The sequence below is a fragment of the Ignavibacterium sp. genome, from assembly GCA_032027145.1.
Lineage (GTDB): Bacteria > Bacteroidota > Ignavibacteria > Ignavibacteriales > Ignavibacteriaceae > IGN3.
Window position 1 is genome coordinate 576,714 of sequence record JAVSMP010000001.1, and the last position, 230,686, is coordinate 807,399.

At 34.2% G+C, this 230,686-nt stretch carries 181 protein-coding genes, 1 tRNA gene, 1 CRISPR repeat array and 1 riboswitch (1 of these 184 running past the window's edge); of the genes, 75 read left to right on the forward strand and 107 right to left on the reverse strand.

The features are described 5' to 3' along the window. The 5 genes from ROY99_02255 to ROY99_02275 all read left to right on the forward strand — a co-directional run. Positions 1 to 216: the final stretch of an alpha-amylase family glycosyl hydrolase gene (locus ROY99_02255; GenBank protein ID MDT3695184.1), read on the forward strand. It extends 1,107 nt beyond the left edge of the window; 216 of the gene's 1,323 nt are visible here — the last part of the coding sequence; its start codon lies off the left edge, out of view; its stop codon occupies positions 214 to 216. Positions 217 to 304: 88 nt separating this feature from the next. Then, a complete protein-coding gene (locus ROY99_02260) occupies positions 305 to 1,006 on the forward strand; it encodes a hypothetical protein (protein ID MDT3695185.1) in 702 nt (233 codons plus the stop codon). 8 nt (positions 1,007 to 1,014) lie between these two features. Further along, the gene (locus tag ROY99_02265; protein MDT3695186.1) at positions 1,015 to 2,202 is read left to right on the forward strand and encodes a class I SAM-dependent methyltransferase; all 1,188 of its coding nucleotides are present in this window, start codon (positions 1,015 to 1,017) and stop codon (positions 2,200 to 2,202) included. Between the two features lie 164 nt (positions 2,203 to 2,366). Next, a complete protein-coding gene (locus ROY99_02270; protein MDT3695187.1) occupies positions 2,367 to 2,723 on the forward strand; it encodes an H-type lectin domain-containing protein in 357 nt (118 codons plus the stop codon). Positions 2,724 to 2,821: 98 nt separating this feature from the next. After that, complete coding sequence (locus tag ROY99_02275; GenBank protein ID MDT3695188.1) at positions 2,822 to 3,058, forward strand: DUF1049 domain-containing protein; 237 nt, start codon at positions 2,822 to 2,824, stop codon at positions 3,056 to 3,058. Between the two features lie 23 nt (positions 3,059 to 3,081). Here the strand turns inward: ROY99_02275 and ROY99_02280 are convergent, their stop codons facing one another. Continuing rightward, entirely contained in the window at positions 3,082 to 3,288 is a 207-nt protein-coding gene (locus ROY99_02280; GenBank protein MDT3695189.1) for a DUF2892 domain-containing protein, read from the reverse strand. 640 nt (positions 3,289 to 3,928) lie between these two features. Then, positions 3,929 to 4,000, reverse strand: a tRNA-Lys gene (locus tag ROY99_02285). 71 nt (positions 4,001 to 4,071) lie between these two features. Here ROY99_02285 and ROY99_02290 point away from each other — a divergent pair. Then, positions 4,072 to 5,448 carry a sigma-54 dependent transcriptional regulator gene (locus tag ROY99_02290; protein MDT3695190.1) on the forward strand — a complete coding sequence of 459 codons (1,377 nt, stop codon included), beginning with the start codon at positions 4,072 to 4,074 and terminating at the stop codon, positions 5,446 to 5,448. Positions 5,449 to 5,453: 5 nt separating this feature from the next. Continuing rightward, positions 5,454 to 7,436, forward strand: a complete 1,983-nt coding sequence (locus ROY99_02295; GenBank protein MDT3695191.1) for an ATP-binding protein — start codon at positions 5,454 to 5,456, stop codon at positions 7,434 to 7,436. Here ROY99_02295 and ROY99_02300 read toward each other — a convergent pair. From ROY99_02300 to ROY99_02360, 13 genes are all read right to left on the reverse strand, one after another. Next, positions 7,428 to 8,117 carry a response regulator gene (locus tag ROY99_02300; GenBank protein MDT3695192.1) on the reverse strand — a complete coding sequence of 230 codons (690 nt, stop codon included), beginning with the start codon at positions 8,115 to 8,117 and terminating at the stop codon, positions 7,428 to 7,430. The genes ROY99_02295 and ROY99_02300 overlap by 9 nt on opposite strands. 1 nt (position 8,118) lies before the next feature. Then, positions 8,119 to 11,640 carry a response regulator gene (locus ROY99_02305; protein MDT3695193.1) on the reverse strand — a complete coding sequence of 1,174 codons (3,522 nt, stop codon included), beginning with the start codon at positions 11,638 to 11,640 and terminating at the stop codon, positions 8,119 to 8,121. 6 nt (positions 11,641 to 11,646) lie between these two features. Further along, positions 11,647 to 12,009, reverse strand: coding sequence for a response regulator (locus tag ROY99_02310; protein ID MDT3695194.1), 363 nt, complete (start codon positions 12,007 to 12,009; stop codon positions 11,647 to 11,649). A 9-nt stretch (positions 12,010 to 12,018) separates the two neighbouring features. After that, positions 12,019 to 13,245, reverse strand: coding sequence for a type II and III secretion system protein (locus ROY99_02315; GenBank protein ID MDT3695195.1), 1,227 nt, complete (start codon positions 13,243 to 13,245; stop codon positions 12,019 to 12,021). A 14-nt stretch (positions 13,246 to 13,259) separates the two neighbouring features. After that, the gene (locus tag ROY99_02320) at positions 13,260 to 14,147 is read right to left on the reverse strand and encodes a hypothetical protein (GenBank protein MDT3695196.1); all 888 of its coding nucleotides are present in this window, start codon (positions 14,145 to 14,147) and stop codon (positions 13,260 to 13,262) included. Beyond that, positions 14,144 to 15,691, reverse strand: a complete 1,548-nt coding sequence (locus ROY99_02325) for a hypothetical protein (protein MDT3695197.1) — start codon at positions 15,689 to 15,691, stop codon at positions 14,144 to 14,146. Before ROY99_02325 ends, ROY99_02320 begins: the two co-directional genes overlap by 4 nt. 3 nt (positions 15,692 to 15,694) lie before the next feature. Further along, positions 15,695 to 16,921: an ATPase, T2SS/T4P/T4SS family gene (locus tag ROY99_02330; protein ID MDT3695198.1), complete on the reverse strand. Its 1,227-nt coding sequence runs from the start codon at positions 16,919 to 16,921 to the stop codon at positions 15,695 to 15,697. Between the two features lie 136 nt (positions 16,922 to 17,057). Then, on the reverse strand, positions 17,058 to 18,851 hold the full coding sequence (locus ROY99_02335; protein ID MDT3695199.1) for a GspE/PulE family protein: 1,794 nt from the start codon (positions 18,849 to 18,851) through the stop codon (positions 17,058 to 17,060). Positions 18,852 to 19,230: 379 nt separating this feature from the next. Then, the gene (locus ROY99_02340; GenBank protein ID MDT3695200.1) at positions 19,231 to 20,607 is read right to left on the reverse strand and encodes a type II secretion system F family protein; all 1,377 of its coding nucleotides are present in this window, start codon (positions 20,605 to 20,607) and stop codon (positions 19,231 to 19,233) included. A 368-nt stretch (positions 20,608 to 20,975) separates the two neighbouring features. Then, positions 20,976 to 21,302, reverse strand: a complete 327-nt coding sequence (locus tag ROY99_02345) for a helix-turn-helix transcriptional regulator (GenBank protein MDT3695201.1) — start codon at positions 21,300 to 21,302, stop codon at positions 20,976 to 20,978. A gap of 2 nt (positions 21,303 to 21,304) precedes the next feature. Beyond that, a complete protein-coding gene (locus tag ROY99_02350) occupies positions 21,305 to 21,682 on the reverse strand; it encodes a type II toxin-antitoxin system RelE/ParE family toxin (GenBank protein MDT3695202.1) in 378 nt (125 codons plus the stop codon). Between the two features lie 1,032 nt (positions 21,683 to 22,714). Further along, a complete protein-coding gene (locus ROY99_02355; GenBank protein MDT3695203.1) occupies positions 22,715 to 23,125 on the reverse strand; it encodes a hypothetical protein in 411 nt (136 codons plus the stop codon). 641 nt (positions 23,126 to 23,766) lie between these two features. After that, positions 23,767 to 25,560, reverse strand: a complete 1,794-nt coding sequence (locus tag ROY99_02360) for a hypothetical protein (GenBank protein MDT3695204.1) — start codon at positions 25,558 to 25,560, stop codon at positions 23,767 to 23,769. An 808-nt stretch (positions 25,561 to 26,368) separates the two neighbouring features. On the opposite strand from ROY99_02360, the gene ROY99_02365 reads away from it, so the two are divergent. Both ROY99_02365 and ROY99_02370 read left to right on the forward strand, forming a co-directional pair. After that, on the forward strand, positions 26,369 to 27,904 hold the full coding sequence (locus ROY99_02365; protein MDT3695205.1) for a glycosyltransferase family 39 protein: 1,536 nt from the start codon (positions 26,369 to 26,371) through the stop codon (positions 27,902 to 27,904). A 52-nt stretch (positions 27,905 to 27,956) separates the two neighbouring features. Beyond that, positions 27,957 to 29,525 carry a phospholipid carrier-dependent glycosyltransferase gene (locus ROY99_02370; protein MDT3695206.1) on the forward strand — a complete coding sequence of 523 codons (1,569 nt, stop codon included), beginning with the start codon at positions 27,957 to 27,959 and terminating at the stop codon, positions 29,523 to 29,525. A gap of 497 nt (positions 29,526 to 30,022) precedes the next feature. Here ROY99_02370 and aspS read toward each other — a convergent pair whose 3' ends face one another. Beyond that, entirely contained in the window at positions 30,023 to 31,789 is a 1,767-nt protein-coding gene (gene aspS, locus ROY99_02375; protein MDT3695207.1) for an aspartate--tRNA ligase, read from the reverse strand. Positions 31,790 to 31,908: 119 nt separating this feature from the next. Here aspS and ROY99_02380 point away from each other — a divergent pair, with 119 nt between their 5' ends. After that, entirely contained in the window at positions 31,909 to 33,213 is a 1,305-nt protein-coding gene (locus ROY99_02380) for a thymidine phosphorylase (GenBank protein ID MDT3695208.1), read from the forward strand. 278 nt (positions 33,214 to 33,491) lie between these two features. Here the strand turns inward: ROY99_02380 and ROY99_02385 are convergent, their stop codons facing one another. Beyond that, the gene (locus ROY99_02385; GenBank protein MDT3695209.1) at positions 33,492 to 37,286 is read right to left on the reverse strand and encodes a T9SS type A sorting domain-containing protein; all 3,795 of its coding nucleotides are present in this window, start codon (positions 37,284 to 37,286) and stop codon (positions 33,492 to 33,494) included. A 228-nt stretch (positions 37,287 to 37,514) separates the two neighbouring features. After that, the gene (locus tag ROY99_02390; GenBank protein ID MDT3695210.1) at positions 37,515 to 38,543 is read right to left on the reverse strand and encodes a hypothetical protein; all 1,029 of its coding nucleotides are present in this window, start codon (positions 38,541 to 38,543) and stop codon (positions 37,515 to 37,517) included. A gap of 754 nt (positions 38,544 to 39,297) precedes the next feature. Between ROY99_02390 and ROY99_02395 the strand changes: the two genes are divergently transcribed. Both ROY99_02395 and ROY99_02400 read left to right on the forward strand, forming a co-directional pair. Further along, positions 39,298 to 41,082, forward strand: coding sequence for a thymidine phosphorylase (locus ROY99_02395; GenBank protein ID MDT3695211.1), 1,785 nt, complete (start codon positions 39,298 to 39,300; stop codon positions 41,080 to 41,082). A 165-nt stretch (positions 41,083 to 41,247) separates the two neighbouring features. Beyond that, positions 41,248 to 42,639, forward strand: a complete 1,392-nt coding sequence (locus ROY99_02400) for a tyrosine phenol-lyase (GenBank protein MDT3695212.1) — start codon at positions 41,248 to 41,250, stop codon at positions 42,637 to 42,639. A gap of 169 nt (positions 42,640 to 42,808) precedes the next feature. Here the strand turns inward: ROY99_02400 and ROY99_02405 are convergent, their stop codons facing one another. From ROY99_02405 to ROY99_02435, 7 genes are all read right to left on the reverse strand, one after another. Continuing rightward, the gene (locus ROY99_02405; protein ID MDT3695213.1) at positions 42,809 to 44,020 is read right to left on the reverse strand and encodes an ATP-grasp domain-containing protein; all 1,212 of its coding nucleotides are present in this window, start codon (positions 44,018 to 44,020) and stop codon (positions 42,809 to 42,811) included. Between the two features lie 117 nt (positions 44,021 to 44,137). Further along, positions 44,138 to 45,892 carry a T9SS type A sorting domain-containing protein gene (locus ROY99_02410; GenBank protein MDT3695214.1) on the reverse strand — a complete coding sequence of 585 codons (1,755 nt, stop codon included), beginning with the start codon at positions 45,890 to 45,892 and terminating at the stop codon, positions 44,138 to 44,140. Between the two features lie 220 nt (positions 45,893 to 46,112). Next, entirely contained in the window at positions 46,113 to 47,819 is a 1,707-nt protein-coding gene (locus tag ROY99_02415; protein MDT3695215.1) for a M14 family metallopeptidase, read from the reverse strand. 95 nt (positions 47,820 to 47,914) lie between these two features. Next, positions 47,915 to 50,014 (reverse strand): prolyl oligopeptidase family serine peptidase, encoded by a 2,100-nt coding sequence (locus ROY99_02420; GenBank protein MDT3695216.1) that lies wholly within the window; start codon positions 50,012 to 50,014, stop codon positions 47,915 to 47,917. A gap of 15 nt (positions 50,015 to 50,029) precedes the next feature. Then, positions 50,030 to 50,311, reverse strand: coding sequence for a GNAT family N-acetyltransferase (locus ROY99_02425; GenBank protein MDT3695217.1), 282 nt, complete (start codon positions 50,309 to 50,311; stop codon positions 50,030 to 50,032). Next, positions 50,308 to 50,922, reverse strand: coding sequence for an HAD family phosphatase (locus ROY99_02430; GenBank protein ID MDT3695218.1), 615 nt, complete (start codon positions 50,920 to 50,922; stop codon positions 50,308 to 50,310). Before ROY99_02430 ends, ROY99_02425 begins: the two co-directional genes overlap by 4 nt. Further along, on the reverse strand, positions 50,919 to 51,653 hold the full coding sequence (locus ROY99_02435) for a hypothetical protein (GenBank protein ID MDT3695219.1): 735 nt from the start codon (positions 51,651 to 51,653) through the stop codon (positions 50,919 to 50,921). The genes ROY99_02430 and ROY99_02435 overlap by 4 nt, the downstream gene beginning before the upstream one ends. A 171-nt stretch (positions 51,654 to 51,824) precedes the next feature. Here ROY99_02435 and ROY99_02440 point away from each other — a divergent pair, with 171 nt between their 5' ends. Continuing rightward, positions 51,825 to 54,245 carry a DUF5686 family protein gene (locus ROY99_02440; protein MDT3695220.1) on the forward strand — a complete coding sequence of 807 codons (2,421 nt, stop codon included), beginning with the start codon at positions 51,825 to 51,827 and terminating at the stop codon, positions 54,243 to 54,245. A 50-nt stretch (positions 54,246 to 54,295) separates the two neighbouring features. Here the strand turns inward: ROY99_02440 and ROY99_02445 are convergent, their stop codons facing one another. The 9 genes from ROY99_02445 to tkt all read right to left on the reverse strand — a co-directional run bounded on the left by ROY99_02445 (position 54,296) and on the right by tkt (position 64,804). Beyond that, positions 54,296 to 57,826: a hypothetical protein gene (locus ROY99_02445; GenBank protein MDT3695221.1), complete on the reverse strand. Its 3,531-nt coding sequence runs from the start codon at positions 57,824 to 57,826 to the stop codon at positions 54,296 to 54,298. A gap of 151 nt (positions 57,827 to 57,977) precedes the next feature. Next, a complete protein-coding gene (locus ROY99_02450; protein MDT3695222.1) occupies positions 57,978 to 58,319 on the reverse strand; it encodes a hypothetical protein in 342 nt (113 codons plus the stop codon). Next, the gene (locus ROY99_02455) at positions 58,312 to 58,929 is read right to left on the reverse strand and encodes a phosphatase PAP2-related protein (protein ID MDT3695223.1); all 618 of its coding nucleotides are present in this window, start codon (positions 58,927 to 58,929) and stop codon (positions 58,312 to 58,314) included. Before ROY99_02455 ends, ROY99_02450 begins: the two co-directional genes overlap by 8 nt. A gap of 21 nt (positions 58,930 to 58,950) precedes the next feature. Next, complete coding sequence (locus tag ROY99_02460) at positions 58,951 to 59,682, reverse strand: alpha/beta hydrolase-fold protein (protein MDT3695224.1); 732 nt, start codon at positions 59,680 to 59,682, stop codon at positions 58,951 to 58,953. A gap of 527 nt (positions 59,683 to 60,209) precedes the next feature. Continuing rightward, positions 60,210 to 60,890, reverse strand: a complete 681-nt coding sequence (locus tag ROY99_02465) for a hypothetical protein (GenBank protein ID MDT3695225.1) — start codon at positions 60,888 to 60,890, stop codon at positions 60,210 to 60,212. Positions 60,891 to 61,018: 128 nt separating this feature from the next. After that, on the reverse strand, positions 61,019 to 61,447 hold the full coding sequence (locus ROY99_02470; GenBank protein MDT3695226.1) for a hypothetical protein: 429 nt from the start codon (positions 61,445 to 61,447) through the stop codon (positions 61,019 to 61,021). A gap of 39 nt (positions 61,448 to 61,486) precedes the next feature. After that, positions 61,487 to 62,185, reverse strand: a complete 699-nt coding sequence (locus ROY99_02475) for a DUF6498-containing protein (GenBank protein MDT3695227.1) — start codon at positions 62,183 to 62,185, stop codon at positions 61,487 to 61,489. A 5-nt stretch (positions 62,186 to 62,190) separates the two neighbouring features. Then, positions 62,191 to 62,604: a heme-binding domain-containing protein gene (locus tag ROY99_02480; protein MDT3695228.1), complete on the reverse strand. Its 414-nt coding sequence runs from the start codon at positions 62,602 to 62,604 to the stop codon at positions 62,191 to 62,193. A 187-nt stretch (positions 62,605 to 62,791) separates the two neighbouring features. Continuing rightward, on the reverse strand, positions 62,792 to 64,804 hold the full coding sequence (gene tkt, locus ROY99_02485; protein ID MDT3695229.1) for a transketolase: 2,013 nt from the start codon (positions 64,802 to 64,804) through the stop codon (positions 62,792 to 62,794). Positions 64,805 to 65,170: 366 nt separating this feature from the next. Here tkt and ROY99_02490 point away from each other — a divergent pair, with 366 nt between their 5' ends. Together ROY99_02490 and ROY99_02495 are read left to right on the forward strand one after the other, a co-directional pair. Then, complete coding sequence (locus tag ROY99_02490; GenBank protein ID MDT3695230.1) at positions 65,171 to 67,126, forward strand: mechanosensitive ion channel; 1,956 nt, start codon at positions 65,171 to 65,173, stop codon at positions 67,124 to 67,126. Between the two features lie 184 nt (positions 67,127 to 67,310). After that, the gene (locus ROY99_02495) at positions 67,311 to 69,512 is read left to right on the forward strand and encodes a S9 family peptidase (protein ID MDT3695231.1); all 2,202 of its coding nucleotides are present in this window, start codon (positions 67,311 to 67,313) and stop codon (positions 69,510 to 69,512) included. Between the two features lie 94 nt (positions 69,513 to 69,606). Here ROY99_02495 and ROY99_02500 read toward each other — a convergent pair whose 3' ends face one another. Next, positions 69,607 to 71,085 (reverse strand): B12-binding domain-containing radical SAM protein, encoded by a 1,479-nt coding sequence (locus ROY99_02500; GenBank protein MDT3695232.1) that lies wholly within the window; start codon positions 71,083 to 71,085, stop codon positions 69,607 to 69,609. Between the two features lie 151 nt (positions 71,086 to 71,236). Between ROY99_02500 and ROY99_02505 the strand changes: the two genes are divergently transcribed. The 3 genes from ROY99_02505 to ROY99_02515 are packed head-to-tail and all read left to right on the forward strand — an operon-like array spanning position 71,237 to position 73,479. Beyond that, entirely contained in the window at positions 71,237 to 72,226 is a 990-nt protein-coding gene (locus ROY99_02505; GenBank protein MDT3695233.1) for a HAMP domain-containing sensor histidine kinase, read from the forward strand. Beyond that, a complete protein-coding gene (locus ROY99_02510) occupies positions 72,223 to 72,921 on the forward strand; it encodes a response regulator transcription factor (protein ID MDT3695234.1) in 699 nt (232 codons plus the stop codon). Before ROY99_02505 ends, ROY99_02510 begins: the two co-directional genes overlap by 4 nt. 18 nt (positions 72,922 to 72,939) lie before the next feature. Then, entirely contained in the window at positions 72,940 to 73,479 is a 540-nt protein-coding gene (locus ROY99_02515; protein ID MDT3695235.1) for a carbonic anhydrase, read from the forward strand. 4 nt (positions 73,480 to 73,483) lie between these two features. On the opposite strand, the gene ROY99_02520 is transcribed toward ROY99_02515, so the two are convergent. From ROY99_02520 to ROY99_02535, 4 genes are all read right to left on the reverse strand, one after another. After that, positions 73,484 to 74,866 (reverse strand): T9SS type A sorting domain-containing protein, encoded by a 1,383-nt coding sequence (locus tag ROY99_02520; GenBank protein ID MDT3695236.1) that lies wholly within the window; start codon positions 74,864 to 74,866, stop codon positions 73,484 to 73,486. Between the two features lie 355 nt (positions 74,867 to 75,221). Beyond that, complete coding sequence (locus ROY99_02525) at positions 75,222 to 75,383, reverse strand: hypothetical protein (protein MDT3695237.1); 162 nt, start codon at positions 75,381 to 75,383, stop codon at positions 75,222 to 75,224. A 166-nt stretch (positions 75,384 to 75,549) separates the two neighbouring features. Further along, complete coding sequence (locus tag ROY99_02530) at positions 75,550 to 79,719, reverse strand: two-component regulator propeller domain-containing protein (protein MDT3695238.1); 4,170 nt, start codon at positions 79,717 to 79,719, stop codon at positions 75,550 to 75,552. A gap of 136 nt (positions 79,720 to 79,855) precedes the next feature. Continuing rightward, positions 79,856 to 81,004 carry an acyloxyacyl hydrolase gene (locus ROY99_02535; protein MDT3695239.1) on the reverse strand — a complete coding sequence of 383 codons (1,149 nt, stop codon included), beginning with the start codon at positions 81,002 to 81,004 and terminating at the stop codon, positions 79,856 to 79,858. Positions 81,005 to 81,205: 201 nt separating this feature from the next. Here ROY99_02535 and ROY99_02540 point away from each other — a divergent pair, with 201 nt between their 5' ends. The 4 genes from ROY99_02540 to ROY99_02555 all read left to right on the forward strand — a co-directional run bounded on the left by ROY99_02540 (position 81,206) and on the right by ROY99_02555 (position 86,285). Beyond that, positions 81,206 to 83,200: a T9SS type A sorting domain-containing protein gene (locus ROY99_02540; protein MDT3695240.1), complete on the forward strand. Its 1,995-nt coding sequence runs from the start codon at positions 81,206 to 81,208 to the stop codon at positions 83,198 to 83,200. A gap of 83 nt (positions 83,201 to 83,283) precedes the next feature. Continuing rightward, positions 83,284 to 84,093 (forward strand): choice-of-anchor V domain-containing protein, encoded by an 810-nt coding sequence (locus ROY99_02545; protein ID MDT3695241.1) that lies wholly within the window; start codon positions 83,284 to 83,286, stop codon positions 84,091 to 84,093. 328 nt (positions 84,094 to 84,421) lie between these two features. Further along, entirely contained in the window at positions 84,422 to 84,835 is a 414-nt protein-coding gene (locus ROY99_02550; protein MDT3695242.1) for a DUF1801 domain-containing protein, read from the forward strand. Positions 84,836 to 85,157: 322 nt separating this feature from the next. Further along, on the forward strand, positions 85,158 to 86,285 hold the full coding sequence (locus ROY99_02555; protein ID MDT3695243.1) for an ATP-binding protein: 1,128 nt from the start codon (positions 85,158 to 85,160) through the stop codon (positions 86,283 to 86,285). Between the two features lie 186 nt (positions 86,286 to 86,471). Here the strand turns inward: ROY99_02555 and ROY99_02560 are convergent, their stop codons facing one another. The 3 genes from ROY99_02560 to ROY99_02570 are packed head-to-tail and all read right to left on the reverse strand — an operon-like array spanning position 86,472 to position 87,798. Beyond that, positions 86,472 to 86,696 (reverse strand): hypothetical protein, encoded by a 225-nt coding sequence (locus ROY99_02560; GenBank protein MDT3695244.1) that lies wholly within the window; start codon positions 86,694 to 86,696, stop codon positions 86,472 to 86,474. Next, positions 86,696 to 87,067: a DNA N-6-adenine-methyltransferase gene (locus tag ROY99_02565; GenBank protein ID MDT3695245.1), complete on the reverse strand. Its 372-nt coding sequence runs from the start codon at positions 87,065 to 87,067 to the stop codon at positions 86,696 to 86,698. The genes ROY99_02560 and ROY99_02565 overlap by 1 nt, the downstream gene beginning before the upstream one ends. Before the next feature lie 5 nt (positions 87,068 to 87,072). After that, a complete protein-coding gene (locus tag ROY99_02570; protein ID MDT3695246.1) occupies positions 87,073 to 87,798 on the reverse strand; it encodes a hypothetical protein in 726 nt (241 codons plus the stop codon). A 234-nt stretch (positions 87,799 to 88,032) separates the two neighbouring features. Here ROY99_02570 and ROY99_02575 point away from each other — a divergent pair, with 234 nt between their 5' ends. From ROY99_02575 to ROY99_02590, 4 genes are all read left to right on the forward strand, one after another. Next, on the forward strand, positions 88,033 to 88,425 hold the full coding sequence (locus ROY99_02575; GenBank protein MDT3695247.1) for a YciI family protein: 393 nt from the start codon (positions 88,033 to 88,035) through the stop codon (positions 88,423 to 88,425). Positions 88,426 to 89,057: 632 nt separating this feature from the next. Then, positions 89,058 to 90,995, forward strand: coding sequence for an N-6 DNA methylase (locus ROY99_02580; GenBank protein ID MDT3695248.1), 1,938 nt, complete (start codon positions 89,058 to 89,060; stop codon positions 90,993 to 90,995). 179 nt (positions 90,996 to 91,174) lie between these two features. Further along, positions 91,175 to 92,860, forward strand: a complete 1,686-nt coding sequence (gene ettA, locus ROY99_02585) for an energy-dependent translational throttle protein EttA (GenBank protein MDT3695249.1) — start codon at positions 91,175 to 91,177, stop codon at positions 92,858 to 92,860. 160 nt (positions 92,861 to 93,020) lie between these two features. Next, on the forward strand, positions 93,021 to 93,647 hold the full coding sequence (locus ROY99_02590; GenBank protein MDT3695250.1) for a hypothetical protein: 627 nt from the start codon (positions 93,021 to 93,023) through the stop codon (positions 93,645 to 93,647). Between the two features lie 75 nt (positions 93,648 to 93,722). Here the strand turns inward: ROY99_02590 and gatD are convergent, their stop codons facing one another. Both gatD and gatE read right to left on the reverse strand, forming a co-directional pair. Next, positions 93,723 to 95,117: a Glu-tRNA(Gln) amidotransferase subunit GatD gene (gene gatD / locus ROY99_02595; protein ID MDT3695251.1), complete on the reverse strand. Its 1,395-nt coding sequence runs from the start codon at positions 95,115 to 95,117 to the stop codon at positions 93,723 to 93,725. Next, complete coding sequence (gene gatE / locus ROY99_02600; GenBank protein MDT3695252.1) at positions 95,117 to 97,036, reverse strand: Glu-tRNA(Gln) amidotransferase subunit GatE; 1,920 nt, start codon at positions 97,034 to 97,036, stop codon at positions 95,117 to 95,119. Before gatE ends, gatD begins: the two co-directional genes overlap by 1 nt. A gap of 186 nt (positions 97,037 to 97,222) precedes the next feature. Between gatE and ROY99_02605 the strand changes: the two genes are divergently transcribed. Together ROY99_02605 and ROY99_02610 are read left to right on the forward strand one after the other, a co-directional pair. Beyond that, positions 97,223 to 98,506 carry an IS4 family transposase gene (locus tag ROY99_02605; GenBank protein ID MDT3695253.1) on the forward strand — a complete coding sequence of 428 codons (1,284 nt, stop codon included), beginning with the start codon at positions 97,223 to 97,225 and terminating at the stop codon, positions 98,504 to 98,506. Between the two features lie 178 nt (positions 98,507 to 98,684). After that, positions 98,685 to 100,286, forward strand: coding sequence for a hypothetical protein (locus ROY99_02610; protein ID MDT3695254.1), 1,602 nt, complete (start codon positions 98,685 to 98,687; stop codon positions 100,284 to 100,286). Between the two features lie 521 nt (positions 100,287 to 100,807). On the opposite strand, the gene ROY99_02615 is transcribed toward ROY99_02610, so the two are convergent. From ROY99_02615 to ROY99_02630, 4 genes are all read right to left on the reverse strand, one after another. After that, complete coding sequence (locus ROY99_02615; protein ID MDT3695255.1) at positions 100,808 to 102,031, reverse strand: C1 family peptidase; 1,224 nt, start codon at positions 102,029 to 102,031, stop codon at positions 100,808 to 100,810. Positions 102,032 to 102,193: 162 nt separating this feature from the next. Next, positions 102,194 to 102,457, reverse strand: a complete 264-nt coding sequence (locus ROY99_02620; GenBank protein ID MDT3695256.1) for a hypothetical protein — start codon at positions 102,455 to 102,457, stop codon at positions 102,194 to 102,196. A gap of 28 nt (positions 102,458 to 102,485) precedes the next feature. Continuing rightward, positions 102,486 to 103,628: an acyl-CoA dehydrogenase family protein gene (locus ROY99_02625; GenBank protein MDT3695257.1), complete on the reverse strand. Its 1,143-nt coding sequence runs from the start codon at positions 103,626 to 103,628 to the stop codon at positions 102,486 to 102,488. A 612-nt stretch (positions 103,629 to 104,240) separates the two neighbouring features. Next, positions 104,241 to 104,993: a methyltransferase domain-containing protein gene (locus ROY99_02630; GenBank protein ID MDT3695258.1), complete on the reverse strand. Its 753-nt coding sequence runs from the start codon at positions 104,991 to 104,993 to the stop codon at positions 104,241 to 104,243. Between the two features lie 364 nt (positions 104,994 to 105,357). Here ROY99_02630 and ROY99_02635 point away from each other — a divergent pair, with 364 nt between their 5' ends. Further along, the gene (locus tag ROY99_02635) at positions 105,358 to 106,248 is read left to right on the forward strand and encodes a carbohydrate kinase (GenBank protein MDT3695259.1); all 891 of its coding nucleotides are present in this window, start codon (positions 105,358 to 105,360) and stop codon (positions 106,246 to 106,248) included. 56 nt (positions 106,249 to 106,304) lie between these two features. Continuing rightward, on the forward strand, positions 106,305 to 107,738 hold the full coding sequence (locus ROY99_02640) for a hypothetical protein (GenBank protein ID MDT3695260.1): 1,434 nt from the start codon (positions 106,305 to 106,307) through the stop codon (positions 107,736 to 107,738). Positions 107,739 to 107,756: 18 nt separating this feature from the next. Here ROY99_02640 and ROY99_02645 read toward each other — a convergent pair whose 3' ends face one another. Both ROY99_02645 and hisH read right to left on the reverse strand, forming a co-directional pair. Then, positions 107,757 to 108,185 carry an acyl-CoA thioesterase gene (locus ROY99_02645; protein ID MDT3695261.1) on the reverse strand — a complete coding sequence of 143 codons (429 nt, stop codon included), beginning with the start codon at positions 108,183 to 108,185 and terminating at the stop codon, positions 107,757 to 107,759. Beyond that, complete coding sequence (gene hisH / locus ROY99_02650; GenBank protein ID MDT3695262.1) at positions 108,186 to 108,770, reverse strand: imidazole glycerol phosphate synthase subunit HisH; 585 nt, start codon at positions 108,768 to 108,770, stop codon at positions 108,186 to 108,188. It lies immediately after the preceding gene. 314 nt (positions 108,771 to 109,084) lie between these two features. Here hisH and ROY99_02655 point away from each other — a divergent pair, with 314 nt between their 5' ends. Continuing rightward, a complete protein-coding gene (locus ROY99_02655; protein MDT3695263.1) occupies positions 109,085 to 110,008 on the forward strand; it encodes an NAD-dependent epimerase/dehydratase family protein in 924 nt (307 codons plus the stop codon). Here the strand turns inward: ROY99_02655 and ROY99_02660 are convergent. The 6 genes from ROY99_02660 to sulP form a co-directional block, all read right to left on the reverse strand. Beyond that, on the reverse strand, positions 110,005 to 110,949 hold the full coding sequence (locus ROY99_02660) for a serine hydrolase (protein MDT3695264.1): 945 nt from the start codon (positions 110,947 to 110,949) through the stop codon (positions 110,005 to 110,007). The genes ROY99_02655 and ROY99_02660 overlap by 4 nt on opposite strands. After that, complete coding sequence (locus tag ROY99_02665) at positions 110,946 to 111,464, reverse strand: DinB family protein (GenBank protein MDT3695265.1); 519 nt, start codon at positions 111,462 to 111,464, stop codon at positions 110,946 to 110,948. The genes ROY99_02660 and ROY99_02665 overlap by 4 nt, the downstream gene beginning before the upstream one ends. Positions 111,465 to 111,473: 9 nt before the next feature. Continuing rightward, complete coding sequence (locus tag ROY99_02670; protein MDT3695266.1) at positions 111,474 to 111,719, reverse strand: hypothetical protein; 246 nt, start codon at positions 111,717 to 111,719, stop codon at positions 111,474 to 111,476. Positions 111,720 to 111,969: 250 nt separating this feature from the next. Beyond that, the gene (locus ROY99_02675) at positions 111,970 to 112,254 is read right to left on the reverse strand and encodes a hypothetical protein (protein MDT3695267.1); all 285 of its coding nucleotides are present in this window, start codon (positions 112,252 to 112,254) and stop codon (positions 111,970 to 111,972) included. Positions 112,255 to 112,295: 41 nt separating this feature from the next. Continuing rightward, positions 112,296 to 112,433, reverse strand: coding sequence for a hypothetical protein (locus ROY99_02680; protein ID MDT3695268.1), 138 nt, complete (start codon positions 112,431 to 112,433; stop codon positions 112,296 to 112,298). 3 nt (positions 112,434 to 112,436) lie between these two features. Continuing rightward, the gene (gene sulP, locus ROY99_02685; GenBank protein MDT3695269.1) at positions 112,437 to 114,143 is read right to left on the reverse strand and encodes a sulfate permease; all 1,707 of its coding nucleotides are present in this window, start codon (positions 114,141 to 114,143) and stop codon (positions 112,437 to 112,439) included. A 166-nt stretch (positions 114,144 to 114,309) separates the two neighbouring features. Here sulP and ROY99_02690 point away from each other — a divergent pair, with 166 nt between their 5' ends. Then, a complete protein-coding gene (locus ROY99_02690; GenBank protein MDT3695270.1) occupies positions 114,310 to 114,612 on the forward strand; it encodes a hypothetical protein in 303 nt (100 codons plus the stop codon). Between the two features lie 31 nt (positions 114,613 to 114,643). Further along, positions 114,644 to 115,630 (forward strand): methyltransferase, encoded by a 987-nt coding sequence (locus ROY99_02695; GenBank protein ID MDT3695271.1) that lies wholly within the window; start codon positions 114,644 to 114,646, stop codon positions 115,628 to 115,630. A gap of 10 nt (positions 115,631 to 115,640) precedes the next feature. Here ROY99_02695 and ROY99_02700 read toward each other — a convergent pair whose 3' ends face one another. From ROY99_02700 to ROY99_02720, 5 genes are all read right to left on the reverse strand, one after another. Continuing rightward, on the reverse strand, positions 115,641 to 116,069 hold the full coding sequence (locus ROY99_02700; GenBank protein MDT3695272.1) for a hypothetical protein: 429 nt from the start codon (positions 116,067 to 116,069) through the stop codon (positions 115,641 to 115,643). 7 nt (positions 116,070 to 116,076) lie between these two features. After that, entirely contained in the window at positions 116,077 to 116,430 is a 354-nt protein-coding gene (locus ROY99_02705; protein ID MDT3695273.1) for a GIY-YIG nuclease family protein, read from the reverse strand. Continuing rightward, positions 116,427 to 117,077 (reverse strand): hypothetical protein, encoded by a 651-nt coding sequence (locus ROY99_02710; GenBank protein ID MDT3695274.1) that lies wholly within the window; start codon positions 117,075 to 117,077, stop codon positions 116,427 to 116,429. Before ROY99_02710 ends, ROY99_02705 begins: the two co-directional genes overlap by 4 nt. A gap of 19 nt (positions 117,078 to 117,096) precedes the next feature. Beyond that, positions 117,097 to 117,540, reverse strand: coding sequence for a DUF1572 family protein (locus ROY99_02715; GenBank protein ID MDT3695275.1), 444 nt, complete (start codon positions 117,538 to 117,540; stop codon positions 117,097 to 117,099). A 109-nt stretch (positions 117,541 to 117,649) separates the two neighbouring features. Then, positions 117,650 to 118,369 (reverse strand): peroxiredoxin, encoded by a 720-nt coding sequence (locus ROY99_02720; GenBank protein MDT3695276.1) that lies wholly within the window; start codon positions 118,367 to 118,369, stop codon positions 117,650 to 117,652. A 492-nt stretch (positions 118,370 to 118,861) separates the two neighbouring features. Here ROY99_02720 and ROY99_02725 point away from each other — a divergent pair, with 492 nt between their 5' ends. Further along, the gene (locus ROY99_02725) at positions 118,862 to 119,434 is read left to right on the forward strand and encodes an outer membrane beta-barrel protein (GenBank protein MDT3695277.1); all 573 of its coding nucleotides are present in this window, start codon (positions 118,862 to 118,864) and stop codon (positions 119,432 to 119,434) included. Between the two features lie 211 nt (positions 119,435 to 119,645). On the opposite strand, the gene ROY99_02730 is transcribed toward ROY99_02725, so the two are convergent. The 10 genes from ROY99_02730 to ROY99_02775 all read right to left on the reverse strand — a co-directional run bounded on the left by ROY99_02730 (position 119,646) and on the right by ROY99_02775 (position 133,090). After that, positions 119,646 to 120,749, reverse strand: a complete 1,104-nt coding sequence (locus tag ROY99_02730; protein MDT3695278.1) for a helix-turn-helix domain-containing protein — start codon at positions 120,747 to 120,749, stop codon at positions 119,646 to 119,648. 234 nt (positions 120,750 to 120,983) lie between these two features. Further along, entirely contained in the window at positions 120,984 to 122,531 is a 1,548-nt protein-coding gene (locus ROY99_02735; protein ID MDT3695279.1) for a GMC oxidoreductase, read from the reverse strand. Positions 122,532 to 122,546: 15 nt separating this feature from the next. Next, on the reverse strand, positions 122,547 to 123,146 hold the full coding sequence (locus tag ROY99_02740; GenBank protein MDT3695280.1) for a hypothetical protein: 600 nt from the start codon (positions 123,144 to 123,146) through the stop codon (positions 122,547 to 122,549). Positions 123,147 to 123,615: 469 nt separating this feature from the next. Then, the gene (locus ROY99_02745) at positions 123,616 to 124,149 is read right to left on the reverse strand and encodes a DUF4411 family protein (GenBank protein MDT3695281.1); all 534 of its coding nucleotides are present in this window, start codon (positions 124,147 to 124,149) and stop codon (positions 123,616 to 123,618) included. Continuing rightward, positions 124,146 to 125,333, reverse strand: coding sequence for an ImmA/IrrE family metallo-endopeptidase (locus ROY99_02750; protein ID MDT3695282.1), 1,188 nt, complete (start codon positions 125,331 to 125,333; stop codon positions 124,146 to 124,148). The genes ROY99_02745 and ROY99_02750 overlap by 4 nt, the downstream gene beginning before the upstream one ends. A gap of 351 nt (positions 125,334 to 125,684) precedes the next feature. Further along, positions 125,685 to 126,506 (reverse strand): hypothetical protein, encoded by an 822-nt coding sequence (locus tag ROY99_02755; GenBank protein MDT3695283.1) that lies wholly within the window; start codon positions 126,504 to 126,506, stop codon positions 125,685 to 125,687. A 378-nt stretch (positions 126,507 to 126,884) separates the two neighbouring features. Continuing rightward, positions 126,885 to 129,500: an ATP-dependent chaperone ClpB gene (gene clpB, locus ROY99_02760; protein ID MDT3695284.1), complete on the reverse strand. Its 2,616-nt coding sequence runs from the start codon at positions 129,498 to 129,500 to the stop codon at positions 126,885 to 126,887. Between the two features lie 101 nt (positions 129,501 to 129,601). After that, positions 129,602 to 131,509, reverse strand: coding sequence for a molecular chaperone HtpG (gene htpG / locus ROY99_02765; GenBank protein ID MDT3695285.1), 1,908 nt, complete (start codon positions 131,507 to 131,509; stop codon positions 129,602 to 129,604). A 24-nt stretch (positions 131,510 to 131,533) separates the two neighbouring features. Beyond that, positions 131,534 to 132,469, reverse strand: coding sequence for a J domain-containing protein (locus tag ROY99_02770; protein MDT3695286.1), 936 nt, complete (start codon positions 132,467 to 132,469; stop codon positions 131,534 to 131,536). Positions 132,470 to 132,625: 156 nt separating this feature from the next. Further along, a complete protein-coding gene (locus ROY99_02775; GenBank protein MDT3695287.1) occupies positions 132,626 to 133,090 on the reverse strand; it encodes an Hsp20/alpha crystallin family protein in 465 nt (154 codons plus the stop codon). A 312-nt stretch (positions 133,091 to 133,402) separates the two neighbouring features. Between ROY99_02775 and mnmE the strand changes: the two genes are divergently transcribed. The 8 genes from mnmE (at position 133,403) to ROY99_02815 (ending at position 145,102) form a co-directional block, all read left to right on the forward strand. Next, positions 133,403 to 134,755, forward strand: a complete 1,353-nt coding sequence (gene mnmE / locus ROY99_02780) for a tRNA uridine-5-carboxymethylaminomethyl(34) synthesis GTPase MnmE (GenBank protein MDT3695288.1) — start codon at positions 133,403 to 133,405, stop codon at positions 134,753 to 134,755. Between the two features lie 78 nt (positions 134,756 to 134,833). Continuing rightward, complete coding sequence (gene mnmG, locus ROY99_02785; protein MDT3695289.1) at positions 134,834 to 136,711, forward strand: tRNA uridine-5-carboxymethylaminomethyl(34) synthesis enzyme MnmG; 1,878 nt, start codon at positions 134,834 to 134,836, stop codon at positions 136,709 to 136,711. An 18-nt stretch (positions 136,712 to 136,729) separates the two neighbouring features. Then, positions 136,730 to 137,416, forward strand: coding sequence for a 16S rRNA (guanine(527)-N(7))-methyltransferase RsmG (gene rsmG, locus ROY99_02790; protein ID MDT3695290.1), 687 nt, complete (start codon positions 136,730 to 136,732; stop codon positions 137,414 to 137,416). 36 nt (positions 137,417 to 137,452) lie between these two features. Beyond that, positions 137,453 to 138,238: a phosphatase PAP2 family protein gene (locus ROY99_02795; protein ID MDT3695291.1), complete on the forward strand. Its 786-nt coding sequence runs from the start codon at positions 137,453 to 137,455 to the stop codon at positions 138,236 to 138,238. A 3-nt stretch (positions 138,239 to 138,241) separates the two neighbouring features. Beyond that, entirely contained in the window at positions 138,242 to 141,640 is a 3,399-nt protein-coding gene (mfd, locus tag ROY99_02800; protein MDT3695292.1) for a transcription-repair coupling factor, read from the forward strand. A gap of 178 nt (positions 141,641 to 141,818) precedes the next feature. Further along, positions 141,819 to 142,274, forward strand: a complete 456-nt coding sequence (locus ROY99_02805; GenBank protein MDT3695293.1) for a hypothetical protein — start codon at positions 141,819 to 141,821, stop codon at positions 142,272 to 142,274. Positions 142,275 to 142,541: 267 nt separating this feature from the next. Then, positions 142,542 to 144,014, forward strand: coding sequence for a catalase (locus ROY99_02810; GenBank protein MDT3695294.1), 1,473 nt, complete (start codon positions 142,542 to 142,544; stop codon positions 144,012 to 144,014). A 167-nt stretch (positions 144,015 to 144,181) separates the two neighbouring features. Beyond that, positions 144,182 to 145,102 carry a pirin family protein gene (locus ROY99_02815; protein ID MDT3695295.1) on the forward strand — a complete coding sequence of 307 codons (921 nt, stop codon included), beginning with the start codon at positions 144,182 to 144,184 and terminating at the stop codon, positions 145,100 to 145,102. Positions 145,103 to 145,179: 77 nt separating this feature from the next. On the opposite strand, the gene ROY99_02820 is transcribed toward ROY99_02815, so the two are convergent. Beyond that, positions 145,180 to 145,482, reverse strand: a complete 303-nt coding sequence (locus tag ROY99_02820; GenBank protein ID MDT3695296.1) for a Dabb family protein — start codon at positions 145,480 to 145,482, stop codon at positions 145,180 to 145,182. Continuing rightward, entirely contained in the window at positions 145,479 to 146,411 is a 933-nt protein-coding gene (locus ROY99_02825; GenBank protein ID MDT3695297.1) for a hypothetical protein, read from the reverse strand. Before ROY99_02825 ends, ROY99_02820 begins: the two co-directional genes overlap by 4 nt. Positions 146,412 to 146,675: 264 nt before the next feature. On the opposite strand from ROY99_02825, the gene ROY99_02830 reads away from it, so the two are divergent. From ROY99_02830 to ROY99_02845, 4 genes are all read left to right on the forward strand, one after another. Then, a complete protein-coding gene (locus ROY99_02830; GenBank protein MDT3695298.1) occupies positions 146,676 to 146,909 on the forward strand; it encodes a hypothetical protein in 234 nt (77 codons plus the stop codon). A 148-nt stretch (positions 146,910 to 147,057) separates the two neighbouring features. Then, positions 147,058 to 150,033 (forward strand): DUF2723 domain-containing protein, encoded by a 2,976-nt coding sequence (locus ROY99_02835; GenBank protein ID MDT3695299.1) that lies wholly within the window; start codon positions 147,058 to 147,060, stop codon positions 150,031 to 150,033. A gap of 151 nt (positions 150,034 to 150,184) precedes the next feature. Next, on the forward strand, positions 150,185 to 151,249 hold the full coding sequence (locus ROY99_02840; GenBank protein MDT3695300.1) for a glycosyltransferase family 9 protein: 1,065 nt from the start codon (positions 150,185 to 150,187) through the stop codon (positions 151,247 to 151,249). Continuing rightward, positions 151,239 to 151,946, forward strand: coding sequence for a class I SAM-dependent methyltransferase (locus ROY99_02845; protein MDT3695301.1), 708 nt, complete (start codon positions 151,239 to 151,241; stop codon positions 151,944 to 151,946). The genes ROY99_02840 and ROY99_02845 overlap by 11 nt, the downstream gene beginning before the upstream one ends. On the opposite strand, the gene ROY99_02850 is transcribed toward ROY99_02845, so the two are convergent. Further along, the gene (locus ROY99_02850; protein MDT3695302.1) at positions 151,943 to 152,467 is read right to left on the reverse strand and encodes an LOG family protein; all 525 of its coding nucleotides are present in this window, start codon (positions 152,465 to 152,467) and stop codon (positions 151,943 to 151,945) included. The genes ROY99_02845 and ROY99_02850 overlap by 4 nt on opposite strands. A 285-nt stretch (positions 152,468 to 152,752) precedes the next feature. Between ROY99_02850 and ROY99_02855 the strand changes: the two genes are divergently transcribed. Then, positions 152,753 to 153,775 (forward strand): serine hydrolase domain-containing protein, encoded by a 1,023-nt coding sequence (locus ROY99_02855; GenBank protein ID MDT3695303.1) that lies wholly within the window; start codon positions 152,753 to 152,755, stop codon positions 153,773 to 153,775. A gap of 172 nt (positions 153,776 to 153,947) precedes the next feature. Further along, a CRISPR array of direct repeats spans positions 153,948 to 158,718; the repeat unit is 32 nt; unit sequence GTTTCAATCCACGCACGCACACGGCGTGCGAC. Between the two features lie 163 nt (positions 158,719 to 158,881). Here ROY99_02855 and cas2 read toward each other — a convergent pair. The 10 genes from cas2 to cas3 all read right to left on the reverse strand — a co-directional run bounded on the left by cas2 (position 158,882) and on the right by cas3 (position 168,624). Then, positions 158,882 to 159,172 carry a CRISPR-associated endonuclease Cas2 gene (cas2, locus tag ROY99_02860; protein ID MDT3695304.1) on the reverse strand — a complete coding sequence of 97 codons (291 nt, stop codon included), beginning with the start codon at positions 159,170 to 159,172 and terminating at the stop codon, positions 158,882 to 158,884. Between the two features lie 7 nt (positions 159,173 to 159,179). Next, positions 159,180 to 160,223, reverse strand: a complete 1,044-nt coding sequence (cas1c, locus tag ROY99_02865) for a type I-C CRISPR-associated endonuclease Cas1c (GenBank protein ID MDT3695305.1) — start codon at positions 160,221 to 160,223, stop codon at positions 159,180 to 159,182. Continuing rightward, positions 160,220 to 160,897 (reverse strand): CRISPR-associated protein Cas4, encoded by a 678-nt coding sequence (gene cas4 / locus ROY99_02870; GenBank protein MDT3695306.1) that lies wholly within the window; start codon positions 160,895 to 160,897, stop codon positions 160,220 to 160,222. Before cas4 ends, cas1c begins: the two co-directional genes overlap by 4 nt. Continuing rightward, on the reverse strand, positions 160,898 to 161,143 hold the full coding sequence (locus ROY99_02875) for a hypothetical protein (protein MDT3695307.1): 246 nt from the start codon (positions 161,141 to 161,143) through the stop codon (positions 160,898 to 160,900). It lies immediately after the preceding gene. After that, positions 161,103 to 161,402: a hypothetical protein gene (locus ROY99_02880; protein ID MDT3695308.1), complete on the reverse strand. Its 300-nt coding sequence runs from the start codon at positions 161,400 to 161,402 to the stop codon at positions 161,103 to 161,105. The genes ROY99_02875 and ROY99_02880 overlap by 41 nt, the downstream gene beginning before the upstream one ends. A gap of 229 nt (positions 161,403 to 161,631) precedes the next feature. Continuing rightward, positions 161,632 to 162,093, reverse strand: coding sequence for an IS200/IS605 family transposase (tnpA, locus tag ROY99_02885; protein MDT3695309.1), 462 nt, complete (start codon positions 162,091 to 162,093; stop codon positions 161,632 to 161,634). A 596-nt stretch (positions 162,094 to 162,689) separates the two neighbouring features. Further along, entirely contained in the window at positions 162,690 to 163,538 is an 849-nt protein-coding gene (gene cas7c / locus ROY99_02890; protein MDT3695310.1) for a type I-C CRISPR-associated protein Cas7/Csd2, read from the reverse strand. Positions 163,539 to 163,559: 21 nt separating this feature from the next. Continuing rightward, complete coding sequence (gene cas8c, locus ROY99_02895; protein MDT3695311.1) at positions 163,560 to 165,302, reverse strand: type I-C CRISPR-associated protein Cas8c/Csd1; 1,743 nt, start codon at positions 165,300 to 165,302, stop codon at positions 163,560 to 163,562. Further along, entirely contained in the window at positions 165,299 to 166,057 is a 759-nt protein-coding gene (cas5c, locus tag ROY99_02900) for a type I-C CRISPR-associated protein Cas5c (protein MDT3695312.1), read from the reverse strand. Before cas5c ends, cas8c begins: the two co-directional genes overlap by 4 nt. 269 nt (positions 166,058 to 166,326) lie before the next feature. Then, entirely contained in the window at positions 166,327 to 168,624 is a 2,298-nt protein-coding gene (gene cas3, locus ROY99_02905; protein MDT3695313.1) for a CRISPR-associated helicase Cas3', read from the reverse strand. A 379-nt stretch (positions 168,625 to 169,003) separates the two neighbouring features. On the opposite strand from cas3, the gene ROY99_02910 reads away from it, so the two are divergent. The 4 genes from ROY99_02910 to ROY99_02925 all read left to right on the forward strand — a co-directional run bounded on the left by ROY99_02910 (position 169,004) and on the right by ROY99_02925 (position 172,348). After that, the gene (locus ROY99_02910; protein MDT3695314.1) at positions 169,004 to 169,852 is read left to right on the forward strand and encodes a UbiA family prenyltransferase; all 849 of its coding nucleotides are present in this window, start codon (positions 169,004 to 169,006) and stop codon (positions 169,850 to 169,852) included. Between the two features lie 54 nt (positions 169,853 to 169,906). Next, a complete protein-coding gene (locus ROY99_02915) occupies positions 169,907 to 171,106 on the forward strand; it encodes an MFS transporter (GenBank protein MDT3695315.1) in 1,200 nt (399 codons plus the stop codon). Further along, positions 171,087 to 171,800 carry a GNAT family N-acetyltransferase gene (locus ROY99_02920; protein MDT3695316.1) on the forward strand — a complete coding sequence of 238 codons (714 nt, stop codon included), beginning with the start codon at positions 171,087 to 171,089 and terminating at the stop codon, positions 171,798 to 171,800. The genes ROY99_02915 and ROY99_02920 overlap by 20 nt, the downstream gene beginning before the upstream one ends. 98 nt (positions 171,801 to 171,898) lie before the next feature. After that, complete coding sequence (locus tag ROY99_02925; protein MDT3695317.1) at positions 171,899 to 172,348, forward strand: hypothetical protein; 450 nt, start codon at positions 171,899 to 171,901, stop codon at positions 172,346 to 172,348. 97 nt (positions 172,349 to 172,445) lie between these two features. Here ROY99_02925 and ROY99_02930 read toward each other — a convergent pair whose 3' ends face one another. Together ROY99_02930 and ROY99_02935 are read right to left on the reverse strand one after the other, a co-directional pair. Continuing rightward, entirely contained in the window at positions 172,446 to 172,844 is a 399-nt protein-coding gene (locus ROY99_02930; protein MDT3695318.1) for a hypothetical protein, read from the reverse strand. 179 nt (positions 172,845 to 173,023) lie between these two features. Continuing rightward, positions 173,024 to 173,206, reverse strand: coding sequence for a hypothetical protein (locus tag ROY99_02935; GenBank protein ID MDT3695319.1), 183 nt, complete (start codon positions 173,204 to 173,206; stop codon positions 173,024 to 173,026). A 172-nt stretch (positions 173,207 to 173,378) separates the two neighbouring features. On the opposite strand from ROY99_02935, the gene corA reads away from it, so the two are divergent. The 3 genes from corA (at position 173,379) to ROY99_02950 (ending at position 176,509) form a co-directional block, all read left to right on the forward strand. Further along, positions 173,379 to 174,503, forward strand: a complete 1,125-nt coding sequence (gene corA / locus ROY99_02940; protein MDT3695320.1) for a magnesium/cobalt transporter CorA — start codon at positions 173,379 to 173,381, stop codon at positions 174,501 to 174,503. Positions 174,504 to 174,754: 251 nt separating this feature from the next. Continuing rightward, positions 174,755 to 175,774: an NAD(P)/FAD-dependent oxidoreductase gene (locus ROY99_02945; GenBank protein MDT3695321.1), complete on the forward strand. Its 1,020-nt coding sequence runs from the start codon at positions 174,755 to 174,757 to the stop codon at positions 175,772 to 175,774. Between the two features lie 237 nt (positions 175,775 to 176,011). Beyond that, positions 176,012 to 176,509 carry a cytidine/deoxycytidylate deaminase family protein gene (locus ROY99_02950; GenBank protein ID MDT3695322.1) on the forward strand — a complete coding sequence of 166 codons (498 nt, stop codon included), beginning with the start codon at positions 176,012 to 176,014 and terminating at the stop codon, positions 176,507 to 176,509. Positions 176,510 to 176,594: 85 nt separating this feature from the next. On the opposite strand, the gene ROY99_02955 is transcribed toward ROY99_02950, so the two are convergent. The 3 genes from ROY99_02955 to ROY99_02965 form a co-directional block, all read right to left on the reverse strand. Beyond that, positions 176,595 to 176,996: a hypothetical protein gene (locus tag ROY99_02955; protein MDT3695323.1), complete on the reverse strand. Its 402-nt coding sequence runs from the start codon at positions 176,994 to 176,996 to the stop codon at positions 176,595 to 176,597. A gap of 158 nt (positions 176,997 to 177,154) precedes the next feature. Continuing rightward, the gene (locus ROY99_02960) at positions 177,155 to 178,450 is read right to left on the reverse strand and encodes an MFS transporter (protein ID MDT3695324.1); all 1,296 of its coding nucleotides are present in this window, start codon (positions 178,448 to 178,450) and stop codon (positions 177,155 to 177,157) included. Between the two features lie 125 nt (positions 178,451 to 178,575). After that, on the reverse strand, positions 178,576 to 181,971 hold the full coding sequence (locus ROY99_02965; protein ID MDT3695325.1) for a S8 family serine peptidase: 3,396 nt from the start codon (positions 181,969 to 181,971) through the stop codon (positions 178,576 to 178,578). A 184-nt stretch (positions 181,972 to 182,155) separates the two neighbouring features. Between ROY99_02965 and ROY99_02970 the strand changes: the two genes are divergently transcribed. Together ROY99_02970 and ROY99_02975 are read left to right on the forward strand one after the other, a co-directional pair. After that, complete coding sequence (locus ROY99_02970) at positions 182,156 to 182,731, forward strand: sigma-70 family RNA polymerase sigma factor (GenBank protein MDT3695326.1); 576 nt, start codon at positions 182,156 to 182,158, stop codon at positions 182,729 to 182,731. Continuing rightward, positions 182,728 to 184,389, forward strand: a complete 1,662-nt coding sequence (locus ROY99_02975) for a hypothetical protein (GenBank protein ID MDT3695327.1) — start codon at positions 182,728 to 182,730, stop codon at positions 184,387 to 184,389. The genes ROY99_02970 and ROY99_02975 overlap by 4 nt, the downstream gene beginning before the upstream one ends. Here ROY99_02975 and ROY99_02980 read toward each other — a convergent pair. Both ROY99_02980 and rocF read right to left on the reverse strand, forming a co-directional pair. Continuing rightward, a complete protein-coding gene (locus tag ROY99_02980) occupies positions 184,361 to 184,885 on the reverse strand; it encodes a hypothetical protein (GenBank protein ID MDT3695328.1) in 525 nt (174 codons plus the stop codon). The two genes, ROY99_02975 and ROY99_02980, sit on opposite strands and share 29 nt — an antisense overlap. After that, positions 184,885 to 185,808 (reverse strand): arginase, encoded by a 924-nt coding sequence (gene rocF / locus ROY99_02985; GenBank protein ID MDT3695329.1) that lies wholly within the window; start codon positions 185,806 to 185,808, stop codon positions 184,885 to 184,887. The genes ROY99_02980 and rocF overlap by 1 nt, the downstream gene beginning before the upstream one ends. A gap of 372 nt (positions 185,809 to 186,180) precedes the next feature. Between rocF and ROY99_02990 the strand changes: the two genes are divergently transcribed. The 6 genes from ROY99_02990 to ROY99_03015 all read left to right on the forward strand — a co-directional run bounded on the left by ROY99_02990 (position 186,181) and on the right by ROY99_03015 (position 193,866). Next, complete coding sequence (locus tag ROY99_02990) at positions 186,181 to 187,533, forward strand: SpoIID/LytB domain-containing protein (protein ID MDT3695330.1); 1,353 nt, start codon at positions 186,181 to 186,183, stop codon at positions 187,531 to 187,533. A gap of 37 nt (positions 187,534 to 187,570) precedes the next feature. Beyond that, a complete protein-coding gene (locus ROY99_02995) occupies positions 187,571 to 188,680 on the forward strand; it encodes a glycosyltransferase family 4 protein (protein MDT3695331.1) in 1,110 nt (369 codons plus the stop codon). A gap of 4 nt (positions 188,681 to 188,684) precedes the next feature. After that, a complete protein-coding gene (locus tag ROY99_03000) occupies positions 188,685 to 189,683 on the forward strand; it encodes a DUF4922 domain-containing protein (GenBank protein MDT3695332.1) in 999 nt (332 codons plus the stop codon). Positions 189,684 to 189,828: 145 nt separating this feature from the next. Beyond that, on the forward strand, positions 189,829 to 192,819 hold the full coding sequence (locus ROY99_03005) for a CotH kinase family protein (protein MDT3695333.1): 2,991 nt from the start codon (positions 189,829 to 189,831) through the stop codon (positions 192,817 to 192,819). 253 nt (positions 192,820 to 193,072) lie between these two features. Continuing rightward, on the forward strand, positions 193,073 to 193,426 hold the full coding sequence (locus ROY99_03010) for a DUF134 domain-containing protein (GenBank protein ID MDT3695334.1): 354 nt from the start codon (positions 193,073 to 193,075) through the stop codon (positions 193,424 to 193,426). Between the two features lie 41 nt (positions 193,427 to 193,467). Further along, positions 193,468 to 193,866 (forward strand): NifB/NifX family molybdenum-iron cluster-binding protein, encoded by a 399-nt coding sequence (locus ROY99_03015; GenBank protein ID MDT3695335.1) that lies wholly within the window; start codon positions 193,468 to 193,470, stop codon positions 193,864 to 193,866. Between the two features lie 64 nt (positions 193,867 to 193,930). Here ROY99_03015 and ROY99_03020 read toward each other — a convergent pair whose 3' ends face one another. Next, the gene (locus ROY99_03020) at positions 193,931 to 194,242 is read right to left on the reverse strand and encodes an RNA-binding protein (GenBank protein ID MDT3695336.1); all 312 of its coding nucleotides are present in this window, start codon (positions 194,240 to 194,242) and stop codon (positions 193,931 to 193,933) included. 319 nt (positions 194,243 to 194,561) lie between these two features. Further along, positions 194,562 to 198,308: a methionine synthase gene (gene metH, locus ROY99_03025; protein MDT3695337.1), complete on the reverse strand. Its 3,747-nt coding sequence runs from the start codon at positions 198,306 to 198,308 to the stop codon at positions 194,562 to 194,564. Between the two features lie 225 nt (positions 198,309 to 198,533). After that, a riboswitch (SAM riboswitch) is annotated at positions 198,534 to 198,648 on the reverse strand. Between the two features lie 155 nt (positions 198,649 to 198,803). On the opposite strand from metH, the gene rfaD reads away from it, so the two are divergent. Next, on the forward strand, positions 198,804 to 199,778 hold the full coding sequence (gene rfaD / locus ROY99_03030) for an ADP-glyceromanno-heptose 6-epimerase (GenBank protein MDT3695338.1): 975 nt from the start codon (positions 198,804 to 198,806) through the stop codon (positions 199,776 to 199,778). Positions 199,779 to 199,831: 53 nt separating this feature from the next. On the opposite strand, the gene ROY99_03035 is transcribed toward rfaD, so the two are convergent. After that, positions 199,832 to 200,143, reverse strand: a complete 312-nt coding sequence (locus ROY99_03035; GenBank protein ID MDT3695339.1) for a hypothetical protein — start codon at positions 200,141 to 200,143, stop codon at positions 199,832 to 199,834. Between the two features lie 173 nt (positions 200,144 to 200,316). Here ROY99_03035 and ROY99_03040 point away from each other — a divergent pair, with 173 nt between their 5' ends. From ROY99_03040 to ROY99_03050, 3 genes are all read left to right on the forward strand, one after another. Next, the gene (locus ROY99_03040) at positions 200,317 to 200,781 is read left to right on the forward strand and encodes an 8-oxo-dGTP diphosphatase (protein MDT3695340.1); all 465 of its coding nucleotides are present in this window, start codon (positions 200,317 to 200,319) and stop codon (positions 200,779 to 200,781) included. A 295-nt stretch (positions 200,782 to 201,076) separates the two neighbouring features. Next, positions 201,077 to 202,330, forward strand: coding sequence for an OmpA family protein (locus tag ROY99_03045; protein MDT3695341.1), 1,254 nt, complete (start codon positions 201,077 to 201,079; stop codon positions 202,328 to 202,330). Between the two features lie 185 nt (positions 202,331 to 202,515). Beyond that, positions 202,516 to 203,361 carry an OmpA family protein gene (locus tag ROY99_03050; protein MDT3695342.1) on the forward strand — a complete coding sequence of 282 codons (846 nt, stop codon included), beginning with the start codon at positions 202,516 to 202,518 and terminating at the stop codon, positions 203,359 to 203,361. Between the two features lie 158 nt (positions 203,362 to 203,519). Here ROY99_03050 and ROY99_03055 read toward each other — a convergent pair whose 3' ends face one another. The 9 genes from ROY99_03055 to dnaA all read right to left on the reverse strand — a co-directional run bounded on the left by ROY99_03055 (position 203,520) and on the right by dnaA (position 215,699). Continuing rightward, positions 203,520 to 204,563 carry an LLM class flavin-dependent oxidoreductase gene (locus tag ROY99_03055; GenBank protein MDT3695343.1) on the reverse strand — a complete coding sequence of 348 codons (1,044 nt, stop codon included), beginning with the start codon at positions 204,561 to 204,563 and terminating at the stop codon, positions 203,520 to 203,522. A 154-nt stretch (positions 204,564 to 204,717) separates the two neighbouring features. After that, on the reverse strand, positions 204,718 to 206,187 hold the full coding sequence (locus ROY99_03060; GenBank protein ID MDT3695344.1) for a M20/M25/M40 family metallo-hydrolase: 1,470 nt from the start codon (positions 206,185 to 206,187) through the stop codon (positions 204,718 to 204,720). A gap of 120 nt (positions 206,188 to 206,307) precedes the next feature. After that, positions 206,308 to 208,791, reverse strand: coding sequence for a DNA gyrase subunit A (gene gyrA, locus ROY99_03065; protein ID MDT3695345.1), 2,484 nt, complete (start codon positions 208,789 to 208,791; stop codon positions 206,308 to 206,310). Positions 208,792 to 208,824: 33 nt separating this feature from the next. Beyond that, the gene (gene gyrB, locus ROY99_03070; GenBank protein ID MDT3695346.1) at positions 208,825 to 210,801 is read right to left on the reverse strand and encodes a DNA topoisomerase (ATP-hydrolyzing) subunit B; all 1,977 of its coding nucleotides are present in this window, start codon (positions 210,799 to 210,801) and stop codon (positions 208,825 to 208,827) included. A gap of 33 nt (positions 210,802 to 210,834) precedes the next feature. Further along, a complete protein-coding gene (locus ROY99_03075; GenBank protein MDT3695347.1) occupies positions 210,835 to 211,140 on the reverse strand; it encodes a DUF721 domain-containing protein in 306 nt (101 codons plus the stop codon). Next, positions 211,118 to 212,224 carry a DNA replication/repair protein RecF gene (locus ROY99_03080; protein MDT3695348.1) on the reverse strand — a complete coding sequence of 369 codons (1,107 nt, stop codon included), beginning with the start codon at positions 212,222 to 212,224 and terminating at the stop codon, positions 211,118 to 211,120. Before ROY99_03080 ends, ROY99_03075 begins: the two co-directional genes overlap by 23 nt. 1 nt (position 212,225) lies before the next feature. Continuing rightward, entirely contained in the window at positions 212,226 to 213,335 is a 1,110-nt protein-coding gene (dnaN, locus tag ROY99_03085) for a DNA polymerase III subunit beta (GenBank protein MDT3695349.1), read from the reverse strand. Between the two features lie 161 nt (positions 213,336 to 213,496). Next, a complete protein-coding gene (locus ROY99_03090; protein ID MDT3695350.1) occupies positions 213,497 to 213,907 on the reverse strand; it encodes a hypothetical protein in 411 nt (136 codons plus the stop codon). Positions 213,908 to 214,280: 373 nt separating this feature from the next. Continuing rightward, positions 214,281 to 215,699 (reverse strand): chromosomal replication initiator protein DnaA, encoded by a 1,419-nt coding sequence (dnaA, locus tag ROY99_03095; GenBank protein ID MDT3695351.1) that lies wholly within the window; start codon positions 215,697 to 215,699, stop codon positions 214,281 to 214,283. A 493-nt stretch (positions 215,700 to 216,192) separates the two neighbouring features. Here dnaA and rpmH point away from each other — a divergent pair, with 493 nt between their 5' ends. The 4 genes from rpmH (at position 216,193) to ROY99_03115 (ending at position 221,434) form a co-directional block, all read left to right on the forward strand. Next, on the forward strand, positions 216,193 to 216,339 hold the full coding sequence (gene rpmH, locus ROY99_03100; GenBank protein ID MDT3695352.1) for a 50S ribosomal protein L34: 147 nt from the start codon (positions 216,193 to 216,195) through the stop codon (positions 216,337 to 216,339). Positions 216,340 to 216,344: 5 nt separating this feature from the next. Further along, complete coding sequence (gene rnpA / locus ROY99_03105; protein ID MDT3695353.1) at positions 216,345 to 216,743, forward strand: ribonuclease P protein component; 399 nt, start codon at positions 216,345 to 216,347, stop codon at positions 216,741 to 216,743. An 87-nt stretch (positions 216,744 to 216,830) separates the two neighbouring features. Continuing rightward, positions 216,831 to 218,684 carry a membrane protein insertase YidC gene (gene yidC / locus ROY99_03110; protein ID MDT3695354.1) on the forward strand — a complete coding sequence of 618 codons (1,854 nt, stop codon included), beginning with the start codon at positions 216,831 to 216,833 and terminating at the stop codon, positions 218,682 to 218,684. A gap of 41 nt (positions 218,685 to 218,725) precedes the next feature. Next, the gene (locus tag ROY99_03115; protein ID MDT3695355.1) at positions 218,726 to 221,434 is read left to right on the forward strand and encodes a patatin-like phospholipase family protein; all 2,709 of its coding nucleotides are present in this window, start codon (positions 218,726 to 218,728) and stop codon (positions 221,432 to 221,434) included. A 270-nt stretch (positions 221,435 to 221,704) separates the two neighbouring features. Here the strand turns inward: ROY99_03115 and glgA are convergent, their stop codons facing one another. Beyond that, positions 221,705 to 223,168, reverse strand: coding sequence for a glycogen synthase GlgA (glgA, locus tag ROY99_03120; protein MDT3695356.1), 1,464 nt, complete (start codon positions 223,166 to 223,168; stop codon positions 221,705 to 221,707). A 329-nt stretch (positions 223,169 to 223,497) separates the two neighbouring features. Between glgA and ROY99_03125 the strand changes: the two genes are divergently transcribed. Both ROY99_03125 and ROY99_03130 read left to right on the forward strand, forming a co-directional pair. After that, entirely contained in the window at positions 223,498 to 223,890 is a 393-nt protein-coding gene (locus tag ROY99_03125) for a DoxX family protein (GenBank protein ID MDT3695357.1), read from the forward strand. A gap of 2 nt (positions 223,891 to 223,892) precedes the next feature. Beyond that, a complete protein-coding gene (locus ROY99_03130) occupies positions 223,893 to 224,681 on the forward strand; it encodes an alpha/beta fold hydrolase (protein MDT3695358.1) in 789 nt (262 codons plus the stop codon). Between the two features lie 146 nt (positions 224,682 to 224,827). Here the strand turns inward: ROY99_03130 and ROY99_03135 are convergent, their stop codons facing one another. The 3 genes from ROY99_03135 to ROY99_03145 form a co-directional block, all read right to left on the reverse strand. Beyond that, positions 224,828 to 225,229 (reverse strand): hypothetical protein, encoded by a 402-nt coding sequence (locus tag ROY99_03135; GenBank protein ID MDT3695359.1) that lies wholly within the window; start codon positions 225,227 to 225,229, stop codon positions 224,828 to 224,830. A gap of 282 nt (positions 225,230 to 225,511) precedes the next feature. After that, the gene (locus tag ROY99_03140; protein ID MDT3695360.1) at positions 225,512 to 226,711 is read right to left on the reverse strand and encodes a hypothetical protein; all 1,200 of its coding nucleotides are present in this window, start codon (positions 226,709 to 226,711) and stop codon (positions 225,512 to 225,514) included. Between the two features lie 257 nt (positions 226,712 to 226,968). Beyond that, positions 226,969 to 228,732, reverse strand: a complete 1,764-nt coding sequence (locus ROY99_03145; GenBank protein MDT3695361.1) for a bifunctional UDP-sugar hydrolase/5'-nucleotidase — start codon at positions 228,730 to 228,732, stop codon at positions 226,969 to 226,971. 105 nt (positions 228,733 to 228,837) lie between these two features. Between ROY99_03145 and ROY99_03150 the strand changes: the two genes are divergently transcribed. From ROY99_03150 to ROY99_03160, 3 genes are all read left to right on the forward strand, one after another. Then, the gene (locus ROY99_03150) at positions 228,838 to 229,098 is read left to right on the forward strand and encodes an OmpA family protein (protein ID MDT3695362.1); all 261 of its coding nucleotides are present in this window, start codon (positions 228,838 to 228,840) and stop codon (positions 229,096 to 229,098) included. A 185-nt stretch (positions 229,099 to 229,283) separates the two neighbouring features. After that, positions 229,284 to 229,817, forward strand: a complete 534-nt coding sequence (locus ROY99_03155; GenBank protein MDT3695363.1) for a dihydrofolate reductase family protein — start codon at positions 229,284 to 229,286, stop codon at positions 229,815 to 229,817. 354 nt (positions 229,818 to 230,171) lie between these two features. Further along, a complete protein-coding gene (locus ROY99_03160; GenBank protein ID MDT3695364.1) occupies positions 230,172 to 230,609 on the forward strand; it encodes a VOC family protein in 438 nt (145 codons plus the stop codon). The last annotated feature ends 77 nt before the right edge of the window (positions 230,610 to 230,686 follow it).

Sequence of the window (230,686 nt, forward strand, 5' to 3'; positions counted from 1 at the left end):
ATCAACGATGATGATATTCTGATAATCAAACGTAACAAAGAGAATAATGAAGTTATTGGTTTTTTTAATCTTGCTGAAAAAGAAATTGAAACCGAAATACCCTTAGAAAGAACTGATGGAGTATATATTGATTTTAATGATAAGCATCCTATTGAATTAAATGGCAATTTACAGTTAAAATTAAAACCTTGGTCATACAAAATTTTTTATAAATAGAATTTTAACCGCTTGTCATCTGTAACTGAATTTTTAACTAATAATAAATTATTTTTGTTTATTAAAAATTCATTTTCTGGAAGATAATATGCAAAACAAAATTACTTTTTTAGTTATTCTTTTAATTTTAACTGCCGGGTTTTCAAAAGCCCAGCAAGCAGGTATAAACTTTTCACTTGCATTACCTCAGGGTGAGTTTGGTAAGCAAGTTGATAATCTTGGTTATGGACTTAGTGGCGAGTTTATGTTTTTATCACCAAAACTACAGTCGCCTTTTGGACTTGGGTTAAATCTTGGTTACTACGTTTATGGGAGTGAATCCCGAAGAGAACCTTGGAGCCACACAATACCAGATGTTTTTCTGAATGTTGAACGAACCAATAATCTTTTGAATTTCCACATAGTATTCGAACTTGGGATGCCGACAGGAACAATCCGTCCTTATATTCAAGGATTGTTTGGTGGAAATTATATTTACACTGAAACTTCAGTTAAAGGAGATTATGGAGGAGAGGATATAGCAAGCAATACTAACTTTGATGACTGGTCATGGAGTTACGGTGCGGGGGGCGGAATTGCAATATTATTAAGCGGTGATCCTGTAACTGAAAAGGAAGCAATTTATTTGGATCTAAAGGGAAGATATCTGTTTGGATCTAAGGCAGATTACCTAAAAGAAGGAAGTATTCAGATTAACAATTCAAAAGTCATATATAATCCAAGTCAATCAAAAACTGATATTTTAACATTACATCTCGGTGTTAGAATTGCGTTGAATTTTGAAAGTTAAGAATTTTATTGCCAGTTGTTAAACTTAAAAGCGGCAGAGATAAATCATTCAGAAGAAAACATCCATGGATATTTTCTGGAGCTATTGATTTTGTAAAAGATATTAGTTTCAATGGCCAAACTGTTGAAGTTATTTCTTCTGATGGCAGCCGATTGGGTTTTGGTTCTTTTTCTAATCATTCGCAAATAAGCGTTAGAATGTTAAGCTTTGACCCTGATGATGAACCCGATGAAAGTTATATACAAAGGAAGATTGAAGATGCGGTTAAATTTAGAAAAACTATTGTTGATCAGCACTCCACGAATGCATACAGATTAATTAATGCTGAGAGCGATAATCTTCCTGGAGTTATTGTTGATAAGTATTCTGATTTTCTGGTTTGTCAATTTCTTTCGGCAGGGGCTGAATACTGGAAAAATACTGTTATTAGCAGTTTAGCAGATTTGCTTAACCCCTCTGGTATTTATGAAAGATCTGATGTTGATGTCAGGGAAAAAGAAGGTTTACCAAAAATTAAAGGTGTTCTATTCGGCAGGCATCCTGATCCCTTAATTGAAATCACTGAGAACAACAACAAGTTTTTTATTGATATTATTAATGGTCATAAGACAGGATTTTACTTAGATCAGAGAGAAAACCGAAAAATTATAAGCAAGTTTGCAAAAGATAAAAGCGTTCTCAATTGTTTTTCTTTTACGGGTGCGTTTTCTGTCTATGCTCTAAAAGCTGGTGCTGCCAAAGTAATTAATGTCGATTCATCCGAAGATGCTCTTAAAACTGCTGAAAAAAATTTAGCTGCTAATGATCTTACAAGCAATCAATTTGAAAATGTTTGTGATGATGTATTTAAATACTTAAGAAAACTAAGAGACACAAATCAAAAATTTGATTTAATAATTCTTGATCCGCCTAAATTTGCTGAATCGGTAAACGTAATTGAAAAAGCAAGTCGTGGTTATAAAGATATTAACTTATTAGCTATCAAGTTATTAACTTATAATGGAATTCTCTTTACTTTTTCTTGTTCGGGACATATAAGTACGGAATTATTTAAAAAAATTATCTCTGACGCTGCTTTAGACTCAGGAAGAAATACTAAGACCATAAAGTTTCTTACACAATCTCCCGATCACACTATGTCAACAAACTTTCCGGAGAGTCTTTATCTTAAAGGTCTAGTCTGCAGTGTTCAATAATTAACAGAGGCTTTAACTCTAAGGATTAATTTTCAGAATCCGATTACATACTATCATTTTTTTCTTATTAGGATATAATTCCTTAATCGCTTAGATTTAATCCGTTATTTGGCAAATAATCAAATATTCTGATAAAATATTTTTTAAAAGACAAAGAAGGGCTGATGAAAAAGCTTTTAATATTTGTAACCGTCTTATTTCTTAATGTCTTTACTTCAGTGATTCCTGCCCAAACCCAAAGTGGATTTTGGGAATCAAAAATAGGAGATACTTCTTATAATCTTGATGTCGGTACTGGAGAAAGATCAATTACACTCGAGGTTAAATTTTCAAAATCTTACGAGGCTAAACCCAAAGTTTTTATTTCTGTCAGTCAATTGGATGCCGATAAAAACTTTAACTGCAGATATAATGTCGAGGCTCTCTCAGTATCAAAAGATGGATTCACTATTAAAATTATGATCTGGGCTGATACTAAGATTTACAGCATTGGCGGATATTGGTTAGCTTATATAGAATAACTTAACATATAGTATTTGTTTTAATACCTCATACCTTGATGTGGTGTTTCATTAGATCAAAAGTATTCACAAAATAATTTTATTTAAGGATTCCAAAAATGAATTATAAATCTATAATCATTCTATTATTATTAGGGCTTTTTATCATTGTTTGCCTTCAGAATATTGAAAACGTCTCTTTGAGTTTATTGTTTTGGAAATTTGAGATTTCAAAATTGTTACTGCTTATACTTACTTTAATTGCTGGAATTGCAATCGGAATGATTATACCCGGTGTATTAAAAAAGGCTAAAGAAGAAAAGGTGCAAGAAAAAAAACAGACTGCTGTTAAGTAGTTTTAACAGCAACCTTTTATCATTTAAACTTTTAGTTTTTTAGTTTCAACTTTTTTTCTGGTTGATAAACCTAACAAACTCCAAACAGGACAAAAATTTAACAGAGCCGTAACAATCGGAACTATTCCAAGTATTCCCCACCAGCTCTTTAAGTAAATTCCTAAAAGAATAATTACTACACCTAAAACTAATCGAATAACTTTATCAGACCTGCCGATATTGGTTTTCATACAAACTCCTTTTTAAACAAAAAAATTTTATTGATAGTTTGATGCAGTAATTGCGGAACTGGTTGCAAAATAAATTATAACCGGCAGAAACTATTTTATCATTCTTACCTGGCAGCACTGTTCCTGTGATCTAATCTTTCTTTGGTCTAAGGCTTTTTGAAAATAATATAAAACTTATATTGGTTCCCAATTTCTGCCTTGGCAAGGAATAAAGTCTTCGGTAGGATGCTTATCATATTTAATACAAAGCATAGCAGATTTGTCAAAATATTTGCAGGAAGAGCATAAAGTTCCAGATTCAATTTTCCGATTTATCTCTAAGAAATGTTTATACGACATATATGCCGGATTTATAACGAAAAAGAAAAAGGCTAATACACTAACTATTAAAAAAAATCTTTCATCAACCTGATTTTTGAGAAACCACAATATTATAAGAGTCAATCCTGACCTAATAATTGTCTTATAAATGACCTCACCCAAAACTACTCTCTAATAATTGTAAAACATACCTTAAATTACATAATTACTAATAGAATCGGTAAAACTTGCTGTTTTTTATAATATGTGTTATTATTAAACATTCGATATTAAAAATTGTTTAAAATAAAGTAAGCCACTATAGTGGCTTACTTAAAAGTGAGCGCGGGTGGGCTCGAACCACCGACCCTCTGCTTAAAAGGCAGATGCTCTACCCCTGAGCTACGCGCCCAAAATTTTGAACGGCAAATATAAATAATGTGCTTTTTTATTCCAAACTAAAAGATTTTTTATCGGTGGGAAATGATAGATAATTCAAAAAACTCGAAAATTCTTGTATGTGATGATGACGAAACACTTTGTTATCTTCTAAAAGAACAATTGCTTGAAGAAGGATTCTCTGTTGATGCCGTTTATGACGGTAAATATGCCATCGAAGCAATTAAAGCCAAAAACTACGATGTCCTGCTTCTTGATCTGAATATGCGTGAAGTTCAGGGGGAAGAGGTTCTGAAATTCATTAAGGATTCCGGTTATGAATTGCTTGAAGTTATTGTTCTTTCAGCTCAGTCTGATATTAAAAAAGCAATTCAATGTATAAAGAATGGTGCTTATGATTATATTACCAAACCATACGAATTTGATGAGCTTGTTCTAACTGTTAGAAGAGCCATCGAACACAGAGATTTAATTGTCGAGAAAAATCTGTATAAAAAAGTCGCACAAAAAAATCACTCCGAAAAAATTATTGGTGAAAGTAAAGCCCTTCAAAGAGTTTTAACACTGACAAATAAAGCAGCACAATCTGATTCAAATGTTTTAATCGAAGGAGAAACCGGAACAGGTAAAGAGTTATTTGCTGAATATATTCACAAACAATCTGCCCGAAAAGATAAACCATTTGTAGTAATAAATTGTGCTTCGTTACCCGATCAATTAATCGAAAGTGAATTGTTTGGACATGAAAAGGGGGCATTTACTGATGCAAAATCAACAAAACAAGGTTTAGTCGAAATCGCTCATGGCGGAACTTTATTCCTTGATGAAATTGGCGAGTTGAGTTTAACTCTTCAACCTAAACTTCTAAGATTTTTGGAAAATGGCGAATACAGAAGAATCGGCGGAATAACTAATCTTAACTCAAATGTTAGAGTAATTGGTGCAACAAATAGAAACCTTCTTGAAGAAGCTGATGTTAAAAACTTCAGACGGGACCTTTTATTTAGATTGAATGTTATTACATTAACTATCCCGCCATTGAGAGAAAGAAAAGAAGATATAATTATCTTAGCAGAGTATTTCTTAAATTCAAAATCTCCTATAAGATCACCTAAGAAATTATCTATTGAAGCTGCACAGATTCTTGAAGACTACAATTTTACCGGTAATGTAAGAGAGCTTGAACATATTATTGAGAGAGCTATCATTTTTGCTGAGGGTGATTATATAAAACCTGAAGACTTAAACTTACCCAACACTTACGCTTACAAAGAAGCAGGCAGAATGGGTAATGTAGATATCCCCTCTGAAATATTAAGTATGGAAGATTTGGAAAGATGGCATATTGGAAAAGTTTTAGATGCAAATCGCTGGGATAGAACAGTTACAGCAAATCAACTTGGTATCAGCCCAAAGACTCTTTATACTAAAATAAAGAAATACGAACTAAAACAAGATTAGACTGAATGTCTGATGAGATAATCAGAAAATACAAGCTGCTTGATCTTCTTGAGCTTCAGACAACTTCTGTAGCTCTTGCAGATAACACTTTTAAGATTTTCTGGTATAATAAAAGTTTTAAGAAAGATATTGGACCTGGTAAACTTAAGGGAATATCTTTAAAATCGTTATTCGGTATTAACACACCTGATAATCCTGTAATTATAAATGCCCCAAAATCATTTGTTGTTCCTGTTGCAGATAAAAATAAAAACATCGTCATTACACCAATCATAACCGACTCAAGAAAAAAAAATACTGCCTATCTGATAGAAATGCTGCCGATATCTGACTCTGAGTTCAAACAAGAGTCAGATAAAGAGAAGTTCAGAAGGAATTTGTTTTTTCAAAGAGAGCTGCAAAGCCTTCTTGTATTACTTGTAAAAGAAAAGTCAATTGATACTATTGCTGAAGAAATTCTTCTAAGATGTTTAGAAATTACTAGCAGTAATTTTGGTATTGTTGTTCTACAAGATGGAAATGACATAGTTAAATTTATTTACAACGATGAGTTTAACTTCATTACCGATAAAGCTGAAGTTGAGAAGAGTATCAAATACAATTCTTCTTTTATAAATAAGTGGCTGGATATTAATAAAAGACCATTGCTTGCACTTAATCATCACAACAATATCGGTTACGGAATTACTCAGGTACTAGGTTGCGAGTCGATATGTATTTCTCCTTGTTATTTTAATAATGTTCTTCACGCAAAGATTTTGCTTGGAAAAAAAGAGGGAACATATTCTTCATTAGACATTAATGATATAGAACAATTTTCTACTCTTCTGTCTTTTGCAATTAGTAATATTCAAACCCGGGAGCTAAACACCGCATTGGAGTCAAGATTACTACAAGCACAAAAACTTGAAACAATTGGCAAACTAAGCAGCGGTATGGCTCACGACTTTAACAATTTGCTTTCAAGTATTTTCGGAAGTCTTCATCTACTTCGTAATCGCGTACCCAAAACTGAAAATGTTTCTAAACTTATTGATAATATCGAAAATTGTTCTATAAGGGCAAGAGATTTAACTAAAGGTTTACTTTCTTTCGGTAAACCTACCGCGAAACGAAAAGAAATTGTGATGCCTAACTTTTTAATGAGTGAGCTTTCAAAAATTGTTACACAAACTTTTCCTAATTCAATTACTTTCGAAGAAAAAATAGATTCAGGTTTGCACAATATCCTCGGCAATGGTACTGAAATTTATCAGATTCTATTAAACCTATGTGTAAATGCAAAAGAATCTATTGAGGGTACAGGTAAAATAACCTTAAGCGCATCAAATCTTCTGATTAATTCTTCCAATTCAATTAACTATCCTTTGCTGGAAACAGGTAAATATGTAAAATTTTCGGTAAGTGATACTGGTTCTGGTATTGATGAAGCTGATATATCTAAAATTTTTGATCCTTATTTTTCTACAAAGCAAAAGGATACAGGTTCTGGTTTGGGTTTATATGTTACGTATGGAATTATTAAGGCACACAAAGGGCATATTGAAGTAACAAGTAAAAAAGGAACAGGAACTACTTTTGATGTTTACTTGCCTGTTTTTGAACCTCCAGATTCGAAGAAAGAAAAAGTAGAGGATAAAATAATAATGCTCGCTGATGATGAAGAAATGCTGAGCGAACTGTTGGCAGAGATGCTTGAATCAAGTGGATATTATATAATCAAGGTAAAATCAGGTGAAGAGGCTCTAACTGTTTTAACTGAAGAATTAAAAGTGGATCTCCTGATAATTGATTACAATATGCCGGTTATGAATGGACTGGAATGTATTATTAAGATTCGGAATCTTAATTTTAAGCTGCCGATAATTTTATCATCAGGAAGTTTGAGGTTTGATGACGATGAACTGAAACTCTATAATGTAAGCAAGAAAATTATGAAGCCTTATGAATTTGATACAATGCTTGAAGCTATAAAATCTTTAATTTAATTTATTCTCATCTTTCTCTTCTTCATCATCAACTTTAACCATTTTTATATTAGGTGTATAGTTGGACAATATCGGATCTTTAATTGCATTAAGTTGATTTAATACATCAGTAATTTCCTTAACGGCGAGATCAATATATTTTACTCTTTTTAATATTCCTTCTTTTGATATATCATCCTTGTTTAGCTCTCTTTTTATTGCAGCAGATGATAAGCTTAATAATGTAAGAGGTTGTTTGATTTTATGATTAGCAGTAACAACAGTGGCTATATAAGTACCTCTCTTTTCGGATGCTAATAACAACTTATGAGCTTCAGATAGTTTTAGTGCCGATTGAACCCGAGCAAGAAGTTCCACTCGATTAAATGGTTTTTTAATATAATCAAATGCACCGGCTTCTAATCCTTCCCTCGTGTCTTCGGCACCCGATTTTGCAGTAACAAGAATAATCGGAATATCTTTAGTTACCGGGTCATTAACTAAAATCTTGCAGACTTCAAGACCAGTTATATCGGGCATCATAATATCTAAAAGTATCAAATCTGGTTGATCGTTTTTTGCTTTATCAATACCTGTATAACCATCATAAGCAGTTAAAACTTCAAATCCTTCATGCTCTAACCTATCCTGAAGCATAAAAACATTTTCCGGTAAATCATCAATTACTAATATTTTTTTCATATCAATGCGACTTTATTCTTGAAATTAATTGTGAAATTTTTCCTGAAATTACTGCTGAGTTTACAGGTTTTGCTATATAATCATTAAAGCCATGTTTTAATATTATTTCTTTATCACCTACCATTGCCTTAGCTGTTACAGCATAAACCGGAATATCAATTAAGTCAGTATTACTTCTGATATTTTTTAATGTTTGGAATCCATCCATTTCGGGCATCATAATATCTAGTAAAATCAAATCGGGCTTTGTCTGCTCTAAAATTCTCAGACATTCAATTCCGCTCTTTGCTAAAAAGGTTTTACAACCTGCAGCCTGAACCATTTCGTTCAAAGTGAAAAGAGTATCAGAATCATCGTCAACAATTAAAACATCAAGTGATTGTTCATCAGACACATCCTCATTTTCTATTATTTCAAAATCCTGATTGTTAAATCCATCTTCATCGTTAGATATTTCTGATTCGATTAACATAATCCTATCTCTGACAGCTTTAAGGACATCATAGGGTTGATTTTTAGTTTTGGTAACGATCATTTCAACAATATTATTAAGTGATCTTTTTTCTTCTTCTGTAAGATCCTTTGCCGTACTTATAATTATCGGAATTTGTTTTGTCGTACTGTTCGATTTCAGTTTATTAGCTAAAGTTATACCATCTACCTTAGGCATTATTAAATCAAGGATAATTAGATCTGGCTGCACTTCGGCAATTTTGTTGAAGGCAAATTCACTATCTTTAATAAATTCAATTGATAATTTTTCATCCTTAAATTCATTTGTGAACTTTTCAAATTCTAATTCATCATCATCAACAATCACAATTTTCTGAACATGTCTTTGAACAATTGATTCAAGTCTGTTGAATGTAGTTAATAGTTTCTCTGACGAAAACGGCTTAATAAAATATTCAAAAGCACCAAGGCTATAACCAGTGTTTTTATCTCCAAGAATTGAAATTAAAATTACAGGAATATCTTTTGTTAAAGGATTTTCTTTCAGCTCTTTCAGTACACTCCAGCCATCAGTATTTGGAAGTAGAATATCAAGCGTTATTGCAAAAGGCTGCTTCTCAATTGCCATCCTAATTCCGGTTTCACCGTCTTCAGCGGAAATAGTTTGATAGCCCCGCGAGATTAAATACTGAGATACTGTATATCTTACTTCAGCATCATCATCTATTATTAAAATTGGATTATTTCTGTTCTTTCTTAAAGCTGCTGCATTAACATTAGTATAACTTTCTTTTTTCTTTTCCTGTGAGAACTTTATCGGAAAAGACACTGAAAAAACAGAACCTTCACCAACAATACTGGCTACAGATATCTTTCCGCCAAGTAAATCAACAATCTTTCTCGAAATGGCTAAACCAAGTCCTGTACCGCTGTATTTTCTTGTGGTGGTTCCATCAAGCTGTCTAAACTCTTCAAATATTATTTTTTTCTCTTCTTCAGAAATTCCAATTCCAGTATCACTTACTGAAAACTGCAGTGTCCTCTCAGCAAGTATTGAAATGCTTAACTCTACATTTCCCTGGTGTGTAAATTTAATTGCATTTCCTATGAGATTAATTAGTATCTGGTTAATTTTTCCTTTATCAGTATTTATAATAATTCTGGTATTACAATAACGTTTAACATTAAACGTTAATCCTTTTTCTTTGGCAAGCGGCTGGGCAGTAGTGATAACTTCCTCAATAAGATCTTCCAGTAAAACATCATCCTCTCTGATTTCCATTTTGCCGGCTTCAATTTTAGAAAGATCGAGAATATCATTAATAAGATTCATTAATCTTTTACTGCTTTTAAGTACAACTTCAAGCCGCTCTCTGTTTTTGGTGCTTAACTGCGCTTTATCAAGTATCAACTCAGTAAGACCAAGAATCGAATTCATAGGAGTTCTAAGTTCGTGTGACATACTGGCTAGAAACTCGGATTTTAACCGTGTAGAATCTTCAGCTCTTTCCTTTTGAAACGCAAGCTCTTCAGCTTTGATTTTAAGCTGATTACTCATTTCAAGCAATGTATCGTGCTGTTTCCTTATCTGAACGTTTTGTTTCTGATATTCTTCATTAAGTTCTTTCAGCTCAGCAACAAGATTTTCAAGTTGTACTAGCGCTTTTGCATTTGTCAATCCGATTGCCATCTGCTCTTGTATCTTTGCAAGATATTCTGTTGCTTCGGGAGAGGGTTTATTAATAGAAGCTAATTCCAGTATTGCAACTACTTTATTATTATAAATAACCGGAAGCAGCAGCAGATAACTAATTTTCAAGCCTGTCAGACCGGTTTGAACAACAGGCAGTAAATCCTCAGACAAAATTTCTACTTCATTTTTAGATTCAATTATATTTTTGAAAAACTCATTGTGCTCTCTGTTATTTACAGTGTTGCTTAATCCATAAGTGCAGATTAAACTAACCTCATCATCATCAACTGAATAAAGTGCACCTGCCAGAAACTTACAGGTATCCAGTATTTTCTTTAATGCTGCGTTTGATATTTCTGTTAGCGAAGCATTCTTATTTATTAATGTGATAAAATCCGAATATTCGTTTTTTGCCTGCTGGCTCTTCTTAAGTTCATCAATCATCAGATTAAATGTTTTACCAAGATTTCCTATTTCATCATTGCTTGGATCGGTAATATGTATGTTATAATTTCCGGCGCTTGTTTTTGCGGCTGCAAGATTAAGATCGCTGATTCTTAACCTTATTTTGTGAGTTAATATATAGCTTAATAATAATGCAATGATAATACCAACAACACCTATAATAATTGTAATCTCTGTGAGAGTTCGTCTAAGATCAGAAACTTCGCTTATAGATTTAAATATTATTATAGAAAGTTCATTTCCAAATTTTGTTGGTTTATCAATTTTGTATTGAGCCGCAATTATATCTGCGGTTTCAGTATTGCTAACAAACACTTCGAGACTATTGTTTTTCTGAAGCTTTTTATTCGCTTCACTAAGGAAGTAAAGATTTTGAAAATTACTATTATAATTAGAAATCTCAGTTGTAATATCATCCCATAGCAAAGCAATATCAGAGCCTATTCTTTTGGAAAAATCATCCAACAAACTGCTGTTGATAATTTTACCGTAGTAATAGATTTTATTTCCCTGCAGTGTTTTTAAATTTATAACCGCATAAGGATTTAATTTTACAAACTCATCTATTGTAAGTTTCTTAGGAATTTCAACCAAGCTTTTGGCTGCGTAACGGATAATGTTTTGAGAATCAGCAGCAGCTTCAAAAAAGAAATCGTTTATACCGCCGGATAATATTCTGTTAGAAAACAACAGATCAGTATTATTTTTAGCATAATTCCAGAACTCTTCATCAATGTCATTCATTAATGAGCGGTAAGCAAAAATAAAATTTCGTGATGAATTAATTAGGTTTTTGGATTGTTGGGAAGTTAATGTATTATACATTATAGAATAGAATGCAATTGTGGAGCTTCCCAGCACAACTGCAATTATTAGCAGATTAACAAGAATTATACGATAGCTTATTTTCATTTAATTTCATTCTTTTTGCAATACTTTCCTAATTGTTATCAGAAGCTCGTCAAAGTCATAAGGCTTGCTAATAAAATCAGTAGCACCCATTTTGGCTGAATCAATTGCGCTTTTAACATCGGCATAAGCTGTTAACACAATTACCTTTGCTTTAATTTGATTTTGCTCAATCGCCTTTAATACATCAAAACCATCCATTGCCGGCATTTTAAGATCAAGCAAAATCAAATCAACCGGGTTGTTCTTTAAGAAATCCAGAGCTTCATAGCCGCTGTTTACAAAATTTGAGTTATATCCAACCTCCTCTAATTCTTCTTTAAGAACAGTACAAAGGTTTAAATCATCATCAACAATTAGAATTGATTCCATTATAAATTTCTATTTTTTCTCATTAAAGGATGAACTTGTGGATTCCATTTGATAATACTTAATTCTATTGTTTTGTTTTATCACTTCAGAATTAAGCGGATTCTGAGTAGGATTTTCCAGTCTCTCTTTTAATGTCGGGAGCAGTTCAGTCTTCAATAAAATAACCAGTTCTTTTTTTCTTACAACTGTTTGATCTGAGCCAGTAAGATATCTTATACCAAATACCCACCAAGGTAAATCTTTAAGGAATGGAATTCCGTTGCGGGTTATTGTCTCTTCATTTACAAACAATCCACCTAAAATTGTTTCCTCACCATTTAGCATCAGTACTTGTGTAGAAGCATTTGTCTTTTTTATTTCAGTTGTTTGTTCATTTAATTGGAATGAACTTCTTTCAACCTGAATATTAAGAAGAATGTAATCAATACCATCTTCTTTATAAACATGAGGAGTAACCTCTATAATAGTTCCAGTCGGGAAGAATTTCTCAACTGTATTACCAGCAAAATCCCTTGTTCTGACAGAAAAATCTGATCCTACCTGTATTCTGCCCTGCCTTTTATCTCTAACAGTTATATTTGGTGACGCAATTATCTCACCTAATCCTTCATTCTCAAAAAATCTGAACATTGCTGTAGCTTGACCATAAAAATCGCCCAGATTAAAATCGCCAGAACCACTTACATTAAATTGTGAAGGACTTGCAGCACTCTGATTTTGTGATTGAGTTTGTGTATTTAATTCAGTTCCCAGATCTAACCCGTTTTGTGATAATAAAAACTTCCAGTCTATTCCTCTTTCTTTTGTTTCAGCAACATCTACTTCAAAGAATACTGCAGAAATTTTAATTTCGCGTGAATCAACAGAAGCATAAATATCTTCGGGTTTTACTTCTTCCTGTTGTACTCTCTTAATCACAATTACATCTTCCTTCTCTTCGATAATATAGCCATTATACTGAACAATCATAAACAGGGCTTTATCATAAGGTAGATTTTCGATTTCAAGACCAATTGGTTTATCTGAAACGACAGTTGACACTATTCGTTTTCCAGTCGTGCTTTCACTTACCTTACTAAGCAGTGCGATTGCTTCACTAAAAGGTAATGATTGAGACATAGTAACAAGTTCATCTGGATTGTTATAATCCTTTAGTCTTCTTTCCCAATATTTTTGCGGGAATAAGTTACCGATGAACATTAAAACTATTAACAGTGAGTATAAAATTGTTTTCATTTTACTTCTCATTCTTATTTCTTTAATAAATCTGTTCGATCTAACTGCAGATCAACTTTTTCAATTATTCCGCCTTTGTTAAGTATAAAACTTACACGGCTGTTTTGGTAATCAATTTTTGTTAAGTAACCCAGATACACCTGTTCACCCTCCCATATTAAATAGGTATTACCTTTACTGTCAGCAATAAATGCTCCTTCGGGAATCAATGCTAACAAGGTTGCGCCCTGAACATCAAGCAATTCATCAATATTAGGAGGTATTTCATTTCTGATCAATGGATAGAATCCATCATAAAGAGTAGGTGAGCTTAGGTTATTTTCCACAAATGTTGCCGGTGCAAATCTGTTATCTCTTGAGAAATAAGTTCTTGCATTAACAGTAAAGTTAACCAGATAAACAGGATTTTCACCTTCTTTTGTTTGAACAAGATTTCCAAGATTAATGTTTGTTACTTTCTTAAGCTCTTTGCTATTTTCAATAGCATAAATCAGATTATAAACCTCATTAAAGTAGCCGAAACCGGTTAGCTTATAATCATGATAGAAAAACTCCTTCTCTTGCTTTTGCTCAATGTATTCAATATTAACCTGTGCCTTATCAGAAAATCCATTAGTAACATTATTCACGAAGTTGTAAAACTTAATGGATGATAAGTTCTGAGGAATATTAAACTCCCGGTTGGCAAGAATTGAATCAAGCTTGTCGGATTTTTCTAATAGATCCTGGTATTGAGCTAACAATTCCTGCGGATCTAATGCTTTTGCCTGTAGTTCTTTAAGATTATCTCTTTTTTTGTTAAGATCTTTTCCTTGTACAAAGTAGAGATAAGAACCTCCTGCAATTAATATTATTAGCAGTAAAGCTAATAGAACCAAAGTGCTTCTTAATTTTTTATTCATTTCTTTTTCTGATATGAAGTAATATCAAATGTTAAATTATATTTATAAGCATTTTTTTCACGCAATGCTTCATTCATCATGCTATTAAGTCGGGCATTTTCAAAACTAAATGCCAAATCAGTTGGAGAATATTTTGACAAAGAATATCCTTCTATCTTAATAGAATTGGAATTGTCTCTGACTATGCTGGATATCCAAATATTCTGCTTGCTGCCGCAGAATGCAGAGATATCTTTAAGAACATTTTTCCAAATCCCGGTACCAACTGCTGCAGAATCAAGTATAGCTTGTGTTTGACCAAAGCTGCTGATCTTTCCTTCCAATTCAGATATTTTACTTAACGTTTCCTGGTTTTGTCTGATTATCATATTCTTCTGCTGGATTTCCTCATCGAGTCTTGAAAGTTCTTTGTTGTTTTGTAAAACTTTAAGAGTAAACAGAAAAGCAGCAAGGAACAGCAGTGGAAGAACTGCAAAACTATGCCATGAAAATTGGAAAAACTTTTGTTCTTCAGAAATATATTTTGGTAATACATTTATTCCCTTATGTTCCTTTGCAATCTCATCAAAGAACTCTGTTGCAACTGCAATTGGAACGCTGTAGCTGGAGAATTTTGCCTTAGTCTCCTCGTCAACCTGTGATATGTCAAGATCATCAAACTCTAATCTGCTTACATTAGCTTCGGGAAAAGTACCGTAAAAAGAAAGTATCAGATTTTCAGAATCATCTTCACCGCATACAATAATATTATCTAAGGATGTAATTCCGCCGTTTTCCATTTCAAGTAGAATTTTAGAAAAATATACATCATAGGTGTGAAGATTGGTTGTACCGATATCCAGAGTTGTACCGATATGTTTAAGTTTTCTTCCCTGAAGAAATATTAGTTTACTATACTCTTTTCCGATATAAACAACCAGACTCTGGTCATCCGGGAAAAATTTCTTCCTCTTTGCAACATAATACGCAAGTGAGATATCAGCACTTTTTATTGTTGGAACTTTAAAGAATTTTTTACCCAGGTGTTCCGCAATATTATCTAAGAGATTAACACAGGCAACAGGACCATCGACAAATGCAGATAACAAAGAACCATCAGAAAGTTCAGTGTAATCAAGGCTTTCTCTCTCAACGTTCATGCCTTTGCTTTGTCTGATATCCAGAATAATTTCGTCAAGAAGTTTATTGCCCTTTAAATCCTTTCTGCCGTCAAAAGGATGATAATAAATTGCTGGTTCTGTAAGAGCAGGAATAAACTCAAGTTTGCTGAGACTTATTCCTTTTAAAGCCGCACCAATAGAGCTAATACTTGGTGCTTCAAGTTCAGGGCTGCCAAATGCAGTATCCTTTGCACCATCGCCTTCAAGCTGAAGCCCGTCAGCATCAAGGTTAAATCCTGCAGTCGGATGAAGATCCGTTTTACTGGAAACCACATCAACTGAGGCTGTGCTAAGTACTTTTAATCTGCTGCCGTTTTTTTCATGTCCTACGACAGCAAGTTTTGTGTCATTGCCTTCGCAATAAATGCAGGCTATTGTTTTCATAATTTAAGCCGCTAATATTTGCTGAATTCTTGTTTTATTATTGGCATAAGTAATTGCCGTTTCTAATGAAATCTTCTTTGCAAGATACAAACGTTTAAGATCTTGTTCCATTGTAATCATACCTTGTGCACCGCCCTGATTTATCATCATATAAATCTCGCTGGTGTTATTATTTTTAATTGCAGCTTTAACACTTGGTGTTACAAGTAATACTTCTTTAGCCAAAACACGCTTGCCATCAAGGCTCGGAACAAGCTTTTGTGATACTATTGATATTAAAACGTCTGCCAATCTGTTTCTAACTCTTTCCTGTTCTACCGGATCGCATTCTGCAATAATTCTGTCTATTGATTCAACCGCTGAGGAAGTGTGCAGTGTTGAAAAAACTTTATGTCCGGTATCAGTAACTTCCAGAGCAGCCATAATTGTATCAGGATCTCTCATTTCACCAACTACTATTATATCAGGATCCTGTCTTAAAGATTGCACAATACCTTCTTTAAATGATAAAACATCTCTGCCTACTTCTCTGTGTTTAATAAGAGAAATATTAGATGTATGTACAAACTCTATCGGTGCTGCAATAATTATTACGTGGCAGGGATCCATCTTATTGTGATGATCAATTATTGAATCCAGTGTTGTCGATTTACCCGAACCGGTAATACCCGTAATTAATGAGAGACCAAATTTTATATAACCGTGACTTAATGCTCTTACAATATTCGGATGAAAATCGAGAGAAGAGAGCGGTCTGATTATCTGATTGATTGCTCTCATATTCATCGTAAGTGTGTCAAGATCAAAATACGTATCAGACCTGAATCTTACGTTAATATTTCTTCTTTCGTATAAGAAGGTATAACTAAAATCTAAATTTCGTCTCTTTGCTAATTGCTCTCTCTGATTAACATTAAGAAGATTTATTATAATAACTGCAGATTCATCGTTAGTAAATTGTGGTATTTCTTTCACCCGCTCTTTTATTCCAAAAACTCTCATCCATACATAACCTACATTACCATGTCCGCCAATTTCAATATCCGAAGCTTCTTTCTCAATCATGTTTGTAAGAAGCTTATTATAAAACTTCCTCAGAAGTAACTTCTCATTATCCTTAAGTTTATCTATGTTTTCAATTATATAATGTACTCTATCCGGACCGAATATAGATTCAGGAATTGCTCTGCAAAAGTTTTCAAGTATTCTTTTTTCTTCATTAATGTTCAATGTAAACCTATTTAAATACTTTAATATCTTAGATAAAACTATACCATTGTATAACTAATAGAATTCCGTAAAAACTGTAATAATTATCTTATTTTGATATAAATGTTATGTAAAATTTACACTTGCGTAAGAAATTTTACGATTCGCTGGTACCTGCTAACACTTCTTCGATAGATGTTAATCCCATCTTTACTTTTTCAAGACCAGCTTCCCTCAAAGTTAACGTACCATCTTTTCTCGCCTGGATTCTAAGTGATTCTTCATCAACTTCAACCCCTGACTTTACAATTAGTTGTCTTATTTCTTTAGTAAAGTATAATGCTTCGTGTATTGCTAAACGACCTTTATAACCGGTTCCATTACATTCTTCACAGCCAGCTGCCTCATAAATAGTATAATTACGCCACTCAGCAATGTTAAGCCCTGCAGCAGACATCAGGCTTTCATCAAAATTTACTACTTTCTTTTTACACTTCTGACATAGCTTTCTTACAAGCCGCTGTGCAACAATAAGATTAATTGCATAAGCAATAAGAAACGGCTCTATCCCCATTTTATAAAGTCTTGATACAGCACTTGGTGCATCATTCGTGTGAAGAGTGGAAAATGTTAAGTGCCCTGTATTAGCAAGTTTGATAGCAATCTCAGCAGTTTCTTTATCTCTCATCTCACCAACAAGTACAATGTCAGGGTCGTGTCTGAGTATGGAGCGGATCGCCTGTTCAAAATTCATCTTGTAACCAATCTTTAGCTGTCTGGCACCTTCAATTACATACTCTACAGGATCTTCTACCGTAAGCACATTAACTTCCGGAGTTATCACCTGATATAAAGCTGCTACAAGTGTTGTACTTTTTCCGCTACCGGTTGGTCCGGTAAGTATAACCATTCCCTGTGGTTCATTAATTGCTTTCTCAAATGATTTTCGTGCGGTACCTGCAAGACCAAGTTTATCAAGATCACGTATAACTTTTCTGTCATCAAGAATTCTTATTACAACACTTTCAAATTTATTTTTTAATTCCGTACCAACCATCGGCAGTATTGAAACTCTGAATCTAATTATTATACCATCAATATCTCTTTGAATAAAACCATCCTGAGCCATTTCTCTTTCAAAACGGTCCATACCTTTAGCACGATCTTTAACTACTGCAACTACAGCCTCGGGCAAGGTGCCTTCCTGTATATGCCATGTCTGCAGATTACCATCAATACGGAACATTACCAGAGTTTTGTTGCCTGCTTTAGGAATAAAGTGAATATCACTCGCCCCTCTTCTGACACCTTCAACCAGTGCGCCTTCAACAAGATTTATTAAAGCGCTTTTATTTATTTCTGCATCAAGTGCCTGTTCGTCAAGCGATGAATCCTCCCGTTCCTCAATATCAATCATCTGAGCATCTTCTTCCATTACTTTAAGGAACAGATTTTCCGGAGGAAGGATTTTTTCTATCAGTTTTTCATAATCAGCTTTACGAATAAATATTACTTCATACTTCTTTGCACTGAGTCCGAATGCTATTTTGGGTATATTCCTATCAGTCGGATCGATAGCTGCAAGTATAAGTTTATCTTTATTCCGGTCATCGAACATAAAAGGAATGATCTTGTGTTGTAATATCAAATCTTTTAACGCTTCACCGGAGCCGGTAATCATATTCTTTATTGATTCCAATCTGGCGTCTGAAATCTCTTCGGGTTTAGTTTCAAGTTCTCGGAAAGCGTAAAGAATTGCTACTTCGCGGAATATAGTATCGTGATCATACTTAAAATCCTGTACAAGTATTTGGGCAAGATTTCTCTTTATCTTACTTCTATCATTTGTTTTAGCAGTAATTGCCTTTTCAAGCGTCTGCCCATCGATTATTCCTTTTTTAAATAAAAGGTAACCGATCTTATCTGTCATCTCAAGGCTGGTATCAATCATTCAATATTCGCAAAATTTATTTTTCTAAACATAATAAAGTTTTTAATTTGTTCATATTCTTAATAAGATATGCAAAAAATATTTTATTCATTTAACCAGAGCCACACTGCCCGGGTAACACATTTGTCAGTCTGAGCGGAGTCGAAGACTGAACCTTTGTTTCTTTCACGTTTCAACTTCGCTCAACGTGACAACCATTTGTCAGTCTGAGCGGAGACGAAGACTGATACCAATTATTCTCATCTTAAAGTCACGTTTCGACTTCGCTCAACGTGACTATCACCTGTCAGTCTGAGCGGAGTCGAAGACTGATACTAATTATACTTATCTTAAAGTTACGTTTTAACTCTTGCTCAACGTAACAACAAATAAAACTATATCAAACCTTATCCTGCTCAAAATTAACACTAACAGATGCAGTACCCGGTGTCTTTGGTCTTACAGTTGCAGTTTCTGCTGAGACTAATGTTAACAATATCATCACCACCATTATAAACATTGCAATAAACACTTGTATGATCTCAATAAGATTTTTTAACTTATAAACAGTTTCGGTTTCATAATAATTAGCTAACTGTAAAGCAGTGTTTTTGATAGTTCCGGTTTCTTCACCCGAGTGAAATCTTGATAAAGCAGTTTCTGTAAATACACCCGATGCTTCGAAGGCATCTGTTACACCAACTCCTTTTTTTATCATTAAAGGAATTGCAACATTTTTAATTCTATCTTCAAAATAAGCGTTTCCACTAGCTTCTGCTGCAATCCGAATTGGTTCAATACTTTCTGCTGAGCCGCTGTAAAGAGTATAAAACACTCTGCAAAAAACTTCTATAAGTGTCTTATGTATCAGTGTTCCAATTATTGGGAGCTTAAGAATGTACTGATCGATAAGAAACTTACCTTTTTCAGTTCTAGTAAACTGCCAAAGTGCAATAGGCGGAATTATACAAAACGCAGCGACTAAGTATGGATTCTCAATCAGGAAGTCACTTATCTTCAATGTAAAAGCAGTCATCGGCGGAAGCTCTACACCAAACCGTACAAATAATTTTGCTGTTTCAGGAAAAATATATCCCACATAAAATATCACTGCCAAAAAAAGTACAAACACAGTAACTAGCGGAGTAATCAGCGCACTCCGCATATTCTTTTTAAACTCTTGTCTTCGTTCTAAGAATTTTGCAGTTGCAAGATAAATCTCTGTCATATTACCGCTTTTGGATGCAAGACCAAGCATATAAGCAGTGAACTTACCAAATATATCCTGATACTTTAAAAATGTTACCTGGCTATCGGCTCCTTTTTTCAATTCATTATTAATTTCTTTCAATGTATTCTTAAGTGCAAGATTCTGAGTATCGTTAATAAGTAAAGTAAGGATTTCTCCGTATGCTAATTTCTGTTCCAAAAGTTCGGCACTTATCTTAACAAATGTAACTATATCAGCAACTGGTGGTTTTGCCTGAAAATCCAGCAATTTTTTGTTAACAGCTAAAGGTTTATATCCTAAACGAATGAGTGCATCTTCAACTTCTTTTTTGTTAAATGCTTTCTGTTCACCTTTAATCGGTTTATCGGTACCTTTTTGTGCTCTATAAAGAAAGGTTGACTTCTTCTCAGTGGATAAAAGCTTTAATTGATTTTTTTCTGCAAGACGCTGAATCTTTTTCTTACCTTCTATCGAAGTCTCTGCAGTAAGGGTTCCGGATATAGTCTGTCCGTTTATCTTTTGCGCTGTAAATTTATACTCTACCATTTTTTACTCGATACTTGTTAATTTTTCTTTGGACGGTTTACTCAAATTTAGTTCCAGAATTTCTGTTCGATTTTTGCTTAGAAATGAATTATTTGCCAAAAATATTTGGTAAATAAGTCCCTATAATCTAAAGTCGTGTAAAATATACTTACATTAAATATTACTATTGTTAATCTGTTTTGATGGTAAAGGAGATAACAATCGGTGGGTACGAAAAAGATTTTGAGAGTGATAGTATGAGCTTTTCACCTGTCAGTCTGAGCGGAGACGAAGACTGACACTAATTATTCTCTTCTTAAAGTCACGTTTCGACTTCGCTCAACGTGACACTCACCTGTCAGTCTGAGCGGAGACGAAGGATGACCGCTTCATAAGAGTTGGATATAATTATTTTCAATCTTTACATTAAAGTTTATATCTGCCTTCAGCGCTTTGAATACCTTTAATATTGTGTCTATTGTTGCACTGTTTGCACTGCTTTCAAGCTTGGAAATCTGGGATTTCTGCACACCAATTAATTTTCCTAATTCTTCTTGTGTTATTTTTTTTTCAAGACGAGCTGTTTTTATCATTCTACCTAAAATATCCATTCGTAGTGCATATTCATATTTTTCTCTTTCTGGTGTGCCAATTTTACCGATGTATTTATCTTTCATCTTAGAAAGCGGGTAGCTTTTCAATTTTTTCTTTGACATAATTATTTTTTCCTTTTCTGATTAAAATATTCTTGTCTTATTCTTTCTGCTCTTTCAAGTTCTATTTGAGGTGTTTTTCTGCTCTTCTTGACAAATCCATGAGTTGCAAAAACCAGAGTTTCTGTGCTTTCTGTTCTATCCCAAAATGCTAACAGTCTATTTTGATTTCCCAGATATTGACTTCTAAACTCCCAAATTTCCCCCTTGAGTTTTTTAAATAGTTTAGGATCGTTTGTTTGTTCAGCAAGATCAATGTTATACAAAACCTTAGCAGCTGATTTCTTGTCCAGACTGGAAATGAAATCAGCAGCTTCTTCTAAAAATCTTGTTTCAAAATATTTCATAGATTTGCTTTTTGCAAAGTTAACGAGGGTTTCCATATATTGCAACTTTTGAGGAGTTGTTAAAGGATTGGACAAGTCCCGATTCTACATTGTTGTCTGGAACTAATTCCGTCAGTCTGAGCGGAGTCGAAGACTGACCTTTGTTTCCGTCACGTTTCGACTTCGTTCAGCGTGACACCTATTTGTCAGTCTGAGCGGAGACGAAGACTGAACTTTGTTTCCGTCACGTTTCGACTTCGCTCAAAGTGACACTCATTTGTCAGTCCGAGCGGAGACGAAGACTGACCTTTGTTTCCGTCACGTTTCGACTTCGCTCAACGTGACACTAATTCGTCAGTCTGAGCGGAGTCGAAGACTGACCTTTGTTTCCGTCACGTTTCGACTTCGCTCAACGTGACACTTATTCGTAAGTCTGAGCGGAGACGAAGACTGAACTTTGTTTCTGTCACGTTTCGACTTCGCTCAATGCAACACTCATTTGTCAGTCTGAGCGGAGTCGAAGACTGAACCTTTGTCTCTGTCACGTTTCGACTTCGCTCAAAGTGACTATCACCTGTCAGTCTGAGCGGAGACGAAGACTGAACTTTGTTTCCGTCACGTTTCGACTTCGCTCAACGTGACACTTATTCGTCAGGCTGAGCGGAGACGAAGACTGAACTTTGTTCCTGTCACGTTTCGACTTCGCTCAACGTGACACTTATTCGTCAGGCTGAGCGGAGACAAAGACTGACCTTTGTTCCTGTCAGTCTGAGCGGAGACGAAGACTGACTTTTGTTTCCATCACATTTTGACTTTGCTCAATGTGGCTCTCACCTGTCAGGCTGAGCGGAGTCGAAGACTGACCTTTGTTTCCGTCACATTTCGACTTCGCTCAACGTGACACTTATTCGTCAGGCTGAGCGGAGACGAAGACTGACCTTTGTTTCTGTCACGTTTCGACTTCGTTCAATGTGACATTGAGTTTTATCATTAAACAAACACAATTTTTTAAAACAAAAAAGGCTGCCAATAAGGCAGCCCGGAATACAATTATTATTGTATTTGTAATGTCAATAGAGCTAACTACTACTATTGAACCACTTTTGAATAAATTTGAGTTGGTGTAACTGTTGTTGCAACAGTCCATTCGTATGATGCATCTTGTGGTGTTGCTATAAAAACTATCTGAGAATCAGTAGGAGTAGGATCTGCCCATATTGCATCTGATGAAGTTTTTAAGTTAGTAGGAAGACCATTCCAATAGGTGGTAAAAGAAGTAGCATTAGGATCCGATGGTACAAAACTATTACCACCACCGCCGAGCGCAGTTGGTTTTTTGTAATACTGCTGTGCCAAAGCACCAATGTTTGTGCCTTGTGCTACTATAGAATCCTGAGTTGATGATTCAGCGTTAGCATTGAACAAGTTAATACCTACTACTATAGCAATACCAACTATGATAACGCCAAGAACGATTAAGAGAAGTTGTTGTTGACCCATTTGAGCCTCCTAAGTTATTGATGAATTTATTTAGTTAATTTTCTAAAAGAACAATTTTCAAACTTGTTCTTGTCTATTCATTATTTGTGCCAAGCCAATTGCCGGTATTTTATAAAAACAGCAAGAAGAATTCTCATAAATTTCAACGCTATTATCCCTTTTTTCATTTGATTTGCATATCAACTGGATTTATTGATGACATTGTAATCAGGGAAGAAATTGCACCAGTAATAATTACATAAAATTTTACGGCAGATTTTACTCTAACGGTAATGTTTACCGAAATAATGCGGCATATTTGAGAATACTACTGCTTTTTTCTGTATTAGACGACAAAATCAGTTAAAATTTATAAATTTCTTAAAATTGCAGGTAATAGTTACAGGTAATATTTTCAAAAAGATAAAGAATTTTATAAGTAAAGATTTCTGAAAAATTGTTTATAATTATTCTAAATAGTATCAAAATCAAAATAAACAGAGCGTAGGATAATCAGTATAAGGCAGGCAGCTTGATGTTATTCGCTTATTGATTTTCTAATAATCTTCAAGCAGTCAGTAAGTATTTTGCTTCATTCAAGAATAGATATCCATTATTCACTTAAAAAAGGAGTTGAGTAATCTTGGATTTTCAGGTAAAATTTACTTTAACTTACTTAAAACAAAGTTTAAATTTTTCCTAAATGAAATGTTATTGGGATCAATGGCAACAGCATTCTCGAAATAAATCTTTGCAGTATCTAATGCACCAATATTTACATACAATGCACCGAGATCGTTGTTAAAAACCGGATTATCAGGAAAAATCTCTACCGCCTTCTTCATAAATTCAACTGCAGAATTGTACTGCTTAGCCTGAGTATAATAATATGATATAGATGAAGATAAATCCTCAAATGCTTTTTTATCACTTACATTTAATTCAAGGAATTTTTTTGACCATTTGTCAGCTTTATCTGTTTGGTTTATTCTTAAATAATTTTTAACCAGATTCATATAGGTAACAGGATTATCTTTATCAATCTTCAATGATCTTTCTAATACATCATTTGCTTTTAGAAAATCGCCGGCAGACTCATAGGCAAGCGCTGCTTTCTGATAAAACTCTTGATCTATTGTTGGATTAATTCTTATAGCGTCTTCAGCATATAACGCTGCCTTTTTATATTCTTTATTATCATAATAATAAAATCCCATACCAATATAATTGTATGGTTCATTAGGGTGATTTTTGATAACCTCGGACCAAAAAGATTCACCATTATCATACGGTCGATTTTTAATAAATGAAAATATCAACAAATAAACTACGAGTGTAATTGAAAGAAATAATTTCAATATTCTATTAATTTTTATATTACTTACAATAGCTGCAAATGATAAAATCAAGCCGACCATAGGCAGATATAATCGACAATCAAGATAGACAAAACTGCCATCCTTTGTTTGCAGTCTAACCATCAGAGAAGGTATTATGAAAACAACAAAAAAGATTAATCCAAAAGTAAATTTATTGTTTGTATAGAATTTTTTCCAGATTATTATTGAAAACAAAAGCAGCAAATTGAATAATCCAATAAAAATCAGAGTATAATTTTTTATTGAAAGTGGAATGATGGCTGGCAAATAAAACAATTTTCCAAAATACTCAAATATTATGTATAAGTTTTTTAGAAAAATATATATCCCAATTTGTTCTTGAGGTTGTATCTTTACTATAAATAATCGCAGATATAAATACGCACAAGTAAGAATTCCCCAGGTTAAAACCAATTTTATTATCTTTTTTCTGTTGTTAAAAAAACTGCGGTTAAATAGATAAAGATAAATAATTAAAGAAACAGGAATAATAACTCCTATTTCTTTAGAGAACATTGCAAAAATAAATGTAATTAAATGTATAACAAGAAGATGGGTTTTCTTAGTATAAACATAGTTAATAAAGCTCAAAATACTTATAATTGAAAATAATCCAACAATTAAATCATTTCTACCTGCTATCCAAGATACTGCGTTCAAATTAATTGGGTGTATGGCAAAAATAATAACCGAAATAAACGCAACTAATTTTTGTACTTCAAACTTAAGTAAAAGACTAAAAAGCAGTAAGGAAAACATGATATGTATAAGAAGATTTGTAAGGTGATACATCATCGAAGATTGACCAGCAATAGCAGTATCAATAATAAAACTTATCATTACCATAGGGCGGTAATAATTATCCAACAAATAACCGCTTACAAAGGTTTGGGGGATTTTTGAGAGACTGTCTATTTTTTCATATTCAGCAAAAACAATAAGATTATCATCAAGATATGCAAAATCAAACCAGAGATTCTGAACATAAACCAGCAAGATCATACAAACTATTATTATTTGCGGAAGATATTTGTATAATCCCAAAACCGGTTTGCCTTTTTGAGCTGATTCTTTCATTAGCTTCCATTAATAAATAAAAAATTTTAGATGCGTCAAAATTAAGAACTAAAACCTTATTTAACCTATCAATTACTAAACCAAATTATTTATGGAATGCCTAATTGAATATCGAAGACGGGGTAAGACAATTTGCTCCTGTCAGTCTGAGCGGAGACGAAGACTAACCTTTGTTTCTTTCACGTTTCGACTTCGCTCAACGTGACACCCATTTGTCAGTCTGAGCGGAGACGAAGACTGAACCTTTGTTTCCGTCACGTTTCGACTTCGCTCAACGTGACACCCATTTGTCAGTCTGAGCGGAGTCGAAGACTGAACCTTTGTTTCCGTCACGTTTCGACTTCGCTCAACGTGACACTTATTCGTCAGTCTGAGCGGAGTCGAAGACTGAACCTTTGTTTCCGTCACGTTTCGACTTCGTTCAACGTGACACCCATTTGTCAGTCTGAGCGGAGACGAAGACTGACCTTTATTTCTGTCACATTTCGACTTCGTTCAATGCAACACCCATTTGTCAGTCTGAGCGGAGACGAAGACTGAATTTTGTTCCTGTCGTATTTCGACTTCGCTCAACATACAAAATAGTCGTCATTCTGAATTCATTTCATAATCTTTGTTAATTTTGTACTTAAAATAAAGAGAGTTTAATATATTGTATTCTGAGCTGGTTGATTAACATCCTCATTTTTTTCTTCTAAAATAATTTTGCAGAGGTTTTCTGGTATAATATTGGATAAATTTGAACAAAATATTTTAATCGGACAATTATTATTTCAACTGATTGCAAAAAAACAAAAAGTAAACAACAATGCAGCTTAACAGCAGAAAAAGTTTTTTTACTATTTTAATTCTTGTTTCAATAATTTACTTTCAATCGAATTTTTACAATTTGATTTTTTTAGATGATGATACCCTTGTTTATGAACATTCTTCAGAAACAAACTTTAGTGAAAAGATTACTTCAATTTTTACATCAAATTTTCTCGATGGTCATTATTACCGACCTTTCACTTCTCTTTCGTTTATTATTAATTCTGTTTTTTTCAACAATTCTGCCTCTGTTTACCACATTACAAATTTCTTACTTCATCTTTTAACAGCCTTTTTAATATTTCTTATATTACAAAAGCTTAATTACACTGTTTTTACTGCGTTAATTGGTGCATTAGTATTTGCTGTAAATCCAATCCATATCAATGCCGTTGGCTGGATAGCCGGGCGCGGGGATTTACTTGCTGGGTTTTTTTCAGCTGCAGCTTTATACGTTTTCCTGCACTTCATTAAAAATAATCGTATTGAGTTGTTAGTTTTTGTTTCTCTTCTAACTTTTTTTGCTTTTTTGTCCAAAGAGGTTTCACTTATTGTTCCATTTCTTTTCTTAGTTCTCTACTTTATAGAAAAGAAAGAGATGTTGTTAAACAAAAGCAGCATCAGTTTGCTGTTAATGTTCTTTATTGTTTTTGGTTTGTATTACTTACTCAGATTAGCAATTTCACCATCTGTTCACATCAATAAATTTTCTTTCTTAACTTATTACAAAAATATTTTAGTATTGCCTCAAACGGTTTCAAAATTTATTATTCCAGCGGGAATTAAAGCCCTGCCGGGTAATGACTTATTCACATCAATTTTGGGCGGATTCATTCTATCAGTTTTGATTATACTTCCTTTCTTATTAAAAAAAATTAATAGATTTCGCTATTACTTTGGACTAATCTGGTTAATTGTGTTACTTATACCCGGAATGGTTTTTAGAACAATGATGCAGGATGGTTTTTTTTATTGGGACTGTCGTTCTTACCTTCCGGCTATTGGGTTTGTTTTTATACTTGCAGAAATTTTAAAGGCTATTAGCTTTGACAAACAAAAAATCTACAGTTATGGTATTATCATCCTTTATATATTAGTTTTAAGCACGGTTACTTTTACAAAAATCAGAGTTTATAAAAATGCAATATCCTTCTGGAACGCTGTTAAAATTGATTACCCTCAGAAATTTCTTCCATATATCGGATTGTATAATTATTATAATCACATTAAAGATTTAAGTAATGCTGAAAATCAACTTATCCATGCTATTAGTTTAAAACCTGATGAATTTAGTATCAGGGAGTTTTTAATAAGATTTTATCAGCAAAACAATCAAACCGATAAAGCATTTGCAATTATGAGAGACACTATTTATAAAAAGGTTAATGGATCGGCAGCATTACTTGAAAAGTTTATCTCTCTATCTTTAGAACTAAACAAGCAGGAGGAGGTTAGTGAATTAATGATAATTTTTAATGATAATGCAGATGTACTTGAAAAGATCAGTGCAATAAAAACAAAATTAAATTTATGAATCAGTTTATATCTTATAAACACCGGATTTAAGATATCATTTTGTATATACTATGAACCGAAAAATTCTATTCCCTGTAATCATCTTCTTTACAAACCTGATTGTATATGGTTTTTTTAATTATGGCGGAATTCGTTCACCAGATAGTGAAATAGTTTTTAGAACTACTGAATCATTATTACATCAGCATGAATTTGCAGTGCAGGAGCCTATTAGCTGGGATTATTTTGGGTTAGGACCCGGGAAAGACAATAAACGTTATTCAATTTTTGGTCCAGCAGAGTCTATACTTGCAGTTCCGTTCTTATATGTTGCTGATTATCTGAAAAACAATAATATCTTTTTAGTAGATAATGATATAATTCCTCTTAGTTTTCATGTGAACAATAGTGGAGAACTTGCCGGAGTCTATTATCTCAACAATGAAAAACCTCCGACATTTAACGGACATTATGAGAGATTTATTGTTTCATTTTTTAATGTTTTTGTTGGAGCATTATCTGGTGTGTTGTTTTTTTATTTAATACTAAACCTGACAAAATCAACTTGGATAAGTTTTTATACAACCTTTATTTATTCATTCGGATCTTTAATTTTTTCTTATACTGGATCTTTTCTCAGCGAACCTCTTTGTACTTTACTCATAATAATTTCTTTTCTATTTATAATAAATAATGAAACTGAAGGAAAATCTAAAAATGAAAAATTTAGAAATTATTTTTATTCGGGATTGTTCTTAGGATTGGCTATAACAGCCCACATATCTGCTGTACTTTCCATTCCATTTTATTATATGTTTTTATTGGGTCAAGAATCAAAAGTTAAGATTAAAACAAAGCACTTTGTTGGGGCACTTTTACATTTTACAACGGGATTGGTAATTTTTTGTAGTCTTCTTTTATATTACAATTATGCAAGGTTCGGAAATATATTTGAGACGGGCAGATCTGCTGACCCACTAGCTCATTACGCAATTTATACTAATCCACTGCCTGGTATATTCGGTCTTCTATTTAGTGCCGGCAAAGGAGTTTTTATTTATTCACCGATTGTATTCTTAAGTATTTATTTCTGGAAGCCCTTTCATAAAAGGTATCCACATTTATCAACAGCTATTATTGGGATGATATTGGTAAGAATATTCTTTTTAGCAAGCAGAAGTGATTGGCACGCTGGTTTTGCTTTAGGACCCCGATATCTTTTAATAATTATTCCTTTTCTGTTTATTCCTATTGCAATTGGTATTAAAGAGGTAGTTGAAAGACAGAAATTAAAACAATTTATACTTATAAGCATTTTCAGTCTGACTTGTATAATTCAACAACTTTTCTTTTCAATTGGAGAAATTTTTTCATACTTACATACTATCTATATAAATCAGGAAAAGCTTGGTAATTACGTATTACTTAACAACTCGCTTTATTTAAGCTGGAAATACTCGCCCGCATTATATTTATTGAATTATAAAACAGGACCATTTTTACTTGGATTAATTACTAACAACAATTATCAATTGTGGCTGTTTGTATCAGTTATATTTTCCTTGATTTTTATTACTGTGTGTTTTTTTAGTTATAAAATAAAAATCACTCAAATACATCAAAACAAGGCTAATCATTAATCAGCCCAAAGCGATAAAAAAATCAAAACCAGTTTTGACTAAAAATTAAATTAAGATATTATTGATCAAGCTGGAAATAACTTGAAAGTTGAATAACTTGTTTCAGAACCCCAATGGCTGCTATATAAACTTTCAAGAATTAATCATACCTGCAACCTTTATTTACCGGCTCCCATTACCTGAGCTTTCCGTAACTTTAAACAGATTATACTCTGTATTGTTAGTTAATTTTTTAGTCCTAAAATAAAAACAACTGCTTAGTCTTATTTTGTTCCCTTACAGGAATAGATGCAAAAGAAAAGGATTGGAACACAGATTGAACTGATTAAACTGATAAAGACAGATTGATCTTTTGTATTCTGTTTACCTTTATTATTTAAAGAGCTTTGTAATCAAATGTTTCTTAATCTCCTGATTTTAGTTTAAGATTAAATTTCTCACCCCCTTATTATTTAATAGGCAGCCAATCAAATTAAACAAGCAAACTATATTTACAATCATCTCACCTTAATGTGCAGTTCCCTCAATTGTTCTTCGCTTACGATTGATGGTGAATCATCCATAAGTGAAACAGCACTTGCGGTTTTGGGAAATGCAATTACATCGCGGATAGAACTCTCGCCTGCAAATATCATCGCCATTCTATCAAAGCCAAACGCAATTCCTCCATGCGGCGGTGCACCGTATTTGAATGCATTAATTAAAAAGCCAAATTTTTGCTGAGCTTCTTCTTCAGCAATTCCCAGTGCCTTAAACATTTTAGCCTGTAATTCGGAGTTATGAATTCTTATACTTCCGCCGGCTATTTCATTTCCGTTTAATACCAGATCATAAGCACGGGCTTTAACTTTACCGGGGTCGGTTTCCATTAGAGGTATATCTTCCACCCTTGGAGAGGTAAACGGGTGATGCATTGCATAAAATCTTTTTGTCTCTTCATCCCACTCGAACAATGGAAAATCTGTTACCCAAAGTAATTTTGGTTCGGAATCTTTTTTTACAAGATTTAATCTTTTAGCCATCTCTAATCTTAATGCACCCATTGTATTAAGAGTTTTTAATCGGGAACCGGAAAGTATAAAAATCAAATCGCCTGGTTTTGCATTCAGTGCATTTATAAGATTCAGCTTTTCTTCATCTGTAAAAAATTTCATTGTTGGAGATTCAAGTTCATTCTCCTTAACACGGATCCAGATTAATCCTTTAGCACCATGTCCTTTTACAAAATCTGTAAGCACATCTAATTGATTACGAGTATAATCCCCGCAAGCAGGAGCCAGTAGCCCTGTAACAATACCTTTTGAATCAATGGCATCTTTAAATACTTTAAACTCAGTATCTGAAAAAACATTATTAAGAGTTTTCATCTCCAGATTAAAACGCAGATCCGGTTTATCACTGCCATACTTTTCCATTGCATCATCGAATGAAAGTTTTAGCAAAGGAGTTTTTAATTCTTTGTTCCAGATTTCGTTAAACAAGTTTTTCATCAATCCTTCAACTATTGAAAAAACATCATTCTGATCAACAAAAGACATCTCAACATCAATCTGTGTAAACTCAGGCTGGCGGTCTGCTCTTAAATCCTCATCTCTGAAACACTTTACTATCTGGAAATACCGGTCCATTCCTGCAACCATCAGCAGTTGTTTATATTGCTGTGGTGATTGTGGAAGAGCATAAAACTTGCCTTTATGCAGCCGGCTTGGCACAAGATAATCTCTTGCACCTTCAGGTGTAGATTTCATCAGAACGGGAGTTTCAATCTCTGCAAATCCGTTTTCATCAAAATATCTTCTGGTAATCTGATACATTTTATGCCGGAGTAAAAGATTTTTTTGAAGCAGTGATCTTCTTAAATCCAGGTATCTGTACTTAAGTCTTAAATCTTCATGAACATCAACATCATCTTTGATTTGGAAAGGGGGTGTTTCAGCTTCATTAAGTATAATCAGCTTGTTTACCATAACATCAATGTGTCCTGTCGGCAGTTCAGGATTATCAGTATCTGCGGGTCGTTTTCTAACAACACCTTCAACAGAAATAACAAATTCACTCCGCAAATCTTTAGCGGCAGTGTGTGCCTGCAGATTGAAAGTTGGTTCAAACACAATCTGTGTAACACCGTATCTGTCTCTTACTTCAATAAAAATCACACCGCCCAGGTCTCTTCTTCTATCAACCCAGCCGTTAAGCACAACATTTTCATTAATATTTTTTTCGCGTAACTCTCCACAATTATGTGTTCTTGTTTTAAATTGCATAATGATCTGAATAACTCCTTATATAATTTGAGGGCTAAAAATAAAGAAATGAAGAAGGGCAATCAAATATTGATTAGTTTATATTATATAATATCATTAATAAATTTTTTATTGTTTATATGAATACCGCAGAACTTATCCGCAAAAAGAGAAATAATGAAAATCTGACAAAAGATGAGATTTTATTTTTAGTTAATAATTTCACAAATAATAAAATACCCGATTATCAGTTTTCTGCATTTCTTATGTCAGTTTATTTTAATGGAATGGACAAGGCAGAAACATCTGCTTTAACAGAAGCAATGCTTTACAGCGGAATGATGTTAAATCTTTCTTCTATCAAAGGGATTAAAATTGATAAGCACTCAACCGGCGGAGTTGGAGATAAAACTTCTTTAATATTAGCTCCAATAGCTGCTGCTGCCGGTGTAAAAGTTCCAATGATTTCTGGACGCGGACTCGGGCATTCGGGTGGAACGCTTGATAAGCTTGAAGCAATTCCTGGTTTTAAAACTGATTTAACTTTATCGCAATACAAAAAAGTTTTACAAAAAGTTGGTGCTGTTTTAATCGGACAGACAAAAGAAATTGCTCCTGCAGATAAACTTATTTATGCTTTGCGGGATGTTACTGCAACGGTTGAATCAATTCCGCTGATTACCGGAAGTATAATGAGTAAAAAACTTGCTGAAGGAATTGATGGACTTGTACTTGATGTAAAAACCGGCAATGGCGCTTTTATGCAGAGGGAAAAAGATGCTGTTGCGCTTGCAAATTCACTTATAGAAACAGCAAAAGCTTTTAATAAAAAAGTTATTGGCTTTGTTACCGATATGAATCAACCGCTGGGTAATTACATTGGCAACTGGCTGGAAGTGTACGAATCAATTCAGGTTTTAAGAGATGGGAAGAAAAATGATTTGACTGAATTGTCATTAATACTTGCCGGTGCAATGATTTTTCTTGGAAAGAAAGCAGCATCATTAGATGAGGGGATTGAAGCAGCGATCAAAATATTAAAATCAGGAAAAGCATTTGATAAATTTGTAGAAATTGTAAAAGCACAGAACGGTAAAGCAGATTTTGTTATTCATCCTGAAAAATATCCAAAACCGAAATTTAATGAAGCAATAAAATCTAACTCAGCCGGATATTTATCCGAAGTTAATACTTATGAGCTTGGAATGGCAGCAATCGATCTTGGTGCGGGAAGAAAAACTAAAGATGGTATAATAGATCCAAAAGCTGGAATTATTTTTAATTACAAAATTGGTGATACTATTAATAAGAATGTTGTTCTGGCTGAGATATTTTCTGATTCAAAAGCAGGAATTGAGTCTGCTAAAAAAAGGATTGAGGGCGCGATTAAGATTTCTAAATCCAAACCAAAGAAATTAGAACTTATAAAAACTGTAATTGATTAAATTTATTATTGCTAAGAGTGTTGGTGCTGGATTTGAAGGGGTTGTACTTTGTAAAACAAGCTGTTCAGAACGAAATAAGGTCTTCAGAATTTGCTACGTTTATTTAAATGACTGGTTTCTGAAATCGATCCCATAATTTTACACCTTTAAATTATAAATGAACTTGTTTAGAACATTTATTTATGCAAGCCTTAAAAGTAAAATCCACCAAGGTGGATCAATGCTCAATGAAAAAATATTATTATAACATTGAGCATTGAAAAATTATTAATTGAACATTACTTGAGCAGTATCATTTTCTTTGAGCTAATAAAATCTCCTGCTTGTATTCTGTAAATGTAAACACCACTAGCAAGTTTGGAGGCATTAAAACTTACTTCATATTTCCCGGCCACTTTTTCTTCATTGACTAAAGTTGTTACTTCTGCACCTAGAACATCATAAATCTTTAGAGTTACATTACCACTCTTGGGAATTTGATAACGAATAGTTGTATTTGGATTGAAAGGATTTGGGAAATTCTGAGATAGCTCAAATTCCTTAATAATTTCTTTACCATTAAAATACATTTGTTTGAAGTTCTTTTTCATCAAAGTGTTCTCAGTTGCATATTTTGATGCCAAAGTATAATATGGATTAATATTGTTTAAAATTATTAACTTTAATTGCACCATACGACTTCCAATTCCTTCTGTTTCAACTTCATATGCAATGTTTTCATATTGTATAACATTGTTACTCGAAAATTGCACTTGATCATAAGTCCCTAATACTTCACCTGATTGACTATCGATTAATTGGACTTTGAATAATATGAAGTCTTGCTCACCTAGCACTTGATTCGCGATTACGGAATCAGTCACCCCATATTGAACACTATAAGTAAATGATGATCCATCATTAAGCTGGAAAGGTTCACTTATCAAATAACTATTCAACTCTTCATAATTAGTGATGATAGTTGTTTCGTCAATAGGTGTAAAATCGTAACAATTTCCATCTACAGTAATATCACCTAAAGTAAAGAAGTAATTTGCACTATCCTTCGTAACTATTCCTTCTCTACCAATAGAAATACTACTAAATAAATTTTCTTTACCTAATGAACTTATTGGATCCGATACAGTGAATTGGTAAGGAGAAGTAATATTGGCAAAAATACAACCGAATTGATTTGAAAAATTTGACCCATTCACTACCTGTAATGAACGCCCTCTCAAATTTGTATTATTTTTTTTGAACGTTTTCACAGCCGATAAAGTCGTATTTCTTACGTAATAATTGTCATTTCTAAAGCCATCACTCCATCCAACTATATAATTCATATCATCAGTGGAATTGATATTTGTTGAGAGTACTGAAGAACCAAAATTCCAATAGGCAGATAAAGAAGTTCCACTTAAAGCACGAAAGACAACATTACATCCATCCTTATTTGGTATCTTTTCTCCAATCCAGGAAAATCGGACACTTTCAACACCATTAATCAGCAACACAATGAGAGATGGTTTGTAGTTTTTAGAATAAGGACTTTGAGTGGATATGTCAACAATATTATCAGATGAAATTTCATTGTTAGTTACTGATAATTTCTTATAGTAGATTTTATTTTCACCCTGCTGAAAAGCCATATGAAAAATAATATTTCCTGTACTTTTTTTGCCAACAATACAGGGATTTGTAGAATTTATATCAGTATCAATAAATTGACAAAATGAGGAATAAAACGATCCGTATCCAGTACCTAATCTGTGGACTAACCTCATTGTGCCGTGGAAATCATCTTTCCACACAACCAATAACTTACTATTTGTAAATGCAACTACTGGTGTTGCATCAAAAGCATTCGAATAAGGCCTGTTACTTGCGACATCACCTAACGAGACAATTGGATCACCATTCTGGAAAGTATATGTTTTGATGTTAAATTTATCGTTGTTAATCTCTTGAAATACAATAAATACATCGTTTTGATAATAATCAATTGATGGACTAATTGATTTTAAAGTAGACAAAGGTTTTCCCATCACAATACTCCAAGATGCACCATTATCAACACTTCGTTCATACCAAACTCTATCCATACTTTCGTATACCTTGTGTAATTCACCATTTTGAGTTCGCACAATCTTTCGCTGGTTATTATTACTATAAGTATTAGCATTATTTGAGTTATTTATTTTCTTATATAGAGCTCTGATGTCTGTATTACTTGTAAATTGACGGGAAGTCGACATCACTCCATCACTCCAACCCGCAAAAATATAACTTCCAATTGTAGCAGGCGTTGAAACAGAGATTGGATTTGCCACAAAACCAAATAATGATTGTTGAACCTCGTCAGTATCAAATTCAAAATCTCGTGTGACCCTCACGTAAAAAGGTTCCGGATAATTACCAGTACCATCAGCAACTAGTTCTGGCTCATAAGTAACAATCATTAATACAGGCTGTGCTAGAGGATCATCAGATCTATGTAAAACAGCCTTTATTTTAATAGTGATATCAGGTGTATAATTACCGATTGGGCCCTGGACTCTTTGATATTTAAATGCATCGTACGGCACTACCCTTGATCTAAAAATAAATTTCCCATCTGAACTGGTTTCCAATGCAATTTTGGGATTACTTACTGACGCCCAGGTTGCAAGTAGATTTAAATCTGGGTCAGCTGTAGGATTTTCAAGCATAACGTTCTGACTTGGATCCATTACAATATAAGCCATCATACTATCTAATATTAATCCACTTGCTGGATTAACTGAAAATTGCAAATTGTCTTGCAATTGACAATCCATATATTGTCTTGACGTACCATTTCCATATGACTGAAAGTACGTTTTGTACTTTATAATCGGTGTACTGGTTAGGTTTAGTACACCAAAATTTTCATTATAAACTATCGGTGTAGTACTCCCATATACAGCTAGATTAGGATTTAATTTTGACGAAGGTACTTGAATTCGCTTGGGATTTGGTAACTTGAGCGTCGTTGTAATTGATCCAGTCAAAGATAAGTTTAACCCCGTAAAAGTTGGTTTAACAGTTTGTTTAGTTTTTTGACCACCACCTGTTAAAAAATCCACTAGACCAACTGCAGCCCCAATATAGGGTAAACCTTTCAACAACCAACTATTCTCCAAATTGTCAATAAATCCTTTTAATTTATTATTTTCTTGACCAAGTTTAGTAGTATTGTCAGTTGGTTTTTGCTTCTTCGCAAAGTCTATAATTGTCTGTTTCCATTTGTCCCAACTTGAAGCAGTTCCAAAAACACTTGTTGTAAATTGGCTAAAACTTTTTGTAGAATTTACTGCAGGTGCATCAGTAGTTAGAGTGACAGCCCCATTATTGGTACCAGTCATAAAGTCTCTAACTTCCTTTTGTGTTCCATTAATACCTGTTGCAGTCCCTGAGATTTTAATTTCGCTTTCAATTGTGCCAACAACCTGAAAATCAAGCCAGGCACCATTTTCTGTTGCAACAAAAGTTGGGTCAAAAGCCATTGGATAATCAGCCCAAGCCCAATTATCATTCATCACCTGCGAGAGTGCTAACCCTGCATTATTTTGAACATTAGCTAGTTTGTCAGTTGCATAAGCACGAGGTTTTAAATGAGTTAAAGTAGCCGTTTTAAAAGTATTATCTGCATGAAATTTAAGTTCTAAAGCCCCAGATGTTAAATCTTGATTAGATTTGACCATTATAAAAAATCGTAATATACCTTTATACCTATTGTACAATATGAAATAGGGGGCACCTTCTTGATATGGGGCCCAAACATAACGACTAGGAGTTCCAAAATCTCTTGAAACTAATTTCCAACCATCTTCTCTTTTCATATCCTGCAATCCTATCCACGCGTTACCTTGTCCCCAAGGGGCTGTTATAGGCGCTTCGACTATCTGTCCATTATAATTAGCGATAAACATTCTATATTGAGATGAAGGATATGGTGCGTTTGGATAATCCCCGTTTATCCAGTCCCAATTGGGATCTGTATTTGGATCAGTTTGAGCATTAGTATAAATACTAAAAAATACCAGTAATAATAACTTGAAAAGACGTAACATATATTACTCCTTTAAGAATAAGTCCAAAACTATTCCCATACACAATAGTTTTTAAAGTAAGCAGCGAGAGAATGAATTTTATTGATTAGTTTATTAAATTGCAGTGTAAGCAAATCAGTCTTCAGTTAGCCAGACTGTCGAGTTACTGTCATTGTTTACACTCACCATTCCGGTGCCGCAAACGCCGGAATGGATAATTATTTATTTTGGCTAAACCTCCATAAAAAATCACTTTACATTATATCTATAAACACCATACCCACCCCATGCAGCGTAACCTGGCGCACCAGAGGCAGCTATAAGATTATTACCAATATTCTCCAAGAAAACTATTGGATAAAAAACTTTTCCATCAGACCAATCATAAGTTCTTAAACCTTCTGCTATATCGGTCCAACCAGTTCCTTTTTTCCATTCCAATACACCAAATATATCGGTAGAAACAAACATTCGATCACCAAAACAAGATATCTCAGTTGGTTCAACATAGGGTGAAGAAGCATCTAAACGTGTGGTAGGTATTGAATCCGTATAATCTCTCCAAACATTAGATTCATCTAAATATTTTATTATACCTGGATAACGGAACCCAGCAAACAAAGTGTCATTCCGTATTTCCATCGAATTTGATGCAGGCTTAAGAATTACTTGTTGAGTAAGCCCTTCAATTAGATAAATAAAGCCATCTCTATTAAATCTAAAAAAACCACCACTATGGTACATTCCCCTCACATAACCCCAGTTATCAATTTCATTTTTTTTTATCATCTTCGCCCCACCTAAATAACCGAAGTAACTTGATAAATCTTCAATTGTATCATCAAAATGAATTCTATACGTACCTCCAGGTTGAAAAAAATTTTGAAATGCAAACAATTCATTATCTAAAAAAAACATCTCAGAGGTTGCTTGCACATCTGTATTTAAAGGCCAGGGTTGACAAATATTTTCCCAAGTATCAGAAGGTATAATATATTTAAATAGACTATCTCCGAGACAGAATAAACTATCACCATGCACCGCTAATGGACCAACTGCCTTTTCAAATGTTCTAATCATTATCCAATTATCACCATCAACAGTTTTCCAAATTGCACCTCTGTAAGATTTTCCTGTAACTAAGCCCGTCAAATAAATGGCATTGTTGTATTTTAATATATATCGTACGTCAACATCAGCTAAGTCAGGGATTACTTCCCATTTAGATTTTATATCATCCGGTGGTGGTTCAGTTGGATTACTGCAACCCGAAATCATAAATAAAAATACGATTAACAACATATGTGTGAAAAAATATAATTGTGAATTAAAGATTAAGTTAGGAAAGCAAAACATATTTTTTTTCATTGGAATACCCCGGCTAAGCTTTAGTTTAGTTTATTAAAATTGGGGATAAAGAGAAATACTTGCTTATTTGAGTAAGTATAGATAAAAAATAAAACTCTATGTTTTACAAGTACGTTGTAGAGATTGAGAGAGAAATAAAATGAATCAAAACTGTGAATGTAAAATTTCAAAAGTGACCCGATATATTTTTTAAAACAGATAGTTAAGTTAGATTTAACTAAAGAGATTATTTATATCAACACAACAAAAAAATATTTTCTTGGTTTTTTTTCTTTACAAGAATTATTCCTTTTAAGAAGTATTGTAAAATAATATTTTTTTTGTAAGAAGTAAAACTGAATGGCTAATGCTTACCTTGTTGTAAAATTTTTGGGTGATAAAATTGGTAGTGAAATTAAAAATGTATGATGGAGGATGTTTGGTAGTTTATGGAAGAGTATAACACAAAGATCAAAGGGTAAGTGCAAACGTTATTGGTTGCCATTGATTGTTATTTGTTGTTTTTAGTAGGAATATTAAAATGGAGTGATGGAATTGTGGAAAGATAGAATGAAATTAAAAGATTGATAAATTTATACTGATACTAATTAATATTTAATTCATAATCCTTTTTATCTTAATCAGTAAGTGTAAATTTTATTTATACATTTTAAGGAGAATCATTATGCTTTTCGTATTAGCATTAATCGGAGCCGTTGTTGCATTTTATCTTTATAATTCTTCAAAGAAAAAAGGAATAAAAGCACAGGCAACATTTTCTTTTATAGGTTTAGTGATTGCCATTCTAATTGCTTTTACACAATTGTTTGCAGTAATTCCTGCAGGACATTCAGGTGTAAAAGATTTTTTTGGTTCCGTTAGTGATAAAACTCTTGGACCGGGAATAAACTTTGTAAACCCAATGGCAAATGTTGTAAAGTTTGATACGCGTAAACAGGAAATAAAAGAAGTGATGAACGTTCCATCTAAAGAAGGAATGAGTGTTGAACTTGAAACAAGCATGATTTTTCAATTAAAGACTGATAAGGTAAATCAAATTTATAAAACTGCTGGCAACTATGAAGAATATCTTCAGAAACTTGTTATACCAAATTTTAGATCTGTAATACGCGGTGTAACAACAAAATATGAAGCAAAGGCACTTTACACCGCAGAACTTATCCGCAAAAAGAGAAATAATGAAAATCTGACAAAAGATGAGATTTTATTTTTAGTTAATAATTTCACAAATAATAAAATACCCGATTATCAGTTTTCTGCATTTCTTATGTCAGTTTATTTTAATGGAATGGACAAGGCAGAAACATCTGCTTTAACAGAAGCAATGCTTTACAGCGGAATGATGTTAAATCTTTCTTCTATCAAAGGGATTAAAATTGATAAGCACTCAACCGGCGGAGTTGGAGATAAAACTTCTTTAATATTAGCTCCAATAGCTGCTGCTGCCGGTGTAAAAGTTCCAATGATTTCTGGACGCGGACTCGGGCATTCGGGTGGAACGCTTGATAAGCTTGAAGCAATTCCTGGTTTTAAAACTGATTTAACTTTATCGCAATACAAAAAAGTTTTACAAAAAGTTGGTGCTGTTTTAATCGGACAGACAAAAGAAATTGCTCCTGCAGATAAACTTATTTATGCTTTGCGGGATGTTACTGCAACGGTTGAATCAATTCCGCTGATTACCGGAAGTATAATGAGTAAAAAACTTGCTGAAGGAATTGATGGACTTGTACTTGATGTAAAAACCGGCAATGGCGCTTTTATGCAGAGGGAAAAAGATGCTGTTGCGCTTGCAAATTCACTTATAGAAACAGCAAAAGCTTTTAATAAAAAAGTTATTGGCTTTGTTACCGATATGAATCAACCGCTGGGTAATTACATTGGCAACTGGCTGGAAGTGTACGAATCAATTCAGGTTTTAAGAGATGGGAAGAAAAATGATTTGACTGAATTGTCATTAATACTTGCCGGTGCAATGATTTTTCTTGGAAAGAAAGCAGCATCATTAGATGAGGGGATTGAAGCAGCGATCAAAATATTAAAATCAGGAAAAGCATTTGATAAATTTGTAGAAATTGTAAAAGCACAGAACGGTAAAGCAGATTTTGTTATTCATCCTGAAAAATATCCAAAACCGAAATTTAATGAAGCAATAAAATCTAACTCAGCCGGATATTTATCCGAAGTTAATACTTATGAGCTTGGAATGGCAGCAATCGATCTTGGTGCGGGAAGAAAAACTAAAGATGGTATAATAGATCCAAAAGCTGGAATTATTTTTAATTACAAAATTGGTGATACTATTAATAAGAATGTTGTTCTGGCTGAGATATTTTCTGATTCAAAAGCAGGAATTGAGTCTGCTAAAAAAAGGATTGAAGGCGCGATTAAGATTTCCAAATCCAAATCGAAAAAATTTAGGCTGATTAAAAAAGTAATTAATGGATAAAAATTTCACACAAAGACCAAAGAGCATTTTAATAATCATTATCTGCTATTTAGATTTTATTTGTTGTGAAAAACTTAATTCCTAAAATTGTTTTTCTTAATTTGCCTTAACAACAATTTTATTTTTTGAAAAAACTCATCAATTATTAAATAAAAAGGGAAAGCAATGGCAAAAAAAATTATTAAGAGAAGCTGGGCAGAACCATTTAAGATTAAAATGGTTGAGCCGATCAAAATGACTACAAAATCATATCGTGAAAAAGCTGCTAAAGAAGCCGGCTATAATACTTTCTTATTAAAAAGTGAAGATGTTTATATTGATTTGCTTACCGACAGCGGAACAAATGCAATGAGTGATTATCAATGGGCAGGAATGATGCTCGGTGATGAAGCTTATGCGGGAAGCAAAAATTTTTATTACCTGTGGGATAACATAAAAAAATATTATGGAATGCCATACTTTGTCCCAACTCATCAGGGCCGGGCTGCAGAACACATGGTTTCTAAAATTCTGATCAAACCTGATAACGTTATTCCCGGTAACATGTATTTTACAACAACAAGGGAACACATTGAACTAGTTGGCGGAAAATTTGTTGATGTAATTATTGATGAAGCACACAATCCTCAAAATACTCATCCTTTTAAAGGCAATATTAATATAAACAAACTTGAAAGCCTGATTAAAAAAGTCGGTGCTAAAAATATTCCTTATGTTTTTATGGCAGGCCCTGTAAACATGGCAGGCGGTCAGCCATTTTCAATGAAGAACTTAAAAGAAGTCTCTTCATTACTTAAAAAACATGGAATAAAACTCTGGTTTGATGCAACACGTGCAGTTGAAAATGCTTATTACATTAAACTCCGCGAAAAAGGTTATGAGAATAAATCAATAGAGCAAATCCTGAAAGAAATCTGCTCGCATTTTGATGGACTTTGGGTTAGCGCTAAAAAAGATCTGATGGTGAATATAGGCGGAATTTTTGCAACTCGAGATAAACGTGTTTATGAAGAAGCAAGAAATATGGTGGTAGTATATGAAGGACTGCATACTTACGGAGGATTAGCAGGACGAGATATGGAAGCTATGGCAAGGGGAATGGAAGAGATGGTACAGTTTGATAATATTAAAGCCCGCATCGGACAGGTTGAATATTGCGGGAAGCAGCTTGAGAAATATAATATTCCTCTCGTTTATCCGTTTGGCGGACACGCAATCTTTCTTGATGCAAAAAAATTCTTGCCTCATTTAAAACAAGATGTTTTTCCCGCTCAAACACTGGCTGCAGAAATATTTATAGATAGCGGCGTTCGCGGAATGGAAAGAGGCGTTGTTTCTGCCGGAAGGGATCCGAACACAGGCAAACACCGCTATCCAAAACTAGAGTTGGTGCGTTTAACTTTTCCAAGAAGAGTTTATACTCAGGCTCATATTGATGTTGCTGTTGAATCAATCGCACAAGTTTATGAAGAGAGAAAGAAGATAAAAGGATTAAAGATAGTTTATGAGCCTAAACATCTTAGATTTTTCCAGGCAAGATTTAAGAAAATTTCTTAACATTATTTTTTATTAAGAGGCGGGAAGAATGTTCTATTAAAATTCCCGCCTCACATAAAGAAACAAATTGTAACGATGATAAAACGGAGTTATCAGATAAAAACGGATTATTATAATTCAAAGAATAAATTTATAAATCTATTCTATTTTAAAACTATTTTTAACCCTTCTAATTGCTCGGTCTTTCACCCATTTTTGCAGTTGTAAAGAAATCATCGTAAAATCTTTTTGTGTATTCACCAACTAGTTGATTTATTCTTTCTTTACTTGATGACTTGATAATAAGTCCTGCGTGATATTCTTTTTTTAATCTCCATACAACTTCAGGATCATTGTAAGTATTTAAGTCAGGCCACTCTTGTTTTGAAAGAGATGTAACAATTGCTGCAAAATCATTATTTACTTTCGGAAGCTTATAAGGTTTTTCTCCTTTTAAAATTTCAATCTTAGCCCATTCTCTCCAAAGATTTACACCAGTTGCTGCTTCAACCAGAGTCGAAAGATTCGCTCCCCCAACTCTGGCGGATGTTTCAAGAAAGTATAGTTTTCCGTCTTCGGCACGAATAAATTCAGAATGTGACACACCACGCAGCAGACCTAATGCTTTAATTACTTTAATATTTAATTCTAAAACTTCTTTTGCTTCGTCAGAATTGCTGTCAAGTGTCTGACTTGTAAAAACTCTACCTTGATGTGCAACTTCAAAAGGAGGAGTTCCGTATTTACTTGCTAAACCAAAAACAACCTCTCGTTCAGAAATAATTGTATCAACATGGTAAATGCTGCCGGGAATAAATCTTTCCATCAAAAAGAACGATTGTTCGTCTGCCAGATAATTAATCCTATCCCACATCTCTCGTTTATTATTTACTTTTTGTAATCCATAAGAACCTGCAAGCAATCGAGGTTTAATCATATATGGAAAAGGAACTTTATCAGCAAACTCATTTATTTTTTTATGATTCAGAACATGTAAAAATTCTGGTACAGGTATGCCCGATTCCTGGGCGCGCAGTCTCATTGCAAGTTTATCACGAAAATACCGGGCTGTAGTATCACCCATTCCACCGACTCTTAAATGCTCTCTTAAGGAAGCCGCGCGTTCAACATCAAAATCATCCAGTGCAACTATTCTATCTATATTTTCTGTTCGTGCAAGATAACTGACTCCATATATTACATCCTGCATATTCCATTCTTTATTTTTATCAACTATATAAAATATCTCATCAATGCTTTCCCGAGGCCAATTGGCATCTTCAAGACTTTTTGAAGTAAGCAGAATTACGCGGCAGCCTTGTGCTTTTGCTTCGCGCATAAAGTCATGTCCTTTTTCATAAGACGAAACAGCTAAAACAGTTATTTGATTGTTGATGCTCATAAGTTTTGACTTTTTATTATTTAGTTTAATTATTTGAGTTAAGTTTAAATTTTATGAACCAAAGATGCAACTGAAGAAAAACAAAAAAGGCTCCGCTTTTGGAGCCTTTACGAATAATTATTTTAATAACAACATTTTCTGCACTTTAATATTACTGCCCGCTTGTAGTTTGCAGAAGTATGTTCCGCTGGCAAGCCCAGAAGCATCAAATTCAACTGAATGCAATCCGGCTTTTGTTTCTTTATTCAGAAGTTCTGCAACCTGATTTCCCATTATATCGAACACTTTTAAATTCACAAAACCATCCGTTGGAATATTAAAGCTGATAGTAGTGGATGGATTAAACGGATTTGGATAGTTCTGTTCCAGTCTGAATTCCATAGGATTTAAAACATTAACATCAACTACCTGCGAGTATTGAAAACTGCCATCAAAATCAATTTGCTTTAATCTATAGGAAAGAGTTTGATTATGAGTGATCGTTAGATCATCAATAAATGTATATGAATGTGATTCTGATGAAGTGCCGTTACCATTTACAAATCCAATATTAACCCATTCTGAGCTTTGATTTATATCATCCGATTCCCTTCTTTCAATTTCAAATCCAGAGTTATTAAGCTCAGTTGCAGTTGTCCAGTTAAGCACAACACTTCTCTCACTGACTCTTGCAGTAAATGATGTAAGTTCCACCGGAATAATTGAATAATCCACATAAGAAATATATTGGAGATTAGTAGATGTATATATTGTTCTTATCAAGGCACCACTAGTACTGTCAATTTCGTGCAGCCCGGCACCATTAGTTACAAGGTAGGTGCCGCCTGGTAATAAATAAACACTTCTTAAACCGGTTACAGATGTAAAGAAATGCAGCTGATTGCCGCTTGGAGTGTAAATTCCTAACCCAGAGGGTGAGGAGAAAACAGCAACAGCCAGATTACCGTTAGGTAATTCATAAATATCCTGCGGAAAGTTTACACCCGAAATCAGGTTGTCCAAATAATTACCATTAAGATCATATCTGTGTGCAGCATCGCTGGTAGAAGCAGTAACCAACACATCATTGGTTCTGAACAAAATATCAAAAGGACTATTTAATCCACCAGAACCAATTGCAATAAAATTACCCAGATAATTACCAGCATTATCAAATTCCGGAATACCATTTGAATTAGCACCACTTCCAACCGTAACAACAAGGTTTCCGTTTGGTCTATATCCATGTCCGCGGATATTATCAAGTATAGCATTGTTTACCCCACCGGCAGGGGCATAAATTCCAAGATATGAACCGGCAGTATCAAACTTCTGAACAAGGTCTGTAATTTGGTCAGACACGCTGATAAATCCCGCAGGATTTAAAAGTGCATGTTTCGGTGAAGCAAGATTTCCAGGGTTTGGCGGAATAAAGTTTGCATTAACCAGATTGCCTGTAACAGGATCAAAAGATAAAACATTATCGTTTGTCCAATCGGGTATCAATAACAGCTTGGTATCAGAAGCATCAGTCTGTTGATTTTCTGATTTGGCGTTACCCCAATTAATTTGTGCATCAGATAAACTATACTTATTTAATATCTGATCGTAAGTTAAAACTTCACCATCTACAGATGGATGTAAAAGGTTTTTTATTACACTGTAGAGCAATTTACCATTCTCTACTCTAAGCACATCAATCAATACTCCTTCCTGAAGTTTTATGCTGATTGGTAATGCTTGTTTTATCGCTTCTCTTTTTGCTTCTATGTAAGAAGAAGGGTTTAATTCTTTCTGAATGATTAATCCCTCAAAAGAATATTCCTGAGAGTAAATCGGCAAGACAGAAGTTATCAGTACAACAAAAATCAATTGTTTAATTATTGATTTCATTCCAGCCTCCTAAATAATGAAATATAATTATTGTTTTGTTGGTTACGCTGTTCTAAACCTAATGAATAAAACCTTAAAGGTCAATAATATTTCTTAATAATCTCAGTTGTGGATAAAATATTTTGAAGTGTAAGATTTTAAATTAGATTTTGAAAAGATAAAAATAACTTCAAATATCTTTTATAAACTTGCTTTTAGCAGTTTCTGCTAAAAATTATAGTTAAGCAGAATGTGTTCTGAGAATCGGATAAACATTTTCTCCTTTGTCATAAAAAGGTGAGCGCTTATAAAAGAAATCCAATCTTTCGCCTGCATTATTTCTAAAACTTTCATCATCATTAAGCTTTTTATAAAATTCGGATTTTAGCTGCTGATCTTCTTTCATCATTCTCTTTGCATAAGGCTCCATTACATACGCTTCAGCATATTCTTTTCTTTCGAAGAATGCGTTGAAGAATCCCCAATTGACAAATGAATCTGGCGCTTCGGGTTCCAGCAAGTTTACAATAATTCTTAACTGCCTTTGATTTGTGTAAACAACCAATGAGCCGGCAGGTACATCACATTTTTCGGTAAATGATTCAACACTAAATGACGGCAGTTGTCTTCCTTCATAAGGATAGGATGAAAATTGAATGTTTGTAAATCTGTACTTTTCAACTTTTAATCTTTTTGATGAGGATAAAACATTAAATTTTATCTGATGAGCTTTAATCACTTCAATTACATTGGTAAACTGTTCAGGAATAATGTACGCCGGTGGAACATAAATTTTTTTCAATGAATTTGCTTTATTAAAAATTGGTATTTCAATTTCGATTGGTTTGTTTGTGTATTTACGAATCGTATAACCTGAAATCCCGCTGTGTTCATCATACCATTCAAATCCTTTAAATAAATATTTATCAAACTTTCCATTTCCAGTAAGAACAAGCGGAAATTTCTTTTTATCAGTCAGGTAATATTTTGTTGTGTATTTATCAGAATGATGATTCAATGAAACTATTCTTTCGGAATGATCATTCAAAAAACTGATAGTGTGTTCCATCATTGATTTTGTTGAGTAAACACGGTTTGCAAATGGTTTCAGACTATGAGTTTCAACAAGTAAACATACTCTGTTTTGTCTTGCACAATATCCATGAGATAATCTTGGAGGTGCCGGTAAATCCAAAATACCGCTTTCAATTGTGCCGGCTTTAAATTCCATATAAGGACCGACAATAAATCCGTCTGCTTCAACTTTTTCAGTCAAATACGGCAGATAATCTTTTTCAATCCAATGAACCAGTCCTTTATCAATATTCTGGTGAGTTTCAATTCCATAAGTTACATGATATTGATAGTCAGCACCGTTTGTTGTGTGATTATCAATCATAAAATCCGGAAGCCATTCGTTAAACAGTTTTAAGAATGATCTAATTTCCGGTGTATCAGCCTTTAAATAATCACGGTTCAGATTCAGGTTTAACGCATTGGTCCTCCAGCCCATTTTCTTGGGTCCATTTTGATTTGGGCGGTTAAACGGACTTAATCTTTCGTGTCCATCAACATTTAAAACAGGAATAATTAATAAAATTATGTTATCAAGTAAATGTTCTTTTTCTTTTGTGATAAGAATTTCCCTGAGCAAAAGCATGCAAGCATCTTTTCCCTCAATCTCTCCGGGATGGATTCCATTTTGAATAAGCACAATTGCTTTGCCTGTTTGTTTTGCAAGCTCGGGAGTAAATGCTTTATCTTTAGATACAATAATAACTTTTAACTCTCTGCCTTGTGGTGTTCTGCCGATTGTTTCAATATTTACGTATTGGGTTTTATCGGCAAATTTCTGGAAATAACTCAATGTATTTTCATAATCAGGAGATTCCAGTTGATTAGATTTTTCAAAGTGCGTGAACCAATAATTGGAAATATTTTTCTGCATATAATAAATTCTGATTAGCTAAAGTAATTAAAAAATAAAATGCCGTATGTAACAAGACGGCTTTCACAAGCTTTCTTAAGTAATTAAAAAGTAGTTTAATATTCCGGGGACATGCCCAGATTATAAAAAACAAAACTCCACATATCAGCAGCTTCTTCAATAATTTTTGAAGTTGGTTTACCGGCTCCATGTCCGGCTTTGGTTTCTATTCTAATAAGGACAGGATTATCTCCTTTATACTTTTCCTGCAAGGTTGCAATGTATTTAAATGAATGTGCAGGAACCACCCTGTCATCGTGATCAGCAGTTGTTACAAGGGTTGCCGGATAATTCAATTCGCCATTAATATTGTGCAGCGGAGAATATTTATACAAATATTTAAACTGTTCAGCATCATCGCTTGAGCCGTACTCAACTGCCCAATAATAACCTATTGTAAATTTATGAAAGCGAAGCATATCCATTACTCCTACTTGCGGGATAGCAACTTTAAAGAGATCGGGTCTTTGATTTATAACTGCACCAATCAATAAACCGCCGTTTGAACCGCCCGCACAAGCAAGCTTTGATGGTTTAGTATATCCTTCTTTTATAAGATATTCTGCAGCAGAAATAAAATCATCGAAAACATTTTGTTTTTTATCAAGCATTCCGGCTTTATGCCATTGTTCGCCATACTCACCGCCGCCTCTGATATTAGGCATCGCATACACTCCTCCATTTTCCAAAAACATTAGTCTTGCCGCACTGAATGAAGGATTTAACGAAATATTGAATCCGCCGTAACTGTAAAGAAAAGCCGGATTATTTCCATCAAGCTTCAATCCTTTTTTGTAAACGATGAACATCGGAATTTTTGTGCCGTCTTTACTTTCATAAAAAACTTGCTTTGTTACATAATTATCAAAATCAAAATCCATATCTATTTTTAAATAAAGTTCAGAGCTGCCGCTGTTTACATCCAACTTATAAATTGCACCCGGATATGTAAAAGAAGTAAATGAATAAAACGCAGTATTGTCATCTCTTTTACCGCTAAGCCCAACTGAGCCTAATGCTGGCAGTTTTATTTCTGATTCAATTTTTCCATTAAGATCATAAACATAAATATGATGTGACGCATCCTGCATATAAGTTGTAAAAAGTTTTCCGCCAATAATCTGAACTCTCTGTAAAACATTTTTTGATTCAGGGATTACATCTTTCCAGTTTTCTCTGGCAGGACTCTTGGGGTCAATCAAAACCAATCTGTAGTTTGGGGCATTATAATCGGTTAGAACTAAAAGTTTGTCACCAAGGTTATCAACCACATTATAATTATTATTTAAATCATCAACTATGCTGATAAACTTTGAAGCAGGGACTGACAGATCTTTTACAAGAAAACCATTGTTGCTGGTTCCTTCCGAAAAAGATATAATTAAAAATCTTTCATCATCAGTAGTGCTTGCTGAAAAACCGCGATCCGGTTTTGCAGCATCTTCATATATTACAACATCCTCTGATTGCTTATCACCAATTTTATGAAAATAGACTTTTGAATACTGATTCTTTGTCGAAAGCTCTGAGCCGCTTGGTTCCGGATATCTGCTGTAAAAAAATCCGTCATCTTTCCAAGCCATACCGGAGAACTTAATCCATTTTAGATGATCGTCAAGTTTATTACCGGTTTCAACATCAATAACAAAATATTCGTTCCAGTCACTTCCTGCGGAGGCAGTTCCATAAGCAAATGTTTTTCCATCTTTTGAAAATGAAAGAGCGGCTAAAGATATTGTTCCTTCATCGGAAAGTTTGTTGGGATCAAAAAACAACTGTGCTTCACTATTCAGATTTTCCTTAACATACATTACACTTTGATTTTGCAATCCATCATTTTTGAAAAAATAATATTTACTTCCTGCACGAAAAGGAATTCCATACTTTGGATAATTATACAGTTTCTCAAATCGCTGTTTTAATTTATTACGAAAAGGAATCCTGGATAAGTACTCATCTGTAACTTTATTTTCTTCTTTTACCCATTCAGCTGTTTCAGGCGAATTATCATCTTCTAACCAGCGGTATGGATCATCCACTTTGGTTCCAAAGTAATCGTCAGTTACTTCAACTTTTTTTGTCTCTGGATATTTAAGCTTCTGCGAACAGCCAATAAATGCAGTTAAAATCAACATAACTCCGATAAAATTTTTCATTTAAAATCCTTGTAATTAAAATTTATCTAAGATTAGTTTCTTGTATTCGGGATGCTCATCCACATATTTTCTCACATACCAGCAGGTTGGAATAACTTTCAGGTTTTTTTCTTTTGCATATTCAAGAGCAGCTTTAACAACATCGGCGGCTAAACCTTTTCCGCGTAACTGTGGTGGAGTATATGTCGAGTATAGATCAATCGTCCCCTTGTCTTCTGCGTAAAGCTCATAAACTTCAAACCCATCAATATTAATCACAAAGCGGCTTCCTTTTTTATCATTAATTATTTTGTTCATAGAATATTTCTTTCTTTTAGATTCATTACTAAATCATTATAACCATTAAACTGTATTCCATCCCAGCCCAATTGTTTTGCTGCTTCAACATACTCCCAAATGTCATCAATAAAAATATGCTCTTCGGGTAGAAAACCGGATTCTTTTTCAACAGCCTGATAAATTTCTTTTTCGGGTTTTACATATCCAACTTCGTGAGAAAGAAAAAGCTTATCAAATAGTTTTAAAAACTCATAGTGCTGAAAACCGTATCTCTTATGAATTGAGTTGGTATTTGAAACAAGATATAATTTATACTTCTGTTTAAGCACTGACAGCAATGCAGCAACATCTTCATTTAAAGTAAATATATCAGACCAGTACTGGCAAAAAGTTTCACCATCAATTACATTATCAAGGTATTTAAGCATTTGATGAATAAATACTTCTTCAGGAATTTTTCCTCTTTCAAAATCTCTGTGAATATGATAATTGCTTTTATAAAGCTCTAAAAACCTTTCTCCAATTCCATCCTTGTGATTATTAACTTTCTTAACAAAAAGTTTGTAGTCAAATGATAAAATCACCTGTCCCAGATCAAAAACAACGGCAGAATACTTTTGGTTTGTCATTCAGTTATTACAAAAAGATCGTCGCTTAAACCTTTATTTATTTTTACACTGCTAACAGTTACATCAATTGTTTGTCCGGCAACTGATTGTGTAATTTTAAAAGGATATTTTATTCCATCAACTTCAGTATAGTTATCATAATTAACCGTCTGCTGAATCAAGCCCATCCTGGTTTGCATCTCTTTTTCTTCCTTAGCTTTCAGCCCTGTTTCGATATCATAATATTCAAACCATCTGATACCTGAAGGAAGTATGAATTTTATTTTGTTCAAGCTTACATCGCTAATTTTTTCTTCACCTTCGTAAGATATTTTTATCCCAAAACTTTCAGGATCAAGCAATATATTCAAAGTTGCTTCAATTTTTAGCTGCTCTAATTCTTTTCCTGTTATATCACTCTTTTGATCTGCAACTTTCATAACACCTTTTTCACCGTCAAAGACAATCAGCTGATCCATTCCTCCGGCTTTAACTTCCTGTCTCATTTTATTTGGGGCTTTTTGTTTTACTATCATTGTTATTGACTGACTCATTACAGAACCGCGCATAATAGTGGTTCTGTCATCAACCTTAGATAATGCTTCTCTCCCGCCAATAGCAGTCAGATATTTCTCAATCACATCTTTTGCTTTTTGTTTTGATACCTCCAGAGAATCCTGGGCATAGTTAGATGTTTGGCTAAGAGTAATTAAACCAAGTATAATGATTAGTGATAATTTTATTTTATTCATTGTGTTACCTTTGAAAGATTCTTATGAAATTTAACAATTAAAAATAATAATAAGATATTAATTTGTAACCGAAAATATCACCGTTAATCACCGGTTAAAACCATATATTTAATACACAGATATATTATAATCTATTAAAATATTTTTCGTTCTTTAATTTTATTATTCCTTATGATTAAATCTGTTTTTATAGCTCAAATAATCTCAATCATATTTTCAATTCTGGTTTTCCCACAACAAATTATAGTCAGTGGAAAAGTAACAGATAAGACAACTGCCCAGCCACTCAGCTTTGCCAATATCAGAATAAGTGAAACATTCACAGGAACAGCTGCAAATGTTGATGGAGAGTTTGAATTAAAATTATTGAAAAAAGTATCTTACAAAATCATTGCTTCACATATTGGCTATTATTCCGATACTCTGACAATCAATACTGATTCACAAATAAATAAACTGGATTTCAAATTAAGGCAGACAGAGGTTATTCTGCCCGAAATAGTCGTAAGCCCGGGTGTTAATCCCGCATTGGAAATTATCCGCAAGGCAATTGAGAAAAAAAATATTATAAAATCATTACTAAAAAACTCTGAGGTTGAGGCTTATACTAAGGGTATTATCAGAACTACTGAGAATATTACTTCGGGCAATAACAGTATCGGCGTTGGAATCGGGGGGAGTGATACAACTGATTTGATAATATCAGGAATATTGGAAAACCACAGCGTAAATTATTTTGAACAGCCTGACAAATATAAATCGATTGTATTAGCCAGAATGCAAAGTGCAAACATTCCGCCTTCTATAAACATTTTAACGGGCGGTAGATTGTTACAGAATTTTTATGAAAACGAACTGAATTTTTTAGGTAAGGATTTACCAAGTCCGATTTCAGATGATGCGTTAGAGTATTATTATTATCGTATAGAATCAACTTCATATAAAAACGCACTTAAGATTTACAATATTTTTATAGAACCCAATCTCCCCTCCGATCCGGGTTTTACAGGTAATATTTTTATTTCAGACAGTACTTATGATCTTTTAAAAGTTGATCTGTTCTTAAATCGTGCTGCAAACACCGGTGGTGTATTTGATACCGTTAATATCTTTCAGCAGTTTGATGAGTTTTCTGGAATTCAACTGCCCATTGATTATCGGTTATTTGTTAAAGCTAATCTGCTTGGACTTGTCAGGATTGGTTTCGAGTTAAACACGATTCTGTTTAATTATAAAATTAATCAACAACTGCCCGATGATATTTTTAACAAGGCAATTTTAACTGTTCTTCCTGATGCGGATGATAAAGATTCATCTTATTGGATTTCAACACCTACAATACCAAACACGCCTGAAGAACAGACTGCTTACGCTCGCATTGATAGCCTCGAAAAAGTTCCCTGGAGTTTTTGGGAAAATTTTTCGCCTTTAAGCACACAAATAAGTTTAAATAAAAATATCTCAGTTAGTGCACCGCTTTCACTTTATCATTTTTCAAGAGTTGAAGGACATGCACTTGATTTCGGAATCTTTGCAAACGATCTTCTCAATAAAAGACTTAACTCTCTTTTGAAATTCTCTTATGGTTTTTCAGATAAAAAGTTTAAACAAGATTTTACTGCTGGTTATTTATTAGGTGATTATCGCACATGGGAAATAAAACTAAATATATTCAATAAGTTAAAGGTTCTGTTTGAAGATTCAGATAATTACGGGGAGCTATTTTCAACTCTTGTTACATTAATTTCCAAAGATGAGTTCAGAGATTATTATTATTCCAAGGGCTTTGCATTTGAAGTCGAGGGAGAATTGTTTCCGGTATTAAAAGTCAGAACAGGATTCAGTAATAAAACCAATAACTCAGCCTTAGTAAATACAAATTTCTCATTCTTCAACAGAAATAAAGATTTTAGAAATAATCCTTTAATTTTTGTTTCTACAATAAATACTATAAACTTTGGTTTTGATATTGATTTCAGGGATTATATTGAAGACGGATACTTTAGACGCAGAACATCTTTAGGCAGATCTTTTGTTTTGCTTTCCGGAGATATCCATTATTCTGATAAAAATAAATTTGGCAGTGATCTGAATTTTAAAATGTATGAGTTCAAAGTCCAAGCGTTTATCAGAACACTTAAATCTGCCTCATTAAATCTGAACATTTACACAAGATATACTGATGGAACAACTGCATATCAGGACCTTTATTCGCTGCCTGGAAATATTGATGCAGTCTTTAACTCAGAAACTTTCAGAACGCTGAACCTTAATGAAATTGCCGGTGATAAAATCTTTACATTAAACCTGACTCATAATTTCAGAGATGAGCTTTTCAGGATGTTAAATTTTCCTGTGATTAAAAACTGGGAAATTATGTTGTCTTTAATTTTTAATATGGCTGTATCTGAATTAAACGAAAGCACAAAACAAATTTCACCGCATCCTATTAAAACATTTGAACATCCGTTTTATGAATTAGGATTTGGAATCGGACAGGGTATAATTCCATTTAAAATTGAGTTTATGTGGAAGTTAAATCATCTCGGCAGAAATAATTTCAGAGTAGGGCTTAACATGCCGATGCTTTAGCAATAAAATGAAGAGAGATCTTATAATATCCCCTTGTTAACATCAAAAAATTAAATTTTAAATATTTTTGCTGCTTCAGTATCGTCTAAACTGTCAGGAGTGCTTAAATCATCTCCGACATTAACTCTTTTAGCAATTGAATCCTGTCTGTTTTTCAGTATAGTCTGTTCAATCTTTAGCTTTTCTCTTATCTTCTGATATCTCTGCAAAACTCTCTGACTTTTAGCTATTTCTTCCTGAAGTTTCTTTTTCATATTTGCAAGCTTAATGATACTTCCGCGGTGTTCTTCGTGTTCAACTTTAATCATACTGATTGCTGACTGCAATTCGACCAATTCGTCCATTGATTCAGAAATTTTCTGATTCAATTCATCAGCTTTTTCTTCATATACTCTCACTTCTTTTTCAATCTTGCTTCGTTTTTCTTTTGCTTCAACAAATTTCTGATTCATGTTATTAATCAGTTCCTGAAGATTTTGTTCGACTGAAGTCCTCTTTTTTAAGATAAGTTCAGCTTCAAGTTTTACATCATCATTAGAATTCTTCTTTTCTACTATTTGCTCATCAAGCTTCAAAAGTTCATTCCTCAGTTCTTCTTTCTTTTCATTAAAGGCTTTAAGTATCTGTTCAAAGGCATCAATTTCAGCTTGTCTCATACTTAACAGTCTGTCACTTTCTTCAATTGCATTCATCTTTTCAAACAGAATGTGATCTTTCTCCTCGATATCCTTTTCTTTCTTCAAAACAATCTGATCTATAACAGATCTTTTTTTAGTAACTTCATTCATCTCTGCATTAAACTTCTGAAACATTTTAGTGAACCGGTTTTCAAGATCAATATTACCTTTCTCGATTTCTTCTCGTCTTTGCTCAAGTAAAGGAAGTATCTCTTTAATTTTTTCTTTCTCTTTATTCAATTTGTCATAAGATTCCTGCTCAAGCAAAGTTCTTCTGTGCAGATCATTTTTCATATCCTCCAGCCGGCGGGTTTCATTCATTAATTCTGAATGTCTCTTTTCATTTTCTGCAACTTCCAGATTAAGTTTTTCAAGTCTTTTTGCCTTAATGTTTAACGACTCTTCAACAGCATAAAGTTCTTTTTGTTTGAGTTCAATAGTTTCAAAAATTTTCTGCTGCCGTGCTGTGGTTTCATTGATCTCCTTTAACTTTTCAGCCAATTGGAATTCAAATCCCTGTGCTTCGTTTTCTTTTGCTGCAAAGTTATTTTCAATTTGATTAAGCCTGTCCACTTTTTCTTTAATCTGTTCAGCAAGCTCATCAACTTTTTGTCGTGCTGATTTTTCAGCCTTACTTAATTCATCAATAGTGCTTCTTAAATGTTCAGCATCAAAAGATTGTTTCTCTATTTGGCGTTCTAATTGTTCAACGGTTGCTCTTTTTAACGATTCAGTATTTTCAAGTTCAATTATTCTCTCTGAAACCCCTGCAGTTTTTTCATCAATTTCGGCAATAAGTTCTTCAAGTTTAATTTTTTTCTGAATATTCTCTTCAGTTAACTTCAGTACTTCTTCACGCAGAAGATTTGATTTTTCCTCTTCGGTCTTTAAAGTTTCCGCAAAACTCCTAAGCTTATTTGAATACTCAAACTCCTGTTTCTCAAGTTCCAAAAGTCTTATTTCTTTTTCTTCGATTTCCTGTTTGCTAAGCTCAAGTTTGTTAGAAATATTTTCCAGTACTGTTCGTTTGGTGCTCTCCTGCGATGAAAGTGTGTCAAATTCTTCTTTCAACAAACTATATTTCTGCTCATGAGTTTTTATGTCACTAATCAACTGATCTAATTTTTCTGATGATTCACTTTCCTTCAAATCAAGTTCAGCCAGCTTCTGCTGTTTTGCTTCTAACTGCTGTTCTTCATTTCGAATCTGATTTAGAATTTCGACCAGTGTTGTTTTTTTGGAATCTATTTCATTGGTAATTCTATTTAATTCTGATTGTGCCGGCAGCATTTTTTCTGTTAATGATTCCTGAGTCTCTTTAAGCTGATTTAACAAATCATTTAACTCATCTCTTTTATCATCAACTTCTTCTGCAACAACTGCAAGATTGTCTTTTAATTTATCAACCTGATTTTCTTTTTCATAGATTTCGATATTTAATTCTTCTATTCTGTCTTTTTTATCTTGTTCTTCCAATAATAACTGCTGTGATTCACCTGATTTCTGTTTTATTATCTCTTCGTTGTTTGCTATTTGACTGGTTAGTTCAATAAGCAGGGAATTTTTTTCCTCAATCTGGCTATTAAGAAATAAAAGCTCTTTCCTAAGATCGTCTGCCTTAGTTTCCTGTGCACTTAGTTCGCTTGCAAGTGTTGAAATCTTATCAATCTTTTCCTGCTCCATCAGTTCAATTTCTCTGAATCTGATTCGTTTCTGATCAAGCTGCATTTCATTTAAATTAATCTGATCATCAAGAAGGACTAATCTCTCTGATTTATCTGTTTCATCTTTAGTTAATCGCTCAATTTCTTCTTTAATTATTTGCAGGCGGAGTTCTTGTTCTTTTGCCTCACGCGAAATCTCTTCAATCCAGTGAAGTCTTTCTTTTCCGATTCTATCAAGATCATCCAGATTTTGTTTTTTCTCATCGGAAACATCTTCTTTAGATTTTATATGACCGAATACTCTGCCGAGCAATGAATTTTTCTTCTTTTCCTCTTCTTCTAAAGCCTGAACTCTTGATTGCAGAACATCAACTTTTTGTTTTTGCTCATCAGCTTCTCTAACTAATTCTCTTATTTCTTTTCTCTTAGAATCTTCTTCTTCATATAAGCCGTTTATTTTTTCACCAAGAAAATCAGCTTGCTTTTGTTTTTCTTCAAGCTCTTCGTTCAGTTCTTTAATAATATCCTTAGATGAATTTTCTTTTTCTTTAAGATCAAATAATCTTTTATTAAGCTCTGTTATTTCAGTTTGTTTGTTCTGTATATCATCTAATATTTTTTTCTGTTCCTGGGCTAAGTCTATGATCTTATCTTCAACTTCATTTGCTTCCCTGTAAGATTGCCTTAATTTCTCGTTATTCAGTGATTCAAGTTCTTTTTTCTTTTCCTTGATCTTCCAGCTTAGTTCATCTTCCAGTGAGCTTAGTTCATCAATTCTTTCTTCGGCTGTAAAAATTTTATCGCGTAAATCTTCATACTCAAAGCTTAAGCTTTCTAACTGTTTGCTTTTATGGTTAAATTCTTCAGACTCTGATTCAATGTCAAGATTTTTCAGAATATCATCATTACTAATTTGATTTTTAATTTTGTCTATTCGGGAGGAATACTCAAGCAGTGTGTTCTGTTCTTCGAGTTTAAGATTTTTTAAGTTCAGGATTTCCTTGTTCAAGGTTTCAATATCAACTTTGATTTGCTTTTTCTGTTCGCGCAAAGATTCTATCTCACCTGAAAGATTAAGTTTTCTTTCATTCAAATCAGCAACTTCAACACGCATTTTTTTCAATACATCGTTAAGCTGTCTGACATTATCTTCTCTTTCAGAAATGTTATTTAATCTGATAAGAAGTTCTTCTTTTTCTTTTTCTAATTCTTTACGTCGTTTATTCTCAAATATACCCATGACGGCTCCTGTTAAGTATGCCTATATTATCGAAAATCCAAATAAATATATAATGTTTGAAAATGAAATTACTTATTGTGCAGATAAATTTCAATTTAACAAATTTTTACACTCAGTAAATATTACTGCCATTTTTTGACCCCAGCTAAGGCTAAAGATTACCATTACGATAGAGTTTACGAAAATTAATTTTTTGTATCTGCCTTTCAATGATCAAGTCAGCTAATTTATCAGGGATTGCTTCATTGTTATTTGATGAAAACAATTCTGATAATTTCTCCTCACTAATATCTATTCTATACAATGTGTTTATCAAAAGGTTGTAATTATTCTCTAAAAGATTCTTCATTATTTTGATTAGATATTCCCGGAATTCTTCAAGTCTTTTAAAATCGCTATCTGGGATGAGTGATGAATAATCATTAATTACAAAATCTTTGGATACAAATTTTTGTAGCGAGCTGATATCTTCACTGTTTAGTTCATTATTCATTAACTTTTTTGCAATTTATTTTAACTAATAACTTATAACATGCGTAAGTAAAAAAGACTGCAGAAAAAACATCTATTGTATAATGCACGTGCTGCAGTAAAACAAATACTGCTACTAATATCGTACTGATTAAAAAAAACAACCTGTTTTTTTTACTTTCCGAAACAAGATATAAAATAAACAACGTTGCTGTATGACCGGAGAAGAATAAATCTTTTGTTAATGTTTGTCCTGAGCCAAAGAATTCTACAAAAGGATCTTTTAACAATATCATTTTCTCGGGCGGGTCTAATGGCAGCAAATACATTGCAATTATTCTTACGAAAACCATTAGTGAGTAAAGCTGAAGCGCAAACAATAATTTTATTGGATTATTTATTAATGATACTATTGCAATTATCAATGCAAAATAGATCAAACCGAAAGTAAACCAGGTTAAGTTTATCGGATTAAATAATTCAAGAACAGGATCATTAAAAACTACACCTTGTCTAAGTTCAACATAGTTAATGTACCAAGCCAAAACAGCTAAAATCCCGGTCAACAAAACTAAACTTATAATAAATTCAATTTTATTCCTTTTATCAGATAAGAAATCCTTCCAGTTCATGCGCCCCATAAAAATTAATTATTAAAATTTTATATGACCTAAAAAATACGGAAGCATGCTTCTCCATGTTGGCCAATCATGCGGTTGATCAAATCCCCATAGATCCAGCCAGTGTTTAACTCTTCGTGCATTTAAAATATCAGAAAGCTGTCTTGATGCGTTTGGATCTTCGTAGTTTCCCTGACCAGTTGCAATAATAATTCTGCCTTTTCTCATATGGTTGAACATGTTCTCATCATTCCATCTTGGTAAATAATCTACTGGTGAGTTAAAATATACATTATCATCATAATAACCTTTTGAGTATCCCTTCAAATCATAGCTGCCGCTCATTGCAATTGTGCCTGAAAAAATATCCGGTCTTCGGAAAAAATTATTTGCTGCATGCAGCGCACCAAGTGAAGCGCCGGTTGTTACAATAGGAACTAATCCTTTGCAATGATTATGAATAAAAGGAACAACTTCTTCTACAACATATCGATTATATTGCTGATGTCGGATAGCTTTATGAGCTGGATGCATATTATTATTAAGCCAGCTTTCATTATTAATACTATTAATTGAAAAAGCTTTTACTTTTCCATCATGCAGATATCCGCCTATAGTATCAATTAGTTTAAATCTTTCATATTCAAGATAATCTGCTGCTGCAGTCGGAAACATTAGTAATGCAAAACCATAATGACCGTAAACAACAATTTCCATTTCTTTATTTAAATTTGGGCTGTACCAACGGTGTATTTCCCGGCTCATTTATTCTCCTAATTGAATGAATTGATATATGGGAAAGTAAGTAAATGACTTAAATTTTTAAAATAAATAATTCCTGATTTTAATAGCTATTTAGACTTAATAATTTAACTTTAACAATGTTTTTCCTAAAAATATTATCCTTAAAAAAATTTAACCACACAAAATTTTTGAAATTTAAAAATATTTCATTTGCATTTTATTAACATCATATTATCTTTGTAATAGATTTGAAATTGTACTTGGTAATGAGTTCTCCCCCAAACTTATTATCAGTACTCCCCCGATGTGTCACCCCAACATCGGGGACTTTTTTTTTAAACCCAATTTGAATTATTAATTAAATACAACCAGCAATAATTCTTCATTAAAAAAGAACTTACTCTCCAATCTTACAATAATATCCTAAATTAATCTTTCAATTTTCCCTCAGGTGCTTTTCATTTTCGAATACAAAATAAAAAAGCCCACAGTTTTTTGCGGGCTTCGGGAGGCAAATGAGACTTGTTTTATTATCAGTCTCGTATAGTTTATAAATCACTAAATGATTCACTGAAATAATTTAACTCATCTTCAAAATTTTTTATTTCAAGATAACTCTCACAATCAGGTTCTGAAAGGAACGGAAGAACCGGCAGTTTTTTCAATAAGTTTTCAAGTTCTTTCATTTTTTCCTTAAACTTTTCTGAATCAAAATACATATCGAGTTCTTTTTCATTAAATTTTTTCATCTGTTCTTCAAATTTTTTCATATCCTCTTTAAACTTTCCCTTGTCAAAATCATGCTTGAAGTTAAAGAACTTATCCTTGTTAAAATTTTCTCTTAACTTTTCAATATCTTCTTTAAGCTTATCTGAATCAAAATTAAGCTTAGGAATGATACCAACCAGATAATCACGCTCACAGGTTAATTTATTAAGGTTTTTAAAAATCATCTTTTTGTACTGATCAATTTCTTCGGACGGAATTTTAACTCCATCTTTAAATAAAGCAGATATTTCATCATCATTAAAATCTACTCTCCAGTGTGCTCCGTTTTCTTTAAAGGAAAAAGATTTATCTGGTATTAAATTATCTGAATTGGCTTGTTCATCCTGCGGATATACTGAACTGCACGCAAATAATGTAGCTGCTAGTAGTAGAGAAGTTAAGACATTAATTTGTCTTAGATAACCCTCTCCCGAAAAAGAAATCCTAACTAACCTTTTCATACTAACCTCACTTTTAATTTTAACTATTGATTAAGACAGAGGAGGCTTTATAAAAGTTTCCTTATTGCTGGAATAATTCAGGAGTGGAAAAATTATCTGATTTGTGGACTATATTTACTTTGAGCGAATTACTTCCGTAGTCCATATTTCTTAATATGTTTATAAGCAAGATAACCGGCAGCACCGGTTTGGATCATTCCTAAAGCATATCTGAACAGATTAAACTTTGAATCCCTTTGATATTTTTGTTCTAAGGGTCCCAAAAAATATGGTGAGAAATCCTGAGAAAAATTTTCATATTTTGAAACAAGCACTGAGGTTTTCAACCAGACTGTGTTTGGATCATTATCCAATGATATCTGATTTTTATAATCGTAGAATTTATGATAAAGCTCAAACTCATCAAAGTTAACAAGTATCTGCTCTATATTTTTTACACTTGATTTTATTTTGGAAGAATCATTTTCAGAATTGATTGAATGCTCTTTGATTGTTTGGGAAAGTAAGACTAAACTAAAGGAAAAAAAGAAGATCAATATTTGAAATATCGCTTTCACGAAATAAAAATAATAAAAGGTAAATGCGTTGTCAAATCATTACTCTGCAGCTGCCCCGACTGGATTACGCCTTGAAAAATCTATCGAGTGAGTTATCAAATCCACAACTGTTTTTATTGTTGTAAATAAAACAACAATTACAATGTTTGTATTGGCTGAAAATGCCTGACCAATTGATCCGATAAAGCCCCCGAAAATTATAGTTAAGTGCATCGGGATTATCCTTGCATAAGGAGCAGACATTAGTTTTCCGAGATTAGGTTTCTCATCCGGTTCTTCTTTTCTGGATTTAATGAACTCAATTAAATAGTTTATAAAAAATATTCCGGCAGAAATTAATATAAATATGTAACTGTTACTGCTTACAGAAAAAACACTTAAGGCAGAAAAACTGGCAAGAAAAACTGCATATACAAAATGAAAGAGTCCATAATGGAAAAAGAAAAAAATTGCACTTGATATAGCAGCAGCTCTTATTGGAACAGGCTGTTTATTCCCAATTTTAAATCCCTCAGTAGAAAAATCTTTAAGGGTTATCATTTTTGTAAATGTAAATACTCCGATGATAACACTCTGAAACCAGTAAATCCACAACACTTCAATTGCTGAGATTTCATCAACAATAGCGAAGAAAATTACAAGGATGTTAGAAAAAATTAATGTTAAAGTGGAAGTCTTTTTAAAATCAACCTGCGACCAAAACTGAGAAAATCCTAAACCAGATTTTTTTCTGTTCATTTAGTTTATTTATTCGTTGCCCAATTACGAATAGTATTTTTTTCTTCCGGTGTCAGCTTTGCTTCGCTATGACCAACTCGATATAACCATGGCGGCATTTCTTCGTCTTTAATCTCTTCCCAGATTTCTTCCATTTTTTTCTGAGCTTTTTTAGAATCATATAAACCCCACTCAGAAAAATTAAGATGCTTTCTTCCATCTTTTACATGTTTAGCTAAAAGAAAAGATACCGGTGCAACTTTAGTGTACCAAACCCAGTTTGTTTCATTTGAATGACAATCATAACAAGCTTTTTTAAAAATGGTTTTAACTTCAGTAGGAGCATAAATCTCAGATTGAACAGGGGGATTTGTTTGTTCAACCGAGATAAACTGAATACCGACTAATACTACAATCAGAAATGCTATGAGTTTTTTCATATTCGATCTTCCACTATTTTGATATTAATATTTTTTATGATCCCTAAGAAATTTTTTTTCACCCTTTTTCTTGCCAAATTTTTTTCGATAAGCATCGGCAATATTACAATCCTTACAAAAATTTCCACAGCATTTTTTCCATTCTTTTTCAGTAAAATCTTTCCTAAGCCCGGACATTAATAAAACTTTAACTATTCAGAATCTTTCTTGCTAAAAAAATAATATTTTCTTTTGTAAATCCATATTGCTTAAATAAAACACTATCGGGTGCAGAAGCCCCAAATTTCTCAATACTTAAACTATCCCCATAATCTCCAACATATTTTTCCCATCCCTGTGATACTCCCATTTCAACTGAAAGCCTTGCTTTAACATCTTTTGGTAGAACTGAATTTTTATACTCCTCAGCTTGATTTTCAAAAACTTCCCAGCTTACAAAGTTCACAACCCTCGTTTTTATTCCCTCTGTCTGAAGCGCTTCTGCAGCCTCAATACATAGCGAAACTTCGGAACCTGAAGCCAACAAAATCAAATCAGGTTTACCATTGGAATCTTTAATTATATATGCACCGTTTTTTACTCCTTCACAAAGAGCATATTTTTTCCTGTTTATTACTGGTAACTTTTGTCTGGTTAGGATCAATGCTACAGGTCCGCCAGTGTGATTCAATGCGTACTTCCAGACTTCAATTGTTTCATTTGCATCTGCAGGGCGTAGCACAACTAAGTTGGGCATTGCACGCAAAGATGCCAGTTGTTCAATTGGCTGATGTGTTGGTCCGTCTTCGCCAAGACCAATACTATCGTGAGTAAAGATATAAATTACTTTTTGTTTCATCAGTGCAGCAAGCCGAATGGCGGGACGCATATAATCTGAAAAAATTAAAAATGTAGCACCAAATGGAATTAATCCGCCATAAATCGCCATACCGTTTATTATAGCTCCCATTGTGTGTTCACGAATTCCAAAATGAATATTTCTTCCAATTCTGTTTTCTGCAGAAAATGATTTAGAAGATTTTATCTCTGTCATATTTGATTCATTCAGATCTGCTGATCCGCCGATAAGAGTTGGAATATCAACAGCTGCTGCATTAAGAATTTTGCCTGATGCTACTCTTGTTGCAATTTTTTCATCAAAGTTATCATACCTGGGAAGATGATTAAGCCATTCAGAATTGAAATTAGAATTCATCACTGATTCAAACAGAGTAAAATCTCTGGGATATTTTGTTTTGTATTCATTAATTTTCTCATTCCACATATCCTCTGCTTCTTTTCCACACACAATAATTTCTCTAAAATGTTCGTAAACTTTATCGGGGACATAAAATGTCTTATCTTCAGGCATTCCGAGATTGCGTTTGGTCAACTTTACTTCTTCTTCGCCTAGAGGTGCGCCGTGTGATGATGATTTATCCTGCTTGTTCGGACTTCCATATCCGATGTGTGTTTTTGTGATTATCAAAGTTGGTTTATCGTAACTTGAACGGACCATTTTAATAATTCGTTCAACCAGGGCTATATCATTAACATCATTAATAGAAAGCACCTGCCAGCCGTAAGATTCAAATCTTTTTGCAACATCATCTGAATAACAAATATCTGTTTTGCCGTCTATAGTTATTTTATTATCATCATAAAAGAAAACAAGTTTTCTTAATTTCAAGTGCCCGGCAAGTGAAGCAGCTTCGTGTGAAATTCCCTCCATCAGATCTCCATCGCTGCAAATTCCCCAGATACCATGATCAATTAGCTTAATATCATCTTTATTAAAAAGAGCAGCAAGATAATCTCGCGCTATTGCCATTCCAATTGCAGTTGCAAACCCCTGACCCAATGGACCTGTTGTAGTTTCAATTCCCAGAGAACGATCAATTTCAGGGTGTCCCGGAGTTTTGCTTTCCCATTGTCTAAAGTTTTTAATATCATCTATTGATATATCGTAACCGGCTAAATGCAGAACAGAATATAAAAGCATACTTCCGTGTCCGGCAGATAGAACAAATCTGTCTCTATTAATCCATTTAGGATTTAAAGGATTATGTTTCATTGCTTTATAATATAGTGCGTAGGCAATTGGTGCCATTCCCATTGGCATTCCCGGATGTCCTGAGTTTGCTTTTTGTATTGCATCAATTGAAAGTGTGCGGATAGTGTTGATTGTAAGTTGTTCTATATTTGCTGATGAATCTGACATAAAATTATTTCCGGTTAAATTTTAAATTGAATTAGCTAAGATAAAAAAATTTTTGCTTCGTAATAACTTTTTAGCTTTGTGGATTTACTGTTTTACTTATTTCATTATTTCTATCAAAATTCTTTTTGTTCGTCTATGACTATGTTTTGGGGGCTTTATTATTGTAGTTCTGCCCGAAATGAATTTTTTGCAGTGATAATTTTACCTGTTTAATATTAAAAATTTGTTTAGCTTTATGCAGTTGATTTTACCCGCCAAAGTTTTAATTAAATAAAAAGAAAATATTTCAATAACAATTGCATTTTATACAATAAAATAACGCAGTGAACTATTAAATCAGAAATAATGATATTGTTCGGAGGAAATATGAACATAGTAAAAAAATATTTATCAGTTTTTAAGATAATTCTGATCTCCCTTACTTTTTTGGGATCAGCATTTTCTCAATCATTAAATAATAGTCTTAATAAATTCGCTATCGTATTGGATACTGACACTCTTTTTTATGTTCAGGCAAGTCTTGGTGTTTTTAGTCCTGAAAAGCGGGCAGATGAAATTAATTCGAAGATCAAAACCATTGCATCAAATGACACAATTGATTACGATTCAATAAAAATTGTGCAGCAAACAGATTTTGTTCTGCTTCAGCTTTTTGATGAGGTTTTATTTGTAGTGACCAAAGATGATGCTGCCGTTGCTGATACTACTGAAATATCACTTGCTGAAAGCTACAGAAGCACTCTTGTAAAAAAGTTAAATGAAAGAAGGTTGATTTACAGTCAGAACAGTATGATTAAAAACGGAGTATATACTCTTGTTTATTTAATTTTATTAATTGTTTTCTTCTGGCTGACAACTAAAGTATTTCCCCGATTATACAAGAAAATTGAACAGCTTGATGAATCAAAAATCAAAACAGTAACTCTTAAAGATAAGGCAATTATTCAGTCATCAACTATTGTTACAATCATTATCTTACTTTTACGGGGACTAAGATTTGTCTTAATATTATTTGCCATTTATTTATTCATAACACAAACACTACTACTATGGCCTTATACCCGTCAATGGGATCTTCAGCCGATTATTAAAAGTTTGGCATTACTGATTTTTTACTCCGCACTTTTCTTTACATTATTTAGGAGTGTCAACTCTCTTCTCAGTTTGCTAAATGATAAATATGAAAGCTGGAAGGGAACAAAAATACAATCTGTAAAAATCAAATCGGTTGAATTATTGTCTGCTGACAGAACAGTTGAGTTTTTAATTTTAATTAATAAAGTGCTCAGGTTTACAATTCAGATTATTCTTCTATACCTGTATATAACAATTATTTTTAGTCTGTTTAAGTTTACCGCAACGTGGGCTGATAAACTTTTCGGATATATCTTAACTCCATTAATCTCTGTACTAAATTCATTTGTAAAATTTTTACCGAATCTGTTTTTTATAATAGTACTCATCTTTGTATTCAGGTACATAATAAAGTTTATAAAATTTATATTTACAGAAATTCATAGTGGAAAAATAGAATTCCCCTCCTTCCCCCGTGAATGGGCAATACCAACATTTAAGATAGTACGGTTTTTAATTATAATTCTTGCCGTAATAGTAATATTTCCATATCTCCCCGGTTCAGATTCACCATTCTTTCAGGGTATTTCTATCTTCGTTGGAATATTGTTTTCTTTAGGTTCAACATCTGCAGTTTCCAATGTTGTTGCTGGAGTATTACTAACTTATATGAGGCCCTTCAAGCTGGGAGAAAAGGTTAAGATATCTGACGCAATGGGTGAGATTGTTGATAAAACACTTTTGGTAACAAGAATAAGAACAAATAAAAATGTTGATATTACAATTCCAAATGCGATGGTGCTTAGCAGCCATATTATTAATTTTAGCTCATCTGCTGAAGACAAAGGACTGATATTACATACTACTGTAACAATCGGATATGATGTTCCATGGAGAAAAGTACATGAGCTGCTGATTTCCGCTGCCAGCGAAACTAATCTTATATTAAAAGAGCCGAAACCTTTTGTTGAACAAACCGGACTTGATGATTTCTCTGTTGCATATGAGATTAATGCATATACACATGCTTCCGGTTCTATGGGTGGAATTTATTCTGAGCTTCATTCAAAAATACAAGATAAATTTAATGAGGCAGGAGTTGAAATTATGTCCCCTAACTATAGTGCTGTACGGGATGGTAATCAAACTACAATTCCACAAGAATATTTATCCAAAGAGTATCAGGCTCCTCCGTTTAAATTTCTTGGAATCAATCTCTTTGGTAAGCAAAAGGGAAATGATTCATAATGACTGAATATGTTTTTATAGCTTTTGTTAAATGAAGCTGAATAGAATAATTTGTTGTTTAATAATTTATTGCTGTTTTAATCAGCAAAATTTAATGAATAATTAAAGTTTGCATTATCCTATGCTTCGGATAATTTTATTGCAGAGATTTCATTTGTTTATTTAATAGCATCAGGAGTAGCTAATGTATCGGACATTTAAATATTTCTCATTAATTCTGTTTATCGTTGTATTAGTAATTCCGGTCAGACAGATTACAAAAGCACAGGAGAAACAACTCTCTTTTAATCAGGTGTATATGTTCGGCGAGCCGCGGATATTAAAGCAGCTACCGCGTTTACAGGGCTGGTTGGATGGTGAGCATTATCTTTTTCAAAAGCAGGACGCTTCAACAAATGCAATTATAAAAGCTAATGCTAAAACCGGAGTTGAAGCTATAGTATTGGATTTCAATGCTATCAATTCAAATCTTGATGAAGCAGAATTTTCTGCTGATGAAAATATCGCCATAACAAAAGATTACAATGGTTTACTTTTTTACAGCAGCAATGATTTGTTTTTCTATTCCATCCCGCAAAAAAAATTGACACAATTAACAAACGATAAAGACGAAGAGGTTAATCCGGTGCTTTCTCCAGATGGAAAGAAAGCTGCCTATACAAAAAATAAAGACCTTTATGTTGTTAATGTTGAAACAGGTGTAGAGACACGATTAACTAACGATGCCAGCGATGTTGTTTATAACGGATATGCTTCCTGGGTTTATATGGAAGAAATAATCGGGCGTTCATTAAACTATCGCGCGTTCTGGTGGTCGCCAAACAGTGAGATGATTGCCTTTTTAAGATTTGATGATTCACCCGTTCCTGAATTTCCGCTTTATAAAGCTGATGGTGTACATGGTGAACTTGAATGGGAACATTATCCGAAACCGGGAGATCCGAACCCGCTTGTTAAAATGGGAATCGCACACATAAGCACAAATAAAGTTGTTTGGATAGAAGAAGACGAAGCTGCTGATCAATACACGGCATGGCCTTTCTGGACTCCCGACAGCAAAGAATTATTTTATCAAGTATTAAGCCGCGGACAGGATAATCTGCAGATTTTATCTGCAAATCCTTCAACCGGAAAAAACAGACTTGTTTATGAAGAAAAATCTAAAACCTGGGTTGACTTTTTTGAAGACATACATATTTTAAAAAACAATACCGGCTTTATCTTACGTTCTCAAGCTGACGGAAACGATCATCTTTATCTTTTCGATATGAATGGAAAGTTGAAAAAGCAATTGACTAAAGGTGAGTGGAATGTCGGAAATATCATATTAGTCGATGAAGAAAACTCGCGGGTTTACTTTGACGGAAACAAGGATAATATGGTGGATAACCAGCTTTATGTTGTTGGATTTGATGGCGGAAAAATTACTGCACTCACAAAGATTTCAGGAACACACAAAACTTCAGTATCGCCAAATGGAAAATATTTTTACGACACTCATTCTGATATAAATACTCCCGGCAAACTGGATATTTACGATAATAATGGAGAACTTATTAGAAATCTTGGTAACAGCAAAGCAAAAGAATTTGACGAATACAAGCTTGGAAAAGCCGAACTGTTCTACATACAAACCGATGATGGAATTAATTTACCCGCAATGTGGGTACTTCCGCCAAATTTTAATCCAAACAAAAAATATCCGGTATTGTTTGCAGTTTATGGTGCGCCCGGTTTTGTTGGAGTCAGAAATTCTTTTTCCGGTTATCTTGACAGATATTTTCTTTCTCAGAGCGACATAATTTATTTTGAAGTTGATTATCGGGGTTCAGGATATTTTGGCGGTAAAGGAAAGGATTTTGCTCATCGCAATCTTGGCAAATGGGAAATTAATGACTACTCAGAAGCAGTTAAATGGCTAAGAACTAAACCGTTTGTTGATTCAACTAAAATTGGTATTACCGGAGGAAGCTACGGCGGGTATGTTACTTGTATGGCTTTAACCGCTGGAGCAGATTACTTTACACACGGAGTTGCTGAATACTCGGTTACTGATTGGCGTCTTTATGATAATGTCTATACAGAAAGATATATGGATACTCCGGAAGAAAACCCCGAAGGATATAAAAATGGTTCGGCATTAACTTATGCAAATAAATATAAGGGCTTGTTAAGGATTAGTCACGGTACGCTTGATGATAATGTCCATATGCAGAATACTATTCAGCTTGCTGATAAGCTTACAAATATGAATAAACATTTTGAGCTAATGCTCTATCCAAATGAGAGACACGGAGTCAGATTCCCTAAATGGGTTCACGCACAAACAGAATATGTAAGGTTCTGGTACAAGAATTTTCTTGGAAAAGATTTTGTGAATGAGTGAAAAGAAATAGAACGCGGATGACACGGATTAAACAGATTAACACAGATTAGTGCGAATCATTTCGATCTGTGTCATCAGCTTGCTATTTGCATTATTAAACTGTTCTAATAACTCTTCTGAAATGGAACCCGTAAACTGCAAGTGTCATTGCTGTTGGAAACTTACGCGGATACTTCCACAAGCTGACAAAGAAAAGTTTCCAGAAATATTTTTTCCCTTTCTCAATAATTCCAAGAAGCCATAACAATCTTACGAAAGCTTTTAGCTGTTCGAGATTTATAATCTTCGGAGTCCATTCTGGTACATTATATTCTTTTAAAAATATTTTTAAGCGATTATAATATTCCTCCTGAGAATAAATTGTGTTCAACAATCTACTGTAACCCTGAATAAGATTTTTATAATTCATCTTAGGAATAAAATTTATACTTGCATCCATATTGTTGCCGCTAAACATATCGAGTAATCTTCCCTCATCTCTCATTCTGTTGTAAAGTTTGGTTCCTGTTGGTGCGTTCAGCAATCCAACCATTGCATTTGGTATTCCGCTCCTTTGTATAAAATCAATCTGATCATCAAAAATATTTTCAGTATCGTTATCAAAACCAACTATAAAGCCGCCTGATACAAGCATTCCGTTTTTTTGTAAGCGATTAACCGATTGTATAAGATCGCGCTTAAGGTTTTGTTTCTTACCGCACTCGTTCAGGCTTTCGTTATTTGGTGTTTCAATTCCAACGAAGATGCTGTTAAATCCAGCCTCCACCATCAACTTCATTAGCTGTTCGTCGTCAGCAAGATTTATTGAAACTTCAGTTATAAAAAAGAAAGGATATTTTTTTTCTTTTGACCACTTGATTAAAGCCGGCAAAGTATCTTCTTTAAGTTTTCTTTTGTTCCCGATAAAATTATCATCAACAACAGAAACTCCGCCTCGCCAGCCTAACTCGTATAAACGATTCAGTTCGGTAATAAATTGATCAGTGGATTTAGCCCGGGGTCTTCTTCCATTTAGCATAGTTATGCTGCAAAATTCACAGTCATACGGACAGCCGCGGGAATACTGCAAACTCATTGATGCATATTTTTTCATATCAAGCAACTCCCACATTGGAACCGGTGCTAACGAAATATCAGGGAATTCATCAGTTTGGTAAATGTGTTTTGGACTTCCGTTTTTCAAATCCGCTAAGAATAACGGCAGTGTAATTTCAGCTTCGTTAAGAATAAAATGATCAACACCAAGAAGCTCGTTATACTGCGTTGTACAGAGCGGACCACCGGCAGCAACTTTTACTCCCAGCTTATTACATCTTCTGATAATATCTCTGAACGATTTCAGATGAACATTCATTGCGCTGATAAAAACATAATCTGCCCACGAAATATTTTTATCTGTAAGTTTTGAAACATTAAGATCGATCAATTTTTTATCCCATTCTTCAGGAAGCATTGAAGCAATTGTTATTAAACCAAGCGGTGGTTCAGCAGATTTTTTTGATACAAACTTTAATGCTTCCTTAAAGCTCCAGAATGTTGAAGGAGTTTCAGGGTAAACAAGCAGCACTTTCATCACAATTCTCCGTAAAAATTATATATCAAAACTGCAGAAAAAACCGATACATATTTGTAAAAGAATTGTAAAACCCTTTTGTCAATATTTGATGTTCATCCGAATAAAAATGATATTTGATTATTGCGTTAAGGAATTTAGAATATCTTTTATGATTCGCAGAAAACATTACTTTGTTAACAATCTTGTAATATTTGTTTTAGCACAGCTTGTTTGGCTTGCACTTCTTGGCTTGTGGATTTACTGGTATGTTTCAAACTATCTGATTTTTGAACAGGTTGGTGAAACTGTTTCACCACAAATAAATATTGATACCCCAAGCGTTTTTCCTTTTGTAGGCGGAATAGTGCTGCTTGTGGGATTATCGTTCAGTCTTGTTTTAATTTTTCGTCACCTTAATGTTCAGATAAGGTTAAGACGTTTGTATGATAACTTTATCGATAACGTAACACACGAATTAAAGTCGCCGTTATCATCAATTCAACTCTATCTTGAAACATTAGTTTCCAGAGATGTTCCCCAAGAAAAGAGAAAAGAGTTTTATGAGTTGATGATGAAAGATACAGCACGACTGCAAAATCTTATTAACTCAATCCTTGAGATTTCTAAAATTGAAAGCAAAAAAAAGAGAAGTTCATTTGCCTTACATCAGGCAAACGAGTTTCTGCCAAAACTGATCGAAGATTCAGCAGCACAGTTCAGATTAAACCGGAATGATCTTAAACTTGAAACGACCGGCAGCTGCGAAATTGAAGTTGACGCCGGCTCTTTTAAAATAGTTTTTGATAATCTGATTGATAATGCGATTAAGTATTCAACCGGCAGCTTAAAGTTAGAGATAAAAATAATTTGTAATCAGAAAAAACTTGAGATAACCTTTAAGGATAACGGAATCGGTCTGCCATCAAATGAACAAAAGAAAATCTTTCAAAAGTTCTACAGAATTTATGATAAGGATATCCCTAATGTAAAAGGAACAGGTCTCGGACTTTACTGGGTTAAGGAGATTATAAAAAATCATAAAGGAAAAATAACCGCGCATAGTGAGGGTAAAGCAAAAGGAACAACTATTAACATTGTTTTACCAGTTCGAAAAAGCAAGGTAACTGAGATTGAAAGGGAAAAAGGGAAACTACAATGAGCGCAAAAATATTATTGGTTGAAGACGAAGAAAACCTCGCAATGGGACTTGAATATAACCTTAAGGAAGAAGGATATAAAGTAGATTGGGCAAAGGATGGTAAAGAGGCAATAAATTTTTTTGCTGAAAATAATTATGATCTCATACTTCTTGATATAATGCTTCCATACTTAAATGGTTTTGAAGTTGCCGGATTCATTAGAAAGGAAAATCCGCAAATGCCGATTTTAATGCTTACTGCACGTACCGGTGTTGATGATAAAGTAAAGGGATTAGAAATTGGAGCTGATGATTATATTACAAAACCTTTTCATCTTAAGGAATTGCTGCTTCGCATAAAGGGGATGCTAAAACGAAAAAGCTGGTATAGCTCTGTTGTAAAACACGAGCCGATTTATAAGTTTGGCGGTAACGAAATAAATTTTGAAAATTTTAAATGCAGAAAAGGCAAAACAGAATTCCAGCTTACCTCGTATGAAGCAATGATAATGAAATATCTTATATTAAATAAAAATAAGATCGTTACCCGGAAAGAGCTTTTGGAAAATGTCTGGAACACCGCACCCGATGTTGAAACAAGAACTATTGATAATTTTATGGTACGTTTAAGAAAATATTTTGAGAACGATCCGGCTGATCCGAAATTTATTTTAAGTGTAAGAAGCGCCGGATATATGTTTCAGGATCAAATTTAATTTAAATTAGAGAAAAGTATGGATAGATTAATTCAAATAAATAAAGTCTCTGATATTCCTGCTGTTTATCAAAACACTCCTATTGGATTACTTTTAGAATATCATAATTTAAACCGCGGGTTTGAAAATTACACAGATGCACAACTACTTATTGGTATGTGTATGGATCATAGAAATAATCTCAACCTACCGGAAAAATTTACGTACAGAATCCGCACAGGAGGCGCTAATTTAAGATATAGTGAATTTAAAGTTTCATTTGCTATTTCTGTCGGTGGAGTTAAGCACATCGCACTTATTGGTCATAGCAATTGCAGTATGGTAAATCTTGTTTCTAAAAAGGATCAATTTGTAAAAAAACTTGCTGAAAATGGCGGCTGGAGTATTGAACAAGCTGAAGAACATTTTAACAACTATGCGCCAATGTTTGAGATCAACAATGAAATTGATTTTATACTTAGTGAAACTGCCAGATTGAGAAAACGATATCCCAAAATTCAGATTGCACCAATGTATTATAGGGTTGAAGACGATCTTCTTTATTTTATAAAGGAATAATAGCTTACTTTAAATAAATCATTTTCTTTGTTTGAAAATAATCTCCGGCTTTTAATTTGTAAAAATAAACTCCACTTGAGAGTTTACTCGCATCAAATTCAAGTTCGTAAAATCCAGCCGATTTGTATTCATCAAGCAGAGTTGCAACTTCTCTACCCAACAAATCATACACTTTTAGTGAAACATGCTGCATACTGCTTGTTGAATATTGTATCCTGGTTGATGGATTAAACGGATTGGGATAGTTCTGTGCTAATGAATAATTAAATTCATTACCTAAGTTTTCTTCAATATCACTAACTACAGTGTAGTTATACAATATCTGTATATGATTCTGCCAGGCAGAGTTTTCCCACATTTCCCATGCAAAGACAGTTTCATTGCCATTAGCATCATAAGTGGATATTAACCTGCTGGAGTTTTCCCAATTATTATTCTGCCAGAATTGAGTTACCCATTCTAAAAATTTGTTATCAGGAGTATAAGTTCTTACCCATCTTTGTTGGTTTATCCAGCCGTTTATGCTATGCCAGTATTGAGCGACATATTCTATTAACAAATGATTACTGTTGTAGTTTATCGTTTGCAAAACAATGTTTGTCCATATAGTGTCAATCCATCCTTCCTGGAGTATTACTACTGTAAGATTTCCATTACTGTATTGATTTGTAAATTTCGATTCAAGAAACCAGTTATCATTTTCCCATCTGTTATAAAGTGTTTCGATTATGTTGTTCTGGCTGTCGTAGGAATTTTGAATTAATTCAACATTATTCCAGCCAGATATATATTGCTGAAAAAGTTCTTCGGTTAGATTGTTATTAACAAAAGTGTATTGATATCTATCTACATTAAGCCAATTGGTATTGTCCCATTGCTGGTAAAGTTTCTCTGTAAGATGGTCGTTTATATGTGTATAGACGGTTCTGTTTGAATTGACCCAATTAGAAGAATTCCAGCTTTGGCTTAACTCAGTAATTGTATTTCCATTCCCATCATATTCATATAAGAATCTCTCGGAATTAACCCAGTCATTATCTACCCAGGCTTTATAAATTTCTTCAATAATATTTCCATTTTCATCAACAACCGTCCAGTACTGAGTTTCGTTTACCCATTGATTATTATCCCAGGCTTCAATTGTTGTTAGATAATTGAAGTTAACTGAATCATAGTAATATGTATATCTGCTGGTATTCAGCCATGCAGAGTTGATCCATTTTTGCTCGATGCTTTCTTTAATAAGATACACATCCTCAGTTGTTTTTTCTGAAATGATTGTTCTTGTATTAAGTTTCTTATTAAAAAATTTTTCAAAATCATCTTGTTGCGGAAAGGTCTGAATAAAACCAAGCAATATTACTAATACTGTAATTCTGAATTCCATATTAAGCTCCGTAAAATTTTAATAGTGTTTATTTCTTAACAGCGTTTTAATTATGTCACTTCTCTGCTGATAACTCTTCCGGATATGCAGCAGCAATTAAGAGCTTAATCACTGCTGCAATGTTATTTTATCCCTCCAGCCAACAACTGTCTCTAGTTAATTTCTTTAATACATCTTGCATAAAAATATCTGACTTCAAAAGGATTTTTTTCATTTTATTTGTCTAATAGCTAAAGCTTTGATAATCTAGCTACTCTCTGAAAATAACAGCCAAGCCAGCAGAAGAAGAGTATATAAGATTTTAAAAAAATCGCGCCTGATAATGTTTATGTTTTGTTCTAACTGACTTCTCATATTATCCCTCCATTAACAAAAGATTAAATATCAGCAGCATTAGAGCTACAGTAACAATAATTAATAAAGCATAAACACTCATTTCAAATTTCCTTGCTCTTTTCCTCATCTGAGTCTTGGTTTTATCATTTCCAGAAAAATGTTGTGTGGATAAATGCTTCATTTTATTGTCTCTTTTTTAATTACTAAATTAATTTTTTAAGGAGGGGGTAAATTGCTTTTTCGCTTCAATCTTTTGCTGTTTTGATGCAAAACGAATAAAAATAATTTGCTTTCTGTAAAGTGTTAAGACTAGTTAAGCAACAGTGTAATACAGGCTTGAGTCTGTTCTACGGTTTCATTTGGTTAAACTCTGAAGGCAGACAGTTAAAGTGTTTCTGGAATGCTCTTGTAAACTGAGCCGGACTTCCGAAGCCTACTTCAAAAGCGATTTGTGTGATGCTTAATTTTTTTTCAAGTATCAGCCTGGCAGATCGGTTAAGTTTGTAATTGCGGATAAACTCGCCGGGTCCTTGTCCTGCCGCAGACTGCATTTTTCTGGTAAGCCGGCTTCTGCTCATAAACATTTCTTTTGCAAGTATCTCGCTGTTAAAGTTTTCATCATTAAGATATTTTTCAACAATAGATGATGCTTTTTCGATGAGTTCTTTTTCTTCCTTATTGTAAGGAACGGTTTCAGTGGGCAGGGTTATATCTCTACTGAATTTTTCTTTAAGCAATCTTCTTTGCTCAATAAGATTTTTTATGCGGACTAATAATTCATTTTGTTCAAATGGTTTTGTGATGTAATCATCAGCTCCAAGCTCTAATCCATCCAATTTACTTTGATGATCTACTTTTGCTGTAAGAAGAATTACTGGTATGTGGCTTGTCTTCCAATCAGATTTTATTCTTCTACAGAATTCAAACCCATCCATTCCGGGCATCATAACATCACTCAAGATTAAGTCTGGCAAATTGTTTTTTGTTATTTCAATTCCGCTTTCACCGCAGTCAGCAAGCAGAAGATCATAATCAGATTTTAAAAGATCATTAACATAAACTCTTACATCTTCATTGTCTTCAACAAAAAGTATTAAAGATTTTTCATTTATGTTTCCGGAAGCTGTGCTAAAATGTTCGGGGGATAAGGGATCAATATGTTCAGTGGCTTGTGTTTCGATATTCGCTTTTAATTTCTCTGATACTGCTGAATGATTGCTCTTTATTGGAATTGTCAAAACAAATTCAGTCCCTTCGCCTTCAACACTGTTTAAATTAATTTCCCAATTATGAAGAGTAGCTAATTCCTTAACTAATGCTAATCCTATTCCTGAACCGCCAAAATTTCTTTTGGATGAATTATCAATCTGGTAAAATCTATCAAATATTTTGTTTTGGAATTCATTGGGAATACCAATTCCCGTATCCTTAACCGAAACTGTAATCTGATCAGCATTGTTATCTGGACAATTAATATTTACATAAATACTTCCACCTGAGGGTGTAAACTTAAAAGCATTGCTAAGCAGATTATTAATAATTTTTTCCAGCTTGTCTTTATCTATCATTGCATAAACTGAATCTTTTTCAGCCGAAAAAACAAAGTTAATACTTCTTTCTTCGGCAAGTGGTTGTAAATTATTAAAACACGCTTTAATTACATCAACAATATTATACGAATCAACCTTTAATGGAATTGTCTCTGCTTCCAATTGTGAAAGCTCAAGTAATTGATCTATTAACTGTTGAAGTTTTTCTGTGTTACGCAGAAGCATTTTATAATAAACAGGAATATTGTCTCTTATCTTTCCGTTCAGTAATGATTCCAATGGTCCTTTTATAAGCAGCAATGGTGTTCTGAACTCGTGAGACAGATTTGCAAAAAATCTTGATTTCATCTGTTCAACTTCGCGCAAGTGATATGATTCAAATTCACGCGTTTTTAATTCCTGCTGAATACTTGCCCTGTATGCCTGGAATTTTATAATTCCCCACACGCCGGTAATAAAAACAATAAAGTACAAAAGGATTGCCCATCCGGTTTGCCACCACGGCGGTGTAATTGTAATTGCAATTGATTTTACATTATCACACCATACACCATCACTGTTTGTTGACCTGACTTTAAAAGTATATTTGCCGGGATTGAGATTTGTATATGTAACATATCTTCTGCTGCCGCTTTCAACCCAATCTTTATCAAAGCCTTCCATTCTGTAAGCATATTTTATTGAATGTGGACTATTATAATCGAAAGCAGAAAATTCAAATGAAAAAACATTTTGCTTGTGCGACAAGGTAATATCATCTGTAAAAAAAATGTTTTTTGTCAGAACAGAATTTGCACTTGGAGAGATTGAGCTGTTAAATATTTGAAAATCGCTTATGACAAGCTTTGGCTTGTATGATGACTGGATTATTTCTGAGGGGTTAAATGTATTTAATCCTGAAGTACTGCCAATCAAAATAAAATTTCCATCAACCCTTAACACAGATTCGCTGTTAATATCAACTCCATCAATGCCGTCTTCTTTTGAAAAGTTTATAACCGAATTATTTTTAGTGTTAAAAAATGTAATGCCTGAGCTGGTGCCAAGCCAAAGATTTCCACTGTCATCTTCCACAATACTTTTAATTGAGTTATCAGCCAAACCATTCTGAATAGTATAAACATTAATGCTTCTGATGATAAATGATGACGAGTGCTCGTCTGTTGGATAGTCGAGGATAAGCTTGTTTAATCCGCTGTTGGTTCCAATCCAAAGAATTACAGACTTGCTTTCATCAGAATTATAAGTTGATTCTGTAATTGAATAAACACTATTGCTGCTAAGTTTAAATTTTGAGGCATTGCTTAAATTAATCCGGAAAAATTTGTTTGTCGTTTCATTAAAACAATTTAATCCCCCGCCGTTTGTTCCGATCCATATTCTTCCTTTGCTGTCTTCAAAGATGTCCCAAACATCATCATAACTTAACGAATATTCATCGTTAGAATCATTCAGCCAGTTTTTCACTTTGCCGGAAACCAAATCCAGACTTGCAAGACCAATACCCCAATATCCAATCCATAATCTGTTTTTGCGGTCTTTGTAGAGTGACTTAACGAAGTTTTTTGACGGAGATTTGATTACATTATCAACGATTGCTTTCTTAATAATCTTATTTGTCTTATAGTTTAACAAGTACAAACCCGATCCATAGGTTCCAATCCATAATTCGTTTTCACGTCCCGGTGTTAAGCACCATATATTATCGGATGCCAGCGATGGATGTTTTTTAATCGTTTTCTTCCCAACTGTTCCCGAAGTAAAATAAAATCCGTTTTCTGTTCCGAACCAAATTGTTCCATCTTGTGTTTTGGCTATTGCTTTAACATCACATTTAGATATTGGAGCAGTATTAAATCTTTCTTTAGAATACTTAAGTTTGTTATTAAACTTGATGTTCTTTTGAGAAAAAAAATTAATTCCGTTGTTAGTTCCTATCCACAAGACACCAGAATTATCTTTATAAATACTATATATCTGATTACTTAATAGTCCGCTTTGACTTTCTTTATTTGCCGTAAATCTATCTAAAGTATTTCTGCTAAGATTATACCGTAATAATCCTGCATAAGAGTAAATCCAGAGTATTCTCTCTCCGTTAACAATTTCTTCAATTACCGAACCTGTGCCGGTGCCAAACATAAGATTATCGGGATTTGAAATTGCAATTGAGTTTAATTGTTCAGTTTCCGTGTTAAGAATAGTAAGCCCATTTATGGTTCCGATGTACAATATTTTATTTTCTAAACAGGAGCTGGTTATTGCCCATATAGTATTTGCACTTAGTGAAGAAGTATTATCCGGTGAATTGAAAAATCTGGTAAAGTGTTTCTCGGATTCTTCGGGATTAAACTTATTAAGACCATAAAAGGTGCCTATCCATAAATTGTTTTTTTCATCTTCAACAATTGCAGAGATGTAGTTGTTGCTAAGAGAGTTATTATCGTTTGGATCATTATGCCAGTTTTTTATTTCTCCGGTTTCAGGATTTAGTCGATATAAGCCGCTTCTATAGGTTCCAACCCATACATATTTGTTGTCATCTATATGGATTACGTTTATGGGATTATCTTTTTCATCAGTTGATTTTATATCCCATTTTTTAAACCTGTTAAATACCGGATCATAACAGTTGATAATTCCGTTCTTTGTTCCAATCCAGATATTACCCTCATAATCTTCTGTAATTGCCATTGTGGTATTATCTGAAATAGAGTTCTGATCCTTCTGATCATTTCTAAAAACTTTGAATTGATAACCGTCAAAACGATTTAATCCATCATCAGTTGTAAACCAAAGAAATCCTGATTTATCCTGAATTATGTTGTACACAGTATTATTTGATAATCCATCGCTTGTTGTTAATTGGTTAAATGGAAGTGATTGTGAAAAATGCTGTAATGAACAAAAAATGAATAATAGGATAGAATAAACTGTTGTCCCTTTATTTAAAAATAGTTCTGCCATAATCTGATAATGTTATACTTCATCTGCTCATTGAACAACAAAAAAAAGATGTCTGTATTAAGAAAATATTTTTTCAGGTAAGTTGCAAATAAGCTTGATGTGCGCTTATAATTGGTGATTGTTAACTTTTGATCACTCAGAAAGAATAAGTAAACCTAACACTTACATGATCGGCAGAATTACGATAAGATTTAAAATTAATACCCGCATAAAAACTATTCCAGATATTATAAACTAATCCCCACCTCTGATAAAAATCATCCTTTTCTTTAAATGGTCTGTGGACGTATCCTCCAATCTGAATGCTGAATATTGTTCTGCCCATTAAAAACTCTACCCCTGTCAAAACTGAAGCTCTGAACGGATCAACATTGGTTCCTGGATTTTTGCGTCTGTTTATTTCAACAGCTCTTCCGTTTCTTTCAAGTTCTCCTGCAAGTGTAAATGCAGCAACTCTTCCAAACTGCCAGCTTCTTAAAACTGTAATTCCATACATTGGTACTTGCCCAGGCATCGGATATGGCATTGAAGATATTCCCCAGGAAAAAGATAAATCCCAGCGTGTTTTTTTCTCATGTGTTAAATAAGGATCGGGAATGTTTCGTTCATAAAAATCCGGTTTATCTAAAAAGTAATTTGTAGATAAAGAGATTGCCCAATAGTTTATACCTCCGTTTGGTTCAAGTATAGCTGCATTTGATTGATGATTCATACTTCCATCGAACTGTATTTCCAGATTGTCTAAAGGTCTTAACGAAATTCCTGCCCCAACAGATATTAAAAAATTTAAATGAGTAGCATAAGCCATATTATCCGGATGAGTTTCTTTGTTAAAAGGTTTTGTTAAATAAGACAACCCTGCTTTTCCTTTTAAATGCGGATTAAAAAAATCAGGTATTCCAAAGAAATATGTAAAAGACAAACCACCTGAATAGCCTTCGCCAAGAACTTCTTTGTTGATTAAATTATGATAAGCAAGAAATACACCTATCCGCGGATAACAATGACAATCATTCCACACTTCATCATTATTTAAATGCCAGCTATAATCAAGCTCATACACCTGCGGATGCAAACCTCGTAAATTAACGACCTCTTTTGCATGCGAAATCATATAGCCAGTCAAAAAACCTGCACCAATAACCCTGACTGAAGTTCTTTCTGTCTGCTCTGTTTTATCATCTGCAGTATTTTGAAAATCACTGTTTTGTGAAAACAGTTGTGCAGCGCTAAAGATTGAAAACAGGACAAACATAATAATTATGTTCTTAACATTGATATTCATATTTCTATGCAGATAAAATAAACCATTGACTTTTCAAAAAAACAAATCTATTTGACCAAACAACTGTTTATATTATAAAACAGTATTTTAAAAAAGAATCAATGTAAATATAAAATTTTAATTGTAACTGAAATCAGAATTTTCTAAGTTAATAAAAACAGTTATCCCATCTATTTATTTTTTAAAAGGAGTGTGTATGCCATGAAAACCATACAAAGTTTTCTTTTAATTTTTATCTTTTTAACCGTTGGTATAACAGCTCAATGGTCATCAAATCCAGCTCTTAATCTTACTGTTTGTGATACTACCGGCGAACAAGCACTCGCAAAAATAGTTTCTACCTCTGATGGCGGATGCTATATTTCCTGGTTCGATACGAGAAGCGGGAGTTACAATGTTTATCTGCAAAGATTAGATCCTTTGGGTAATAAGCTATGGGTACCAAATGGATTACTCGTAAGTAATAATCCGCAGGATACCTGGATTACAGATTATGATTTACTTGCTGATGATAATGATAATGCAATTATTGCTTTTAGTGATATCAGAAACGGCGGTAATCTTAATCCTGTTGTTTACGCAATTTCTCCGACTGGTGATTTTCTTTGGGGAAATAATGGAATTGTTCTTAATCCAACTTCAGACTTTCAGCCAAATCCTAAGCTTGCTAAAACCAATGATGGAAATATTGTTGTTGCATGGATAATCAGCACAGCAAGATCACAGGTCGGACTTCAAAAAATTTCTCCGGCTGGAACAAAACTTTGGGGATCAAATCCGATTATACTTCAATCTGCTACCGAGGGTCTTAATTATCCTGATATAGTTACATCCGACAGCGGCGGGGTAATTTTATTTCATACAGCAACTACCGGTAATTTTCCTGCACAAACAGTTAAACTGCGTGCAAAAAAACTAAACTCAAACGGTATAGTAAGCTGGGATGTTAGCATTCAGAACATCGGGGCAATTGCCGCATTTTCAGTTCCAGAAGTTTACTCAGATAATAGTTACGGCGGTTTGATTGCCTGGCATGATGATCGTGACAATAATAATCTTCAAAGCGCTTTTGTTCAAAGAGTTTCATCAACCGGGACGCTTTACTTTCCTGTAAATGGTGCCGAAGCTTCATTGCTTGCAAACAGACATAAGTTTAATCCTGTAGTAACTTTTGATAATTCAACAAACTCAACTTATGTATTCTGGATGGAAACAGAACCAAATCAAAACCAAAATGGAATAACCGGTCAAAAATTTTCTTCAAACGGAACAAGACAGTGGACAGATAACGGAAAAATATTTAAAGACTTAAGCTCTACAGCTTCAATAAGCTATCTTACCTCTGAAATGGGCAGTGGTAAAGCATATCTTTTTTATCTGGAGGGTAATTCTTCAGGATTGAATGATAAAGTTGAAGGATTTGCCTGTGATGACAACGGTAATTTTTTGTGGACAGGTAACTTCACAGTTCTTTCCAATCCAACAAGTGATAAACTTCAGTTAGTATCTACTGTGGATGTATATAAAAACTGTAAACTCGCCTGGGGTGATAATCGTTTTGATGCCGGCGGAATTTATGCTCAGGATATAAATCCTGATGGACAGCTCGGAAATTCAGTTGTGCCTGTTGAACTTGTTTCTTTTTCAGCAAATGTTATTGATAACTCAGTTACATTAAACTGGATAACTGCAACAGAACTTAACAACCACGGATTTGAAATTGAGTATAGTATAAATAACCAAGACTTCAGCAAAATTGGATTCGTACCAGGATCCGGAACAACTTCTGAAATGAAATCTTATTCCTTCGTGGTTCAGAATATATCAGCAGGTGTACAGTATTACCGATTGAAGCAAGTTGATTTTAACGGATCGTCAACAATTTATAATTCCATTGAAGTTACAGGACCAATGCCGGATAACTTTATCCTTTATCAGAATCATCCGAATCCATTTAATCCCAGTACTACTATTTCTTTTTACTTATCGGTTGAAGCTGATGTTACAATAAAATTATTTAACATGCTTGGACAGGAAATTACAAAGATTTCAGAAGGGAGTTTTCAGGCAGGGGTTCACAATATTGATTTCGATGCTCAAAATTTATCAAGCGGGGCTTATATCTATTCACTTGAAACATCAGCAGCAAATGGTGTGAGCTTTAAATCAACAAAAAAAATGCTGTTATTGCGCTAATGTACCAGAGATTATATTATATATTTTTTCACAATTATTAAGTCCCGATTTTTTTCGGGACTATATTTTTAAGAAAGTTAACAATGAAAGCTAACATACTACTTGTACTAATTTTTTTATCTTTTATAATTTATGCAAACAGCAGCTATTTTCATGGTATAGCCGGAATGACAATGAGAGATGGCGGAATCGGATGTATTTGTCATAATTTTTCACCAAATGATTCTGTAAATGTTTGGATTGAAGGACCAGATACATTACAAAAAAATATTACAGCACAATTCAAACTGTTTATGACTGGCGGTCCTGCTGTAGAGGGAGGATTTAATATTGCCAGTTACACCGGTCAATTAAGTCCGCTTGATACACTTGCAAAACTTATCTCAGGAGAATTAACTCACTCATTACCAAATCCTTTTGAGAATGATACTGTATCGTGGAATTTCAATTATGCTGCTCCTGATTCAATTCTGACAGATACTTTATACTCTGTTGGCAATAGTGTAAACGGAGATGGAAATCCTAATGATCTGGATAAGTGGAACTTTGGTAAAAACTTTATCATTCATGTTGTTGATTCACCTGTTAATGTTGAAGAACATAATATACATCCTGAACAATTTGCTCTTTTCCAGAATTACCCCAACCCTTTTAATCCGATAACAAACATCAAATATTCAATTAAGGAATCGGGGTTAGTTCAGATAAAGATTTACGACATACTTGGAAACCAAATTGCAGTATTGGTTAATGAGTATAAACCAGCAGGTACGTATGAAGTTATGTTTAATAGTCATCTTAATGGAAGTCAGAATCTCTCAAGCGGTGTTTATTTATATTCGATTAAAGCCGGCGACTTTGCAGAAACAAAAAAAATGACATTCCTGAAATAGTTATAGCTCCTGTTTATTAAAAGGATTTAAATCATAAGTTGGTTTAAATCCTTTTTTTATATAAAAAAATTATTCTGTAATCGGAACAATTAGCTTGGTAAAAAATCTTTTTACATTATCTTCGGCTGAATGTACAGAAACTATCAGCAGATTTTTACCACAAAATTCCATCTAATATTTTTGGAAAAGAATAAAGCTTTTGCTTATCACAGAAAAACTGAATCTTAATCAACATATACTTTTGCTGCTGTTTAATTTAAGTCTGGAAATATTATATTATTAATAAACTCATTCTAATTATTTTAAACAATATAAAACCGGTTTAATAATGGGCAGGTTAGTACAAATAAAAACAAAAGAAACCAGCGCAAGCGTTGAAGACTTTATCAACTCAGTTAAAGATGAAGTGAAACGAAAAGACAGCTTTACACTACTTAAGATGATGGAAAAAGCTTCAAATGAAAAACCTAAAATGTGGGGAAGCTCGATGATTGGGTTTGGAAATAAGATCTATAAAAGCCCTGCAACTGGAAGAGAAGTAGAATGGTTTAAGATTGGTTTCTCCCCAAGAAAGGCAAACATATCTTTACATCTTGTGCTTGATATCAAAAAGCACTCCGCTGAGTTGAAAAAGCTTGGCAAACATAAAACCGGCGTCGGCTGTCTTTACATTAATAAACTGGAAGATGTTGATCTGAAGGTTCTGGAAAAATTAATTAACACCGCTGCGATGATAAAGTGAATGACACTGTAGGGAGTCTGTCCGAGAACCAGTATTTTGTCAACCCAAACTTGTTTCGGGATCTGTATTTGTTTCAGGATCACAAGAAGTGATATAGAAAGATGTCATCTTTGTGCTGTTGAAAAAAGCCGTCATTGACGAGCCTCGAAATAGGCGAGCGGAAACAATCCGCAAGTGGAAGAACCTTCAAAACTTTTTGCTTTGATAAGAGAGTTTTGGGGGAAATAGTATTTCCAACCAACTAAGAAAAGTTATCATGAACAGCTTGGATAGTTGAAAGATAATACGTAAGTTTCGTTACGAAAAGTTCGTAACGTAAAATATGAAACCAGATAATCCGTTTTTAGTTTCAGGATATTATTCCCCGGAGTACTTCTGCAACAGGGAAAAAGAAACTGACAAAGTAATCAGTGCATTAGCCAACGGACGGAACATAACGATTTTTTCCATCCGTCGTCTTGGCAAAACTGGGCTTATTGAACATGTATTCAATAAATTAAAGCCGGAAAAAATGAAACATCTCTTCTATTTAGATATTCTACCAACTACAAATCTCAGCAGCCTTATTAATTTATTCGCTTCGTCTCTACTTGGTAAGCTGGAATCAAAGCAGGAAATGTTCATTAAGAAAATTGGAGAAATTTTCAGCGGGATAAGACCGGTAATCTCTTTTGATCCTCAAACCGGAACTCCAACTTTGCAAATTAATATCCAGTCTGTTGACGATGCTGACAGGTCATTGCAAAAAATATTCAAATATCTGAAAGAAAGTGGAAAGAAAATAATTATTGCATTAGATGAATTTCAGCAGATTACAAATTATCCCGAAAAAAATGTTGAAGCAGTACTTAGAACAAACATACAGCGTGCTGTTAATGTCAATTTTATTTTTTCGGGAAGTCAGAAGCATATTTTACTTTCTATTTTCAGCAAGTATGGAAACCCGTTTTACCAGAGCACAGAGATGATGCAGCTTGAACGTATTCCCGAGAAAGAGTACGTTGATTTTATTATATCAAAATTTGAAAAGGGGAAGAAGAAAATCTCCGTCAGCACAGCAGTAGAAATATTGGAGATCTGTCGTTTACATACTTACTACGTTCAATTCCTGTGCAACCGACTCTATGCTTTAAAAGACAACACCATTACCGGATCACTTGTAAGAAATACTCTAGAAAGTATACTCAAAGAAAACGAACCCGTTTATATTAATTACAGGAACCTACTTACGGGTTATCAGTGGAAAGTTTTAACTGCCGTTGCTCTTGAGGGGAATGCTCAGCTTATCACCTCAAAAGATTTTATCTCCAAACATAATCTTGGTACACCGAGTTCAGTGCACTCAGCCGTAAAATCTTTGCTGAGCAAAGAAATGATTTATAAAGAAGGGAACGATTATTTTATTTATGATGTTTTCCTGGAGAGATGGCTCGAAAGAATATCCGTGTAGCCTTTCCGAAACAAAGCAAGCAATTTCGCTGGATGTATTATCCACGGGCAGAGTTTGTCAAGTTTGAAAAGGGAGTTTTTGAGGAAGTGAAGCACAGTCATCCTGAATACTGTCCCGAACTTGTTTCAGGATCTTTCGTGCGTTTACTTTTTTATTGACCAGGCAATTCGAGAGAGGTTTTCTCACTTAATATTGGAGCAGGTTATCATTCTCTAGATTTGAACCCGAAAGAAATTTCATTTTTTGTTTTGATTTATCAAAAGAAACTGACCTGATTACAGGAACAGAAAGTTTATGGGGATTATCAAGCTCGGGAAAGTAAATAACAATACATGAAGGAAAAGGTGCCGAGTTTTTTGAATTACCAAAACTTATTCTTCCACTAACAAAGCGAACTTCTGAGGATTTCATTACCCAATCATGCCACACTTAGTATCTGTTCTACTTGGGATTAAACAAACTACCAAAGCACCACGCTGACTTTCATCAAACGCTTTCTTCATCCATTTACCAATATCACGACCATACGGTGGATTCATCCAGCATCGGAATGGGCTCCATTCCCTTTTTAAACCATCAACTGACTTATCAAAATAAATTTTACACTTTGCATTTTCAGATGTCGCACAAACATCAACTTGAAAATTAAATTCCTTTTTCAAAGCAAAAAAAACGTAATCCGGAGTTTCCCATTCCTCAGTGCGGCTGGTGAAAAGTCCGCTTGTTAATCTCGGTTTACTGCTTTCTTCTTTCAGAGCTTGTAGTGAAATTTTCTTCTTCATTCAGATTAAAAATCTTTTTCTATAAGACTTAGTTCAAATGTCTTTGTATGAAGTTCTGCAATAATATCATAAGGTAAAAATTTTACACGATGTTCGATGGATTTAAACGCAGTGTAATTTATTACATTTTTAAATTGTCTTTGATTCTTTTTATCTGATACAATTCGAAAATCAACATTGAAATCTTGTAACTCGAGAAATTTTAAGAGAGAATTTTTAAAATCTGTCGAATACTCTACCTCAAACAGTGCTTGCGGAAAATTTCTCTCGTTGAACCATGATACATCTATTCTGGAAGCTCTATCGATGATAAAATCGTAAGTGAAGTTGAAATACTTTTCTATCGTAGCAAAATCTTTCAGAGGTCTTTCAAGATACTTTTTATTCTTATCCTGATTGGGGATGAAGGTTTGAAATTTTTTAAGCTTTCCAATTTCAAGTAACAATCCCTGATAATATGAGTGGTTGAACTCAACTTCTCTTTCAGGTTTCTTTTTTTGAATATCAAAGAGTTTCAATACTTTGTCTCTTTCCTCTTTTAATGCCCACAATCCAGGTTTGATTTTGAAAAAGTATCGATCATCCTGAACTATGCGTCTGATTGATGCAAAAGGTGTTTTTGTGCCCCATTTGACTTTCTCGATTTTAAAAACTTCCTGATATAAATTTCCTAATGTGGAATAACCACTATTGGATTTCATAACCTCTATAACTGCTTCATATTGCTTCATAAGATTGTCTCCAGCAATGAATTTGTTGAGTGTAAATATTTTCAACTTGATTATAGAATAGAAAAAAAACTTTTAATGATCTAATATATGTTAGATAATCAATAGATCGAAAGTGAAGTGAATATAATTACCATCATTTTTCGTATATACTTCTCATCTTTGCAACTAATCTTTTATATTCAAATCTTTCTTGAGAATAAAATAATTTTAAATCTTAACATTTGGAGTAACTATATGCTCAAAAACCTTTTATTAACACTTTTCCTTCTAACCTCTGTCAGTTCATTCTCACAGCAGGAAGAAAATAAAACAGAAGCACCGAAACTAAAGCAATACTATTTTGTAATGCTGGTACGGGGACCAAACGCAAATGCGATTGATTCGCTCAGTCTTGTGAAAATTCAGGAGGGACATATGGCAAATATCAACAAGATGAGTGAGTCGGGAAAACTTCAGATAGCCGGTCCTTTTGGTGATGACGGCAGCTGGAGAGGAATTTTTATTTTCGACGTTGCAACAGAAGAAGAAGTAAAAGAACTTCTGAAAGATGATCCTGCAATTCAGGCTGGTCGTCTTGCGTACGAAATACATCCGTGGTGGACATTGCCCGGCGGATGTTTGGAGTGAATCTTTTCCGTCTCTGTTATTTCAGGAAGTCCGTCAGTCTGAGCGGAGTCGAAGACAAGGACGACGAAGCAATCTTAATAAATGTGATTCCGTGCTTGAAACTGAATCCATTTTTTAAGCTGCTTAATAGATTTCGGTTCTTATCCCGATAAATTGGAATCGATCAGGTAAGAGCAATAAAAAGTGAGTGACTTTCATTTGACCCTCACTGTCATCTGTTTGTCCGAAAACTGGTAGCCGCAGACTTTATGTCTACGAAAATAAACTGTAAACTCAAGCTTAAGCTTACGACTACCATCAATTATTTGTTATTCCGACACACTCACTGCAGTGACAGCCTGGCAATCGTAGATTTATAACTTCAATTATTTATTTTTGAATGCAACAACGAAATGAATTATCAACAATGAGGCCGAATTCTTGTGATTATTTTTTTAGTGATGTCTAGACCGATACAATTCAATATTGAGTTTTAACAAAAGAAGAAGTCAGAAAGAATACATATATTTCACATCAGCATCGTGGTAGTATAGAATATCAAATTGGAACTATAAATAAAAACATCACGGAATTTAATGAGTATTTAATGAACCAAAACGAAATTGCTGATTATATTTTGAATCAAACCAAAAATGAAGTCTGGGAAAAAATATTTAACCATTAGTAACGCTGCTTCGCAAATCGGAGTATCAAATGCCACCATAAAAAACTGGATACGTCATAATTATTTAAAACCCTTTTATGAAGAAGGCTCAGCTTTATTTGCAGAGGAGGATGTTCTAAATTTACAAGAGAAAATAAAATCAGGCGAGATATACAGACTAAATACTCGTGCAAACAAGAGAAGCTCTGCTAAAAAATTTATTCCAAAAGAATACAGTGAAATTGATAAATCAAATGAGTGGCTAACAACAATCACCAACTATGTTTCAGTTCATTCTTTAGAATTAGAGCCTGCTGTTTTTTATTTAGCTCTAAATGTATTGATTTCTGAAAAATTCATCCTCACAAATAATTTTTCGGAAATTTTGAGTTTTAACAAAGAGTATTTTAAGAATTCATATCTGAAAAAAATTTTAAGAAGCTATTATTCAACTCTCCCTAATGTTTCAAAGAGTGAATTTTATACAAAACTTTTAGAATTCTATATCCCAACACAATCAGATGTGTTGGGTCTTCTTTATCAATCAATTAAAAGCGAGGGCGATAAGGCAAAGCAAGGTTCCTATTATACACCCAAAAACATTGTTGATGATATTGTTAAAGAATATATTAAAAATGAATCAACAATTTTAGATCCGTGTTGTGGGACTGGTCAATTTTTATTGAATTTAAATGGTCTTATAAAAAATCCAGTACAGATTTACGGACTCGATATAGATAGAGTGGCTGTATTTATTTGTAAATTAAATTTAATTATGGCATACCCAGCACAAGAATTTGAACCTAACGTTTTTCACTTGGATACTCTTTTAGAATTAAAAACCAATTCTCTTTTTAGTCAAAGTGATCTTCCGGATGGATTTGATTTAATAATAACAAATCCGCCTTGGGGTTTACATTTTCCGAGCGACAGCTTAAGCATGTTAAAATCTCTTTATCCTAAAATTATTTCATTAGAATCATTTTCATATTTTTTATTTAAAAGCATTGGATTGCTAAAACCGAATGGGATTTTATCTTTTATTCTTCCCGAAGCTGTACTGAATATTAAAGTTCATAATGATATCCGTAAAGAAATTTTAAATAGCACAACTGTTTTGAAAATTGTAAAGTTGGGGCGTGTGTTCACAAATGTTTTTACCAATGTAATCAGACTTGATTTAAAAAAACAAAGCACAACAAATCATCCTGTTCAAATTATTAATAAGATATCATTTACCATAGATCAGCAGCGCTTTCGAACAAATCCCGATTATATTTTTGATATTGAAACAAATAATGAGGATAGTCAAATAATCGAAAAGGTTTATAGGAAGCCTCATCATACATTAAAGAATAATGCTGAATGGGCTCTTGGGATTGTTACCGGAGATAACAAAAAATTTCTTAAAGATTCCATAAATAATGGTTATGAAGAAATATATAGGGGTAAAGAAGTAAACAAATACATTCTTTCCAAGGCTTCTGATTTTATTTTATTTGAGCCGGGAAAATTTCAGCAAACTGCCCCGATTGAAAAATATCGGGCAAAAGAAAAATTGATTTACAGATTTATATCTGACAAACTTGTATTTGCCTATGACGATAAGCAAAAGCTTACTCTTAATAGCGCAAATATTCTTATTCCCACAATTACTAACTATCCGGTTAAAGTTGTTTTGGCGCTTTTTAATTCTTCTTTATATCAGTTTATTTATTCTAAAAAATTCAACACAATAAAAGTTTTGAGAGGAAATCTTGAAGAGCTGCCTTTGCCCATATTCAGTGAAAAGATTTACAACAAAATTGTTAAGCTTGTTGATGAAATAATTTTGTCGGGAAAAACTAACGCTGAACTTGATTTACTAATATTTAAGTTATTAGATATTTCTGAATCTGAACAAAAATATATTTTAGCTTCCAAATAATCTTTTAACTGGAGTTAAAATATCCAGCCGCTTTAACAACAAAATAATTAAACTATAAAAAATATTAGCTTGAGCGGGAATGACATTAGAGACACTTTACCTATTTTTACATGTTACAAAATCAAAAAAAAGCAAAAGTGTAGTTTGCCTTAAAGGTTAACTACTCACTAAGGAGCAAAATGAGCAGCGAACCTAATAAAATTATTTACTCAATGGTGGGAGTAAGTAAATTTTATAACAACAAACCTGTATTAAAAGATATTTACCTTTCATACTTCTACGGTGCAAAGATTGGAGTAATCGGCTTAAATGGATCGGGTAAATCATCACTGTTAAAAATTCTTGCCGGTGTTGACAAAAATTTTAATGGCGAAACTGTAGTATCTCTCGGATTTACTATCGGATATCTTGAACAGGAGCCTCAGCTTGATGATAATAAAACTGTCAAGGAAATTGTGCAGGAAGGTGTTCAGCTAGTAGTTGATTTGCTAAAAGAATATGATGAAATAAATGCAAAATTTGCTGAACCGATGGATGATAACGAAATGACAGCGCTGCTTGAAAAACAGGGCACCGTGCAGGAGAAACTTGAAGCAATGGGAGGATGGGACCTTGACGCAAGGCTTGAGATGGCAATGGATGCTTTACGCTGCCCTCCTTCTGAAACTTTATGTAAAGTTCTTTCCGGCGGCGAACGAAGACGAGTTGCACTTTGCAGATTGCTTCTTCAAAAACCTGATATACTTTTACTTGATGAACCGACAAATCATCTCGACGCTGAAACAGTTGCCTGGCTTGAACAGCATTTACAAAAGTATGAAGGAACTGTAATTGCAGTAACTCACGATCGATATTTTCTTGATAATGTTGCCGGATGGATTCTTGAGCTTGACCGCGGCGAAGGAATTCCATGGAAGGGAAATTATTCATCCTGGCTAGAACAGAAACAAGAACGGCTGCGTGTTGAAGAAAAACAGGAAAGCCAGAGACAAAAAACTTTACAACGCGAACTTGATTGGATAAGAATGAGTCCAAAAGCACGTCACGCTAAATCAAAATCAAGAATTACAGCTTACGATAATCTTCTTAAAGAAGAAAAAGAGAAAGGACAAAAAGAGCTTGAGCTTTACATTCCGGTTGCAGAACGTTTAGGCGATATTGTAATCGAAATTGAAAATCTGAAAAAATCTTATGGAAATAATATTTTAATCGAAGACCTTACCTTTTCAATTCCGCCGGGTGCAGTTGTAGGAATTATCGGACCAAATGGTGCCGGTAAAACTACTTTGTTTAAAATGATAACCGGATCAGAAAAGCCGGACAGTGGAAATATTAAGATCGGCTCAACTGTAAAGATGTCTTATGTTGATCAATCAAGAGATGCACTTGATCCAGGAAAAAGTATCTGGCAATTAATCTCTAACGAAGAAGATACAATTATGCTCGGCAGCAGACAGGTTAATTCGCGCGCTTATGTTGCTCAGTTTAATTTTTCAGGTGCTGATCAGCAAAAAAAAGTTAGTATGCTCTCGGGTGGAGAAAGAAACCGCGTGCATCTCGCAATGATGTTAAAACAAGGGGCAAATGTTCTTCTGCTTGATGAACCAACAAACGATCTTGATGTAAATACTTTGCGTGCACTTGAAGAAGGAATTGAAAAGTTTGCAGGATGCGTTTTGGTGATAAGTCACGACAGATGGTTTTTAGATAGAATAGCAACTCACATTTTGGCTTTCGAAAGTGAAAGCAAAGTGGTTTGGTTTGATGGCAACTACACCGAGTATGAAGAGAAACGTAAAGAGCGTTTAGGCGTAGAAGCTGACCAGCCGCACAGAATTAAGTACCGGCATTTAACGAGGAGTTAAGAGCACATAGACAATAGAACGCTGATGACACGGATAGCGCGGATTAATACAGATTAAATCCGCGAAGACCCGCGAAACCTGCGTTATCCGTGTTCTATAGGGATTAAAACTGATATATAATTAACAATTTACAAACAAACAGGAGAGGCTCAGGTACATCATGAAAAAACTATTTTTTACATTACTCGCATTTGCTTTTATAATTGCTTGTTCTAAAACGGAAGAATCTAAACCAGAAGACGGTAATCAGCAAACAAGCATAAATCAAGAAGCTCCAAAACCCGTTGTTAAACAAAGATATGAGATTAAATCAGGTATAATTCTTTACAATGCACCAATGGGTGCAAAGCAGGAATTGTATTTTGATGACTACGGCGCAAAGGAAGTTTTTATAACTTCTATCGATCTTGGTATCGCTAAATCAAAAACTACTGAGATAAGAATTGATGGCTTCAATTATAAGTTTGAGGATGACAAAACCGAAGGTATAAAAACAAAATGGTTCACAAATGATTTTGATTATTCCAAGGCAGACAAAAGTTTGATGGAAGAATATAAAGTAAAAGAACTAGGTTCTGAAACCATTGACGGAAAGGAGTGTAAAAAGTACAGTGCTGAGTTTGGCAGCACACCAATTACAACCTGGATTTGGAAAAATATTATGGTAAAATCAATTACTAATTTTAGCGGTAAGGATATGATTATCGAAGCAACCAAAATAGAGGAAACATCTGTTGATCCTAAAATGTTTGAATTACCATCAGGAGTAACTTTTAAGGAAATGTAATTCTGGCTTCGCGTCTTAGCGTCTTTGCGAGAAAAAATTCTTTCACGCAGAGACGCAAAGCCGCAGAGATAATTTTTATTTTCTATACTGCTTAATAAAATCTTCAACTTCAGGCAATCCACCCTGATATATTAAATAACCATTGCTCGGTTCACGTTCGGTTATTTCTCCGGCAATAGGTGTTAACATTATTTCTTTTACTTTTTGCAGATCGTCTGTTTGCCCTAATGCCCAGCCGAGTTTTACAAATGCAACCTCGGGCAGCATATTTGCTGCAGGAATAACACCCAGTTCCATCATATCCCTTCCGGTATCATAAACATACATCTGCACGTAACCCCAAAGTGTTTGCACAGTCATATAAACAGCAACACCATTTTCTTTAGCTCGTTTCAATGCCGGATAAAGCGGCTTGTTAACATGTCCAAGTCCTGTGCCTGCTATTACAATCCCCTTATAACCATTATCAATAAGTGAATCGATCATATCGGGTTTCATATTCGGATAATAGTAAACTATTGCAACCCTGTCATCAAACACTGCATTTACTTTAACACTGTTATCGTTTCTTCTCCTTTTATAATCCTCCCTTAGAGGTGTTATCTTTTCACGGCTAACAGTTGCAATCGGAATATCACCAATCGTTCTAAAAGTTGAGCGATAACTTGAATGCATTTTTCTTACCCTTGTTCCGCGGTGAAGCAATCCATAAAGATCACTTGTGGGACCAAACATACAAACCATAACTTCTGCAATATCACTTTTTGCAGCTGTTGTTACAGAATGAATCAGATTCAACGCTGCATCAGATGACGGGCGGTCGCTGGATCTTTGCGAACCGACCATAACAATTGGAATCGGAGAATCCTGCACCATAAAAGATAAAACCGCAGCAGTATGATGCATTGTGTCAGTTCCGTGCCCGATCACAATTCCCTGAACACCTTTTTCAATTTCTCTTCCGATTGCTTCTGCCAGACCAATCCATTGCTCGGGTCCCATATTTTCACTAAAAACACCATAAAGTTTTTCTGTATCCAGATTACATATATCTGCAAGTTCAGGAACTGAACCGTAAAGTTCGCCAGGAGAAAACGCAGGAATAACTGCACCGGTTCTGTAATCCAATCGTGATGCTATTGTTCCGCCTGTGCCAAGCAGTTTTACATTTGGTTTTTTAGGATCAAAAGGAAAATCCTTTTCAGGAATTTTATACTTAGCTTCTCTTCTTCCGAATATATTTATCTCTTTAATTTTTTCTGCTGCAATACCGATGTTATAACCAATCGGCATTTTTAAAACGATATGAAATTCATCAGCAGTTTCAGAGCGTGGCAGAACAAGTCCTTTATAATTTCCATCCTCAGTTATTATTTCGACATCACTCCAAACAGGAGAATTAAATTTATGCAAAGTGTTAAGTGCAGCTCCGCGGTATCCTTTAAAATCCTCTAAGTTTATTTCATCCATCATTTAACTCCTTTCGCAAAACCGATTCGCTGAGCAATATCTTTTGCAGAAACTTTACCTCGAAGTTTTTTCATTATCATTCCCATCAATAATTTATTTTTCTTTTCCGGATTGATAATTTTCATTTTACTATAATCAGCTTGCGCTTTAACAATTGCATCATCAATCTCTTTGTCGCTAGCAGGATTAAGAACCACCTCAGCGGTAAATGTTCCAAGCTCGGCTACAGTTTTAAATGTTGTAAATAAACTATCTTCAGGAATTTTATTATCAGCCAGATTTTTGAGAACACTCTCAAACATATCTTCGTTAAGCCATTCAATTAAATATTCTGTCTTTTTTAATCTTTTAGGATATTGAATAAGAAGTACTGCTGCGGTTGTTGGATTCACCTTCCATTCATTTACTGCTTTTTTAAAAAGCTCTGCATACCGGGAAATTGATAGTTCTTCAATTGTCTCCTTTGGGATTCCGAGTTTATTATACCATTCAATTCTTTTCCAGAACTGTTCAGGTAACCATGCTTTAATTCTTTCCAGTCTTTCCTTAGTAATTTTCTTTGGGGGAAGATCTGTATCGGGATACATTCTATCGGCACCCGGAAGAATTCTCTCAAAGCCGTTTGTTCCATCACTTAAAGCCTGTCTTGTTTCAGATGGAATTCCGATTGTGGCTTCTTTAGCACGAATGATAATCTCATTAACTGCTGTTTTTGCATCTTCGTTACTGCCCCATACTATTACCATTGTATCATCATCATTAGCATTTGCAAACTTTTTTATCTTCTGCCAATCTGAAGAAGTGATTGTATCGCTTTTGCTATCGGAGTGAATTATATTAGGAATATTTGTTAAGCAAGCAATAACCCTGACACGATCAGAAATTTCCTTAGAGAAATAAGTATCAGTTTGTGTCTGCCAATGCAGAAGATCCTTAAATCCCTTTAACACAACTGCACAAATTTTCATTCCAGTATCAACTGCATTTTTAAGTGGAGCGTAATTGACTTTTTTTAAGAGATTAGTAACATCAAAATCTTCAGCTTTAAATGTTTCATCAGTGATTCCTCTTTTTTTCAATTCCTCTCTTAACCTTAAAAGATTCCACTGTCTCATTGCTTCGTTGTATGTAAGAATTGGAATCATACTTATCTGCGAAACTCCTTTAATCTCAACACGAGTTCCACCCTCAACACTAACATTAACATCTTCACGTGCAGCACCCATTCCTCTGCGTACTTTGTGAGTGCTTCTTACCAGCTTACTGCATTGCCAGGCAACCTCAGCAGCTTCCTGCGGTGTTTTCATTGCTGGCTCTGTAACAGTTTCAATCAAAGGCATTCCCAATCTGTCAGTCAGGTAAACTCTTTCGTGTCCAATATCAGAAACTTCTCTGCAGGAATCTTCTTCTATCGACATCTGAACAATTCTGATTTTTCTATCTTTATACGGAATCCATCCGTCAAGTGCATAAATTGCTGTCCGCTGAAATCCTGTTGGTATGCTTCCATCCAGGTATTGTTTTCTTGCAATGTGAAGTTCATCTACAGTGTTACAGTTATAAAGAAGCCCAATACCGATCGCAATATCCAATGCTTCTTCATTTATTAAGAATGGCGGAGTATCATCCATCTCGTAGGTACAAACTGTTTCCCGTTTAATATGATAGATAATGTTTTTTTTTGTTTTAAATTCCATCAGTGCTGTGCCGTCATAAACTCCCATTTCAGAAAGCGTCGGACGCATGTGTCTTAATATTTCGGCATCATACTCTTTGCTGTACTTGCCAGCCGGGCAGCGGCAGAAAAGTTTTTTTTCCGTAAGAAGCTGCTGATGTATTTCAAGTCCGGATTTAAAGCCTATTGTTTTATAATCGGCTTCGGTCATTTCATTGAAAGGTTTGAAAATATAATCATACATAAGTAGGCTACAAAAATTTATAGTTGTTAATATGAAAAATAAGAAAAGTTTATAGAAGTGAGAAAGTGACTTTTAAGGTTTAAATACAATTTAAATTTCTCTATATGTTCAACAATTTAACATTGATAATCCTATTAAAAGAAAGAATCGCAACTAATTATAGAAATAAAATGAGTGGGTTGTTTTATGAAAGAAAAGCATATCTGTCCAAAACGACAAAAAAGAAATCCCTCAAATAAAGGTGGTAAATTTGTTTTGACAATAAAAAACACCAAACTTTATCGAGGGATTGTAATGGTAAATGTAACACTTTTTAGTCAGATTTTACAAAAAATAAACAGAAACATTTTTGCAAGGGTAATAAAAGAATACTCAACAGATAAACATAATAAGGGAATAAATAGCTGGACGCATTTAGTAACGATGTTATTCGGTCAGTTTGCAAAATGTCAGTCAATAAGAGAAATAACAAATGGATTATTATCAATATCAGGTAATCTGAATCATTTGGGAATTCAAAGGAAATCACCTTCTAAATCATCTTTATCTTACATAAATGCTACAAGAGACTGGCAGATGTTCAGGGAGTTATTCTTTTCACTGTATGAAGATTTTCAGAAGAGAGGTTATTTCCAAAGGAAAAAATTTAAGGGAATTAAGAAAAAAATATTTATGCTGGATAGTACAATAATCAGCGTATGTATAAAAGTATTCGATTGGGCAAAATATAAAAAAGAAAAAGGAGCCATAAAGCTTCATACGCTTCTAGATTATGATGGCTGTATGCCCAAATATGTGTATATGACCGATGGAAAGAAAGCAGATGTGAAACACGCAAATTATATGCTTTTACCAGAGAGCTCAGTAATAGTTGCTGACAGAGCATACATAGACTTTAAGATGCTCTATCGGTGGATGAAAGAGAAAATAATATTTGTAATAAAACTAAAAGATGCAATCAAATATGAACAAGTAAAAGAATTTCCTTTGCCGGAAGGAAAAGATGAGCATATACTTAAGGATGAAAAAATCAGGTTAACCGGTGTGGATACCAAAGACCATTATCCTGAGTGCTTAAGACGAGTGGTAGTATATTCCGAAACAGAAAAAGCAGATGTGGAGATAATAACAAACAATTTTTCTTGGACAGCACAAACAATATCAGAGCTATATAAACAGCGATGGTCGATAGAAACATTCTTCAAAGAGCTTAAACAACACTTAAAAATCAAATCTTTTTTAGGAACAACTGAGAATGCGATGTGGATACAGATTTGGACAGCATTGATAACTTTGCTGCTGTTGAAATATCTAAAAGAGATATCCAAATATGGATGGAGTTTATCAAATTTAATTGCTTTTCTAAGAATGAATTTGTTTGTAAAGATTTTATTAACTGAATGGCTTGATAATCCTTTTAAGCCGCCAGAGGATCTTTCTATGAAACTAAGACAAGAAAATTTATTCTAAGAGGGGGATATTTGGGAAGTTATTTTATAATCTGTCCAAAAAAACTTATTAAGAAACCTTTTTCTCTTTTTCTAATTTATTTTGGACAGCACTGAAGAAAAGAGAGATTTTTATTGTTGAAATTGACTTACCGAATTCGATTCAATAACTTTACTAAATAAGTTAAAATGGAAGATAGATGACATTATTTTCGATAAAGAAGTTCTCTTATAAAGAAAAAAGATGGGGGTTCTTATTTTTACTCACCATATTGAGCATCTTTGGTTTTATTAATATACTAAACTCAACAAAATCTTCTCAGATAGGGATAACACCAGATTCTGTTAATTATATAGCTGCTGCTCGAAGCATAGTATCTGGCAGTGGTATAACAATTTTCAATAATAACCCGTTAGTTTTGTATCCCCCACTTTATCCAATATGTTTAGCCTCAATTGATTTGAGTATAGGAATAGACCCCATTAACTCAGTCGGTATTTTTAATGCTATTCTATTTGGGATAATTATATACCTAACAGGTTTGCTAATATTTAAACATATGAATTCATCAGTAATACTTTCGTTGCTAGGAACATCAACAATTTTGTTTGGAGTCCCATTGATAGTTGTTACCCTACTAGCCATGAGCGAACCTCTTTTTATTCTTTTAGTATTAGTTTATTTAATTATTATAGAGTTATATATAGAAAGACAAAATTTAATCACACTCTTAATTCTTTCATTCACAGTAGCCCTTGCATGTCTCACCCGATATATTGGGGTGTTTTTAATTATCACTGGGGCTTCCACTATTATATTACTGAACAAAAATAAAATCTCTTTGAGATTAAAAGATTTAACAGTTTTTGTTTTAATTTCCATAATTCCAATTACGGTATATTTAATTAGAAATTATTTTTTATCGGGTACTTTTGCAGGAAGCAGACCAACCTCGAAATTTTCTTTATGGCAAAATATAAGTTTTACTTATAATACTATTTTATCATGGTACAGCCCGAAGAGAGTTTTTTTTGATTCATCCATTTTTGCTCTTCTCTTAATTATAGCTGGACTACTAGTTGTTTGGATAATATTGTTAAATCGAAAGAAAATATTGAGGATATTAGTAAAATACTTCAATTTAATTTTTGTCATAATCATTTATTTACTTTTTCTAATATTTTCTTCAACTACTGTTGCATACAATACAATAGGTAATAGGCTACTTTCACCTGTATTTATTCCAATAACTGTTTTTCTTCTCATTTTAGGGTTGAAAGCATTTAGCTTTCTAATAAAAACTTATTCACATAAGACCTATAGGATTATTGTACTATCAGCCATAATATTTCTTTGGGTGCTTTTATTGTTTCCCAATTATGCTCAGATTTCAACGCCACTCTGGGGAAATGAAGTGATACGAGAGTTGGGATATAATGAATATTACTGGAAGGAGAATCAAACTGCTAAATATTTTCAGAAAGATATTCAACCAACAAATGGAACTTTAATATATTCAAATGAGCCATATGCTCTTTATATTTTAACGAATATTATATCTGAAATAAGTCCTTATAATTCTGAATTATTAAATGGACTATCCTCTTATAAAGAGACAAAAAATATCTTACATTTAAAAGGATTATGGCCAAAGGAAAATAATTCTTATCTGGTTTGGTTTAATAGATATAGTTATCTCAAACCCAGCCTATTTAAAATTGAAGATTTAATGATGATTGCTGACTTTCAATTAGTTAGGCGTCTAGATGATGGGGCAGTCTATTTAATACGAAGAAAATAACTTATAATACTTTAGACTACTTTAATTGATTTTAAATAAATGTTTATAATAAAATTGCCGAATAAATTTAGTTGTGTTTCAAAAGATTGATTCTCATCCAATCAAGATTTTGGTTTAGGTTTTTTTAATTTTCATTTTGAGACTCCATTTAATTGTTTTTGTTTTTTTTGTTATTACAAAATTATTGATTATTTGGAGTCTCTTTTAATTAAACTTTTTCAACAAAGAAGTAATTTATACCGAAACTTTTAGTATGAATTATTTTTTAATCAATTATTATAATATAAAGTGGTTTATCTCATTCTGATTTCTTCTAGTCAACAATTGTTGATGAATTTCTAATTTAGATTTGAATCCGACTTGATTGTAATCTTCCTCGGTCATTTCATTGAAAGGTTTGAAAATAAAATCATACATAAGTGTGCCGAAGTTGTTGTAAAAATAATGGCACGCAGATGACACAGATATAACTGATCAGCGCAGATCAGAACAATCTGCGTCCTCAGCGTGCTATTTGTTTTCTAGTTATTGAACCTTGAGAAATAATCTTTAAACGCATCTTTATGAACCATAAAATCCATTATCTTCAGCTTAACATAATCTTCGTGATAGAAATAATATCCTTTGTCACCAGTATTAAAAGCTCCTGAGCCGGAATCTTTTATTAAAAACCATGTGTTTCCGTTTTTTTCCTGATAGCCAACTAAATGAATTCCGTGATCATCGGTTGTTGTTTCATTACTGAAACGGAATTGTCTTGAATTCTCATCAATATACTCTGAAGGTATATCAAATGTGGGAACAACAGCAGATTTTGTCCAGCTATCGTATCCTGCTTCGCTTACATCCCCGCCAATTGACATTGTGTAACCATTCTTAATTGCGTTTTTAATTATTTTCATAAAGTCATCGAGTGGAACATTGTAGTAATCTTTACTGTGCCACCAGTTGTCAGGAACCTGATACTCACCTTGCTGCCAGTATGGTTTCTGCATATACGACAGAACATCAACATAGTCATCCGGATTTAATTTTAGATAATTTGAAAGATATTCTTTCGGTGAATATTTTTTCCCTTCAACAACAACTTCTGTTGGAGGTACTGTCATATAATAATTAAGAATTGATTTAACTACACTAATAACTTCATTCTCATCCCATGCATTTGATTCTTTAACACTGTTTAAATATCCATTAATCTCTTTAATAAGTTTACTATGATCATAGGCTTTTTGTTCTGGCAGCAAACCGGTATATGATTCCCGTGGTACCGTACCATATTTTTTATATATTCTTGTAACAGCATTTGCTTCAGAACCTTCGCCGACAAGAGATTTACCGCGGGTGCGAACAAATTCAGTTACTTTTTCAACATACTCCCAATAAGCAGTAAACATTTGGGAAAGTGTAACTTTTTTTCCGGTTAAACGATAGACCTCTGATTCAAAAAATGATGTTGTAGAAAAAGACCAGCAGGTACCAGTCTGACCTTGATTAACAGGATCAGAATGCCAGTAATACTTAAACTCCTCTTTAGATTTGGGTAAATCAATACCAGAAAAATCAAGTCTAAACATTTCCCTTTTTTCTTTGGGCGGATTGTTAAACTCGTCGATCATTTTTCTAACTTCAAAATAATATCCGGGCTTTGGCTCGGTAAATACTCCCTTGTTTTTTTCCTGTGCAGTGACAAATGAAGTTGAAATTAGAATTGATACGGTAAGTATATATAAGTAGGATTTCATACTTTTAACCTTTATAAAGATTGATGAAAAGTAAATTATTTTTTGCTGAACAAATTTAGATATATTAAGAACGAGTGAAAATTAAAAACAAAAAAAATTCCCTGGCAGATTGAAGGAGGCACAAACAATCTGCCGGGAATGTAAAGCGAGAATACGGTAACTTTAGTACGATATATCGCTTATTTCAATCATCTCGGTTTTTTTATCATATTTTTTCAGGTATTCAACAAACTCTGAGTTGAGGAACTTCTGATGAGTTTTCTTATAAGCATTAAGGTATCTTTCCACCTGCTTATGAGTCAACACGCTTTTCATATAATTTTTCTTTTCATTATCATCAAAAAAGATCCGATAATAATAAAGCTTAGCAGGCTTAGATTTTGCTTTAACTGCAGCAGTCTTTTTTGTTATTTTTTTTACTGGCATTTCTTCTCTCCAGGTATTACTAAATCAATTAAACTTTTCCGTTTTTCTTAATTAATTCTCTTGCAATAATTCCTTTTTGTATCTCATTCGTTCCCTCAAAAATCCTGTTAATACGGCTATCACGATAAGTTCTTTCAATAGAAAGCTCTTGTGAATAACCCATACCACCATGAATCTGAACTGCAAAATCTACTATCTTATCCAGCGATTCCGAACAATAATATTTAACGATTGCTGATTGTCTTGAAATATCTTTCTTCAAATCATAATCAACAGCAGTTCTATAAACGATAGATTCCATATTGTAAATCATAACCGCCATTTCAGCAAGCATAAATTGTATCGCCTGAAACTGTGCAATTGGCTGATCAAACTGAATTCTCTCTTTTGCATACTTTGTAGATAATTCAAGCAGCTCTTTTGAAACTCCAAGACAGGCGGCGCCCAATCCTAATCTTCCGGCATCAAGAGTTTTCATTGCATATATAAAACCACGACCATCTTTCCCGATTAAATTTTCTTTTGGTATATGCATATCTTCAAAACTTAAAGCATTTGTTACACTGCCCCTTATTCCCATTTTCTTTTCCGGTGGTCCTGCTTTAAAACCCGGAGTGTTTGTTTCCACATAAAACAAAGAAATTCCTTTTTCAGTTCTTGCAAACAGAGAAATAACATCGGCGATACCCCCGTTAGTTATCCATAATTTTTCGCCATTAATTATCCATTCATCTCCCTTCATTTCAGCTTTTGTCTTCAGATGAAACGAATCAGAACCAGCTTGTGCTTCGGTTAAACCGAATGCTGCAATTTTTTCTCCGGATGCCAAAGGAGGAATATATTTTTTTCTCTGTTCTTCATCTGCTCCATTAAAAATAGCATTTGTTCCTATTGACTGATGTGCCCCAATAAAAGTTGCAGTACTCATACAACCGCGGGCAATTTCTTCCTGCATCAAACAATAACCAACTTCTCCAAAACCGCCGCCGCCATATTCTTCAGGAAAGGATACTCCTAAGAATCCAAGCTCAGCCATTTTTTGAATTAACTCTTTAGGGATATATCCTTCTTCATCAATTTTGGCTGCTATTGGTTTAATCTCGTTAATGGTAAATTCCCGAACCATTTCTCGGAGCATATTCTGCTCATCGGTAAACTTAAATTCAAACATAGAAAAGATGCCTGCTTTTTTTGTCGATTGTTATTGTCAAATAATATTCCATTTAGAATGGCTCGATATTGCTTAAAATATCAACGAAAACAAACCGCAAAATCCATCTGCTTTTCATATCAAAGAAGCTGTATAAATGATGTTCTTAATTGTGAGAAGTAAACAAGTAATCTGTTGTGAACTTATTTTGCATTCAGACACTTTATGCAACTCCGGAGAACCACCAAACTTCTCTTAAAATCCAATTCGCTATAACTTTAATGTTTAACATTATATCCTAAACAAACGTAAATCTGTTCTGAGCTGAGTTTTCTTGATTAAAGTAATTTATTTCCTTTCATAATCAATGGTTAAATATACTTCAAAACTGTTTGGCTAATCATTCATTTTTGCTGTGAGTTGATAAAGATGCTTTCCATTAAATATTAGTAAATGCATACCTGAAAATTTGTAGCTGAAGGATAAGGCTTAATTATTTACCCGGATTGGATATTGTATATAAGATGGTTGCTAAACCTATAACAATTTATTCTACAGTCTGTCTATAAGTTGTATTATTAATAGTTTATCGATTAATAACAATATATTTATTTAAGCAGGTGTGATTCTGATTTATTTTTTTGCACTAACGATATAAAAGTTAATTAATGTTTTAAAAATTGTGTTTGGGGTGCTTTTTATCTGTGCTTTTATTTTTTTAATTCCCCTCTCATATTCCTGTTCCGAAAGATTTGCAAGCTGGGAACTGTGAAGCTTCTGCAGAAATGGATCATTGAATACTTCGCTGCCAATTCGTTCGTTAAAAACTTTTTCTGCTATACTTATATCCGTTTCATAAAAACCTTCTTTATTCAAAAGTTTCTTGATTGAATCCACAGAAATAAATCTCATTAAATCGTTCTGATACACATTTTCAAAATAATCATAAACATACCATTCCTTATCTATCTGTGGATCAACTCCGATTACAGCAATCATTCCATTTTGTTTTAAAACTCTTTTACATTCAACAATAAACTTGTGTTTATCCGGAAAATGATGAATTGCATTTACACAAAAAATCAAATCCACAGAATTACATTCAATCGGAATACTGCAGGCATCAGCATTAATTATTTTAGCATTTGAGTTTTCTTTATCAAAACTTTTTAACATCTCTAAAGAATAATCCAGACCAATAACCTTAAGATTTAAGTCTTCTAAAGATTTTATCCACTTCCCTGTTCCGCATCCGGCTTCTAAAATAATCTTATATTTATTTTTACGGATTAACTGTTTTAATAAATCCTCAATGTTAGACAAATAATTTTCTTTATATCGATTGTTGTATGTTTGAGCAATTTTAGAGTAATCAGTTTTTTGCATTTGGTACTTTTATTAGAATTATTTCCTTATAAACAATTGTTAAAAATATAATATTAGCATCGCTTAGCATTTTCAGCAGTGAAATATTTTTTGTTCGTCCAATATACATCTATTAAATCTTCAGCTTTATTTACAAGCTGCCATCCGGTTTGTATAAACTATTAAAGAACGGAAGAAGTTACCTGAGAAATTACTCAAAATTGCCTGTTTTAGAAAATATTTTTAATATTGGAGAAAAAAATCTCAGGCATTATTCTTGGGAATATTAAATTTGTGAAGAGTTTTGTGTTGATAAATATTCATTTAGTTATCATATTAATTAGTAGTTATTTAACAAATTATAGGAAGTAATAGTCCCCGTTTTATGAATATAACTTCGATAGGAGAGATACTGTTTGATATCTATCCCAGCCACAAGAAGCTTGGCGGCGCCCCGCTTAATTTTATTTACCATATAAAAAAACTAACTGATAACGGAAATATTATCAGTCGGGTTGGTAAGGATGTTTTGGGTAATAAAGCAGCCAATGAGTTAAAGCTCGCAGATATTTCTTTAGATTACATTCAGCAGGATAATCTTCGTTCTACCGGCAAAGCAAATGTTACACTCAATGAAGATGGTGAGCCAAAGTTTAATATAGATTCGGATTCAGCTTTTGATTATATAGAACTTAATGCTGAAAATGAGAATCTGATAAGTTCAGAAACTGATTGTCTTTATTTTGGAACACTTGCACAGCGATCAGAAGTTTCCAGAAATACTATACAATCTCTATTCAACCGGGGGGTAAAGTATTTTGCTGATCTTAATCTACGAGAAAAATTTTTTGATGAAGATATTTTAACCTCTACTTTAAAAGCAGCAGATTTTATAAAAGTTAATTATCAGGAAATGCACACACTTAACGATTTATTTTTACAATCTGATTATAACACAGAGAAGGTTGCGTATGAATTGATGGAAAGGTTTGGAATCAATATGATTGCTGTAACCAGAGGAAAAGACGGTTCTTCAATTTTTGAAAATGGTAAAAGATTCGATTACTCAAGTGTTGATGTAAAAGTTTTAGATACAACCGGTGCCGGTGATGCTTTTTCTGCAATACTGTGTATTGGATATCTTCAAGGGCAGGAGAACACATTTATTAATAAACTTGCAAACGAATTTGCAAATGAGATTTGTAAACTTGAAGGTGCTCTTCCTAAAAACGACCGGATTTACGAAGAGTTTAGAGAACAGTTGGGTTTTTTTTAGGATATTTTTCAATTACAAATTAATTTTTAGTTTTCATTATCAATTATTGGTTGATTATGAAAACTATCTTTCTTTGTTTTATTCTTACTGCAATTGTTTCAGCTCAAAATATTTCTGATACAAGGCTAAGAACAATTACTAATTTACTTGTCTTTAATTCACCTGAGATTTCTAAATTTGTTTTGCCTGAAGAATTTGAAACAGCAAATAGATTCGGGATTACATATAAAGGAGTAGAGAATAAATTTTTTATAGCAAACGAATTTCCAAAGATTGATACCGGCTTAAAGGTTGAATATAAAACAGAATTAATCGAAGATGATTATAGTTTGTTAACAATTTCCATCCCTTCTAAAAAAATTTTAAAAGAATACTATTTGAAAGACTCGTCCATCGTTTCAAAATCTTATTTTTATTCACGGAATTGGCAAACAAAGGAATCTGATCATTTTAAGTTTTACATCAGCGATAAAACTTTATTTAATGATTACTCGATTAATCAGCTTGAATTATTTATCAGCAGAATGATTAAAGTTCTGAAATTTTCAGAAGAGCAGATCAACAAAATCAAGCAAAAGAAGATTTATTATTTTTTATGCAAGGATGAAACCGAAATTCAGAGAGTAACCGGGTTTATTACGCGCGGCATGTATATTCTTGCACAAGATTATATTGTAACCACCTATAACACGCATTATCATGAACTTGAACATTTTCTTATCAACTTTAAGCTAAAAGAATTGCCGCTTTATACCAATCCTTTTCTTCAGGAAGGTTTAGCGGTTGCGCTTGGCGGACGCGGCGGATTAAATGCTAACACAATTTTGGAAACTGGTGTTTTTATCGTTAAGTCGGGTTTTGCAGATTATACGAGGTTATTAAACAGAAGAGAATTTCTAAATACGGACGCATCAATTTCATATCCTGTTTCAGGGCTTTATACAGATTTTTTGATTAAAGAAATCGGAACAGAAAGGTTTGTTGAACTTTACAAAAAATATTCAGCAAGCAGTGATTTAATTAAGATTGAAACAATAGACGAAAAGGATTTACCAACACAGGATAGGTGGAATTTATTTATTGATTCTTTACTGAATAAGAATCCAATTCAGAATGCTGGGAATTTTTATGAGAATAATTTTTATCCCATAATAGTTAAAGAGAACTTTGAGATTTATAAGAACGATGAGGAATATTTATTCAAAATAAAAGATACTCTGTTAATCAAATCATCTAAAAATATTTCCGAATATAAAAGCAAATTATTGGCAGAGCATTTTCCGGATAAATTATATCTATCTGAAAAATACTTAATCACAGCAAATCTAAATGAAATATCTGTTTATAATCTTTACTCGAATAATCTTATTGGAAAATATATTGCTTCGTTTTCTATTCCGCCAAAACTTGTAACCATACAAAATAATTTTTATGTGTTCTCTGTTAGAAAAGATTTATTTGATGAGGAGCTCAGAGCGATTGATTTTTAGATTTGATAACCCTGGAGATCAAATATTGTGTCTTTCTATAATATCTTCCGGAATCCTTGATGGTCTGCCGGATGATATTGAAACGAGAGTGTAAAGTATTTTACCCTCAACACAGACTTTATTTGTAGATTTATTGAAAACCCATACATTTATTGTAACCTGTGCCCCGCTCCAATGACCAACCTGAGTTTTAACGACTGCAATATCACCAAACTTCATTTCTCTTTTATATTTTAATTGAACTTCACTTGCAAACCAGGTAAATCCTCTTTCAAAATATTCCTCCATCGGAACCTTATAACAATCACGCATCTGAATAAATCTTGCAGTCTGAATGTAATCAAGATATTTAGAGTTGTGAACATGATTGTTCATATCAATATCATCGGGACGAACAATGATCTCTGTTTCAAAAACTGAGTTTGTGTTATTATCCGGATTAGTCATTTACATTTCTATAAAATTTTGTAAAACTTTTAACCCTGCATCACCCGACATTTCGGGATGAAACTGAACTGCATAAGCATGATCTTTTTCAATCGAAGCGCAGCATTTATTTTTTTCAAAATAAGTTGAGGTTGATAAATCACTTTTGATCAGATAAAATGAATTATTAAAATAAAACTCTGACTGATCGTTTATACCATTAAACAAAACACTTGGTTTGCAAATACTAACTCTCTGCATTCCTTTATAAGAATTCTCATCTATTGACTGGTCAAACCTGGCTGCTGTTCCGGGAAAGAAACCGAGGCACGGAAAATTTCCTTCGTTCGAGTAATCTGACATTAACTGCATTCCAAGCCCGATTCCGAGAATGGGTTTTTTAACAACCCGAAGCACAGAATAAAGATTAAGCAATTGGATTTTCCGCATAACAGTTATTGCGCTTCCGCATCCTGCTAAAATAATTTTATCAGAATTACAGATATCAGATTCTTTTTTAGATACACTGAAATCATCTGTTATTTGTTTTAAAGATGCTGCAACCCTATCAATGCAAACATCACCGTAATCTACTAAGGTTATCATTTATTATTCTAAAAATTCACGCACCAAAAATCAACAAAACTTATGGAGTATTCAATAGTCGTAAAATTCTTTATTAATTGATTTGCATTAAATGATAAAAACAATTAAAGAATAATTCCGGGCTGGCAGCTGAACCTTTGTTTTTCAGCAATTATTTAATGTTGAGATAAATTGCGTAGAAATTAATTCAGAATTGCTGCTGAATTCTCGGCATAATAATGAGATTATTCTCACAATGTATTGTTTTTGTGATATGAATTAAAACCAGATACATTTTTAAAACAAATATTTGCGCAAAAGAAAATTAAATTATTATGCAAACAATTTTAGGCTCAACTGGTGTAATCGGTACCGGGCTTGCAAAATCCCTGACACAATACACAGACAAAATCAGATTAGTTAGCAGAAATCCAAAACAAGTAAATTCAACAGACCAGCTTGTAACTGCGGATCTTACAGATGCTCATCAGACTTTAACTGCTGTTGAAGGTTCTGATGTTGTTTATCTTACTATAGGACTGCAGTACAAAACAAGTGTCTGGATAGAAAAGTGGCCTTTAATAATGAACAATGTTATCAATGCCTGCAAAGAGCACAAAGCAAAGCTGGTTTATTTTGATAATGTTTATTGTTATGGTTTGGTCAAGGGCTGGATGAAAGAAGATACACGCATTAATCCAATAAGTAAAAAGGGGGAAGTACGCGCACAAATTGCACAGATGCTTATGAGTGAGGTAGATAAAGGAGGCTTTGATGCTATAATTGCCCGGTCTGCTGATTTCTATGGACCAAATACTCCGCTAAGTTTTGTTACAGTAACTGTGTTTAATAATTTGATAAAAGGGAAAAAAGCTCAATGGTTTATTGATGCAGATAAAAAGCACTCTATGACCTATACACCCGATGCTGTAAAAGCAACTGCTATTTTGGGAAATACAAGCTCTGCTTATAATCAAATCTGGCATCTTCCTACAAGCAAAAATGTATTAACAGGTAAGGAATTTATCGAACAGGCTGCTAAAGAGTTTGGAGTAAAACAAGATTATATGGTGCTAAAAAAATGGATGCTGCAAATGATCGGATATTTTATACCCGTCATAAGAGAAAGCTTAGAAATGTTATATCAGAACGAGTACGACTATTTGTTTGATAGTACAAAGTTTGAAAAGGCATTTAATTTTATTCCAACCGATTATAAAGATGGTATTGCTGCAACAGTAAAATCGATGAATGTTTAATATCTGCTCTTTATTAGTTCATAAACTTTTTGTGATAAGATTTTGAATTTGGGTAATGCCAAATCTTCCTCAAGCGGAATGAAGCAAGCAACTATATATTTAACTTTTCCATCAACAACAATTCCAACATCATTTGTCCAGTATGAAAACCACCCCGTTTTATGATAGAACATAGCATTGTGTGGTAACCCTTGAGCAAGCTTTGATTTATCAAGCTGTCTTCCCAATAAAGTTTTCAATTGCAGACTAACCCATTCGTTAACAAGAGAGTTTGTATAAATTTTATACATAAAATCTGCAGCGTGTAAAGCACAGGTTTCTGTTCCTCTTATATTTTCATAACCAGGATCTTCAAATTTTCTTTTTAAAAACTTTCTTGTTACTTCGCTTCCATACCATCCGTATAAATGTAAAAGGCTGTCAATGTTTCTTCTCTGTGCAATATCAATCAAACAATTTGATGCAGAGTTATCGCTGCGTGTAATCATTAAATCCAGAAGATAGTTCACATTAACTGTATCACCCTCTTTCAGCAATGATCTCGGATCTGTACTGATCTCACTTTTCCTGTCAACTATATTCGGTTCATTGGCTACATAGGATTGGTATAAAGAATATTTCCCTTCTGATACCTGATGTAATATTTCTGCGGCAACATACATTTTATAAACAGAAGCCGGATAAATAAAATTTTTATAATTAACTCCGCCAAGTTTCGGTTCATCAGAAGTTAAATCAATAACTGCAAATGAGATTTGTTCTATTCCATCTTCACCCACATCGAAATCACGTGCAAGATCAAGCTCTGAAACAATACTGTAAAGTTCTTTAGAAAATTCCTCATCAACTTTGTAATAATCAGGAACTTGAACCTGCTGAGAGCAGAGATTTCCGGCTAAAAGTAAAAATGAAATGCTTAATTGCAATATGAAAATTTTCATCTTAAAATATCTCCCCAATCTGATGTTGGTTTGCCGAGCCAGATCCAGAATATTAAATCTACCATTGCTGGTTCACCGCCAAGCTCTCTGAATCTTAAATTTATCTGTCCCCGATGATATGAGCTGTGAGAAACTATCTGCAGCATAGTTTCATGCATTGTAGCTGGAACAGCCTTTTTGCCTGTTTTTCTTTCCATAAAAATTGACCAGGGAATTTTTATTTCTTTCTCTATAATATTCATTTTTTTAGATTTGATAAACTCAATAAGTTTCTGCTGATATTCAAATCCCCATTTTGCAATTGATTTGAGATCATTAAACTCCTCTGGTTTGGCAATCTCGATTGGTATATCATTCCATAAAAAATAAAACGCATATTGTACTTGATGAAGATGATAAATGAGTTTTTTAATTTTATCATCATCTTGCGCCGCATTAAGAGATAAAACCTTTTTCCAAATCTCAGCATCAGCCCACAACATATGATAAAAAAGTATGCTTAAATCAGAGTTCATTAATATTCCTTAACAGTTTTTATTAAAAATTATATTATCAATTTCAATGATGTTATCCAGTCTGATTGTTATTTCCTTATCAGTTTTAAGATATTCGGTTTTGTCTTTTGAAAACAGATCAGTAATAACACACTCAATCAATTCATTTTCATTTTTATCGTTGAGAAAAAGAATGTTAACTTTTTGTTTTCTAAGTGCCCGAAGCTCAAGCTCATCATAAAGTCCGCAGGCTATCGGCTTATATTTTTTATCCATAGAAAAATCCATTATTTATTTTCCCTATCTGGAGTTCTGTTTTTCATTTGGTTCAGCTTCTTGATTTTAATTGTTTTTCCAAACTTAAGCAAAGATATTTTTATATCTTTTAGGAAATATTCCTCTCTTATTTTTATTACGAGCTGAATCATTAATTACAAATATTAAACCTCAGATTCATTAGAATACCCGAAAAATTTTTACTTTTTAGTACAATAAATCTTATTTAATGCAATCAAGTTATTCAAATTTATGTAATCACAATGAGTAATGTTCTTGAAGTAAAAAACTTAACAAAAGTATTTAAGGATTTTACTGCGGTTAATTCAATTTCCTTTTCAGTTGAGAAAGGAGAAATATTCCAGAGAAAAGCACTGCTTAATGCTGCAATTGAAACAACAACATCACGAAATAAATAATATGTTCCGAAAGTTTCAGCTTTTGCATCTTCCGGCGCTAAATCCATAATTAAAACTTTTCTTGCAGGTTCACCAAATTCTTTTAATCCTCTGATAATAAATGTAACTATCAGCATTAAGTATGACCGGGAGAAATAAACGATGACAAACTTAACAATCAAAAAAGTATTGTTCCTAGTTGATGTGCAGTTTGCTCACCGAATGCTGGAAGAAGAACACCAACCCGAAATGTTGCAACAACGATTGCACTGATTGTAAGTATGAACCAGATAGCGAGAGATTTTAAATAAAGCATTTACTAATTTTTTTCTCTTGTAACTACAGGGACAAAGTCTGCTGGTCGTCCAAGTTTGGGTAACTCGAGAATTTCTCTTGCGCGGTCAAGTGCATCATCGATATTACCATGCACATTATCTTCACCGATCTTATTGATAAATTCTGCCTGAGCTAAAGCCATTAATGGCTGTGTATGAACTCCGGAAAGCACAAGATGAGTTCCATGCTTTTTTGTTTCTTTCAAAAGTTGTTCAAGTGCATGAATTCCGGTTGAATCAATCGCCGGGACATCGCGCATCCTGATAATAATTACTTTAGACGGATTTTCAACTATTCTGACAGTATCTCTGAACTTCGAAACAGCACCAAAGAAGAAAGGACCGTTGATTTCAAAAACTTCTACACCATCAGGAACTTTTTTATTTTGAATTGAATTCGAGTCAACAACTTCCTCTTCATCTTTCAGTTCTCTGGTGATAATTCCGACGTTTGTAACCATTGCCATCCGCCGCATGAATAAAAGCACAGCGAGTATCATACCTATTTGAATAGCAATTGTAAGATCAAAAATTATTGTCAGTAAAAATGTTGTGAGCAATACAGCAATATCACTTTTGGGATATTTAAATACTTCAACAAAAGATCTCCATTCGCTCATATTATAAGCGACAACTATCAAAATAGCAGCAAGAGCAGCCATTGGAATTAATTTTGCCCATTGTCCGAAAAAAAGCATTATTAATAAAAGTACAAATGCATGAACTATACCGGCAACAGGCGTACGTCCTCCGTTTTTAATATTAGTTGCAGTTCTTGCGATCGCACCGGTTGCAGGAATACCACCGAACAAAGGTGTAATAATATTCGCAGCACCCTGTGCAACCAGTTCCATATTTGATCGATGTCTTCCACCAATCATACCATCTGCAACCACTGCAGAAAGTAAAGATTCGATTGCAGCAAGCAATGCAATTGTTGTAGCCGGACTGATTAAATTTCGTATCACTTCAAAATCGAAATGCGGGAGTGCCGGAGAAGGAATTGAAGACGGAATATCTCCAAACCTGCTTCCTATAGTTTCAACCGGAAGATGAAATATCTGAACAAGAAGAGTTGAAATTATTATTGCTACAATTGAACCTGGAATTCTGTGAGTAATTCGCGGAAAGAATATGATAATTAATAATGAAGCAACACCTATTAATAAAGCCCAGTAGTTTATCGAAAATAAATTCTGAGAGTAAATAATCCACTTTTCAAAAAATTCTGATGGAACTGAAACAAGATTCAATCCGAAAAAATCTTTTATCTGTGAAGAAAAAATTATCAGTGCAATTCCACTTGTAAATCCAACAATTACAGGATGAGGAATAAATTTTATAATTGATCCGAATTTCGCAAACCCCATTATTACAAGAATAACTCCCGCCATTATCGTTGCGATAATTAATCCATTAGTTCCGTACTGCTGGACTATTCCATATACAATAATTATGAACGCACCTGTTGGACCGCCGATCTGAACTCTGCTTCCACCCAAAAAAGAAATTATGAAACCAGCAATAACTGCAGTAAGTAATCCTTTGTCCGGAGTAACACCGGAAGCAATTCCAAATGCAATTGCAAGGGGTAAAGCTACAATTCCAACAATAACTCCAGCTGTTAAATCAGATGTAAATTGCTTTTTTGAATAATCTTTGAGAGTGGTAAAAAGTTTTGGATATAACAATTGTAGTTTAAATAAGTCTATGAATTTTTATAATAAAGTCGAACAAAGATAATTTGAATATATTTTCTTAACAAGAAGTAAGAAAAATTTTAATCAAAATTATGCCTGTATACATATGGACTTTTTTGTTTATGTTCACTTATCAATTTAAAATGGAATTTAACCTTTGAAATTAAATATTACTGTTTTAATCACTTTTGTGATTTTAACAGCTTGTTCAGCTTCAAACAAAATTTCAACCAGTTGGAAAAGTCCTGAAGTAACTGATGAATCGACAAAGTTCCAGACTGTTGCAGTATTTACAATGGTAAAAAATTCTGATATGCGTATGGATGTTGAAGAGGCAATTGCCAGCCAGATGCTGAATACTATTGCAGTTCCTTCATATAAGATGATTACAAATGAAGAACTCGCAGTATCTGTAAAGAGTCAATTGATTGAGGATGGATTGTTAGATCCAACAAAGTGATAATTATTTAATTTAAAGAACATAATCCGTAATGAACGAGTTAAAATCCGCTGATGATATCCGTGAATTAGCAAATGCTTTCCGTGAAAGCCGCATATTACTTTCTGCTATCGAATTAAATATATTTTCGGTGATAGACAAACATTTGATTCCAACTGAAGAAATCTCCAATAAAATAAATACAGATCTTAGAGCAACTGACCGATTGCTTAATGCTTTATGCGCGATGGGATTATTAAAAAAAGTCAAAGGAAAGTTTTACAACTCTGATTTGGCTTCAAAATATCTTGTTAAAGATAAACCTGATTTTATGGGAAATCTTTTTCATACAAATCATCTCTGGAAGTTATGGAGTAATCTAACGGAATCAGTAAAGCAGGGTACTTCGCAAAAGGGTGAGCAGACTGAAGAAGAAAAACACAATTGGACTGAATCGTTTATCGAAGCAATGCACTACCGCGGAGTTAATCAGGGAAAGATTCTCGCAATGATGATCGATCTTTCAAATGTAAAAACAATGCTTGATGTAGGCGGCGGGTCTGCAGCATTTTCAATAGAGATTGTGAAAAGTAATCCATCAGTAAAAGCAACTGTTCTTGATCTGCCCCAGGTAATCCCATTAACAAAAAAATATGCGGCTGAAGCAGGGCTGTTTAACAATTTCAATTTCATTGAAGGCAGCTATCATTCTTTAGATTTTGAAGGTGAATATGATTTGATTCTTTTGTCAGCAATTATCCATATAAACAGTTATGAACAAAATAAAATGCTGATAAATAAATGTGTAAACGCTTTGAGTAAAAACGGCACTCTGATAATAAATGATTTTATAATGAGCGACGATAGAACAAAACCTTATCACGGCACCTTGTTTTCGCTTAATATGCTGGTTGGTACTGCTAACGGTGATACTTATACAGAAAAAGAAATCAGAGAATGGTTTGAATCGGCTGGTCTTTCGAAGATTGAAAGAAAGAATACTTCCTTCGGTTCAGATCTGATGATCGCTGTGAAATAATTTTCTGAAGCTATCGAAGCTGTTCTCCTTCAAATCGTCCCCAGTTTATTACACCGCGAAAACCAATATAACTCCACATTCCATCAATTTTGTATGGAAGTCTCATTGAACAATTAAGTAATACATTATTATCAATCATTCCGGGATTGAGATTTAACGAAAAATCTCCGAGCATATTTGTTGTTCCTTCGAAACTGCCGTAACCAATTTGAGGTCCGATGTTTTCACAATTGGAAACAAGACGAAAACGCCAACCGCCCTTTACTTCGATTGAATCAATAGATTCAATCCACAAATATCCTTCAATGATTTTGTTCCAGGAGCTGTCATAGCCAGTGTATTTGTAAGATTTTGGAAAAGAATTTAGATCGGAATTATCCTCACAGGAATAAAAAATCAATAATGAAAAAACTGATAAACACAGAATTAAAGTTTTCATAAAATTCTCAATATTCTTTATTATAGAAACGGACTCCCTCTTCCTTTAGTTTTTCAATCCATATTTTTTCCAGCATTTTCAGTTCTTTATCTATTTCCTGTTGTGTTTCATCTTTCAGTTCCAATTCATCCAGAATTTTTATTTCGAATTCTTTTTCTCCGAGTTTTTTGTAATCATCAATTAACTGCTGAAACGGAAAGCTTTCCATCTTTAAAGTAAACTGAAATCTTCTTATTACAGACGGCAAATCTTTGCTTATCCCAATGAACATTTTATTGTCATGTAAATTATGTACAGCAAAAATCCCAGCCGGCTGTTTTTTTAATTTGTAATCTTCTTTTATTTGTTTCTTGTTTATCATGCTGTTGTTCTGTTTTTATCAACCCAATAACCCCAGAGAATTATTAACCACTGTGCGTTTCCAACAATTGCGATTGCTTTTACTGAATCTGGTGGAGGACTAAAAAGATTTGAAACATATATAAGCACCAAGAAAACAATCAGCCCAATTAAAGAATAAGTACCTGTTTTGTTTTTACTCTTTGTTATCTTGTAATAGAGATAAATTCCTGCGATAAAGATTAATCCTTCAACAAATAACGTAGCAGTAAAACTATTCCATAAACCGAATCCGACTTTTATTCCTTCTCCGGGAAAAACAGGAAGGTCAGGAATGTGAACGAGTAAATCTAAAAACCAGTGGCTGATTACAAGCAAGCCGAGTACAACTGATGTCTTTAAATTCTTTTTGAGGAAGTAATAAACAGCTCCGAATAATATTCCCCAGACAACGGCTGCGAACAGACTATGAGTAAACGGGTAGTAAGTAAAATCAAGAGGAGTAACTGCAGAAATACCGGGCTTTATTTCTACTTTTTCAATTCCAAGCAAAAGAAAAATTGGCCAGATAAGATCAATCCACTGTGCCGCCATAAAATAAGTTCCAAGAGAAGCAGACTTGCTGAATTTTTTTCCAGCAAACCCGACACCAAAATGACCAATAAACATTTAATCCTCATTTTTAAAATTATTTATCAAACAACTTCCTATGGAAGTTAATCTGACCTAAATGGTAATTAAGATAGCATACTGTATTAATAAGCATCTGACAATTTGTGATTCTCTGATTATTAAAAAGCAATGGATAATCCTGATTAAGTATCTCGTCAGTAATATTATCTAATGTCTTTTCAACTACAACAACTGTTTCATCAATCTGTTTGATTAACTCACTTACAGAAATATCATTTTGTGAAAGTTCTAAATCACGATTTCTAATATAACCTGACTTTCCAATTACAGCACCGATAAAGTGATTAAGATTTCCAAGAAGATGAAGACATAAATTGGCGGCTGAATAAGGAATATCTTCTTTTTTCTTCCAGATGTTTTCAGAATTTTTGTAAGAAGATATCTCCCTTTTAAGCTTATCCAAATCTCTAACAATTGATGATTTAATTCCATCAATCATATCAATCCTTTTCACAAACTGTTCGATTAGTTCATTCTCAAAAATAGCCGTTTAAAAATAATAAAGCCCCGATAAATATTTCGGGGCTTTACAGACTTTTATTAAAAAATTATTTTTTCTTCAATACTTTTTTCAATACTTCTTCTTTTGTAATCGGCTTTGTGCAGAAGAACCAATCATGGCACTTAACATCTTTTTCTTTTCCATCCATTCTGTCTTTTGCAGTACCGCAAGAGCCGGCAGTAGGGATAATCACATCATCACCAGGTCTCCAGTCAGCAGGAGTAGCAATACTAAATTCATCTGCAGTTTGTAATGCAATTAATACTCTATAAAGTTCATCAAAATTTCTGCCCAGACTTAATGGATAATAAATAATCGTTCTGATAATTCCTTTCGGATCAATAAAGAAAACTGCACGTACAGCTTTTGTATTACTTTCGCCGGGCTGAAGCATTCCATACTTATTTGCAACTTCCATTGTAATATCTTCAATCAAAGGAAAAGTTACTTCAACATTTTTCATTCCTTTGTATTCAATTTTTTCTTTTATTGTTCTTAACCATGCAATGTGACTGTAAAGACCATCAACTGAAAGCCCGACAAGCTCGCAGTTAGCTTCATTGAATTGTTTTTCCATTGTTGCAAATGTCATAAACTCTGATGTGCAAACAGGAGTAAAGTCGGCAGGATGACTGAATAGTATTACCCATTTGCCGGAATAATCTGCCGGGAAATTAATATCCCCTTGTGTTGTAACTGCTTTAAATGAAGGAGCTTTATCGCCTATTCTTGGCATTGCGGTGATTGTTTGAGTTGTCTGTTCCATTTTTATCTCTCCTAATTATTTTTTTTTGAATTGATGACTGTATGATGAAGAATGCTAAGCAAAGATTCTGTGTTTCATATTAACTGCAGCACAATGAAAGAATATTTCCGTTTACTTGCAAGTCATTGAAGAAATATTTGATTTGCTGGGGAGCAATTATTGATCAGTTTAAACTGTGAAGACGTAATTCAGTTATTCAATTGTTAAATCAGTTAAGAATGAACATAGCCCGACAGTTTATAAATTTTTAATCGCTGCCACGAATTCAGGAATGCTCAGCTTTCTTAAAAAGTAAACACTTTTTTCGAGCTATTTCTATTACTGCATTGTAATTCTACAAATATTAAAACTATAATAAGTTCCATCCCATTGGTATAAACTACATTTTTATAAAGATATGGTGTTAACCCATTAGCTTAAGCGAATCCGCCTTTAATTTGCAGCAAATTTGTCCCGTCAATTTTTTTAATTAAAACAAAAAGGAGTAATAAAATGAAAAATTTGATCATCGCAGTTTTTGTATTCTTATTAACTGCTCAAATATCCGCACAGGATTTATCGCTTTCACAGACAGGAAATATCAATCATAATCAATTTTATGTTGATCTTGTTGGTAAAACTGCTGCACTAAACAGCAACTGGGGACTTTTTGGCGGAATGAAAGCCGGGTACAATATCAATCCAAATGTTAGTATTGGATTAGCTGCTTTCGGAATGATTCCAAATCATTTAGGTGGTTCATATATTAATCAGAAAGGGAGAGATACACTACACTTTGGCTATGGTGGTGTTGATGCTTCTTATAAATTTAATATATCGAAAAGTTTTTCATTCATAGGAATGATGATGATTGGTGCCGGTCGTGTTGATTATGAAAACTTAGGCGGTAACGATTATTTTTTCATAGTGGAACCCGGAGTCTCGATCAGCTTTATGATAACTGAGTGGTTTGGTTTAAGTGCTTCGGCAGATTATCGTTTAGCAGCTGGGGTGAAATATGCTGATTTCTCCAACGCAAGTTTTAGCGGCTGGTCAACAGATTTAAGTTTTAAATTTGGATTTTAATCTTGCTGATAATTCTATTACATACTTTAGATTGGCAGTAAATAAAACCTCTGCCAATCTCTTGTATAATCAATAAACAAATATTCGTCAAAGAGCAATGTTAAGAGAAAGAGCATCAATTATTATTAGTGTAATTTCGGTAACGATCGTGCTTTTGGGTTTATTGTTATTGTTATTAGAATAGCATTGTTACCAAACAAATTTCAGGATGTCAGGATATCTGCTTCTTGTATTGTGATGGCGTTGTTCCAGTATGTTTCTTAAAGATTGTATTAAATGCAGATTTTGAATTAAAGCCGGAATCAAATGCAATTGCAATAAGACTGAAATTATCAGATTCTTTTTCTACCAGCCTTTGTTTTACTTCTTCTACTCTGTAGTGATTTATAAAATCATAAAAGTTTTTTTTGAGTCTGGTGTTTAAAACTTCTGAAAGATTGTGAGTTGAAATTGATAATTTATCAGCTAGCTGCCGTAATGTCAGCTCGCTATTTAAATACGGTTTGTCGGTTTCCATTATTTTGAGCAGCTTATTCAAATAATCAACTGCCTCTTCGTTTGTAAGACCGGATCTCTGATAACTTGTTCTTTCTGCCGGCTTTATGTTTGATTCAGTTGATTGTTTGTCATCAGGTCTTTGAATCGTACTGTCAAATATTTGGGGTTGTCGTAAACTCAGATATCCTATTGAATAAATCAGAATAGTTGCCGCTGTATAAATAAGATAATCCAGCTTTATATTTTTTCCGAAGAATATATTTACTATGTAGCTTATCACTACAACACCCCAAACAAAAATTAATCCCACGGTTAAATGACGGAGCCAGTTTAGATTGATGCGTTCGACGTTTGAAAATGAATTTCTGATTTTATTATTATAGACCCTTACAACCTTAATGGTCAGAAAGACGTAGATTATTCCATGAACTGGTTTCAAGTAGCTGATTATTTCAATTCCCGGCAACGATTTTACGGCTCCGGCTTTCATTAAAGCTAATTTGAATTCACTGCTTCTTAGATAAACAAACACAATTCCATAAATCACCACAAGAACAAATGGGATGAAGTGCAGATAATATTTTGGATTAAAATAATTATCGCCCGAACTTATTAATCTTGAATAGATGTAAAAGATGGGTCCGAATAAAAATGGGAAAGAGTAAGTAATTCCAATAAAATGAGGATACTCCTTGTAATATCCAAACATAATATAAGCTGAATTGAAGACATCAAAAGAAAGCGCAAGCATTGCAAATGCAAGAACAACATTGGCAGCACGATTAATTTTTTTAGTAAATAATAGTACTGATAACAATAAACCCTGAATCGTACCTAATATTAATATGTATTCAACTATCTTAATGCTGATAACTCCATTAAAATAACTTTAAAAAATTAATACTCTTTTTGCTGAAAACAATGAAAGTAAATAAGAATTATAATATTGAGGGATATCCGCAACTGGTTATAACAATTATATCCGCCGCATCCAAAATACAAGTCCGGATACCAGCTTGCATATCATCATAGGGAATAAATTAAACTAATTTCAATTATATACTATATGATTTTGCAAACGAGAGGGTTTGAATCTGTTTACCATATAAGCAGCAATCCGCTCTGCATTTGCAAGTATAGTTAAACTTGAGTTGACAGCAAGTGAAGTTGGAATTGCGGCTCCATCAGTAACAAATATTCCCGGATAGTCGAAAACTTCGCCATTTGAATTTACCACGCCATTATTTTTACTTTCAGCCATTCTGCAAGAACCAATCATATGAGAAGTTGTAAAAATAATACCATTTTCAGGAGCACCTTCAGCGTTAACATTTTCAATTTTCAAAACTTCACATCCGTTTCGCGAAAGTATTGAATTGAGCAAGCTTTTTGTCTGCTTATAATATTTACGTAACTCATCATCAATTGTAAGCTCGGTGGTAAAAGTGCTGCCGTTGCACTTGATTTCAGCAGAAGGTTTAGTGCATCCGAGTGCATACAAAACAATCATTCTTCTTCTGTAGAGTTTCATAAGATCAACATTATCCTTTCCCCACCATGATGAATTTTGTTTGCTGGTAATTCTGATTCTTGCATCGCTTGTAACCACCAGCGGTAAGGGTTTAGCAGAAGAAATAGTAATACCCATCGAATCAAAAAAATGATAGCTGATCATTCCCGGATGGGACATCCCGCTGAACATATCCCCTTCAATAAATCCTTCGGGTAAAAGACCTGCTGCTTTAACACTACCATTAAATGCTACATTTTTTCCAACATGAAAACTAAGAAAAGGCAGATATACTTTGGAGGCAAGAAGAAGTTTAGCAGTACCAATAGTTCCTCCTCCGAGTATTATAAACTTTGCTTTTATATCAAAATATTCTTTATCCTTTGTATTAAAACATCTTACTTCGTATCTGTTAGGAATTGCATCAGAATAATTTACATTTTTAGACTTCTGAACCTGATTTAGTATTGGTCGGATATATTTTGCTTCGATGCTGCATAAAATCTGCATTCCATTCTTTCGTGCTTCTGGTAAATAATTATAATGCAGAGATTGTTTAGCACCGAATATACAGCCTGATATACAATAACCGCTTCCCATACAATTCTTAACAGCATATCTTGCCCGGTCGCAGCTATAGCCTAAATTTTTCATAAGAAGTGAAAATGCCGCACCAGATTTCGGAATCCTGTCATTAGAGATTTGCTCTACATTTAGCATTTTTTCCGCTATGTCATAATAATGATCCATTTTACTTCTTGTGATATTTTCAGTCCAGTATTTTCTTCCGCTTTGATCTCTGAGATCAAAAATTTTGGACGGTGCTCTGAGCGAAACCATCTCATAAAATCCTGAGCCGCCTCCAAGAGCTTCAGCATATGTAAATTTTATATTGCCGCCAGATAATCCCTTGAGATATTCAAGAAAATATTTTGGATCCTGAGTTTGCTTAAAATCATTTTCAGGTTCTATATACTTTCCTTTTTCAATCATCAATACTTTAAAGCCGGCTTCTGATAATCTTAAAGCCGGAGCAGCAGCTCCAAAGCCGCTTCCAATAACCAGAACTTCTGTTTCTAAAGTTTCCATTTTATTTCCCTATAATTAAACGTAATTACCATTCAAGGTTAATTCATTTGAAAGATATACTGATGTGTTTGGATAAAACAATTCACTCTCTGTAAATCCGGTGTTACTGCCTTCAAAATCAATCAACTTACAGCCAGCACCATCATCATAGATTCCGCTGTAGTAAGAAACCTGAGTCATAAAGATGGCGGCGGTATATAATCTGTTGATCATTGAATCTCCGTTAAGCCCCTCCTGGATAACAACAGTTCTTTGTTCTTCGTTTAATAAGTAAAATTCTTCGGCGTCGAATAAATCCTTACTTTTTGTACAAAGATCTGAAATAAAAAATCCACAAAGGGGTTTGAACGAATAATATTCATCATAAAATATTTTAATCAGGTTGGGATCTTTTTCATCAGCACCTGGTATTACTGTGGTTACAAATGCGCTTAGGCTCAGCTCGTTGGTTTTGTTTTCACTTTTATATTTATCTGGATAGCAGCCTGTCAGATATTTGATTTGTGAGCATCCGGTTATTACAGCAGCAGCTGCCAGCGAAAAACTTCTAATAAATTTTTTACGGGTAATTCTTGTTTTAATTACCATTTCTTCTGATTGTTTAATTGTGCTCATCGCTTTATTTACTCTTCATTAATTCTTCCTGAGCAATTATCAAAAAGATAGGAGCGATATTTGTCAAAGAGTTGTAAAATACCGGTAAAAAATACTAAGAGGATTTTATGCAGCACTCTAAAATAACAGGTAGCCGCAACTTTCAAGTTGCGTTCTTATATCTATTCCTCAAGCTTCAGTCTGCGTTTAAAGTTAATTTCGGCAGACATAAAGTCTGTGGCTAACAATTTTCGGGCAAGCACACGATTGTGACGTTCACAAATAAATCGTTTCGGAATCGTAAAATCCTCTTTCAGGAATGCGATTGACTTTTATTTTTTTACCTGGGTTGTGTTTTAAGTGTTTGAGCTAAAAATAAATTTTAAATCAACTATATCTTAAAACAATTGGTGAAGACGAGGGATTGAGTAATTGTTCAAATATTAAATTGGAATATTATTATGGTAGTGAATGAGAAGTAATTTTTAAATTATGATTTTTTCCAGCCAGTACTAAAATTCAATTCTTTTATCATTTGAAAATTGTTGATGCACCGAATTTTAAAATCATTACAAACATCGGGGATATGACGATTTGCCCCCTGACTTTTTGGTTTGGAAGACTCTGTGGTCACTATACATCTATTCTCAATATCTCTAAGCGCATAAGATATTAAGAACGGATCCCGCCCTATTTTTTTTAACTGATCATCCGTTGGATTGGGAAGATAACCACCATACGTAATCCTGGCAACTAGGTCCTGTTCTGCTTGTTCTATAAAAAGTAAGGCATCTTTAACTTCTTTACTTGCAGCCCAATCAGCAAGTTCATCCATTTCGCCATCTTTATCCCGAGTATCTGAAAATTCTTCATATACCTCAATTGGAATTTTTATTTTCCCTTGCTGACCCTGATAGACAAGCCACTCCCAGAATTCCGGAACTCGTGAGATAGGATAATAATCTCTCTTTGCATCTATGAGAGTGTTTGCATCGAGCAGATATAGAGAAGAATACTTTTTCATAAATATTGTTCAGGTTGAAAAAGTCTATGCACTTTTAGTGGTTTTATCTCTAATAGCATCCCGGCTTTTGTTGTTGTTAACGCACCGGCATATGTTAATCGTTGAACCAACTCAACAAGTGAACCTAGCTTATAGTTCTTTATCACATAATAATCGGGTCCACCTTCTTTCAGCTTATTTTTCTCCCGCTCCATTTTTTGTTTTTCCATCCAACTGTTAAGATAAAAATCACGTAATTGCTGCCATACTGGTTCTTTGATTTTTCCACTCTTGTATAATCGATAGGCTAGGTGGGTACTGCTAAGTTTCTTTAAAGATGCGTATTGGGATATTTCAGATTTTAAATTATCAAAATTATTCAAAGCCGGATTAAACTTTTCAAATTCAATTTGAGGAAGTAAAAATTCGCTAGCCACGTCATTACAGAATTTTTCAATTCTCTTTTCAGCATAATATCCACTAATGCCAGTTTTTCCCAAAACTAAATGAACTAGTTCATGAATAAGCGTGAAAGACCAGGCTGATTCAGAATCCTGATCATTGATTACTATAAATGGGGCAATGTCATCAGCGAGTGCAAATCCTCTAAAAGCTGTTACTGCAATATTTGTATGATAGGATCCCAGATTACCCTTAAGTAGAACAAAAACACCAATTCCTTCAATCTTTTGGCGTAAGTATCTAAAAGCTTCTTTGTGGTTAGGTTGATTCCTGAAGTCATCAAGGTCAATATTTATTGTAGTTCGAATTGTTTGGACAACAGGCTTCACACCATCCGAGATTTTATTTTTTCCAATGAACCGCAGTTTTATTTCCTCATCAGCTTCAATTAATGTTTCGCGGATTGTACTTTGTCGTGCTTTAATATCTCTTATTAAAATGTCAACATTGATATTTTCGATTTCATCAAATTGATCAGGCAGAGTTCTGAAATCCTCACCCCGATCGCCTTTGATTGGTGGCTTATCCAGATAAAAAAACAAAAGTGGCTGGCGATACTGTTGAGACATCCGGAGAAGCAAAGATCTGGATGGTTTTTTCTCACCGGATTCATAAGCAAGAAGTTTTTCAACTGCGTGCAGTTTTTTGTCGTCTTTAATGTTTAGTTTTTTTGCAGCTTCTCCAACCGATAGAAGAGAATTCTTTCTAGCCCACTCGAGAATACTATGTTTTATTTTTGGCATAATGGTGGAAAAATTTTTTACTTAAAATAAAATTCATCAAAGAATCTTGTAACTAAATTAATAAAATCTATCCAAATATATCACAATTGATAATTTTCAAAGAGAATTCTTCCCCCAAAAAGCAACTGGAAGAAATAAATTTTAACCCGCGACTTTAGTCGTGGGTAGCAAACGCAGAACGAATTCCTTTACGAACCGATTCGTCGGTTTTCGAAACTCAGTCCATACTTATCTGCAGACCTTGAAAATAGCGCAGCCGAAGAATATCAGAAACAAATGCTTATACAAAAGACTGCTATTATAAATAACAAGCTATCAGAAAGTAATAAATCTATGCAATTGCTCAATGGTTTATTTTAGTTCAGATATCCAAACAGAGGCAAATTTGCGGGCAGCCTCCACCGGCTCTTTACCAGCTCTGAAATAAAGCTTCCATTGTGGGTCTTTTCTTTCATACTCCGGATTAACAAAGACCTGCTTGTTCTTTACAGTGTTAAGTTGAGCATTAAAATCAATGTCTTTGCTATTTGAAAGAAACCTATCGAGCCATTTTTTAATTAATGGTTTTGGATTATTAACCGGAAAATCCTCATTCCACATTTTTAGATCAACAGCATAATTTTCCAATTGCTGGTCGTAATTTTGTTTGATTATGTTGTCTGTCTGAGGTGTATAAAAAGACTTCTCCGGATCATCAATATCTTTTAACTGTTGTTTTAGTTGGTTAATTACTTCTTCAAACATCGGCTTCTGATCGGCTTGAAGATTTTTCATATTGGCTTCCATTTCTTTAATGGAGTTACTAAGACTGGCTTTCTGTTCTTCTTTTAGCTCTTCAGAGTATTTTGGCTTCTCCGGTTCGTTCGGTTTTCTGGTTTCACGGAATTCATTGTATTTATTAATAAATTCCTGAGTGTTAACATATTCTTTAATTCTAATTCCAATCAACTCAACCATTTCAGCTCGGTCGTTAAGTGCAAGGCTTTTTAACACTTTAACATTTGGAATATAATAAGAAAGACCTGTGATATTATAGAGAACAGAGCTTTTGACATCATCTTCAGAAACTTTAAACTGTGCCAGAAGTTTCTTTAAATTATCGTCAATATATTTTTGAGTGATAAATCCAGACACAATAATCAAAACCGGCAAAAGAAAAAACAATTTTTTCATAGCATACCTCATAGTTTATTAAATAAATCAAAGTATTAAGATAAATGGGAAAAGAGTTTTCTGTTTTTACTTCCAAAACTATTCAATCATTACCGGGAATCTTTTAAAGTTAAGTTTATCAAAACTCTTATTTTGCTTCTGCCGTAATATTCTTATTTGATTTTTAAGTATCAACAATACGCAGGTAACTTATTACAAAAATTCTTATCACAACTTCTTTATTCTTCTCAAAAAAAATATTAAGAGAAAATAATGCTCAACCAACGGCTTCTGTCGGAGAAAACAAACATAGATTATGCTCCACTTGTTTATTAAACTTAAAGTTATGCTTCAATCCTATACTAAATCCAGGGCGGGCATAATTGGTATTACAAAGCACTATTTACTAAACGAAAGCCTTGCGTTATTACCGACTGAAATTTTTATTGTATCGCCATCAACAAAGTTACCGGCAAGCAATTCCTGAGAAAGAGGATTAATAAGATATTTTTGTATAACTCTCTTTAATGGACGAGCGCCAAATGTAACATCATAGCCAAGCTGAGCCAACCAATCTTTTGCATCATCTGAAACTTCAAGAATCATTTCCTTTTCCTTCAACATTTTCTTTACTCGTTCAAGCTGTATATCAACAATTTTTCTTATTTCAGATTTAAGCAGCGGTTTAAAGAGGACTATCTCGTCAATTCTGTTTAAGAACTCGGGACGAATTGTTCTTCTTAATAAATCATGCATCTGTTCACGCAGCTGTCCTAAAATTTCTTCTGCATTTTGCTCATTATATGATTCAAGTTTATCCTGAATAATGTGCGATCCAATATTTGAAGTCATAATAATAATAGTGTTCTTAAAGTTGACAGTTCTTCCCTGGTTATCTGTTAATCTTCCGTCATCCAAAACCTGTAACAACACATTAAAGACATCTGAGTGTGCTTTTTCAATCTCATCAAGCAATACAACAGAATAAGGTCTTCTTCTGACAGCTTCTGTTAATTGTCCGCCTTCTTCATAACCAACATAACCCGGAGGAGCTCCAATCAAACGAGAAACAGAAAACTTTTCCATATACTCACTCATATCAATTCGTATCATTGCATGTTCATCATCAAATAATACTTCGGCTAATGCTCGTGCAAGCTCTGTTTTTCCAACACCGGTAGTTCCGAGAAATATAAACGAACCAATCGGACGATGTATATCCTGCAATCCTGAGCGCGAACGGCGGATTGCATTTGCAACTGCAGCAACAGCTTCATCTTGTCCAACAACACGATGGTGAAGTTCATCTTCAAGCCGTAATAATTTGCTTCTCTCACTTTCAAGCATTCTGCTTACAGGAATTCCTGTCCATTTAGCAACAACCTCAGCAATATCCTCAGCGTCAACTTCTTCCTTTAACATTTTTTTATCTTTTTGGGCATCTGCAAGTTTTTTAGTTTCTTCCTTCAGTTTCTTCTCAAGATCTACAATCTTTCCATAGCGGATTTCAGCAACTTTGCCAAGATTACCTTCGCGTTCGAATCGTTCTGCTTCAAGTTTAAGATTTTCAATTTCACTTTTCATTGAACGGATCTTCTGAATGTTTTCTTTTTCAAGATCCCAGTGTAATCTTAGTTCAGTTCGTTCTTCATTAAGCGCGGTTAATTCTTTTTCAAGCTCGTCCAGCCTTTTTGCCGAGGCATCATCTTTTTCTCTCTTTAATGCTTCGCGCTCTATCTCAAGCTGTTTTACTTTTCTTTCAAGAATATCAAGCTCTTCGGGCATAGAATCAATTTCAATTCTTAATTTTGATGCAGCTTCATCTATCAAATCAATCGCTTTGTCTGGAAGAAACCTGTCTGTTATATATCTTTCTGAAAGCTGAGTTGCTGCTACAATAGCTCCGTCTGTTATTCGAACACCGTGATGAACTTCGTAACGTTCTTTAAGTCCCCGAAGAATTGATATAGTATCTTCTTCAGATGGTTCTTCGATCAAAACTGGTTGAAATCTTCTTTCGAGAGCAGCATCTTTTTCGATGTGTTTTTTATATTCATCAAGTGTTGTTGCACCAACTGCGTGCAATTCACCACGAGCCAAAGCAGGTTTTAAAATATTTGCTGCATCCATTGCTCCTTGTGTTGCACCTGCACCGACAAGCGTATGGAGTTCATCAATAAAGAGAATAATCTCTCCATTAGATTCCTGCACTTCTTTAATTACTGCTTTTAATCTTTCCTCAAATTGCCCTCGGAATTGTGTGCCTGCAATAAGAGCTCCCATATCGAGTGCTACAATTCTTTTGCTCTTTAAATTTTCTGGAACATCGCCTGTAATAATTCTATGTGCAATGCCTTCTGCAATTGCAGTCTTCCCTACCCCGGGTTCACCAATTAAAACAGGATTGTTTTTCGTTCTTCGCGTAAGCACCTGCAGTACTCTTCTAATCTCATCATCTCTTCCAATAACCGGATCAAGTTTTCCTTGTTTAGCAAGTTCATTCAAATCTCTTCCATACTTTTCAAGTGATTGATAAGTATCTTCGGGGTTTTGAGATGTAACTCGTTGAGTTCCTCTAACTGTTTTTAGTGCAGAAAGAATATCTTTATAGGTTATTCCATTATCTCTTAATAACTGTCCGGCTTTTCCCTTATCATTAGATAAAGAAAGCAAAATATGTTCGGTTGATACATATTCATCTTTTAGATTCTTTGCTTCTTCGGCAGCTTCATCAAAAAGCTTTGCAAGAGTTTGAGACATTTGCTGATTGCCCAAACCGGTTCCGCTTACTTTTGGCAGTGCCTCGAGAAGTTGAACAACTTTAAGTTTTACTGCATTAAAATTTCCGCCGGTTTTTTTAATAACACTTTCGGCAACATTTCCGCTTTCCTGCACAATTGCGGCAAGAATATGTTCAGGTTCAACAATTTGATTTGTATAATTTTGCGCTATCTCTATTGCAGTCTGAACAATTTCCTGTGCTTTTACTGTAAGTCTATTAAAATTGAATGACATAGTTTTTTTCCTTTCTTAAAGTCGTCTTTGACAGGCTCAGACTGACAATTTTCTTGTGTCACGCTAAGCGAAGTCGAACTTTGACGACAACGACAGTCCATCTAACCCTTGCTTTTATTATACAACTCGCTGGCTTCTGTTAACATCTTAGTTAATCTGTTTACAAGTTTATGCGGATCATCCAGACTACCTTCAAGCAATAATGCCGACTCATAAAGCTGTTCTGTTGTATCAACAATAAACTGATCGTTTTCATTTTTCTTAAACACACTTACCAGATTAATTACAAGCTTATGATCTTTATTTATTTCCATCAATCTTTTTTGAGCCGGCATCGATAATCCCTGATTTGACATCTTCAATATTTTCTGCATAGTTGATGACATTGTATCATCCGGATTTATCAAAGTAGCCGGACTCCCCTTCAGCCTTTTTGATTCGTGAACTTCTGTAACTCTATCACCAAGGATTTCTTTCATCTTTAACATCAATCTGCCGAATGCTTTATCGTCTTCTTTGTTCAATTTTTCTTTTGGCTTTTCATCCTTAATAACATCCTCAAGTTTTTCAATATCTTTTAAGTTTGCAGCGTCAACAGATTTAAAATCAAAATCTTTATGCTTACGAATAGAAGTCATCACAAATTCATCAACCGGATCGTATAAATAAAGCACTTCCAAACCCTTCGATTTAAATATCTCAAGGTGTGGATTCATATCAATTGCTTCTCTGCCGGAACCAAGCGCATAATAAATATCTTTCTGATCCTTTTTCATTCTTCCCACATATTCCTGCAGAGAAACAAGTTCTTTTTCATCTTTGCTTTCGGATGAATTAAATCTTAACAAAGCCTGATATTTTTCCATATTTGTAAAATCCATATATCCAAGCTTAAAAATTCTTCCATGTTCTTTCCAGAACTCTGCATAACGCTCAGGCGAATCCTTTGCAATCTTTGTTAAATGTGAAAGGACATTGTTCGTTACGCTCTGTGAAATTTTTGTGAAAATTATATTTTCCTGCAAAGTTTCTCTTGAGATGTTTAGCGGCAGATCTTCAGAATCAACCACTCCTTTAACAAAACTCAGATATTCGGGGAGCAAATCTTTATTCTGATGTTGAATCAGAACTCTTCTCACATACAAATCCAATCCGTAGTCATCACGATTCCAACGCCAAAATTCATAGCTTTTCTTCGGAATGAAAAGTAATGTATTGAACTGTATCGGTGCATCAACAGATGTGTGAATAGTTTCAAGAGGCTCTTCGTTATCATAGGTCAGAAACTTGTAGAACTCATCATACTGTTCTTTTTTAATAGATGATTTCGGTTCACGCCAAAGGGCTGCGATTGTGTTGATCTTCTCATTCTCAAGATAGATCGGGAATGAAATAAAGTTTGAATGTTTTTTAATTATGGATTCAAGACGATGTTTTTCAGCAAATTCTTTTGCTTCATCTTTCAAATGGATTTCAATTGTTGTTCCGCGCTTTGATTCCTCACTTAATTCAGAAATTTCATAATCACCAAGACCATCTGATTTCCATTCAACAGCAGGCTCATCATTTTTATAAGATTTTGTCCTTAACACAACCTCTTTGGCTACCATAAAAACAGAATAGAAACCGATTCCAAATCTTCCAATAATATTGTTGACAGCTTCTTTATTTTCAGATAGTTGTTGTAAAAATTCTTCTGATCCTGATTTTGCAATCGTTCCGATATTCGCAATCAACTCATCACGGGTCATTCCAATTCCAGTGTCTGTAATTGTAACAAGATTTTTCTTGTCATCAAAAGCTATCTTTATTTCCAATGGAAGATCTTTATCAAAAATATCAGTCCCTTTATTTGATTCAAACCGGATTTTATCCAAAGCATCTGAAGCATTTGAAATTAACTCACGTAAAAAAATATCTTTACTTGTATAAAGTGAGTGTACAAGAATATCAAGCAATTTTTTTGTTTCAGCTTTAAATTCAAATTTTGTTTTAGTTGTCTCTGTCATTTTATCTCCTTTGCTCGAATGACATTATTCTGGTCTTAATGATTTTAACTTATTAAATAATTCTTTCTCTTCCCTGTTAAGATTTTTGGGAACTGTAACGTGAATATTTATGAATAAATCTTTCCGCACTCCATTCTCAATCTGTCCCAATCCTTTAAGTCTTAAAACTTTTTCAGATTCTGTTCCCTCCGGAATACTCACACTTACTGTTTTCCCATCAAGTGTTTCGATACTCTCTTTCCCACCAAGAACAGCAGTATATAAATCAATATCAAGATTGTAAAAAAGCTGGTTATCTTTTATTTCATAAAAAGGATGTTGAAGAACGTGTATGGTTAAAAACAAATCTCCTTTTATTCCGCCGGCAGTTTTTGATCTACCCAAGCCTTTTAATCTAAGTTTTTGTCCATCTTTTGTTCCAGCGTTAATTTTCACCTTTAGCTTTTTCCCATCAACATTTATTGTCTTTTCACTTCCGTTAAAAACATCCTCAAGCGAAACATTTAAGACAGCTTGAACATCCACTGCTGTTCTTTGCTGACTTGTTCTTCCTCCGCTAAATCCCCTGCCGCCTCCAAAAAACGATTCAAAGAAATCTGAAAATCCCCCGCCCATACTGCCAAAGATATCACCAATATCACCACTGAATTCATAGGCAGCGCCTGATCCCGAACTTCTTCCACCGCCAAAGTGAGCAAAGAAATCATCAAACCCCTGCCCGCCAGTGTGTTGGTATTGTTTCCAGTTTGCCCCAAGCGTATCATACTTTTTACGTTTTTCAGGGTCACTCAAAACTTCATTAGCCTCTGTAATTTCTTTAAACTTTTCTTCAGCAGCTTTATTCCCCTGATTACGATCAGGATGGTATTTCATCGCAAGCTTACGATATGCTTTTTTGATTTCGCCCTGCGTTGCTGATTTTTCTACACCGAGTATTTTATAATAATCTTTGTATTCCATTTTGTAGAAATTAACTTATATCACTTTTTAAATTTACTAAAATTGTTTCTTCAACATCATCAGATACTGTATTCTTTTGATTTGCATAACAGTTTTTTCTTTAATAAAAAAAGGGTAACCGAACAGCTACCCTTTTCATCATCATCTACTCTTTTCTTATTTCACTTTGATTTCTATTTCTTTCGGCTTTGCTTCTTCGGCTTTTGGAATAGTAATAGTTAACTGTCCATTTGCAAATTCAGCATTTATTTTCTCTTCCTGAATCAATTCAGGCAGATTAAATGATCTGAAATATTTACCATAAGATTTTTCTATTCTATGGCTCTTTGCATCCTTAGTTTCTTCCTCCTGAACTCTTTCACCACTGATATTCAATTTACCATTTGAAAAAGAGATTTTAACATCTTCTTTTTTGATTCCAGGTAAATCAATTTTTAATGTATAATTATCTTTGTTTTCATAGATATCAGTCAATGGCATCCAAACTGCATTTTCATACTCTGTATCTATTTCTTTGCTCTTTGAAATACCAAAACGGTTCTCAAGCGAACTAAACATTTTGTTAAACTCTCTTTCGAAATCAATAAGATCTCTAACGGGATTAAATCTTACTAGTGTCATTTTAAGTCTCCTTATTTATATATTTTAGTTAATTGTTTAATTTCAAATTCGATTCATATTAAGCAAGCAGTGTGCCGGGCTTGTAAAATCACTGTAACTCATTGTATTATATTGGGTTATGGGATTTTCAGATTTTTATTTGTTTACTGTCATATTGGCTAACAAAATGACAAACATCTCAAATAATGCAAATAATCGTCATATTTAACTGTCGTAATGTCAATTTACTTGATAGGCCATATTGTTAATTAAATATTGAATTATCTTTTATTATTAACTATTTTTGCAATCTTAAGTTTGAGCATTATTAAAGTGAAAGAAGATACAATTATTGCATTGGCAACCCCAGCTGGAGTTGGTGCCATCTCGGTTATCAGAGCAAGCGGCCCAAAGGCTTTTACTGTTGTTGATAAATTCTTTTTCGGAAAAACCAGAATCGAAAATGCAGCAACACACACACTTCATTATGGTAATATTAAAAATCATGATGGGGAACTTGTTGATGATGTTTTAATATCCGTTTTCAGGGCTCCAAATTCATACACTGGAGAAGATAGCGTTGAAATTAGCACTCACGGAAATCCACTCATTGTTCAAAAAGTAATCGAGCTTTTAATTGGTGTTGATGATGTTAGAACAGCAGAACCAGGTGAGTTTACAAAGAGAGCATTTTTAAATAATCGTATTGACCTGACAAAAGCTGAAGCAGTTGCAGATATTATTAATTCGCGTACTGAAGCCTCGTTTCGTGGTGCAAGAAATCAACTAGATGGATTTTTATCAGCAAAAGTTAATGATTTAAGATCTCAGTTGCTTAATGTATCATCGTTTATAGAATTGGAATTAGACTTTGCTGAGGAAGACATTGAATTTGTTAATATGGATGAGTTGTTAAAAAGAATAGACTCAATAATCATTGAAATCGATACATTATTAGAAAGTTACGGATTTGGCAGAGTAATTCGTGATGGAGTGAACGTTGCAATAGTTGGTAAACCGAATGTGGGAAAATCATCATTATTAAACTATATTCTTAAAGAATCTCGTGCTATAGTAAGCGAAATACCGGGGACTACTCGAGATGTAATACGAGAAGAGGTCTCAATTGATGGAATTCTTTTCAGGCTTTTTGATACGGCAGGAATTCGCATATCTGAAGATACAATTGAGAAGGAGGGTATTTTCAGAAGTCAGGAAACTGTAAAGAATTCAGATGTGATTATTTTTCTTGAGGATGTTAAACAAGGGGATTCAAAAGAACTTCATATTGATCTGCTAAAATTAACCAACCCAGATAAAGTAATTAAAGTATTAAATAAAATTGACTTAGATTCCACCTCTGAAATCAGCGCAGATGTCAAAATCTCAGCTAAGACAGGGGAGGGGATTGGCCAATTATTTTTGAAATTGAAAGAAAAAGTAATCGGTTCGGGTAGTTATACTGAAAAAACTGCCATAGTTACAAATCTCAGACACCATAACTGTCTGAAGAAGTCCAGAGAAAATCTTATGAATGCCAGAGAATCAGTTTTAAAGAAAATGAGCGGTGAGTTTATATCTGTGGATCTAAGAAATGCAGAAATGAACCTTGCTGAGATAATCGGTGAAGTTACAACAGAAGATATTTTAAATAACATTTTTATGAAATTTTGTATTGGAAAGTAAATTTAGTTTCACGTGAAACCAAAACAATTGCTATTCTGCACCTAATTTGTTTCACGTGAAAAGAAAAAATTAAAAGTAATGAAGAAATTTGATATTGTTGTGGTTGGAGGTGGACACGCTGGAATTGAAGCTGCTTCTGTTGGAGCCAGAATGGGATGTTCAGTGGGTTTAATTACAATGGATAGATTTGCACTTGCCAGACTTTCTTGCAATCCGGCTATTGGTGGAACAGCAAAGGGACATTTAGTACGTGAAATTGATGCTCTTGGTGGAATTATGGGAAAAATTGCAGATCCCACAGGAATACAATTTAGGATGCTCAATAAATCAAAAGGTCCTGCGGTTTGGTCTTTAAGATGTCAGTCAGATAGAAAATTGTATTCTGAAGAAGCTTATCAGGTAATTAGTTCCACAGAAAATTTAGAGATCGTTGAAGATTCCGCAATTGGAGTTATCGCAGAAAATGGAAGAGTAGTTGGTGTAAAAACACAAAGCGGGAGAGATATACTTTGTAAGACTTTGATTCTTTCATCCGGAACTTTTCTAAATGGATTAATGCATACCGGGTTAAACAAAACAACGGGCGGAAGACATGGAGAACAATCATCAACAGGCATTACAGAATCATTGGTAAGTTTGGGTTTTGAGTATGGAAGACTCAAAACTGGTACGCCACCAAGATTAAAGAAAGATACAATTAATTGGGCTGTACTCGAAGAACAGCCGGGAGATGAAAATCCTGAACCTTTTTCATATCAGACTGATATTTCAAAATTCCCTTTTCTTCCACAAGTAAGTTGTCATATCAGTTACACGGATAAAGAAGTCCACAAAACTTTGGAAAAGGGATTTGAATTTTCACCAATGTTTACTGGACGAATACAGGGTGTTGGACCACGTTATTGTCCTTCTATAGAAGATAAGATAGTTCGTTTTTCTGATAAAGAAAAACATCAGCTGTTTTTGGAACCTGAGGGACTTGACAGCGATCTGATTTATCTAAATGGATTTTCTTCATCACTACCAGCAGAAATTCAATATGAAGCATTAAAGAAAATTAAAGGCTTAGAAAATGCTGAGATGGTTCGTCCAGGTTATGCTGTTGAATATGATTTTTTTCCACCACATCAAGTTGATTCAACATTGGAAACCAAAATAATTGAAGGGCTATATTTTGCTGGACAGATTAATGGAACTTCCGGATATGAAGAAGCGGCTGCCCAAGGTTTGATGGCTGGTATTAATGCCGCGCTTAAAATTCAAGGGAAACCTGAATTTATTCTGAAGAGAAGTCAAGCATATATCGGAGTTTTAATTGATGATCTTGTTACAAAATCTACAGACGAGCCTTATAGGATGTTTACTTCAAGAGCAGAACATAGATTATTGCTCAGACAGGATAATGCAGATAGAAGACTTATGAAATATGGATTTGACTTCGGTTTGATTCCTAAAGAATTGTTTGAAAAAGTCAACTTTAGAGAAAAAACAATTGTTGGTGGTGTTGATTATTGTCGAACTAAAAAATATCATGCCAGAGAAATTAATTCATTTTTAAATGCAACAAATTCCAATGAAATAGATTCAACTGAGACAATTTCAAAGCTGTGCAAAAGACCTGAAATAAATCTTAGGCAGCTGTTGGAATTTAACGGGTCAATTAACGAAAAAGCTGCGATTGATTTGTTAAACGATGAAATCGCTCTTCAACAAACAGAAATCGAACTGAAATATGAGGGTTATATTCAGAGACAATTTGAAGCTATTGCAAAACTTGAACGATATGAAACAACTGCAATTCCATTGAATTTTGATTTTAATAAAATCAGACATTTATCAACAGAAGGGAAAACTAAATTGAACAAAGTAAAACCTCGCTCAATCGGGCAAGCTTCGCGTATCTCTGGAGTAACGCCTTCAGATATTTCTATTTTGTTGGTATATTTAAAGAACTAATTTTTAAGGTTTTTACTAATGCCGCCTTCCAAACAAGAAATTTATCTTAAAGAATTACAAGACTACTGCTGGGATAATGGTTTTAACCCAGAACCAATGCGCAATGAGAGACTTGCCTTCTACGCAAATCTTGTTGTTGAAAAAAATAAAAATGTCAATCTGATATCCAGGAAGGATGAAACAAATATTATTGAAAATCATATTTTCATCTCGGCATACATAACACAATTTCTTCCTGAAAAGGTAACAAGATTTTTAGATATTGGAACTGGGGGCGGTTTCCCAGGAATTCCACTTGCAATAATGAGACCCGATCTTAGGGGTGTTCTTGCAGACTCAACAAGTAAAAAAATTGATGCAGTAAAAGAGTTTATTGATAAGCTTAAGATAAGTAATGTTGCTGCCGAAAATGCCCGAGTAGAAAGTCCAGAGTTTATTGAAAAATATAAAGAGAGTTTTGACTTAATTGTAAGCAGAGCTGTCGTTCCACTAATAATTCTTTTCAGATATGCTCTTCCTCTTGTAAAAAACAGAGCATTTATTTTTGCAATGAAAGGCGGAGATCTTGAAAGCGAATTTCAAAAAGCTGAATTAAAGTATAAATCATTTATAAAAAAGTCTACAGTTTATGAATTAGCTTATAAACCGACCAATATCAGAAATAAGAAAGGAAAGAAATTAGTAGTAATAGAATTACAAAAATAATTATAAAACCATTTTAAATATTCTCTTGCCTCATTAATGAGATCTCATCTCGTCATTTTATTACTTGTTCTCATTTCTTCTGTTTTATATCCACAAATTGAAGAAAATGCAGAAAAAGACTTCAGAAAATTTTTTGAAGTTGGGGGGGATGTATTGACCTCTCCGAAATATTTCAAATCAGATGACTGGATAAAACTATCGGCTACAATTGGAATAACCGGATTAGCTATGATTATTGATGAAGACATCAAAGAATTTTCGCAATCCAACAAAACTGAATTCCTGAATCATATTTTTAAAATTGACGATTATTATCATATTGAATTTATGGTATCAAGCATAGCCGTATTCTATTTATATGCTTTGATAGATAAGAATAATGAGATGAGAAATCTTTCATTGCGGCTGGCTGAAGCAACAGCATATAGTGAATTGATTAATCTAAGTATTAAGTTTATCAGTGGAAGAAGCCGCCCGTATTTTTCTGAATCAGCTTTCAAGTTTGATCCTTTAAAATTAAATTTTGATCAGACATCATTTCCTTCCGGTCATTCAACATTAGCGTTTGCATATTCCTCTGTGATAGCAAAAGAATACAACAATTTTTTATGGAAGTTTGGATGGTATGGTTTGGCAATTATAACTGCTTATGCAAGAGTTTACAATAATAAGCACTGGATTTCGGATATTGTTCTTGGTTCGGCAATTGGTTTGTTTGTTGGTGAGTATGTAAACAACCACAAAACAAATCAGCGGTTAAACACTTCAAATGACCCTGTATCTCCACCTCCGCCAATTATAATTCTCAAAATTCCTTTATAGATTATGAACAGATATGATTTTATTAAAATAAATTTTGATTCAATTATTATTGAAAATCTCAAAAGGTCGGATAGCATTCATATCAGTCCGCTTTATGGCTCTTCAAAAAGTTTTGCTGTAAGAGAATTATTTGAAATAGAAAAGCAAATAGTTCTGCTGTTTGCTGAAACTAAATTAGTAAATGAGATTAAAGTTGAACTAAGTGTTTTGGGTTTAACTGATCATCTGATTGTTATTGATGATTTTAATCTTGAGTTCATTCAGGAAAAACTCACCGAAATTTCTAAACGGGAAAAGTTTATTCTGATTTCTACATATCAGATATTATCTCTTAGTCTTCCGGAAAAAGAGAAAACAAATCATCTTACAACAAAAGTTTCTGTTGGTGGTGCATTGAAGTATGATGATTTAATTGAATATCTGAACTTGCTTGTTTATACAAAAGATAAATTTGTTGAAGCACCTGGTTATTATTCACAGCGGGGTGCAATCGTTGATTTCTGGTCATATTCAGAAAAAAGTCCGGCAAGATTAGAATTTGATGGAGATTTTATTGAGTCAATAAGATACTTTGATCCGGAAAGTCAGCGTTCTTTTGAAAGAGTTGAAGAGATAACCCTGGCGGCTGCTTTTGAAAATCAAGTTACTGAGTATAATTCTGATATTTTCAATTACTTAAATAATCCAGTATTCTTTGCATCTTCTTTTGAGCTGAATAACTTGACATCTCTTGACCGTGAACTTACAATCTCGCAGGAGAATGAGAATGCTGTTTTAAAAGATTCACAAAAAATTATTGATAAAGATGAGTTTCCTGAAATCGCAACCGAGCCATCATTAGAAGAATCAGTTAATCAAAAAATTGAGACAATTGGTTCTGTTCATTTATTTGATTATAAAAACGCCAAAGCACGGTGGGTTGTTGAAGAAGAAATCAATTCTGAAATTAGAGTTGATACTGGCATTTCTCTTTCACCGGTTATTAATTCAAATTATCAAATTTTATTTAGCACAATAAAAGAATTCTCTACAAAGAATTTCAATATTATCATCACCTCTGAAAATGAGCTGCAAACAAACAGATTAAAAGACTTGCTGCCGGAAATAAATCCTGAGCTTAGTGAATTTATTGAATCCGGTAAAATAAAAGTTGAAACACTGGCAATTAAAGAGGGATTTGTAAATCGAAAAGAGAGGCTTCTGATTCTAACTGATTATCAGATATTTAATAAGCCTTACAGAACAAAAATCTCTTCATCAAAAAAGCTCAAAAAATCCAAAGCAAAAAGTTTTTCGTCGATAAAACGCGGCGATTATGTTGTTCATGAAGACTATGGAATAGGGCAGTATGCAGGACTTGAAACAATAAAAATAGGCGATGCAAATCAAGAGTCTATGAAGATTCTTTATGCTGAAGGCGGAATAGTGTATGTAAATCTTAATTATCTCGCATTGGTTAAAAGATATTCATCAAACGAAAATCTGAAACCAACTTTGGCAGTTTTGGGAAGTGGTGAATGGCAAAACACAAAAGCAAAAACTAAAAAGAAAATCAAGGAAGCAGCCCGTGATTTAATCGAACTTTATGCAAAAAGAAAATCAACCGAAGGATTTAGATTTGCAACGGATTCTGTTTGGCAAAGAGAGCTTGAAGCATCTTTCTTTTATGAAGATACACCTGATCAGGCAAAGGCAAGTGAAGAAGTTAAACAGGATATGGAAGCACATAATCCAATGGATCGCTTGGTTTGTGGCGATGTGGGTTTTGGTAAAACTGAAGTTGCTGTACGGGCTGCATTTAAAGCTGTACAGGATGGAAAACAAACTTGTGTTCTTGTACCAACCACAATATTAGCTGAACAGCATTACAATACTTTTAAAGACAGACTTACACAATATCCCGTTAAAGTTGCTGCACTGTCAAGGTTTCAAACGAAAAAAGAGCAGACAGAAATATTAAAAAACCTTTCACAAGGTCAGATTGATATTTTGATCGGGACACACCGTTTACTTTCTAAAGATGTTAAGTTTAAAGATCTTGGATTGCTTATTATTGATGAGGAACATCGCTTTGGCGTGTCTGCAAAAGAAAAATTAAGACAAATAAAAGTTAATGTAGATACGCTCACATTAACCGCTACCCCGATTCCGAGAACATTAAATCTCTCATTGCTTGGTGCGCGGGATCTTTCAATAATTGCTACTCCGCCTCCAAACAGACAACCTATTTATACAAGTGTTTCAACTTTTGATTCAACCAAGATTCGTGAATGGATAATGAACGAATTAAATCGTAACGGACAAGTTTATTTTGTTCATGATCGGGTTTACTCAATTGATAAATTAGCTGATTATATCAGGCGATATGTTCCTGAAGCTAAAATCGCTGTTGCACATGGACAAATGAAACCAACACAGCTTGAAAATGTAATCTATGGATTTCTTAATCGTAAATTTGATGTGCTTTTATCAACCAAGATCATTGAATCCGGAATTGATATCCCTAATGTTAATACCATAATTATAAATCGGGCTGATAGGTTTGGACTTGCAGAGCTGCATCAATTGCGCGGAAGAGTAGGCAGAAGTGACAGGCAAGCTTACGCTTATTTTATTGTTCCTTCGTTAAGCGGAATTACTAAAAAAGCTTTACGCAGATTGCAGGCAATTGAAGAATATACTGAGATTGGTTCTGGTTTTAATGTTGCTATGCGTGATCTTGAAATTCGTGGAGCAGGTAATCTGCTTGGAACTGAGCAAACAGGGTTTATAAATGAGGTTGGTTTTGATCTTTATGTTAAGTTAATAAACGAAGCTGTTGAAGAATTAAAATATCAGGACTTTAAAGAAGTATTTAAATCGTTGCCTAAAATTGAAGAGCGGACAGAACCAACTATTGATTCATTTTTTGATATTGGAATTCCGGTTACTTATATGCCTGAACAAATGGACAGATTGAATTTTTACACTGCATTATATTCTGTTAAAAGTTTATCCGAAATTGAAGAGCTTAAAGAAGAAATGCTGGATAGATTTGGCATCCTCCCCGAAATTGTAAAACGATTGGTTTTAGCCGCAACACTTAAATTTTATGCTTCTTATGCTTTGTTTGAGCGAATTGCAATTCAAAGAAAAAATATTCACATTATTCTGCCGCGCGGAGAAAAAGAAGACTACTATAAAATCCGATTTGTTGAATTGATGAGATTCATTATGGATGAATCTGTTTATAAAGACAAAATAAAATTCAGCCAGCAAAAAGAAGTGATGAAACTTGTTCTTGAAAATAAATTCGAAAAACCAGAAGACATTCTATCCTTTCTTATCACCTTTTGCAGCAGGGTTGCAAAACTTTTTGGAAATGAGGTTAAGCTGAAAGCTGATGTAGAAGAAGCTGCTTAATTGGATTGATAATCGTTTTAATTTGAGTTAGTTTGCTTATGCGATTTAAGCTGATTGGTAATTACTATGAAGCCTCAGTTTATTATCAGTACACTGCTTTTTGTTTCCTTATTCAGGAAGTATCAATTCTATAATCTTTTCAGATTTATTATAATCAATTTTGTTTTAGGGAGTAGTTATGAAGACAAAGACTGTTTTTTTCATTGCAATTCTCCTGATACTTTTAATTTCAGAATTAGTTTTTGGACAAGATATCAGAGTTCACAACCTAATAGGTAAACCAAGAACAGAAATAATCAAAAAATATGGGAATCCTGTTCATCAGGATAAAAGCAATCCTGATATGATTTGTATGTTCTATGAAACAAAAACTTATAGAATGATTTTTGTTTCAGATAAAGTCACAGTTTATCAGGCAGAAGCATCTGTTTATTATGATTCGGAAGCCAAAGCGAGAAAAGCTGTTGATGATTTTATCAGCGAATCTGTTTCAGATGATTTTGTCGTTGATACTGTTTCGGTAAATGATTTTCACCTTTCCAAATCAGGTGTTAAATCAGATTTGCAGTTAAAAGAAAATAAAATCACAAAAAAATTTGATGTTACTGTTAAAGCCAGAAGATACTTAAACTGAACTTTAAGATGCTGAATTGATTTTATAACAAAGTATTTAATTAAACTTAATTTAACCTCTTCAAAATCAGTATGATTTTTCTGTTGCAGAATTATTTTGCTCAATGTTAGCTATATAACAGGATGTGTGGCTTGATAAAATCTTAGCTTTCTTTTATCGTATTATAAAACATCCTTTATGTGATCTGCAACTTGAATTCTTTTAAGAATAAATTATTATCAAATAATTTTACTATTTTGAAAAATAAAAATAGAAAGGTAAAGTATTATGGCTAATCAAGACAAAAAGAAAAAACTGTTTTCAGTTTCAGGAAGACCAATTGCTGAAAATCAAAATGTAAAAACAGCAGGCAAAAGAGGACCTATGCTGTTAGAAGATTTTTGGTTCCTGGAAAAGCTGGCTCATTTCGACAGGGAAGTAATTCCCGAAAGACGAATGCATGCAAAAGGCTCTGGTGCATTCGGAAAATTTACTGTAACTAACGATATTACAAAGTACACAAAAGCTAAACTGTTTTCTAAAATCGGAAAAGAAACTGAGGTATTTGTCAGATTCTCAACCGTTGCCGGAGAAAGAGGCGCTGCTGATGCCGAAAGAGATATCCGCGGCTTTGCAATGAAGTTTTATACTGAGGAAGGAAATTGGGACTTAACAGGTAATAATACTCCTGTTTTCTTCTTACGAGATCCTTATCGTTTCCCTGATTTAAATAAAGCAGTAAAGCGTGACCCTAAAACTAATCTACGAAGTGCCAACCACAATTGGGATTTTTGGACATTGCTTCCGGAAGCATTGCATCAGATTACAATTACTATGAGCGAAAGAGGAATTCCTAAATCATATCGTCATATGAATGGATATGGCAGCCACACTTTCAGCCTAATAAATTCTAAAAATGAAAGAGTGTGGGTTAAATTTCATTTTAAAACCGAGCAGGGAATTCAAAATCTTACAAACGAAGAAGCTGCTGCAATTATAGGAAAAGACAGAGAAAGCCACCAAAGAGATCTGTTCAATGCGATTGAAAGGGGAGACTTTCCGCGTTGGAAAATGAAAATTCAACTAATGACTGAAGAACAAGCAAAGAAGTGCCATTTTAATCCTTTTGATTTAACAAAAGTTTGGCCGCATTCTGATTATCCACTTATTGATGTTGGAGTATTGGAACTGAATAGAAATCCCGAAAATTATTTTGCAGATGTAGAACAAGCTGCTTTTAATCCTGCTAATGTAGTGCCCGGCATTGGATTTTCACCGGATAAAATGTTACAGGCAAGATTATTTTCTTATGGAGACGCTCAGCGATATAGATTGGGTGTAAATCATTATCAAATCCCGGTTAACAAACCTAAATGTCCGTTTCATAATTCTTCGCGAGATGGAGCAATGCGGATAGATGGTAATGAAGGCGGAACATTGCACTACTTTCCGAATAGTTATAATCAATGGGAAGAACAAAAAGATTATACTGACCCTGCTTTAAGTTTATATGGTGATGCTGATCATTATGATTTCAGAGAGGATGACAACGATTATTATACACAACCTGGAAATTTATTCCGTCTGATGAATGAAAAACAGCAAGAAGCATTGTTTAAAAATACAGCTGCAGAAGTTGGCGGTGCAGAAAAGTTTGTTCAGGAAAGACATATTAAGAATTGTTATAAAGCCGATCCGAATTACGGTAAAGGAGTAGCGGCTGCTTTAGGAATAGACATAAATAAAATTGATTTGAAATAAGTATAGGAAAATATTCAGATCATAAAAGTGTTAACTTAAACCGTAAAGAAACTTCTGAAGAAATTCAGTTGTAACTATTGATAATGATTGTTGCTGCTTCCTCAATTGCTGGTAAATTTTTCAGAGGTTTCTTTTTTGGTTATCTGTGCAAATAAGGAAAATTTTTTATGCCTGAGTTGATTATCCAAGCCAGGGAAGCACTAATCAGTGAGCATTTAAGTGTTCGCAGAATACTTCCTTTCCGGCAAAAGAGAATGGTTGGTCCTTTTATTTTTATGGATCATGCTGGTCCAATAAATAAATTTCCCTCAGAGATTGCTTCACTGGATGTACTGCCGCATCCTCATATCGGACTTTCTACAGTTACCTATTTATTCAGCGGAAATGTTACCCACCGCGACGGATTAGGTGTTGAGCAAATAATAAAACCAGGCGAAGTCAATTGGATGACAGCAGGAAGAGGTATTGCACATTCCGAACGGTTCGAAGATCCTGAACTGCTAAAAAGAGAAAGTCTGGAAATGCTGCAAACATGGGTGGCTTTACCAAAAGAAAATGAAGAAATCGATCCAACTTTTTTTAATTACAAACCTGAACAATTAGCTTTCTTTACTGATAAAGGAATTTGGATGAGACTGATTGCTGGGAGTGCTTTTGGATTAAACAGCGGAGTTAAAATACATTCTCCTATGTTTTACATACATGTTAAGCTGGAAAAAGATACAGATATGAACTTACCATCAGGTTACACTGAACGAGCTATATACATCGCAAAAGGAAGTCTGGAATTATCCGGTCAAATTTTTACACAGAACCAAATGATTGTTTTCTCAAAGAATGAAGACCCGATCATCTATGCAAAAGAAAGGGCAGAACTGATGCTGTTAGGAGGCGAACCTCTGGGAGAGCGCTTTATCTGGTGGAATTTTGTATCATCAAGTAAGGAGCGTATTGAGCAGGCTAAAAATGATTGGAAAGCAGGGAGGATAATCCTACCGCCAAATGATAATAAAGAATTCGTATCTCTTCCTGAAGATCGTCTTTATTCGTCAGGCAGCAAGATACCGCCGCCGGAACCCCTTTCGTAAAAACTATCTTTTTTTAGAACTGAGGCAGCGCAAAAATTTTTTATTGAATCTGCTGTATATATCAAGAACTTTAACAATTAAATTTCGTAATCAACTACTCTGCGCTCATATCTGACTTCACCAAGCCATTTCTTTATTTCCTGATGATCTGGATGTATTTGATATTGGTGCAATGCATCTTTAGTTGTAAACTCAGAATACAATACAACATCACAGGAGTCTTTTTCACTGCTGAAATCAAATCCAACTTCTATTTTTATCAATCCATCTACTTTAGACTTCAGAGCCAGTATTTTCTCTTTTAAGATTTCTGCATTTATCTGTTTGTCATTTCCATAGGCGCTATCATTTAGACGCCAAAACACAATATGCTTTATCATAAGATTCCAATTGTAAATATTATTGCTTTATCATTATAATCATTAAAAGTCATTATATACTCGCCCTGTATAAAAATCTGAAAATTGTATGTGTGAAATAATCTGACTCCGCCCTTTAATCCAAGCTCAACCCCATCTTCATCTTTGTTGTTTGCATAAAATATTCCTTCATGTGCAACCCAATGAAATCCTAATGATGCACCAGCATACGGGCAAACGTCAGTTCTTGTAAACAAATAATTTGCATAAATATTTATTGCAAATCCTTTTCTTGCACCAATCATTAACCCGGCTGATAAATCCTGCAATTCATAATCAAAGTATGCATTAATTGTAAAAGACCTATCACGACTCTCATCATAGCCTTGAGTAGGAAACAAATATCCGAATCCAACACCAAAATTATATCGTGCTTTTCTTCTTAAGGTTTCCATTGATTCTTGTTGAACAATATTTCCTACTTCTTGATTTGCATCAAAAGGGCTTAATCTCGAAACGCTGATAGCAACTCTTTTCATCACCGCATCAAGATCTTCGAGACTTACAGATGTTGCTCTTTCAGATAAAATTATTTTGCCGGATTCAACATTAATCAACTGATACTGCACTATAATTTTTTCCCCAAGGCGATTAAGTTTACAAATCAACACTTCAGAGGCTTCTAATTTCCCGCCGATATCCTGTGCACATTCTTCATCATCACAGATTTTCTCACCCATGACAGACAAGGTTTTATTTTTAGAAATAAGATTAATATTTTCTTTATTTCCCAATTCCATTCGTAGAATTGATTCTGAGGTCTGCATTGAAGCATAATCCACATCAATCGAAGTTAACGGCAGTAATGCAATTCTTCTGATTTGTGTTTCTTGTGCGTTTAGTGAAATCGTTAGTAAAACTAACATAAGTAGGTGAGTCAAGCATTTCATTTTTTCTCCTGAAAAAGTGCATATCAAACTTAATGTTAATCGCTGCTAACAACAATGTGTAACCCGAACGAAAGATTAAAAATTTCATTAATTCTCATTTTAAATCCACCTTTCGCCTAACTTTTTATATAGATTTTTTTCGATCAGTAACTTATATGCCTGTGGTGGAGAGTAAAATTTGTTGTTTAATTTATTTTATAACATATAAAGATTGCTTATTTTTTGTGCTGATTATTTTGCTTGTATAACTAAAGGATAACCTCAATGGCTTTCAGAGACCAACAAAAATATCTGGATTATCTTAAAAAATTTGAATCCAGAATGGAAAGAAAGGAACTGGAGGATTATAAAATGTTTGTTAAACGGCAAAAAGACGATGAGGATTTTGATACTGTTTCTATGAAAAGGTTAAAAGAACTTTACGATAAATACTTTCAGCCTGCGGATAAATCAAAATATGATCATTTATTCAAGAAAAGCAACGAATCCGGAAGCTAATCGTCTAAAAATCGTATTTAATTTTATTTTCAAAATATTTTTTACCGTTCTTCGGTTTTGTTCAATATAAAAAGAATATTCTTCAATGCCTTGTTCAATGCTGATATGCGGCAATTTAATTTTTAGTTTATTCTAATCAGAGGTAATAATGAATTTCAATCTGCTTAATAAAATTATTGCAGGAATTGTTTTCTTAATTTCGTTTTTCGTATTGTTCTCAACTGTGCAGCCATCGGTTTCCTTTTGGGATTGCGGAGAATTTATAGCTGCATCTGTTTCACTTCAGGTGCCACATCCTCCGGGAACACCTTTCTTTTTAATTCTCGGTAATATTTTTTCCAAATTACCAATCGGAGAAAATCTCGGTTACAGAGTAAATATGATCTCCGTGCTTTCATCAGCATTGTCAATATTGTTTTTATATTTAATTGCTGTTAAACTGATTGAAAATTATAAAGGCAAAAAAGCAGATAATCTTTTTGATGCCGTAACTACTTATGTTTCTGCAGGAATCGGTGCACTTGCATTTTCATTCAGTGATACTTTCTGGTTTAATGGTGTTGAGGCAGAAGTTTATGCATTCAGTACTTTTCTTTTTGGTGCAGTTACATATTTAATTATAAGATGGAATGAAAAGCCGGATAATAAAGACAGTGAAAAATATATTTTAATGATCGCATATTTACTCGGACTTGCAACCGGCGTTCACTTAATGGCTGTTCTTGCCGCAGTACCTGTTGTTATGATAATTATGTTTAAAAAATATGTTAATGATGAAGAGACTCTTAAAAAAACAGGTTATATTTTTATCGCTCATTCTGCTATTATTCTTTTAATTGCAATTGTCTGGTGGGCGGGCGAAAAAAGCCAATCTGCTCCAACTATCGAAGAATATCTGGCTTTTGACAATAAATTTAAAATGTTTGTGGTGGCAGTAAGTGTAATAATTATGGGAGTCTTCTGGAAAAAAATCTTCAACAGAAATTCATTCTATATGCCTATTATCATCGGTGGTATTGCATTATTTGCTACCTATCCGGGTGTAGTAAAGTTCCTGCCCGCAATAATGATATTTATCGGAGGAGATAATCTTGCTGTTGAGATCTTTGTTCTTTTAGCAATCTTTGCTGCACTGGGCTACGGAGTTTACTACACAAAAAGGAGATCCAAGCCAACGTTACATCTTGTGTTTATGTCTGCAATTTTTATTCTGATTGGATTTATAACTTTTGCAATGGTTATCATCCGCTCAAATCAAAATCCACCAATGAATGAAAACGATCCTAATACTTTTACTGAGCTGGAAAAATATCTTAACCGTGAACAATACGGGGACTTTCCAACATTTAAAAGAAGATTTGCAACTGAACCACATCAGCAGGTTGTTTACACAAACTATTCATCTGATTTAGATTTCTTTTATACTTATCAGATGGAACACATGATGACAAGGTACCTGTTATGGAATTTTGCAGGCAGAGAAGGCTGGGAACAAGATCAAGGAGCTAATATTGCACCATTTAATGATCTCGGAAATATTATAGGCAAAATAATCGGAGTTCACTTTGGAGGTGAAACAAAAGATTCATTATTCGGGATTCCGTTTCTACTGGGCTTAATAGGAATATACTTTCATTTCCGTAAAGACTGGAAAATGGCAAGTGTTTTTATAATTATGTTTATACTGATGGGGCATTTAACTGCATTCTATCAAAACCAGCAGCAGCCGCAGCCAAGAGAAAGAGATTATTTTTATGTCGGAGCTTTTTTTGTCTATGGAATATGGATTGCTATTGGTATCCGCGGATTAATTGATCTTATTGCTGAAAGAATAAAAAAAGTCTCTATAAGAAATGCTGCCGCTTATGGTGTACTTGCTTTGGGAATTGTTTTTGTACCAGTAAGAATGTTACAGGCAAATTATTTTACACACGATAGATCTAACAATTGGGTTCCGTGGGATTATTCATATAACTTATTGCAAAGCTGCGCACCCAACTCTGTTCTGTTTACAAATGGTGATAATGATACATTTCCATTATGGTACCTGCAGGATGTTGAAGGCGTAAGAAGAGACGTAAAAGTTGCAAATCTTAGTTTGTTAAATACTAATTGGTATATCAAACAGCTTAAGAATAACGATCCTTACAAAGTAGGAACCGTTAAAATGCGTTTAACCGATGAGCAGATAAATCAGCTTAGACCAATTCAGTGGTCTCCTAAAAATCTAACTATCCAACCGCCAAAATCCTCTGCCGAAACTTCTTTTGCGGATATAATTCAGCAATTTGGATTAAAAGATACTTCGGTATTAAAGCAAGGCGAGCTTAGCTGGACAATGAACCCGACATTAAATTACGGCAACATTAAAGCAGTACGAGTGCAGGACCTGATGGTTAAAGAAATTGTTGAGGCTAATAACTGGGAAAGACCAATTTATTTTGCAGTTACCTGTTCAGAAGACAGTAAAATAGGTTTGGGCAACTATTTAAGAATGGAAGGAATGGCTTTTCGCTTTGTGCCGGAAAAGCGCTCTGCTAATGATGAGTTTATCGAACCAAACATTTTAAAAGCAAACCTAACTGAAGCAGTCGGATATAGTAAAGAATATCAGCCGGGATTTAAATTCCGGGGATTAAATGATCCGAACATTTTCTTTGATGACAACCACAAACGGATGGTTCAGAATTATAGGAATGCATTTTTAAGATTAACACTTTATTATCTTGGAAAAGGACAAAACGATCTTGCTGTAAATACCCTGAATACAATGGATGAAAAACTACCGAACAAACTTATTCCGATGGAGTTTGGATTATTATACGAAATCAGTAATCTGTATTTACGTGCCGGTGCAAGGGACAAATATGATCTGTTTATTTCTGATGTAGAGAAACAAGCAGTTGCAAAACTTAATTCCAATCCTGATGATGTTCAGTCATATTACAATCCTTATCGGATACTGTTTGATATTTACGAAACACAGGGCAAAAACGATAAGCTCTTAGAACTCTGGCAAGCGCTTGGGGTTAAATATCCACAAGATCCGAATGTGCGGGCAAACATAGAAAAATACAGAAATCTTGTTCAGGGAAAACCAGATACAAGTAAAACTACGCAATAAAGAGATTTTTTATTTTAGCTATTCTGAAAACCGAAATGTCACGCTTAGCTTGTCTAAGCGTGACATAAAATTAATTATCTATCTTCGTCATGCTGTATGTTACACAAATGACTATATTTTTTACCGACAGTATTAGAAATATCAACCAGCTATGAAAGTATTAGTTCTTGCATTATCAGGAATTGGGGACGCACTAATGTTTACGCCTGCATTAAAACTGCTCCGCCAGGCTCTTCCTTCAGCACAGATAGATGCGCTTGTAATGTTTAAAGGAACTAAAGATATCTATCAAAGTAATCCTGCTCTTAACAATGTAATTCATTTTGATTTTCTTAAAGAGGGTTTTTTAAAATCACTAAAGTTTATTCTTTCGTTAAGAAAAAAATATGACGCAGCTATAAATGTTTATCCTTCAAACAGAAAAGAATACAACATTATAAATTTTCTGATTGGGGCTAAACAAAGGGCTGGGGTTAAATATTTACGGATGAACTTTCAGGACCTTGGATGGCTTAACAACGTAACAGTTTTAGAAAACGATCAGACACACAACGTCCAAACAAATATCAAGCTGATTGAAAAACTGTTAAATAAAAATTTTGATGAGGCGCCTGCATTGCAGATTTTTCCTTCCGAAGATGATATCGGGTTTGCAGAAAATTATCTTAAAGAAAATAATATTGCCGAAAATGATTTTGTTGTAGGCTTTCATCCCGGCTGTGCAACATTAAAAAATCATATCAAACGAAGATGGGAGCCAGAAAAGTTTGCACAGCTTGGTAAAAGATTGATTCAAGATAAAAACGCCAAAATACTTTTATTCGGCGGACCCGAAGAAGATCAGTTAAAAGAATCTATCAAAAAAATGACAGACTCGGAAAATTCTTTTGTAGTTAAGACAGAAAGATTTTTACAAAGCATTGCAATAATGAAACGAAGCGATGTTTTTGTTACTAACGATTCGGCTTTGATGCACATTGCTTCTGCTCTTGGTTTAAGGATTGTCGCAATTATTGGTCCAACAAACGAATATTACATTCATCCATGGAAAACTGAATACAAAATAGCTTCATTATATCTGGAATGTTCGCCTTGTTTTTTTTATTCGCCAAAACCGCTTACTTGTTCCAGAACTGATGTAAAATTTAAATGCATTAAAGAACTGAGTGTTGATATGGTATTAAACAAAGTTAAAGAGCTTATAAATGAAGGATAAAAAAAGATGGGATCTCGCTCAGCATTACGAAAAAAACTGGTGGACTTCAAAAGCCTACGAACTTGATTTGGAGTTTTACGAAAGATTTGCAAATGATATGCTGGCAATCTTACAACCGTATCTTAAAATTGAATCAGATACACACATACTCGAAATCGGAAGCGGCGCTGCCGGAATAATAACTTATTTGAAAAGCAGTTATCGTTTTGCAGTTGATCCTCTTGAAGATATTTATTCATCAATAGAAAAATTTACCCGGATAAGAGATAAGCAGGTTAAATATTTTAACATCAAGGCAGAGGAAATTCCTTTTGAGAATAATTTTTTTAACCTGATTATTATGGATAATGTACTTGATCACTGCGAAGATCCGGAAAAAGTGTTTACTCAAATACAGCGGGTAACTAAACCCGGCGGTATAATTTATTTCCGGCAGAATACCTATCACATTTGGGGAAAGTTTATCAGAAGCGTTATTGAGTTACTTAAGATTGACAAAGGGCATCCGTTTTCATTTTCTAAATCTGAACTGAAAAAATCTTTTTCATATCACAGGTTGTCTGTTTTATATTATAAAGAATCCGGTTATTTAAAAACCTGGTTAAAAGAAATTAAGTCTAAAAGATTTTATGATAAAGTTAAAGCGGTTCTATTTGCTACAAGAGATAAGACCACATTTGTTCTGAGAAAAGATTAAACTGTCTTTATTAAATACTCAACAATTTCTGTAACAGAGCCGCAGTATTTAACCAAATCTGTATTACGGTTTTCTGATTTCAGCTGTTCGTTTATTACATCCGAAATTACTTTCCACATTTTAGAATGACAAACAATCGGCTTATGCTTCTGAAGATTTTTGTTTGCATACTCCCAAACAGCGGCAAACTCCAACAATGTTCCTGTTCCGCCCTGAAGAATAACATAAGCATCGCCCAGTTCAATAAGTTTGGCAATTCTATCAAATAATTTTTTTTCTTTAACTTCAACAGTTATATAAGAATTTGGCTTAACGCTCCAAAGATCAACAGTAACCCCATAAATCTTTCCATTATTATCATAAGCTCCTTTTGAAACTGCTTCCATTATGCCTTTATTACCGCCGTTACAAATATTAAACCCCGCTTTAGTTAAAGCAGTACTAAGCTCATAAGCAAATTTATACTGTGCATCACTTTCGACAGGAATTGCACTTCCGAAAATTGTGATTGTTTTGTTCATAATTTTTCCCGCGTCTTTTAAAAACAGATTTTATAAAATTCAATTTATGGATTAAGTTCAAAAATTACATTTAAATTATGACAGCTTTTATAATTGAATACCGATTTATATTTTTCAACTAGTCTGATTTTTTCAGATTATTAAAAAAGCAAAAGGAGTGTGTTTATCATTAACAGAAAAAATATCTTTACAAGAATAAAAATAATGGTTTTAGTTTTTCTTTTATTTTTAATGAGTACAGTACTAAGTCAAAATCAAATTAGCTATGATAGTCTTGATAATCTGATGAAAAAACTATATCCCGAAGAGATTCCCGGGGCAGCTTTGCTTATCGTTCAAGATAATAAAGTTACATTCAATAAAGGATATGGTCTGGCAGATATTGACAGCAAAGAAATAATTTCAACCGAGACTCATTTCAGAATGGCATCTGTAAGTAAACAATTTACTGCTATGTGTATTCTGATCCTTCAAAGCCAAAATAAACTTAATATAAACGATGCTGTGATAAAGTATATTCCTTCCTTGCCAAATTTTGCTGAGAAGATAACCATCAAACAACTGCTTACTCATACTTCCGGTATTGCAGATTATGAATCATTGATTCCAAAAGATCAGAAAGAACAGATTTCGGATGCAGATGTTTTACAGCTTATAGGAAAATCAGACAGTCTGTATTTTAAGCCGGGTTCAAAATTTAAGTACAGCAACACAGCTTTTTGTCTGCTTACACAAATAGTAGAAAAAGTATCCGGACTTTCGTATCCTGAATTTATCCGGGAAAATATTTTCACTCCGCTTGATATGAAACATGCGGTTATTTACGAAAAGGATAAGGAGATTTTTAATCGGGCTTATGGTTATCATTTAAAAGATAATAAATGGATTTTTGCTGACCAAAGTATTACCAGTGCTACAATGGGTGATGGCTCGGTTTATACTTCTTTGAATGAATATCAAAAGTGGATTCAATCGTTATGGGATAAGCAATTTGATAATGATTTACTTAATCCGTTAAAGCCGCACGCAATTATTAAAAAGGGTCTCGGCTATGGCTACGGATGGTTTATAGCAAACGAAACTGATGGAAGCACAGCTTGTTTTCATTCTGGTGAAAGCACAGGATTTCATAACATTGTTTACCACAATCCCGCAAAAAGATTTATGGTAGTGTTGTTTTCAAATAGTGATGATGACAGGGTTTCGGCAGCATTTAATGAGATAATGACAGATTTAAATATAAAACTGCAAGGTATCTCAAAGGGTAAAACTTTGTTTGAATTTTTAAGCGATATTTACGGCGAGTAAACAGCGTAGATTTATTTGTGTTATAATTAAACTTCTTTGTGATAATTAATTCAACTATCATACTTCAACAAGTCCATAATGCTGGGTTGTTTTTTGTTTTTCATGTTTCATCGGGATTTTTTGAATATTAAAAGTAAGTTATGTTAAGCATATTATTTGGGTGATTATTTCAGTTTCAATCCACGCACGCACACGGCGTGCGACTTCATTTGTTTTCCCTTTCCATTATCTTTCATAAGTTTCAATCCACGCACGCACACGGCGTGCGACGTGGGTAAAATACGGACAGTAATATGATGGATGTTTCAATCCACGCACGCACACGGCGTGCGACCCACGTTACGTTGCATCAAGCCAAGCATATAATTCTGTTTCAATCCACGCACGCACACGGCGTGCGACTTTTCAAGCTCGGTTATTTTATCTACAGAGATTGTTTCAATCCACGCACGCACACGGCGTGCGACTGTCATTACCATTACCACGGCGTTTGGTGGTTAATGTTTCAATCCACGCACGCACACGGCGTGCGACATATTTTTATCTGTCTTAAGCAAAGCCGTTTGATGTTTCAATCCACGCACGCACACGGCGTGCGACTAGCTACTCAAGTGTTTGCTACTGATTGGTATGGTTTCAATCCACGCACGCACACGGCGTGCGACATAAAGGATATACCATATTTATCTTCGTATCCTGTTTCAATCCACGCACGCACACGGCGTGCGACATATCAGGTCCCTTAAATTTTGCCGTTGCAAGTGTTTCAATCCACGCACGCACACGGCGTGCGACGCAATATTTTTTTCAACTTGGGCAAAACTTACGGTTTCAATCCACGCACGCACACGGCGTGCGACGATTTCAATTATGACAGTTCGGCAACGGACAAGGTTTCAATCCACGCACGCACACGGCGTGCGACTCATCAGGTGATTATAAACAGGTAGATAGCAACAGTTTCAATCCACGCACGCACACGGCGTGCGACGATAGAATATATATTGATGATATAATCTTATCCGTTTCAATCAACGCACGCACACGGCGTGCGACCATAACCATTTCTTGCAATGATTGTGTTGTTGATTGTTTCAATCCACGCACGCACACGGCGTGCGACTTTTATACATAGATCTATTGTTAAAACTGATTCAAGTTTCAATCCACGCACGCACACGGCGTGCGACAGCCCATCCAGAAGTAAAGTTATTGTAAATAGATGTTTCAATCCACGCACGCACACGGCGTGCGACGCTGTAAGATTTCCTCCACCAGTAAGTGGATATGTTTCAATCCACGCACGCACACGGCGTGCGACTTTTTCAAGCTCGGTTATTTTATCTACAGAGATTGTTTCAATCCACGCACGCACACGGCGTGCGACAAAACTCCCAAACATTTTTTTGAGTTTGAAATTGTTTCAATCCACGCACGCACACGGCGTGCGACAACAATAAATATATATTAAAAATGCCTAAAAAGGTTTCAATCCACGCACGCACACGGCGTGCGACTTAGATGGGTTACAAATTTTTGTGCAGGCAACGGGTTTCAATCCACGCACGCACACGGCGTGCGACTTACCGAGTATATCAGTTTTAGCATCAAACATCGGTTTCAATCCACGCACGCACACGGCGTGCGACTCATTGGCAAAATAAAACCTGAAAAAAAAATAGTTGTTTCAATCCACGCACGCACACGGCGTGCGACTTGCAGAAGATTATTATCGCAATATATTAGATTTTGTTTCAATCCACGCACGCACACGGCGTGCGACATGATTCAACCGTTGCATTTACAACTTTAGCCAGTTTCAATCCACGCACGCACACGGCGTGCGACGGTATTTTCTTTTCGTATGATAATTTTATAAACGTTTCAATCCACGCACGCACACGGCGTGCGACTCCACAAAAGATTTCAACCCAGATGGATTGCCGTAGTTTCAATCCACGCACGCACACGGCGTGCGACCTTTTTATCAATCATTTTTTTATCTCAATCCTGTTGTTTCAATCCACGCACGCACACGGCGTGCGACCCGTAAACAGTAACATCATTTTGAGCAGCCACAATGTTTCAATCCACGCACGCACACGGCGTGCGACACAAGCTTACTAACCACTATAACCATATTGATATAAGTTTCAATCCACGCACGCACACGGCGTGCGACACAACAACGATTTGATGAGATTGAAAGAGCGATAGTTTCAATCCACGCACGCACACGGCGTGCGACTAAAAACTGTATTAATTACATACTAAGTCTATGAGTTTCAATCCACGCACGCACACGGCGTGCGACATTGTTATTTCATTTTAGCTTCCCGGATTGCCGGGTTTCAATCCACGCACGCACACGGCGTGCGACAGTTTTATTTTAAACTTGACTTTGCAGGTCTGGCGTTTCAATCCACGCACGCACACGGCGTGCGACGATATGGATATTTTGTTATTACCAACATCATAACCGTTTCAATCCACGCACGCACACGGCGTGCGACCGCCCGTTATTTCCTGACCGATAGTTTCTTCCCCGTTTCAATCCACGCACGCACACGGCGTGCGACTTTTGCGATGCAGTTTTTGATTGACCGGACAATGTTTCAATCCACGCACGCACACGGCGTGCGACCAAACAGGCAACAAGAATGACATCCAATCAATCGGTTTCAATCCACGCACGCACACGGCGTGCGACCAAGCTATATGATTTTAGTTCCTTTCGTAATCCCGTTTCAATCCACGCACGCACACGGCGTGCGACACGCCAAGTGTTCCCAAGCCAAACAATACCCAGGTTTCAATCCACGCACGCACACGGCGTGCGACGTTATACCAAGAGTGTATGTAATTGGCGGACTAAGTTTCAATCCACGCACGCACACGGCGTGCGACTAAGGCAAACTGGGAAACTGTTCTCGACATAAGGTTTCAATCCACGCACGCACACGGCGTGCGACCTTCCGCCATAATCTTTATAAGCATCACATTTGGTTTCAATCCACGCACGCACACGGCGTGCGACCGTAGCATGGTTCCAAGTAGTTCCCCCATCAGTTGTTTCAATCCACGCACGCACACGGCGTGCGACGATAGTTTTCGAGACGACCTCACTCACTAAAGATGTTTCAATCCACGCACGCACACGGCGTGCGACAATCTTTTAATTCAATCTCATCCAACTCTTTACGTTTCAATCCACGCACGCACACGGCGTGCGACGCAGCAGGATCAAACTTCGATTGATATTCTTGAGGTTTCAATCCACGCACGCACACGGCGTGCGACGTTGCAAAACTTCCATCATCCTTTACGCTTGATGTTTCAATCCACGCACGCACACGGCGTGCGACCGCCTGTCTCTGGCTCTGTCGCATTATAATATCCGTTTCAATCCACGCACGCACACGGCGTGCGACGGTAAGTCTCAAATTCATTCCCGCACATACATTGGTTTCAATCCACGCACGCACACGGCGTGCGACGATTGGTAAGGGGTGGGGAAGAGTGCCGTTTGTTGTTTCAATCCACGCACGCACACGGCGTGCGACCAAGCATTTCTTTTTTAATTCCTATTTTTTGTTTGTTTCAATCCACGCACGCACACGGCGTGCGACACTCAAGGACTTATCCAGGGAGAGGGTTATGGAAGTTTCAATCCACGCACGCACACGGCGTGCGACAACGGTGTGGCAAATAATTTGCGCTGAACATTAGTTTCAATCCACGCACGCACACGGCGTGCGACGGAGTTTTTTGAGAGTGAGGTATTTGGTTCGAAAGTTTCAATCCACGCACGCACACGGCGTGCGACTAGGAAACCTTGTTAAAGCCATTAAGGCAAAAGGTTTCAATCCACGCACGCACACGGCGTGCGACTATTTTCTTTGCATATTTTTTCCATATCAATAGGTTTCAATCCACGCACGCACACGGCGTGCGACAGGCAATCTATTCGGCATCAAAACAAACTAAGCTGTTTCAATCCACGCACGCACACGGCGTGCGACAGATAAGTTTGGTTTAGCAGATCCGATTATTATGTTTCAATCCACGCACGCACACGGCGTGCGACTCAGGCGGGGTCAAGATAATCCGAGATGACATCTGTTTCAATCCACGCACGCACACGGCGTGCGACAACTAATTTTTCTGTTTTGTCGCCAGATAAAATTGTTTCAATCCACGCACGCACACGGCGTGCGACGTATCGCAATGAATAACAAAATTCATATCGACTATGTTTCAATCCACGCACGCACACGGCGTGCGACTAATACAATAGATGCCACTCGTTACGCTTTAGAGTTTCAATCCACGCACGCACACGGCGTGCGACAGGTGTTCCTATAATCAAAGCCGTTGACACAGGCGTTTCAATCCACGCACGCACACGGCGTGCGACCATCACCAAAACAAGAGTTTAAATTTGATTATAAGTTTCAATCCACGCACGCACACGGCGTGCGACCTTAGTCAATGGGCACATTGCAGCGATGTCAATGGTTTCAATCCACGCACGCACACGGCGTGCGACCAAAGCATCTTAGGTATTGATAACCAAGAAGATGTTTCAATCCACGCACGCACACGGCGTGCGACAAAGCAAATAATTTAGAACAATCTGACCTTGAAGTTTCAATCCACGCACGCACACGGCGTGCGACCTAAAAAAGGCGCAGGTTCAATAGAGTTTGGTGAGTTTCAATCCACGCACGCACACGGCGTGCGACGCAGATTGCAGCTTTACTTAAGGTTACTGAGTTTGTTTCAATCCACGCACGCACACGGCGTGCGACTTGTTATTCCATATCTGTGCTCTTTTAACTGTGTGTTTCAATCCACGCACGCACACGGCGTGCGACATTCCAAGTTATGTAGTCATCCGCATATATCAAAGTTTCAATCCACGCACGCACACGGCGTGCGACTGTTACTTATCTAAATGTTTATAGATAAATGTTTTAAAAAATGTTTTTCGCTATCCGGTCACTTTATTTTTAATTTTTATCTGCTCTAACAGATAAATCATTAAACTATCAAATTTTCAAAGAGCTAAGCTCCCGGCATTTTTATGTACACTTAGGTTAGCAGTCATAAAATTAATGTGTCGTCAATATTAAGATTTTTACTTTTTCCGAAGCTTTCAATTCGTCTTTGATAATTGGAGCCGAGATAGTAAAACCTTAGACTATCTTCATCTTCTTTAAATATTGTTAATAACTCGTTTTTCAATACTTCCCATTGTGCCGGATCAATAATACATTCAAACACAGAATTCTGTGCTCTTATGCCAAAATTCAAACAAGTATCGGCTACTTTTTTTAATCTCTTTTTACCGCTTTTTGTTGTTGTAGAAACATCATAGCTTACTACTACCATCATAACATTCTCACTTTAAATAAAATGGTGGATAATTTTCCATATCGCCTCTGATATATCTTGCAAGCAATTGGGCTTGTATGTGTGGCAGTAAACCTATTGTCATCTTTTCGCCGAGAAACGGATGAGTGATTTCTTCCTGCTTTCTTTTTTGATATGCTGTTAGCAATTCTTTTCTTGCATTATCAGACATTCTTACTTCGCCCGATTCCCTGATTTCAAAATCTCTTATGTTTACCTGTTTAAGATTTATCAGGTTCAGCATTACCCGGTCACCAAGATAAGCTCTGAACTCTTCCATAATATCCAGTGCAAGGCTCGGTCTTCCTGGTCTAAGCTGATGAAGAAATCCGACCTGCGGATCTAAACCAACCGTTTCTAACGCTGAGCGTACATCATTTGCAAGAATCGAATATAAAAAAGAGAGCAGCGCATTCGCTGGATCAAGAGGCGGACGCTTTGATCTTTTGGTAAATATAAAATCTTCTTTTTGAGATGTAATTAAATCTGATAAAATATTGAAATATATATTTGCACATTCTCCTTCATAACCGCGTAGTTCGTCAAGAGTTTCTGCTTCTTTAATATTTTTTAATCTGCTGCCGAGTATGTCTGCAGAGTTGATTACTTCATCAGAAATATTTTCAGGATGATTACGCTGATGGCGTAAAAGAAGATATCTGTAGTTTGAAACTTTAGCTGCAATTATTGGCTTTGCAATTTTCAGTGATTCAAATTCGTTATCTGATATTGCATATTGAGCTTTTCGAAGAAGGACATTTCCTTTTTGCGCACCATAAACCTTTGCCAAGAACTTTCCAGTTTCTGTAAGATAGCTTACGCCTACGTTATTCTCCGCACAGAAAGCCATAAGCTGTGGAGTAAGAGCTTTGAAACCAAAACAAACAATATTTTCAATCGTGTGAATTGGAGCCTGAAATGCTTTTTTGCTGTTTCCTTCCGAGTCTTTTAATTCAACAATAAATGTTTCGCGCTCTTTATGTACAAATGCATCATCAGAAGTGATGTATAACGTGTTAAGATGTTTTTTCATATCGAATATAATTCCTTAATATAATTCTGCAGTTTGGTTTTATTCATGGCTTTTGGCTGACAGATTGTCTGAAGAGAACAATTCCTGCATTTTTGTTCATATACGGCTGCCGGAATTATTTTTGATTCTACAATTTTTCTTACAGCCGAAATAATATTTTCGGTTTGAGTTCTAAGCTCATTATTTATTTCAATTAAGTTTCTTCTTCGGATTTTTCCATAAAAGAAAGCCCCTTCTTTTATTTGTGTGTTTAACATTTCTTCTAAACAAAATACCTGTGCACAAAGCTGAACTTTATCACTGATATCTTCTTTTGGTTCACCTGACTTAAATTCAACAGGTAAAACAATTATGTTATCCAGTACTTTCTCTTTATTCAAAGCTCCCGTAATAATTCCGGAATTATTTTTGGACTTCTTTGAATGGAATTCAACAACATCGCACCTGCCGACAAGTCCATATTTAAATGAGTGAATTCTTAACCCGCGGACTGTTTTTACACTTCCTCTTGTTTCATAAGTATCGGTATCAACTTTTTGATGTAAGATATCGCCTCTTACAGTAAAAAGATTTTCCTGCCAAACATCATCAACATGTATCAGTCCGCATTGGCGGGGGCAATAAACATAGTGCTGTAATGCACTGATCATTATAAAATCGTCTTCTGTGAACATCTATTTGTTTTTTCTTTTTTTAATACGACGTTTTTGCTTTTCAGTTTCATTCAGAGGCTGCTCGGATTTTAGCTGAAAAGATTTATAATTCTGATTTGTTACAACCTTTCTACCGGACTTTCGCTCCAAATCTTTTCTTGCTCTTCCTGCAACACTTCCTCCTTCAATCGCTGCATGTTTATTTTGATCGAAGCCCAGGGCATTTTTATTCTTTGCAATTTCTGTTGTAGATGCCTCGCCGAGCATTGTAAATATCAAGTAACTGATTGACATCAGTAAGGCGCATTTTGCCATCAGCAGCCTTAATTTTCAACGCGTTACAATTTGTCACGGTTTCATTTCCTTCTTCTTTCAGGCGTTTTTTCAGAACACGCCAGTAAACCTGAGGATTCGGACTATTGGTAAATATTGCAATTACATCTACAATTGCGAAAAACCATTTTTGCTCTTTTTCGTTCCACTCAGAACGAATTTTCCTTTGTTCAAAAAGTTTAATGTCAGCCATAATATTCCTTTCAAAGTACTAAGAAAGCATTAAGAAGTTATTCAACATCAACAACCTTAAATGTTTCCGAAAATGTTTTTCCTTCGAGCTATATTTCCCCCCTAACGGGATTATTGTTGAAATATTTATTCATAAGTTTATTCTTTTATCTCCTGTCCCGATAGGGACTAAATATTTCTAGATCAATAATGCTGAGACAATACAAGTCCCATAGGGACGATATAGAAATTCATTTAACATCAATCAAAACATATTTTTCATTGTATGACACCTCATATTTTTTTAACATATCAATATATTCTTCCCTAAATGTTTTTCTCCTATGATGTATTTCCTGATTATTTATATATTTAACAACAGAATCAATTTGTGAATTCGAAAAAGAAAAGGCGCCGTAACCAGATTGCCAGTTAAAATGACCATTAACGAGTTTTTGCTCGTTTATCCATTTTGATGAATTGCCTTTTATGTCCTGTAATAAATCCGGAATAAGTTGATGTGGTTTGTATCCAATTGCAATATGTAAATGATCGGGCATTCCATTTATTGCAATTAATTTATGATCGTTATTTCTGACTATTCCGGTAATATATTTGAATAATTCATTTTTCCACGAAGCTTGAATCAGCGATATTCTGTTTTGTACAGCAAAAACAAGATGAAGATATATTTGCGTATATGTATTGGCCATAAATTTCCTTTTTATTTCGTCCCTATGGGACTATATTTTTATTGTTGCCACTAATTTTCTATAACTATCAAATCCCTAACGGGATTATTGTTGAAATATTTATTCATAAGTTTATTTTTTTATCTCCTGTCCCGATAGGGACTAAACATTTCCAGATCAATAAGGCTGAGACAATACAAGTCCCATAGGGACGATATAGAAATTCATTAATCCACATCAACAACCTTAAATGTTTCCGAAAATGTTTTCCCATCGAGATATATTTCCTCCCTAACGGGATTATTGTTGAAATATTTATTCATAAGTTTATTTTTTTATCTCCTGTCCCGATAGGGACTAAACATTTCCAGATCAATAAGGCTGAGACAATACAAGTCCCATAGGGACGATATAGAAATTCATTAATCCACATCAACAACCTTAAATGTTTCAGGAAATGTTTTTCCATCGAGATAAATTTCCTCCCTAACGGGATTATTGTTGAAATATTTATTCATAAGTTTATTTTTTTATCTCCTGTCCCGATAGGGACTAAATATTTCCAGATCAATAATGCTGAGACAATACAAGTCCCATAGAGACGATATAGAAATTTATCAATCCACATCAATAACCCTAAATGTTTCCGAAAATGTTTTCCCATCGAGATATATTTCATAATCTGAATAATCTCTTGCCGGAGCTTCTACTAATTTTTTGTGGGTAACACGCGCAAAAAGCTCGTGTGCTGGTTTACTGCCTAACGCGGTTTTGTGTTTGAATGCAATTATCTTTCTTGTATTCATTTCACCACGTGCAGCAGAGTGGTCTTCTTCGAACATTTTCTGCAATGCTTCCCAAAATAAATTCAGATCATCTTCAGAAAATTTAGTGTCGTTTGCAAGGTGAGCAGAAATAAATCCGTGTGCTCTATATAAACCATATGGTACTGTATATTTGCGCCCCATTTCCGAGCCTCCTGTTTCAGATCTTTCTTCAGTTGTTTTGGCAATACGGGTAATGGTATGTTCGAGTGCAACGATTGCGTCGACAGAACGCGCAAAAGTTAACTGTATTGGACCACGAACTTGCCCTGCATTTTTACCTGTACTCATTACGGCTCCAAAGGTTCTTATATCAAAATATTTTTTACACATCCACATTCTTGCAGCCTCTGTTTTATCTCCTTTTTCTTTCTTACTTACTTCGTCATCTTCGTGCGCTTTATCAATTAGGGTATTGAGTACTGCTTTTTCTTTGATAAAAATATCATAAGGTGATTTTTCTTCTCTTGTCATCAAAACATAATTCCTAACTTTTCTTTTAATACAAACATCAGTTACTAAGCCGTTACCAGTTTCTGCATCAATGCGTGGTAAATTACCTGCATCCGGATCACCGTTTGGGTTGCCGTCTTTTACATCGAAGTAAAGAACAAAGTCGTAGCGATTTTTAATTGGTTCCATTTTTTATTCTCCTTTATTTGATTAATTATTATTGTTTGAATCTTCTTTATCTGATTTCTTAGTAAAGAAATCTTGTCTTTGGTGATAATACCCAACTGCAAAATTTGCTTGATCATTAAGCGAAAGATTGGATGGAAATGATTTAATTTCATTTACGATTTCACCAATGAGCTTCTCGAAATTAGTTTTCCTTCCCTCGCTCAGTTTTTTTAGATGAGAGTTTTTTAAACTTAAAAGACGTGGGAATACAGTAACTGGACTTGCTGAGGCAGCACCATAAAATCTGTCTCTAATCGTTGCGTTTATTCCGGGGTTAGCTTCTTCCTGTATTTTTTCTAAAGCAGCAAATAGCCGACCGATGCGATATGCGGTATCCTTATTGTTAAGATCGAGTGACATAGTAATCTCCTTTTTATTTTGTTTTTGAGTTCTATTTAATCGATTGAAATATGCTTTTATAATTGCGGCACGAGCACGATTTACATTTTGCTCTGCTCTGATTCTTCTAATACATTGTTGAAGTAAGGATTGAGGGTAGGGGGTTCCATCAATTATACTTTCTATAACTCTTCCGACAATGTTTGGAGGTACATTTTCCATTTTGTATTGTAGCGCTGTTGCCGAAAGGATTTGATATAAACTTAGATACCTGGCTTCTTTTGGTCCTCGGATAATTTCAAAGTCATCAAAATGTTTTTTTATGTTTAATCCAAAGTCTTCAACTGATGGCGCTTTCCAGAAACGGACAGATATTCTTGCAGCATTTGGTGATAGACCAAGGACAAAGAAATGATTGGTTTTTGCTTGTTGATAAGTCCCAGTAAAAATTGATTGAATAAATTTTTCAATTTTATCTACGCCTGCATCAGGATTATCCTTTTCTGTTTTTTGAACAGCGATGACCCAGGGAAAAATTTCTTCCGGATTCATATCTTCAGTCTTTTTCTCTGACCAAAAAACTATGGTTGAATCGGCAATTGTAATCTTATTTTTTGAATCTTTTCCTAACAGAACATTGAGTGCCGTCGTATAAGCAAATGCACCACGCTTTCCTATCGGGGCATTAAAATTTTGAGTTTTACCATAAGAATTAAATGAAGAAAGATTGAATGAGATAAGAGCTCCACCTTGTGTATTCCCTCCCCGAACACCTTTCACGGCTGGATGAAGTCGCTCAACCTCTGTATTCACTTCGCCGGTTAATAAACATACGCCATTACCTGTTTGAGAAGTTATTATTTTAAGTGCACCTCTTAAATCATCGCAGATACAACTATGAGCAGAACCATCAATCTTAAAAACAATAAAAGGGTTTTCTTCAATAATTTGATTCCATACCTGAGAATAATCAGAATTTTCAATCTGCAAAACCGGATTATTTTCAAGGAAAAACAATAAAGTCCTAACATTCAGAAAATTATTTATATCTATTTCATCTTTAATTCTTTTTTTAAAGAGACTAAATCTTTCATTTATATCACTTCGATTTCTTGGATTTGCCCCTAGAGCATACTCAATATTATCCCATAGCAAATTAGCATTTATTCCAACTGTTCGCTTCACAGTTTGTGGAACTAAAAATTTTTTTGCTCTTTTCTTTTTCCCTTCACCTTCACGTGTATCTTCGATTGCTACAAATTTGCCTTCATTATTTATTACTATTACATAAGGTATTTCTTTCCATTCCCAACCTTCTGGAGCAATATTGCTTTTGGCGTCTGATGCTTTCCTTTCATAATAATCATATAATGCTTTAAGTATCATCTTCTTATCTCCTCGCTTGTTATAGATGGAATATTAACTACGCCATTTTCAATCTTAGCTTGGAAGAACATTGGCTTTGGGTCTTTCAAATCTGTAAAGTCCATATCATAAAGCATAAAACCAAGTTCACGTGTTTCATTAACTGTATTTGCTGGATTGGTTTCAAAATCTTTTATCAGTTTGAAGCTGCAGCTAAACTCACGTGTTCCGAGGTAAGGTTGGTTAAAACATTGTCCCTTTGTAGCTCTTCGTTCAAATATTGCGAGATATTTTCCGGGAGTTTCATCTTTTCTGTAAGCATCTTTTTTTTCTTCCCAATCTTTTATTTCCTGAAGCATAAATTCTCTTTCATCAGAGTCCCAGAGAAATTCTGGTACAGCTTTGTAGTTGATGTTTTTTCTTTCAGCAACAGGTACAAATTCTAAGACAGCATAAAAACGATATTTAACGTCTCGAAGAAAATATCCGGCTCGTTGCTGACGATTGTCTTCAACAATGATTCCGGTTTTGTTTGAGGCTACAACTCCAACTTCATTTCTTCTTACTGAAATCCAATTTATTGGATTTAGTATTTCAATCTTTGTTGGATGCCAGCGGATAGCTGGTTTCCAAAAAATTGATTCAAATACGGCCCGAACTGATGATGGGGTGGGAACATCATAACTCACTCTTTCAACTTTCATTTCCGGACGTGTGAAGCAGGCGTAATCTCCCCAAACCTCAAGGCAGAATGGTTTGTGGTTAAGGTTGTTCATAAATGTTATCTCCTGAAATTTATTAAATATGTCGTCCCCACGGGACTTAAATTCTCATTCATTAATTCGTTCTATGAACATATCGTCCCTAAAGGGACTCTTGTTATTTCTGACAATTTTTTCTATAAGTATTTTATCCCTAAAGGGATTTATATGTAAAACCTCACCGCTTAAAGCGGAATCTTTTTTTGTCTCGATAGGGACAAAAAGATGACGGGGTCTCAGAGGGACGAAATATAATTCAATTAACATCAATCAAAATATATTTTTCATACAACACTACTTCCAATTATCCAATCAGATTCATCACAAATCAGCCCTAATCCCGATACATACAAATTTGGATCACTCTGTACCCAATAACCGTTAATATTTTCTACATAGCCAGTATTATTAATTTTATCGAAGCAATAAATAGGAACGTTAACAACATATCTCTGCAATTTTCTCATCAATTCTTTTGAAGCTCCTGCAAATTTTAATTGTTCAATAAGTCTCTGACTGTCTTTACCGGTTTTCGTGCTTTTGTATTGCACTATAATGCTAAACTGCTTTGTTGAATCAATCATATTAAACTTTTCTGCGAATAATCTGAACTGGAAATTGAAATCCGATACATCTCTGACTAAATGACTATAAAAATCAACTTTATCAAATGAGTTAAGATTTGAGTATAGATATTTGAAATATTTTGAATAAAGACTAGGTGTAAATTCAGTATCAGAATTATTTCGAAGAATTGATTTACCAGCATCCTCACATTTTCTTAGAAATCCTTGCGGCGATGGTTTTGGTGGAACAAAAATAAACACCTTTCCACTCTGCAATTGATTTTCTCTGTTACATCTGCCTGCTGCTTGTGCAATTGAATCAAGTCCTGTTAAAGCCCTATAGACAACCGGGAAATCTATATCAACACCTGCTTCAACTAGTTGTGTGCTGATAACTCTTATTGGTTCTTTATTCTTAAGCTTTGTTTTAATATCAGAAATAATCTCACTTCTTTCTTCACCGCACATCAACCCGGAAAGATGAACAGTCCCTTTGGGCATTAACTTATGAAGCTGCCTGCAATCATTTCTTTGATTAACAATACATAAAACTTGATCATAGGTTTGAAGCTCTTCTGCGATATCAATCCAGCCAGATGGATTATTAAACTCTTTTGGTAAAATATATTGAACACGTTTAAAGTCCTTTGCAAGCAAATCAGGATTTTCAATAATTTCTATAACATTATCAAATCCCTCAATAGTGTTAGCGTCGCTTCCAATTTTTCCGTTAAGTGCAGGTTGTGTTGCAGACATTAGGACAACTGTTACACCAAAATGATTAACCAATCCTTTGAGCACACTTATTATTGGCTTTAAAAATTCTGTGGGAATCATTTGCGCCTCGTCTAAAATAATAACGCTGTTTACTATGTTGTGAATTTTTCTGCAAACAGAAGTCTTATTTCCAAACAACGATTCAAACAATTGAACATTAGTTGTTACGATTATTGGTGCATCCCAATTTTCGGTTGCAAGTCTGTTCTTGGTGTTCTCGCTTTCAAGATCAAGATTGCTATGATGCTCTACAACCTGATCATCGCCAAAAAGAAACTTACCTTCCTGTTTAAATTTTTCAATCTCTTCATCAATGTCAGTGCCGTATTTAAAAACTTTTGCTGTTTGTTCAATTATACTTGTGTATGGAATAGCAACAATGATTCTTTTCTTTTTGTGTATTAAAGCGTGCTCTAAAGCGAATGCCATTGATGAAAGTGTCTTTCCTCCACCAGTCGGCACCGTTAGTGAAAAGAAACCGGGAGAAAGATTAGCTTTTTCTCTGCATTGATTTAAAATTTCATTTCGTCTTTTATTTAGTGTTCCAACCGATTTCTTGGTCGTCATATAGTTATCAAATCGCTGCTTCAATTCTTCTATTGATAAATACCCGCCTCTATCTTTTTCATCCATATAATTTTCTGTATCAAGAAAGTCAGCATCAACAAGACAAGAAAAAAGCATTCTAATCCAGAGATGAATTTGTTCATTAGAGTTTTTATCTGTTTTATTCTTGAAAACTGTTGGAATGGAAGATGGGATTGCTTTATTAAGAAACTGTTTTGCTTCTTCAATTATTTTTATTTTCTCTAAATCATCAGTAATAAGCTTACCATCATCGAAAAGACGGTTTTCTAAATCTGCTATCCAGTCTTTTAATCCCGTATGATGACACCCAATAACATAAGATAAAATTTTTGCCGCTTGAGAATAATTAAATTTTTCAAAAATATATGCAGCCCCTGCCTGGCTATGATTTGGTCTGCTGCCATAATTTTCTATATGTGCGTCTTCATCATGATAACCGGTTTCTCTTCTAATATACTTTTGCCAATCAGGATGATATTTTCCGAGGTCGTGCAGATAACCAGCTAACTCAGCCCAATCTTTATTTCCGAATTCAGAAGCGAATTCACCAGCTCTTTTTGCAGTATCATTAAGATGAGTAGATAAATAATGCGGCTCTGCCCAAATTCCTTCTGAAGATTTTTTTATGTGTGCGATAAATTCTTTTTTCATTTTATCTGCTAATTATTAGCCGTTGAACCAAATAATTAATCACAAACTTTAAACTGTGATTGCTGTATTAAATTAAAGAACTATATTGTGTAAGCCAGCAGCGTGTATAATGTTGCCCACCAAATCAGCATCCCCCAAAAGGCAAATGAAAGAGGAAAGAAGGGAATGATATCGCCATATATTGCTTTGATATTCATACTTCCGTTGCAAACTTAACAAGTAAGAGAAACAGAGGCAACTATTTGCGCAGAGTTCATTTCATAACTATTAAATGATCTTATCTCATAAATTCCTGTATTTGATTTTTAATGACAGATTTATCTGCAGTAATTTGTTTTTATGTTACTTTGGTTAACCAATTCATTAGTAATTTTATGGTGTGAAAAAATTAAAAGCTCTTTTCAGACTCATAAGATTTGAACTTCCGCTTGCTGCTGGAATTTGTGTTGTGCTTGGTCAGCTTTTTGCTCTTGGCAGATTTGCACCATTTTATTTAACACTATCAGCAGCTTTGTCTGTTTTTCTTATCTCCGCTTCAATACTCGTTTCAAATGATTACTTTGATGTTGAAACTGATAGAATAAACGCACCTCACAGACCTATTCCTTCTAAAGCTGTTACTTCTAACGAGGCGATGTTGCTTGCAGTCTTTTTATTATTAGCCGGACTAATATTAAGCTTTACAATTAGTGTTGAAGCTTTATTATTTTCAATCGGTTTAACAGTAATTGGTTTATTATACAACAGGAAATTCAAACGGAATGGTTTAGCCGGAAATCTTATGGTTAGTTTTTCCGTTGGTATGACTTTTATTTTCGGAGGTCTGTCTGTTGGATTACCACTCAATAAGATTGTTTTGTTCTTTGCACTTATTGCGGCACTCGTTGATCTTGGTGAAGAAATTGCTGCTGATTCAATGGATGTTAAAGGTGATCTGCTGATTGACTCAAACTCAATCGCAATTAAATACGGTAAAGAAAAAGCATTAAGATTAAGTGTGTTTATATTTGTATTTGTAATACTATTAAGTTTTATACCTTTTTTATTGAAGTGGTTTAAGCTGATATACCTAATACCAATCGCTGTAATGGATATCTTTATCGGTATTTCAACATATAAACTTATCAAATCAAAAAATGAAGAGGGTCGTAAATATATCCGTTTACTTTATCTTGGAGCGACCTTTGGTTTGTTTATATTTTTATTTATGAGATTGATTGGATTATAGTTAACTGTTCTTTTCTTAAATATTTCTTTCAAAATAATTTTAAATTTCTTTTTTATGAATCCCTGGAAAGGATTAAAGGATTTACCGCATGATATGTGGGCGTTGTTTTTTACTTCGCTCATAAATCGCTCCGGCACAATGGTAATTCCTTTTCTTGCTCTTTATCTTACAAAAAAAATCGGTGTAACACCAACAGAAGCAGGTACGGCACTGCTTGTTTACGGGGCTGCCGCATTTATTGCAGCACCATTAACAGGAAAACTTTCCGATAAAATCGGCTCAATTAAAATTATGCAGTTTTCTTTATATGGCACGGGCTTGATTTTTTTTGCTTACTCTTTTATAACAGATTATTACTGGATACTTGCAGCAACATTTGTGCTTGCCGCAGTTAATGAAGCATTTCGTCCGGCAAATCTTTCTTTAATCGCTGAGATTGTAACTCCGCCGCAGCGCAGAATGGCTTTTGCATTAAATCGTTTAGCTATAAACGCCGGAATGAGTATTGGCCCGGTTATCGGCGGTTTCTTAACTCTTATTGATTATCATTATTTATTTTATGCAAATGCTTTTGCTTCAATTGCAGCAGGTATTTACTTTAATTCTGTCAGATGGTCTTCGCTGTCATCTGAGGAAGAAGAGACTGTTAAAGAAAAATCCATAATAAAGTTTGGGATATTGAACGATAAGCATTATCTGTTTTTTTTATTTGCTGTCATCCCGGCAAATCTTGTTTTCTTTCAGCATCTTGGCGCTTTTCCGCTATACATAGTTAATGATCTTAAGTATTCCACAGCAGCATTTGGATTGTTCGGTTCAATAAACACTGTTTTAATAATCATCGCAGAAGTTCCGCTTAATAATATGATGAGCAATACTCCATACAGAATATCTTTAATGATTGGAGCTTCTCTTGCAGGCTTGGGTTTTGGCGGATTTGCAATTGCAGGCTCTACATTACCGCTTATAATTGCCATAATAGTTTTTACATTTGGAGAAATGATTTTCTTTCCAACAACTGCAGCATATACTTCAGAAATTGCACCGCCGGAAAGACGCGGCGAGTATATGGGATATTATCAAATGACTTTTAGTTTTGCTTTTTCTGCTGGTCCCTGGTTAGGAACAGTTGTCTATGAAAACTTTGGCTCTTCATTTCTGTGGAACTCTGCATTATTTTTCGGTATGATTACAGCAGTATTAATGTTTTTTATTAAAGAAAAGATTCCTTCAAATGGAAACAGACCTGAGTAATATTATCAATCATCTTAAACGGGATCTTATTACAAATATCAGTACAATCGGTTTTATCGAAAGCAATCCGATTACAGAGATTATAGAATTAGACAACTCATTTCTGATTAAAGGCTCAAGCGATGTTGAATGGGTTTATATTGTGTGCAATAACGAAGCCGGGCTTAAAGCTTTGTTAGAGAGAGCCGGTAACAGCATTTACTTTGCATCTGTAGAAAATTGGATGATACCTTTTATTACCGAAAAAAGAAAACCTGAGTGGATACTTACTACAATGCGTTACTTTCTGCCTGATGATGTGGATGTTCCTGCAAATAAAAAAGATGTAATACCTTTAACAACAGATCATATCGGTTTTATAATTTCTCAGTCGAATTACAGACAGTTTTTAACCCCAGCATATATTGAAGAAAGAATAACAAAATCTATCAGTGCTGCAATAATGAAAAAAGATAAACTTGTTGCCTGGGGTTTAACTCATGATGATGGTGCTCTTGGCTCGCTGCATGTTCTTGATGATTATAGAAAAAAAGGTTATGGAAGAGAAATACTTCTTTCGCTAATTCATCAAAACAGAAAGCTCGGTAAAATTTCTTTTGCACAGATTGAGGAAAAAAACCAAAAGGCAATTAATCTTGTTGAGCAGTTAGGGTTCGTTAAAGACAGATTGGTAAGCTGGATTAAATTGATTTGAAAAAGATTTTAATGCGGAGACTTTAAAACACAAAAGTGTTATAAAGCTTTAATAATTATTCTTTAATTTTGAAACATAATTAATTATTGGTTTATAAAATGGATTTAGTTGATTTACTCAAAACACAAAGTTCAGAAATTCTGGAAAACGCTCATCAGTCGTTAAACTGTGCTTATTTAAAATCTTACAGTAAATCTTCACAAAGTGAAAACAGAGCAAGGCTGTTAAACCTTCTTACATTAACACAGCAATGTGTAAGCGAAAGGAATTTGCTGCCAATGAAAGAGTATTCGTCACAGATTGCAAGAGAAAGATTTAATGCTGGATTCGGCTTGCACGAAGTACATACGGCTTTTAATGTTTTAGAAGTAGAGATATGGAATCGTGTTACAAAAAACATTGCGCCGGAAAATCTTGGTAAAGCTTTGGGATTGGTTAGCACTGTTCTTGGTGCGGGGAAAGAGGAGCTTGCATTAACGTATGTTTCACTTGCAAGCAAATCCAAAACACCAACACTAAATCTTACCGAACTGTTTGGCAGGAATTAGAATAGCTAAATTTTAAGTCATTATCATTAAAGCAGTAATTTATTGGTTGCGCTTTAGATTCCAGTTTTCAGTGGGTGGTATTTGAGAAAAATAAAAACTATCTAAGCACCAGCGTATCCGGTCCGGAGACTTTGTTAATGTGGCATTTGCATTCATCGGTATTAAACATAAACTCACCTTTTGCAGCTCTGATACCATCAGTTACGGAAAAATAAATTACCTGCGGCGTACCATAAGCAAACATTATGTGAGTAAAGGAATCATTTAATACTGTGTATTTGCCTTCATCAAGAAAAAACGGATCCTGCTGTACATCAAGTTCATCGCCATCTTTATCTTTAATAATAACGGTTAAAGAATCAACAGGAACACCAAGCGTATCTACAACTGTTACCAGATAAAATCTGAACTCGCCTGTGCAAATACAATCTTTCTCTATTTCGGAACAAGAAAAGAGAATTAAAACCGGAAAGAATGAAATAAAAAAGATTTTCATTTAAAAATAATAGTTGACGGATTTTTATAGTTACTAATATTAATTAAATAAGGATATTCACAATAGCATGTTCCACTCAATTCGACGTTAAATATAAATATTGTATCAATTGCTTTTGTTCCATTTGATGCGGAGAAAGAAATCTCATTGCTGCAGTTAATGAGAATAGATAGAAGATCTTAGTGCTCATCATCTACTATTGTGTACCGTCCAATCGCCGCTGTTATAGGGTTTTGCGGCACATTCAAAATATTTCCGCAGCCATCTTTAACAGTAATACTTAAATTATTCACAGGTCTTCCTAAGGTATCAATAATTGTAACATAGAATGTTTTATCAGGATCGCCCCGCATAGGGAGCAATTAATATCTTCTTCTGAACAAGAGCTAAATATCATAGGAGGGAATAGAAACACAATTAAGTTTTTAAATGTTATTTTAAACATAATTAAACCATTAAATATTTCTTTTATCAAACTTAAACTTATTTTTGGGATAAATCCACAAACAAGTTTTAACAAATCTTGAGAATATTATGCTTGACAATGCCGGAAAAAAAATAAAACATCAAACAAAAAAGCAACTAAGAAAAGTTGCCAGGCTTATAAAGAACAAGCCCAAAAATATTGGTTTGGCTCCAGGCTCGCTTGTTTATGTCGGGGATAAAGAAAAAAATCCTATTACTATTAGTTTGTTTGATTATAAGGCTGAGCATTTTGAGGAAAAAACAATTTCTAATCTTGATGAACTGCTGAATTATAAAGTATCGGATACAATAAGCTGGATAAATGTTGATGGAGTGCACGATGTACAAATTTTAGAATCAATCGGAAAACTTTTTGATATTCACCCGCTGACATTAGAGGATATTTTAAATACAAATCAACGTCCCAAGGTTGATGAATACTCAAATTATCTTTACATCGTTTTAAGAATGTTCTTTATGGAAGAAAAAGACAATTCGTTAAAGAACGAACAGGTTAGTTTTATACTAACAAAAAATTATCTTATAACTTTTCTTGAGGATGCCGGCGATGTATTTGATCCTGTTAGAGAAAGATTAAGAAAATCTGCAACAAAAATGAGGGAAAGTGGAACTGACTATCTTGCCTATGCACTTATTGATTCAATTGTAGATAGTTATTTTCATATATTAGAAAAAAAAGGTGAAGAAATAGAAGGACTTGAAGACTCGGTTGTTCTTAATCCAGATAAAAATGATATTCAAACAATTCATTTATTAAGAAGAGAAATGATTCTGCTGCGAAGGGCTATCTGGCCTTTAAGAGAGGTAATATCATCTTTACAAAGAAATGAAATTGAGTTTTTCGATGAGAAAATAAGAGTCTATCTGCGTGACGTTTATGACCATACAATCCAGGTTATTGATACAATTGAATCTTACCGCGATATGATTGTTGGTATGCTTGATACCTATCTTTCAAGCACAAGCAACAAACTAAATGAAGTAATGAAAGTACTAACAGTTATTTCTACTATGTTTATTCCTCTTACATTTATTGCTGGTGTTTTTGGAATGAATTTTAAAAATTTTCCCGAGCTTGGGCTTGAGTGGATGTATCCCTGGGGCTTCTGGGCTTTTACAATACTAATTATAGCCGGTATGACTCTTTTTTTCAAACACAAAAAATGGTTTTAGCATTTAAAAATGTGTGCTTTAACAAGCGGTTAATAAAAAACTTGCTATTGCTCTGAAAAAGATTATCTTACTATCAATTCAAAATTCTAATAAATTTAAAAAAATCCTGAGTGCTTTAAGTTTGTAGAACTTAAGTTTTTTTCTCAGGTATTTAACTGTATAGTTTTATTATTACTTAAACTTTGATCCAGAACTAATTTGAGATTATAGAAAACAAGCATTTTAGTTATCGATTTTGAACAGGAGTTTCGATGGAAAAATATCAAATAGTAATAGCCGATAATGGTGAACCTGCCTTAGTCTGTACCTTATCTGCCAGAAGTACTTATAGCGATAAAAGTATTGCGATTATAAAAACCGATAAAAGAAATACTATCATTGAGGAAATACTGACTCCTGTTACAGGTACTTTTAATAATATGTTCAATATCTTTTATGATGATATTGCCTCCAGAGATAAAAATAAAATTGTTTTAACAAGCGGCAGAATTATAGAATTTGAAAAGCTTGTTCTTGCCAGCGGCTCACGTGCTATTGAACCACCAATTGAAGGAATAAACAAATCTGGTGTAATTCTTATAAATAAAGATGTTGAACTGATCAGAAAGACAAAAAAGGAAGCTGTTTGTGCTGAAAACATTGTTGTATATGGCGGGGGCTATATCGGTGTAGAGCTTTGCGATGAATTACTCAGGCTGGGGAAAAGAGTAACTATTATAGAAAAATCAACACGGTTAATGCCGTCTTCTTTTGATGCCGAAATAAGTTATAAGATAAAAGAAGTGATCGAAAATCTTGGCGGCCGTGTTATTCTTGATTCCAAGATCAGGCAGGTTATCGGTCTTGATTCTGTAACAGGTGTTAAGCTAAACTCAGATGTGGTAGTAGATTGTGATTTTCTAATGATCTGTGCAGGCTCAAGACCAAATGTAGATATGGCTGAAAAGCTTGGAATTATTTACGATAAAGACAGAGGGATTCTTATTGATGAGTACTTTAGGACATCCGACAAAAATATTTACGCAGTGGGTGATTGTGCTGCAAAACATGATTTTTTTGCCAGTGACCTTTCAAATGTTTTAACCTATTCTTCCAAATTAGAAGAAGCAAAATTACTTGGAGCTAATTTATATTCAATAATTTTTAACCGTGGAAAAATGATCAGCTATCTTTCTGAAAAGACGGATATAAAATCAAAAATCTTAAACGAACTTAAAAATTTGGAGATAACCGATGCCTCAGAAACTTATTTACATTTGTCAAAATTGTAAAAGCGAGTGGGATGCTGAAGATAAATTAAAAACCTGCAGATTTTGCGGAAGTCTAAAGGTTTATAAAAGCTTTAATCATCAAAGAGCTGCTAAAAAAAGCAGAAGCAAACAACGGTGGGCTTACAAAACAAGATAACACTTTATTGTTTTCTGTTTTTTCAATTACCTTCATATATTTGTTCCGGACAACATTAAATTTTAGTATTAATTTTTATCACTACATCCGGAACGTACTTAATGGCAAATAAAAACAGACCCTCCTGGGATGAATACTTTTTAAAACTTGCAATGCTTGCTTCTGAAAGGGCTAGCTGCCCAAGAATGCACTGCGGATGCGTACTTGTTAAAGAAAGATTTGTTCTTGCAACCGGCTACAATGGCTCGCTGCCCGGTCAACCGCACTGCGAAGATGTTGGATGCTTAATCGTTGATAATCATTGTGTGCGGACAAATCATGCTGAAATAAATGCTCTGGTGCAGGCAACACGACATGGAGTCAATGTTTTTGGAGCAACTGCTTATATAACAAATATGTCCTGTACCACCTGTGCAAAAGCACTAATAGCTGCGGGAATAAAACGTGTTGTGGTGTTTTCAGATTTTCATGATACTCTTGCAACACAATTTTATTCGGATGCTGGTGTTGAAATTGTTAAAATGGATATGCCAGATACACAGATTAATTATGATCTGCTAAACTATTCATCTGCAAAGAAAACTGAAAAATCTTTGTAACTATTTAAATCTTGCTTATAGTTTATATAATCAGCAATTTGCTTAAACTGCTGTGAAAAGGGTTAACCTGAAGTTCAATCAACACTCAGATTTTTGAAAAATATTTTTTTATTGAAATTACTCTTTTAAAAAACAGAGAGTTTTTACTTAGGAAAATAGATTTATTTGCTCCATTCGGAAAATAGTACCATCTTATTTTTCCATAAGCGTTAGAACATTTTCTTGTGTGGTTTATCATATACTCAATCGGATCAGGGCTGCTATTATTGATAAGATATAATTCAATCTCCCGAAGAGCTTCAGTAAATATCTTTTTTAATAAATCAATATCATCCTGAAAGTTTAGTAAAAACTCAACTACAAAAATTTTATGCTTACAGATTCCAATCCTTGCTATGGGTCTGGTTATATAACCATACTTAAGCTCAAAGTACCTGTCTGACACATCTACTTTGCCGGGCTGCCAGCTCCAGTAATCATCAGCCATTTTGTTAATCCACAATTGTAAATGGATAAGGTTTTATATTAATAACAGATTTCAACAAAAAAATTATTCTGATAATAATATCTTTAATAAAAACAGAAACAGTTTCTTTCCGGTCTCAAATATCAAAGCCCTGATAATTGCCGAATGGAAAAAATCTTTTATGAGCTTTGTGCTGTTCTATGATGGCTCACAAATTTATTGTACAATAGTAATCCGATAATTGTAACTACGCCAATCATACTGAAAACTATCCACAGTGTTGCTGGTTGATTAAGCTTATCAACAAAATGGACATAAAGATTTGCACCAAGTATTCCGCCGATAAAGCTTCCTAAAACTCCATACAAAAATGAGTATCCCAGGTATAGAGCTTTTTTATCTTCGGGTGCGATAAGACCAACATAGCTTATAAACTTTGGATGAGCTGTCATTTCACCAATTGAGAAAATTGTAATGCCAAGCATAAAAATCCAGATATTGGTATTGATAGCAAGTATTGCCATACCTGCAGTGCCCATTGCAATCCCTGTAATCATAGTAGGCAGCGCTTTTGTATTCTTTACTATATTTGAAACAATTATCTGAAGCAGAATTATTGTTCCAGCGTTAATTACCGTAACATGCTCAACATCAAATTTCCAGTTTAGACTTACTCCCATTCCGTTAAACAATCCGTTAACAAAATTGTTAAGAGATGTTGCATCAACATATTTTTGTACATACCATAAAACAGAATCAAACATCTGGAAGTATAGAATCCAAAAACCTGAGTAAATTACAATCAGTCCGATAAATCTGAAATCAGTCAGAACTAATACCGCTCCCTTTAAAACTTCGGCAAGAGTTTTTGCACTTTCTGGTCTTTTTGGTTCTTTGTAGATAAAAAAGGTAGGAATTAACATTGCAGCAGTTCCAATAGCAGATGCAACCATTACATACTGCCAGCCAAAAGTATTTTTAATATATGGAACAAGAATCAGCGGAAATAAAAATGCTCCAAGATTTATTGACCAATAAAAAATTCCAAAACCAAGCGTGCTGTTGCTTTCATTGGTTTCGCGTGCAATGGTTCCGGATATCATAGGTTTAAAAGCACCAGCGCCGATAGCCATAATAATTAAACTTCCAAAGACCATTGCATACTCTGTTGTCTGGCTGGTAAGAAAATATCCAAGACCAAGAAAAATAAATGCAAATGTCAGTACACGTTTATAACCGAATCTGTCTCCTATCGCGCCGGATAGAATAGGGAGGATATATAACATCGGTTGAATAACGCTTTTTATCACTCCAACACTTTCCTTAGTGTATTCTAATTGATCAGTCATATAAACAGAAAGAATACTCATCATTCCGTAATATGAACCGCGTTCAAAGAATTCCATTAATATTACTATCCAGTAATTGAGAGAGAAAGATTTGAATACAGATTTTTTAGCTTGTTGTTCAGTCATCATTTGTCCGTTTTATGTTTAATGGTTTGGATTATCGCCTGCAAAATTAGTGAAATGAGAATTAAGAAATAACAAAAAAGGCGACTCTGTTTTGAATCGCCTTTTAAAATAATCAATCGTCAGAGTTACTTGATCAGAACCATCTTCTTGGTGTCAGTAAATGTTTTGCCTCCTCCAACTGCTTTCATCTGGTAAATATATGTGCCCGATGTAAGTGTTGAAGCATTAAAGCTTGCTTTCTGATAACCGGCTTCCATAGTTCCGTTAACAAGCGTAGAAACCAATTCGCCAAGTGTATTGTAAACTGAAATTGTTACATCAGCTTTTTCAGGCAGTGAATATTCAATTGTTGTAACCGGATTGAATGGGTTTGGATAATTTTGATAAAGTGTATAATGATCAGGAGTATTTACTTCAACTTCTATAACAGGTGAATATTCAAATGTTCCATCCAAATCAACTTGTTTCAATCTGTAAGAGTAATTTCCAACAGCAAGTCCCTTATCAACATAATTATAAGTAGTTATTTCTGTTGTTGTTCCTTTACCGTTAACAAACGAGATATTAGTCCACTCGTCAGATCCTTTGAGCTGTCTTTGAATCTGAAATCCCGAGTTGTTTATTTCGGTTGCTGTTGACCAGTTAATACTAACATTATTTCTGTCTGAATTAGCCGTAAATCCAGTTAACTCAACCGGAATTACTGTTATCTCCATAGTAACAGGAACAGTAACCAGCGGATTTACTGGGTCGTTGCTTGCTACCTTCAAATCCATAGAATAATTACCAAGTGGAAAATCTTCACTCTTAAATGTTAATACAACTTTAGCACTGTTGCCATTAAATAATGTTCCGCCGTTTACATCGTTAGTAAGCCATTCTGGTTCAGCAGAAAATTGCAGTGCTTTATTATTGGCAGCATAATTGGCATTGTAAGCAACCAGCAATCCAACTGTGCCCGCAGCATTTTCAATTCCAACTGTTGCAGAGTTTAGTGTTCCGCTCATATTGTTATAGTAAACCATTATCTTACCGCTTGAGTAGAGAACTACCTGAAATGTTAAAGACCCCTGATTGGAATATCTGTGCCAGCCGGTAAACTGCACTATAAATCTGTTGCCGTCTTGTTTATAATGAACCGTACCGGAAGATACACCGTCAAGATCATCCCAGAATGGTGCGATAAATTCATTTGGTACTGCGGTACTTGGGATTGTAGCATTTGTATAGATGTTAGACGTTATTGGTGAAAATAATATTACTCCATTTGAACTGACATATATCTGAGTTTTAATATTTCCATAAAATTTAAAGTTAAAGCCTAATGGAAAAGGTCCTGCATATCCTTCATCTTTCGGGTTAAAAGTACTGGTTGCAGTCCAGTTTGTTACTAATGTTCCGGTAGAAACAATATCATCCCAAACATATTGAGGTCCGTTGGATTCATCGCTATCAATCCACTTATAACCAAATAAATCTGGTCCTCCCTGACCATCAATACTTACTCCGCCTATTTCCTTTGGATTATCCTTATCATCGTTACTGTTAATATCCACGCTGTTTCCAACCTGTGGAATTAGATAGGTGCTTATTGAACTTTCAGGGAAAGTATTGTTTTCCAATGTAACAGTAAAATCTAAAGTAGATGGATTTACAGAAACATTGGATATTGTAACAGTATCAACAACTATTTCAGCGGGACTTAATGTATGATGTATGCTCATCGGAGAAACAGATATTTGCGGAGCGCCTAATGTTGTTCCGCTGGCATTATTAGATAATCCTGACCAGTTGCTCCACATATCTCTTGACTTAATAGAAAAATAATATGTTGTTGCAACACTTAATCCTTCAACTAAATAATTCTCTGTTGCACCTGCAGTATCAGGCATTGCTGTAAACGGTAATTGAGTTGCGTTATTAAACGCTGTAGTATCGTTAATAGGAGATGTAGAATATCGAATATCATATCCGGTAACTCCATTCATTGAAGAATCGTAAGGAACGGTCCATTGCAGCGTTAAAGAATTAGAAGTAGGAGAGCCAGCCGATAAATCAACAATTGGATCCGGGGCAGTTGTGTCTGGTGTACCCAAACTTAAAAATGCTGCATAAACATCAATCAATCCCATTCCATAATTGTTATCTTCTCCGGGTGTGCCAAGATCAACTGCTGTGTTATAAAGAGCCTCTAAAATTTCTTTTCCGGTTAAATTCGGAGCAAATTGTTTTAGCAGAGCAACTGCGCCTGCTACGTGCGGTGCAGCCATAGAGGTTCCGCTTAATACTGTATAACCGGTAGCTGAACCAGAAGATCTTACATTAACACCAGGTGCAGATACTTCGGGTTTTATCAGCAATGAGCCGGTTCCGCCGCAAAGAGAAGGACCACGGCTTGAAAAACTTGCAATAGGATTATTATTACCGCCGATATAAAGAGCACCATCAATTGCTGCTGTAGATAAAACGTTAACAGTGTTTGTGTTTATATTTTTTGGTTTTGTTATTGTTGATGAGCCGGGTCCGCTGTTTCCAGCAGAAAATATTACAGCAATACCAGCAGCTTCTACTGCATCTAAGGTGGTTTTATAAATACCTGAACATTCATTTGAAACATCTGGATCATACCAGCTATTGCTTATTGCATCCGGCATATCATTAATTGTTGACGGATTTCCATCTGGATTCATTGCCCATTGAAAAGCTGCAATTGAGTTTGATGTATGAGGGCTTGAACATATCGTTTTTGCAGCAATCCATTCGGCACCGGGTGCAACCCCAACAGTATCGCCGGTAAGCGGCGACCAGCCTGTCATAGTGCCTACGGTATGGCTTCCGTGTCCATCGCAATCGCTTGGGGTTGTTGTTCCGCCACCTGGATCAAACCAGGCTTGGTTATGCGGTACATGATTGCCTCTCCATTTATGCTGCAAAGCTGGATGGTTTGGATGAACACCTGTATCAATACCCATAACCAATCTGCCCTGACCGGTAATTCCCAGAGCCCAGAGAAGGTGTGCGTTGATTATTTTTAAACCAGGTTCAACTGATTCAGTATTCTCTGGAATATAATCATCGCCGGCAATTGGTCTGTCTAATTCGATTAACGCATCAACATCAAGCTCTGCTACATCCATTCTGTTCATCAATTCATAAATAACACTCGGTTTTGCCTCTACAACAAACATGTTTGATATCCAGAAAGATTTGAATGAATAAATATCTGCCGACTCATATTTTGATGTAAAATAATTATTTAATTCAACCTGCGTTCTTTCTGCATTTTGCTGCAAAGCCGTAATAACCTGATAAGCTCTTTGTTGTAATGATGCTTTTTCTGTATATAGTTGTTGGTCCAGGAATGCAAGATCAACCTGAGAACGAAGTAAAACAATTACCTGAAGATAATCATCCTGACCTGCTCTATTAAGAGCATCCTGCAGTCTGCTGCTGACTTCAACCTGTGAAAAACCATTAGAAGAAATCAGTAAAAGTGCGAAGAAAAGTATTAGCTGTTTCAAAGTACCACTCCTTATTGTTTGTAAGCGAAAGTTAATAACTAAAGTTGAAGACTACAAACCTTTTCAATTTTCAATTTTATATAATTAGAGAATTCTAAATATCTTTTTAAAAGAAAATTGCTTTTTTAAGTACTGAGCTATACTTTTAGAACAAGAAAAATAGTTCAATATATTTTTTAGGCGCTTGACAACAGAATTAAATGACATAGAACTGTTCAAAAGAATCCTAAACAAAGATTCTAAAGCTCTTGAGGCTCTTTACGACAGATATTCGCCCGTTTTATTTACTTTTATAAAAAGAATTGTAAGCGATACGGCAATGGCTGATGGAGTTCTTACTGATGTTTTTGTGATTATCTGGCAAAAGACACCCAAACTAAATCTTGAACATCACAATCCCTATGCTGTATTAATTAATCTCTGCCGTAATAAAGCACTTGATACTCTGAGAAGAACTCAAAATATAGAGCTGCCCGAATATACCAGTGATTTTGAAGATGAGTATATTTTACCAAAACTCTCTATACATATTCCTCCTAATGATTTATCAAAAATTTTGCTGAATAGGGAAAAAATACAATTCGCAATTCATAATTTAACCGAAGCACAACAGTATGTAATATCCCTGGCTTATTATGATGGCTTGGCTGAATCCGAAATTGCAACTAAACTGAACATTCCGCTTTTAACAGTTAAATCGAAAATCCGGGTTGCACTTAACATCATTAAAGAAAACCTTGCCAAAGAGGGAATTCAATGATTGATGAACAAAAAATAATTGGATTACTTCAGGCAAAGGCTTTGGGATGTCTTGATTCTTCCGACGAAGAAATTCTTTCTGATTTTATAAATGGAGGACATTTATTTCCATGGGATGAATTAGGTGCTTTGCAGAGTGTCGCCTCGCTTTTACCCATTTCACTTCCATTGGAACTGCCTGATCCATCACTAAAGGATAAGATTGCTTTAAGATTAATTAAATTAACCGAAGAAATTCGTGCTCAGAAGATTATTCAGGAAGAAAAACAAATACTGCCAGAAGTTGATGTTGCCATATCACAAGAACCAGATTTTATTGAAGAAGAATTTGAACAGCAAATTGAAGAATTAAATGACACTCAAGAATCAGCACCCGAACAACAAGGAGAATTTGAAGAAGTAACCGGAATCAAAATTGAAATACCAGATTTTATTGAAGAAGAATTTGAACAGCAAATTGAAGAATTAAATGACACTCAAGAATCAGCACCCGAACAACAGGAAGAATTTGAAGAAGTAACCGGAATCAAAATTGAAATACCAGATGTTGTTGAAAAAGAGTTTGAACCGCAAATTGAAGAATTAAATGACACTCAAGAATCAGCACCTGAACAACAGGGAGAATTTGAAGAAGTAACCGGAATCAAAATTGAAATACCAGATGTTGTTGAAAAAGAGTTTGAACCGCAAATTGAAGAATTAAATGACACTCAAGAATCAGCACCTGAACAACAGGGAGAATTTGAAGAAGTAACCGGAATCAAAACAGAAATTCCGGATATTATTGAGGAAAATAATTTCAACATGGAAATCGAGGAAGCAACTTTTAATCTAGATGATGTTGTTTTACCCGATTATGACTTAATAAATACTTCTGAAACTGAGTTTGATCAAATTGAGCAGCCCAATATAGAAAACATCACAGAAAAACCCTTTGAAGAACCACCAATTGAAACCCAGCCAATTGATACAGTTGAACCTTTTAAAGAATTACCGGCTGAAATATCTTTTGATCATACGATTAAATCATCTGAAGAAGAATTAACCGAATCGCTGCCAATTGAGACAGCGTTGTCTGATGCTGTTGAGTCGTTTAACGAACAATTTATTGAAAAACCGGTGAGTGATACGGATAAAGCATTTGAAGAACCTCTGACTAATGAACAGGCTTCGGATATAGTTGAACAATCTGAAGAACCTATGACTGAATCAGCCGAAACATACACTCAGTCTATTGAACCATTATTAGGCAGTGAAACAATTGTTGAACAAACTGAAAAAACTCAAGAGGAGGTTACAGAACAGGTTCAAAATAAAGCTGTGCGGGATGCAAAAACAATCGCAGAGTCTGATACTGATTCTGAGAAACAGCCGGATCTTACAAAGCGTAGTGTTGCAGATAAGTTGTTTAAAGCAATTGAACAGGATTTTGATTCACTAAAATTTCATTATGAAAGAAGTGAGGCAAAACTTAAAAGAGGTTTGCTTGTTTCTTACGTAGTTATTGCCGTGTTGTTTTTGCTGCTTATCTTCTCATTCTTTAAACTCAGCGGCGATGTAAACAATTTGTTGGATGAAATTAAAAGCCTGAAGAAAAATACCAGTTCTTTTTTGATTAAAGAGAAGAACATTAATTCATTTTATCAATTCTTCGGTTAAACCAATAAGAAACCAATCCGATAACTGCTGCCGTTAAAATTATTATTAACCAGTATTTTTTTAGAATTGCAAAAACTGCTGAAGAAAATAATTCTAAATTAGCATTTCCCTTATCCCATATAAACCAGATACCGGCAATAATAATTACGGCTGAAAGAATCAGTGAGGCTTTATTTAAACGAACCAGCAAATTGCCTGTTAAAAGACTAACCCCAAGAATAAATAAAGCAGCAGGTATAAATATTTTTTCGAATCCAACAATCTCATATTTTGTAAAAACAAACATCACAGAGCCGGTTAAGAAAAGCACTGAGCCGATAATAACTCCGGTAAGATGTTTTTTAATATATGAAGAATAAAAGAATCCTATGCCGCCAGCAATTGACAGATACGCTGTAATATTTAAAATATTTGTTGTTAAAGCTCCGCTGATAATCAGCACAAATATAACTACAGCCAGAACAATCAGAAGTTTATTAAATTCGTTTGAGTTCATTATAAAATTCTTTGACCCATGCTTGAGGCTATCAAGTCGGCGGCAAAAACAGCACTGCTGTTTTTAACATCAAGGATTGGATTCACTTCTGCAACTCCAAGCGAAGACATACATCCGCATTCTGCAATTGATTCCATCAACAAGTGAGCTTCGCGATAACTTAATCCACCGGGAACAGGAGTTCCAACTCCGGGCGCAAAATTTGGATCAACACTATCAACATCAAAACTAACATGGATGTGATCTACTCTTTCTTTAAACTGTTTTAACACGCGGTTAATAATTCTGTGTATCCCAAGTTTATCAACATCGCTCATAGTATAAACAGTCGGATTAAGTTTTTTGATGATTTCTCTTTCCTCAATATCAATGCTTCTGGCTGCAATAATGGTGCAGTTTTCTGGTTTTAACTTGGGTCTAAATCCATAGAAATCAACAAGCTCCGGATGCCCAAGTCCCATTGATGCGGCAAGCGGCATACCGTGGATATTTCCTGAAGGAGTAGTTTCATCTGTATTCATATCTGCATGAGCATCAATCCATATTACACCAAGAGTCAGATTATTTTTTCTGCAGTATGATGCTATTCCCGCCAGTGTTCCAAGCGCCATTGAATGATCGCCGCCTAAACAAAGCGGAAACTTATTTTGCTCTAAAACTTTTTCGATTCTGGCAGCAAGTTTTTTAGATGTTTTTAAAATTTCATTCAGATACTTAAGCTTTGGATTGATAATTTTTTGTCTCTCCATTATCTCAATGTTAATATCGCCGGTATCTTCTACCTTGTAGCCAAGTGCTTTAAGTTTGTTTTCTAATCCTGCAATTCTTAAAGCAGAAGGACCCATATCAACGCCTCGTCTTCCGGCACCAAGATCAACAGGAAAGCCAATTATTGAAACTATTTGTTCTGTTTGTTTAATCATAAATATTGAATTTGCTTTTAATAAGTTAACAAGATTGATGTTAAATTACCATTGAACAAGATCCTTCTATTAACATCGTCTCGTCTCTGTTTGTTTTTATAGCAGGTAATCTTTTATTAACAGTATAAGTAAAACTCTGACACATATCTTTATTCTGTTTTAAGAAGTTCTCCGATGGATGTTTAGACTGCTGGTTTTCAAAAGATGCTGGTGATTTCTCATGTAAGTATAAAAAATTTATGCTATTAAATTTATGTGAATTTTAAGGAACTTAATTCGCCTGATGAATTGGTTTTGTTCTCAAATATTCATCGCCACAATCGTTATATTTTAACAGTAATTAAATATCTTTATTTAAAATAAGGGTGTACAATGTTGGATTACGAAGGTGAACCTTATATCAGCGTAGGAATTCTAACAGCTTCCAAAATTAAGTTTGAGCTTTATGGTGAATACGGTTCTTACGGATTTAAAAATTTTTTCAGCGGAAAATTTGAAGCAGAGATTATCAACGACAGAATCGTTTGTAAAAGCGATAAGGATAAAATAGAAATAACCAACGAGATAATTTTTGAACCTCAGGAACCGGATAATGAATCCTTTCTTATTCGTGATGTGATAATTGGAGTGAAATTTCATTGGGAACGAAAGGAAAAACAGCGGTTTACATATTCATTAAAGCTTCTTAAAGATGGTGACAAAATAGCAGTAATTAATATTATTCCAATTGAAAAATATTTAATGAGTGTTATCTCTTCAGAGATGAGTGCTAAATGTTCTTTGTCGTTGTTAAAGGCAACCGCTGTTGTTTCCCGAAGCTGGCTTCTTGCACAAATTGAAAAGTCCAAAAGAATACAAAGCGAGCATATTAATTATCACACAACATATCAAACAGAAGATGAGTATATAAAATGGTACGACAGAGAAGATCATAAATTGTTTGATGTTTGCGCTGATGATCATTGCCAGCGTTATCAGGGTGTAACCAAAATGACTTCGGAGGCTGTCAGAAAGGCTGTTGAACAAACTACCGGAATTGTTTTACTTGAAGACAATAAAATACTTGATGCTCGCTTTTCAAAATCGTGCGGCGGTATTTCAGAATCATTTGAAAATGTTTGGGAACCGGTTAAACATCCTTCGCTTAGCTCGATTTATGATTACAAGTTTGTTGCTGATGATTTTGATGATGATTTTTCTAAAGAGCTAAACGCTGAAAAATGGATTAAAGCAAGTCCGCCTGCATTTTGTAATACAACAGATCAAAAAATATTAAATCAAATACTTTTGGATTACGATCAGGAAACCAAAGATTTTTACCGATGGGAAGTGCAATATACTCAACAGGAATTATCAGAGCTTATAAGAAAGAAAAGTGGAATTGATTTTGGATTTATTCGGGATCTTATTCCAATTGAAAGAGGATTTTCTTCACGCTTGATTAAACTGAAAATTATAGGAACAAATAAAACTTTAACCATTGGAAAAGAGCTTGAGATAAGAAGGATACTTTCAGAAACACATCTTTACAGCTCTGCGTTCATTGTTGAAAAGTCTGGAGATGTTAACGGAGTTCCTGAAAAATTTATATTGCGCGGAGCAGGATGGGGACATGGTGTCGGGCTTTGTCAAATTGGTGCCGCTGTAATGGCTGAACAAGGTTATCAATTTGATGAGATTGTTATCCACTATTTTAAAGATGCCGTTTTAAAAAAGATTTATTAATGACTGATAGTAAGTATATGGGTTTAGGTATTTTTTAATGAAGGTTTTATATTCATGTTTATCTAAAAGCTGGGGCGGTATGGAAATGGTTGCGATTACCGGAATAAAACAGCTTTTAAAACATAATATCAAAGTCGGGCTTCTTTGTCTTGCAGAATCACGAATCCAAATAGAGGCAAATGCACTTGGAATTATTATCTATCCAATTAAATCTAACAGAACTCCAAATATTTTTTCCAGTTTAAGAATAATCTCAATAATCAAATCAGGGTCTTTTGATATTATCCATAGCCATTCTTCTAAAGACCTTTGGGTGATAGTTCCGGCATTAAATTTTCTTAAATCCGGTATTCCGCTTGTATTTACAAAACATCTGGAATCATTTATTATCAAAAAAAATTTTCTTCATAACTGGATTTATAAGCGTGTTGATTGCGCAATAGCTATCAGTTCTGTCATTAAATTAAATTTATTAAAAACCACCTCATTAAAAGAAAGTAAAATAAAAATTGTGTACAACGGAGTAGATTTAGAAAAATTTAATCCGAAAAATACCAACAGAAATAAGCTTAGAGATGAGATCGGGGCTGAGGAAAATAATTTACTGATCGGAATGACAGGAAGATTCAGTCCCGGGAAGGGACATGAAGATTTTTTGTTAGCTATAAACAGATTGAATAAAAAATATCCTGAAGCTAAGTATGTTGTTGTTGGCGAAGCAAGCCGCGGAGAAGATGAATACGAAAAAAATATCAAACATCTTGCAGAAGAATACGGAATTAAAAATATCACCTTTACCGGATACCGAACAGATATTCCTGATGTGCTTGCTGCGTTTGATATCTATGTTTTCCCTTCACATGCAGAATCTTTTGGTGTGGGGTTGATTGAAGCAATGGCTTTGTGTAAGGCTTCCGTTGCTTCAAATAGCAGCGGCGTGCTTGATATTGTGGATGATACGGTTGATGGGTTGTTTTTTAATTCAAAAGATGGATATGATCTGGCTGCAAAAATTGAAGTTCTGATCAACAATTCGGAGTTGAGAAAAAGACTCGGAGAAAATGCACGTAAAAAGATTTCAGATAAATTTGATTTAAACTTAGTCACTGAACAAATAGTTAACACATATAAACAACTAATTAAATAAGTTAATGAAAATATTTACTGATAATTCAACCATTAGAGACTACATTAGTCGTAACAACTATTCTGATGCGTTAAAAGCTTTGTTTGAAATTCAAAAAAACGATTGGACAATGCTTAAGAACGGAGTTGACTCGCTTGCAACTGTCAAAACAAAATCATTTCAATTTAATGGGTTTAAGATAAAGGCTCAGTTTAATGCGGGAAGAATGACATCTACATCTGCAAAAGTTGATCCCAAATCTATAAGCGAAAGAAAATGTTTTTTGTGTGTTGAAAATTTACCCGAACAACAGCGTGGTATTTTATATAATAATTATATAATCCTTTGTAATCCATTTCCGATATTTACCGAACACTTTACAATTACTCACAAAAAACATCAGCCGCAAAAAATTGTTGATACATTTTCAGATATGATCGATATAAGCAGGGACATTTATAAATATTATTCGGTTATTTATAATGGACCCAGATGCGGGGCATCTGCTCCAGATCATTTACATTTTCAGGCTGGCAACAAGTTCTTTATGCCTATTGATGATGAATTTCATTTGATTAAAAACGAGTACGGAAAAGAAATATTTGAGTCTGATCAAATTTCAATGTTTGCTGTGGATGATGGAATAAGAAAATTCATCTCGATTGAAAGTTTAGACAGGGATTTACTGATAAAAACATTCAGCAGATTTTATAAAATATACTCCGCGCTTAGGAATGAAGACAGCGAACCACTTATGAATCTTATAAGCTTTTATGAAGAAGAATATGGCTGGAGAGTAATAATATTTTTGAGATCAAAACACCGTCCGGCAGCATTCTTTGCTGAAGATGAAAGTAAAATGCTGGTAAGCCCCGCTGCAATTGATCTTGGAGGTGTCTGTGTTTTTCCGAGAGAGGAAGATTTTAACAGAATAACAAAAGAACTGCTTGCCGATATATTTAAGGAAGTTTTTGTAGATGGAAGTGAATTAGAAAGAATTATTATTGAGTGTAATAAAATATAATGTGATTCTTCGGTTAAGATTGAAATTAATATCTGCCATTAAAATCACCCGCACAGCTTTTACGATCAGTTGAACCGGCATTTAAGTAGTTCTTCTTATTCGCTTATTGATTATTTTACATCGTTGATTCTAGAAAATATGTCTTATGAGATTATCTAATAAATCTGTTTTATTATCGTTGCTATTTATCCTGCTGATCAGCTATAACTTATCTGCACAGGAATTATACATTAATGAGTTTATGGCTTCGAACTCAACAACGATTAAAGATCCCGATTACAACAATTTTGCTGATTGGATTGAGATATACAACTCTGGAACCGCCCCTGTAAACTTAAAAAATTATTATTTAACTGATAATTTATCACAACCGCAGAAGTTCAAAATACAGACAGATCTTTTGATTCCGGCAAACGGTTATGTAATTATCTGGGCAGATGATGCAAACACCGGTAATCACACAAACTTTAAACTAAGTGCCGGCGGCGAAAGCATAGGATTATACAGCCCAAATCTTCAACTAATTGATACCATTACATTCGGCGCACAGCAAACAGATGTTTCTTTCGGCAGATTCCCTGATGGAACAAACAACTGGTATAAATTTTCACCATCAACACCGGGCAGTGAAAATCTTGAATCCGGAATATATAATCTTCTACCATCACCAACAGTATCCGTACAAAGCGGATTTTATTCTTCATCAATAACGGTTACTGTTTCGCATATTCTTTCAGATGCTACAATACGTTATACATTAAATGGAAAAGCGCCTTCTGCTGCAAGTAATGTTTATTCGGTGCCTCTACAGATTGATTCAACATCAGTATTAAGAATCCGTGCATTTAAAAACGGATATACACCAAGTTTAACTGAAACAAGAACTTATTTTATTAATGAATCTACTGATCTTCCTGTTTTTTCTCTTGTAACCGATCCGGATAATTTTTTTAGTGATACATCTGGAATTTATGTTGCGGGAACAAATGGAATAATCGGTAATTGCAGCACAGAACCGAGAAACTGGAATCAGGATTGGGAACGACCTGTAAGTCTGGAGTTTTTTGAATCTGATAAATCTTTAGCATTTAGTGTTAATGCGGGGGTTAAAATATTTGGAGGATGTTCAAGACTCTATGCTCAAAAATCGTTGGGTTTCTATTTTAGAGGAGTTTATGGCACCGATAAATTAAGATACCGCCTGTTCGATGATTCTCCGATTTCTGAATACAATAATTTTATATTAAGAAGCTCAGGACAAGATTGGTGGCGCACAATGTTTAGAGATGGAATGGCGCAGACTTTAATCGAACAGGGAATGAAATTAGATTATCAGAATTACCGCCCCTCTGTTTTATTCATTAACGGAGAGTATTGGGGTATTCATAATATCAGAGAAAAGCTTAATGAACATTATGTTTATTATCATCACGGTGTAAACAAGGATAATATTGATCTGATTGAAATTGGAAAGGGTGTTGCCGGTGCCAATGGAGATTTAGTTGCATATAATAATATGATTACATTTCTTTCAACAAAGAATATGGCTAATCCAACAAATTATGAATATATAAAATCTATTGTGGATATTGATGAATATATTGATTACCAGATTGCGGAAATTTATTCGGCTAACGGCGATTGGCCCGGATCTAATATGAAGTTATGGCGTGAGCGCATTGATGGTTCCAAATGGCGATGGATGATCTATGATCTTGATTTTACTTTCGGCGGAAACTCTGAAGGATTAGCTACAACCAATACTTTAGAACAAGCAACTGCTACAAACGGACCAAGCTGGCCTAATCCGCCCTGGTCAACATTGATGCTGAGAAAACTACTGGATAATCCTGATTTTAAAAATGAGTTCATACAAAGATTTGCGGCTCACGTTAATACAACTTTTGAAACAAATCATGTTCTTGCTGTTATCGATAGCATGGCGCAGGATATTGCATCAGAAATTCCAAGACATAAAGAGCGCTGGCCTCAATCAATTTCGTTTGGTTCAACGTGGCAGTATCTTATTGATATAATGAGAAATTTTGCAATCGATAGACCAGCTAATGTCAGAAACCATTTTTATGCTAAGTTTGGAATCAGCGGATCAAATACATTAATAATAAGTAGAAATAATCCTGACTGGGGAAAAGTTTTTACTAACACCGTAGAAATTAAAAATAACGGTTCTATTAATACATTTTTTAAAAGCATTCCAATCAGAATTAAAGCAATGCCCATGCCGGGATATAGGTTTGTGAGCTGGCAGGGAATTTCAAATTCAATGTCTCCTGAAATATCTGTTGTGTTAAACTATAATACAAATTTAACAGCAGTCTTTGAACCAGAAAACTTGGCAGTAACTTCTATCGTGATTAATGAGATAAACTATAAATCATCTTCGGTGTTTGATACTGAAGACTGGGTCGAGTTTTATAATCCTGATGATAATCCGGTTGATATCTCAGGCTGGAAGTTTCACGATGATAATGCTTCAAATCAGTTTACTTTTCCTGCTAATACAATAATGGCTGCAAAAGATTATCTTGTTGTCTGCAGAGATACTGCAAAGTTCAAAGCGCTTTATCCAAACTTCTTTAAGCTAATTGGCAATTTTAATTTTGGTTTAAGCAGTGATGGTGATGAGGTAATTTTAAAAAATTCCTCGGGAAATATTGTTGATGAAGTTGCTTATTCATCTACTGGCAATTGGCCCTCGCTGCCAAATGGAAACGGACCGACATTGTCGCTGATAAATCCTCAGTTTGATAATTCGCTGCCCGAAAACTGGCGTGCTTCCGGAATGTTTGGAACTCCCGGAATTTTAAATGATGTTTACACAAAAATTGAAGAAGAGAATAATTTAATTCCGCAGGAATTTATTTTATATCAGAATTATCCAAATCCATTTAATCCTGTAACGACAATAGAATATGATCTTCCTGCCATGAGTGATGTTTCACTAATCGTTTATGACATACTTGGAAGAAAAATAAAAGAACTGGTGAACACTATTCAGGTAGCTGGAAAATATGCGCTTAGTTTTGATGCGTCAAACCTTGCGGGCGGTGTTTACTTTTACAAACTGCAGACTGCTGATTTTATAAGTTCGAAGAAGATGCTGCTTTTAAAATAATAACATTAAACCTATTTGAACTCATAAACCAATTCCTCTCTTTTAAAACAGAAGGGGAGCAGGTGATTAATTTGCCTTAAGCATTATTCTTTCTCTTTGTAATGCACAGATAAGGATAGCGCTGCTTCATTAATGAAAATTGTTTTGCTTATCAAAAAAATATTTGCTCAATTGACCATTTTTCTCTTGTAATTTATCTTAAATGCTATTATGTTTGTTATGAGCATATGCTCATAATTAAACAAAGTATAAAATGGCAAGACCAGAAAAGAAAAGACATATAAGATGTAAGCCTGCCTGTTACTATTTCAAACCAACCGGAATTCCAATGTACGAACTTGAAGAGATAGAGCTTGCAAAAGATGAGTTGGAGGCTCTCCGGCTTGCAGATTTTAATGAGCTCTTTCAGGAAGATGCTGCTTTAAAAATGAATATATCACGAGCCACTTTCGGCAGAATAATTATGAGAGCACATCACAAAATTGCTGATGCAATCATAAATGGTAAAGCCATTAAAATTCAGGAAACCCTTCCTGAGCCACTAAGGGAAAAATTAAAAGCACCTCGAAAAAAATGCAGAAGAAAAAATGGATATAAAGACAGTTAACAATTTTTTAACAAACACTTAATTATAAATTTGGAGCAAATATGAAAATAGCAGTAGCAACAAACGATGAAACCAGAATTGCCGGGCATGTTGGCAGATGCAAAGGATTTCTTGTCTTTGAAACAGAAAACAATAAAATCGTTAACAAAGAAATCAGGACAAATACTTTTACTCATCATAGGCAGCACGAACACAATCACCACGAACAACATCACGCTCAGAAACATGAGCATAGCCATCATTCCCTGATAGAGGGGTTAAATGATTGTGAGGTTTTAATATTTAATCATGGGGGTTGGAGATTAATAGAAGACCTTAAGGCAAATAATATTAAACCTATTCTAACTGACGAAGTTTTAGCAGAGGATGCTGTCCGGAAATATATTGATGGTGCGTTGGTTATCAATGAAGATAATATTTGCCAGGGACATCATCATTAATTAACAAAAAGTGAAGGATGACATCATCAAACATGTTGTCATCCTTTTTAATCACACCGGGATTTTAATATCTTCTTCGGTTTCCCTGTCCGCCGCCGGATCTTCCGCCGCCAGAAAAACGTTTTCTGCTGTCTGTTTTTGGGCGTGCTTCATTAACAACAAGTTTTTTACCCTTAAACTCTCTTGTGTTAATTCCATCGATTGCTTTCTGTGCCTCGGCAAGCCCTGGCATTTCAACAAATCCAAATCCTTTAGTTTGCTGTGTAAACATATCACGAATGATTTTTACTTCTTTAACCTGTCCGAACTCTGAAAAAAGATTTGTTAAATCTTCTTCTGTAACATCGTTAGTTAAATTACCAACGAAAATATTCATAGTAACTCCTGAATAAAATAATAAATATAATTAATAACTGGAGAGCATTATTGTGCTTCTCCGATCCTGTGGATAAAAAAAAGAATGAATATTGTGGTATGAATTCAAATTTTTTTAGCAGGCACCTGTAAGATAAATTAAAATACCGCCCTTAACAACTGAAATAATTATGGAAAGTGACTATTAACAAATCTATCCCCGGAACAAAGCCGGTCTGTTTAATGTTGTTAATCTGAATCTGTGAACAGCGATTCTTACTAAATTCGTCAGACTTTGAAATGTTCAGCCAGACATCCGGATAAAATCAAGGTGCTTTTAATTAATAATTAAGTATTGGACTTAACCATCTTTCTATTTCAACCATACTCATGCCTTTTCGCTTATGATAATCGAGCACCTGATCTTTTTCTATCTTGCCGACATTAAAATATTTTGACTGCGGGTGTGAAAAATATAATCCGCATACACTAGCGGCAGGGTACATAGCCATACTTTCTGTCAGTTTGATTCCCGAGTTGTTTTCTGCATCAAGCAATGAAAATAAAATCGGTTTTTCAGTATGATCCGGTTGTGCTGGATATCCTGGTGCGGGACGAATGCCAACATAATTTTCTTTTATCAGCTCTTCATTAGAATAATTCTCATTTTCTGAATATCCCCAATATTCTTTTCTTACCAGTTCGTGCAGGTGTTCTGCAAATGCTTCGGCTAATCTGTCTGCAATTGCTTTAATCATTATCTTATTATAGTCGTCAAAATCCTTTTCAAATTTATCTATTAGTTTTTCAATTCCAATTCCTGCTGTAACAGCAAACATTCCGATGTAATCTTTTACTTTTGATTCCTTTGGCGCAATAAAATCTGCAAGTGCAATGTTAGGCTCGCCGGTTGATTTCTGATTCTGTTGTCTTATAGAATGCAGTGTTCTTTTAACTCCGTTTCTTTCTTCGTCAGTATATATTTCTATATCATCAACTCCAACGGAGTTTGCAGGAAATAAACCAATAACTCCATTTGCGGTCAGTAATTTTTCTCTAATTACTTTGTCCAAGAGTCTGTTCGCGTCGTCAAAAAGTTTTTTTGCTTCTGCCCCGGTTTTTGTATCATCAAAGATTGATGGATATTTTCCTTTTAATTCCCATACCATAAAAAAGGGAGTCCAGTCAATATATTTTCTCAAAACACTCAAATCAAAATTATTTAAAACTGTTATTCCTGTTTTAGCTGGTTTTTTAACAGAAGTGTTTTCCCAATTAATTTTTAACTTGTTCTCACGTGCAAGATCAAGGCTAATAAGGTTCTTTCCCGATTTCCTTTTTAAATATTCTTCTCTAAGATTTAAATATTCTTTTTTAGTATCCTCAACAAATCTCCCGCGCTCTTCTTCGTTTTCATTTAGAAGACCTGAAACAACCGGAACGCTCCTTGATGCATCAAGAACGTGAACAACCGGTCCGCTGTAATTGGGATCAATCTTTACTGCGGTATGAATTCTTGATGAAGTTGCCCCGCCAATTAATAACGGAATATTTAATCCTCTTCTTTCCATTTCTTTAGCAACATGTATCATCTCGTCTAGCGATGGAGTTATCAATCCGCTTAAACCGATTATATCAACTTTTTTATCAATCGCTGTCTGAATAATTTTTTCTGAATGAACCATAACTCCAAGATCAATTATGTTATAGTTATTACAACTCAGAACAACACCAACGATATTTTTTCCAATGTCGTGAACATCGCCTTTAACCGTTGCAAGGAGAATGGATGCGCCTCTTAATTCCTTTTCCCCCTTCTCCTTTGGTGAAGAATCAGAGATGACTTTTTCCTTTTCTTGAATAGAGACCAAAGATTGCGCATTTGCCATATACGGCTCAAGAATGCTGACAGCTTTCTTCATAACCCTGGCGCTTTTCACCACCTGCGGAAGAAACATCTTGCCAGCCCCAAATAAATCTCCTACCACGTTCATTCCCCCCATCAATGGTCCTTCAATAACTTCAAGCGGCTGTGAATATTTAAGTCTTGCTTCTTCAACATCGGTATCAATAAAATCAACAATGCCTTTAACTAATGCATACTTTAACCTTTCATCAACTTCTAAAGAACGCCATTCATCTTTCTTTTCTTCTGTTTTGTCCTTCTTCTTAATTGTTTCAGCAAATTCTACTAATCTTTCTGTTGCATCCTGCCTGCGGTTAAAAATAACATCTTCAACTTTCTCTAAAAGCTCTTTTTGAATTTCTTCATAAACTTCAAGCTGTCCGGCATTAACAATTCCCATATCCATACCCGCTTTAATTGCGTGAAAAAGAAAAGAAGAGTGCATAGCTTCCCGAACCACATCATTGCCTCTAAAAGAAAAGGAAAGATTGCTTACTCCGCCGCTTACTTTTGCATCTGGCAAATTCTGTTTTATCCATCTTGTTGCCTCAATAAAATCGACGGCATAATTATTATGTTCCTCAATACCTGTTGCAATTGCAAGAATGTTTGGATCAAATATAACATCCTGAGGAGGGAATCCAACTTCCTTAGTTAAGATATCATAAGCACGTTTACAAACTTCAATTCTTCTTTCAAAAGTATCTGCCTGACCCTTTTCGTCAAATGCCATAACAATAACAGCTGCTCCGTAATTTAATACTTTGATTGCCTGTTCTTTAAATACCTCTTCGCCTTCTTTAAGAGAAATCGAGTTTACAATTCCTTTTCCCTGCAAACATTTTAGTCCTGCTTCTATCACGCTCCATTTTGATGAATCAATCATAATTGGAAGTTTTGCTATATCGGGTTCTGAACCAATAAGATTTAAATATTTCGTCATTGCCTGTTCTGAGTCAAGCATCCCCTCATCCATATTAATATCAAGAACCTGAGCACCGCCTTCAACCTGGCTACGAGCGACAGAAAGCGCTTCATCAAATTTGTTTTCTTTAATTAATCGCTCAAACTTTTTTGAGCCGGTTATGTTAGTTCTTTCACCAATATTCATAAAATTAGAATCCAGACGAAGAACAACGGGTTCTAAGCCGCTTAATTTTAAATATGATTCCCGGGGTTTCAATTTCCTCGGTTTATAGTTTTTAGCCATCTCAGAAATTTTTCTGATATGGTCAGGGGTTGTTCCACAGCAGCCTCCTACAATGTTCACAAAACTGCTTTTTAAAAAATCTTCCAGAACGTCTGCCATTATTTGCGGAGTTTCATCATAGCCACCCATTTCGTTTGGCAGTCCGGCATTCGGATAAACTGATAAAAATTTATCAGAAACATTTGCAAGATCTTCTACAAAGGGTCGCATTTGTTTTGCACCCAGCGCACAGTTTAAACCAACGCTTATAAGGTGTTTTGAGTGCGAAACTGAAATAAAAAAGGCTTCAACAGTTTGTCCTGATAATGTTCTGCCGCTATTATCTACAATTGTTCCTGAAATCATTATCGGGATGTCTAACGATTTTTCATCTAATAACTTTTCCACAGCAAAGATTGCTGCTTTTGCGTTTAAAGTATCAAAAATTGTTTCAATCAGAATTATATCTACACCACCATCAATCAATCCTTTTGCTGCATTATAATATGCCTCTGTTATTTCATCAAAAGTTACAGCGCGATATCCCGGATCGTTTACATTTGGAGACAGGGAAAGTGTTTTATTTGTTGGTCCTAATGCACCAGCAACAAATCTTGGTTTTAGTTTATCTTTTATATTAAACTCATCGGCAACTTCTTTTGCAATTTTTGCTGATTCATAATTTAATTCATACGCAAGATCCTGCATTTGATAATCTGCCTGAGAGATCGAATTTGCATTAAATGTATTTGTTTCAACAATATCAGCACCAGCTTCAAAATAAGCGCGATGGATTTCCTTTATAATTCCGGGCTTTGTAATTGACAACAGATCATTGTTGCCTTTTAGATCGTGCTGAAAATCTTTAAATCTTTCTCCTCGAAAATCTTTCTCTGTCAGGTTGTAGTTTTGAATCATTGTTCCCATTGCACCATCAAGAACAAGTATTTTTTCTTCTAATATTTTTTTTAATGATTCGAATGTTAGTTTCATAAATTTTCCAAAAATAAATACAATGTTTTTATATTCTTCACATATTTGTTTTCAGGCATTTATTTCAAAATCGTTTGACATAATTTTTCATCAAAACGAGATGTTGTAATAAATTCAGGCTGAGCCGATACACTGGTAATTTTGAGTTAGTTTTTCATATATCATAAAAAGTATTTAAAAATAAAAAACCTCTTACAATGAAATGAAGAGGTTAAATAAGTCTTCATCTCATCTTTCCCCCTATAAACCGGGGGCAGGATTTAGCACCTGACATCCCAAAAACCGGAATCGGTTGCTACGGCTTCTGCGGGCCTGTTCCCTTAGCCGTTCTTAATAAGATATTTTATTTATAAGAACAATTAAATCTGAGGCAAATATATAAATTATCTTCGCATTGTCAATAAGACATAAATCAAATTTTTAATTCTGTTTTTCTTTTTTTAAAACACCTCCAATATGGTTAAATTGCCTTATCAAAATTTCAAAAGGATTTTTATGATAGTTGTTACTGGCGGAGCGGGATTTATCGGCAGTGCTATTGTTTGGAGATTAAACCAGCTTGGTAAAGAAAATATAATAGTTGTTGATGAGCTTGGTAAAAATGAAAAGTGGAAAAATCTTGTAGGGCTTAAGTATCGGGACTTTGTAAACAAACTTGAGTTTATAGAGCAAATTCTTGATGATGTTATTCCTTATAATATTGAGGCAATAATTCATATGGGTGCTAATTCTTCAACTACTGAAAAAGACGCCGATCATCTGCTGGATAATAACTTTAATTATACAAAAGAACTTTCAAAATATTGTGTTGAAAAAAATATCAGATTTATCTATGCATCTTCTGCAGCAACTTACGGTGATGGCTCTTTAGGTTTTGATGATGATGAAAACAAACTTCAACAGCTTCGTCCGTTAAATATGTATGGTTATTCAAAACATCTCTTTGATCTTTGGGCAAAAACAAATCACATATCGGATAGGATTGCCGGACTAAAATACTTTAACGTTTACGGTCCCAACGAATATCACAAAGGCGATATGCGCTCAGTTGTTCATAAGGCTTTTGAACAAATCAGAGATACCGGAAAGGTCTGTTTATTCAAATCCCTGAATCCAAAATATAACCATGGCGAACAGATGCGTGACTTTATTTATATAAAAGATGCCGTTGATATGACATTATATTTTTTAGACAATCCAAATATAAACGGAGTATTTAATATCGGTGCAGGAAAAGCCAGAACCTGGAATGATCTTGTAACTGCATTGTTTAATGCGGTTAATAAACCGGTCAATATTGAATATATTGATCTGCCAGTGCATCTGAAAGAAAAATATCAATACTTTACTGAAGCTAATCTGATCAAAATAAAGGATGCCGGTTATAATCAAACAATAACATCTTTAGAAGACGGCATTAATGATTATGTAAAAAATTATTTACTTAAGGATATCTACTTAGGCTACTAACACAGAACAAGGGAGATGCATTTTTATTTTCATCCCGCTCAAAATATTAGTTTTCAGAATCCCGATTCATCATCTTCAAAATCTTCGTCTTCATCTTCATCAAAATCAAAATCCTGTTCATAAATATCGTCTTCATCATCAGGTTCTTCGTCTAACAAATCATCCTCTTCATCATCGCTGTTATAATAGTCATCGTCATCTTCAAAATCATCATCCTTGTCTTCGTCGTCAAAATCATCTTCCGGATCTTTTTGTTTTTTCTTTGCGGCTTCAAAAGAGTCAAAGCTAAAGATATTTTCATCATATATTGCAAACTGATTTTTGTTGTCGTCTGTTGTCTGCAAGTTTATTTCATTCAGTTCCATTGCGTTATATTTCTCCGATTAATCTTATTTATTTCACTTGTTAATTTATACTTGATATATAAATCTCCAAACAGAAAATATCATCCGTTAAAAATTTATTTTCTTGACATTTATTATAAAGAACATATATTGTTTTATTATATTTTTCAACAACTAAAAAAATCATAAAAATTATGAAGCTTGCAACCCTTTGCTATGTTACAGATAAAAAGACTAATTCAACTTTAATGATCTACCGGAATAAAAAAAAGAATGATTACCACGAGGGTAAATGGAACGGACTTGGGGGTAAGTTTGAGAAAGGTGAATCTCCGGAAGAATGCGCAATAAGAGAAATTGAAGAAGAAAGCGGGCTAAAAGTAAAATCTATCAAGATGAAGGGGTTCATTACTTTTCCATTATTTGATAACAAAGATGATTGGTATGTTTTTGTTTTTACTTCGGATGAATTTGACGGAGAGCTGATAGATTCACCAGAAGGAAAGCTTGAGTGGATACTTAATGAAAAACTTACAGAGATTAATCTTTGGGACGGAGATGAAATTTTTATCCCCTGGCTGTTTGAAGATAAATTTTTTAGTGCAAGGTTTATTTATGAAAATGGGAAATATATAAGCCATTCTGTTTGTTTTTACTAGCAGATTGATTTTAATATTGCTTGATGATTATTATCTGTTGCGGGTTTTAAATAATCGTCAAAAGTGTTTGTTATCTCTCCTTAAAGATTATAAGTTTCATCTGTGATTTGATTACACTTTTATTAGAACAATCTATACAGTAATATATTACAGGGCGAGAAACAATGCCTTTCTATCTATCAGTTATCCCATTTTCTTTGGTGCAATATATTCAATCAGAAACATTTCTATCCTCATCCTCACAACAGAAAAAATTAGAAATCAATTTATTAATATTCAACAAAGGAATAATAAAATGAAAAATTTAATTTTTGTTATGGTTTTCTCTTTTTTATTCTGCACAATTCAAAACACCGAAGCACAAATTTTTGACAAGATAAAAAAGGAAACTGAGAAGATTATTAAAAAGGAAGCTCAAAAACAGTCCGAGGCAAAGAAAGAAGACGAACAGTCTAAAGATGTAAAAACAGATGAAAACACAAAAAATCCAGAGGTTACAAATAAATCTGACAATACAGACGCTACCCAATCTCCGCAAGAAGATGTAAAATTCACCAGCTCAACTCAGTATGATTTTGTTCCGGGTGATAAAGTAATTTTATTTGATGATTTTAGCCAGGATGCTGTTGGAGATTTTCCTGCTTTATGGACAACAAATTCAGCGGGCGAAATAAATACCGTAAACATTGCTCCAGGAAACTGGTTTAACTTAAACAGCACCGATGGAAACTATTTTTATTTAAATGATATTGACTTTCCAAAAAACTTTATAATTGAATTTGACATAATACCAAAAACAAATGGTGGACGAATTGCTGCCGGACTTCTCTTATATGGTGAAACCAAAAGAAAAGAAATGGATAACAACCCACATCCTGGAAACGGTGGCATAATGATTTCTATCGAAAAAGAATATTGGAATACGTGGGGATATAAATCGGGTGAAAGTGAAAAAATTACTGGCAGATCAGATGTTAAGCCAGTTATTGCAGAAAAAGTTAATCATGTAATTATCTGGGTTCAAGGAAGAAGATTAAGAATTTATCATCAGGAAACTAAAGTGCTGGATATGCCAACAAATCTTTATGCAGATGTTAAACTTAGCAGACTGTGTTTCCGTTTAAGTAGAGGAGCTTCCTGCGGCTCTTATTTATCTAACTTAAGAATTACAGACGCTGCTCCAGATATGAGAAGCAAGCTTATCACCGAAGGTAAACTTGTTAGTTACGGAATTTATTTTGATGTAAATAAAGATGTTGTAAAATCAGAATCTTTCGGAACGATAAAAGAAATAGCAAAAGTTCTTACTGATAATCCAGATGTAAAAATTAAAATAGTTGGGCATACAGATTCTGATGGTGATGATAAATCAAATTTAGATTTATCCAAACGCAGAGCAGATGCAGTTAAAAATGTTTTGGTTAAAGAATTTGGAATGGATGGCGCACGAATTGAAACTGACGGCAAGGGTGAGGGTGAGCCTGTTGCAAAGAATGATTCTGTTGTTAACAAAGCTCTCAACAGAAGAGTTGAGTTTTTAAAACTGTAAGCATTATTTATTTAAACTGCAAGTTAATCTATGAAACCATCAATAATATTATTTTTATTATTAGTTCAATAGAAAACTTTGGACTCTGGAGAAGAGCAGGCAATAACTTATGAATTTAATTTAACAAGAGAACAAATACACTATAAATCAAATACCAAAACATTTAAAAAGATAAAAGGAGCCGTATGAAAAAATTATTATTCGCATTATTCTTAATTCCATCAACAACATTTACTTCTTTTTCGCAGAATGATGCTGATGGATGTAAAGATCACGCTTTGCTTACTCGATTAAATAATTTTTATTTGGCAAGCTGTGAAGAAAATTTTAATGAGCTTGAACTGCGGCTCGATAACAATAAAACCGAAATTAAAGAAGGAAATTTATTCAGCCTTGATTATGTTTTTAATTCTGATGCTGGTGAAAAACCCAAAAGCCCGTTACAAATAATTAAAAATTTTGAAAATGCCATTGTTAAAAATGGCGGAAAAATGCTTTATAAAAACACAAATGCGCTCGATGCCGATCTTGAAGCCACATATTATCTTTCAACTAAAGAAAAAGAATACTGGGTAAGGCTATTTAATTTTGGCGGAACCCCAAATGAAGTTGAAAGGTTTACACTTTATGTTTTAGAAATGGAATCAATGAAACAAGAAATTGAAGCCTCTGAAATGTTTGAAGCAATTAACAAAAATGGATTCATTGCTCTTTATATAAATTTTGAAACTGGAAAATCAACCATTAAGCAAGAGTCACAAAATATTATTGATGAACTTTTCAGTATGTTAAATGAAAATGCCACACTCAAAATAGTTGTTGAAGGTCATACTGACAATGTGGGTAATTCATCTTCAAACAAAACCCTTTCCGAACAACGTGCTTTAAGCGTAAAAGATGCTTTGGTAAATAAAGGCATTTCGGCTGAGAGAATAGAAGCTGTCGGTTATGGACAAGATAAACCGATTGCTGACAATACAACAGAAGAAGGCAGAACTAAAAACAGGCGGGTAGAAATTAAAAAACAATAGCACGGGTAATAACAGTCAAATTGCCTGTGGGTGAGTCGAATGGTTTGATTTATCTTTTCCGCAAGAATAAACTCACGTTCTTCAGTTGAATTTTAAAAAAAGTCAGCCGCTCTTATAAATTATAAATTGCTGCTGCATCTTTTGCTTAGATTATTCAACTATGGGTGTACACCATTAAAATTACTTTTTACTACAGGTAGAACTTTAGTTCCATATAGCTCAATAGTTTTCATAATTTGTTTATGGGTTGGACCGCCAACGTCTATATGTGCTATATATCTTGTTAATCCGAACATATTAATTGTATTGATAATCTTCTCGGTAACATCATCAGTGCTTCCCATATACAAGGCGCCATTGGAGCTCATCCCCGCCTTAAATTTTTCCGGAGTATAAGCTTCCGACCAGCCTCTTTCCTTTCCAATTTTGTTCATTGAATAAGCATATTGTGCATAGTAATCTTTAAGTATCTCTTCCTTTGAATCGGAAATAAAAGTGTGAGAGTGAACAGCAATCTGCATCTTCTTCGGATCGTGCCCGCTTTGAATATATTGCTCTTTGTAAAATTCAATTAGGGGTTTAAATTGAACAGGCATTCCGCCGATGATAGCAAAAATTATTGGCAATCCTAACGTTGCGGCTCTAACAACCGAAGATGTTGTTCCGCCAACAGCAATCCAAACAGGTATTTTATTTTGCGGAAGGGGGTAAACAGTTTGATCAATAATGGGAGCTCGGAATTTTCCTTTCCAGGTTATTGTTTTATTTTTTCTTAACTCAAGCAGCAGCTCCAGCTTTTCTTCAAACAAAGCGCTATAATCATTCAGATCATATCCAAACAAAGGGAAAGACTCAACAAAGCTGCCGCGGCCTGCCATTATTTCTGCTCTGCCTTCAGACATCAAATCTAACATAGAAAAATCCTGGTAAAGTTTTACAGGGTCTGTTGAGCTTATTACATTTACACCGCTGGATAGCTTGATATTTTTAGTTACAGAAGAAACTGCTGCCAACATAATTTCTGGCGCAGAAACAGAGTAATCTTCACGATGATGTTCACCCATTGCAAAGACATCAATTCCCAATTCATCAGCCAACTTAACTTCTTCGATGATCTCTTTATATCTTTGCGCTGTGCTTTGATATTGCTTTGTGTGTTGATTAAAATTAAGATCACCAAACATTCCTATTCCTAATTCCATAATTTTAACCTCTACTGATAATTAAAAGAAATAAAGTATGAATTGAAGATATAAATAAATTTGAAAAACATTTGTTCGAAACAGCATAAGAGTAATTCGTGAATTCGCAGCAAACATTTTTAAACGCTGCCGCAAATACACAAATAAAGTCAAACTATTTTATAACAGTCTCTCGTACATAATTTCCATTTACTGTTTCAAGAATAGTAAGATGTGCAAGTCTTACAATTTTTTCAAACAATACTGGATTTAGCGTGCTGAATTCGTCTGTGGGAAGATGAAGATGATCATAACTATTTGTTGTTACAAAATACAGGCTGGGAATATCTTTTTCGTGAAATGGGGTTGCATCAGCCCCGCCGCCGCTCCAGGTTTTGTTTACCATTGAATTAAAACTTGTTTCATCATTCTGTTTTGCAATCTGCCAAAGATTCGGTGAACTTTTACCGTTACCTACCTGAATGCTGTCGCCATAGCCAACACAATCCAAATTTATCATCGCTGTTATCCTGTTATAACCATATTTCCAATTATCAACAAAATATTTCGATCCGATCAAGCCTTGCTCTTCACCGGCAAACAATACAAACATAATTGAGCGCTTCGGTTCAACTCCGCCTTTAATAAACGCTTCAGCAATTTCTAAAACTGCCGCTGAGCCTGATGCGTTGTCGTTGGCACCAGGGAATAACAAACCTGCCTGTGAACCAACATGATCTAAATGAGCACCAACAACTACAAATTCATTTTTCAATTCAGGGTCTTTGCCTTCCAGCAATGCGATAACATTCATAGTGCGGGCAAATTTTTGGTATTTTGCTTTTACTTCAACAATTGCCCTTGTTGCCAGATTCATAGAGATTGGTTTTTTCTTTTCATCGATTTTTGTTTGACAGTCACTAATTGTAAATCCAGTTAAGTTCAGAAGTTTGTTTGCCGCCTCAAAAGATATTTGAAGCTGAGGAAAATCTTCCGGCTGCACACCATCGCCGTGCAAAACACTAGATATCAGAGGCTGTGGTTTGTTATCATTAGGAAGTGATACGAACAGAATACCTTTCGCTCCTTTTTTTCTTGCAACAAGAGATTTTTCACGAGGATAATTTGTCCCCCAGTCTTTATCATCATTTTTCCATGTTGGATTTTGTTTAAACACCATCACTATCTTATTTTTAACATTAATGCCGGCATAATCATCATATAAAAGATCCGGTCTGGAAATTCCGTATCCACAAAACACTACCGGCAGATTAAAACTATTTGATCCTGTAAATCCTCTAAGCACAAAATCTTTTCCAATTTTATAATTAGTTGTATCACCATCCACAATTGATTTGAATACTGCCGGAGATTCGATCTTATTATATTCAATATCAAAATATTGGAAATACATTTCATTGCCGGCAGGGGTTAATCCAAGTTCAAAAAATTTATCTGCGGCAAACTGAGCTGCTTTATTATATCCCTCACTTCCGGGTAATCTACCATCAAAATCGGGTGATGAAAGAATTCTAACATTTTTTATCAGATCTTCTTTGTTGATTTCTGAAAGTCCTGTTGATCCTTGTGAATAAATAATGGTGGCTGCTATAAAAAGAAACGCCGTTGTAAATAATTTTTTCATATATAAAAACAAAAGATTTTAAAGTATTATTCTTAATTATACAAAAAGCATACAATTTATATAATAAAAAAACGCCCCTGTGTGAGGCGTTTTTTTTGATAAAAATACAATTCACATTTATTAGCTTAGCAAAGGCTGGTCATTTTTTCCGTTTCCGTTGCCATTTATTTCTTCATCCTCATCAGGAACAACGCGTGCAATATCAGCAATTGAATCGTGTTCATTTAATCTGATAACTCTTACGCCCTGAGTATTTCTTCCCATAACGCGCAAATCTTTTACGCTTTGCCTGATTACCATTCCTTGCGTAGATATAATTACAAGTTCATCGCGGTCAACAACTTCCATCATTGCTATCATCTTGCCTACTTTGTCTGTTGTCTTAACAGTTATTACGCCTTTGCCGCCGCGTTTAGTAATTCTATAATCATTTATATCAGATCGTTTGCCGTAACCTTTTTCAGTAACAACAAGCACTGTTGTCTGGTCATTTCTGATTACCAACAGCCCGACAACCTGATCGCCTTTGCCTAATCTTACGCCTCGGACTCCGGTGGCTGTTCTTCCCATATCTCGTACATCTTTTTCATTAAAGCGAATTGCAAAGCCGTTTCTGGTTCCAATAACAATATCGTTCTTTCCGTCAGTCATTTTAACCTCAATCAGTTTATCTCCGGGTACAAGGTTAATAGCATTAATTCCTCCTTTACGAACATTGCCATACGCAGAAAGAACTGTTTTCTTAATCGTTCCTTTTTCTGTTGCCATAATCAGAAATTGGTCTTCACGGAATTCCTTAACAGCAACAAACGCTGTAATATTATCATCTTTATCTTTATCAAGAAGATTTACAATCGATCTGCCCTTTGCTGTTCTGCCGCCCTCAGGAACTTCATGAACTTTTAACCAGTAACAACGGCCTTTGTCTGTAAAGAATAAAATATATTGATGCGTAGAAGCAACAAACATATGTTCAATAAAATCATCTTCTTTTGTTCCAGCGCCGGTAACGCCTTTACCGCCGCGTCCCTGTCTTCTGTATCCGCTGACTGGAAATCGTTTAATAAATCCGCCATGAGATATTGTTACAACAACATCTTCTTCGGCAATGATGTCTTCTAAAGAAAACTCTTTATAATCTTTAATAATTTCTGTTCTTCGCTCATCGCCGTATTTTTCTTTTAAAATAAGAAGCTCGTCCTTAATAATCTTTTTCCTGGTTCTTTCGTTTTCCAGAATTCCTCTTAACTTCTCAATCAGCTTTATCGTTTCTTTATATTCGTCTTCAATCTTTTTACGTTCTAATCCGGTTAACCGCTGCAGCCTCATATCCAAAATTGCTTTTGCCTGTATCTCGCTCAGCTTAAATTTTCTTATTAAGTTGCTTTTAGCGGTTTCAACATCTTTAGATTTCTTTATCGTCTCTATTACTTCATCAATATTATCAAGTGCAATTATGTAGCCTTCTAAGATGTGAGCCCGTTTTTCTGCCGCCTCTAATTCAAATTTTGTTCTTCGGATAAGCACATCCATTCTATGATCAAGAAAGTGCTTAATAATTTCCTGAAGTGTTAATACTTTAGGAGCCCCATTAACAAGTGCCAGCATAATAACACCAAAAGTAACCTGCATTTGTGTATGCTTGAATAATTGATTTAAAATAACTGCTGGCTGGGCATCCCGCTTAAGTTCAACAACAATTCTTAATCCGTCTCTGTCTGATTCGTCTCTAATATTGGAAATATCATTTATTTTTCCCTCTCTGACAAGATCAGCAATTTTTTCAATCAGCGCTGCTTTGTTTACCTGATAAGGAATCTCAGTAATAACTATATTTTCTCTATCATTTTTAAGAGTTTCAACATTAGCTTTTGCACGGATTACAACCCTACCTCTGCCTGTCAAATAAGCATCTTTAACTCCTTCGTATCCATATATTATTCCGCCTGTTGGAAAATCCGGAGCCTTAATAATTTTCATTAAATCCGCTGAAGTTGCCTTTGGGTTTTCGATCAGTGCCACACAGCCATCTATCACTTCACTAATATTATGAGAAGGAATATTTGTAGCCATTCCAACAGCAATACCGCTAGCGCCATTTATTAGAAGGTTTGGAAGATATGATGGCATAACGGTTGGTTCTTGTAACGACTCATCAAAGTTGGAAACAAAATCAACAGTGTTCTTATCAAGATCACGGAGCATCTCGTCAGCAATTCTTGCAAGCCTTGCTTCTGTATAACGCATCGCTGCAGGAGAGTCGCCGTCAACTGAGCCAAAGTTTCCTTGTCCATCTACCAATGTATATCGCAAAGACCACTCTTGCGCCATTCTTACCATAGTATCATAAACTGCACTGTCTCCATGCGGGTGATATTTACCGAGCACTTCACCAACAATTCTTGCAGATTTTTTATATGGTCTGTTATAGGGCAATCCAAGTTCATGCATTCCAAACAAAACTCTTCGGTGAACTGGTTTTAATCCATCTCTTACATCGGGTAATGCACGAGCAATAATAACACTCATTGCATAATCTATATAAGATGATTTCATTTCATCTTCTAATGTTCTTGGTAAGATTTTTTCAAATATTGTAGTCATATATTTTAAATTATTCTTTTATATTCTTTTAAATCATATATCTAGTTTAGCATACTTTGCATGCTTTTCTATAAACTCTCTTCTTGGTTCTACTGCATCTCCCATAAGAGTTTCAAAAATTTTATCTGCTGCTGCTGCGCTATCAACACTAACCTGCAAAACTGTTCTGGTTTCCGGGTTCATTGTTGTTGACCAGAGCTGCTCGGGATTCATTTCTCCCAATCCTTTGTATCTGGAAATCACAATTCCTTTTGGCTGTCCTTCTTCGTCAACCTCGCTATCAGCTCCATTCCCGGATTTTGCTTTTAAATCTTTTTTGTACTGCTTTAATATTTTGTCTCTTTCCTCATCATCAAAAGCATATTGTTCTTCTTTGCCTTTCTTAATTTTATAAAGCGGCGGCTGGGCGATATAAATTTTTCCGGTATTTATAAGATCCTTCATGTGTCTGTAAAAGAAAGTTAATAACAAGGTTCTGATGTGGCTTCCATCTACATCAGCATCTGTCATTAAAATAATCTTACCGTAACGGGATTTTTCAGGATTAAAATCTTCTCCTATACCTGCACCAATTGCAGCTATCATAGCTTGAATTTCCTGATTTTCTAAAATTTTGTTAAGCTTTGCTTTTTCCACATTAAGAATTTTTCCTTTAATGGGTAAGATTGCCTGAAATCTTCTATCTCTTCCTTGCTTAGCAGAACCACCGGCAGAGTCTCCTTCAACAATATAAATTTCACAATGTTCTGGATCGTTAATTGAGCAATCGGCAAGTTTACCTGGCAGATGCATTGAGTCTAGTGCGTTTTTTCTTCTTACAAGATCGCGTGCTTTTCTTGCGGCTTCTCTTGCTTCTGCCGCACGCAGGCATTTTTCAATAATCTTTTTGCCTATTGATGGATTTTCCTCAAGGAACTCTGAAAGTTTTTCACCAACAATAGTTTCAACAATAGACTTTATTTCGCTATTGCCAAGCTTTGTTTTTGTTTGTCCTTCAAACTGCGGCTCCAAAACTTTTACAGAAATTACTGCTGTAAGTCCTTCTTTAAAATCATCTCCGCTTAAAGTTATTTTACTGTTTTCTTTAATAAGTCCGTTTTTGTTTGCATAATTATTAAATGTTCTGGTAAGGGCTGTTCTAAACCCAACCAGATGGGTTCCGCCCTCAACAGTATTTATGTTATTAACATAGGTATGAATGTTTTCAGAATACGAGTCGCTGTACTCAAACGCTATTTCAACGGGAGTGTTTTCTTTTTCTCCTTCAAAATAAATCGGCTTGTGCATTGGTGTTCTATGTTCATCCAGATATTTAACAAAGTCGATAAGTCCGCCTTTAAATCTATACGACTCTTCCTGTTCTTCTACTTCATCTTTCAGTATCATAGTAACTTCTTTATTCAGATAAGCAAGTTCGCGCATTCTTTCCGCAACAGTTTCAAAATTAAATTTAGTTGTCTTAAAGATTTCTGTATCCGGTTTGAATGTAATAATAGTTCCTGTTGAATCTCCTTTATAAGTTCCTGTTTGTTTTACTTTTTCAACAGGAATACCTCGTTGATATTTTTGGTAGTAAATTTTATTATCTCTTCTAACTTCTGCAGTCATCCATTCTGAAAGTGCATTAACAACCGAAACTCCAACACCATGCAAGCCTCCGGAAACCTTATATGAACCCTTATCAAATTTTCCACCAGCATGTAATACTGTCATAACAACTTCGAGTGCTGAGCGTTTTTCAACCGGGTGTATATCAACAGGAATTCCCCTGCCTCTATCTTCAACTGAAACTATTCCATCTTTCTTTAAGGTTACTATTACTCTGTCGTTAAATCCTGCTAACGCCTCATCAATACTATTATCAACAACTTCATTAATAAGGTGGTGTAACCCTCTTGAACTTACATCTCCAATATACATTGCAGGACGCTTGCGAACAGCTTCTAAACCTTTTAATACATTTATACTCTTTGCATTGTAATCGTTTGTATTGTTTTGTGCTTTTGCCATAAATGCTTTTTATCCTTTTGAATCCTTAAATAATTATCTTGCTGAAAATTTAATTTTATTGATTCTTTTTTCTTTGTAAAAATTATTAATCTTTTCTACTATCTGGTTTTCTTTAAACTTAAGCTCACTTCGCCACGCTGCATTTTCAACTTTAAGTGTAAGAATTGTATTATGCACCTTAATTGCTTTAGCTATTTTTTTAAACTCCGGAAAAATCTCACCAAAATCACTTACTACTTTATTTTCATCAACTATAGATTTAATATTTTTCAGTCCCGGATCAGTATTAAAAATATCCTTTAAGCTTTTAAACCCCTCAGGCATAAGTAATATTTCCACTTTCTATTTTGATAATCAAATCCTTATCCTCTTTTGATAGAAAAGAAAAATCAGCAAAATCTGTTACTGTAATAAAAGCCTGTCCAACCTGTTTAAGATATCTGCTTATTTTAGCAGCTCTGTTGGCATCTAATTCTCCAAAAACATCATCAAGAAGAAATATTGGTTTTTTGCCCGTTATATTTTTCAAATAAAAAAATTCTGCAAACCGAAGCGATGCTTGAAAGGTTTTATGCTGACCTTGTGAGCCGTATGTTTTAAGATTAATTCCATTAAGGCTAAAAATATAATCATCCCTGTGCGGTCCTGCCAGATTGGTTGTTCTTCTTATCTCTTCTTCTTTTCTTTCTGCTAATAATCTTCTGAAATTTTCTGTATCATTCCCGGGATCACAGATATAACATTCATATTTAATCTCCGGAATCTCGGTTTGCTCAACAATTTTTAAATATGATTCCTTTATATAACTGTTAAACTCGTCTATAAAATTTTTTCTATAATTAATTAATTCAATGCCATTTTCAATAAGTTTCTCTGTCCAGGCATCCAATTCAAGCAATGTTTGTTTATCATATTTTTCTTTTAATCTTGTCAGAACGGCTGATCGTTGCTTAATAACTTTGTTATAATCCAATAAAGTCTCTAAATAAACAGAACTTGCTTGTGAAATAATTGAATCAACAAATTTTCTTCTATCTGAGGGAGAACCCTGAGTTATTTGGTGATCCTCTGGTGAAAGAATAACTACCGGATATCTTCCTATTATTTGTGAATTTCTTGAGATCAATTTATCGTTTTGAAAATAGTGTTTGCGGTTTTCTGATAAAGAAAAATAGATTCTTATATTGTCCTCTGTTAAATCTTTAAATTTGCCATATATTTCAAATTCCTGTTCATTAAAATTAACTGCTTCAGAATCCTTTGAATTAAAACTTTTAGTAGTACATAAATAATAGGCAGCCTCTAATATTGTTGTTTTACCCTCTCCATTGCCGCCAACTATATAATTTAAATTTTCAGAGAAATTCAGGTGTGTGTTTTTATGTGTTCTAAAATTTCTTAAAAAAATTCTGCTCAGAATCATCTTAGTTATTTATTCGTACCGGCATTAACAACATCATCACATCTTCATTTTCCTTCTTTTTAACAGGCTCAATTATTCCTGCTTTTGTAGGCGAATGTAATTTAAACACAACTTGTTCACCTTCGAGATGAGAGAGAATATCATTAACATAATTAGTATTAAATCCTATTTCCATAGAATCACCTTTATATTCACACACAATACTTTCCTTAGCATCTGAACCATGATCAATATCTTCTGCAGATACATCAAGTGAATTATCATTAATACTGAATTTCACTTGTTTAGGATTTGAGCTTGAAAACAAAATCATCCTTCTTACTGTTGACAGGAGTTCTGAGCGATTTACAGTAAGAATATTTTCGTTCTCCAGCGGAATAACACTATTATAGGCTGGATATTTCTCTCCAATTAATCTCGTAATAAATTCTAATTCATTAATATGAAATGAAGCGTAAGTTTTGCTTAAATAAATTTTAACATCCTGCTCGCCCAACAATTTTAGTAAAACAGATATTGCTCTTTCTGGTACAATATATTGTTCTTGAGCTTCTGCTACTATTAATTGATTTATGAATTTAACAAGTCTGTGTCCATCTGTTGTAACAAATTTTAATCCCTCGGGTGAAAATTCCAAAAGTGTTCCTGTCATTGGCGGACGCATATCTTCTTTACTCATTGCAAAAGCCGTTTGGTCTAAAGCTCTTTTCAAATCAGAACCACTAATTTGTACTTCTTTTTCTTTAGAGACCGAAGGTATTTCGGGAAATTCCTCTGAGAGAGAATAACTAAGATTATAAACGCCTTTATCGGTGTTTATTTTCATTTTGCCATTTGGATCAATAGTAAAACTTATTAAAGTATCATCTAGATTTCTTACTATATCATACAACAATCTCGCTGAAATAACCATCTTTACATTTTTTTCTGCAGTAATATTTATAGAAGATCTTAATGCAATTTCTAAATCAGTGGCACTAATTGTTAATGATCCATCTTTAATTTCAAACAGAAAATTTTCCAGTATAGACATTGGCGAACGTGATGGAACAGCGGGGATAACTTTTGATAATAGTTTTTCTAGAATCTTACTGTTTATCTTAAAATCCATAAATAAATCTCCTATTAAAGCATATTAAAATACTAAAAAGAGAAAGAATTCTCAATAAAATTAAAATATAAAGTAAGCAGTAATTAAACTAATTTGTGTGCAGGTATAAAAAGAAAGAGCTGATACTTTTGATCAGCTCTGTTACTATTTTTCAATGAAGATTATGGATTTCCAGTTGCAAATGGATCGGTGCGGTTTACATCATCTGAAGAAGTCATCGAACCATAAAGTGTATATTTTTCTTCTACAAGAGTGCTAGTATAAACAATTAGTACTTCTGTGCCGGCATTTAACACTATTTCACCAGCCACTTCACCTTCTGCAGCAAACTCTGTTGCTCCAGCCGGAACAGAATATATTGTTTCATATTCAAAAGATCCTTTTTTGAAGTCATTGAGAATAAGAGTTTCTCCAGAGGGAACAGAATATATTTGACCGCGAATATTTAATTTAACTTCAGCTGCAGCAAGATTCCTTGCGATAATTTTATTCACCAAAAAAGGTTCACAACCTGTTAAACTTATTACAGATATAACTATTACTGATAAAAGTGTAACTATTTGTTTTTTCATAAAAGCCTCTAACATTTTATAGTTTGCTTATTTATAAATTTCTCTACTTTCAAATTAAACAATTGCAAATATACTAACACACTAATTATAATTATTTAGATTATTCTAATTTTAATAATAATTATAATAACATTGTTAATATGTGAAAACAATTATATTACTTTGTTTTCAGCTCAAATTATTAAAATCTTATCAACAGACGATAAAAAATAACTTGTTAATAACCGGGAATAATTATCCAATTCCTAAAAATCAGTATAAAATTAACAAATTATATACCACCAATTAACAGGTTACTAACAGTTTAAAAACTGTCAATTGTCCAAAAAAACAAAGGCTCTAAAAAGAGCCTTTAATTCTGAAGGTAAAAATTTCAGGAATTATTAATCTCAAGCTTATTTCTAATACTATCAATCAGATCACGCATTGATGCATCAGAATTGTGCATTTGTTCAACATTATTACATGCATGTATAACAGTTGAATGATCTCTTCCACCAAAATGAAGTCCAATAGTTTTTAGTGAGTTTTTGGTTAATTCCTTAGCAAAAAACATAGCAAGTTGCCTGGCAAGAACTATTTCTTTTTTGCGGGTCTTTTCTCTGATTTTGTTTTCCGGAATATTCAGTTGTGTGCAGATTATTCTGCTTATATCATCAATCGTAATATTAATTTTTCTATCGGTTGCAATTTCTCTAACAGTTCGTTTAGCCAAGTCAAGAGTAATTTCTTTAGAATTTAATGAAGCACTTGCAAGAAGTTTTATTAATGAACCCTCTAACTCTCGTATATTCGATGTAATATTGTTAGCGAGGTATTCTAATATTTCAGTAGAAATCATCATCCCATAATCTTCAGCTTTGTTTTTAAGAATTGCAATACGCATCTCTAACTCCGGCGGCTGAATATCTGCAGATAAACCCCATTGAAATCTTGAGATTAATCTTTCATCTAATCCTTTTAGTTCTTTTGGTGGTTTATCGCTGGAAAGAATAATTTGTTTTCTGGATTGATGAAGTGTATTAAATATATGAAAGAACAAATCCTGTGTTTTTTCTTTGCCGGTTAAGAATTGAATATCATCAATTATCAACACATCCATATTCCTATAAAATCCGGAAAATTCATTAACGCGGTTAGCTTGTATGGCTTCGACAAACTCAACTGTAAAAGAATCTGTTGATAGATAAATTACTTTTTTGCTGGGAAACTTTTCAATTATACTGTTTCCAATAGATTGTATCAGGTGTGTTTTTCCTAAACCAACACCTCCGTAAACAAAAAAAGGATTAAACGAAGTTCCACCAGGATTATCACTGATTGCACCCGCAGCAGCCCTGGCTAATTGATTACCTTCACCCTTTATAAAATTCTCAAACTTATAGCGGGGATTTAAATTTGTTTCATGAGATGGTTTTTTTGTTTCAACAGATTTAATGTTTACGGGATTGCGATTATTTGCCGAATTAAAAAGCTCTTCATTTTTAATTTCTTTTTCATCCGCAATTATGTATGAAAGTTTACCGCTGGGTCCTAAAACATCGTAAATAGTTTTTTTTACTATTGTGCTAAAATGTTCATCTATCCATTCCCAAAAAAAAGGATTTGGCAATTGTACTTTAAGCGTATTCTGAATTAGGCTAACAGGTCTGATTGGTAAAAACCAAGTATTGTAAGTCATTAAAGTAACGTTTTCTTTAATGATTGTTAAACACTTTTTCCAAACTGAATTAGCATCCAGATTTTCGGACTTTGAGGTTAATTCCAGATTAATAAATTTTGAGTTATCCACATTAGGAGTATTGGTTAAAAATTCAAATAAATGGTCAATTAAAAGACAATAAAATCAAAAAACTTGAACAATTAACAAGTTATCAACATCACCAAAAAGAAGCTAAAGAGCTTTTTTATAAGTAGTTGTGAAAAATATTTTAATGTTATTGAACAGTTACAAGTAAAATTTACATTAAAATTTCATCCCTTGGAATTGTGAAACATTTTCACACAAGCAGGTTATCAACAAGTTATTAACGTTCAAATTGTTTAGCTAATAATGGTAAAAGATAGACACAAATTTATCTTTCAGCAAGTTTATTAGATAAATATTTTTTTTAACTGATTAAAATAATTTTTAAATGGGTGTTTGATAAAGAATTAAAGCATTGATTATTTCATATCTTTACAAATTAATTAGTCACAGTAAGTATTATTTATGTTTTCAAATTGTTGTAAAACAAGGAATCTATCTATATTTTTGCAGACTTTATGTAGAATAGGAGTAAATAATGAAGCGTACATTTCAGCCAAGCAACAGAAAAAGAAAAAACAAGCATGGCTTTAGAGAAAGAATGAAAACTAAAAACGGCAGAAAAGTTTTAGCCAGCAGAAGAGCAAAGGGCAGAAAAAAACTAACAGTTAGTGATGAGAAATAATAACTTTGAAGAATTTTTCTTTAAACCGGAACGAAAGGGTTAAAAGGAAAAAGGATTTTGATAAGGTTTATAGTTCTGGTAAAATTATTTTAAGCTCTGATTTATCACTAAAGATCCATTATTATATTAATAAAAATGCAGAGAGTAACGGAGTTAAAATTGCTGCTTCTATCTCAAAAAAATCAGGAAAGGCAGTTTGGAGAAACCGGGTAAAAAGATTAATTAAAGAATCTTACAGGCTAAACAAGAGACTACTTGCTGAAAAAGCAACAGAAAAGAAGGTAGAAATTTTTTTGATCTTTTCACCATATAAGCTTACTGAGAAAAAAAATAAAAAATTGTATTTAACAGATGTTATAAGCGGTGTTATAGATTTGATTAACAAAGTTGCGGATAATATTTAACAGGATACTATTGAATTTTAGATTTTCAATATTAAAACCTCCATCTAACATATCCAATAAAAAGATAATACCAACATGAGCAAGTAAATGGATAAACAAACAACAATTGCGTTTATTTTAATTGGTGCAATACTGGTTTTGTGGCTTTATATAACAGCACCGGATCCCAATAAACAGACAAAACCCAAATCAAACACCACACAATTAAGCGATACTCTTAAAAACAGCAGTCCGGATACAATTACCACTATACCGCAAAAAGAAATTATTCAAAATGATGTTCTGATTAAACAGACAAAACAGGACAGCATCCCCGAAGTTATTACTGTAATTGAAACAGAGCTGGCAAGGTTTGAATTATCTAATAAAGGCGGAAACTTTAAAAAAATATTCTTAAAAAAATTTAATAACTGGTATTCTGCTAATAAAAAAGGAGTTCAGGAAAATTATCTGGACAATGTTCAGCTTTTAAATTATACAAAAGGGGGATCGTACGACCTTTCGTTTGTTTCAGTCGATGGTCACGGAATAAATACTAAAGAGTTTACGTTTCAAAGTAATCTAGCCTCTACAAATGTCAGTTTAACCGGAACAGACTCACTTCAAGTGGATTATATACTACAACTTGAACCCGGGAAAACCATAACTAAGACCTTTATCTTTTTTGCTGATAAATATGAAGTTAAAAGCGATATTATCTTTTCAGGATTAAACAACAATATCAGCAGCAACTCGTATGATCTCATTTGGGAGAACGGAATAAGATTTGCAGAAAAAAACTCAGTTGATGAAGCTAGTTATTCTAATGCTAGTGTTTACTATGGTGATGAGCAGGTTATTGTTAGTGCATCTTCAACAGGAGAAAAGGAAGTCAAAGAATTTAGGGGAAAAATAGATTGGCTGGCAGTAAGAAATAAATATTTTGCTGTCGTTATAATTCCTGATAATCCACAAAAGGTTGAAGGCGCATACATTGAAGGAATAACTAACTCGGTGGGTAAAGATGGACTTACCAAACTGTATAATGCAAGGCTAACTCTTCCATTTCAGAACAAAACAGAAGAGAGACAATCCTTTACTTTATTTATTGGTCCGGTTGATTATAAAGAATTAGAATCTTACGGAAGAAATCTAGTTGCAATTGTAGATTTTGGAAGTTTCTTTGGATTAAAGTTTATCGTTAGACCTATTGCCGAGTATATACTGCTACCTTTATTCCTTTTTATTAACTCGTTTATTCCTAACTATGGTATTGTACTGATAATCTTTTCAATTATCATTAAGATAGCTGTATATCCGCTGACTAAATCAAGCTTTCAGTCAATGAAAAAGATGCAGGCACTGCAGCCGATGATAACAGAGCTTAAAGAAAAATATAAAGACGATCCGCAAAAAATGAATAAAGAAACAATGAAGCTTTATTCAACCTATGGTATAAATCCTGCTGGCGGCTGTCTTCCGATGCTTTTGCAAATGCCGATCTTTATTGCGCTTTGGGGTTTGTTTAAATCAGCAATTGAGTTAAGACAACAGCCTTTTTTTGGATGGATTACCGATCTGTCTCAACCGGATGTTATTTATAATATCGGATATAAAATTCCAATATTCGGCATCAGCGAAATTAGCGGCTTAGCCTTGCTTATGGGTATTACAACTTTTGTACAACAGAAAATGACTGTAAAAGATCCCAAACAACAGGCTCTGGTTTATATGATGCCGATTATGCTTACGTTGCTATTTATGAGCTTTCCATCGGGCCTAAACCTTTATTATTTTATGTTTAATATTCTTTCCATTGCACAGCAATATTACATTAATCATAAAGGCGGCAAAGTAGAACTGGTACCAGTAGCAAATCCTAAGAAGAAAAAAGGTTTTATGTCTAAGTTGATGGAAGCTGCAGAAGAACAAGCAAAGACCCAGCAGAAGAAAAGAAAATAAAAATAAAATCTATTTTCGGGTTGTTTAAATAAGATTTAATTATGAAAAAGAGAATTCCAATACTTTTGATTTTAACAATTTTCTTTTTCAGCGAATTATACTCTCAGGATATTTATAATTTCAACTTTCCTTTGGAAAGCAAACAACTTCCTTTTGGTCTGGTCGAATTGATCCCAAAAAATAAACCAAAAATTGCTTTAGCTTTAAGCGGAGGCGGTGCCAGGGGTTTATCACAAATTGGGGTTCTTAAAGCGCTGGAAGAGGCGGGAATTCAGGCAGATATTATTGTTGGCACAAGTATGGGAAGTATTGTTGGCGGATTGTATTCAGCGGGCTATTCTGCCGATCAGCTTGATTCTATTGCACTGGAAACAGACTGGAATGAATTGCTAACACTTTCAAATCAATCCAACAGAAGAGATTTATTTATTGATCAAAAAGTAACAGAGGACAAAGCCATTTTTTCTTTACGCTTATCGGGCTTTGCACCTATACTTCCAACCTCATTTAATGATGGACAAAAACTATCGAATCATTTAAATGTTCTTGCGCTTAACGCTCCGCTTCATTCGGACGACTCATTTGATTTGTTAACAAAAAAATTCAGGGCAGTTTGTACAGATTTAATAACAGGCAAACCGGTTGTGCTTAGCAAAGGATCAATTAGCAATGCCTTAAGAGCAAGCTCTTCAGTTGTGTTTTTTTTGGCACCAGTTAAGATGGACACTCTGCTGCTTGTAGATGGAGGCCTTGTTGCCAACATTCCTGTTGACATTGCCAAATCTAATGGCGGAGACATTGTTGTAGCAGTTAATACAACAAGTGGTCTGTGGAGCGAAGAAGAACTTTCTACGCCTTGGGTTATGGCTGATCAAATGGTCAGCATACCGATGAAGCAAAACAATAATGAGCAATTAAATAACGCTGATTTTATAATTGAGCCGGCGATAGGAAACATACTATCCACTGATTTTAATAAGGTTGATACATTAATATATCTGGGCTATAAAACTTCAAAGCCATATATGAAAAGCCTTAAGTCTAAAATTGATTCTGCGGTTTTTAACTCAATACCAGATAAAGAAGTTTACTTTAAAAGTTTAATTTTAGATAGCAGCCTTACATTAAAAGAGCAGGCATTTTTCTATAATTACAAAAATCTAGATTCTGTTTCCAACAAAATGATCAATTACGATCTTTATAAACTATTAGAAACAGGAGATTATAAATACTTAGGCGCACAGATAGTGATGTCTGATAGTGAAAACGTGCTGCGTTTGAACAGAGAATACAATCCTGTAATCAGACATATAGATATAATCGGGATTTCACAAATTCACTCTGAAAGAGTAAGTTCTGTTTTCTCTTCTTTAAAGGGCGCAAGATTTTCTGGCAAAAAGATACTATATGCACTTTTACAGCTAATAGAAATATATCGCGAAGATGGATATTCGCTTGCTGGAATTCAAAATATTGATTTTAATAAAGAAGAAGAAAGGCTGAGAATTTTTATTGATGAAGGGATCATTTCTAAAATTGATATAACCGGCAATGAAAAGACAAAGGAAAATGTAATAATCAGAGAATTCAAGTTTGATGAGGGAGATTATTTTAAAATAGATGATATTAAGGAAGGATTAAGAAACCTAAGAAGTACAAGAATCTTTGATAATGTTGATGTCGTTGTTAAAGAAAAAAACGGACAAAATGTTCTTACAATAAAGGTAGATGAAAGACCCTCAAGCCTTTTAAGAATTAGTTTTAGAAGCGATAATGAATATCGGGCACAGCTTGGATTTGATTTAAGAGATGAAAATTTTTTTGGCACCGGCACAGAGCTCGGCTTAATCTTATTCGGCGGACTTGATAATCGTGCCTACATACTTGAACAAAAAGCCAACAGGGTGTTCGAGACGTATTTTACTTATAAAATAAATGGGTTTTACAAATTCAATGATGTGCATGTTTACAAAGATATTCCTTTAACCAGCAACTCAAGATTTTCCAGAGAAGAAATTGGGAAATACAGACAAATATTTTATGGACTTTCTTTAGGAATAGGTACACAGGTTGGCAGATTTGGTAATCTTATCCTTGAAGGTAAATATCAATTTGATCAGATTAAAAATAAAGACAATGAACCAACGACAGCATATAAAACAAAGATCGTAAGTCTTAAAGCCTCAACAACTATAGATACTCAGGATAAATATCCTTTTACTGAAAACGGAGTTTATTTTTCGGGATATTATGAAACAGCGATTTCAGTTTTAGGCGGGGAGGTCGGATACAGTAATATTGGTTTTGAATATAAAAATTATTTTAAGTTGTCTTCACGAAGCGTTATCTCACCATCTTTTAAATTCGGATTTGCAGATAAAACCCTTCCATTAAGTCAGCAATATTCAATTGGCGGACAGGAAACATTTTTTGGCATGCATGATAATGAATATCGCGGAAGACAGATTATGCTTGCTTCTTTAATGTATAGATATAAACTGCCGTTTATAATTTTTTTCGATACCTATCTGAAATTCAGATATGATCTAGGCTCAACATGGGCATTTCAGGAACAAATCAGATTCAAAGATTTGAAACATGGAATTGGAACTGCAATTTCATTCGATACGCCAATAGGACCGGCAGAGTTTGCAGTCGGAAGAAGTTTTCTGCTTCGTAATGATCTTCCGGATAATCCTATCAGCTGGGGCGATGTGCTGTTTTATTTTTCTATCGGATATTATTACTGATAGTGACGATACTTAAAACAAAAGTTTTTGTGTAAGCCATTGACTCTCAAAGTCTCTTTTTTAAAAAGAGAGCGGCTCATTCTATCTTTCAGCAAAATTATTACGGACCGGAAACCACGATGTAAAAGTTCCAGGCAATCTCAGGAACGTTGCCGAAGTATTGTGCTTTGTTGATATAAACTTGTTCTGTGTCAGTCTTCGACAGGTTCAGATTGACATGACAGCTTGTGTTACCCTGAGCTTGTCTAATGATGATATCTTTTACAAATTTTATCTTTTCTCCTTAGCCATTTTATACAGCTCAAGATATTTTTCTGCTGATGTTTTCCAGCTAAAATCCTGTACCATTCCGTTTAGCTGAATCTTTTTCCAAATATCTTTTTCTTTAAAAGTATTTACAGCCCGCTCAACTGAAGATGAAAGCGCATAGCTTGTATAATCATAAAATGAAAATCCGTTTCCATGATCAAAGCCAAACTGATTTTCTTCATCCCAATCTTTTACCGTATCTGCGAGTCCGCCTGTTTTTCTAACAACCGGAATAGTTCCATATTTTAAACTATAAATTTGATTTAAGCCGCAGGGCTCATAACGCGAGGGCATAACAAAAATATCTGCAGCAGCTTCAATCAAGTGAGACAGCTCATTATTATATCCTATGTAGGTTCCGATCTTCCCTGTAAAATATTGCGGCAGCCTGCGAATAAAACTTTCATATTTGTTTTCACCGCTTCCCAAAATTATCCATTGTGCGTTAAGACTCATCAATTCGTTAATAGCTCCGGCAAAAATATCAAATCCCTTTTGCTGCACAAGTCTTGATACCATACCAATTAACGGTCGTTCTTCATCAAATGGAAGATTGAAGTGATCCATTAAAAATTTTTTATTTTTTGTTTTGCCAGAAAGATCTTTCAATGAATATTTATACGGAAGGAATTTATCGGTTTCGGGATCCCACTCACTGTAATCAACACCATTTAATATTCCGTAAACATCAGGTTTACGGGCACGAAGAATATTATGCAGCCCAGCTCCATGCTCTTCTTTTAATATTTCGTGAGAATACTTATTGCTTACAGTATTTATTAAATCAGCAAAAACAATTCCTGTTTTCATAAAAGAAACAGAATCTTCAAATTCAACCGGACCACCGGGATAGTATAAGCTGCCGCGGATCTCTGCAGCAGATAAAGCAGATTTAGAAAATCTTCCCTGATAGGCTATGTTATGAATTGTAAACACAGTTGCAGTTTTATCAAACATGCGGTCCCAATTGTAATTGTCTTTTATAAAAAGCGGGATAAGCCCTGTCTGCCAATCATTACAATGAATAACATCAGGAGCCCAGGCAAATCTTTGCAGGGTTTCTATTACTCCTTTGCTGAAAAGAATAAACCTTTCATCTTCGTCAATATCGTTTGTATAAATTGCATTGCGGTAAAAGTAATGCGGGCAGTCAATAAAATTTACCTCAACATCGCTGTTAGGAAGTTTTGCCTGATGAAGGTGAACCGGGCGGTCTATGCCATTTATTCTAACGATCATTTCGCCAATATCCCAATTGTATCTCAATCCTTTTCTTGATTCTTCGATTGAGTTATACTTTGGCATAAATATTTTTACTTCGCACCCCAGTTTTTCCAAAGCTTTTGGTAATGACCCGGCAACATCAGCAAGCCCGCCTGTTTTTGCGTATGGAACGCACTCAGTTGTTATAAAAGCTATTTTCATATCTCTGGACTTAATTTTTATTGGCAAAGATAAATATTAACTTATTCTTAATGAAAAGTTAAATGATGTAGAGATGGAAAATATAATTCTGTTAACGTGCAGCGATATCATTAAAATTTTAAGTATCGTTTTGATATTCTTTATTTCAATCTAAAAAAATTTTGTAAAAGATCATCTGACAAAACAGAAATAATGTTAAACATAAAAACAGTGCAAAACTTGTTTAAGATATAGCTCACAGCCCGTTTGAATGTCTTATATTTTAACCGGATTAAATTTATATTTGGCGGCAATTTTATAAAACTAATCTAATAAGGAGAGAAAACAACATGAAAGATCTTGCACTTCTAATCCTGCGCGCAGGTGCAGGTTTGTTTATAATAATCAATCACGGTTTAATGAAAGTACAAGCTCTGATGTCTGGTGGTGAAATTAAATTTGCGGATCCTCTTGGTTTGGGTATGGGAACAAGCATGGTTCTTTCTGCTTTTGCAGAGTTCTTCTGTGCCGGTCTTTTGGTTCTTGGACTTTTTCCGCGTGTTAGCGCAGGTATATTATCGTTTAATATGTTTGTTGCAGGGGTTATTTTTCACATATCAGACCCATTATCCTCTAAAGAAACAGCACTGCTTTATCTGATTGTTTTTGTTTCCTTGTTAATACTTGGAGCAGGTAAATATTCGATTAACCAATTATTGCCGGCAAAGTTCAGAAAGTATTAATTATGAATCTAACAATTAATGATCTTGCAGCATTTACTAATGGCAGCCCTAATAAAAAACCAATAGTCTTTGTACACGGATTCCCTTTAGACCACTTTATGTGGGATAAGCAAGTAGATTTTTTAAGCGATAACCATTACTGTGTCAGATATGATATCAGAGGATTAGGAAATTCACCTGTCGGCGACGGACAATTTACAATGGAGTCATTTGTTGATGATCTTGAATCGGTGATTGACGAATTAAAACTGGTTAAACCTGTTTTATGCGGATTGTCGATGGGCGGATATATTTCACTTCGAGCACTCGAAAGAATGCAGGATAAATTTTCAGCAGTTATCTTATTTGATACAAGATCTGAGGCAGATACTAATGAAGGCAAGTTAAAACGTGCTGCTGGAATAAAGAGGATAAACACTGAGGGTTTAGTTCCGTTTACAAAAGATTTTATAACCAACTGCTATGGCGAGCATTACAAGCAAAATCATAAAGGTGAGCTTGAAAAACGAATATCAAAATCATCACAGTTTGATCCTGCAGGAGTTAAGGGATCGCTGCTTGCAATGCTTGGAAGAAATGATACAACAGCGTTTTTAGATAAAATAAATATTCCGGCACTTGTAATTTGCGGCGAGAAGGATGTACTAACACCTCCGGAAGTAATGAAATCAATGGCAGAAAAAATAAACGGAGCGGAGTTCATTGTTATTAAAAACAGCGGGCACCTGAGTCCTGTAGAAAATCCCGAGGACGTTAATGAAGCAGTTAAAAATTTTTTAGATAGACTTTAAAATTTGTTTTTGTGTAACAAAATCAATTTGGTGCTTGAAAATAAAACACACATCAAGCACCAGATAAATTAATCTTATAACAGAAAGTCTTTTCATAAAGATTTTTTTAAAACAAGTGATTTGAAATAAGCTGATAAATTGTTTTGTTAATTGTTTTTGGATAGTAGTTTATAAAAAATATATGGAGCAATTAATAACCAGAATAAAAACAAGCCCCATATCCTGCCTTCTGACAGATTATAGTCGAACAGAAGTTTATCCCATGAATTTCCCATCACATAGTGTCCGAAACCGAACTCAAACAGAATTGTTAAAACCAGCCAGATAAATCCCAATATTAAAGCATGGTCTTTTGTTTCTATTTTCCACTTCTTAAATATGAAGTAGAAAATTACTCCGAAGAAAATAATTCCAGTTACAGTTGATATTTGATGTGCCGCCAGATCACCTACAAGGTCTTTATAAGTTGCTTCTCTTATGACTCCGTTTAATATTGCTACAAACGAAAAAGCGAACCACCAAAGGATATGGATATAAATATTTTTCATGAAAATCTTTTTAAGAAAATGTAATACAAAATTATTAAATAGAGATTAAACTAATAACAAAATATTTAGTAAAGAAAGAAAATAGTTTTGATTTGATTGCTCATAATTGTGCTTTAGCAGTAAGAATAAAAAACGTCAGCATCAAATAAAAGGAGGCATTAATTATTTTTTATAACAGGCATTTCTTTCAGAAACTCATTGTTAAAATATTTTTATCTAAATATTTATTGTAATTGAAATAAATCTTATACAATAATAACTCAAGCTTACTATAGTTAAGTTTTATCTCTCCATCAGTTTCCAAAGTCTATTACCAATCAAATAATACGGAGGATTAGATCCTGCAAATCCATCTATTGAATTTCCAGATACAGTTGCAACAGTTTGAAAACCGGACGAAATACTGCCCTCAAGAACACTAAAAGTTTGAGAGTGATAATAGTAATTACCAACTGCTGAATTATCAGATACAATTCCTGTTATCCATGAATCAGCACTGAACAGACCAATGGCAACAGGAACAGCAGGATCTGATAAATCCATGATTTTATAATCCAGATGTATGTTATCTCCTCCCCATCCAGATTTTGGAGTAAGCACAGCGTATTTTTTATAAAAGAATCCTGTTTGATATTCCCATTCAAGTCCATTGTAAAGAAGCTGCGGCGAAACCGGATTAGAAATATCGAATATAGTTGGAAGAATATCACTGTTACCGATTAGGATAATTGCTGAGCCAATGCCGGTCATTTTTAAAACAAAATAATTTTTAACACTGGAAAGTTCGCGGAAACTTCCATTACTTTTATATGCTATAATTTTAAGTGGGCCAGGGCTCCAGTAATGACCAAGCGCAATTAGCGAATCCATAACTACAAAAGGTCCGAGATAACCCTGGATAGAAATACGGAACAAAAAATTTGGAGACGAAGGGTTCTGAATTGAAAAGGCAAACAAACCCGAATTATGGGTAGAAAGCCAAAGAGTATCGCCATATAATTTAGTTTCCCGCACTGCATTAATTGAATCGTGCAGATGAGTGCTGAACGCTTCAGTAACACCCTGGTTGTTGTAAGTATAAAAATGGTATGTGCCGTTATAATCAAGCGTCAGGATTTTATTTTGATCGAACCTGATTGCTTTACCGGAAACATCACCAACCGGCTCAAGTTTTTTAGTAGTTTTTTTCAAAGTGTATTTGGCGGGGGAAATATTATTTATAGAAACAGGCAGATAGTTGGTTTTGTAGATTGCTACACTGCCGCCGCGGATTGAACCGGGTAAATTTGCTTCACCATCAGCATTTGTCCTTACCTGAAAATGATCCCAATCAATACCGCCTTCAACTATTGCACCCTCAACAGGCTGTCCATCCTGAGAGTAAACAACGATTTGAAACGACTGACCGGGGTCAATAGGGTTTTCTTTATTACAGCCAACCAGAACAACTGTTGACAAAACAAGAATCGTTTTTTTTATCATACCACCCTCCTGTCGTTTGTTGAAGCGCTGATGAAGAAAGTAATTATATAAACATAATTCGGAAACATTATAGTTCAAGAATTGTTGAACTTTTAAGATGCTTTAAGTTTCTGTATCGGCAATATAATTATTTAAAATAAAAAAGAAAGTCTATTATACTTGATATCTCAACAGAGATGCAAAATGAAAAATATTCTGTATCAAAAGCATAATAATTATAAAACAGTCTGTCCGCTCAGTAAAAATGTGCGAAAGAGTTACTTAAATAAAATTTTATAATCTTTTTCTTTTCCGGCTTTCCAGTAATCTTCAGGTATGACCTTCCAGTTACCCAATAATTTTGGAGTAATAATTTTTTCCTTTTCAATCCACTTCATCAGATAATATCTGAGATCTTTTTCGGTTGAATTGATAATTCGCTTAGACAATTCTGTCTGTGGAATTTTAGCTCCGCGGGTCAGATGTCCTCCTCCGCCATTACCGCGGTAAGAATTGATAGCCACACTATAATCTTTATTTATGTCAAAAGATTTGCCGTTTGAAAAACCAATAATAGTAACACGTTCACCAACCGGTTTTGTAACATCAACAAAATAATTAATTCCCGCAGCGGCATCATAATTATAAAATCGCTCATCAAGTTCAGGAGATTTAGTTCTTTCAGAGTATTGAATATTTCCTTTTTCATCCAGTTTAAATTTTAGCAGGTGATCGTTTTGATCTTTCATCTGATTAAACCAGTTGCCGTATGAAAACTCGAGACAATCTTTTATTTCCTGTCCGCTTAGTTTCATTGTATAGAGAAGATTTTCAAATCTGTAAAGATCAAACATATCTTTTACATAAACAGCTCCCTTATCAATCCGGGCATTAAAAGAAAGCGGCGCAGTAAAAGAAACATCTGCATCGGTAAGCCCCAGTTGAATGCTTTGAATTAAATCAACAAACTTAGAAGGACCGAAAATAGCATCGCGGGAAGAAATTGATTCAGTAAAACTACCGATAGGTCTGTTTACAAAATTTTTTATCTCATTAAGATTTTTCTCATATCGTTGTATAAAATCCGGATCCGGAGAATAATCTTTAATACTTACAAGTTCGCCATTAATTTCCTTTTTATCGTATATCATACACATTTTATCATACTTTAAAACATAGGAAGCAACGGCAACATTTTGAGCGCCGGCAGTTGTACCAAGTATTAATACATCTCTTCCGGCAGGACCTTTAGTTTTAAAATTCCAGCCCGCGTGATCGTGACCAACAAATATCAGATCAAAACCATCTACTTGCTCTGCTATAAGCTTTGAAGCATTTTCATTTCTGTATGTATTTTCATTTTCGCCTCCGTAAGTAAAATCCACACCGGAGTGAAAAAGTCCCACCATCAGATCAGGTTGTTCGGTTGCCCTGATTTTCTTAACCCATTTTCTTGCTGTTTCTATCATATCATCAAACCGGATTCCACTCCAGATTTTTTCCGGAAGCCATTTTGGGATTGCGGGTGTAATCAATCCGAGGATTGCAATTTTAACCCCGCCGCGTTCAACAGTTGTATAAGGTTTAAAATATGGCTGCTCTGTATTCGTATTTACTGCATTTGCAGCAAGCCAGGGAAAATTAATTTCTTTATTAAATCTGTCATAAACAACATGTCCGGTTTCAATATCGTGATTGCCCACAGTTGCAGCATCATATTTCATATAGTTCATTACATCAGCAATAAGATGGAGCGTATCTGTTTTTTCAAAGTTGTAATAATAAGCTGCCGGATCGCCCTGTAGAATATCACCGTTATCCAGCAGAAAAACAATTTGGTTGGTATCCGAACGTTGTTCCTTCAAATAAGATGATACCTGTGCGAGCGATGAATTTGATGGGCGATTATTTATTAGATCATAAGGAAAAACTGCACCGTGAACATCAGAGGTTTCAATTATCTTAACCCTCAGAGTTTGAGAAAAAGAAACGGTTAACGAAAAAAATAAAACGCCTAAAAAAAAGAAATATTTTTTTATCATATAACTTCCGATTGATTTTCATTTTAAAGATACAAAATTGAGAATTAAAAGCTTGAAGAAAAGAAGCGCTATATAACCCGGAGTAGATTAAATTATGAGGATCTGATGTTTCGGTATGGAGTTAATAATTTTTTATTTGCAGCAGACGGGAATATCTGTAAATTAGTTCAGGTCTTTTCATATTTTGCACATAATATGAAACTTTCCAAAGACCGGGCCGCAGCTGTTGTTAGTTATTTGGTTTCCAAAGGAATTTCTCAACCCTGCCTGACTTCCGATGGTGTTGGACAGCTTTGTCCTGTAACGACAAATGCTGATGAAGAAGGCAGACAGAAGAACCGAAGAGTAGAAATAGTGTTGAAATAGAAGAACGGAAATACAAAAAATATCTGCTAACAAGGTATTGCAAAAAACGGAGCTGAACCTATTCTATTGTGCATTTGTGTAAGGCTCAGCTTCCATTCTTTGATTGAACTTTAGTGCTGAAAATTTCCGCCCATCAGCAATAAGACAGTAATACAACAATAACTTCAAATAGGATAAAACCTACAATGGAAAGAAAAGTAATACTTTACATCGCAGCAAGTCTGGACGGCTATATTGCAAAACCAAATGACGACCTTAGTTTTTTATCAATCGTTCAACAAGACGGTGAAGATTACGGTTATGCAGACTTTGTAAAATCGGTGGATACCGTAATCCTTGGGAGAAGGACTTACGATTGGGTAATGACACAAGTTTCCGAATACCCTCACTCTGACAAAAATTCTTTTATCATAACACGGACAGCAAGACCAAGTATCGGTAAGATAAATTTTTATACAGGAAAACTTCCAGCTCTGATTTCAAAGCTTAAAGCAGAGTCCGGAAAAAACATTTTTATAGATGGCGGCGCTGAAGTTGTGAACGAGTTATTAAAAGAAAATCTAATTGACGAATTTATTATTTCAATTATACCGGTTTTAGTTGGCAGCGGGATAAAGCTTTTCAAAGACGGACGAAAGGAACAAAGATTAGAATTGGTTTCAATTAAAAAATTTGAAAAAGGACTGGCCCAGCTTCATTACAAGCGTGCAGACAACTAAATAATTACAATTACAATAAAAAACTTTTAACCCCCAGCCCCGATTCTTCAAAATTAATTTTGATTGAATGTAAAGGCACAGATCAAAAAGCATTCTATATTTTAAGTTTTTCCAAAGCATGCCTATATGAAAGAGATGTTCCACATAGTAGCTGATACAATTTTAAAGGTAAGCCTTGATTCATAGATAATAGAACGAATAATAAAAAATTTTTCTCACCGTAAGATTGGCGATAAACCCCAGACCATAAATTATTCTAATGGAAAAAACAAATAGTTTTATTAAGTTAATAACCGAGCATACAGGACAAGAATTCAACTTCAACAACGTTTAATTAATTTTGAGGCATTAATTATGGCACAAATAAATCCTTACATAATGTTCAACGGAAATACCGAAGAAGCATTTAATTTTTACAAATCAGTTTTTGGCGGTGAGTTTGCCGCAATAGTTCGATTTAAAGATTTACCCAAAGATCCGAACAACAGATGGACCGAAGCCGAAGCAGACAAAATAATGCACATCGTTTTGCCTATCGGTAAAAATAATTTGTTAATGGCTAACGACGTCCCGCTTAGTATGGGAAGGGTAAATGAGAATGAAAACAGAAGTAAAATTTCTATAATTGCCGAAAGCAAAGAAGAAGCAGATAAAATTTTTAACGGACTATCTGCCGGCGGACAAATTGAAGCACCGATTGGAGACAGTCCCTGGGGCTCGTATTTTGGAATGTTTAGAGATAAATATGGTATTGAGTGGATGGTGGACTTTGATCCCAAGAATAATGCGTAGGTATAACCCGGCAGCAACGAACCACCGATATACCACCGGGTAAATATCGTTTTAACAACAGGATGCTAACAAATAAA

Coding starts and splice junctions, on each gene's coding strand:
- ROY99_02260 (MDT3695185.1), top strand. CDS start 305: ATGCAAAACAAAATTACTTTTTTAGTTATTCTTTTAATTTTAACTGCC.
- ROY99_02270 (MDT3695187.1), top strand. CDS start 2,367: ATGAAAAAGCTTTTAATATTTGTAACCGTCTTATTTCTTAATGTCTTT.
- ROY99_02275 (MDT3695188.1), top strand. CDS start 2,822: ATGAATTATAAATCTATAATCATTCTATTATTATTAGGGCTTTTTATC.
- ROY99_02280 (MDT3695189.1), bottom strand. CDS start 3,288: ATGAAAACCAATATCGGCAGGTCTGATAAAGTTATTCGATTAGTTTTA.
- ROY99_02290 (MDT3695190.1), top strand. CDS start 4,072: ATGATAGATAATTCAAAAAACTCGAAAATTCTTGTATGTGATGATGAC.
- ROY99_02295 (MDT3695191.1), top strand. CDS start 5,454: ATGTCTGATGAGATAATCAGAAAATACAAGCTGCTTGATCTTCTTGAG.
- ROY99_02300 (MDT3695192.1), bottom strand. CDS start 8,117: ATGAAAAAAATATTAGTAATTGATGATTTACCGGAAAATGTTTTTATG.
- ROY99_02305 (MDT3695193.1), bottom strand. CDS start 11,640: ATGAAAATAAGCTATCGTATAATTCTTGTTAATCTGCTAATAATTGCA.
- ROY99_02310 (MDT3695194.1), bottom strand. CDS start 12,009: ATGGAATCAATTCTAATTGTTGATGATGATTTAAACCTTTGTACTGTT.
- ROY99_02315 (MDT3695195.1), bottom strand. CDS start 13,245: ATGAAAACAATTTTATACTCACTGTTAATAGTTTTAATGTTCATCGGT.
- ROY99_02320 (MDT3695196.1), bottom strand. CDS start 14,147: ATGAATAAAAAATTAAGAAGCACTTTGGTTCTATTAGCTTTACTGCTA.
- ROY99_02325 (MDT3695197.1), bottom strand. CDS start 15,691: ATGAAAACAATAGCCTGCATTTATTGCGAAGGCAATGACACAAAACTT.
- ROY99_02335 (MDT3695199.1), bottom strand. CDS start 18,851: ATGATTGATACCAGCCTTGAGATGACAGATAAGATCGGTTACCTTTTA.
- ROY99_02340 (MDT3695200.1), bottom strand. CDS start 20,607: ATGGTAGAGTATAAATTTACAGCGCAAAAGATAAACGGACAGACTATA.
- ROY99_02345 (MDT3695201.1), bottom strand. CDS start 21,302: ATGTCAAAGAAAAAATTGAAAAGCTACCCGCTTTCTAAGATGAAAGAT.
- ROY99_02350 (MDT3695202.1), bottom strand. CDS start 21,682: ATGGAAACCCTCGTTAACTTTGCAAAAAGCAAATCTATGAAATATTTT.
- ROY99_02355 (MDT3695203.1), bottom strand. CDS start 23,125: ATGGGTCAACAACAACTTCTCTTAATCGTTCTTGGCGTTATCATAGTT.
- ROY99_02360 (MDT3695204.1), bottom strand. CDS start 25,560: ATGAAAGAATCAGCTCAAAAAGGCAAACCGGTTTTGGGATTATACAAA.
- ROY99_02365 (MDT3695205.1), top strand. CDS start 26,369: ATGCAGCTTAACAGCAGAAAAAGTTTTTTTACTATTTTAATTCTTGTT.
- ROY99_02370 (MDT3695206.1), top strand. CDS start 27,957: ATGAACCGAAAAATTCTATTCCCTGTAATCATCTTCTTTACAAACCTG.
- aspS (MDT3695207.1), bottom strand. CDS start 31,789: ATGCAATTTAAAACAAGAACACATAATTGTGGAGAGTTACGCGAAAAA.
- ROY99_02380 (MDT3695208.1), top strand. CDS start 31,909: ATGAATACCGCAGAACTTATCCGCAAAAAGAGAAATAATGAAAATCTG.
- ROY99_02385 (MDT3695209.1), bottom strand. CDS start 37,286: ATGTTACGTCTTTTCAAGTTATTATTACTGGTATTTTTTAGTATTTAT.
- ROY99_02390 (MDT3695210.1), bottom strand. CDS start 38,543: ATGATTTCGGGTTGCAGTAATCCAACTGAACCACCACCGGATGATATA.
- ROY99_02395 (MDT3695211.1), top strand. CDS start 39,298: ATGCTTTTCGTATTAGCATTAATCGGAGCCGTTGTTGCATTTTATCTT.
- ROY99_02400 (MDT3695212.1), top strand. CDS start 41,248: ATGGCAAAAAAAATTATTAAGAGAAGCTGGGCAGAACCATTTAAGATT.
- ROY99_02405 (MDT3695213.1), bottom strand. CDS start 44,020: ATGAGCATCAACAATCAAATAACTGTTTTAGCTGTTTCGTCTTATGAA.
- ROY99_02410 (MDT3695214.1), bottom strand. CDS start 45,892: ATGAAATCAATAATTAAACAATTGATTTTTGTTGTACTGATAACTTCT.
- ROY99_02415 (MDT3695215.1), bottom strand. CDS start 47,819: ATGCAGAAAAATATTTCCAATTATTGGTTCACGCACTTTGAAAAATCT.
- ROY99_02420 (MDT3695216.1), bottom strand. CDS start 50,014: ATGAAAAATTTTATCGGAGTTATGTTGATTTTAACTGCATTTATTGGC.
- ROY99_02425 (MDT3695217.1), bottom strand. CDS start 50,311: ATGAACAAAATAATTAATGATAAAAAAGGAAGCCGCTTTGTGATTAAT.
- ROY99_02430 (MDT3695218.1), bottom strand. CDS start 50,922: ATGACAAACCAAAAGTATTCTGCCGTTGTTTTTGATCTGGGACAGGTG.
- ROY99_02435 (MDT3695219.1), bottom strand. CDS start 51,653: ATGAATAAAATAAAATTATCACTAATCATTATACTTGGTTTAATTACT.
- ROY99_02440 (MDT3695220.1), top strand. CDS start 51,825: ATGATTAAATCTGTTTTTATAGCTCAAATAATCTCAATCATATTTTCA.
- ROY99_02445 (MDT3695221.1), bottom strand. CDS start 57,826: ATGGGTATATTTGAGAATAAACGACGTAAAGAATTAGAAAAAGAAAAA.
- ROY99_02450 (MDT3695222.1), bottom strand. CDS start 58,319: ATGAATAATGAACTAAACAGTGAAGATATCAGCTCGCTACAAAAATTT.
- ROY99_02455 (MDT3695223.1), bottom strand. CDS start 58,929: ATGAACTGGAAGGATTTCTTATCTGATAAAAGGAATAAAATTGAATTT.
- ROY99_02460 (MDT3695224.1), bottom strand. CDS start 59,682: ATGAGCCGGGAAATACACCGTTGGTACAGCCCAAATTTAAATAAAGAA.
- ROY99_02465 (MDT3695225.1), bottom strand. CDS start 60,890: ATGAAAAGGTTAGTTAGGATTTCTTTTTCGGGAGAGGGTTATCTAAGA.
- ROY99_02475 (MDT3695227.1), bottom strand. CDS start 62,185: ATGAACAGAAAAAAATCTGGTTTAGGATTTTCTCAGTTTTGGTCGCAG.
- ROY99_02480 (MDT3695228.1), bottom strand. CDS start 62,604: ATGAAAAAACTCATAGCATTTCTGATTGTAGTATTAGTCGGTATTCAG.
- tkt (MDT3695229.1), bottom strand. CDS start 64,804: ATGTCAGATTCATCAGCAAATATAGAACAACTTACAATCAACACTATC.
- ROY99_02490 (MDT3695230.1), top strand. CDS start 65,171: ATGAACATAGTAAAAAAATATTTATCAGTTTTTAAGATAATTCTGATC.
- ROY99_02495 (MDT3695231.1), top strand. CDS start 67,311: ATGTATCGGACATTTAAATATTTCTCATTAATTCTGTTTATCGTTGTA.
- ROY99_02500 (MDT3695232.1), bottom strand. CDS start 71,085: ATGAAAGTGCTGCTTGTTTACCCTGAAACTCCTTCAACATTCTGGAGC.
- ROY99_02505 (MDT3695233.1), top strand. CDS start 71,237: ATGATTCGCAGAAAACATTACTTTGTTAACAATCTTGTAATATTTGTT.
- ROY99_02510 (MDT3695234.1), top strand. CDS start 72,223: ATGAGCGCAAAAATATTATTGGTTGAAGACGAAGAAAACCTCGCAATG.
- ROY99_02515 (MDT3695235.1), top strand. CDS start 72,940: ATGGATAGATTAATTCAAATAAATAAAGTCTCTGATATTCCTGCTGTT.
- ROY99_02520 (MDT3695236.1), bottom strand. CDS start 74,866: ATGGAATTCAGAATTACAGTATTAGTAATATTGCTTGGTTTTATTCAG.
- ROY99_02525 (MDT3695237.1), bottom strand. CDS start 75,383: ATGAAGCATTTATCCACACAACATTTTTCTGGAAATGATAAAACCAAG.
- ROY99_02530 (MDT3695238.1), bottom strand. CDS start 79,719: ATGGCAGAACTATTTTTAAATAAAGGGACAACAGTTTATTCTATCCTA.
- ROY99_02535 (MDT3695239.1), bottom strand. CDS start 81,004: ATGAATATCAATGTTAAGAACATAATTATTATGTTTGTCCTGTTTTCA.
- ROY99_02540 (MDT3695240.1), top strand. CDS start 81,206: ATGAAAACCATACAAAGTTTTCTTTTAATTTTTATCTTTTTAACCGTT.
- ROY99_02545 (MDT3695241.1), top strand. CDS start 83,284: ATGAAAGCTAACATACTACTTGTACTAATTTTTTTATCTTTTATAATT.
- ROY99_02550 (MDT3695242.1), top strand. CDS start 84,422: ATGGGCAGGTTAGTACAAATAAAAACAAAAGAAACCAGCGCAAGCGTT.
- ROY99_02555 (MDT3695243.1), top strand. CDS start 85,158: ATGAAACCAGATAATCCGTTTTTAGTTTCAGGATATTATTCCCCGGAG.
- ROY99_02560 (MDT3695244.1), bottom strand. CDS start 86,696: ATGAAATCCTCAGAAGTTCGCTTTGTTAGTGGAAGAATAAGTTTTGGT.
- ROY99_02565 (MDT3695245.1), bottom strand. CDS start 87,067: ATGAAGAAGAAAATTTCACTACAAGCTCTGAAAGAAGAAAGCAGTAAA.
- ROY99_02570 (MDT3695246.1), bottom strand. CDS start 87,798: ATGAAGCAATATGAAGCAGTTATAGAGGTTATGAAATCCAATAGTGGT.
- ROY99_02575 (MDT3695247.1), top strand. CDS start 88,033: ATGCTCAAAAACCTTTTATTAACACTTTTCCTTCTAACCTCTGTCAGT.
- ROY99_02580 (MDT3695248.1), top strand. CDS start 89,058: ATGAAGTCTGGGAAAAAATATTTAACCATTAGTAACGCTGCTTCGCAA.
- ettA (MDT3695249.1), top strand. CDS start 91,175: ATGAGCAGCGAACCTAATAAAATTATTTACTCAATGGTGGGAGTAAGT.
- ROY99_02590 (MDT3695250.1), top strand. CDS start 93,021: ATGAAAAAACTATTTTTTACATTACTCGCATTTGCTTTTATAATTGCT.
- gatD (MDT3695251.1), bottom strand. CDS start 95,117: ATGGATGAAATAAACTTAGAGGATTTTAAAGGATACCGCGGAGCTGCA.
- gatE (MDT3695252.1), bottom strand. CDS start 97,036: ATGTATGATTATATTTTCAAACCTTTCAATGAAATGACCGAAGCCGAT.
- ROY99_02605 (MDT3695253.1), top strand. CDS start 97,223: ATGAAAGAAAAGCATATCTGTCCAAAACGACAAAAAAGAAATCCCTCA.
- ROY99_02610 (MDT3695254.1), top strand. CDS start 98,685: ATGACATTATTTTCGATAAAGAAGTTCTCTTATAAAGAAAAAAGATGG.
- ROY99_02615 (MDT3695255.1), bottom strand. CDS start 102,031: ATGAAATCCTACTTATATATACTTACCGTATCAATTCTAATTTCAACT.
- ROY99_02620 (MDT3695256.1), bottom strand. CDS start 102,457: ATGCCAGTAAAAAAAATAACAAAAAAGACTGCTGCAGTTAAAGCAAAA.
- ROY99_02625 (MDT3695257.1), bottom strand. CDS start 103,628: ATGTTTGAATTTAAGTTTACCGATGAGCAGAATATGCTCCGAGAAATG.
- ROY99_02630 (MDT3695258.1), bottom strand. CDS start 104,993: ATGCAAAAAACTGATTACTCTAAAATTGCTCAAACATACAACAATCGA.
- ROY99_02635 (MDT3695259.1), top strand. CDS start 105,358: ATGAATATAACTTCGATAGGAGAGATACTGTTTGATATCTATCCCAGC.
- ROY99_02640 (MDT3695260.1), top strand. CDS start 106,305: ATGAAAACTATCTTTCTTTGTTTTATTCTTACTGCAATTGTTTCAGCT.
- ROY99_02645 (MDT3695261.1), bottom strand. CDS start 108,185: ATGACTAATCCGGATAATAACACAAACTCAGTTTTTGAAACAGAGATC.
- hisH (MDT3695262.1), bottom strand. CDS start 108,770: ATGATAACCTTAGTAGATTACGGTGATGTTTGCATTGATAGGGTTGCA.
- ROY99_02655 (MDT3695263.1), top strand. CDS start 109,085: ATGCAAACAATTTTAGGCTCAACTGGTGTAATCGGTACCGGGCTTGCA.
- ROY99_02660 (MDT3695264.1), bottom strand. CDS start 110,949: ATGAAAATTTTCATATTGCAATTAAGCATTTCATTTTTACTTTTAGCC.
- ROY99_02665 (MDT3695265.1), bottom strand. CDS start 111,464: ATGAACTCTGATTTAAGCATACTTTTTTATCATATGTTGTGGGCTGAT.
- ROY99_02670 (MDT3695266.1), bottom strand. CDS start 111,719: ATGGATAAAAAATATAAGCCGATAGCCTGCGGACTTTATGATGAGCTT.
- ROY99_02675 (MDT3695267.1), bottom strand. CDS start 112,254: ATGCTGATAGTTACATTTATTATCAGAGGATTAAAAGAATTTGGTGAA.
- ROY99_02680 (MDT3695268.1), bottom strand. CDS start 112,433: ATGCTTTATTTAAAATCTCTCGCTATCTGGTTCATACTTACAATCAGT.
- ROY99_02695 (MDT3695271.1), top strand. CDS start 114,644: ATGAACGAGTTAAAATCCGCTGATGATATCCGTGAATTAGCAAATGCT.
- ROY99_02700 (MDT3695272.1), bottom strand. CDS start 116,069: ATGAAAACTTTAATTCTGTGTTTATCAGTTTTTTCATTATTGATTTTT.
- ROY99_02705 (MDT3695273.1), bottom strand. CDS start 116,430: ATGATAAACAAGAAACAAATAAAAGAAGATTACAAATTAAAAAAACAG.
- ROY99_02710 (MDT3695274.1), bottom strand. CDS start 117,077: ATGTTTATTGGTCATTTTGGTGTCGGGTTTGCTGGAAAAAAATTCAGC.
- ROY99_02715 (MDT3695275.1), bottom strand. CDS start 117,540: ATGATTGATGGAATTAAATCATCAATTGTTAGAGATTTGGATAAGCTT.
- ROY99_02720 (MDT3695276.1), bottom strand. CDS start 118,369: ATGGAACAGACAACTCAAACAATCACCGCAATGCCAAGAATAGGCGAT.
- ROY99_02725 (MDT3695277.1), top strand. CDS start 118,862: ATGAAAAATTTGATCATCGCAGTTTTTGTATTCTTATTAACTGCTCAA.
- ROY99_02735 (MDT3695279.1), bottom strand. CDS start 122,531: ATGGAAACTTTAGAAACAGAAGTTCTGGTTATTGGAAGCGGCTTTGGA.
- ROY99_02740 (MDT3695280.1), bottom strand. CDS start 123,146: ATGAGCACAATTAAACAATCAGAAGAAATGGTAATTAAAACAAGAATT.
- ROY99_02745 (MDT3695281.1), bottom strand. CDS start 124,149: ATGAAAAAGTATTCTTCTCTATATCTGCTCGATGCAAACACTCTCATA.
- ROY99_02750 (MDT3695282.1), bottom strand. CDS start 125,333: ATGCCAAAAATAAAACATAGTATTCTCGAGTGGGCTAGAAAGAATTCT.
- ROY99_02755 (MDT3695283.1), bottom strand. CDS start 126,506: ATGAAAAAATTGTTTTTTCTTTTGCCGGTTTTGATTATTGTGTCTGGA.
- clpB (MDT3695284.1), bottom strand. CDS start 129,500: ATGTCATTCAATTTTAATAGACTTACAGTAAAAGCACAGGAAATTGTT.
- htpG (MDT3695285.1), bottom strand. CDS start 131,509: ATGACAGAGACAACTAAAACAAAATTTGAATTTAAAGCTGAAACAAAA.
- ROY99_02770 (MDT3695286.1), bottom strand. CDS start 132,469: ATGGAATACAAAGATTATTATAAAATACTCGGTGTAGAAAAATCAGCA.
- ROY99_02775 (MDT3695287.1), bottom strand. CDS start 133,090: ATGACACTAGTAAGATTTAATCCCGTTAGAGATCTTATTGATTTCGAA.
- mnmG (MDT3695289.1), top strand. CDS start 134,834: ATGAAGAAATTTGATATTGTTGTGGTTGGAGGTGGACACGCTGGAATT.
- rsmG (MDT3695290.1), top strand. CDS start 136,730: ATGCCGCCTTCCAAACAAGAAATTTATCTTAAAGAATTACAAGACTAC.
- ROY99_02795 (MDT3695291.1), top strand. CDS start 137,453: ATGAGATCTCATCTCGTCATTTTATTACTTGTTCTCATTTCTTCTGTT.
- mfd (MDT3695292.1), top strand. CDS start 138,242: ATGAACAGATATGATTTTATTAAAATAAATTTTGATTCAATTATTATT.
- ROY99_02805 (MDT3695293.1), top strand. CDS start 141,819: ATGAAGACAAAGACTGTTTTTTTCATTGCAATTCTCCTGATACTTTTA.
- ROY99_02810 (MDT3695294.1), top strand. CDS start 142,542: ATGGCTAATCAAGACAAAAAGAAAAAACTGTTTTCAGTTTCAGGAAGA.
- ROY99_02815 (MDT3695295.1), top strand. CDS start 144,182: ATGCCTGAGTTGATTATCCAAGCCAGGGAAGCACTAATCAGTGAGCAT.
- ROY99_02820 (MDT3695296.1), bottom strand. CDS start 145,482: ATGATAAAGCATATTGTGTTTTGGCGTCTAAATGATAGCGCCTATGGA.
- ROY99_02825 (MDT3695297.1), bottom strand. CDS start 146,411: ATGAAATGCTTGACTCACCTACTTATGTTAGTTTTACTAACGATTTCA.
- ROY99_02830 (MDT3695298.1), top strand. CDS start 146,676: ATGGCTTTCAGAGACCAACAAAAATATCTGGATTATCTTAAAAAATTT.
- ROY99_02835 (MDT3695299.1), top strand. CDS start 147,058: ATGAATTTCAATCTGCTTAATAAAATTATTGCAGGAATTGTTTTCTTA.
- ROY99_02840 (MDT3695300.1), top strand. CDS start 150,185: ATGAAAGTATTAGTTCTTGCATTATCAGGAATTGGGGACGCACTAATG.
- ROY99_02845 (MDT3695301.1), top strand. CDS start 151,239: ATGAAGGATAAAAAAAGATGGGATCTCGCTCAGCATTACGAAAAAAAC.
- ROY99_02850 (MDT3695302.1), bottom strand. CDS start 152,467: ATGAACAAAACAATCACAATTTTCGGAAGTGCAATTCCTGTCGAAAGT.
- ROY99_02855 (MDT3695303.1), top strand. CDS start 152,753: ATGAAAAAACTATATCCCGAAGAGATTCCCGGGGCAGCTTTGCTTATC.
- cas2 (MDT3695304.1), bottom strand. CDS start 159,172: ATGATGGTAGTAGTAAGCTATGATGTTTCTACAACAACAAAAAGCGGT.
- cas1c (MDT3695305.1), bottom strand. CDS start 160,223: ATGAAAAAACATCTTAACACGTTATACATCACTTCTGATGATGCATTT.
- cas4 (MDT3695306.1), bottom strand. CDS start 160,897: ATGTTCACAGAAGACGATTTTATAATGATCAGTGCATTACAGCACTAT.
- ROY99_02875 (MDT3695307.1), bottom strand. CDS start 161,143: ATGCTCGGCGAGGCATCTACAACAGAAATTGCAAAGAATAAAAATGCC.
- ROY99_02880 (MDT3695308.1), bottom strand. CDS start 161,402: ATGGCTGACATTAAACTTTTTGAACAAAGGAAAATTCGTTCTGAGTGG.
- tnpA (MDT3695309.1), bottom strand. CDS start 162,093: ATGGCCAATACATATACGCAAATATATCTTCATCTTGTTTTTGCTGTA.
- cas7c (MDT3695310.1), bottom strand. CDS start 163,538: ATGGAACCAATTAAAAATCGCTACGACTTTGTTCTTTACTTCGATGTA.
- cas8c (MDT3695311.1), bottom strand. CDS start 165,302: ATGATACTTAAAGCATTATATGATTATTATGAAAGGAAAGCATCAGAC.
- cas5c (MDT3695312.1), bottom strand. CDS start 166,057: ATGAACAACCTTAACCACAAACCATTCTGCCTTGAGGTTTGGGGAGAT.
- cas3 (MDT3695313.1), bottom strand. CDS start 168,624: ATGAAAAAAGAATTTATCGCACACATAAAAAAATCTTCAGAAGGAATT.
- ROY99_02915 (MDT3695315.1), top strand. CDS start 169,907: ATGAATCCCTGGAAAGGATTAAAGGATTTACCGCATGATATGTGGGCG.
- ROY99_02920 (MDT3695316.1), top strand. CDS start 171,087: ATGGAAACAGACCTGAGTAATATTATCAATCATCTTAAACGGGATCTT.
- ROY99_02925 (MDT3695317.1), top strand. CDS start 171,899: ATGGATTTAGTTGATTTACTCAAAACACAAAGTTCAGAAATTCTGGAA.
- ROY99_02930 (MDT3695318.1), bottom strand. CDS start 172,844: ATGAAAATCTTTTTTATTTCATTCTTTCCGGTTTTAATTCTCTTTTCT.
- corA (MDT3695320.1), top strand. CDS start 173,379: ATGCTTGACAATGCCGGAAAAAAAATAAAACATCAAACAAAAAAGCAA.
- ROY99_02945 (MDT3695321.1), top strand. CDS start 174,755: ATGGAAAAATATCAAATAGTAATAGCCGATAATGGTGAACCTGCCTTA.
- ROY99_02950 (MDT3695322.1), top strand. CDS start 176,012: ATGGCAAATAAAAACAGACCCTCCTGGGATGAATACTTTTTAAAACTT.
- ROY99_02955 (MDT3695323.1), bottom strand. CDS start 176,996: ATGGCTGATGATTACTGGAGCTGGCAGCCCGGCAAAGTAGATGTGTCA.
- ROY99_02960 (MDT3695324.1), bottom strand. CDS start 178,450: ATGACTGAACAACAAGCTAAAAAATCTGTATTCAAATCTTTCTCTCTC.
- ROY99_02975 (MDT3695327.1), top strand. CDS start 182,728: ATGATTGATGAACAAAAAATAATTGGATTACTTCAGGCAAAGGCTTTG.
- ROY99_02980 (MDT3695328.1), bottom strand. CDS start 184,885: ATGAACTCAAACGAATTTAATAAACTTCTGATTGTTCTGGCTGTAGTT.
- rocF (MDT3695329.1), bottom strand. CDS start 185,808: ATGATTAAACAAACAGAACAAATAGTTTCAATAATTGGCTTTCCTGTT.
- ROY99_02990 (MDT3695330.1), top strand. CDS start 186,181: ATGTTGGATTACGAAGGTGAACCTTATATCAGCGTAGGAATTCTAACA.
- ROY99_02995 (MDT3695331.1), top strand. CDS start 187,571: ATGAAGGTTTTATATTCATGTTTATCTAAAAGCTGGGGCGGTATGGAA.
- ROY99_03000 (MDT3695332.1), top strand. CDS start 188,685: ATGAAAATATTTACTGATAATTCAACCATTAGAGACTACATTAGTCGT.
- ROY99_03005 (MDT3695333.1), top strand. CDS start 189,829: ATGAGATTATCTAATAAATCTGTTTTATTATCGTTGCTATTTATCCTG.
- ROY99_03010 (MDT3695334.1), top strand. CDS start 193,073: ATGGCAAGACCAGAAAAGAAAAGACATATAAGATGTAAGCCTGCCTGT.
- ROY99_03015 (MDT3695335.1), top strand. CDS start 193,468: ATGAAAATAGCAGTAGCAACAAACGATGAAACCAGAATTGCCGGGCAT.
- ROY99_03020 (MDT3695336.1), bottom strand. CDS start 194,242: ATGAATATTTTCGTTGGTAATTTAACTAACGATGTTACAGAAGAAGAT.
- metH (MDT3695337.1), bottom strand. CDS start 198,308: ATGAAACTAACATTCGAATCATTAAAAAAAATATTAGAAGAAAAAATA.
- rfaD (MDT3695338.1), top strand. CDS start 198,804: ATGATAGTTGTTACTGGCGGAGCGGGATTTATCGGCAGTGCTATTGTT.
- ROY99_03035 (MDT3695339.1), bottom strand. CDS start 200,143: ATGGAACTGAATGAAATAAACTTGCAGACAACAGACGACAACAAAAAT.
- ROY99_03040 (MDT3695340.1), top strand. CDS start 200,317: ATGAAGCTTGCAACCCTTTGCTATGTTACAGATAAAAAGACTAATTCA.
- ROY99_03045 (MDT3695341.1), top strand. CDS start 201,077: ATGAAAAATTTAATTTTTGTTATGGTTTTCTCTTTTTTATTCTGCACA.
- ROY99_03050 (MDT3695342.1), top strand. CDS start 202,516: ATGAAAAAATTATTATTCGCATTATTCTTAATTCCATCAACAACATTT.
- ROY99_03055 (MDT3695343.1), bottom strand. CDS start 204,563: ATGGAATTAGGAATAGGAATGTTTGGTGATCTTAATTTTAATCAACAC.
- ROY99_03060 (MDT3695344.1), bottom strand. CDS start 206,187: ATGAAAAAATTATTTACAACGGCGTTTCTTTTTATAGCAGCCACCATT.
- gyrA (MDT3695345.1), bottom strand. CDS start 208,791: ATGACTACAATATTTGAAAAAATCTTACCAAGAACATTAGAAGATGAA.
- gyrB (MDT3695346.1), bottom strand. CDS start 210,801: ATGGCAAAAGCACAAAACAATACAAACGATTACAATGCAAAGAGTATA.
- ROY99_03080 (MDT3695348.1), bottom strand. CDS start 212,224: ATGATTCTGAGCAGAATTTTTTTAAGAAATTTTAGAACACATAAAAAC.
- dnaN (MDT3695349.1), bottom strand. CDS start 213,335: ATGGATTTTAAGATAAACAGTAAGATTCTAGAAAAACTATTATCAAAA.
- ROY99_03090 (MDT3695350.1), bottom strand. CDS start 213,907: ATGAAAAAACAAATAGTTACACTTTTATCAGTAATAGTTATATCTGTA.
- rpmH (MDT3695352.1), top strand. CDS start 216,193: ATGAAGCGTACATTTCAGCCAAGCAACAGAAAAAGAAAAAACAAGCAT.
- yidC (MDT3695354.1), top strand. CDS start 216,831: ATGGATAAACAAACAACAATTGCGTTTATTTTAATTGGTGCAATACTG.
- ROY99_03115 (MDT3695355.1), top strand. CDS start 218,726: ATGAAAAAGAGAATTCCAATACTTTTGATTTTAACAATTTTCTTTTTC.
- glgA (MDT3695356.1), bottom strand. CDS start 223,168: ATGAAAATAGCTTTTATAACAACTGAGTGCGTTCCATACGCAAAAACA.
- ROY99_03125 (MDT3695357.1), top strand. CDS start 223,498: ATGAAAGATCTTGCACTTCTAATCCTGCGCGCAGGTGCAGGTTTGTTT.
- ROY99_03130 (MDT3695358.1), top strand. CDS start 223,893: ATGAATCTAACAATTAATGATCTTGCAGCATTTACTAATGGCAGCCCT.
- ROY99_03135 (MDT3695359.1), bottom strand. CDS start 225,229: ATGAAAAATATTTATATCCATATCCTTTGGTGGTTCGCTTTTTCGTTT.
- ROY99_03140 (MDT3695360.1), bottom strand. CDS start 226,711: ATGATAAAAAAAACGATTCTTGTTTTGTCAACAGTTGTTCTGGTTGGC.
- ROY99_03145 (MDT3695361.1), bottom strand. CDS start 228,732: ATGATAAAAAAATATTTCTTTTTTTTAGGCGTTTTATTTTTTTCGTTA.
- ROY99_03150 (MDT3695362.1), top strand. CDS start 228,838: ATGTTTCGGTATGGAGTTAATAATTTTTTATTTGCAGCAGACGGGAAT.
- ROY99_03155 (MDT3695363.1), top strand. CDS start 229,284: ATGGAAAGAAAAGTAATACTTTACATCGCAGCAAGTCTGGACGGCTAT.
- ROY99_03160 (MDT3695364.1), top strand. CDS start 230,172: ATGGCACAAATAAATCCTTACATAATGTTCAACGGAAATACCGAAGAA.